We start from the raw sequence: 230,686 nt of genomic DNA, 5'->3' as shown, positions 1-230,686 counted from the left end.
ATCGGTGTGGATGGGAAAGCAACAGTATCTTTTGAAGTGCCTCTGCCAGGTTCTGTGCCTACAAAGCTCGTGGTCAGCGACAATTTCGAGTATGCCAGCAATAGGTTGATTCTCAATTGGCAGTGGAATCATAATCCGGACAACTTTCGATGGTCCGTTACGGAGCGGCCAGGCTGGCTGCGCCTGAAGACGGGGCATCTTGCCAGCAGCGTTGAATATGCCCGCAATACGTTGACGCAGCGGACGGAAGGCCCTAGATGTTCCGGTTCAACGATGATCGATTCGGAGGGAATGAAGCCGGGAGACCGCGCAGGGCTGGTGGCACTAGCATCCGATTTTGGCACGGTTGGCATTCAGGCGGACGAGAATGGTGAGCGCCGCGTCGCCATGTGCATCAAAGGAGAAGATGATCGCGAGGAAACGGTCCAGAGCCTGGTTTATAAGAAAAGCCGGATCTATCTGAAAATCGATTTTAATTTCCAAGAAGGTGCGGATACGGCTCATTTTTACTATTCAGCCGACGGGGAAGACTGGATGTCCATCGGCCAGTCGCTTCAGATGAAATATACATTGCATCATTTCATGGGTTATCGCATCGGACTATTCAACTATGCCACGAAGGAAAACGGCGGTTACGCCGACTTTGACTACTTCCGTTATACAAATCAAATCCAATAAAATTGCTGTTACACAACATTGAAAACGTTTTAAAGTGGGGGTCAGCATTTACAAGGTGAATGAATAAACATTTATTCATGTAACTACTGGACTTGTTGCTTCGGATTAACTTCGAATTAAATAACTTATCATAACATGCCGCAATAAAGGACAATAGTCACCCTTCTCATTCCAATGAAAATAGGTGAGTCGAAATGAAAAAGGTCATGCTAGTAGACGATGAAATTCTGATCCGGGAAACGATACGGGATTCCATCAAATGGGAACAAGAGGGTTTTATTTATTGCGGAGACGCCCCCGATGGGGAAATGGCGCTGACTTTAATCGAGCAATTACGTCCAGACATAGTCATTACCGACATTATGATGCCCTTTATGAACGGACTGGAATTAAGTGCAATCGTCCGAGATCGGAATCCAGAAGTAAAAATTATCATTTTGACGGGACATGAGGATTTCGGTTATGCAAGAACGGCCTTGCGGATGGGGGTCCACGATTATTGTCTGAAGCCGATCCGTGCCTCAGATCTTATCCAGCTTCTGCGTACCGTCAGCGAGTTGATTGATAAGGAGCGCGAAATAAAAGCCAGTATTGACAAGCTGAGGCAGAGAGAGATGGAGAAAACGGAGATCTCGCGCGAGAAGCTGCTTAATGATCTGTGCAGCGGTTTTGTTACAACGGTTGAGGCCATTCAGCTCGGTAATGCGTTGTCACTTGATTTGCAAGCGCGTTATTATGTTGTTGTCATTTCGGATGTTCGAACGCTTGAAGATGAGCAATTATCGAGTCTCCGTGTAGCGAATCAAGTAGAAAATGATCTGCTTCAGCGATTTCAACAAGCGCTCGATCGTAAGGAATTGTTACAATTCAAGCGAAGCCGTACCGAGACCTGCTGGCTGATCAAAGGAGAGACGCTGGAACAAATCAAGAACGAGCTGGATATCTTCAAGGAAATATTAAATATTAATACCGAGCAGGTTCCGGCTGCCTCGGTTTCGATCGCTATGGGTATCGGAAGCGTACAGGAACGGATTATGAATATTCACCTCTCCTTCCTGGAGGCCGTTGAGGATATGCACTGGAGGCGATTGTCAAGCCAAAACCGGGTCACGCTCTGGGAATCGATCTCAGGATCTATGGAGCATTACGTCTTCTTGGACCGTGCTTGGTTTGTGAATTTCCTGAAAATGGGATCCCCTTCACAATTTCCGTCGTTCATTGAGGAGTATGCCTCAGCATTGAATGGAATTAATTGGACATCGGCCCCAATCGGTTATTACATTCTTAATGATTTGACATTGGAGGTCTTCCGTTCGGCTAAGGACATGTACCGACATTGGGATGCACCCGAAGAAACACTCCAGCAGTTGCAGCAAATTCTCACAACGGTCCGTTCCACAGATGATGCCATCGAGTATCTGACTTGCCTTACGAATCAATTCTGGTCTTGGCGTTCGCAAACTAACGACAGATATGGTGAAATGCTCAGGAGCGTTAAGGAATATATTCATGCTAATTACAACAATGACGCCTTCTCGCTTCAACATGCGGCGGAGCATGTCAAGGTGAGTTCCAGCCATCTAAGTAAAGTATTCAGTCAGGAAACAGGTCGTACCTTTATCGAGTATTTGACACATATTCGCATACGAAAAGCGATGGAGCTGTTTAAGACGACATCGTTCAAATCGTTTGAAATCGCTTTTCTCGTTGGTTATAACGACTCTCATTATTTCTCTGCTTTGTTTAAACGCATTACTGGAATGACCACCAAGGAATTCAGGAAAAATGGGAATATTGACATCACCCTCTTAGTCATGGAGCGGGATGATGTTAGTGAACAAATTGTTAAGAGGTAAATCTGTACTGCTGCTCCTACCTCTCTTAGGGGGAAGCCTATCGATCAAGGAAATTCCATTCCCCCGACCTATTGTTTCATTCATGAAAGACAACGAATCTCGGATCCTTCTTCTTTAATTGCACAAGAGAATCCTCGTACAAATAACCTCAACTCTATTTTAATTATTATTTATCGGCCCAATTTTCGTTCACTCAATACCTTCTGAAGCATGACAAACCGATAACAATTAGTCCATCAGGAGCTACAACAGTAGAGAGGGCAGAAGAAATATCGCTTGCCCTTTCCTAATGATATGCATGGCATCGATTCCCTTCAACGTTCGCTCTGCAGTTAGAAAAATTGTAAAACCAAGCATCGGTTTTGTAATAGCAGCTCTTTGTTCAAATGACTTGCATGATGGAAGAGTTTACGTTGCTTCGTGTCCACAACGTCAAAAAATTCGACAATACTGGGGAAGATCTCGAGGATTTAATCTCGATCGGGACGATTGGATTAATTAAGGCAATCGAGTCGTTCTCGCCGAATAAGGGCACGAAGCTCGCGACTTTCGCGGCGCGTTGTATCGAGAACGAGATTCTAATGCATCTTCGCTCGCTGAAGAAAACACGCAAGGATGTGTCCTTGCATGATCCCATCGGAACGGACAAAGAGGGGAATGAAATTACTTTGATTGATATCCTCGGTACGGAAGCCGACGATGTCGTAGACAAGGTTCAGCTCAAGATAGAGAAGAGTAAAATATATCGGAACTTAGAGATTTTGGATGATCGTGAGAAGGAAGTCGTCGTCGGACGGTTTGGGCTGGAGCTTGGCGGAGAAGAGCGTACGCAGCGGGAGATTGCGAAGGAGCTGGGGATTAGCCGCTCTTATGTGTCACGGATTGAGAAACGGGCTCTAATGAAGCTGTATCATGAGTTTTATAAAGCGAAGCGGTAAGGTCGGTTACGTTGATAGTCGCATACTTCATTTATTTGGGATCAAGTAATGGAGGCGAAGGGAATGACCTTAATCCAGATTGAGCATGTGAGTAAGAACTATGTGATGGGCGGGGAAACGATTCAGGCTTTGGTTGATATTTCCCTGGAAATCGATCATGGCGAGTTCGTGGCGATTATGGGCCCGTCGGGGTCGGGGAAATCGACGCTGATGAATATCATTGGCTGCTTGGATATTGCGGATCATGGAGATTATGTGCTGGATGGGAAGGCAATTAATCAGCTGAAGGATGCTCAGTTGGCTGAAATAAGGAATCGGAAGATTGGATTTGTTTTTCAGAGCTTTAATTTGCTGCCACGGCTTAATGCGTATGAGAATGTGGAGCTGCCGCTCATTTATCGAGGGATGAGCAGGAAAGAGCGGGAACCGCTTGTCATGAAGGCTTTGGAAGCGGTTGACTTAGTAGAGCGCAGGCGGCATCTGCCATCGGAGCTGTCTGGCGGGCAGCAGCAGCGGGTTGCGATTGCAAGAACGTTGGCGGGCGATCCGGCCATTATTCTCGCGGATGAGCCGACAGGTGCGCTGGATTCGAAGACGGGCGTTGAGATTTTGGAGATTTTTAAAAGATTGAATGAGCATGGCAGGACGATTGTGTTGATTACGCATGATCTGTCGATTGCGCAGCATGCGAAGCGGGTTGTGCATTTTCGGGATGGGCGGTTGAGTGAGGTTGGATAGGTCGATGCAAGCACCGGGACTCCGATGGAGTGCCGGTTTGTTTTTTTACTTAGGTATCGGGATTAAGCTAACGGCAGATTAGTTTAACTGTGATATGCTGAACCGTATCATAAGTAAGTGAGGTTAAAAATAGAACCACTTAGAACGTTATTGTGACAACGGTTTAGGTGGTTGTTTTTGAAAGTAATCATCCAAAATCAACTATTTACAATGTAACAAAATCAGGGAGAAGTTTCAAAACTTGCTCAAAGCTCGAAAATTTTTCCTCATTTGAATATAGATCTGTACCTAAAAAACATGACCTAACCAGAAGACTGAGGTTGATCAAATTGTAGGCAGAATGTATCTTTACTCTCCTTCGAGTTATTGGCGCTTTAGTTGAGTAAGGCACAATAAGATAGCTCTTTTTCGTATTTTATTATTTAACAATCTAGGCGCATAGATCTAATAGATCAAGCGTCTTTTTTTGTGCCTGATTTTGTAATTCTACGGACTGTTCTTGAGAGAATAGATGATTACGTTAATAAATGATTTTCGTATCTATGAAATTATTTCATAATATATTGCGCGTTGATATAATATATATTATATTATTCACAATAATGAAAATTCGGGGTGAAGTGATGAATATAGGAATGGAAATAAAGAAATTGAGGGCTGAAAAAGGAATTACTTTGAAAGAGTTAAGTGAAAAAAGCGAACTATCTGTTGGATTTCTGTCTCAATTAGAAAGGGGGCTTACTACCATAGCAGTTGATTCACTTGAAAAACTAGCAGATATTTTGGAAGTACATTTAACACATTTTTTTGATTATCCACTTAAAAGGAAAGATATGGTTTTAAGAAGTTATGAACAAGAATTAATGGATTCAGTAGAAGGTGGTTTTATTAAGTATAGTTTAAGTACAAATTTAGAAAATAAACAACTTTTTCCAAGGCTTATAGAAATTCTTCCTCAAAAGAAAGATGAAGAAATATTATCCTATAAGCATAAGGGAGAAGAGTTCATTTATGTTTTAGAGGGTATATTAACAGTTTACATAAATGGTACGAGGCATGAAGTGTATCCTGGTGACAGTGTTCATATGGACTCAAATATTGCACACAATTGGGCTAATTATACGAACAAAAAGGTCCAGCTTATAGCTGTTAATACGCCTAATTATATCTACAATAGTAGGTCATCTACTAAAGATGCTGATTAGTAAAGTTATATACATTTAATGGAAAGAGATAATAATAATGGATAAATTTGTATTATATCTCATCGGTTCTTTTTTTGTAATCGGAGCTATTGATTATATTACCGGAAATCATTTGAAACTGGGAGGGAAATTTGAAGAAGGCATAAAGACCATGGGGACTTTGGGGCTTGGCATGATAGGAATACTTTCTTTAGTCCCTCTATTTACAAATTTTTTATCATCTGTGATTATTCCAATCTGTAGCGTGTTTAATTTAGATCCTTCTATCGTTCCTGCAGCACTTTTAGCTGTAGATATGGGGGGATATCAAATCGCTGATAAGCTAGCATTAACGAAGGAAATGGGAGCATTCTCAGGAGTTATCATCGCATCTACTTTAGGAGCTACAATTAGTTTTTCAATACCCGTCGCGTTAGGGATGCTTTCTAAAGAAGATGAAAAATATTTTTCTAAGGGTGTACTGGTTGGAATTATTACTATACCTATAGGATGTCTTGCAGCAGGTTTATGGCAAAAAATAAATATCGGCATATTAGTATGGAATCTGGTACCTATATTTGTTTTTGCCATTATTTTAGGGGTTGGATTATTAAAAGCTCCTCATGTTTTTATAAAAGTTTTTAATGTTTTTGGAAAGCTTATAATGAGTTTGAGTACTGTTGGATTACTTTTACAAGGTATAGATGTGATATTTGGTGTAAGGCTTGTCTCAGGATTAGCTCCCCTATCTGAATGTACAGTTATCGTAGGCAAAATCGCATTAATTTTAGGTGGAGCCTATCCTATGCTAGCACTTATTATTCGAATTTTTAAAAATAGTTTTGAAAGAATAGGAGAGAAGTTTGGAATTAATTCAGTGTCAGTAGCAGGCATACTAGGAAATTTGGCTAGTAATCTGTTGATATTTGGAACATATAAGGAAATGAATCCTAAAGGAAAGGTGGTATGTGCTGCCTTTGGCGTAAGTGGAGCATTTGTATTTGGTGGTCAGTTAGGATTTGTATCAGGAGTAGCCCCAGACATGTTAGGAGCGTTCATCATATCAAAGCTTACAGCCGGAATAATTAGTATAGTACTAGCTGCATGGCTATATGATCGTGAAAATAAAGAATTTAGTCTTAAGGAAAATGGAGGTATTAGTAATGAATATCAGGGATAGGGTAGAAAAGTTAAGACAGCTAATGAAAGAAAATCAAATGGATGCTTATATAATTCCCAGTTTTGATGCACATCAGAGTGAATATGTAGCAGAACATTGGAAATGTAGACAATGGATAACAGGATTTACAGGGTCTGCAGGTACTGTAGTTATTACATTAGAGGATGCTGGGTTATGGACAGATGGTAGATACTATATTCAAGCAGAAAAGCAGCTTGAGGGATCAGAAATCAGATTATTTAGAATGATGGATCCCGGGGTTCCATTTTACACCAAATGGCTAGCAGATGTTCTTAAAGAAGAAAGCATTGTGGGCTTTGATGGAAATGTTTTTTCAATGAATATGGTTAAAAATATGGAAAAAGATCTAAAAGCAAAGAAAATCGAATTAAAAATGAATCAAGATTTAATTGGTGATCTGTGGGAAGATAGACCGGAGATTCCTAAAGGCCCATTTTTTACTCATGACGTAAAATATGCAGGCAAATCACGAGTGGAAAAATTAAATGAAGTAAGAGAAGAAATGAAAAATATAGGAGCCAATTATTATATTTTAACTTCCCTTGATGACATTGCATGGCTTTTGAATATAAGAGGAGCCGATGTGACTAACAATCCAGTTGTAATAGCAAATGTAATCGTAGCAGAACATAAATGTTATTTATTCATTGATTCTTGCAAGGTTCCCTCTTTGGTTAAATTAGAACTGGAGGCTGAAGGAATCGAGTTCAAAGCGAACCATGAAATACACACATTCTTGGAAAATCTTCCAAGCGGAGATGCAATTATGTTAGATTCGAATAAAACAAATATCAGTTTATATAATGCCATAAACAGTGATACAAAGAAAATTGAAAGTCCTGACATCACGACTAATTTAAAAGCTATTAAAAATGAAGTCGAAATAAAAAATTTGAAATGGTGTGAAATAAAAGATGGCTTAGCCATGGTGAAATTTATAAAATGGCTTAAAAACTTTGTAGATAAAGAAGAAATTACAGAGATTACTGCAGAAGAAAGATTAGAAGATTTCAGAAGGGGACAGGAAGGATTTGTTGGACCTAGCTTTGATACGATAGCAGGTTATAAAGAACATGCTGCGATGATGCATTATAAAGCCAATAAAGAAACGCAATATATGCTTAAGAATGAAGGTCTTTTTTTAATTGATTCAGGTGGACAGTATTATGATGGAACAACCGATATTACACGAACGATTGCTTTAGGAAAACTTACCGATGAACAAAAAAGAGATTTTACTTTGGTCTTAAAAGGATTTATTGCATTAAGCTCAGTAAAATATTTATACGGAGCAACAGGCTCTAACTTAGATGTTTTAGCAAGGCAACCAATTTGGCAGTATGGTTTAGACTATAAATGCGGGACAGGACATGGGGTAGGTTTTTTCTTGAATGTTCATGAAGGACCACAAAGCATAAGGAATAATAATAATAATGTTACATTAGAAAAAGGCATGATTATTACGAATGAACCGGGAATATACCTTGAAGGTAAATATGGAATTAGAATTGAAAATATGATGTTAGTAGTTGAAGACGAGAAAACAGAGTTTGGTCAATTTATGAAGTTTGAAACAATTACGTATTGCCCAATTGATTTAGCCGGTATCAATAAAGATATGTTAACAGAGAGTGAAAAGCAATGGCTAAACAATTATCATCAAGAGGTATATGCGAAGCTAGCTCCTTATTTAAATGAAGAAGAGAGCGGATGGCTAAGGGAAGAAACTAGGGAAATATAAAGGTATTACCGAATACAAGTAATATTTTTGGTAGTGGTGCAAGAATTAAAAGAGATAGCAATTACCCATTAAATTGTAATTAACTATGCCACAATACCAAATATTTTTTTGAGCCATTCAACAGTAGAGAGGACAGACGAATTATTTTCGGCCTGTCCTTTCCTAATCATATGCATGGCCTCAATTCCCTTTAACGTCTTTTCAGCAGTTAGAAATGATTTGAAACCAAGCATCGGTTTTGTGATTTTTTTATGAATCGATGATCTTGCTCCACAATGTTGTTTAGATATTTTGTCTGTCTAATCAAGGTTTCTTTTGGTAAGGCTTTTTCATTTATTAATTCTTGTATGGCTGGTGGATATGCCGGGTTTTTATCCAAAGTGATCACACGAGGTAATTGATTATGTGAAGAGGACAAAGCATTTGTAAAGAAACGCTTAGCAGCCGGCATATCACGATTTTCAGCAGATAACATGAAATCAATCGTTTTCCCCGTTGAATCAACGGCTCTATATAAGTACTTCCGCTGACCCTTTATTTTGACGTAGGTTTCGTCAGTCCTCCACGAGTCGTTTGTAGGTTTCAAAAAGTGGCGGATTCGTTTGTCGATTTCGGGTCCAAATTCATGGACCCATCTCATGAACGTCGTATGGGAAATCATTAATCCTCGCTCGCTCATCATTTCTACGATGTCTCGATAGCTTAAACTATTGCTTCCATTTAAATAAGTCCAATTTGGTTTCCAAAGTAAGTTGCTCCATCCCATGACTTCATTATCAATTAAGTTATCATGAATTAGAGCTTTGTACCACAACCATCAGACCCGCGTAAATCGCGGGTTTTCCTATTAGGAGAGTAATAACATGAATTAACAAAAAAATAACATGATTCGATAGAATATATCATTCTTTTTTACGTTAATACCATCATAATTAGTTATGAAAATAATAGACGCTCATGGATCAGAATCAACTGCTTGAGCGTTGATAACAAACAACAAAGAAGGTGTATGATGAAAAAACGTATTCGAACCAAAAAACTGCTATCCTTAGTTGCCACAAGTGCAATTGCCATCACTTCATTATTCGGTGGTTATCAAAATGTCTTCGCATGGTCGTGCGACGATGCGTTTAATCAAGACTACAGTACTCATCTTTTTATTGTAAACGGCGGCGTCAAACTTATTTCCAGCAATACGGATTCGGTAATTAATAAACCCTCCACGCTGCTTGAGCAGTTTCGTGATCGTTGGGAGCAAGGCTTGTACGATGCCGATCACCTGAATCCTTTTTATGACTCTGGCACATTTATGTCCCACTTTTATGATCCGGATACGCAAACCAATTATGCGGGATTATCGTATCCAACCGCACGGCAATCCGGGTCGAAGTATTTTAATATAGCGTCGGACTACTACAAACATGGCGATTTTTCTAATGCATTCTATTACTTAGGCGTATCCTTGCACTATTTCACTGATGCTACAATGCCGCTGCATGCTTCAAATATTTCAAATCTCGATCATAACGCGCCTGGCTATCATTCGAAATTAGAATCCTATTCCGAATCTATTCAAAATCAAGCGCCGGTTCCCGATTCTGGACTATTTAATTGGGTATCTTCAACCGATCCTGAACTATGGGTTCATCAAGCTGCAGTGCAAGCGAAATCCGTTATGCCACAAGTATGGAATGATTCCATCACGAGTTGGTTCTGGCAAGCAGCTGTCAGCAATTATTATTCCGACATGTGGAAGAACGCCGTAAAAACGCCGATCCTAAACCAGTTGAGTCAAGCGGAGCGAGAGACCGCCGGATTCATAGATATGTTCTTTCGTTCAAACGGTGTAGATCTGCCGGTGACGATTTACAGTGGCACTGCGTTTGGCGGGGCATCGGAAATACTCGGCTCCGGCAATTATAATTACGAACAGCTCGTGAAAGGCATTGGCAATGATACCATTTCTTCCATTCGTATTGCACCAGGCTATCAAGTAACTTTATTTGCAGATTCAAATTATAGCGGAGTATCGACAGTTGTGACAGGTGATGTTTATGGTTTGGGTAACTTAAATCATCAAACTTCAAGCATGAAAGTCGAAACAATCCCAACAAATCCTGCGCCATCCCCAATGATGCAAGCTGAGAGTTTTAGCGGTTCAAAGGGAATATTGACACATCGTGCTGGAACGGGAACTGTGGTAGGCAACATGAATACCGGAAGCTGGCTGAGTTATGACAATGTTGACTTTGGAACAGGCAAAACCAAGTTCATCGCAAGCGTAGGAATGGACCCTGTATTTGCCACTATAGGCAAGCAGTTTGAACTCCGGTTGGATAGTCCAACAGGCACCCTTATAGGGACATTCACAATAAACTCTACTGGGGGTTGGGATACGTATGCAACACAAACTAGCAGCGTATCGGGGGCTTCAGGTTCACATAAATTGTATATCGTTGCCAAAGACAGCGGAGATGGTTTTGGTAATATAGACTGGTTTACCTTTAGTTCTTGATACAGCATTGATGCAGTGATGGATCAGGGGGTTTTGGTGCAACGATTAAACAGATCAAAGATAGTCGTCATATTGTTGTTTGACTATGCTATCAAACCAAACATTTTATTGATTGATTCTACTATAGAAAGGACAGACGAATGATTGCATTCGACCTGCCCTTTCTTTATCATATGCATGACTTCTATCCCGGCAATTAGGAATCATTTGTTGACTTCAAATAGGAACGAATTCGCTTGTCTAACTCCGGTCCAAACTCATGAACCCATCGCATGATGGTTGTATGAGCAATATGTAGACCTCGTTCTTCCATCATCTCTACTAGATCACGATAACTTAGGCTATATTTCAAATACCATCTTACTGTTAGCAAGATTACTTCTGATTCATACTGCTTCCATTTAAACAAATCTAGTTCCGTTTTCAACGTAATTGCTCCATCCCATGAATTCATTTCAATCATGTTATCATGTATCAGAGCTTTGCACCACAACCCAAATCGGGGACTGAGGGCTCCGCACAGATCTATAAACTAATCTATATGAAAAACAAATGCAGCCTGCCCTCTATGAAGAGGCAGGCTGCATTTGTTTGGAATCGGCGGTCTTTTTTTACACCAAATGAATCCGGTTTCAATAAACGCAGAAAATGTTAATTGCCTTACAGTCCAATTATCTTGTTACTCTTATACTCTAAACATAGGCTCTTGAATCACCTTACAAGAAATGTAAAGAAGATACATTTAAGGGGGAATTACAATGGGAATTCGTACTGGCGCTCAGTATATTGAGGCGCTCAAATCTCGCCAGCCGGAGGTATGGCTTTCGGGAAGAAAAGTGACCAATTTGTACGATGAAGCTGTATTCAGACAACCGATTCACGAAATTGCGAAGTTATATGATATGCAGCATGATCCGGAATATCAAGATAAAATAACGCACATCTGTGAAGAAACTGGAGAACGGGTGAACAACGCTTTCCTGGTTCCTAGAAAACCTGAGGATTTGAAGGCACGCAGAGCGACGTTTGAAGCCTTTGCCAAAGCAACATTCGGATTGATGGGAAGAACGCCGGATTTCCTTAATGTTGTCGTCACTTCGCTATATAGCAATTCGGATTTTTTGGCAAAATACAATCCGGAATGGGCGGAAAACGCCAAGACTTATTACCGTCATGTTCGGGATAATGACTTATTCTTGACACATGCGATTATAAATCCTCAAAATGATCGCAGCAAATCGTCACACGAGCAGCAGGATACGTTCACTCATTTGGGTGCTGTAGAAGAAACACCGGAAGGTTTAATCGTTCGTGGAGCTAAAATGCTGGCAACACTATCGCCGATCACGGATGAAGTTATTGTGTACTCTTTCCCAGGGTTTAAACCAGGCGATGAGCGTTATGCACTTGCATTTGCTCTTCCTATCGACACGCCGGGCATTCGCATTCTTTGCCGTGAGGCTATGCAAGATGGAACCCGTCCGGTTGCCGATCATCCGTTGGCATCACGCTTTGAAGAGATGGATGCCTTACTTGTATTTAACGATGTATTGGTGCCTTGGAATCGCATATTCCTGTATAACAACGTGGAAGCGGCGAACCTGCTGTATCCAAAAGCAGGTTTGGGACAGCAGCCCTCGCACCAAACTGGCGTAAGAGGTTTGATAAAGCTTCAGTTCGCTACAGAAGTAGCTTGTCGATTGGCTGACGCCATCGGTGTAGATGTTTACTTGAACGTGCAAAACGATTTGGGTGAATTGATCCAATCGGTAGAATCGCTTAGAGCGCTGCTGAAGGTTGCGGAACTTGAGTATGAAACGTTGCCTTCCGGTGATTTGGTACCTGGATATGATCCGATTGAAACGATTCGCGGATTGCTGCCGACGTTCTATCCGCGCGCGATTGAGGTGATGCAAATTATCGGCGCAGGTGGATTACTGATGTCTCCGACGGAAGCTGATTTGACTCATCTTGATTTAGCGGGAGATATGGAGCGTTATTATGGCGGTCGAGAAGGAGTTTCTGGTCCAGATCGTATCCACCTCTTCAAGCTTGCGTGGGATCTGTGCGGCGAGGCGTTCGGACAACGGTTGCTTCAATACGAGCGCTACTACACAGGTGATCCGATACGTAAAAAAGCGATTTTTTACAGTAATTATAAAAAGACTCATTCCTTCGCGTTGGTAGATGATGCATTGGATATGCCTGCTATACCCCAAGCGCCGAAGAAACTCATCAACAATAAGCAATTGATTTTTTAAGTTTATGTGTTTTGTTGTATGGATAAAAATAAGGAGGCAAACAAATGATGACACAAAAACAAGTGGTACCTTTTCAAGAGGGAAATGCCTCAATGAAAGCTTTGCTGGGAGGAAAGGGAGCCAATCTTGCTGAGATGACACGTGCCGGTCTTCCCGTACCGCCGGGATTCACAATTACGACTGAAGCTTGCTTAGCTTTTTTTAAGGTAGGCAATCGAATCTCGGAGGAATTGTTTGAACAAATCGCAACAGCTCTCAAGCAGTTAGAGAGTCAGAAAGGGCAAATATTCGGTGATGCAAACAATCCGCTTCTTGTTTCGATACGTTCTGGTTCGGTAAGCTCAATGCCAGGGATGATGGATACCATTTTGAATCTCGGACTTAACGATATAACTGTCCTTGGATTGGCAGCGCTTACAAGAAATGAAAAGTTCGCTTACGACTGCTACCGCCGCTTGATGCAGATGTTTGGGAACGTGGTGCTCGGCATTGAATCCTACCATTTTGAGCAGCTGCTCCACTGTTTGAAAGAGAAAGAGGGCGCCCTCCAAGATCATGATGTTACTGCTGCGGGGTGGAAGGATCTGATTGAAGATTATAAAAAGTGCATTCTAGCTAAAACCGGCCAGTCTTTTCCTCAGCACGTGTACGAGCAGTTACGAATGGCCATTGAAGCCGTATTCAAGTCCTGGAACAATCAAAGAGCTCAAATTTACCGTAAAATAAATCGGATTCCAGATGAGCAAGGGACAGCCGTCAACGTGCAGAGCATGGTCTTTGGCAATATGGGTGGTAATTGCGGCACCGGCGTCGTCTTTACGAGAAATCCTTCTACGGGTGAGAATACATTTTTTGGAGAATACCTGATCAATGCTCAGGGTGAAGATGTCGTAGCAGGTATAAGAACACCGCTGGCCATTGCTGCGTTGAAAAACGAGATGCCTCTAATTTATGAGCAGTTATTCCAGGCATCCAAGCAGCTTGAGAAGCAGTACAAAGATATGCAGGACATCGAATTTACGGTTGAAAATAATAAGCTTTACCTATTACAAACAAGAAACGGGAAACGAAATGCTCAAGCCGCATTAAAAATTGCCGTCGATTTGGTTCATGAAGGTGTATTATCCAAGCAGGAAGCCGTTGGCCGTATCGAAGTGTCCCATTTGGATCAGCTTCTGCACAGAGGTATTGATGAAGATGCAGTAAAGGATGTCTTGGCAAAAGGACTTCCTGCTTCGCCGGGAGCAGCGGTGGGACAGCTGGTGTTTAGCGCCGACACGGCAGTAGAATGGAGCCGTGCGGGCAAAACAGTCATTCTTGCTAGAATGGAAACGACGCCGGAAGATATTCATGGTGTGATCGCTTCAGAAGGCGTGCTCACGAGCCGTGGAGGGATGACGAGCCATGCTGCTGTTGTGGCAAGGGGAATGGGCAAGCCATGCGTTTGCGGCTGCGAAGACATCCGAATCGTGCTTGATGAGAAACAGATGATGGTTGGAAACAAGATCGTGAAAGAAGGCGATTGGATTACACTGGACGGCGCAACCGGACGCGTCATTATCGGTGACATGCCTTTACATGAAGCTAGGATGACAAATGAACTTCTCGTTATGCTGAAGTGGGCGGATGAGATTCGCACACTGAAAGTGTTTGCGAATGCGGATAACCCGCACGATGCAGGAATTGCGAGACAATTAGGGGCAGAAGGGATCGGGCTATGCCGGACGGAACATATGTTTTTCTCATCAGCGCGATTACCAGTCGTTCAACAAATGATTCTAGCGGAAGATAAGGAGGAGCGTTTGAAGGCTCTTGCCCAGCTGCTTCCAATGCAGCAGTCGGATTTTGAAGAAATTTTCAATGAAATGGACGGCCTCCCGGTGACGATTCGATTGCTCGATCCGCCACTACATGAGTTTCTCCCAAACCTTGAAGATCTGCAGAGAAGACAAGCCCAGCTAATGTATGATAAAGAGGGCTCTGACGAGGAAAGAGATGAGGTGGCTCACCTTCTTCGGAAAGTGCAAGCTCTGCACGAGGCAAACCCCATGCTAGGGCAACGAGGCTGCAGATTGGGAATTGTTTATCCGGAGATTTATGAGATGCAGATTGAGGCCATCTTCCGTGCAGCATCTGGTTGTATCGAGAATGGCATCAGCGTACATCCGGAAATCATGATTCCGCTTGTTAGTCATGCAAGTGAACTGAAAATTTTCAGAGAACTTGTTGAGCTTGTTGCGATGCAGGTGCTGGGGAAAGAAAAGCTTCGAGAATGTCCGTATAAGGTCGGGACAATGATAGAAGTACCACGCGCTGCTCTTACTGCGCGCCAAGTTGCGGCACATGCAGATTTCTTCTCTTTTGGCACCAATGACTTAACGCAAATGACGTTTGGATACAGCCGTGACGATGCGGAAGGGAAATTTTTAACCCATTATGTCGATCAAAAGCTTTTGCCACATAATCCGTTTCAGGTGCTCGACACGGAAGGGGTCGGACAATTGATTGACTTAGCCGTGAACGTGGGCCGTGTTGTTAAGCCATCGCTTAAAACGGGGATTTGCGGGGAACATGGCGGAGATAAAGAGTCAATTTTCTTTTGTCACACGATCGGATTGGATTATGTCAGCTGTTCCCCTTACCGAATTCCTTTAGCTCGAATCGCCGCAGCACAAGCGTTCATCGAACATGGTGTTCCCAGCGAATGTAAGGTAACTAATGCCATTTGATGCGGCAGAGATGCTTGGAGGTGTCACGGGTGGGGGAGCTAGTCCATACCATTTTCATTTGTTCTGACTCAGTTGGGGAAACGGCAAATACCGTCGTTCAAGCGACAATTCGTCAGTTTAACGCTAGCAAAGTTCATGTAAGACGTTTTGGAACAATGCGAACGGAGGAAGAAATCCGAAGTATGATGGAGGAAGCTTCCAAGTTGGGGAGTTTTGTAGTTTACACGCTTGTTCTTCCGGAATTAAGAGAGATGATGCGTCAAGAAGCGATTCGCTTAAACGTAACAAGTATCGATATCCTTGGGCCTGTCATGCAAGCTTTCATTGATACTTTCAAGGATTCTCCTAAAAGGCAGGCGGGATTGCTTCACCAAATGGACGAAAACTACCATAAGCGGGTCGAAGCCATTGAATTTGCAGTCAAATGCGATGATGGTAAGGATACTAGTGCTTTGAGACAAGCACATATTGTTCTTTTGGGGGTTTCAAGAACATCGAAAACGCCGCTTAGTATTTTTCTGGCGCATAAAGGGTACAAAGTAGCCAATTATCCACTAGTACCGGAAGTGAAACCGCCCGAAGGCTTGTTTACACTTAACAAAAACAAATTGATCGGCTTGACGATGAGCGCGGACCAGCTCGTTAAGATCCGAACAGAACGGTTGAAAGCGGTAGGTCTGCCATTTGGCGCTAAATATTCTGCCATAGAAAGAGTAGCGGAAGAGTTGGAATACGCCTTCGACTTGTATAAGCAGCTTGGATGTACAGTAATCGATGTCACGGAGAAGGCAATTGAGGAAACGGCCGCCATCATATTGGATGCCATGTAATACATTTTGGTTGGTAAACATAAAACCGGAACCCTACGTGAAATAGGGGGTTCGGTTTGTTTTTATTGCTAAGTAATAGCTATTTCAAATACGTTATCGATGGACATCTACGGATGAAAGGACATGACAATGGATCAAATGAATTCTCATCAAAAATCAGATATCATCTCTCATCTACTTGTTACAGCACCTATTTGGTTTCAAATGACTTGTTTGTTTGAGGAAGATTTTACGATGGGCATTACAGATATGGAGAAATTTGTTGCTTATTTTCCTGGTCATTCACTAAAATTCCCCATCGTAGTGAACGAAGCTTTTAAACATGGCAGTGTGGCAAAAGAAATAATAGAGAATAAGAAGGAAAAATTCAACATTGTTGATCAATCTGTTTATGGAGTAGTGTATTGCGGTGGTGGAATACCAATCTTTGAGAATGGATACATCGTCGGTTCCATCGTATTCGGAGTCAGCTTGAACAAACAAAAACGGCTAATGAATATTGCAGAGCATCTGTTTGCCCTTGTGCAGCAAACGAATGCAAACTCACTTACGATTATGAGAACATCAAAAGTTCTGTTCGAAAAGAATGAAGTCATTTTTGAATATATGAATAATTTACAGGAGCAAATTAACCGGACTTCTTCAATTGTTTCCACGATAGCAGGGATTTCAACCCAAACCAAAATACTAGGTCTGAACGCACTTATTGAAGCAGCCCATATAGGCCAACAGGGCCGAGGCTTCTCCGTCGTGGCTAAAGAAATACAAAAGTTGGCGGATGATTCCAAAGAGTCATCCAGACGAATCGAAAGCATTCTTAATGATTTAACAAATGAAACTGTGAATTTAAGGAAACTTTTCGAAGGATCGAAACACTTATTTCACAATCAATTTGAACAAATTTCAGAAATATCGCTAGTGATCGAAACAATTAGTACTGAAGCACAGCATTTAGTAACTGTCTCTGAAATTTCGCAAAAGAGGTAATCAAAAACGATAAAAAATAATAGCGCTTACATTTAATATTAAAACGTTAACTAGTTAACACGTTCCGTTAAAAATACAACTTATAATGAATGATAAGTATCCCTATTAGAAGGAGAGGAAATATAAGAAAGGAGGAAGGGGATATGTTTAACTAAGTCGGGTTATGTGCTGCTGTTTTAACAGCTTTTCAATTTATGGGGGAATAAGTACACGATTGCTTCAAACAGAAAGGGATGACAGATAGAATATGATTTCTGCTTACTGGTTGACACATGTACGCTTGGACAGTGGTTTTGAGCAGGACGAAGACGACATTATTCATACACGCTCGCAAGTGTGTCATCTTTTAATTGAAAACGGTAAAATCGCCAACATGATGCCGGCCGATTTGCCACTTGTAACCGATCTTCCGAGAAAAGATGCAAAGGGTTTGCTTGCCCTTCCTTCGTTTGTTGAAAAACACATTCATTTGGACAAAACCTACATGGGATATGGATGGAAATCATGCAAACCCGTGAAAAATCTGATTGAACGATTGGATTTTGAAGCTAAAGAGAACCTTGTCATGTTGGATACAGTTAAACAGCGGGCAGAAGGAATGTTGGAGTTTATATCTTCGGCTGGTGTCACCCATATCCGTGCACATGTTAATATTGATCCTTATGTCGGGTTGAAACATTTGGATGAAGTGCGTAAAGCACTGGAGACATATAGCGACAAAATGACGTATGAAATTGTAGCCTTTCCACAGCATGGACTGCTGCGTTCGCAATCGGTTGATTTAATGAAGCAGGCAATGAAGGAAGGTGCAACTATTGTTGGTGGTCTTGATCCGGCCGGAGTGGATGGGAATATGGAGCAGTCACTTGCACAAATGATGGAAATTGCTGTCCAGGCAAATGCCGATATCGATATCCATTTGCATGATCCATCCCAGCTAGGCCTGACTACGATGAAACGGTTGGCTGCCATGACGAAAGAAGCGGGCTATCATAACCGGGTGGCAATTAGCCATGCCTTTGCCTTGGGGGATGTCCCCATCGAGGAAGCAGTCGAAACAATCGATTCGTTTGCCGAATTAGGCGTCTCCATCATATCAACCGTACTGATCAACAGACAGATCCCGCCTCTCCCTTTTTTACATGAAAAAGGGGTGAAGGTTGAACTAGGTTGCGATGGATTTTATGATTCGTGGTACCCATTCAGAAATGGAGATATTCTTGACAAATTAAACCGGTTTGTTGAACGCTACAGTTGGATTGATGAACGTTCTCTTACGGAAGCGCTTGCATTTGTTACAGGTGGAAAAACCACACTAGACCCAAATGGTAAACGGATTTGGCCAGCAGTGGGAGATGACGCAAATCTAGTTTTGGTGGAGGCGACCTGTTCGGCGGAAACCGTTGCTAGAAGATCCACGCGGGTGGCTGTCATGTTTAAAGGAAACATGATACGCGGTTCGATCTAAAAATATACTTGGAAAGAGGGTTATATATTGAATACCAATGAAAATCTCTCTTTAAACGAGAATTCAGAGCCTGCTGTTCCTCTACAAAAGTCAACACGAACTGCACAATCATTAACTGCGCTGGTCGTCGTCTGCTGCTTTCTAACGATAATGGCTGAGGGGTATGATCTAGGAATTTATGGTGCGGTCATTTCAAGCTTATTAGCGGATAAGACATGGACGTTAACACCCGTTCAAGCCGGTCTCATTGGTAGCTATGCACTGATTGGAATGATAATTGGGAACGTTATCGTTGGAACATTGTCGGATCTCATCGGTCGTAAGTGGTCACTCATCACTTGTATTGGTATATTTTCCATTTCTATGGGTTTATCGGCCATGGCTACTTCACCGGAAATGTTAGGAGTTATCCGTTTTGTGGGGGGGATTTCATTAGGTGGAGCTATGCCAATTGCCACCACACTTACCATTGAATACGCTCCTATTCATCGTCGTTCCCTCATGAATGCCATCATGTTTTCCGGTTATCCTATTGGAGGCATACTTGGAGCAGTACTTTCCTTATTTTTCCTGAATGACTATGGCTGGAGGTTTTTGTTCTGGCTAGGGCTGACCCCCATTGTCCTGGTGCCTTTCCTCATTTGGAAACTGCCTGAATCAGTCAATTTCCTGGTCTCACGTAATCGTAAAGAAGAAGCAGAAGTCATTTGTAAGAAATATCAGATCGATCTACCAGTGATACAGCATACAGAAAGCAAAACAGGTCCGAAAACCAGTTGGAGTTCTGTTGCATTCTTATTTTCCAAACCCTACTTACGAACAACGGCCTTTTTTTGGGTTACGTTTTTCATGGGCTTACTCTTAGTTTACGGGCTAAGTACATGGCTGCCTAAAATGATGGTCCAGGCTGGTTACCCTCTTGGCTCCAGTTTGTCACTCTTAGTCATGTTAAACTTTACAGCAGCGATCGGCGCACTCGGGGCAGGTGCAGCAGCAGACCGTTGGGGTTCAAAACGGGTCATTAGCATTGCCTATATTGCAGCAGCTGTAAGTATCGCTCTATTAAGCTTAAAGCCTCCTACCGTCTTGCTCTATCCACTTATCGGGATAGCAGGAATAGGTTCAACTGGAATACTTATTATTTTGAATGCCTACCTTACAAAATACTTCCCTACATACGCACGTTCAACCGCTTTGGGCTGGGCATCCGGTGTTGGCAGAATCGGCGCCTCCTGTGGGCCTATTCTAGGGGGACTTCTATTGGCTTGGAAAGTGGATTTCAACGTAAATTTTTATATTTTTGCTCTCGCAGCCTTAATCGCTTCAATTTCTATCCTACTTGTACCGGTTGAAAAGGATAGATTGATTTAACTTGTAATATATATTTTCTATATAAACTGCAAGCTGTCGACTGTAAATAACAGGTGTCAGCTTGTTTTTTTTCGTTGGGTTTTGAAATGAAATAAACAATACAGCCCGACCTCTGTGAAGAGACGGGCTGCATTCGTCTTTTAGGAAGATTGATAAGTATTTACATGTGTTCCGAATTATTTACGATTTCTCTAAGCTTGTCAATGTTCGTAATACGGATCGTACCGGGATGTGAGAATTCAATCAAACCTAAACTTTTCCATTTTTGAACAATCGTATTTACTGTAATTCGGGATGTGTCGACGTAGCGAGCGAGTGAAGTTTGATCAATTGGAATATTTTCGTTCTCGTGGATCTGAAGTAGCTTAAGCAAGTAATATGCCGTTTGCTGTTTAACAGGACTATCATGAAAGGCGATGAGCTCAGCGAGCAATCTGACCTTGTAAATAAGGGAATTTGTGAATATCAGTGCTGCTTCGGGATGATCCTTGCACATCTTGGTTAATGCTTCATCGGAAAAATAATACAAAATGGAGGGAGAGGTAGCAAAAGCAGACGTTAGATAGGGGGACTTGCTCACGCCGTGCTCCCCGAGTAGTGTTCCTATCTGAATGTAGTCCACAATACGTTCGTGGCCGTTATCCGACAGGAGTACGATTTTTACTCCTCCCTGCTCCAAGTAGTAAAAGCCTTTTCCACCTTCGCCTTGACGGTAAATGGATGCCTTTTTTTTGAAGTGAAGGACTTGGGCATACGATAAATAGGGCTCCAATTTATAACGAAGGTTTGACATTAGATCACCTTTTCCCTCGGGTCATTGTTTACATGATCAATCCTCGACGATACCTTTTAACAAATCAGGTCTTTTGATCATAAAGGCGCGTTCTTTCATTTCGATTATTCCTGCTTCTTTCCATTGTCTAAGGATTTTGTAAACAGTTATTCTGGTTAATCCCGTGCAATTGGCAAGCTCTTGTTGGGAGAGTGGAATTTCGTAATTTTTAAAATCATCAAACAGGTTTAATAGAATCAAAGCAATTTGACCTTCGGTAGAAAGCGTTTTCATGTTTATTGCAAATAAGAGTACGCGCATTTTCTGTATGATCGTTTGGGCAACAAGGTGGACTAACTCAGGTTGCTCGGTCATCAGATCTTTAAACCGTTCACTGGAAAAATGATATAGTACGGAGTCTTTGGCCGTTATTGCAGTTGTAAAGTGGGTTTGCCGATCAATCGTATGAACACCGACCAGCTGTCCGGGAACGACAATATTTAGCATGCGCTCTTTCCCTGTTGAGGTGGAGGCAACAATTTTCACTATGCCGCTGTGCAGAAAATAAAAACCATCTCCAGCAGCTCCTTGGCGGTAGATGACGCTTTTCTTTTTGAAAAACTGTCTATTTCCGTACTTCAAAACTTGCTGCCACTGATCAATAAGTTCAAATGGGATAACCAAATTCTTCACTCCTCTGAAACCGTTTACAAATTAATTATAGGGGATAAACGATTGTGTTTACAATCTCATGTCAAAAAATACAAAAGAAATGTTAACTGCTTAACACTTCGAATTAAAAAAGAAGGCACTGCTATGAATCCGCTTTCAAAAAGCGCGAAAAACGTTAATGGCATTACAGTCCATTTATCGGGCGGGTATTATAATTCAGGCATAAGCATCAAATCTTACAAAGTTTAGGGAGGTACAGCGAATGGGAATTCGTACTGGCGCTCAGTACATGGAGGCATTGAAAGCTCGTCAACCGGAGGTATGGCTTTCGGGAAGAAAAGTGACAAATGTCTATGAAGATGTTGTGTTTAAGCAACCAATTCATGAAATAGCAAAGCTGTATGACATGCAGCATGACCCATCACTTCAGGACAGGATTACACACATCTGTGAAGAAACCGGAGAAAGAGTGAACAACGCTTTCTTAGTTCCCAAAAAACCGGAACATCTCCAGGCACGGAGGCAGGTATTTGAGGAGTTTGCCAAAGCGACCTTCGGTTTGATGGGAAGGACGCCGGATTTCCTCAACGTTGTGGTCACTTCGCTGTATAGCAATGCGGACTTTTTGGCGAAATATAACCCGGAATGGGCGGAAAACGCAAAAAATTACTACCGTCATGTTCGGGATAACGACTTATTTTTAACACATGCGATTATCAACCCGCAAAATGACCGCAGCAAGACGTCGCATGAACAGCAGGACACATTTACGCACTTGGGCGCAGTGAAAGAAACACCTGAGGGGTTGATCGTTAGAGGAGCCAAAATGCTGGCCACTCTTTCGCCGATTACAGATGAAGTTATCGTTTATTCGTTCCCTGGATTTAAACCTGGCGATGAGCGCTACGCGCTTGCATTTGCGCTTCCGATTGATACGCCAGGGCTTCGCATCCTCTGCCGCGAGCCTATGCAAGATGGAACTCGCAGCGTGGCTGATCATCCGTTGGCGTCGCGTTTTGAAGAGATGGATGCACTGCTTGTCTTTAACGATGTATTGGTTCCTTGGGATCGCGTATTTTTGTATAACAATGTGGAAGCGGCGAACCTGTTATATCCAAAAGCGGGTCTTGGGCAGCAACCATCGCACCAAACCGGTGTGAGAGGCTTGATAAAGCTTCAGTTTGCTACAGATGTGGCAATTCGAGTGGCTGACTCCATCGGTGTAGATGTTTACTTGAACGTTCAAAATGATTTGGGCGAATTAGTCCAGTCGGCTGAATCGGTTAGAGCGCTGCTGAGAGTTGCGGAGCTGGAGTATGAAACTTTGCCATCCGGCGATTTGGTTCCGGCATATAATCCGATTGAAACGATTCGCGGACTACTGCCGACGTTCTATCCCCGTGCGATTGAGGTGATGCAGATTATCGGTGCAGGAGGATTGCTCATGTCTCCGACGGAAGGAGATTTGACAAATCCTGAATTAGCGGAAGATATGGAACGTTATTATGGTGGTCGGGAAGGAATTTCCGGTACGGATCGTATTCATCTGTTTAAGCTGGCATGGGATCTGTGCGGCGAGGCGTTCGGCCAACGGTTGCTCCAATACGAACGGTATTACACAGGCGATCCGATCCGCAAAAAAGCCATTTTCTACAACAACTATAAAAAAACGCATTCGTTTGCAATGGTAGATGAAGCCTTAAATGTGTCGCGGATTCCAGGTGCAAATGAGACGGAAGAACTTCTGAAAAGGTAATAGATATTTAAATAGGGAATGAGGCGGAGACGTGCAGTCACATGCAGATGGAACTTTAACTTTACCGGGCTCAGTTATCGCGATCGGTGCTTTTGACGGCGTGCATCAAGGGCATCAAGCCGTCATACGACAAGCGCTGCATAGAAGCGAGATGTTGGGAGTGCCTAGTTTGGTCTATACCTTTGATCTCCCGCCTCGCTCATTTTTTCAAGGGGCTCGTATGTTAACGACATTGGAAGAAAAGCTGGATCGAATAGCCCGACTCGGTATCGATCATACGGTAATTGCCCGATTTGACGAAGCGTATGCCTCCCGAAGTTCGACTGACTTCATTAACAATTTAAGCGAGCTGAATCCGCTGGAAATTATGATTGGCCAAGATTTTCGGTTCGGAAAAAATCGGGAAGGGGATATAGCCCTGCTTGAACGGTATTTCAAGGTTCGAGTGATGCAGCCTGTTTGTTGTTCGGAAGGAAAACCGATTTCGTCTACGAGAATACGCCAATTGATTTCGGATGGAGAAATTCAGCAATCGTTTACTTTATTGGGTTGGTTGCATTTGCACAAAATTTCCTGCTAAGGAGTGAGTCAGAATGAAACTATTGGGTATATCTGGAACGATCATTGGCGCAAAACCAAGCATCGTCGTGCAAAAAGCACTTGATGAGGTTAAAAGGCAAAACCCTGATATTGAAGTTGAACTGCTGGATATGAGGGATTACAAAGTTTCCTTCGTTGACGGACGTGCGCTCTCCGCCTATGAGGACGATACTCAGAAGGTCATCGACATGATCACGTCGGCTGACTTTTATATCATCGGTACGCCGATCTTTCAGGGGTCTATCACAGGTGTTCTGAAAAACCTGTTCGACCATATTCCTCCGCAGGCTCTTCGTAACAAAGTAATGGGATTTGCCGCAACAGGAGGTACTTATCAGCATTTTCTAGTAATTGAAAATCAATTGAAGCCGATCGCCGGTTATTTCCGAGCTTATGTTGCTCCAGGTTATGTCTATGCGAATAACGATCATTTCAATAAACTGAATGAAATTGTTGACGCTGATGTATTGGAACGAATTGCGAATTTGGCTCAAGAGGTTGTCTTTATGCAAAAGGCGTTGAAAACAGAAGGGACTGTTTAAATGCCGATAATTGAGATGAAGATCCTAGAAGGAAGAGATCAGGAAGTAAAAGATGAGCTGATTGAACGTGTCACTCAAACGGTGTCCGAAACGCTGCAAGTTTCACCCGAAAGTATAAGGGTTTTACTATATGATATTCCGTTAACGCACTGGGGAATTGCCGGAAAAACGGTGGAAAAGATACGCTCTTGAGCAAGGAAATCTTACCCATACCAATAACTGAGGAGTGATTCGAAATGCTTAAACCTATCAATTTGATGAAATTTATCGAGGAAAACAAAGATCAGCTTAAACCTCCGGTGAACAACAAAGTTATATGGAAAGACACGGAATTGATGGTTATGCTTCTTGGAGGTCCTAACAAGCGACGCGATTTTCATGTCGATCCTTCCGAAGAAGTATTTTATCAGCTAAAGGGAGATTGTTTCGTCGAGATCATCAATAAGGAAGGCAAACGCGAGGTCATTACTGTGAAAGAGGGAGAGATGTTCCTGCTTCCGCCTAATGTTCCCCACTCCCCGCACCGGATCGCGGACACGATTGGTCTCGTTATTGAACGCAGCAGACCTGAAGGCGAGCTGGAAAGCTTCGTTTGGTTCTGCGAAAAATGCGATCATATGATGCACCGTACTACGGTTCAATTGACAAATATTGAAGTTCAAGTTAAAGAAGCGATCCAGGCTTTTAACGGCAACGAAGATCTGAGAAAGTGCGATAAATGCGGACATGAGATGGCTCCCGAAGCGAGTGAATGGACATGCGAGTAGATTTCCATACACATATTATTCCAGAAGATTTTCCTGACTTTAATGAAAAATATGCGGGTGGGCGTTGGCCCACGATTCAGCGAACTTGCACATGCGGCGCCAACATTATGGTTGCAGGTAAGGTGTTCCGTGAAATCACGGATCAGTGTTGGGACCCCGTTAAGAGAATATACGATATGGAGCGGGAACATGTAGATATTCAAGTGCTGTCTCCTATTCCTGTTACATTCTCCTATTGGGCTCCTGCAGCAGAGGCGGAGGCGATGGCTCGGATTCAGAATGATTTCATCGCAGAAACAGTTAGCCAATATCCAGATCGTTTTATCGGACTGGGAGCGGTTCCGCTGCAAAATCCGGAAGTTGCTATACGTGAAATGGATCGTTGCATAAATGTACTTGGTTTAAAAGGAATCGAAATCGGCACAAATGTCAATGGCAGCAACTTAGATGATCCTTCATTGATTGAATTTTTCCACATGTGTGAGCAATGGAATGTGCCATTATTTGTCCACCCATGGGAGACAATGGGCAAAGAGCGGATGCCTCGTCACAATCTCATGTACACCGTCGGGATGCCGAGTGAAACGGCTTTGGCTGCGGCAAGTTTAATCTTGGGAGGGGTCATTGAGAAGTTCCCGAAACTCAAAATTTGTTTTGCACACGGCGGGGGCTCGTTTCCATATATCCTGCCTCGTCTTGATAAGGGGTGGCATGTATGGCCGCATTTGAGACTCACTTCGAATCCGCCAAGCCATTACACAGATAATTTTTACTTTGACTCGCTCGTCAACGATCCGGGGAATGTCAAATATCTGGTTGATAAGTTTGGCTACGGTCGCATCATGATGGGCTCGGATTACCCGTTCTTATTACGAGAAGTGCCGCCTGGGGAAGTCATTGACCGTACGCTGGATGTTCCGGAGGAGCAAAGGCTGGCTATGCTCGGGGCAAACGCATTACGATTTTTAAACATTAAATAAACAAGGTGAGAGCTATGACAAATTCAAATGTTACGCCGGAACAAAGATTGCAAGAACTTGGTTTTAAACTGCCTGACCCGCGTAAAGCGGTTGGGAACTATGTAGGCTGCGTGCGCACAGGAAACTTGATTTTTACGGCTGGACAAGGAACGAATGAATATCGCGGAAAGCTCGGCGAAGATGTGACCATTGAGGTAGGCTACGCGGCAGCAAGACAGTGTATGCTCAATCTGCTCACTGTCGTTAAGCAAGAAGTTGGGGACCTGAGCAAAGTGAAGCGGATCGTCAAAATCTTGGGCTTTGTAAACAGCTCTCCTGATTTTACAGATCAACCGAAGGTGATGAACGGCGCATCCGATTTGCTTGTAGAGGTATTCGGGGAAAAAGGAAAGCATGGACGATCGGCTGTAGGAATGGCGCAGCTGCCGCTCAATAATGCAGTTGAAGTTGAAATGATTCTTGAAGTCGAGGAGTAGGAGGTTTCCAATGAGTCAGACGATACAAGGCAACCAGGTGAAAATCAGAGCCGCAAAGTTGTTTATTAATGGTGAATATGTAGACGCAATCTCCGGTGAGACGTTCGATACGATTGATCCTGCGACAAATTTAAAACTAACGACTGTGGCGAATGCAAACGAGCAGGATGTGAACTATGCGATTGATGTGGCTCATCGCACGTTCGAAAGCGGCGTCTGGAGCAAAATGGCGGTCGAAGAAAGAGCGAAAATTTTGTGCAGAATGTCCGATCTCATCCTGGAGAGAGTGGATGAATTGGCGATGGTGGAGACGCTTGACGTCGGTAAGCCGATTAAAGAAAGCCGAGGCTTTGACATCCCGCGAGCGGCTTGGAACATGCGTTTCTTTGCCGAAATGGCCAAATACATGGTGCATGAGCATTACGATATGAACAAGTACATGTCATATTCCAAATATGCGCCTGCAGGTGTAACAAGCCTTATCATTCCTTGGAACCTGCCGTTTATGCAAATGACATGGAAAGCTTCTGCGGCGCTCGCATCAGGAAACACCGTGATCGTGAAACCGGCTTCTTACACGCCGCTTAGCGCTGTTATGCTTGGCGAAATTGCGAATGAAGCAGGTCTGCCTCCCGGTGTTCTAAATATACTTACTGGTCCTGGCGGAACTGTCGGCACGGCGATGACCACTCATCCCCATGTGCGCCGTATTTCTTTTGTCGGAGAAACAACGACTGGAAAGACAGTAATGAAAAATGCAGCTTCTCAACTTATACCGGTATCGCTTGAACTCGGAGGGAAGTCAGCTAACATTGTGTTTGAGGACGCCGATTTGGATGAGGCGGTTAAAGGATCCATTGAAGCTATTTTCCGTAATCAAGGGGAAATTTGTTTAGCAGGTTCCAGATTATTAGTTCAAGAGAGTGTCTACGACAAGTTTCTGGAAAAATTCGTTGCTGCTGTTAAACAGATTAAAGTGGGTAATCCGCTTGATGAAGAGACGGACATGGGCGCGCTCGTATCGCGTGGTCATTTGAACACGGTTGATGAGTATGTACAGATCGGCCAAAGCGAAGGTGCTAAACTGGCTTATGGCGGTAAGAAAATTACTACCCTCGGAGATGGTAATTTCTACGAACCAACCGTATTTTACGATGTAGACAACAAAATGAGAGTGGCTCAAGAAGAAATTTTCGGTCCGGTCATTGTCATTATTCCGTTTAAAACAGAAGAAGAGGCGATTCAAATTGCCAATGATTCCATTTATGGATTAGCTGGAGTCGTATGGACGAATGATTTGAGACGCGCGCACCGCGTTGCCGATCAAGTGAAATCCGGTCTATTGTGGATTAATTGCTGGTATGTTCGCGATTTGCGCACTCCTTTTGGGGGAGCAAAAGATAGTGGGATCGGTCGTGAAGGCGGGCGTCATAGCTTCGAGTTTTATACGGAAGCTAAGACCGTTACCATGAAGCTATAGAAAGAGATTCGACGTCTCACAAAACGTGGAGGAGGAAGAGAAGTTGGATTTGGTGAAGATTACACGATTTGCTGATTACTTAGAAAAGGCTGTAAAAATTGGACACGGGGTATCACCGTTGACGTCCTTGGACTCAAACTTTACCGTCGAAGAAGCATACAACGTTCAATTGAAAACAATCGAACGGAAAGTGGCGGACGGCGCTAAAATCGTAGGCAAGAAAATTGGGCTTACTTCACTGGCTATGCAAAAGTTATTGGGTGTTGATCAACCGGATTATGGTCATTTGTTAGATGATATGGCAGTCGAAAATAACGGAGAAATTTCGTTTGCACGCGTTCTTCAGCCAAAAGCGGAAGCTGAAATCGCTTTCATCCTGAAGCGCGACTTGGTAGGTCCGCGGGTAACTGCGCATGATGTCCTTATGGCAACCGATTATGTGCTGCCGGCCTTGGAAATTGTAGACAGCCGCATTGCGGACTGGAAAATCAAGCTTGAGGATACGGTTGCCGATAACGCATCTTCCGGTTTATATGTACTCGGAGGGCGTCCAGTCAAGCCGGATCAAATTGATCTCGTCATGGCGGGTATGGCTTTCTATAAAAACGGAGAGTTGATCAATACCGGTGTTGGCGCTGCGGCGCTAGGCAATCCGGCAACTTGTGTAGCCTGGCTTGCTAATAAATTGTTTGAATTCGGCATTACGTTAAAAGCCGGAGAAGTTATCCTTTCCGGAGCGCTGTCTGCGGCTGCCAATGCGGCTCCTGGTGATTATTTCAGCGCACGTATTGCCCATCTGGGGGAAGTTGGCGTCAGGTTTACATCTTAACTGTATAATTTGGAGGAGAGTAGAATGTCTAAAATAAAGGTAGCTATTCTGGGCTCTGGGAACATCGGCACCGACTTGATGATGAAGATAAGCCGATCAGATGTGCTTGAATTAACTTCAATGATCGGGATTGACGCCGAATCGGAAGGACTTCGCCGTGCAAAAAATCACGGATTTGAAGTGTTCGCCGGAGGACTGAAGCAATTTTTGGAGCAAACCCCGGAGCTTGCCGATATCGTGTTTGACGCTACGTCTGCCAAAGCTCATATTCGACATGCCAAGGCACTCCGGGAAGCAGGGAAAATAGCGATTGATCTAACACCGGCGGCAGTTGGACCTTACGTTGTTCCGAGTGTTAATCTTGGCGCTCATATGAGTGCATCAAATATTAACTTGATTACTTGTGGTGGACAAGCGACGATTCCGATTGTTCATGCGATTAATAAGGTCAGCCCAGTGAGCTACGCCGAAATTGTCGCCACCATCTCAAGTAAAAGCGCTGGACCGGGAACTCGCGCGAATATTGATGAGTTTACGGAAACGACTTCCCACGGTATTGAAAGCATTGGCGGAGCGAAAAAAGGAAAAGCGATTATTATCATGAATCCTGCTGAACCACCGATTTTGATGAGAGATACGGTATATGCTTTGGTAGACCCGGATCATCTCGATGAAGAGGACATTGTGAAGTCAATCGACCAGACAGTTGCCTACATACAATCGTATGTGCCAGGGTATCGACTTCGCACGGAACCTATTTTTGACAAAAACAGAGTAACGGTGTTCCTAGAAGTAGAAGGAGCTGGCGATTACCTCCCTAAATACTCGGGTAATTTGGATATTATGACAGCTACAGCAGTAAAAGTGGCTGAGGAATTTGCCAAATCCCGCATCGCAGAGACAGCATAAACAAGAAAGGAGAAGGAGACAGATGAGTGTAAACCGCGATATTCTTATTACGGAAGTAGCGCTTCGTGACGGCAGCCATGCGATCAACCATCAATACACCGTGGAGCAAGTGGTCAATGTAGCCCGCGCACTTGATGAAGCGAACGTTCCTTACATCGAAGTGACGCACGGGGATGGGCTTGCCGGTTCATCTTTGCAATATGGATTATCCCGAACGGATGAAATGGAACTGATTGAAGCAGCCGTTTCCGTTTGCAAACAAGCCAAAATTGCTGTATTGCTTTTACCGGGAATCGGTACGATCAAACATTTAAATGCCGCTGCAAAGCTAGGTGTAGGCATGGCGCGCATTGGAACCCATGTAACGGAGGCTGACGTTTCTGCGCAGCACATTGCTCGCTCAAAGGAACTAGGGCTTGAGACGATCGGATTTTTGATGATGTCCCACATGGCATCTCCGAATAAAATTGTGGAGCAAGCGAAATTGATGGAGAGCTATGGCGCAGATGCCGTGTATATCTTTGATTCAGCAGGTGCGATGCTGCCCAAAGAAGTTGCGGAGCGAATTCGAGCTCTGAAGCAAAGCGTCGGTATTGATGTAGGATTTCATGGTCACAACAATTTATCCTTGGCTATGGCCAATACGCTTGCCGCTATTGAGGAAGGTGCCACACGGATTGACGGCAGCGTACGCTGCTTAGGCGCAGGTGCAGGCAACACGCAAACCGAGGTCTTAATCGCCGTGTTGGAGCGAATGGGCATTTGCACTGGTGTGGATTTGTACAAAATGATGGATTTGGCAGAAGATATCGTAGCGCCTATTCTTGAGGTGCCTCAAGAAATCACTAAAAACAGCCTGGTTCTCGGCTATGCCGGCGTCTACTCCAGCTTCCGTTTGCATGCGGAACGTGCAGCGAAAAAGTTCGGAATTGATTCCCGCGATATCCTAATCGAACTTGGAAAGCGCAAAGTTGTTGGTGGGCAAGAGGATATGATCATCGACATTGCTGCAGAAATCTCTAAGCGTAACTCTCGAGGGGGGAACCAGTTTGCTTTCTGATCAAATTAACAGAACTCTAGCCGAAAAGCTTATAGATGCTGAAGTAAATAAGCATGAAGTCATCAAGCTGACGGCCGAATATCCTGAACTGTCCATAGAGGATGGCTACCGTATCCAAGATGAAATCGTTGCAATTAAGGCCGAGCAAGGGTATCAAGTTTTTGCAATGAAGATGGGTTTTACCAGCATGGCCAAAATGAAGCAAATGAATGTAGACGAGCCGATTTACGGCTACATTTTTGATTATATGGCTGTCGATCGCGGAGAGCTTTCGCTAAGTGAATTGATACATCCGAAAGTAGAAGCGGAAATTGCTTTTATTCTTGGCAAGGATATCGAGGGACCTGGAATTACAGGAGCACAGGTGTTGGCGGCTACAGATTATGTCGTTCCTGCATTAGAAATCATTGATAGCAGATATCAAAATTTCCAATTCACTTTGCCGGATGTGATTGCCGATAACACCTCTTCCTCACGTGTATTCGTTGGTTCCACGATGAGAAATCCGCTTGAATTGGATCTGGACTTGGTCGGGGTCACCCTTTCTATTAACGGAGAAATGAAAGATTTGGGCGCAGGAGCTGCGGTCCTCGGACATCCGGCTAATTCGGTAGCTATGCTGGCTAATATGCTTGCCCGCAGAGGTCGTAAGCTGAAAGCAGGCCAATTAATTCTAACTGGCGGAATTACTGGAGCACACCAGCTGTATGAGGGCGATGTTGTCTCCGCAAAATGGGATGGCCTTGGTTCGATTGATTTTACTGTTAAAGCTTAATTGTTTGAATCTAAAAGGCCCAGAACCGGTTTACGGTTTCTGGGCTATTTAGGTTATGGTCCGATTATAAATAAAGTCCTGTGACGTAGACAGAAGTGATCGTTGTTGCGACTTCTTCAACAGAACCATGATGTTCGTTCCGGACAATTTCCCATAGGTACATTTCATTCGTAAAATACCAGCCTCGTGCCACAATCTCATGATTTAATTCGGATCTAGCTAACCCATTTTGTTGGGAATAGGCAATGTCCGTGGAAATACGCCCAATAAATTTTTCACGAATCGTTTTCCATTTATCCGAGACTAACGAAGAAACCCCGATTGCTTGTTCAAAGACTTGCATCATATCCCGCTCGGCTTCCGCCATTTTTAGAAAAGCATAGGCCTGTTTGTTAATAATTTCCATGGCTTCTTGTTTCGATTTGGGCAGGAAGGAGACTTCAGCAATGTCAAAAAATCGCTCCATGACATCCTCCAACAAGACAATCAAAAGATCTTCTTTTCCTCCAAAATGAACATAGGCCGTTCCGTATCCGATACCCGCTTTGTTAATCATTTGCGAGATCGTTGCTTTTTGAAAACCTTCTTGAAGAAAGACTTCCCTAGCGGCTTCTAAAAGCTTCTTCCGTGTATTCAGCGATCGTAAATGTCTTTTATCCTCTATATTGCGGTTTTCCATTCTTATTCCCCCATTATTCATTATCTCTAGCATATATGTTTTTTTATACAAAGGAAAGGGAAGCCATAAGGTATTCATGTAAATAATTAGCATAAAAATAATATTGACATCGTGTCATATTTAGAGTGATAATAATATTGACACTACGTCATATTCATTCAAGAAAGCGCTTCATCATTCATTTTATAAGAGAGAGGATGATCTTGATGCATTTGAAAAACTTTGAAGGAACTTTAAAATATGCAAAAGAATTGGATAAGGAAGATTCTCTGGCACAGTTTCGAGAAGAGTTTTATTTAAAGCCAGGCTCCATTTATATGGATGGGAACTCATTAGGACTACTTTCGAAAAGAGCGGAAAGGACTCTCTTGGAATCTTTAGAGGATTGGAAAGAATATGGAATCGACGGCTGGACAGAGGGAAAACATCCGTGGTTCTTTATGGCAGAGAATCTAGGCAAAAAGCTTGCTCCGTTAGTAGGAGGCTCAGCAGAAGAAGTCATTGTAACAGGCTCTACAACCGTTAATCTGCATCAGCTTGTATCTACGTTCTATCATCCAGAAGGCTTACGCACAAAAATTTTAGCGGATGAACTCACATTTCCATCCGATATTTATGCTCTACAAAGCCAGTTACGGATACATGGAAATAACCCCGATACACATCTGATTCGTGTGAAAAGCCGCGACGGACGCTTTTTAGAAGAAGATGACATTATCGAAGCCATGGATGAGACAGTCGCTTTGATCGTTTTGCCCACCGTACTTTATCGCAGCGGTCAAATATTGGATATTAAACGACTAACCGCTGAAGCACACCGTAGAGGGATATTAATCGGGTTTGACGCTTGTCACTCGGCAGGTTCGATTCCACATTATTTTAGCGAATGGGGTGTTGATTTTGCGTTTTGGTGTAATTATAAACATTTGAACGGAGGACCAGGTGGTGTCGGAGGCTTGTTTGTGAATCGAAAGCATTTTGGAAGAATGCCCGGACTCGCCGGTTGGTTTAGTTCTGCTAAAGAGAAACAATTCGATATGGAGCATACGTTAACTCCTGCTCTGTCCGCGGGAGCTTTCCAAATAGGAACACCTCATGTGCTTAGCGTTGCCCCTTTGATTGGGTCATTGGAAATTTTTGCGGAAGCAGGTATAGAAAATATTCGCCAAAAATCTCTTAAAATCAATCAATATTTAATGAAATTAATTGAGAGTGAATTAGGGGATATGGGATTTTTCATCGGGACGCCAAGAGAGGATGCACGACGCGGCGGGCATGTAAGCCTTGAGCATAACGAAGCGGCACGAATTTGTAAATCGTTGAAGGAAAATGGCATCATTCCGGATTTTCGGGCGCCTAACATCATTCGACTTGCACCTGTTGCTCTTTATACGTCCTACGAGGAAGTTTGGGAAGTGGTTCAAACCCTTAAAAAGATTATGACTGAAAAGCAATATGAGAAATTTAAAAATGAACGTGAAGTAGTGGCATAAAGCAAAAAGTCGGGGAGGGGCTTTTCCCTCTGAGGGCATCGATCAAGCAATGTTTGGACAAAGCAAAGCCTGATGGTTAGAGAAGGGGATGAAAGACATGGAAATTAAAAATAGCGGTGAGGGATTAAAACGGGAGTTATCATCAAGCCGGCTCTCGATGATCGCAATGGGGATGGCCATTGGGACGGGATTATTCCTTGGAAGCGGACTAGCCATTGGCACTGCTGGACCAAGTGTATTGCTGAGCTATACACTTGGTGCGTTAGTCGTTTTATTATTAATGGGTTGCTTGGCAGAAATGACGGTCGCCCATCCAACTTCAGGATCTTTTGGAACGATTGCGGATCTCTATCTTCATCCCATGGTAGGCTTTCTTGTTCGGTACTCTTATTGGATTGCTCAGGTTCTTGCGATCGGGGTTGAAATAAGTGCAATTGCAGTCTATATGAAATACTGGTATCCGGGAGTTCCAGGTATCACTTGGATCATTATATTTACTGCAGTGCTCATATATGTAAACGCTACCAGTGTTAATGCATTTGCATCATTTGAGTATTGGTTTTCCATGATCAAGGTTAGTGCAATTATTGGATTTATCCTTCTTGGTGCTTACGTTCTATTTGGGACTTCCAGCTATGAAAATGTGGGTGCTCATAACCTGATAGATCATAAAGGTTTCCTCCCATTTGGTTTTAAAGGAATGTGGATTGCCGTCTTTATTTCTCTTTTTAGCTTCATAGGTACTGAATTGGTCGCGGTTACTGCAGGTGAAGCCAAAGAGCCGGATGTAGCTGTTCCGAAAGCCTTAAAGGCTACTGTTTTCCGATTGTCTGCGTTTTATGTTGTAACTTTGGCGATCATGTTGATGATTGTTCCATGGCAATCGGCAGGAATTGAAAAAAGTCCATTTGTCAGAGTCATGGAGATCTTAAATATACCAGGCGCTTCTGGCATCATGAATTTTATCGTGTTAACAGCCGCTTTATCTTCTATGAATGGAATGCTGTATGCTTCCTCAAGAACGTTGTTTTCACTATCGCAAGAAAAGTTTGCGCCTGCCGTCATGGGGAAGCTATCTAAAAAAGGGGTTCCAACAACTGCGCTTATCGTTTCCACAATTGGAATTATTCTCGCAGCTGTTGTAAATGCGCTGCTGCCTGGATCTTCCTACGCATTTATGATGGGGATATCGATGTTTGGTTCACTTTTTACCTGGTTAATCATCTTCATTTCCCATTTGTTTTTCCGTAAGAAATGGGACAAACTGGGAGGTCGCAAATTGCCGGTAAGAATGATGGGTTTTCCATATTTGACGATATTGGGGGGACTTCTCTTACTGAGTTTAATTATCACAGCATGGTTTACCGATTTCAAAATCATGCTTCAATTCGGTATCCCTTGGCTGCTATTTTTATCACTTGCGTATTTTGTTATGAAAAAAAAGCAACATGTAAAGTAATTTTATGAAAACAGAAGGAGAGGGCTTTTTATGATAATTGGTATCCCTAAGGAGATTAAGAACAACGAAAACCGTGTCGCATTAACGCCAGCTGGAGTCGTTTCATTCGTAAGTGCCGGACATAAAGTATTTGTTGAGAATAACGCTGGTGCAGGCAGCGGTTTTACGAACGAAGATTACATCAATACCGGTGCAGAAATTATTGATAATTCGGCAGTGTTATGGGAAAAATCAGATATGATTATGAAAGTGAAAGAGCCGCTTCCGAGTGAGTATACCTATTTTCGTAAAGGCTTGATTCTATTCACTTACCTACATCTGGCCGCTGAACCGGCTTTGGCTCAGGCACTTAAAGAAAAAGGAGTTCTTGCCATTGCCTATGAAACTGTTTCGGTGAACCGCACTTTGCCTTTGCTTACGCCAATGAGTGAGGTTGCTGGGAGGATGGCCACACAAATCGGTGCGCAATTTTTACAAAAATCAAATGGGGGTAAAGGTATTCTCCTTGCAGGCGTCCCTGGTGTGAACCGTGGGAAAGTGACCATTATTGGCGGCGGTGTCGTGGGTACGCACGCAGCAAAATTGGCAATTGGAATCGGTGCTGATGTAACAATCATCGACTTAAGCGCTGATCGGCTGCGTCAATTGGATGATATATTTGGCAATCAAATTACAACATTGATGTCGAGTCCCTTCAATATCGCACAGTCAGTCGCTGAAGCAGATCTTTTAATTGGCGCGGTATTGATTCCTGGTGCAAAAGCACCAAAACTGGTATCGGAAGAAATTGTAAAGTTGATGAAGCCTGGTTCTGTTATCGTTGATGTTGCTATCGACCAAGGTGGAATCGTTGAGACGATCGATCACATCACAACACATGACAATCCGACCTATGTCAAGCATGGCGTCGTTCATTACGCTGTAGCCAACATGCCTGGTGCAGTTCCAAGAACTTCTACCATCGCTTTAACGAATGTCACTCTTCCGTATGCATTACAGATCGCAAACAAAGGTGTAAATAAAGCAATCTCTGACAACGAAGCGTTAAGACTTGGCGTAAATGTAGCAAATGGTGAAATTACATTTGAAGCAGTTGCCAAAGATCTAGGTTACGATTATGTAAAAGTAGAAGATGCTTTGAGCGAAATGGTTGAGTTATAGGGTTACCAATTTAGGTAATCGTTCGAGGAACCACGGCTTATTTAGCCGTGGTATTTTACATGAGGCCATCGTTCAGGGCGAAGAGAATCCGAGACATTTGCGGGCTCGCTCAGTGGATGACTTTCATAAAGCAGATGATCTGATTTGGCGGACATGATGTCATTGACATGATGTCATAATCGTAATATACTTATCTATGAAAGGGCTTACATAATGAATTTAACAGGAGGAAGAATGGAGATGGGTAATTTGGAGGCTGTTTATTGGCTTAAGAATGTTCGGTTGGAGAGTGGTTATACATATGAGAATGACGAGGTAGTGGGAACCGAAACCGAATTGGTTCACTTGCTTATCGAACATGGGAAAATCAGTAAGATTGCTTCGGCAAAAGAAGAACTGCAGAGTGGCGGAATACCAACGAAAGATGCTGGGAAACTGCTCTTGTTGCCTTCTTTTGTCGAAAAGCATTGCCATTTGGATAAAACGCTGTTAGGCGATTCTTGGCGTGCTCCTAAACCGGTCAAAAATTTGGTTGAGAGATTCGAGCTTGATAAAAAACTCTTTCCTACCTTGCCGACTACGACAGAGGAAAGGGCAAAGAATCTCATTGAGACCATACTTAAGGCTGGCTCCACCCATATTCGCACTCATGTTGATATCTATCCTGAGATTGGATTGAAACATTTGGAAGGGGTAAAGTCAGCATTGTCTTCCTTTGAAGGAAAGCTTAGCCATGAGATTGTTGCTTTTCCGCAGCATGGTTTGCTTCGCTCAGGATCCCAATCATTAATGCGGGAAGCACTGCGAAATGGTGCAAGCATAGTCGGTGGTGTAGATCCAGCAAATATTGATGGAGATATCGAAGCTTCCCTTCAGCAAATGATGGAGTTGGCAGTCGAGGCCGGTGCAGGAATTGATCTGCATTTACATGATCCCGGTCATCTTGGATTATTTACGATGAAGCGATTGGCGGCCCTTACAGTAGAAGCAGGTTGGCAGGGAAAAGTGGCAATCAGTCACGCGTTTGGACTTGGCGGTGTTACACAGAGGGAAGCGGAGGAAGCAGCTGCCATGCTTGCCGATGCTGGGATCACCATCATCACAGCTGTCCATATAGGCCCGTGGACTCTTCCTCCCGTCCCCCTTCTAGAGGAAAAAGGAGTGACCGTAGCGGTAGGGCATGACAACGTTTTTGATAGCTGGAGTCCTTTCGGGAACGGGGATATTTTGGAGCGTTTGTGCCGTTTGGCGCAAGTCAATCGCTGGAATAGTGAGTATCCTCTTTCCCAGTCCATCCGGTATATCACTGATGGGAAGACGTCATTAGATTCAACGGGCACGCGAGTATGGCCGCAGGTTGGGGATGAGGCGAACGTGGTGTTTGTAGAAGCAAGCTGTACTGCGGAGACAGTGGCGCGAAGAGCAAAACGTCGCGCGGTGATGTATAAAGGACAACTGGTTTCCGGCTCACTAGACTCATAGGGAGAGTGTAGGATTGATTTGATATTGGCACATGGTGTCTCATTATTATGTTCAGATGAAAGCGGTCTCATTTTTTTAAAAAGTAGGCAGACGCTTATTAATAGTCAGAAACATCAGCGCAGCGGAACAACCTATTCATGTATGTCTGTCAATTGGCACGTTATGCAAATTGGGGGGGCTTCGTTAAATGAAGGTTAATAAGATCGGGAAAGTAATTACGATTATCGCGTTAGTGTTGACCATGGCAGGTTGTGGCAATCCCAAAGAAAACAACCAACAAGTCGGTGAGTCCAAAAGCGGCAGTGAGTCCAAAGGCGGCGGTGAGTTAAGAGTAGCATTCAATGCTCAACCGCCTACGATGGATCCGCTCATGACCACAGCAGCAGCAACGAAATATGCAGGCAGACATATTTTTGAGTCCCTTATGACTTTAAATTCCAAATATCAACCGGAACCAATGTTGGCTGAATCCGTGGATAAGAGCGAAGATGGAAAAACGTATACATTTCATTTAAGAAAAGGAGTAAAATTTCATAACGGGAAAGAGATGACAGCGGAAGATGTAGTGGCTTCCATGAACCGATGGAAGCAGAAATCCGGAACGGCAAAAACGTTAGGTGATATTTCATTCGTAGCCAAAGATAACGATACCGTTCTGTTACAACTGAAAGCCCCTTCAACGCCTGCCCTGACTATACTGGCAACTCAGACACAATTTGCGGCGGTTATGCCTAAAGAAGTCATTGAAGCGGCAAAAGAGATAGGTGTGTCGGAGATTATCGGTACCGGACCTTTTAAGTTTGTAGAGTGGAAAAAGGATCAATATATTCATCTGACCAAATACAATGAGTATAAGGCCGTGAATGCTCCTGCTGACGGGTTGGCCGGTAAAAAAGAAGCTTTGGTGGGCGATTTATATTTTGACATTGTGACGAATGCTTCTACACGGGAGACGGGGCTTCAAACTGGACAATACGACATCGCTGCGGCTCTGCCGCATGACAGTTATGAACGGTTAAAGGGAACCTCCAATGTGAAAGTGATTACCGAAACCAATGTAGCGCTTTCTATATATTTTAATAAAAAACAAGGTATATTCACTGATCTTAAAGAGAGAAAGGCGGTTAATGCTGCGCTGGATGCGGATAAAATATTAATGGCTGCTTTCTCAAATAAAGAACTCTACAAGCTCAATTATCAGTATATGCCTCATGAATTCTGGGTTACGGAGGCAGGAAAGAAAGAGTATAACCAGAAGGATCCGGAAAAAGCAAAACGCTTTTTGCAAGAAGCCGGGTATCATGGTCAAGAGATCAGACTCGCGACAACTCAAGATTACCCTTATGTATACAATGCAGCAGTAGTCATTAAGGAGCAGCTGGAACAGGTTGGAATGAAGGTGAAACTTGATGTAAGTGATTTTGCATCATACTCAACAAAACGGGAAGATCCAACGAAATGGGACATGTTGGTTGTAAGTGATCTTTTCAGAGCGACTCCTGGTGAACTGGGAATTCTTCAACCCCAAAATTACGGATGGACGGATGATCCGAAAATCGCCTCTTCGCTTCAAGCCATCAATGCAGCCGCTTCCCCAGCAGAAATGAAAAAGTTATGGGATGAATTGCATGGATATATCTGGGATTACTTGCCAGGTGTTAAGTTGGCCGACTTTGCGTTCTTTGATGCTACTACTGATAAGGTACAAGGGTATAAACCTTTTGATGGAATGATTTTTTGGAATACGAAAGTTTTAAAATAACCTATACCGTACTTTACCTTCTCCACCTGTTGCTCTTAGGAGCAAGGGTGGAGAATTCAATAACACCCAGAAATGCTTCATCGAAAAGGAGGGTTGTTTTTTTGAAATTTTATATACTAAAGCGCTTACTCTCTCTCATCCCTGTATTATTTATCGTATCGATTATCGTGTTTTTAATCATCCATTTAACACCCGGCGATCCGGTTTCCGTTATGCTGGGGCAAGATGCGAGCAAGCAGCAAATTGATGAATTGCGTCAGTCGCTCGGCTTTAATCTTCCTTTATACCAACAGTATTTTAAATGGATCGGCGGTGTCTTTCAAGGGAATTTGGGGTTATCTTTCTTTCTGAAAGAACCGGTAACGAAAGCTATATTTGATCACTTGGGGCCAACCATTTCCCTTGCCGTTTTGGCAGAGATTTTAGCTATCATGATTGGCATTCCTATGGGGATCCTGGCAGCAAGAAAGAGAGGTTCAGCGGCGGATCAAACCTTCATGGGACTGTCGTTATTGGGGATTTCCATTCCGAGTTTTTTGCTTAGTTTATTCTTAATGTTACTATTCTCAGTTTACTTGAAATGGCTGCCGGTGGCCGGTTACCAACCGTTAAGCAGAGGATTGTGGACACATTTGCAATATCTGATCATGCCTGCGTTTGCATTAGGAACGATGAAGTCGGCATTAATTGCCCGCATGACCAGGTCTTCGATGTTAGAGGTACTAAATTCTGCTTTTATAAAAACAGCCCGGTCCAAAGGTGTAAAGGAACGCCATGTCGTTTATAAACATGCGTTGCGAAATGCTTTTCTTCCGATACTGACCGTCATTGGCCAAACATTCGGGGGGTTGATTGCAGGCGCTGCCGTGATTGAAACAATTTTTAATATCCCGGGAATCGGTCAACTGATTATCAATTCGGTTTTGCGACGCGATTATTCCGTGATCCAAGGAACAGTGTTATTCGTTACCTTTTCTTACATGTTTATTAACTTGGCCATAGACTTGTTATACGGAGTTATCGATCCGAGAGTAAGATTAAACCGAAAATAGAAGGGGGAGTGGTTATGGGAGCAATTCAACGAAGCCTCGATGGGAATACAAAGCTGCTTAGAATTAAGAACGACCTGAAAAAGCAGCAGCGGAATTTGTTGATCCGCCGCTTTTTCTCCAATAAATCAGTACTGATTGGAAGTATCATTATGATACTTTTAGTTATTCTTGTTTTTTTTGCCCCTCTCATTGCTCCAAAAGGTCCGTATGCGATGGAAGTTACCAATCGTCTGCAGGCTCCCAGTTCGGCACATCTGCTGGGAACGGATAATTTCGGTCGGGATTTGTTGGGTAGAATTGCTTATGGAGCACAGGTATCAATGGGAGTTGGCTTTTTCGTTGCCTTTCTTGCCTCTCTGTTGGGAATGATGATTGGATTGTATGCAAGTTATTACCGATCGCTAGACAGTCTGCTGATGAGAATCTGTGACGGATTAATGGCGATTCCCGGCATCTTGTTAGCTATAGCCCTGATGGCCGCTTTTGGGGCTAAGACGGAAAATGTCGTGCTTGCGCTAAGTATCGTTTTTACGCCACATATCGCTCGTGCTGTGCGGTCAGCCGCTTTAGTGGTGAGAGAACAGACTTATATTGAAGCGATGAAGGCATTGGGAGCCCCTTCTTGGCGAATCATCTGGCTACATATTGCACCCAATACGTTATCCCCGTTAATCGTGCAAGCCACGTTTATTTTTGCCGATGCCATTATTATTGAAGCGGCTCTCAGCTTTTTAGGAGCAGGGGTTCCGGCGCCGGCACCAAGTTGGGGCAATATTCTCTCCGATGGGAAAACGGTCATCTTTAATGCTTGGTGGTTGACGCTGTTTCCGGGTATTACGATTATATTGTCTGTACTTGGATTAAATCTGTTTGGGGACGGATTACGCGACTTATTGGATCCTCACACGAATCAAGCAAAAAAATAATTGGAAACGTACAAGGATAACCCTTTAAAAATATTATAGAAATATCAAGGGGGAACTTTATGGCAACACAGCACCTTTTGGAAGTTAAAGAACTCAGGACGCACTTTTATACGGAAAGAGGACAAGTAACTGCAGTAGACGGGATTACCTTACATGTTGAGGAAGGTGAGATTTTAGGGCTGGTTGGGGAATCCGGATGCGGGAAAAGTGTTACGTCCCAGTCCATTCTACGGTTGTTTGAAGAGAAACAAACGGTTAAATACGAAGGGGAAATCAACTTCAAAGGAAAAAATCTGTTACGGATATCCACCTCGGACATGCAAAACGTCAGAGGCAACGACATCTCGATGATATTTCAAGATCCATTGAGTTCGCTCAATCCGGTGTTCACGATTGGTTATCAAATTGCGGAATCCATCATGCTTCACCAGAAGGTATCAAAGAAGGAAGCGTACGATAAGGCTGTTGAGATGTTAAGACTGACCGGGATACCGGCACCTGAAAAGAGAGTGAACGAATATCCTCACGAGTTGTCCGGCGGAATGAGGCAACGTGTGATGATCGCGATGGCACTCGCTTGTCAGCCGAAATTATTAATTGCGGACGAACCTACGACCGCATTGGATGTCACCATCCAATCCCAGATCTTGGATTTAATGATGGAGTTAAACAAAAAACTGGATATGGGGATCATTTTAATTACCCATGACTTAGGCGTGGTAGCAGAAATTTGCAGTCGTGTGGCGGTCATGTATCTGGGACAAATCGTCGAGGAAGCGGATGTGAAAAGTCTTTTCGCTCATCCGCTTCATCCGTATACCCAAGGGTTAATGAAGTCAGTTCCACAATTGGATGGCGACCGCTCACAAAAACTGCATATTATTGAGGGGATGGTGCCATCCTTGTACAACATTCCTAAGGGCTGCCGATTTGCTTCCCGGTGCCCTTATGCAGACGCACTCTGCAGAGAAGAAATGCCTGAATTAACCCAACATCAAAGCAATCAAAAAGTCAGGTGTTGGCATTATTTAAAGATAGCCCAACGGGAGGATCGGTGCGATGTTAACAAAATTGACTGAACAAATCGACCCGATGCTTGTGGTCAAAGGATTAAAAAAGTATTTTCCTGTAAAAGGGGCATTGGGTCAGTCTACAGGGGAAGTCAAGGCAGTAAATAACGTATCCTTTCAATTGTATGAAGGGGAAACCTTCGGCTTAGTTGGTGAATCCGGGTGCGGAAAAAGTACCCTGGGACGAACGATATTAAGATTGACGGAGCCCACAAACGGGGAAGCGATCTATCAAAATAAAAATATCTTTCATTTATCCGGCATGGAACTGCGAAATATCAGGCAGGAGATGCAAATGGTGTTTCAGGATCCCTATTCTTCCTTAAATCCGAGAAAAAGAATTGGCTCGATGTTAGAAGAACCTTTGACTATTCACCAAATTGGCTTGAGACAAGAACGAACGGAACGGGTGATGGAGATCCTTCATAAAGTGGGACTTCAGCCCGATCATTATTATCGGTATCCACATGAATTTTCAGGCGGACAAAGACAACGAATAGGTCTGGCCAGAGCACTGGTGGTTAACCCGAAGTTGGTGATTTGCGATGAACCTGTATCTGCTCTTGACGTATCCATCCAGTCACAAATTATTAACTTATTTCAGCAATTGCAGGACGAATTGAAGCTGACATATTTGTTTGTTGCCCATGACCTAAGCGTTGTGCGCCATATTTCCGACCGAATTGGTGTCATGTATTTGGGGCAAATGGTGGAACAAGCACCGACCGACAGTTTATTTTCCTCACCGCTTCATCCGTACACCCAAGCATTGTTATCAGCGGTCCCCATTCCCAATCCAAACGTGAAAAAGGAACGAATTATTCTAAAAGGTGAAATTCCTTCACCGTTAAATCCGCCTAGAGGATGTATTTTTCATACCAGATGTCCGTTTGTAATGGATATCTGTAGAAAGGAAATTCCCTTAGAGAAAGAAATGTCCCGAAATCATTTTGTTTCTTGCCATTTACATTAAAATTATATATATGATGGTGGAGAATCGCAGGAAATCCCCGAGGCGTGCAATTGTCACGCCTCAGGGACAAGAGAAAGCGAACGGGTCATCCCCTCAAGTTTAATTGTTCATTTAACCCGCGGAAGGAGATTTTACTGATAAAGCCCACCCGTATATATAGCTGTAAGATTATGTGCAATTTGATGGACTGTAAAACCCAACTCATTCTTCACGATTTCCCAAAGATACATCTCGTTGGCAAAAAACCATCCTCTAGCTACAAGGTAATTATCTACATCTGTCCGCGCCAAGCCGTTTTTTTGAGAGTAAGCTATATCCTGTGCTATTTGATTAATAAAGCGTTCCCGGATTTCCTTCCATTTCCGGTTAACATCCTCTGATAACCGAATGGCTTCTTCGATTACCTGCATCATGGGCCGTTCCTCATTGGCCATTTCCAGAAACAGACCAGCTTGCTTTTCAATCATTTGATAAGCCTCTTGTCTTGATTCTGGCCTAAAAGGCAGTTCAGCTATCTCATAAAATCGGCCCATCACTTCTTCCATTAGTTGGATCAAAATTTCATCTTTCCCTTTAAAATGTACATAAGCTGTTCCGTACCCAGTATTTGCCTTTTTGATGATTTGAGAAATGGTAGTTTTTTGAAACCCGTATTCGATAAATATATCACGACCAGCAGCCAACAATTTTTCTCGCGTTTGAAGGGAGCGCAGCTTTCTTGTAGTCATATGATCACTTGGCATATCCATTTTTATTTCCTTTCTTTCCGATCATTCTTTTTATGATTTTATTATTGCATGAGGTGATATAAAAAGCTATAAAACTCATATCGATTTGTGGTCCTGATGTACGCTGGTGCGGCAATGAAGCCGGTCATTTAAGGAAATCGGAGTGGAGTGTGGTACCTGCTTCGGTGAGTAATATTTCAATAATTTGCTCTTGAGATACTTTCACATTTTTATGTCATTTTGTCTAATTGGAAGCTAATTTCATTAATTACTTTTCTTCGATATAGGCCTGGGGTAACGCCAGTAAACTTCTTAAATAACTTATGGAAATAAGGTAAGCTCTCATAACCGCAATTGTGGGCGATCATATCAATACCTAAGTCGGTAGTTAAAAGCAGCTCCTTTGCAGTTGAAATTCGCTTGGCATTCACATAGTCGGTGATGTTCATCCCGGTTAATTGTTTAAACACCCTAGATAAATGAGCGGCTGAGACTGAAGTGTGCTTAGCCAAATACGAAAGTCCAGCGATTTGTTCAGTGTGAAACTGATCTAAGTGTTGAAGTATGTTTAGTAACCAGGGGGGGCCGATATCGGACGCGGCCAGTTGATGATGGGATTCTTTTAATATCAAACGATTAATGCTGATGAGAAGGCTATTTAAATGTAGTTGAACTGCGTATCTAAAACCAGCTTCGTGTCGCTCTAATTCTTCATGCATTTGTTTGAGTTTTTCTTCGAGATGAGGGCGCATGGCTGCTGGAACAACAAGCTTATAGCTCTTATATTTTCGGGCTCGTTCAAAAACTTGCATATTCGTAAACGAATCACCTGCTGAATAATGTCCGATCAGTTGCGAATCAAAATAGACAGCAGTGGCGGTAATTGGAAATTCAGAATCTGGCAATGCCTGATGAACGGTATTTCCAGGAATGATGAAGAGGTCTCCTTCATTCATCTCATAGAGCATTTGGTTTAAGAAAAACGTACCTTTACCACTATAAATATAAACCAATTCAAAGCGATCATGAAGATGCTCTGGTAGTTCACGATTTGGTGTCTTTTTGTCCCTAAATACAATGTCAAATGGTAAGAGGTGGTCGTTAGTAAAGTTCTTTATAAGCGGTTTTTGCATGTTCCGAACCTCCCCAGATCATTTCACTTCGTTATTTTTCTTATTTACAGAATATCAAAATAGAGTATGTTTTTGCAAAGGTAAAGAATTAACAAATGCCATATTCTTGATACAATATTATTGAGCAGCACTAACCTTGAAGAAACTCAATTTATTCTATAAGTTCGGAAAATTTCATTAAAGGAGCCGGTCATCGATGGACGTCGTTTACCAATTTGAAGAAGTAGCGAGACTTCCCTTGCCTGGGGATAACTGCGCCGTTGCGATTCACCAATTGAACTCCGGTACCGTCATTCAGTATGAAGGCCAATTCCTCGTCTTGGATTATACGGTTATGGAAGGCCATCGATTTGCGGTCAAAACGATCGCTCCAGGCGAAGATCTACTTTCGTGGCATTTGCCTTTCGGCGTGGCGCTTAAGCCGATTCAGCCCGGCCACTATGTGATCAACGAAACAGTACGGGAAGCGCTCAGTGTGCGCCAGTTGACATTCGCGGTGCCGGCGGAACCTAATTTCGCTGATCAAGTTTCTCCTTATATCTTTGACGAGGAGAACTTCCGGCCGGCTCAGGCATCGCCAGTTTTTAATGATACGCGCACTTTCATGGGATATCGCCGCCATGAAGATCGCGGGGTTGGCACCCGGAACTACATCGTATTGCTTGGCACCACCTCGCAAACGGGGAGCTACGTGAATGAGCTTGCCACTCGTCTGCAAGGCGAATGGAAGAACGATTCGAATATAGACGGAATCGTTCCCGTCGCTCACACGGAGGGCGGCACAGAGAACCCGAATAATGTGGATTTGCTGCTGCGGACGCTCGCAGGTTTCATGGTCAACCCGAACGTCGGAGCAGTATTGGTTGTCGATTATGGCAATGAATCGGTCACGAACAAGATGGTGGAGGCTTATGCACGCGAGCATAGCTATCCGATCGATGAAGTGCTGCATAAGTTCGTGTCACTTACAGGTAGCTTTGAAGAGGAGCTGGTGAAAGGTGAAGCGATAGTGCGGGAATGGCTGTCAACGGTTAAAGCGATGCAACGTACGCCTGAATCCATCCGCCACTTGCGAATCGGATTGCAGTGCGGCGGTTCGGACGCATTTTCCGGGGTATCCGCGAATCCGCTGCTCGGTTGGGTTTCAGAACAATTGGTGCGTTACGGCGGTGCGGCTAGTCTAGCCGAAACTGATGAGTTGATTGGCGCGGAGCCCTATGTCCTGTCAAAAGTACGTAACGTGGAAACCGCGCGCAAATTTCTGGAACTAGTGAACCGATTTAAGGAGCGCACTTCCTGGCACGGCACCAGTGCGGAAGGTAACCCGTCAGGTGGCAACATGTATCGCGGCCTGTACAACATCTATCTCAAATCTATAGGCGCCGCTATGAAGAAAGATCCGACAACGCGGATCGATTATGCAACTGAGTACGGGGAGCTCATGAAAGATGGCGGCTACTATTTCATGGACAGCCCTGGCAATGACCTGGAGAGCATCGCCGGACAGGTAGCCGCCGGCTGCAACATGATCTTCTTTACAACGGGAAATGGTTCGATCACCAACTTTCCGTATGTGCCTACGGTCAAGGTGGTCACGACAACTCGCCGCTTCCAATTGCTTTCGAATGATATGGATGTGAACGCGGGGCAGTATCTGGAAGGCAAGTCGATGGATGAGCTGGGCCAAGAGGTATTCGAGTTGGCGATCCAAATTGCCTCTGGTCAGCAAAGCGTCGGCGAGAAGGCGGGCCATGCCCAAGTACAAATTTGGCGCAACTGGCAGCAGAACGATGCGAGTCGGCTGGATACGCTGCTTCACACTCCTGTACCGACAGGAGCTCCGATAGAAATTGAAGATAAGGCTGTAACGAGGAATAACTCGCTTCAATTTTCCTTTACTCGGCATCGCAATCGGCAGTCCAGTGACAATATCGGCTTGATCGTGCCGACCAGTCTTTGTGCCGGACAGGTAGCGGGTATGATCACACGGCGCTTGAACGAGCAAGGAGCAGGGAAGCCTGAGCTCTCGCGCTTTGTCACATTGGCGCACACGGAAGGCTGCGGCACCTCGGGGGGGCCAGCCGAATCACTGTTTGCCCGCACGATGATCGGCTATATTACTCATCCGATGGTGAAGCATTGTTTGCTGCTGGAGCATGGCTGTGAGAAAACGCATAACGACTACATGCGCCATCAGATGGATGTGATGGGTGTCGATGCGAGCCGTCTTGGTTATGCCAGCATCCAGCTCGACGGCGGAATTGCCAAGGTGAGCGAAAAGGTTGAGGCCTGGTTCGCCGATCGATTGGTTGCGGCCGATCCTGCGGAGAAGGTGACGGTCGGTCTGGAAGGGCTGCGCATCGGGATCGTAAGCGTTGGTGCCATTAACAAAGATGCCGGCGAGCAGCTGGGGCTACTAACCAAGATGATCGTCGGGGCCGGAGGCTTGGTTGTCGTTCCCGAGAACAGCGGATTGCTTGCCGAGGACGCGTTCAGTCAGCATCTATTTAGCACGTCTCAAGTTCGGCCGTCTATTTCCTATGGGGAACACGTCCGCCGAAACGGCTTCCATATTATGGAGACTCCAACAACGCATGGCGTGGAGACGATTACAGGACTCGCCGCCACGGGTGTGGAATTAATCATCGCGCTGATCGGTGATCGTCCGATGCAGACGCATCCTTTCGTCCCAATGCTGCAAGTGACGTCGGAACAGGCTGATCTGCATAACCATAAGCAAGATGTCGATTTGGTACTCGAGGGCAACCCGGGCATATGGGTGAATCAAATTCTCGAACGCAGCAAAGAAATTCTGGAACATACTTATGTACCGCGTCTCTATCAACAAGGTAATATCGATTTTCAAATGACACGGGGCTTTTTGGGTGTGTCGTTATAATACAGACAATGTCAGAAAGCGAGGAACACTCCATGACAAACGCATTATTATCCAAAAGACCGCTTGGCAGTACTGGCCTACTCATATCACCGCTATGTTTTGGAGCCGCTCCGCTTGGGGATATGCCGGAAACCTTTCAATACAGCACGTCGGAAGAACAAGCATTGGTGACGTTGCGCACCGCCTTCGAAAGCCCAATCAACTTTCTGGATACGGCTGCGGCTTACGGCGAAGGCGAGAGCGAACGGCGAATCGGTAAGGCCATTCATGCGAATGGTGGTCTTCCCGCAGGTTATGTGTTGGCCACCAAAGCCGACCGCGACCTTAAGACCGGTGACTTTAGCGGCGAACAGATTAAACGTTCCATCGAAGGAAGTCTCGAACGATTAGGCCTTGATCGTCTGCAATACGTTTACATCCACGATCCTGAACATACCACCTTCGAAAATGTGATGGGATCCGGCGGACCGTTAGAAGTACTGCAAAAGTTTCAAGAGCAGGGGGTCATTGATCACATCGGCATATCCGGCGGACCGATCGATATGCTCATTCGTTATGTCGAAACGGGAGCGTTTAGTAGCGTTGAAACCCACAATCGATATACGCTGCTCAATCGGGCTGCCGAACCTTTGCTTGATGTCGCGAGTCGTATGGGCATTGCGGTTATTAACGCCGCTCCTTATGGCAGCGGCATACTCGCTAAAGGTCCGGAAGCATACGCACGTTATGCCTATAGCGAAGCTCCGCCACTCTTATTGGAGAGAGCGCGTATGTTCGCCAAGGTTTGCTTGGAATACGATGTTCCGCTTGCCGCCGCCGCCCTTCAATTTTCGCTTCGCGACCCGCGAATCGCGAGTACGGTCGTCGGCATGAGTAAACCGGAACGGATAGCCCAAACGTTGGAACTCGCGAATTACCCGATTGCCTCTGAGCTATGGCCGGCGCTTGATGCCTTTGGCTATGATACGGATGATCCCGAAGAGAATCGATTTGCTTAGAGTACCGAGTAAGATAAGTTCAAGCAAAGGAGCTTCCGCCCATGATAATAGACGCCCATCAGCGGATCCATGGTGCTGTTCGAGAATGAAGGTAACGCCCGGCTGGTAACTACGGTTCCTAAGACGCAAATTACGCTAATGGGTATGGAGCGTATTATTCCTACTGGACCGATTTGGAAGTCATGGCAACGCTTCTGCCGCGTTCGGCGACAGGTCAGAAGCTGACGGTGTACATGTCAGGGATTACGGGTCCGCGAAGAGAACATGATGCCGATGGTCCTGAGGAAATGCACATGATTATCGTCGATAATGGACGTTCTTTGCAGCTGGGAGATCCCGAATTTCAAGAATTGCTGAATTGTATCCGCTTCGGCGCTTGCTTGAACGCTTGTCCGGTGTATCGTCATATCGGGGGCCATGCATACGGGGGCACGTACAGCGGCCCGATTGGCGCAGTATTGACTCCTGCGTTAAAGAAAAACGTGGCCGAGTGGGACGATGTTTGCGAATGCCTCCAGCTTATGCGGGGCTTGTTACGAAGCGTGCCCCGTCAAAATCCCTCTGCACGATATGCTTGTTTCTTTACGATGCCGTAAGGTGGAGAGCGGTCCTATTCCAAGATATCTTTGTATCATGAGTTTTATAAAGCGAAGCGGTAAGGTCGGTTAGGTTGATAAGTTGCACACTTCATTTATTTGGCGGCAGATAATGGAGGCGAAGGGAATGACCTTAATCCAGATCGAACATGTGAGTAAGAACTATGTGATGGGCGGGGAAACGATTCAGGTTTTGGATGATATTTCCCTGGAAATCGAACATGGCGAAATAAGGAATCGGAAGATCGGCTTCGTCTTCCAGAACTTTAACCTGCTGCCACGGCTTAATGCGTATCAGAATGTAGAGCTGCCGCTCATTTACCGAGGGATGAGCAGGAAAGAACGGGAGCCGCTTGTCATGAAGGCTTTGGAAGCGGGTTGTGCATTTTCGGGATGGGAAGTTGAGCGAGGTTGGGTAGGGTGAGGGCCGGGACTCCGATGGGGTTTCGGTTTTTTGTTTTTCTAATATGGCTCTGGAATTAAACGAACAATTGGAAAGGGAATTATAGGTTCGGCATGGAAAGAATAGGGGGGACATTGTGTTTCCCTACTTTTTAGACAGGAGGGAGCCCATTGATCAGCCTTATTCAGATTGCCTTTTCCAACTTTAAATTCCGCAGCTTGTTTTTTCGAATTTTGTTCCTGCTAATCCTGCTCGTGGTAATCACGGTTTTAGTTGTGGTTTTTTTTGCCAACCGATACAGCCAGAATGTCGTCAGAACCGAGGTTAAGCAATCCAGTTTTCAAATGCTGGAGCAGACGCGGCGTCTCATGGATACGCTGCTCAATGATGTCGATCAAATTACGGTTAGGCTGGCGCAGAACCGCGCATTTTCGGCAGCGATGGAATCGGGTGCTGAAGGGCCGTCTCAACCCGATACGGACCAAGTCCATAGCTATTTGCTGGATTCTTACATTACTTCACCATATATTGAATCGATCTATGTTTATTATGCGGCAAGCGACACGGTTCAAACCGCGCTGATCGGGCCGACCAAGTCGAAGAAATTTGATGATCCGGATTGGCTGCCCTACTATCACAGCATGACCCGTACAGAAGGTAAATGGTTTGTCCGTGAATATCCGGATGACAATAAAAATTTATCAGAGACCCAGGTTACGTTGATTCGTACCACACCTTGGGCAAGTTCACCAATACAAGGTGCCATTGTTGTCAATATGAATCAACAAGCGCTGTTTCAAATTCCTTCGTTCCGGCTCATGCGGCAAGGGGAAGAAATTTGGATGGTTAGTCCGGATGCTACTTTGGCTTTTAATAGCAATACGGGTCTCCAAGTGCCCAGTCAAGAATTTTCCGTTGTTCAGAACAAACTTGGCAGCGATATATCCGCCTTTACCGACCATTTCCGTGGCAGCGAGTTTTCATTTACCGCTGTATCTTCCCCTTATTCGGGGTGGAAATATGTCGACCTCATCCCAACAAGTTCCTTATACAAAAGCAGCAAAGAAATTCAGAGTTTCATGATGATCCTCATGGCTTTCAGTATTTTGGCAGCTGTACTTGTAGCTTTTTATATAACACTTCGGATTTACAGCCCTATTCATTCACTCGTGCAATTGGTTAATAACAAAAAAGGCGATTGGAGGTCTGCAGTTCCGGTCCGCGAACAGAGCGAACTGGCGATGCTGTTCTCGGCGTTCATATCGATGAAGGAGCAGGGCGCAGAAATGGAGATCCAGTTAAAAGATAATTGGCCGGTGCTGCAGCAGAGTTTTCTCCAGCAATTAATTCATGAACGGTCAAAACTTCATGAGGACCGCTTCGCCAAATTTGCCTATTATCAGCTGTCTGTGACGCGTTGCGGATTTTTTGTCATTGTGATCCGCATCGATGATTATCATGCTTATGTAAACAAATACGGAAGCTTTGACCAAAGCTTGATCCGTTATTTTATCGCTAAGCTCGCCGGTGAGCTTGGCGGCCACATGTATCGAAGCTACCCGCTGCACACGGAGAGCAGAGATGTCATACTCGTCTGCAATCCGGAGGAGAACATGTCTACGGAAGCTTTTTGCCAAGGAGCGCTCGAAACGGCCGAGCGGATGCGCGCTGCGATCCGGGAATATTTGCAATTGACCGTGAGCACTGGAATTGGCGAGCTGAAACTGCAGGCAGGCGATATCAGCGAGTCTTATCGTGAGGCCGTCGATGCTCTAGAAAGCCGGGCGTTCAAAGGCTACGGACTAATCGCGCCAAGCTGGCTCGTCCGGGAAAAGAAGCCAGGCGACCACCTGCTGATCCGCAAGCTGGCGGAATTGAAACGCGAGATCTTCCTGTTGTTTCGGGAAGAGCCTTCGAAGAGTTTCGAAGAAGAGTTGCAGAAGTTGGGTGATGCGGCTGAAGACGCAGAGGGGTTGCCGTTCGCTCTCATCCAGCATGCCTATTTTCAGATAATGGTCGAAGTGTTCCAGCGTTCCACCGAGCTCGGCCTACCGGCTCAAACCGATAATGAGTTGGCCATGCTGCAGGAAAAGCTAATGCGTTTGGAGACGGTTGAAGATGTTGTGCATGTCACACAGGATTATATCCGCCAGACAAACCTGCGGTTTCACGCAGAGAAGAAAAGCGAACCGGAGTCAGTAGTCAAGCAGATCCTGGACTACATTCAGGTTAATTTTGATAAGGAAATCTCACTCGGGGGCATCGCTGACCAACTACAGTTGGACCCGTCTTATGCCAGCCGCTTGTTCCGGCAGGAAATCAGCATCACCTTCATGGATTATGTCATCTCGCTGCGATTGGAGAAGGCCAAGGAGCTGCTGCAGATGAGCGAAAAGACGGTGAAGGATATCGGTGCCTCAGTGGGGTATGCCAACCAGCGCAGCTTTAACCGCATTTTTAAAAAGCACGAAGGCATGACGCCAGGTGAATTCAGAGACATTCATGCTCCCAAGAAACTCCATAGGGAGGAAATTTATTGATTTCTCCAAGCAAGTGAACGATATCAGAAAAGGTCCATAGCCTATAGGGACGCGGTTCTAAAGCCCAGGTTACATAGTTCGGAAATGGTCTCTTTACGTTAATTCGTCGTGTCACTATGATCGGTGTTGTAGATGCAGGTGTCTACAACACCATTTTTTCTCAAGGAGGAAGATTCCAATGAAGTGGGGTACTAGAAAAACGTCTACGATCTTGTTCACCACACTGGCTTTATTTGCAGGTGTTCTCAGCGGATGCAGCGATTCCACACCGCAAGCGCAGACCGGTGTGGATAACAAAGGGGGAGTAACCGAGGCAGCCAAGCCCTCAGAGCCGGCTAAGAAAGGTGAGTCGGTCATTTATCATCTTGGTGAAACGGTAAATCCTGAGCAGGTCACCAACTTTAACCCGTTTCTCGCCACCGGCAACTGGCAGCCTTTCTTCGATTACGTATTTGATCCTCTGTACTACTTCAATCCCGTCAAGGGACAGCTCGTTCCCCGATTGGCCGTAGGTGATGGAACCTGGTCAGATGACAACAAAACCTATACCGTTAAATTGAATATGAAGGCTAAATGGCAGGATGGCAAAGCTTTTACCGTCGACGATGTACTCTATTCCTTCCTTACTTTGAAAAATAATAAAGTGCTCGACCGCTATCAGCTATGGGGAGACGGCAGGCTGCAGGAAGTAACCGCACAAGGCAGCGATACCGTTGTTTTTAAACTGAGCAAGCAATTCCCATCCTTACCCTTCTATTTAACGACCGTCTATATCGCGCCAAAGCAGCAGTTTGAGAAAGAAGATCCGTCCCAATTCCTGAACAAAACGCCGATCGGCACAGGTCCATTCAAATTTAAAAGTATTAATGAAAGCGCTATAGTTTTGGATAAAAATGCGGATTATTTCCTTGGCGCTCCGAATATCGATCAATTGTTCGTGAACCGTTTTAATAACTCATCCACCCTCACGCTTGCTTTGGAAAAAGGCGACGTGCAAGGTTCGACTGGAACAGTCGCTATGCCAAGTGTACCGAAATTGTTGGAGAATCCGGTAAATAAATTGCAGGTGTACCCGGGATTGAATACGTTCTCTGTCATTATAAATAACGAAAAACCGGGGCTGACAGATGCCGCTGTGCGACGGGCCATCCAGTTAGCGCTCGACCGCAAATCGCTCATTGAAAAAGGAGAATCCAACGGCGTATTCCCGGCAAATCCGGGTTTCTTGTCCTCTGTTTTTGGTGAAATGGTTGATTCTAAGCTGGTCGATAGTCAAGCATATGCCTATAACGTCAATGAAGCTAATAAGTTATTGGAATCCGCAGGATATAAGAAAAATGCCAAGGGCATCTACGAAAAGGATGGTAAGCCGCTTTCCTTTACCTACCATATGGCTGCCAACGCACCGGCCCAAAATAAAGAAGGCGCCATGATTACCGACTGGCTGAAGAGTATCGGCATCGAAACATCGGTGAAGCTCGTGACCTGGCCAGAGCTGACTAAACTCTTGATGTCGGGAGATTATGACTTGCTGCAAAACGGCATTCAAACACCGCCGGATCCGCAAGCCATGCTGGAGATTTTCCACAGCAAAATGACGGCGCCGACCAAAACGAATGCGCCCGGTCTCAACTACATGCGTTTCCGTGACGCGGATGTCGATAAATGGCTGGACGAAGCTTCTTCCGCCGATACCGGCAAACGGAAAGAGCTCTACCAACAGGTTCAGAATCGAATCGCGGAAAAAGCGCCTTTAGCCGTCATGTATAACGTGGGCGGACACATTCCTTACCGTGTCGACCAGTTTACGAATTATAACGAGGATCTGCCGGTCACCTCCGCACTCTCGCTGCTGCAAATTAAGAAGAAGTAACCAAGCTAAGGGAAGGGGAGGCGCGCTGAATGCGTTACAATTCCGTATATCTTTTAAAAAGAATCGGCTTTGCCCTGATCACGTTATACGTTGCGGCAACGTTAAATTTCTTGCTCCCCCGTCTCATGGGGGGAGATCCTGCGAGCGCTCTTGCCTCGGAAAAGGCGCTGGGTTCGCAGGAGGTGGCTAACGCCCTTAAGACACAGTTCGGGCTGGATAACCCCAGCCTCTGGTATCAATACGTGAAGTACTTGAAGCAGCTGCTGCACGGCAACCTTGGCGTATCGTACGCCAACTTCCCTTCGCCCGTTGCCGATGTCATGCTGAAGGCGCTCCCCTGGACGTTAGGCACGGTCCTCACAGCCACGCTGCTCAGCTACCTGGTAGGATGGCTGATCGGGATCCGGGGAGCGTGGAAATCAGGCTCATTCTTTGACAACTCGACGCTGTTCACGGCTTTTTTCCTGAATTCAGTTCCTTTCTTTTGGATTGCGATCATCTTTATTATGATTTTTTCCTTCTATTTGGAATGGTTCCCGCTAGGGCAGGCAGTTGATCCTGCCTTTGACAGCTTTTCGGGGTGGGAAAAAGGGAAATCGATCTTGTATCACGCCTTTTTACCCGTATTCACATTAATTATCGCAACACTTGCCGGACATATCCTGGTGCTGCGTAACAATCTGATGCGGGTGCTGTCTGAAGATTATATGCTGCTGGCCAAGGCCAAAGGGATTCGCGCAAGCAGAAGGAAGTACATGTACGGAGCAAGGAACGCGCTACTTCCCTCCTTTACCGGACTCATGACTTCGCTTGGACACGTCATTGGGGGGGCGATCACGACGGAGATCGTCTTCTCCTACCCCGGCGTGGGGCTGGTCACTTTCAATGCGATTCTGAATCATGACTATCCGCTGATCCAAGGGGCATTCTTGTGTATTGCCATTTCGGTTATCGTCTGCAATTTGATCGCCGATCTCGTCTATCCGCTGATTGATCCCCGAGTGGCGCTCAATTAACCGGTCTAGGAGGCTAACATGCAAACCATGAAAAATGTACTGAAGGCAAGCTGGTCCGCTTTTCCGGGAACAAAAGGGAAGATGGGGCTCGTCATCTTATTGATCTTCACCGTTATTGCGCTGTTCGGTTCTTGGTTCGCCCCGTCCCCAAGAAACTTCATCGGCTTCGAATCCTGGCTGGCGCCGTCTTTCAGCCATTGGCTGGGCACGGACAGCTACGGCCAGGATGTTTTGAGCCAAATGATCTACGGCACGCGGACTTCATTCTGGGTCGGGATACTTGCTGGATTAATCACAACGGTGATTGGCGTAACCGTCGGCGTTGTTTCCGGATTTAAAGGGGGATGGATCGAGGAATCGCTGATGCGGATCGTTGACCTGTTTCTGATCATTCCTACACTTGCGCTGATGATTATTCTGGCGTCGTTTCTTCCATCGATGGGGACGCTCAGCACGATTGTCATTATTGGCTCTTTGAGCTGGCTCTACATGGGCCGAAGCATTCGCAGCCAGACGATGAGCGAGCGGCAAAGCGGGTATGTGGAAGCCGCACGGATGGTCGGCATGAAAGACACGGAAATTATGTTTCGTGAAATTCTGCCGAATATTGTACCGGTTATTCTGGCCAACCTGGTCTTGGTGACCACACAAGCTGTATTGGCGGAAGCGGGATTAAGCTTTCTCGGGCTTGGAGACCCCACAAATGTGAGCTGGGGGACCATTCTGGCGCTGGCTAACGCGAATAATGCCGTTTTGTTTCATGCCTGGTGGTGGATTCTGCCGCCAGGGCTGGCGATCGCTTTCTTCTGCTTCGGGTTCATTTTAATCGGCAACGGCATACTGGAGAAATATCGGGCGAACCGTGGTAATGCGGCCTTGTAGGACTGCAGGGCATGCGCTAATAGGAATCAGAAGGAGGAATCGTTTTGGCGGATTTGCTGCGGGTCCATAATCTAAGTATTGAATACGCTTCATCCCGTGGTGTCGTAAAAGCGGTAGACGAGGTCAGTTTCTCGATTGGCAAAGGGGAGATTTTCGGTCTTGCCGGTGAATCCGGCTGCGGAAAATCGACGACTGCCTTCGGCATATGTAGATTGCTGCGCCACCCGGCCAAAATTACAGGCGGCAGTGTGCAATTGGCCGGCACGGAGTTGATGGCGCTCAGCGACGAGGAATTTGACCGGCTGCGCTGGTCCAAGATGTCCATTGTCCTTCAGAGTGCCATGAACAATCTGAATCCGGTGCTCAAAATCCGCGACCAGCTGGCCGATACAATTCTGGCTCATGAGCCTGATGCGAGGAAGGAAGTCCATCAGAGAGCAGAACACTTGATGCGGCTCGTGGATCTTCCGGTTGACCGCTTGGACAGCTACCCGCATGAGTTGTCAGGCGGGATGCGGCAGCGGGTGGTGATCGCCATGGCGATGGCGCTTAAACCAAGCCTAGTGATCATGGACGAGCCGACGACCGCGCTTGATGTCGTTGTTCAAAACGGCATTATCCGAAAAATCATGGAGCTTCAAAAGGAGTTTGGCTTCTCCATCCTGTTTATTACGCATGATCTTCCCTTAATGCTGGAGATGTGCGATCGGATCGGCATTATGTATGCGGGCAAGCTGGTCGAGGTGACGGCAAGGGAACAGATATTGCACGAACCGCGCCACCCTTATACGCAGGGACTGCTCAACTCTTTCCCATCGTTGTCCGGTCCCAAACCAAGACTTGCCGGCATTCCCGGCCATACGCCGGATTTGATCCGGCCGCCTGCGGGCTGCCGTTTCTATCCGCGCTGCTCGCAAGCGGTCTCCCAGTGCCAAACTCTGCAACCAACGTTATTGCAGGATAAATGGGGGCAGATTGCCTGCCATCTTTATTCCGAGGAGGGATTATCCCGTGAGCAAGCCTCTGCTGCACGTGAATGAGCTCGGCAAGGTGTTCAGTACCCGCTCGATGTTTCGCAAGAAACAATTTCGTGCGGTTCATGATGTTAATTTTACGTTGGAAGCGGGTGAGGTGCTGGCGATTGTCGGCGAATCCGGAAGCGGCAAGAGCACAATCGCCCGCATGCTTACAAATTTGATTCCAGCCACTTCCGGGGACATTGTCTATAACGGGGAATCCTTGCGGGCAAGCAGGCAGCTGCGCCGAAAGCTGCCTACCTTTGTGCAAATGATCTTCCAGGACCCTTTTGCTGCCTTGAACCCGCATCATACCATCGGCTATATCATCGGCCGTCCGCTGCAGGTGCAGCACATTGCGGAAGGAGATCTTCAGCAGCGTGTGTTGGAGCTTCTGCAAAAGGTAGGTCTTACGCCAGCGGAGGATTTCATCGATAAGTACCCCTATCAATTATCGGGCGGGCAGAAGCAGCGCGTTGTCATTGCTAAGGTGCTTGGGCTCGCACCTAAGGTCATTGTCGCTGACGAGCCGACATCCATGCTGGATGTTTCCATCGGCGTCGATATTATGAATTTGCTGCTCGATTTGAAGGATAAGGAAAATCTGGCGCTGATACTGATCACTCATAATCTGGGCAGCGCTAGATATATGGCGGATCGCATCATGGTAATGTATGCAGGGCAGATGATGGAGTGCGGACCTGCCGAGGAGCTGATCCATAATCCACAGCATCCGTATACGAAGCTGCTGTTGTATTCGTCTCCCGATCCTTGGAGAGAGCAGTCGGAAGCCTTCGAAGTGATCGATCCGCAGGGAAAGGTTGCCTCCGGCACGGGCTGCAGCTTCCATCACCGCTGCCCTTACGCCACCGACACTTGTAGGACGAAGCCGGTTAAAATTGTGCAAATCGCAGACGGGCATCAAGTTCGATGTCATCTCTTTGGATAAGTGGAGGGAGTTAAAATGAAACGACCGAATGTAATTATTTTTTATTGCGATGATTTGGGATACGGTGATCTGGGATGCTATGGTTCTGATGCCATGAAAACGCCACATCTCGATCAGCTTGCCGGGGAAGGCATCCGGTTCACGAATTGGTACTCCAATTCGCCGGTCTGCTCGCCGTCCCGGGCGTCGCTGCTTACGGGCAAATATCCGGCGAGAGCGGGAATCAGCCACATTCTCGGTGGTAAAAGAGGAACGAAGGGGCTTCCGCTTGAGCAGACAACGCTGGCTGCAGCCTTGAAAGAACAAGGTTATGAAACGGCATTGTTCGGCAAGTGGCATTTGGGGGCATCGGCAGTGTATGGGCCCAATGCGCACGGCTTTGATCAATTTTATGGGTTTCGTGCAGGCTGCATTGATTATTACTCGCATATTTTTTACTGGGAGCAGGCCGGAGGCGTAAATCCCGTTCACGATTTGTGGCATAATGAGACGGAAATATGGGAGAACGGCGAGTACATGACGGAAATGATTACGAGAGAAGCGGCGGCTTATATTGACACTGCTTCGGAAGATCAGCCTTATTTCCTTTATGTGGCTTATAACGCCCCGCATTATCCGATGCACGCGCCGAAAGCATATATCGACCGGTTCCAGGATCTACCGCCGGATCGGAGAATTATGGCTGCGATGATTGCAGCTGTTGACGACGGGGTAGGGGAGATCGTCGAGGCGTTGAAGCGCAAAGGCGCATACGAGGACACCATTATTTTCTTCTCCAGCGATAACGGTCCGTCTACGGAAGCGCGCAATTGGCTGGACGGCACGGAGGATCATTATTACGGAGGCAGCGCAGGCCGATTCCGCGGTCATAAGGCTAGTCTGTTCGATGGCGGCATTCGAGAACCGGCTATTCTTAGCTATCCGGCAGGCCTGACTGACAGCCAAGGTCAAGTAAACGATGAGGTTTGTGCGATGATGGATATTTTTCCGACAATGCTGGAGTTGACGGGCTCCGGACTCGAAGGCTATCATCTGGACGGCAAAAGCTTATGCGCGACCCTTCGTGGAACCGCCCCTAGCCTTCACCGGCAGCTGTTCTGGGAGTACGGGGAACAATTGGCGGTTCGCGAAGGCAAGTGGAAGCTTGTGCTGAACGGCAAGCTTGACTTTAGCCGTACAGCAGCCGATCCTGTGCATCTATCCGATCTAGAGCAGGACAGCGGCGAACGTGTCAATCTTGCGAAGCAATTCCCTGACATCGCCCGAAGGCTAGAGGAAGATGTAAGACGGTGGTACCAATCTCTTTATGAGGAGGCGCAAATGCAATGAAAGCGATTGTGGTCATGTTTGATTCCCTGAACCGGCATATGCTGCCCCCTTACGGAGGGGATTGGACGCATGCCCCGAACTTTAGCCGGCTGGCGGAACAGAGTGTAACGTTTGATAATAATTGGGCGGGGAGTATGCCTTGTATGCCAGCCAGGCGCGACATGCTTACGGGCCGGTACAATTTCCTGCACCGGAGTTGGGGACCTCTGGAGCCTTTTGATGATTCGATGCCTGCGCTGCTCAGAGCGCATAAGGTATACTCGCATTTGGTAAGCGACCATTATCATTATTGGGAGCCGGGAGGTGCCACTTACCACAGCCAATATACGACATGGGATTTCGTTCGCGGGCAGGAAGGTGATCCCTGGAAGGGGGAAGTCGCAGATCCGGAAATCCCTCAGCACGTGGGAAACTTCGTTGGATACCGGAGCCATCTGTTCCGTCAGGATTGGATTAACCGCAAATACATGCAGGAAGAACAATTGCATCCGCAGACGGAGACCTTTGCCAGGGGGATCGAGTTCATTCGAACGAATCGCAACGAGGACAGGTGGCTGCTGCAAATCGAGGCATTTGACCCGCATGAGCCGTTCTTTGCACCTCAGAAGTATAAAGACATGTATCCACATGACTATACGGGCGAGCACTTTGACTGGCCGGGGTACCAGCCTGTTCAGGAAACGAGGGAGGAAGTCGAACACTGTAAATACGAGTACGCAGCTCTCCTCAGTATGTGCGACACCTACCTTGGCAAGGTGATGGATACGATGGATGAATACGATCTGTGGCAGGACACGATGCTGATCGTGACGACCGACCATGGTTTTCTGTTCGGCGAGCACGACTGGTGGGCCAAAAACATCATGCCCTTCTATAATGAAATCGCCCGGACGCCTCTCTTCGTTTGGGATCCTCGCGATAAGAGGAAAAACGAACGCTGCGACGGTTTAACGCAATTGATCGATTTGGCGCCGACTTTATTGGAGTTCTTCGGCGTGGATGTGCCCAAGGATGTGCTGGGCGTTCCTTTGCGACTAGCCTTTCAGGGAAGCGGGGCGCCGCAGCGCGAAGCTGTGTTGTTCGGTATTCATGGCGGGCATGTCAATTGCACGGATGGCAGGTATGTATATATGCGTGCACCGGTACGACCGGATAATACGCCGCTATTTAACTATACGTTAATGCCGACGCATATGACCTCGCTATTTAGTGTACAGGAGCTGCAGGAGATGGAGTTGGCAGATCCGTTTTCCTTTACGAAAGGGGTTCGAACGCTCAAAATCCCGGCTACTTCGTATATTCCTGCACACCGTTTTGGAACCTTGCTCTATGATTTGGCGACCGATCCGGAGCAAAAGCAGCCGATTCAGGATGCTGCCGTTGAAAAGCGGATGATCGACCATTTGATCCGAATCATGAACCTTCATCATGCTCCGCCTGAACAATTCGAAAGATTGGGCATTTAATCAAAGATTGTTCAGGTGATAGCTGTTCTGTCTAACAATGATGCGACCTCTGAAATAATTCTTCGTTAAACTAGCTGAGAACTATAGTTAAATATAAACGGCAGTCAAGGACTTCATTTTCGTCCATGGTTGCCGTTTTAAATTGAAAATCAAGGCAGCCGGACAGATGACCGGTTGCCTTTTCAACTAAGAGACAGATTAGTGCAATAAAACCGTAAATAATCCAAGAACCTTTTGTGGCTTAAATGGATATGGCGAATGACGCCACCGCTTCTTTACTATCCTTATAGCCGATGCGAACCGCTTTTGCTCGTATCCGCACAGCCCCGCCTCTCAGCGTAATCGGACCTGTGTACAGCTTCCAACGGGCGTCCGCCCCTTCATCGAGCGTGTAAGCGATAGAAGCGCCTTGAGTTGCGGAATGAAGCATGATCGCCGTAGGCTCTGCGTACGTTTCTTCGCTTGCCGGAGCCTTACCCGGCAATTGGCTGTTGATTGGAATAAATATCGGTTTGACAGTTTGCGGCTGAACCCCGTTCGGCCACATCGTCTTGACCATCTGTTCTTCCGGAATGTCGCCCCACACGTCGTACTTGTCGCACCACTCCCCAAGTTCCTTGCGAAGCCGCAGCAAGTGTTCACGATAGGACGGATCTTCGGCCAAATTGTTCAATTCGTACGGGTCATTTACGCAGTCATATAACTCCTCGGGAGGTCGCTTGGTTTGCAGCAGCGTCTGCAAATCGCCCTTCGCCTCGCCATCCAACTGCAGCCTCCACAGCTCTTGAAAAGCCGGGTGGTCGTGGCTGAATGGAATCCACTGCAAATAAGGCTGATCGGGATAATCGTTGCGAATGTATTTATATCGACTGTCTCGAACAGCGCGAACTTTATCATACGCTTCGTCGTAACGATCGCGGGTTGCATAAACATACGCTCTTGGTTCCGAATGGTTACCGATAAAAGGCTTGCCCTGCAAATGCAGCGGAATCGGTACGCCAGCGAGCGAGAGTGTCGTAGGGCCCAAATCGATCATGCTGACCAATTGATCGCTAACTTGACCTTGGCCGGCCTTGTCGGGCCATTTGACGATAAGCGGAACGCGGATTCCCGCGTCGTAAGTCCATCGCTTGGCGCGAGGCAAGCCTTCGCCATGGTCGCTCCAGAGGATCACGACCGTATTGTCTGCCAATCCGTCATCCTCAAGCTGCTGAAGCAGATTGCCTACATATTGATCGGCATCGGCCAAACGGTCGTAAAGCTTGGCAATCGACTCGCGCGTTTTTGGCGTATCCGGCAAATAAGGAGGAACGACCACCTGATTAGGGTCGGTAATAAGCGGCTTGTCCTCCTCTTTAATCCCCATATATTTCGCTATCGGGCTCTCGGCAAACATCAAGCTTTCGTGTGTGAACATATAGTTAAATACCGCGAAGAATGGCTGTCCGGGCTCGCGATTGCGCCAATGTGCCTTAAAGCCATCCTCATCCCATGCCGTAAGCGGGGATTGAAATTGGTAGTCAGTCTTCCAATTATTCGTGCAAAAGTAACCGCTCGCGCGCAGCATTTCCGGTATGAGCTTGACATGAGCAGGTGGAACTGCGAAATACGGTGTAGGCAGCTCAGGCGTATATTCGTTCGTATGCTCAGTCCGCATCTGATGCGTACCGATTGCAGTCTGATACATGCCTGTAATAACGGCGGAACGGCTTGGAGAGCATACGCCGGCCGTGCTGAACGCGTTCGTATATAGCGTTCCTTCCTGCGCCAATCTGTCCATGTGAGGCGTACGGGCTACAGGATCCCCGTAGCACCCCATTCTTGGACTGGAATCCTCAAGCGTAATCCACAATATGTTTGGTCTTTCTTTCATTTGGTTCATTGAGCAATCCCCCTATGTGTGCCGCGTGCTTTGATTTCCTGCACCATGCTGGAGAATGTTTTGTTATCCAGTTTGTAGAAGGAGAGAATGACAATACCGATAGCAGCGGCTGTAATTGGAATAACCGTCATCATGACCAGAATGCCATGAAGCGCGGTCGGTGTTTGTACTGCATTTGGCACATACCCGAACCACGACAGTAAATCGCCTGATACTTTGGACCCTATAGCAGCTGCGGCAAGCTGAGCAAAAATAAAGGAAGAATATACGGTTCCTTCGGAACGAACCCCGCTTTTCCATTCTCCATACTCAATCGTGTCCGGAATCATCGACCAAAGCAGCGGTGCCGATAACCCCATACCTGCGAAGCTGATCGCACCGAATATAAACACTTGGGCAAGATTGTCATGGAACATATAGAAGCAGGTCATTCCGATGATGACAATAAGCTGGCTCAAAATACCAACATTGCGTTTCCCCATTTTTCTCACAAATATTGGGTTAAGAAGAACGAACAAAATCAAGCTGGAAAAGCCTATCAAAGAGTATAAGGAAAATAAAGCGGGCTTTCCGAAATTATATTTAAAGAAATAAACGGCAACGCTCGACATCGTCGTTTGGGCGGTCATGCTTAACAGGATAAAGCCTAGCAATATGATTAAATATTTATTTCTAGTAAGCGCTTTCAACGTCGTTCCGACAGGAACCTTTTTTGGTGCTGCGTTTGAACTTATCGAAGTTGCGCTATCCGAAACTTGCTGCGTTCTTTCTCTCGTTCCGAAAAATGTAATCAACATAGCGATGACCAGAATGCAAGCGAAGACGGAAAAAACGATTCTGAAACCGACTGCTTCCGAGGCGAACTTATGAACAAGCGGCAGTGTGGCAACCCCAACAATAAGCCCTCCGAACTGCCCCAGAAATACTTTAATTGAAGAAATTCGGGAGCGTTCAAAGTAATTGTTAGACATGTTGGCCAGCATAGAGCTGTAAGGAACGTTAACAACCGCATAAGCGAGATTAAATAATAGATATGTGATGTATGCGTATACAAGCTTACCAGAACCATCCAAATCCGGCACAGAGAAGGTGAGCACGCCAATGATCGCGAGAGGTACGCTGCCGAATAATAAATAAGGCCTGAATTTGCCCCACCGGCTTCGGCTACGATCAATAATGATGCCCATAAACGGGTTCACAACCAAATTGATGAGTTTGACTAAAAAAATCAGTGTTCCTGCAGCTGCAGTCGTCAGTCCGGCAACGTCCGTATAAAAGTAAAGTAAATAAGTTGAAATTGCACCAAAGAACAGATTTAACCCCATGTTGCCGCTGCCATAACTGAAAATTTGACTTAACCGAACCTTCGGCACTTGATCAGTATTCATATTGTGACACCCTTTCTAGTCATAAGTTATGAAGCTCCTTAACTGCGCCAACTAATTGATGTATTATCCATACATTGAAATACCTCCTGTATAAACTATCGCGAAATCGCTTACAGCAGCGTTTGACAATAGCGTCAGAATGTTTACTTTGTGTAATTGGAGTTTACACTATGTAAATGCGAATCGTCAACAGGCTGTTTTTACGTTATATTAAGATCATCAACGTAACTCGATGCACGAGTGTTTACAAAGGGAGAACGAGAATGGAACCTAGATGGAAGCAGCATGCCGATCAATTTCGCGTCAAAATAAAAGAAGAGATTCTCGAAGCTACGAAAGAGCTCATTCTGGAAAAAGGTATCACCGGGGTGACGATCATGGATATTTCCAAAAAAGTCGGCGTCAGCCGCGTCACTTTTTATAAGTATTACAATTCCATTCACGAAATCACATTCGATATTCAGATTCAAATATTGTCTGAGATGAACGAGCAGAGCTTAACAAATGAATCGAAGGGGAAAACGGGCGCAGAGCGATTCGAGGATCTGTTGTCTATATTTGCCAGAGGCTTTAAAACGCATCGGGACAATATACGATTTCTTGCGATTTTCGATCATGCTTATGAAAAACAGTATCCAAGCCCGGAGTTGAAGCAAAAATATAAGGAGAAGATCGCGCTGCTCAAATTACCGTTTATCCAGGTTCTGCAGTCCGGTCTGGAAGACGGCTCGCTCAAAGCAAACCAACCTGCCGAACGCTTGGCGCTTATGATTTCACAAGCCTTGATTGGGCTGATGCAGCGTTTGGCGACAAGAAATAATTTATTCATCGACAACGACGATGACAACGCCGACGAAGATGCGATGATTTTGGATGATTTTATTTTGATGGTGATGAAATCAATGACCCGATGAGCCGCTCCTAAAGAGCGGCTTCAGCTTAATTTGACCGATACTGCTTCGGCGTCACGCCCGTATGCTTTCTGAACACTTTAATAAAGTGAGCTTGATCGTAAAAGCTCAGGCGCGATGCAATGGACGAGACCGTATCGTTCGTCATATTCAGCAGCTTTTTCGCTTCTTCAACTCGCTCTTGCTGTATATAGTTCATAAGCGTTAGTCCTGTTTGTTTCTTAAACAATTGCATCAAATAGTTGCCATTCAGCCCTGTCAGCTTCGAAAGCTTATCCACTGTAATGTCTTCGTACAAATGTTCATAAATGTATTTCCGGCATTCCCTTATTGGTTTGGATCCCCTACTATTGCGGCCTTGCGCAACCCGTTCCGTGAAATCCATAAGCGCATTGACCATGACGGCTTCCACGGCTCTTGCATCATGAAGCTCTTCGATTTGCTGAATATACAGATCGCTCAGTGTGTAAGCTGTTTCCTCGAATAACCCGCCATCCAAGGCGGCCCTCATCGCAATCGCAACGCCACAAATAGCCAAATTTTTGTTGTTGCGGATTTGGCTTCGCTTGGCTAGTACCCCCGCCTCGCTGTAAGAGAAATTAATCACTTGCTTCATGAGTTCCTTTTTATCGCCATTCCGAATCAAATTGAAAAATTGCTTTTCGGCTTCCATGCTTTGATGAAACATTGAAAACTCCCGCTGTGTCGAAATCGTAAGCTCTACATTGTTCTTGAACGTTGATGGCAGAGCATATTGATACCCATATTGCAACACATCCGTTATCTCCAGAGCCTCCTGATTGACCAAGGAATGCGCAAGGACGCCGATATGAAGCAAACGCAGCTGATTTACGGCGGGCAGGCTGCTCAAGTATGCCTTCCAACGCGGCAGATCCCGATAAGGGATCTGGAAGTCATTCATTTGGTTAACAATTTGCTCGTCGTTCGGCATTTGCTGGATCGAAGGACCGATCACGATGCATGCATGCCGCTTACCGTTGCGTTTCACCGGGAGCACGATAAATTGCTCCCAGAAATTCGTTGTGCGAATAACTGGGTATTCCATCTCCTGTTCGATCAGAGGACGAACTAGAGCCTCGGGTTCTGAAATGAAAGGACTATATTGAAAGCCGGTCCCCCATATAGCCTCTATGGGCGAGTGTTCATCAACGTTATAAAAGATCGGAAGTTGAATGCTTTCGTAAAGCATTTTGCAAACATAGGCTAGATCAGGTTGATTTGGATTTGTGAATATCAACGGGCACCTCAGCTGCGTACAATTTTTCTGAGTATTATACCATAAAAGAAAGCGCATGCATGAAATAATGAAACCTGTATGGATTTCACTATTACGAGGGGGATTTATATCCATGAAACGCGATATTCAAGCTCTAATTGCTCAGATGACTTTGGAAGAAAAAGCTGGCATGTGCTCCGGTTCTGATTTTTGGCGTTTAAAAGGCGTAGAACGCTTGGGGATTCCGCGTATAATGGTGACGGACGGACCGCACGGTCTGCGCAAGCAGCAAGGTGAATCCGACCATTTGGGCGTTTTCGATAGCGTTCCGGCAACTTGCTTTCCATCTGCAGCCGGTATGGCGAGCTCATGGGATCGCGAACTGATCGGCAAGGTCGGCGTGGCGCTCGGCGAAGAGTGTCAGGCTGAAGATGTTGCCGTCCTGCTCGGACCAGGTGCAAACATTAAACGCTCTCCGCTGTGCGGACGCAATTTCGAATATTTCTCGGAAGACCCGTATCTGTCCTCTGAAATTGCTGCTAGCCATATTAACGGCGTGCAAAGCCAAGGGGTCGGCACATCGCTAAAGCACTTTGCGGTTAACAACCAGGAGCATCGCCGTATGGGCATTGATGCCGTCGTCGACGAGCGCACGCTGCGTGAAATTTATTTGGCAAGCTTCGAGGGCGCGGTGAAAAAAGGGCAGCCATGGACGGTCATGAGCGCGTACAACAAAGTGAATGGGACGTATGCTTCCGAGAATGAATATTTGCTTTCTGACATTTTGAAGGAAGAATGGGGTCATGAAGGTATTGTCATTACGGACTGGGGCGCAAACAATGAGCGCGTAAAAGGACTATCAGCGGGACAGGAGGTGGAGATGCCTGGAAGTGGCGGCGTGAACGACAAAAAAATCGTCGCGGCGGTTCAAAGCGGTCAGCTGTCCGAAGAGGCGCTGAATCGTGCGGTTGAGCGGATTTTACGCATCATTTTCATGAGTGTGGACAACAAAAAGCCAAATGCGTCCTATGATCGCGGTGAGCATCATCGGCTTGCCCGTTCGGTTGCAAGCGAAACGATGGTGCTGCTGAAAAACGAGGGCAATATGCTCCCATTGGAAAAGGGCAAGAAATTGGCTGTTATTGGCGCATTCGCACAAAAGCCGAGATACCAAGGTGGAGGCAGCTCGCACATCAAGCCAACTCAAATCGACGTACCGTTTGAAGAAATCCAAATGCTCGCTGGAGACGCAGCATCTGTCATGTACGCCCAAGGCTATCATACGGATAAAGACGACGTTGATGCAGCTCTGGTCGAGGAAGCGAAAAAAGCGGCAGGCGGAGCAGATGTTGCAGTCATTATCGCAGGTCTTCCGGACCGTTACGAGTCCGAGGGCTTCGACCGCAAGCATTTGCATATGCCGGCTAACCAAATCCAACTCATCGAAGCTGTAGCAGGCGTACAAAGTAACGTTGTGGTCGTGCTTCTGAACGGCTCTCCAATCGAAATGCCATGGATCGGTCAAGTTAAATCGGTACTCGAAGCGTATTTAGGCGGTCAGGCTGTTGGCGGTGCGATTGCTGACGTATTGTTCGGGAAAGTGAATCCAAGTGGCAAGCTTGCTGAGACGTTCCCGTTGAGGTTGAGTGACAATCCATCGTTCCTGTTCTTCCCGGGCGAAGGCAATCGTGTCGAGTACCGTGAAGGCATTTTTGTCGGCTACCGCTATTATGACACGAAAAAAGTGGAGCCGCTGTTCCCGTTCGGATACGGTCTTAGCTATACGACGTTTGAATATTCAAATCTTGTGCTGAGCAGCAGAGAAATCAAAGATACCGACGCGGTTAACGTTCAAGTAACGGTGCAAAATACAGGAGCTCGCGCCGGCAGAGAAATCGTTCAGCTTTATGTCCGTGACGTGGAGAGTACGGCTATCCGCCCGTTCAAAGAACTGAAGGGCTTCGCCAAAGTCGAGCTCTTGCCAGGGGAAAAGAAAACCGTTACATTGACGCTGGACAAACGCTCCTTCGCTTACTACAACGTAGAGCTCAAAGATTGGCATGTGGAGTCCGGTAACTTTGAAATCCTGATTGGACGTTCGTCTGAAGATATCGTACTGCGGGATACGATCGGCGTCGAGTCGACGGTTGTTGTCAAAATCAAAGTCGATAGAAGCACGTTGCTTGCTGATCTGATGAGCGATCCGCAAAGAGCGCCTGTCGTTCAAGGCTTGATTCAGAAGTTTCAGGAAGGCATGGGCGTTTCAACGGACAATTTACAATCGATGGAAGAAGCATTGGGTGAAGGCACGGGCGAAATGTTCGCCGAGATGATGAAATATATGCCGCTGCGTGCGATGGTTTCATTTAGCCAAGGCGCATTTACAGACGAAATGCTGGATGGACTTGTTGCGCAATTGAACCATCTTTAATTCATTCGGGAGCAGATGCCAGAGAAACTGCAAAAATCAAGTGTTCAACCTTTAGCCCCGACATCTGACCCTGAGTGCTGTAAAAATAAAGAAGCCTGTCGTTGCGGCAGGCTTCTTTATATGGGCTTTTTTATCCTTTGGCACACAATATCTACTTACTTTCTTAAGCTCGCCATTCTATTCAATAGCTGTTGCGATATTGCAGGACTCTCTTTGATGATGTTCAACAGCTCAAACGGGTCTTCCTGAAGATCGTATAATTCGCTAATATCGTTATGATTTTGGATCAGCTTATATCTTCCGTCAAAAATCATACGAGTATTACTCAGTTCGCTAAACTGGAATGGTTTATGCTGAACTGCTTCTGAATTCAATTGTGGAACTAACGATTTGCCATCCAAGCTGTTCTGCTTGTATTCTGCACCGGCTAAGTCCAGAATCGTCGGATGCAAATCCATTAATTCCGCGAGTGCAGCACTTGTTCCCATTCTCGATTCCCTCGGGTCCGCAATGATGAGCGGGATTCGCAGGGCCCCCTCATACATCGTGCTTTTCTGAAATAAGCCGTGATCTCCCATCATTTCTCCATGGTCCGCACAAAAAATGACAACCGTGTGCTCGGATAATCCTTTTTGCTCCAAGGTGTTTAATAGCTTACCTACCCACTCATCGATTAACTTGATGGCAGCGCCATAGTGCCGCTTAACCCGATTAAGTTCTTTGTCAGACATTCCGGCTGTCTGTTTCTTGGCTTTCTTCTTAACCCACTCAGGCTTATTGGAAAGATCGTCCTTTATGGAATCAGGAAACGTTTTATCAGGAAATGCATCGACGTATTCAGATGGAGCATCCCATGGATCATGCGGTCCAACGAAGCTTACAAATAAATGCCAAGGTGTATCGCTGGAAACTTGCTCCAAAAACTCACACGACTTACGTCCTATATAACTATCATGAAAATGTTCCGCTGGAAGAGATGAAGGCCATGCGTTATAAAATTTCCATTCAGCAAAACGCTGACGGTAATCGTGGACGAAAGCGGCTAACAGCCCCTGATCACGTAAGTAGCTTTGGTACGGTCCGGCGATATGGTCGGCATGATCAGGGTTAATATCGAACTTCATTAATTCATTCTTGCGAAACGCAGCGTTCATCTTACCTTCTGTTTCATGTGGATTTGTGAATCCAAGATGATACATGAAGGGAAGATCCCCATTCATTCCATAGTCATGATCTCCCTTGTGCAGATCACTTTTGCCAACGATCGCCACACGATAACCTGCTTGTCTTAGTGCTTGGTAGTAAGTTGGCTGCTCTGCGGGGTAATTTACAAAATTCTCAAGGTTACCTAATCGATGGGGGTACATGCCTGCGGCTAATGAACAGCGGCTTGGTCCACACACAGGACTGTTACAGCTTGCTTTCTCGAAACGGATTCCTCTTTGGGCGATACGGTCGATATTAGGAGTATGAACGAAGGAAGTGCCTGCGCAGCTCAGCCAATCGGCTCGAAATTGATCGACCATGATCATGAGGATATTGGGAGATCTCAAACCAAATCATCCTTTCTTCTGTATAGAATCACCCACGACTATATCAAATCGGAACCGTGGCATCGATATCGGATCTTCCGATTTCTTCACATATTTTCCGAAGTTACTTCGAGCTCCGCATCAACGGAAAAAATGCAAAGAAATCGGAAAATGCGTTAACGACTTCGCAGTTGCTTACCCGGTATAGTAAAGATAACTTCATTGCGAAGCAAACTAAGATCAACAGGGGGGGCAAAGCAAGTTGAGTAAAAAGCCTCATATTTTATTATTTAACCCCGATCAGTGGCGTGGAGACGTTATGGGCCACTTGGGCAATCCGGCTGCAATCACACCTCATTTGGATGAGCTGGTAGCTACGGATGCGGTATCCTTCAGTAACGCGTTTTGCCAGAATCCTGTATGTACGCCGAGTCGCTGCTCCTTCATGTCGGGCTGGTATCCACATGTCAGAGGTCATCGTACGATGTACCATATGATGAAGCCTGATGAGCCGGTGCTGCTCAAGACGTTAAAGGATGCTGGCTACTATGTCTGGTGGGGCGGGAAAAATGATCTCATTCCTCCGACAAGCGGTTTCGATGCTTATTGTGACGTCAAGTATGTGCCGGAACGAAAGCCGAAACCCATTTTTGGCGGAGCGTTCGAAGGGACGGGGGATAATTGGCGCGGAGCACCAGGCAGTGATACGTATTATTCTTTCTTTGTGGGAGAACTTGACACCGGGGGAGAAGACGACTATTACGATTCTGATTGGGCGAATATTTTGGGAGCGATCGAGCTTATCAAGAATCCTCCGAAGGATCAGCCGTTATGTATCTACTTGCCGATCCTATACCCACACCCTCCTTATGCCGTGGAGAAGTCATGGTATAATCTCATTGACAAGTTTTCGATTCCTGAGCGCATTCGCACGGAGCACCTATCGGAGAATAAGCCATCGATACTTAGCGGTCTGCGCGAGAGATATAGCATGCAGAGCTGGTCCGAGGAGAGCTGGACAGAGCTGAGAGCCACCTATTATGCTATGTGCGCACGTGTGGATCATCAATTCGGATTGTTGATGAAAGCACTTAAGGATGCGGGTATCTACGATGATACTGCTGTATTCTTTTTCTCGGACCACGGAGATTTCACCGGTGATTACGGACTAGTGGAAAAAAATCAAAATACATTCGAGGACTGTTTGACGCGTGTTCCGTTCATCGTCAAGCCACCAGCTTCGGAATCGGTCAAGCCGAGGGTTAACGATGCTTTAGTCGAACTGATCGATATGTCTGCAACTGTGCACGACTATGCGGGAATTACTCCCGACTACACGATTTTCGGGAAGACCCTAGCTCCCTTAATCTCAGGAGAGACAGAGGAGCATAGGGATGCCGTGTTCTGCGAGGGAGGAAGGCTGCACGGGGAGAAGCACTGTAATGAATCCGCACCTGCTAACGAGGACTCAACCATGTTGTATTGGCCTAGAGGTGAGATGCAGCGCAGTGAGGGGCCGGAGCATACGAAGGCAATAATGGTTCGGAATCACAAATATAAATATGTGCGTCGATTTTATGAAACCGACGAATTATATGATTTGGAGCAAGATCCAGCAGAGACCCAGAACAGAATACATGATGTTTCGTTGGCAAAAGTGCGGGGAGAATTGAAAGAGAGAATGCTGAATTTCTATATGGAAACCTGCGATGTCGTCCCTCATGTTAGAGACTCGAGAGAAAAGAAATAATCGCTATGGGAGGCTGAAGCTTGATGAAGAGATGGACCGCGATTACGCTAGGTACTCTGTTGATTTCCTCAGCATTGACTGGATGTGCAGGAAGCTCAGCTACTACTAAGTCTAAGGAAGGGAAAGCCGGAGGAGTCGTCGATGATCCAGGCGAAAAAATTACCATTAACCTGATGACACGCAGCTATGCCGGCGGCGGCTGGGCACCGAATCACCCAATGGTCGAAGAGATCAACAAACGTCTAAATATTGACTTAAAGATCGAATGGGTTCCCTCTGCGAACTATCAGGAGAAACTGAACGTCATGGCAGCGTCCAACAACTTCCCGGATGTGTTTTACGCGCCTAAAGCGGAGTTTGTTAAGTGGCAATCGAAGGATGTGTTTATGAATGTACGACCTGAATTGAGCAAATATCCGAACATAGTCAAATATATCCCGGAGGAAGCGATTAAGCAGTTTAACCCGAAAGAGAAGTATTACGGAATTCCGTTCTATTACCAAGAGGTGCGGGACTCGCTCGCGATTCGCAAGGACTGGATGGACAAATTGGGACTTAAGATGCCGGAGACGATCGATGAGTTCTACGAAGTAGCCAAAGCCTTCGCGATGAAAGATCCTGACGGCAACGGGAAGCAGGATACGGTAGGCTTCTCCATGGAGGTAAATCCAGGAGGGGCGTTTGGTTTTGGCGGTACGGCGGCATACTTGACCACTAGCTTTGGTCTAGCGAACAACTGGACACTTGACGGCAACGGAAAGCTGATTCCGATGCAGACGCAGGCTAAGGAGCTCAAGGACTATATTGGGTTCATGCGCAAGGCGTATGCGGAGGGGGTGCTCGACAAGGATTCCCCGATCTTGAAGTCGCGAGACTCACTCAACAAGCTGGAGGCTGGCAAATCCGGCATAGCCCCGGTAAATCCACAGCAGTTGTACGTGGAAACGATTCCACCCTTGTTGAAAACGGATCCCAAGGCTGAACTCGTGCAGCTGATGCCGCCGAAGGGAACATCCGGCAAAAGCGGAATCAAAAGTTCCACATCAGGAGATAAAATCGTCATCAATTCCAAAATTGATGCTAAGAAGCAGCAACGGATCCTGAAGCTGTTAGATTATATGCTGTCGGATGAGGGCTATGATTTTGTTAAACACGGGATTGAGGGTGTTCACTACAAGAAGATCAGCGATACGAAGTACGAGCAACTGGAAGCATCGGTGAAAGATCGTCAATTCTTGCTGCTAGGATGGTTCTTCAAGCGCTTTGATCCAATGTTCTTGATTTATAAGTGGATGGATCCGAAGGAAGTAGCAACGATCAAGAACTACTTCGACAACAATGAGAAGGTCAAGGTGAAGGATGCTGCTGCAGGGCTGGTTTCGGAAACTGCGACAAAGCTCGGTGCGAATATTGACAAGAAGTGGATGGACACTATGGTTAAGATCATTGCAGGTCAAGAGCCTATTGACTCGATCGACAAGGCGATTGCAGAGTGGAAGGCTGCTGGCGGTGACAAGATCATTCAGGAAATGAATGAAGAGTATCAGAAAGTGAATCAATGAGATGATATTGAAGCCGGGAAGAGGCGGCCGCCATGGCTCAAGCTTCCCGGTCACTCTAGGGTGAAGGAGGTTATAGGCTTGAGCACAGCAGTTGCACATCCAGAGAATGTAAAAAGCAAGACATTGACTCGCAGCCGGTGGTTTGAGTGGAAGCGTGGGCTGCCAATCTATATCATGATGCTGCCAGGCTTTCTGTTCTTCATCATATTCAAATATGTTCCGATGGCTGGTATCCTGATTGCATTTCAAGAGTACGATCCGTTCGAGGGGTTTTTAGGAAGTTCTTGGGTTGGATTGCAGCATTTTGAGACGCTGTTCAAGGACCCTGATTTTTGGATGATCTTCCGCAATACACTGATGATTAGTGCATTGAATTTATTTTTCTTCTTTCCAGTGCCCATTGTTCTTGCTCTTCTGCTGAATGAGGTGCGAATCCAATGGTTTAAGAAGGGAGCACAAACGCTGCTGTACGTTCCCCACTTTTTAAGTTGGGTCGTTATCGTCAGCATGACGGCGCTGTTATTTTCTACACAGGATGGGGGAATCAATAATCTGATTTCCACATGGGGCTACGAAAGGCTAGACATCATGACGAATCCAGACTCTTTTCGCATCCTGTATTTGCTACAGGTCATATGGAAAGAAGCTGGCTGGAGCGCGATTATCTTTCTTGCGGCTCTTGCCTCGGTAGATCCAACACTGTATGAAGCTGCCCGAGTGGACGGCGCGAGCCGTTTACGCCAAATCTGGCATATCAACCTGCCTGCACTACGCTCCACTATTATTATTCTGTTTATATTGCGCCTCGGGCATGTTATGGATACCGGCTTCGAGCACATTCTGCTCCTGCAGAATTCACTGAATATTCAGGTTTCTGAGGTGTTCGACACATACGTGTATCGTGTAGGGATCAACCAAGCTGAGTTCAGCTACACCACTGCGGTAGGTTTGTTTAAGGCGTTAATCGGACTCGGACTCGTATATATCGCTAACCGCGCGTCCCGCAAGATCGGTGAGGAGGGTGTCTATTAACATGAAAAATCAAGCTTCGCTGCGTATGCCTTCCGTCTTTGAGGCGATCGTCTATGTGCTGCTCGCGATAATTTTGCTTGGTGTGCTTTTCCCTTGCCTTTATGTTCTATTAAGCTCGTTCTCAACCAAGCAGGAAATGCTTTCAAGGGGATTCTTCCTAATCCCACGAACCTGGACTTTAAATTCTTACGGGTACCTGTTCAATAATCACAACTTCCTTACATCGTATTGGAATGCTTTTCAGATTACGATCGTAGGGACAGTGCTTAGTATTTCGGCAACGACGCTTATGGCTTATGGACTTTCCCGAACATGGCTGAAGGGCAGAAAAGTACTCAATATTATGGTTATTATAACCATACTCTTCAGTGGCGGTATCATCCCTATGTACCTGCTGACCAATCAGTTAGGACTGTTGAACAGCTACTGGTCGCTGTATTTGAATAATCTCATCTTGCCTTTCAATTTAATTGTCATGCGAAGCTTTTTCCAGAACACGCCTAAAGAGCTTGAGGAAGCGGCACGGATAGACGGCTGCGGAGAGTGGATGTTATTTTTCCGGGTAATGCTTCCCTTGTCCATGACTTCGGTAGCGACCTTTATCGTATTTTACGCGGTGTTTTATTGGAACTCCTATTTTCAGGCGGTTCTATTTATTAGTGATTCTCAAATGATTCCTTTACAAGTCTTTTTGCGGCAAATCGTACTTGAATCAGGCAATTCCGTGGAATCTGTTGCGAACGGTTATGAGTTTGGTCCTCCAGTAAAGATGGCTGTTGTCGTTATGGCCTCGATCCCGATGATTGTGATGTATCCGTTCTTCCAAAAGTACTTTGACAAGGGCATGCTCGTTGGCTCTGTGAAAGGGTAAGAAGGGGATATAGGTGCACTTACCGAGCGTGTTATAATGGGATGGAGATGCCTCTGGATCAAAAGGGCAAGTCATTACTAAACAATCGGATGGTGTTCCTATGTATCAAGTCATGGTCGTAGAGGATGAGCAGTGGATTCGAAGTGCTGTTGTCAAGATGGTGGAGCAACTGGGCGGTGCATTTGAGGTTGTGGCCGAGGCGTGCAACGGTGAAGAGGCGCTGCAGACCATTTACCAGGTTTGGCCCACAATTGTTATTACCGATATCATGATGCCGATTCAAGACGGCCTATGGCTTGTGCGCGAGATTGCGGAACGGCAGCTGCCGATTATTACCATCATTCTTACAGGTCACAATGAATTTGAATATGCTCGTCAAGCGCTGAGATATCATGCAAGTGATTTTTTGCTGAAGCCCATTCTTGAGGAAGAGCTGAGCAATGCACTTGAGAAGGCTAAAGCACAAATTCCGCAATTTCACAATCTACGGCACTATTACCTCAGCATTCAACAATTATTTGATAAAATTGTGGATTACGACGCCATGGCGTTATTCAAGGAACAGGCTCGTATCGTGAATTGCATCCTAGATGCTACAGACCTGCAGGAGAACGAGAAGGGCGTACTGCTTCGAACCTTTTCAAGCAAGTACAATGATTTGATCCAAAGTATGCAACCGGACTTTACTTGGCTTCCTTTTTCAGTGGGAGAAGAGGTAAGCGCTCACTTTCTTAAGCTGACAGAGGAGTGGCTGCAATGCTACAACGCATTGAACAATGTCGAGATGCGCCAGATCATTCGGAAGGTGTGCGACTTTCTGCAAGCTCATTACCAGGAGGAGCATTCGGTCTCAGATATTACACAGCGGTTCCATATCAGCGTTTCACAGTTCAGCCTGCTCTTTAAGAAGTATAAAGGGCAATCCTTTATTAACTATTTAAACTCATTGCGCATCAGGCAGGCCAAGCACATGCTCGTTGATGGGGAGCTTAAGGTCTATGAAGTTGCTGAGCAGGTTGGCTTTCAGTCTCTGCCGCATTTTAACCGCGTGTTCAAGCAGCTAACGGGCCAGTCGCCTAATGAGTATCGGAAATGGTTAAATGTGTGAGCCGATGAAGTATATTTTTGGACGCCTTCACTTTCGTTTCTCTATCAAAACAAAGCTGACAGTTGCCTTGCTGCTGGTGGGCTTGCTCACCATTCTGTTGATGGGATTTTTATCGTATCACTTATACAATAACAGTATTAAAGGGGATTTCCACCGCATCTCCCAGGAAGCGACGCTTCGGCTCAATCATCATATCGACTTCTATATTTACCAGCTGACCAAATCGACGTCCTCTGTGGCTAAGGAAGAGCTTGTCCAGCGATGGATGAAATACGGGCAGCAAGCGTCTCTCGAGGAGCAGCAGAACGTTCAGAATGTGCTGAGGAGATATGTTGCTCTGAATTATCCGGAGATTGTAGGGATGTTCCTGCGTACGCCCGACGGCCGCACATTGGCTATGACCAACCTGGCTTTGCGTTCGGAGGAGATGCTCGCTCAGGAACCCTGGTATCAGAATGGCATCCCTGATAAGGCAGAAGTCATTCCGACCCATGCAGTGAAGTATGTGATCGAGGATGTAAGGGTTCTCTCGCTAGAGATGCCGATTTACAGTGTTGAAAACATGGATCTGCTCGGGAAGCTGGTGATCGATTTTAACTTGGACGAAATTCAGCGTACTTTCGAAAAGTCCAGCCTTGCTCCGCAGGGCCACTTCTTTATTGTCTCCGAACAGGATGGGATTGTTTATTATCCGAATTATAAGTGGCTCGGCTTGCCTCGAGAGCAAACGGCGTTAAGGCAGCTCGATTTATCCAATAACGAAAAGGCCTCGATTCAGCAATGGGAGGGGAGGCGAACACTGGTTGCTGTGACCCGGTCGGATACGACAGGCTGGTCGTTCGTGTCGATTGTCCCCTACGAGGAGATGGCATCGGCAGCCAAACATACACCTAACACGATGATTCTTGCCTTCGTCATGGTTGCATGCTGCATTGTTTTGGTGGTGCCGTTCATATCTCGCGCCTTCGTGAAGCCGATCCTGCACTTGCGACAGGTGATGGGCAGTGTAGAACGGGGAGACCTGCATGTTCGCGCCTCTTATACATCGGGATATGATGAATTTCAGTATTTAAACCGAAGTTTCAACATGATGATCGAGCAGGTGAGCCAGTTGCTGGACACCGTGAGCACGATGAGACTGCAGGAGGTCAGCCTTCAGCTTCGGGAGAAGGAAGCGTTGGTGAAGGCGCTTCAAAATCAGATTAATCCTCATTTCCTGTATAATTCGTTGGATATCATTAAAAGTATGGCTTATCTGGAGGATATGCCGGAGATCGTGAAGATGGCCCGTAGTCTGGCGAACTTCTACCGTTACACGGCGCAGGATATGAATGCTATTGTGAGGCTGGAGGAAGAATTGACACAGCTGAAACATTTTTTGTCGATCGTTCATATTCGGTTTCCGGGTACGTTCCGCAGTCAGTTTAGCGTCAACGAGAAATTTATGAATTGCTTGATCCCCAAGCTGATTGTGCAGCCGCTCGTCGAGAATGCGGTCAAGTATGCCATTGAAGCAAAGCAAGGGAAAGGAACTATCATCGTGAATGCTTTCGATGACCGGTCTGATCTCGTCATTGAGGTAGCAGATAACGGTCCGGGCATTCGCAAGGAGCGATTGGAGCAGATTCAAGCAATGCTGAAGCAGCTTTCAGAGAACGCGCTACATGAGTACGGCAAACAGCCGAACCTCGGCATTGCGAACGTGCACGCTCGCATCGTGCTGCAGTACGGAAGCTCCTACGGGCTTAGCCTTGACGCTTTCGAGGGGCGCGGAACTGTTGCTTCGATTCGGTTGCCGCTCCATCTCATCCAAAACAAGTCAGAAAGTGAGGGTAACCCATGAAAGCGATTATGCTGATGTTTGATACACTAAATAGACATATGCTGCCTCCTTATGGCTGCGATTGGATCCATGCACCGAACTTTAAGCGGCTAGCAGAGAAGACGGTGACATTCGATCAGGCCTACGTAGGAAGCATGCCTTGTATGCCTGCGCGTCGGGAACTTCAGACCGGAAGGTACAACTTCCTGCACCGCAGCTGGGGACCGATGGAGCCATTTGATGACTCTATGCCTGAATTATTAAAGAAAAACGGCGTGTATACCCACCTCGTTACCGATCACCAGCATTATTGGGAGGACGGCGGAGGAACCTACCACACCCGTTACAGCTCATTCGAATTAATCCGCGGGCAGGAGGGGGATCCCTGGAAGGGCGAAGTGGCTGAGCCCGAACTGCCCGAAATGGTCGCCATGAAGGAGATGCACCAGCTCATCCGTCAGGATTGGATCAATCGGACATACATTCGGGAGGAAAAGGATTTCCCGCAGGCCCAGACAATGGAGAAGGGCCTTGAGTTTATACGCCATAACCGGGAGGCGGACCGGTGGTTCTTGCAGATTGAAACGTTCGATCCACATGAGCCTTTCTATGCGCCGCAGGCTTATCGAGACTTGTACCCTCACACTTATGAAGGTAAACACTTTGACTGGCCGCCGTACGGTCCGGTTAAGGAGACAAAGGAGGAGATCGAGCACGTCCGCTACGAATATGCCGCATTGCTCAGCATGTGCGATCATTATTTGGGCAAGGTGCTTGATACGATGGATGAGCTGGATCTATGGAAGGATACGATGCTCATCGTCAACACGGATCATGGCTATTTGCTTGGTGAGCATGATTGGTGGGCGAAGACGATCATGCCGTTCTATAACGAAATCGCCCACATGCCTTTATTCATCTGGGATCCCCGCAACGGTGCATGCAATGAACGAAGACAGAGTCTCGTACAGACGATCGATTTGGCTCCAACACTGCTAAGATATTTCGGTGTGGACATTCCTCCGGATATGCAGGGTAAGGATCTTGAGCATACGATCGCACAGGATAAGGAAGTTCGTGAAGCTGCGCTATTCGGCTTGCATGGGGCGCATGTAAATGTGACCGATGGCAAATACGTATACATGCGGGCTCCGCTCTCCAAGGATAATACACCTTTGTATAATTACACTCTAATGCCTACTCATATGCGTAGCCGATTCTCCGTACAGGAGCTGCAAGAAATCAGGCTTCAGGCGCCATTCTCCTTTACGAAGGACGTTCAAACGATGAAGATCAGAGCGGCTGGCTACAACCATTATCACTCTTTCGGTACGCTGCTATATGACCTGCAGAAGGATCCGTTTCAGCAGAATCCGTTAACTAATCTCCCAGAGGTAGAGTGGAGAATGATCGAGCTGTTGAAGCGCCTGATGGAGGAAAACGAAGCGCCTGCGGAGCAGTATGAACGCTTAGGGCTAGCTGTATGCTGTACAACCCTTCAGGCGTAGCAAATTATAGTTAGCTTAACTTTCAGGAGGACTTTGAAATGGAAAATAAACCGTCGTGCTGCTCAGCTTCAAGGCAAGCCTCCTCACAGGTTTCCGTTTCGCTTGAGACATCATTCTCTCTTAAAACGGTGCGGTCCGCCGACTCAAAAGAAGGAATGATTCTGCTGGAAGGCGGTACTTTCCTCATGGGGACGGATGATCAAGAAGGCTTTCCTTCAGATGGAGAGGGGCCTGTCCGCCGTGTAGCCGTCAGTCCCTTTTACGTATCGCCTTATGCGGTCACAAACGCCGAATATAAACAATTTGTTGATGCAACAGGCTTTAAAACGGATGCTGAGAGGTTTGGGTGGTCCTATGTTTTCCATATTTTGGTCTCTAAAGAGACGGCTAATAAGGTCACACAGGTAGTGCAAACATCGCCATGGTGGTGGAATGTGGAAGGTGCCTATTGGAGGCAACCGGAAGGCCTGGATTCCTCAATTGACGATCGGATGGATCATCCGGTTGTGCATATTTCCTGGAACGATGCGGCAACGTACTGTAAATGGGCCGGCAAACGACTGTTGTCGGAAGCGGAATGGGAGTACGCTGCACGAGGCGATCTCGTTCAGAAGAAGTATCCCTGGGGAGATATTTTAAAACCGGATGGTCAGTATATGTGTAATATTTGGCAGGGAAAGTTCCCTATTAAAAATAACGCCAGTGACGGCTACATCGGAACAGCGCCTGTACATGCTTTTCATCCAAACGGATATGGCCTTTATCAAGTTTCCGGGAATGTTTGGGAGTGGTGCTCGGATTGGTTTAGCCGGGATTATCATTTGCGGGCGAAGCCGGTGGATTCAAAGGGACCGCCAACCGGGCAATCCAAGGTGATGCGAGGCGGCTCCTACTTATGCCATAAATCTTATTGTAATCGGTATCGTGTAGCCGCAAGATCGGCAAATACACCGGATAGTTCATCAGGTAATATGGGATTTCGCTGTGCCGCCGATTGGAATGATCTGGGATAAAGTTAATTTCAAGGACCTGAGAAATCAGGTCTTTATTATTTTACGTTGCTTCGTGTCCACAACCTCAAAAAATTCGATAATACGGGAGAAGATCTTGAGGATTTGATCTCGATCGGAACGATTTTAACTATGCCACAATACCAGGTGCAACGATTAAAACAGATCAAAGATAGTCGTCATATTGTTGTTTGACTATGCTATCATACCAAACATTTTATTAATTAATTCTACTGCAGAAAGGACAGACGAATGCTTGCATTCGACCTGCCCTTTCTTTATCATATGCATGACTTCTATCCCGGCAATTGTTTTCTCTGCAGTACCAATAGACTTGAATCCCAGCATTGGTTTAATGACTTTCTTTATGAATCGATGATCTTGTTCAATAATATTGTTGAGATATTTCTTTTGTCGCAGTACTGTTTCTTGATTCATAGTTTTCTCGTCCTTCAATTGCTGGATTGCGGTAGGGTAAGCTGGGTTTTTATCGACGGTGATCACGCGCGGCGATTGATTGTGTGGTGAAGTCAATGCTTTCTCGAAAAATCGTTTGGCTGCGGGAACATCTCGGTTTTCAGACAACATGAAATCAATCGTCTTACCCGTTGAATCCACTGTTCTATAAAGATATTTCCAATTTGCTTGTCTAATCATGTTTTAGAGCTTTGCACCACAACCGGTAATACAATGCTACCGATAGATAACCAACGATCTGAGCATATCTCAATCGTAGAATTTTGGAACATTTCGAAGTTTTAGTTCCTTTTCGTCATAAAAGAAAGCCCTTACAATAAAGAGGAATCGGTCATGACGATATCAAAACATCTGGGGGTAAAGAAATGAAAAAAGGGATAGTATTTGCTTCATTAAATCTCCTGCTTGTAACAGCTTTAGTTGGTTGTAGTAACGCTAGCAGTACGCCTACGAGTACACAAAGTTCAGCGGCTACGGCTAGCCCGAAGGCCCAATCAACCCCTACAAAAGTAGTCATGTATGGCGATATTAAGGAGTTCCCTTCATTTGTACCTATTCTGGCAAAATTAAAAGAAGACTTCAAAGGCAAGTACGATATTGAGACGATTCCGGTTGATTGGGGTAATCTGGACAAAGTCGTAAAGACAGGGATTGCCTCTGGACAACCTGCAGATATTTATACCTATTGGCCTAATTCTCTAAAGCCGATGATTGATGCCAATATGATTACGGATTTAACGCCTTACTTGGATGCTAACAATGGAGAATGGAAAAACCAGTTCACTTCGATGTTGAATACGGGTAAATATGGTGACAAAACTTATGGTATCCCGATTAGCGGTGTTTTTCCTCTGATTTTTGCAAACCAAGATCTACTGGACAAAGCAGGTGTGAAAATCCCGGATAATTGGAACTGGGATCAGTTTATCGCGACAATGCAGCAAATCAAAGAAAAAACGGGTGTTTATCCCTTCGGAGCGTCAAATGATCTGGCTGTTATCATGCCGAGGGAAGGTCTTGAAAGCCTTGGTGCTGCCCAAGGAAAGCTTGATGATTTGGCAAATATGAAAATTCCTGCTACTGATCCAATGTTCGCTACAATGCTTACGAATGTGAAAAAGCTGAATGATGGGGATTATTGGTATCCTGGAAAAGGTGCTTTAACTATAAAGCGTGATGAGGAGCAATCTGCTTTTTATCAAGGTAAGGTAGCCATGATCGCAGAAGCTTCATCCCTTGTTGCAACTATTAGCACAAACGCGAAATTTAAATATGTTGCTTTGCCTATTCCGACAATGGGTGACAAATTAGCTTATACGGGAAGTGCTGATGGATTCATGATTCCTTCAAATGCACCTCATAAAGAAGCTGCTGTTGAAATTATGAAAAAGTTAACAAGCCCTGAATATCTGCAATTGCATGCAGATGCTGGCTTCTTGGTTTCTAGCAAAAAGGTGCAATATAAAGATCCAATAATTACTCAACTTTCAGCTTTGTATGATCACGCAATAGCAAATCCAGCTGGTTTCACATATGCAAATGGTAAAATACAGGATTACTTTACAAATCAGCTTCTGCCAAAACTGTACTTGCAAGGTGGCAATATCCCAGGAATTCAAGGCGATATTGAAGCTTTGCGTAAAGAAGCTTTAAGTAGCAAGTAAACAAAATACAGCAAGAGCCAAAATACACTCGTTGAACGGGTCGACATGAACCTCATATCGCGTAGTTCGGCGAGTGTATTTCAACTACTAACCACTTTGGGACCATGATATGGAGAATCGTGTAATGAAGAACAATATAATTAAAGTACGAGGAGATAGGATCATCGGCTTTGTATTTCTAATTCCGGTACTGATCCTAATAATGTTTGTGTCTTACATTCCATTCATATGGAACTTAGTCTTATCATTTCAACAATGGGATGGGTTCTTAAACCGTAAGTGGATTGGATTCAAAAACTATACGCATCTTATTCACGATCAGACAGCCTTAATTAGCTTTTATCATTCGGCTTATTTAGGTGTAGGTATAACCTTATTTTCTGTCACTATTGGCATATTGTTAGCTGCTTTTATATACCCTCTAGGAGCAAAAGAGGGGGCGTTTTTTAGATTTACCCTTTTCACTCCATCTATGGTTCCAAGCTCAATTATCGCCATTTTGTTCACCTTTATTTTTAGTCCCACTGGTGTCTTGAATCAAGCATTAGAAAGTATTGGACTTAAGTCTTTAACGCACGTTTGGTTAGGAGAGCCTTCAACTGTATTGCCAAGCATTGTCGTTGTAGATGTCTATAAGAACATGGGGATTACAATGATGCTCTGTTTTACAGCTATGCAGATGATACCCAAGTCATTATTTGAGGCTAGTAAACTAGAAGGTATTAGCTATGTACGCCAATTTGTATTGATCGTCCTGCCGCTTATTAAACCTATCATCCAATTGTGTGTTGTATTAACCTTGATTTCTGCATTTCGCACATTTGATTCAGTGAGAATATTAACTAATGGTGGCCCTGGAACGATGTCGAAGACTGTCTCCATGTACATGATCGACAGTGCATTCAGTTATAATCAGTTCGGTTATGCCGCATCCATGGGAGCATTGTTTACGGGAATGTTGCTTTTGACAGTGCTTGTGGCAAGAAGACTGCTGAGGGGGGAATCCTATGAATATTGATAAAAACTTAACAGCAAGGATATGGGTTCCCAGAATCATCGTTTTACTCATTACTTTCCTCACGGTATTTCCGCTACTGTTTGTGTTTATGACATCTTTAAAATCAACGCAAGAGTTTTTATTTAATATTTGGGCTTTACCATCGAAATTTAGCTTGAGTAATTATTCGAAAGCATGGTCCCAAGGAGAAATAGGGCACTTCTTCTTAAATAGTTTTTATGTCGTATCGCTTTCCATTGCAGGGATTTTACTTTTTTCTTCACTTGCTGGTTACTCTCTTGCGAGATTGCGTGTTCCTAAAGCTGAATTCATCATGATGGTTATACTTGTTCCAACCATGTTTCCATCGGAATCCATACTAATGCCCTTTTATATTATGATGAGTAAATTAAAACTGTTAGGAGAAGCCTACACATTAATTGTTCCTTTTATTGGATGGGGCGTTCCGACTGCAACTTATATATTTCGCAATTTTTTTCTTTCTATTCCTAATGAACTGCTGGAGGCGGCTAAGGTTGATGGAGCAAGCGATACCTTGGTTTTTGGAAAGGTTATCATGCCGATTATGATACCGACGCTCTTGACCGTAGCTATCTTAAACTTTGGTTTATGGGGTGAACTTCTTTGGACTACCGTTTCAATGTCAGCTTCTACATTTAGAACGATACCACTAGGCATATTAGCTTTTCAAACCCAGATGGGGACGGATTGGGGACCGCTATCTGCTGCAATTTGTATCGTTATGGTTCCTCTAATCATATTATTCTTATCTTCTCAAAAGCATTTTGTTCAAGGGCTAACTGGTGGTGCGGTAAAAGGCTAAGCCACACATAATCGCTTTGTATTCATCTGATTATCTTCATTTAAAAATAAATGAAGGTAATTCAGTGACGTTAACTGGGGGAGGTCATGGTATTATTAATTAGTAATCTAAAAAAAAGCTGTTAAAACGGAGAATATGATGTCTATCCAAAAGAAATTTTTTATTTATTTATTTTTATTAGTTATTCTTCCGCTGTTGTTGGCATCAAGTATCATTCTTTCCAAAGCTTCTGAAATTATTGGCTCTAAATCGAGGGAAGCTGTGTTTCAATCATTTAAGCAAACCCAGTTTCGTCTAAACCAAATCGTTTCTAATGCAGAAAATTTGTCATTGAAGGTACTGGGGAATGAGGATGTCCAACAGCTTTCCACTTTGAACGAACAAAGTTCTCAATATGAGTTCGTTATGCATACGAACGGAATCAATTTTTTTCTCCAACAGGAGTTAAAAATGCAGCCCTATATTAAGTTCTTCCTCCTCGTGAAAGGGCAGAACTTAATTTATCATTTTGGAACTTATAAGGAAAATGTAAACGCGGAATTATTACAAAAAGCAGTCGATAATAATGGAATTCCGTTGTGGGCCCACAATAAAGATGATGTATTTTTAGTAAGAGCAATCAATGATATTAACAAATTTAAATTGCTTTCAATTGAAGTACTAAACGTGGACGAACGTGCATTAGAGCAAGCTTATACCGAAAATGATGTTTGGGCAACTTCCCAAACGAAGATCATCGATGAATCTGGTCAAATCGTATCATCAATAAATAAAAGTGAAATTGGAACAAATATTAATAATCAAAGCTATGTCCGTAGTGCCATGCGGGGAAGTGAAGGTTATTTTCAAATGATGGTGGATGAAAAAAAGATGTCGGTTTTTTTCTATACCATGAATAACGGTTGGCATGTATTAAAAATAATAGCCGATTCACAAATCAATGAACCACAAAAATTCCTTAAAATTTTGATAATGGTCGCTATCTTGATTTGCTTGCTCTTTGGCGTTGTGTTTTCTGTCATACAAAATAATGGCATTATTCGACCTATAAAGTTATTGAAGCGTGAAATGGACAAAGTAAAACGAGGGAATCTTGAGATACAGATACAGAATCAGAAAAAAGATGAAATTGGGCAATTAGGATTTCAATTTAAAGAAATGGCTTTAGATTTGAAAGATCTAATTGAAAAAGTATACACCAGCGAATTAAAAGAGAAGGAAGCAAAGTTACAATTGCTTAGCATGCAAATCAATCCGCATTTTCTATACAATACATTGGATTCCATTCGGTGGGTTGCGATAAAAAGTCAAGTAGATACAGTCGCGGATCAATTAGAAGTATTATCTAACATGTTTAGATATTCTTTAAAGCAGGAGCATTATTTTACAACAGTCCAACAAGAAGTAGAGCATGTGAACAATTATATGCGTATCATGAATTTTCGATTTAATTATATTTATGAATTTATTGTAGATGTGGATGAAAACACACTCCAATTAGAATGCCCCCATTTTATTCTGCAGCCATTGATTGAAAATTCCATTCAACATGGGTTCATAGATATGGTTTTGGAAGGCTGTATTCAGATTTCGATTAAGCAAGAAGATTCCCTGATCCGAATATGTGTGGAAGACAATGGCGCAGGAACAGATGAAAAACGAATTCGCCGAATGCTAGATAGTGATGAAACGGAATCCGGATATGCTCTTCGAAATATCCACAACCGGATTCAATTGAAATACGGCACTGGGTTTGGAGTTCAATTTTATAGCCAGATTGGTAAAGGAAGTAAAGTTGATATAATGATCCCAGTGGTTAAAAGAATTAGTAGCATGTAATGAGAGGAATAATCAACATGAAAATGCTGATTGTAGATGATGAAATTCAAATTCGAACAGGATTGCAGCAAGGAATAGATTGGCGAAGTTTGGGGCTGCAAGAAGTATTTATTGCAGACAATGGAGTCTCAGCACTAGAACTATATAAACAACATGTACCGGAAATTGTTATTACCGATATACGCATGCCAAAGATGGACGGTCTGACGTTAATTAAGTCAGTGAGAGAGATCTCTTCGGATTGTAAATTTATTATTTTAAGCGGATATTCTGAGTTTGAATACGCCAAAAAAGCTCTGCAATACGAGGTTCTGGACTATGAGTTAAAGCCAGTGAATATTAAGCGCTTACTAACTGTGGTAAAAAAAGCAATAGAGAAAATTAAAAGTGAAAAATCCCAAATCTCATTGTTTGATGAATATTTGAGTGATCGACTTTTTCATGACGTTGTAAATAACGATTTTAAGGAAACTCCCAATGTTAAAGATTTTTTCTCCCAAAGTTTAAAATGGAAGCCAGGAAGCTCATTCCGAATTTGTTATTTGCAAATCGATGAAAATCAGGAAAATATATATAAAAAAGAATCGAAAGAACGTCTCCAACAAATTCTCAAAGAAGAAGCTAAAAAAATACCAGGAATTATTCATAGTATTTCATTGAAAAATTACATGCTTATTATGAATTCTGAGAACCGGGTCTTTGAATTGGAAAAATGGTGGAATCATTTAAACGATATTTTTAAGTGTAACTTTGCATGCACAATCTCCATTGGAGTTAGTAACGAGGAGGAACTGGATTGTCTCCCCGTATTATATCAACAAGCTCTTCAGGCAATCCAAACGAAATTGTACAGTGGTCCTAGTGGTATTCATTACTTTTTTGAATTACAAAGAAAGGAGGACCGAACTTTTTCATATAAGCTTCCTGAGGAGGAAATATGGAAAGGGTTTCAGGAACCTTCATTTTCTGTTTTAAAAACATGCATTGGTAGGGAGTTTAGTGTTTTTCAACATGAACGTAGGTTTTCAAGAAAGGAATTAACTGAAATCTGCAAACAATATCTTCATGTTGCTGAACAGGTGATAATGCAGAAGTTTACGGCTATTACAAAAATTTTCGAAACTGATTTTGCTAGCATTGAACAATTGGATCAGTTAGATACTTTAAATGACTATCGTGACTTTACGATCCGTGTATTTGAGGGAGTGTACGATAAGTTGCAATATGTACACCAGACATCGGGTACAAAGGGGACAAAAGCAGCATTGAAGTATATCCAGAATCATTTTCATGAGGATATCTCGGTGAAAGAGGTTTCCGATCATATTCAACAGTCCCCTAACTATTTTAGTCATAAATTCAAACAGGAAATGAGTCTTTCTTTTACTGAATATTTAAATGGAATAAGAATAGAAGAAGCTATTAGATTGTTAAAAACAGAAGTTACGATACCACTTTATGAGATAAGCTCCAAAGTGGGTTTCCAAGATTATAAATATTTTACGCACGTATTCAAGAAGATGAAGGGGCTCTCGCCTTCAGAATATCAGAAAAACATGAAACAGTAGAATAACAGAAGAAATCGAAGAATTTTCACCTTATTCTTGATAAATCTAGCCAGTAAAATAGAGTTAAGTGATAAGCAACTATGGAGGGGACAAATGTGACGAAGATCAAAGAGATACTGGTGCTGCACCACAGTCATCTGGATGTAGGCTATACGCATGCTCAACCAATTTTACTGGAATTACAGAAGGAATATATCGATCAAGCGCTTCTTCTTTGTGAGCAAACGGAGGATTGGCCTGAGAATTGCAAATTTCGTTGGACCTGCGAATCCTCTTACGTTGTTTTAAAGTGGTTGGAAACCTCAGATCTACGGCAAATAGAAAAATTCAAGCATTATCTGCATAACGGGCAAATGAGCATAAGTGCTTCTTTTATGCATACAGCACCGCTCTGCTCCGCGGAAGTTTTAGCCAAAATGTTAAGCGCTGTCAAGAAATTACGTGACCAATTTGATATTCGTATAAAGACGGCGATCCATCATGATGTAAACGGTCAACCTTGGCCGTATAGTCAATTGCTCATGGATGCCGGCGTAGAATTTTTCATGATGGGGATTAATGTACACTTCGGTGGTATTCCCTTAACTAGACCGATGGCATTCCATTGGGAGGCTCCAGATAAGCGTAAGTTGCTTACTTTCCATGGGGAGCATTACTCGTTATTCGGACAAATTTGTAATTTGCATGAGAGGGATACCCAGGTCATTGCGGATGGACTTGCAAAATATTTGAAAAGATTCGAGGATATGCCGGATTATCCATTCGATTTTGCTTATTTAACGGCTACAAATTTGCCGCTTTACGATAATAATCCACCTGATCGGGAACTTGCTTCTCTGCTTCGGAAATGGAATGAAGAAGGGCATGAACAGACGATTTCCTTTGTTACACCAGAACAATTATATGAGCGAGTGAAAAGACATGAACAAAAGCTATCTGTTCATGCTGGTGATTGGACGGATTACTGGAATTTCGGATCCGCCAGCTCAGCAAAGGAAGTTAAACTGAGCCGCAAGACAAAACAAGGAATGAAAGCAGTCGAACTATTAGATGCTTTTGAGCCTATACAAGAACTTCCCTATCAGATCGTTAAGAAACAGGCATGGGAGCAAATTCAATTATTCGATGAACATACATGGGGAGCATTTAATTCCACTACAGAGCCGGAGCATCTGAATGTAGCGATTCAGTGGATGCATAAAGCCCATTATGCCTATCAGGCGAACAGCTTAACGGGATTCTTGCTCGGCAAGCAAATGGAAAAGTTGGCACACAATCCGCTCCAATCCGATAAGCCGGAAGGTTTACTTCTGGTCAACCCTTCTCCAGCGACTCTAACCTATGAAATTCGGATTCCATCCGCATTCCAGATAGAGGGTTGCCATCTTGCGGCTGACAGAATGCGTCATGTATTGATGAATCATGAACGAATGGAATCCGGTGACAGCTATGGAACCGTGGAGCTAAAACCTTTCAGTTGGAGGGAGATTCCTTTCCAATCTATGCAGATTCAGGAACAAGCAAATGACATTGTTGTTGAAAATGGTCGCATAGAAACGCCCCATCATATCTGCACGTTCGATTCTACTACTGGAAGAATCACTGGAGTGTATGATAAAAAATTAAAATGGCATGTCCTTGATTCCTCTAGTCCATGGACTTTCTTTCAGTACGTGCAGGAAACGATTGATCCGCTCTATCATCCGGAAGATCGAAGTACCATCTTTCCGCGGGATATAGAGAAAGGTAACAATAGTATCAGCGTCTGGAACCATGAGTGGAAGGCCAAACGAAGTACCTATACAAGTCTGAAACAATGCATGGTTGAACGGGCGGCAAACTCGGCTACACTTGTTTTGAAATGGGATGCCCCGGGAGTCAGTAATTTGGAACAGCGGATTACTTTTTTCAATTACCGTCCGGAAATTGAGCTGAAAGCCTCTTTCCATAAACAGGACATTACGACTCCGGAAGGAACCTATTTTGCTTTCCCACTCCAGTTAGATAAGTGGCAGTGTCACTATGACACAGCAGGGCAAATGGTTGAACTGGATAAAGAACAGCTGCCAGGCGTGTGTCGTGATTGGATAACTGTTGATAAGCAGGTATCCATGTATGACGGCTTCAAAGGTGTTACACTTGCTTGTCCAGATGCACCTCTTGTTCAGGTTGGCGGCTTTAATTTCGGCAAGGAACAGAAAGAAATTCCTAGAGACCCAAACCCGCTACTGCTTGCATGGCCAATGAACAATTACTGGGACACGAACTACCGTGCCCATCAGCCAGGATATGCCTCTTTTACGTATGTACTTTCTACTTTCCAAAATTTCGATGAAACGCAAGCAACAATGGCGGGGACACGAGCTATTACACCCGTTCTGGCTTTGCCTGTCATTCATTGCGCGGAGGGCCAATCTGGCCAGTGGATAGAGTGTAAGGGGGATGGAGCCGTACTATACGATATCAAACAGGCAGAAGACGGCAACGGAGTGATTTTACGACTTGTTAATGTGAAAAATGAATCCGTTGACACTCAATTGCGTTTTCCAAAACACCACATAACATCAGCGTCTGTCGTTAACGTATTGGAAGAAGATAAAACTGTTATTGAGAATAATTCACTGGAGTCGGAAGGACTGCTTTCGAATAATGGCGTGCATGTGAGTCTGAAATCCAAGCAAATGATTCATATGAGATTACATTTAACGAGCGCTTAGGCATGTTATTAAGGAATACATTTCGTAATTGCTTGAATGAGAGTGTTATATATCTAATTCAAGCTTTATTTGAATCAATATTTGAAAGCGCTTCAATTTAGGGGGTGGTCATTCCCGAGATTAAAAAAGTTAATTGAATAAGGCATCAATGAATTCTCCACTTTTACATGGATATGATTTAAGAAAAGTTAACTCAATCTAAAGGAGGTAAATGAATGTTAGAGTAAAATGTATAAAAAGATTTGCAATGATTATGTTATTTACCCTGTTGAGTGCTTCTAGATTAGAAGTAAGCCCCTTTGGCGTGATGACGGTTAAAGCTGATACGACTACAGCCAATCAAGCATTAAGGTTTGTCCAGCAATACAAAAGTATCTTTAATTACTCCTCCATCGCAAGCGAATACAGATAAAACAACAAATGCTTCACTTCTCGGAAACGGGGATGCAGGTATAACCACGCTTGGCAATATGAATGCAAATGGACGAATGGAATATGGGTGTGCTGTGTAGTTCTTAGCCAGTGATGAGTCAAATTTCATACATATTTCGCGACTTGTTGGTTTGAATCATAATAATCCGATAATAGGAGGATTCACGATGAAACTTTCAAGAACACTGAGACGATTTGGTTCTCAGGTGCTGACCATTAGTCTTTGTTTAAGTGCTTCGGTCTTGAGTTTGCCATCCGTGTTAGCGGCTGAAGGCGTCCAGGGAACGCAGTTCGCAGAATCAGCGGGTACAGATGACTGGGGAACCATCCGTGAGATCGTAGGCAAGAATTACGGCGAATGGAACGGCGACGGATACAGTGGCGCCATTTCCGACAAAATGCCCAACACAGCGTTACTAGGCAACGGTGATGTGGGTATAACATCGGCAGGGGCGAAAGAGCAAAAGACATTCCTGATCTCAAAGTCTGACTTCATTTCGGCGGGAGATCTGAAAGGTGTGTTTAATAGCGGAAACAATAATACTAAACCTCTGCCCATCGGCGGCGTCACGATCCAACAGAAAACCGTTCAGGATAGCAATCCAAATTTAGCCCCGACTTACAAAGCTGTTACGGCGAGTTCAACCCATGACGCCTTCTATCCGTCCACAGCGGTAAACGGCAATTTCCAGCCATCCGCTAGCGGCTATGGCTGGGTGACATCGGTCGGTAGGACCCACTGGCTGGAGGTCGAGTATAACGCGCCGATCACCGTGCAACGCTGGGTAGTCAAGAACGATGGCGCAGTACGCAGCGGCTTCAGCATGAACAACACGAGTGCATTCCGTCTGCAAGTCAGTGAAACGGGCGGCCCGGGCGCTGTGTGGACGGACGTATCCGTCGTCGACAACAATACAAATGATGTGTACGACGCGAACCTGACCGCTCCTGTCACCTCCGCACATTTCCGGCTGTACATAACCAATCCGCTGCAGCAGAGCAACACCGATCCCAATCCACGCGCCAGAATCGGACAGTTTGAACTCTATGAGCGTCCGCAGCAAGCAGCACCTGTTCTGGGAAATCCGAACATTGCGCTGAATCGGCCGGTGAAGGTTTCTGATTTCCTGTCCGGCTTCGGTCCGGGACTGTTGGTTGACGGCATATCAAATGATACCAATAAGAAATGGGTCTCCAACACAAATCCTGCGATCCCAAACCCGCACTGGGCGATCATCGATTTGGGAGAGCCTAAGACAATTGCCAGCTACAGTATGTATAACGCAAGCTTGGTTGGCGAGCCCGTCACGCGCAACACCAAGGATTTTGCGCTGCAATACCTGCCTGACGAGAGTGGCGTTACCTGGGACAATGTCACAGCGCAGAGTGGTTGGGTCAATATGGACTCTGTGGCAGGCAACGACGATGCTACTGTAAACAGGAATCTTGCTGCTCCGGTCACGGCGCGCTATGTGCGGCTGTGGGTCACGAAAGCATCTGCTGAGGCGGGCAAAGAGCATGTGCTGCGTATCCATGAGCTGGAACTCTATAGCAAAACTCTAAATACTCCGACGTATGAGAAGCAGGATATCTTGAACGCGCAGATCCAGACCAAGCTAACTATCAATGGTGTGAATCTGTCAATGAACACATGGCTATCGTCCTCGAAAAACATGCTGGTTACAGAACTCACGTCTTTGGGGACCCAGCCAGTCGATCTGAAGGTAAACACATGGGGCAAAGCGGACAACCCAAATTATCCGGCCACTGCCAACAAAGTTGACGGAAACGCGGTAGCCACAAGGGCGACGTTCAACAACGCACCGCTCAACCCGAACTCATGGACGTCGAAGGCGGCTTTGGCAACCAAGTTGCTGGGCGCCGAAAGCACGGTCTCTGTCGACAGTTTGAAAGGTATGGGCACCACGGCGTTTACCCTGGATGCCGGTCAGACGGTGCAGATCGTCACAGCAATCGGCGGCGGCGGAAAGACCTACGACGCAACGAACAATCTGCTCACGACCGATCCGGTCTCCGAGGCGAGTGCTCTGCTATCTCCGATCACCGGTGCTCAAGAGGTTCAGACCCTGCTGGCCGATCATCAAAGCTGGTGGAAAAATTTCTGGTCTGCCTCCTACATCAACATCCCGGACTACGCGGACGTTCAGAAATACTATTACGGTGCACAGTATCTCCTTGGCAGCACCGCCAAATCCGGAAAAGTAGCCCCTGGACTTTATGGGGTATGGCACACCACTGACAACCCTAGCTGGTCCTCCGATTACCATCTCAACTATAACTTCATCGCTACGTTTTTCGGAGCCAACTCCAGCAACCGCTCTGACCTGTCACTGCCGGCCGGGGAGGCGATCTTGAGCTATGTGCCAGAGGGTATGAGACGCGCTGCGGACCCGAATCAGCTCAAAAGCATCAACTCAATCTACTTTAACAGCCGTCCGGAACTGCAAAATGGAATCGCTGACGCGGTTTTATATCCGGTGGGTATTGGACCGTGGGGCACCGTCACTGATGATCATTATCTGTCCGAGGCGCTCAACGCCGCTTTCAGCAGTTATCCTTTGATTCAATATTACCACTATACGCAGGATAAAACGTATCTGGAAACCTACGTCTATGACTATCTTAAGAAATGCGTGAACTTCTATGACGCATGGCTGGACAAAACTGGCGACTCGTATACCTTGTACGCCGGTTACAATGAGGGCTCATGGGCCAAAAACCCCGCGGTTGAACTTGCGGCGCTCAAGAGTGTCTTGTCTGAATTGATTACCGCCAGCGTCACGTTAGACAGAGATGCGGGTCTGCGAACGCACTGGCAGGATATTTTCGATCACCTCGCTCCGCAGCCGACCAGTGTGTGGAATAGCAAGCAGGTATATTCCCTCGCAGAAAAGGAGTGGAAGAGCGGTCAGTGGGTAGATCTGGCTAATCCTGTCCCAGGTGACGGAAATATCATCCCGCTTGATATCGTTGTTCCAGGCGGTCAGCTGGGTTACTACTCCTCGGCGAGCGCACAGCAGATCGCCAGAAACACGATCGACGTGTTCGGCACCAATGCGTGGAGTCAGATCAACAATTTCCCTAGAATCTTCAACGATGCGGTTCGCTCCAGATACCCTGCAGGTTCAGTCTTGCAATATATGACCAACACGATCAGAGCCCAGATTCAGCCCAATCTGCGAATCAGTGATAATACGCACGGCGTGGAGAAGATCGGCGCGACCGAGGCGATCAACAGCATGCTGCTCATGAGTGACCAGGGCGTAATGAAGGTGTTCCCGAACTGGGTGAGCGGAAAGAACGCAACCTTTGCTAGACTGCGCGCGCCGGGAGCCTTCGTTGTGTCCGCTGCTTATGACGGAGCGTCAAACGTAGTGCAAAGAGTGACAATCAAGAGTGAAGCGGGCAAAAGTCTAACTGTTGCCTCTCCATGGGCTCTGGGCACCGATGTCTTTGACTCATCCGGCCGTAAGATTGAAACCACCATCGGAACCGCCCCCAATTGGGAAAGCGAAGCCACTGTTACCTTCGATACCGTTGCCGGAGAGACATACACATTGGCGCAGAGTGTGCCAGTTACATCGATTTCTGTAAGTGGCGCAGGGGGAGCGAGTTCGATCAGCGTCATAAACGGCACACTGCAAATGCAAGCTGCTGTTCTACCTGCGAATGCAACTAACAGCAGTGTAACATGGAGTGTCTACGAAGCTGATGGTGCCACTGCAACGGATATAGCGACAATTGCCAATGGATTGCTCACGGCTAAAAAAGACGGTACTGTGAAAGTGGTTGCGACAGCCGAAGACGGAAGCGGTGTAAAAGGTACTGCTACGATTACGATTAGCGGACAAACGCTAATGCCTCAGGCTACTTTAACTGGCCTACAACAGGTTATCCCTGGTCAATCATTTGATCTAACTATGGGATTGAGTAACGTAACGCAAAGTGTATACCAGCAAATGTATGCGCAAGATTTGACTCTCCAATATGATCCAGTGAATTTGCAACTCGATTCGGTTACTTCACTGAAAGACGGATTGCAAGTCATCGATCAAGAGGAGGCAGTCCCAGGGCATGTCCGGATTTTGGTTGCCAGCGTGGGCGCGGACCAAGGCGTGCTGGCTCAAGGCGACTTGTTGACTTTCAAATTTACGGCGAAACCTGTCACTCAGGCAACCACTACATCAATTTCTGTAGGTAATGTCATTATTGCCAATGGACAGGGAAATGAACTGCAAGTAAGCGGAGTCTCCCGCGAGATGCAAATAAGTATTCCAAGCGTACCTGTAGATAAGTCGCTCTTGAATACGTTGATCGCAAACGCACAGGCCAAGTACAATGCAGCAGCGGAAGGCAATGAAGACGGTTTGTATGCGATTGGCTCCAAAGCGGAATTGCAGTCTGCCATCGATGCAGCCACTGCGACAGCAACCAATCCGAACGCCGCTCAGCAGCAGGTGGATAGCGCGAAAGCTGCATTGGAAGCTGCTGTTCACGTGTTTGACTCCAAGAAAATAGCGGCAGATGTCAATAGAGATGGAAATATTTCTATTGGAGACTTGGCGATTGTTGCAGGGGCTTATGGCAAGCAGCAAGGTCAAGCGGACTGGAATGAGAATGCGGATGTAAATAAAGACGGCAAGGTTGACATTGTGGACCTTGCAATCGTCGCTAAGGCAATCTTGCATTGAATTTAGTCAAAGTAGGAATTGATCGGTAAGTGGGGGAACATTTTCCCCCACTGTTTACTTTGCTGCTCGGACTTTTTTCCAAAAGGTGGATTCCTTCGATGTTAAAAAAACGATTCACATTTAGTACGGTGCTTCTTTTGACTTTTCTCTTACTTCCACATAAAAGCCATTCATGCAAACACTAGCCCAACCTTTTTGCTTTCCACAGCGAATCAGATCATCTAGAGCTTTGCACCACAACCGTATGGCATCTGTCTGTTCTTCTTGAAGTATCACCAAAAGATTAGTTGTAATTATTTGAAGTTGTAGTATACTTACTTGGAAACTGAAATTTCAGATTCTAGATATTCGCTTATTGATAAAGAAAGGAGGAGACATGGTGTTTGAGCTTGAACATACTGAACTCTCGGAGAAAGTATACCAACTGGTTAAAAAGATGATTTTAAATCGAGAGTTTGTGGGTGGGCAAAGACTGGATCTTAAGGACTTATCGCAAAAAATGAACATTAGCCGGACACCGCTGAAAGATGCCGTAAACCGTTTAGTTCGCGAAGGACTAATGGAAGTAAAACCCCGTTCGGGAACATTTGTCGCAACTGTAAAGGTTTCGGACATTGAAGAGATTTCGGAAATCCGCTTAATGATTGAACAATGGTGTGTGTCCCACTTGACACAATTGAAAGCGCAAAAGCTTGTACTTCAGTTAGAAAATATTATTGAACAATTTACGAACACTCTCCATGTAAAGCCGTTCCCTTTTCATAGCTTTCTTGAACTCGATGTCAGTTTTCATACTGAAATTGTTCAAGCGGGAGGGAATCCGCGCATGTTGGAACAATACAAGTCAGTAAACAGCTTCCTACACGCTTCAAGAATTTACTACTTTCAAAGTTATGATCGTTCAGTCGCCGGTCACGAAGAACATCTATCCATTATTCAGGCTTTGAAGCGGTACGATCTAAAAGAAGCCTGTGCCAAGCTTGAAGAACACATCATGACAAGCAAGCTAAGTATGATCGATTATTTGCAGCAAAATGGGGGGGGCTTATAAAAGTCAGCGCCCATTTCTTTTAAACTAAACTGAAATTTCACATTCTAGATTTATAAATTTAAATAAAAATGAAGGAGTTCAAAAACATGACAAATGTGAAAACTATTGCAGGATACGATTTCGATTATTTGGAGCAAAAATTATATACAGCGGTTATCGGCGATATTTTGGATGATCTTGGTTACCGCAATCAAACCCTTGGCGCAGGAGTTCGTATGGTTGATCCTAAGCTGAAGATTAGCGGCCGTGTATTCACCGCCCAGGCGACAAAAGTATTTTCCGTTCCAGCGGAACCATACAAATTGCAAATGGAAGCGATCGATAGCGTATCGCCTGGCGAAGTGTTTGTCGTATCCACAGGCGCGCCGGACGAGGCTGCTTTCTGGGGCGAGTTGTTAGCTACTGCCTGCCGGGCCCGCGGAGGAAGAGGGGCGATTGTCGACGGATTGAATCGCGACACTTCCAAAATATTGGAAATGCAATTTCCATTGGCATCGAGAGGACAAGTGCCTACGGATTCGAAGGGCAGGGTGGATCTCATTTTTTACCAGAAGCCGATTGAGATTGACGGTGTCCGCATCAACCCCGGAGATTACGTGTTTGCGGATATCGACGGCATTGTTTTCGTTCCCCAAGCTGTCGAGGAGGAAGTTATTCAGAAGTCGCTCGAAAAGGTCGAAGGCGAGAATGTTGTAAGAAAGGCATTGCAGGATGGCATGCTGTGCACCGAAGCTTTCAAAACTTTTGGCATTTTGTAAAAAATAATAAAGAAGGAGTTGTAGAACTATGAAGCTGGGTCTTGGATTATACCGCGACAGATTGAATAAAGATAATTACCAGTTTGCCAAGCAAGCCGGTTGCACCCATATTGTTGCCCATCTCGTTGATTATTACAACGGGGTCGAGGGTTTGCCTTCCACGGATAAAGACAGAAATATGGGAATTGCACGACCGAACGAGGATGTATGGTCTTATGAAAGCCTAATGGCTTTAAAGAAATCAATGAATGATGAGGGACTGGAGTTTGAAGCGATTGAAAACTTCAGCCCAGCCGATTGGTATGATATTTTGATGGATGGTCCCAAGAAAACAGAGCAAATGGATAACTTGAAGCGGATTGTCTGTAATGTTGGGAAAGCCGGCATCCCCATCATCGGGTATAACTTCAGCATCGCTGGCGTTTGGGGGCATGTGAACCGGGCAGTCGCTCGCGGGGGCGCGGTGACAGCTACCTTTAACCTCGCAGAAGGACCTGAAGAGACGCCGATTCCAAACGGGCAAATCTGGAATATGACATATGACTTTAATGCTCCGAAAGGTTATATTCCGGCTATCTCTTCGGAGGAACTCTGGCAACGGCTGGACTATTTTCTTAAAGAGCTCGTTCCAGTGGCAGAGGAAGCCGGCGTGCGATTAGCCGCTCATCCCGACGATCCGCCGATGTCTACGATCCGGGGATACGGACGATTGGTTAACCAACCGCGTTTGTACCAGAAGCTTCTCGACATCGTGCCTAGCCGAAGCAATGCACTTGAGTTCTGTTTGGGGACTTTGCAGGAAATGACGGAAGGTAACATTTACGAAACGATCGATCAGTACAGCAAACAGAATGCGGTCGGTTATGTGCATTTTCGCAACGTGAAAGGCAAAGTGCCGAATTATCAAGAAGTATTTGTTGACGAAGGCGATATCGATATGATTCAAGCGCTTCGCATATTTAAGAAAAACAATTTCGATGGCGTGTTCATCCCGGACCATACCCCGCAGATGACGTGCAAAGCGCCATGGCACGCCGGCATGGCTTATGCGCTAGGCTATATGAAAGCGGCATTGGCTATAGTTAATAATGAATAAAATTAAGGAGGAATAGCATGTATTCGGATTTAGCGGGAAAAGTAGCGATTGTTACAGGCGCCTCTCAAGGAATTGGACGCGGGATTGCACTAAGATTCGGACAAGAACAGATGAAAGTTGTCATTAACTATCATACTGACACCAGTGAAGCTGAGCAATTGGCGGAAGAGGTGAAAGCGGCAGGCGGAGAAGCTATTGCCATTCAAGCTGATGTCAGTAAAGAAGCCGAAGTTAAGGAATTGATTATGAAGACCGTTCAAATATTCGGCGGATTAGACGTATTGGTCAACAATGCGGGTATCCAAACAACCTGTTCATCCCACGAGTTAAGCTTGGAGGATTGGCACAAAGTTATGGACGTGAATTTAACAGGTGCTTTCGTTGGATGTCGTGAAGCCCTTAAATATATGTTAGAGCATCAAATCAAAGGCAGTATTATCAACATGTCAAGTGTCCATCAAAAAATACCGAAACCTTTCCATGCTCATTATGCTTCCAGTAAAGGCGGATTAAAACTGCTGACCGAATCGCTGGCTCTGGAATATGCCCCTTATGGTATTCGGGTCAATACAATCGCACCAGGCGCAATTGCAACACCGATGAATGAACATATTTTGTCGGATCCGAGGCAAAAAGAGGATGTACTCTCTCTGATCCCGATGAATTCGATTGGCGAACCGAAACAAATTGCTTCGGCTGCAGCTTGGCTGGCTTCGGAAGAAGCGAACTACGTGACGGGAGTCACGCTTTTCGTTGACGGTGGGATGACGCTTTATCCTTTTTACCTCAAAGGTTAATCAACGAGGGGAGTTTATTCATGGTACATACAGATCAGAAACAAGATTATTATGTGTTTGTAGGCACGTATTCATTAGCAGACACACAAGGGATTCATGTTCTTCGGTTTCAAGGATCAGAAGGCAAACTATCAAAAGTTAGCGGCATTGCAGGTGTGGACAATCCTTCTTACTTAGCGGTGGATGCGGCTAGAAATATCCTCTACGCGGTGAGCGAGAATGGCAGTGGGGAAGGAGCCGTAGTCTCATACCATTTTGACCCCGAATCGGGCGAATTAACGGAGTTAAATCGTCAGCTAACGCAAGGAGACTATCCTTGTTTTATTAGTGTAAATGAGGCGGGCGATTACCTGCTTACTGTAAATTATATGAGTGGAAGCGTGTGTGTATATCCCATTCAGGGTCAAGGCATGATTGGGAGCATGACCGGCCAGATCCAACACATCGGCCGAAGCATTCATAGTGAGAGACAAGAGGCGCCGCATCCGCATGCGATTGTTCAGATCCCCGGCACCAATTTTTGGATAGTTCCAGATCTCGGCAACGATACCCTTTATGTATATAAACTGGATACGCATAATGGAAAATTGCATCTGCAAACGAAAGTTCAAAGCGAACCCGGTTCAGGCCCCCGACATGTGACTTTTCATCCCACCGAAGCTTTGGTTTACATTATTAATGAATTAAGTTCGGCGGTTTCGGTTTACAGATATAACACTAAAGATGGGGCGCTGTTTCACATGCAATCGATCTCCACGCTAGCGGATGATTTTAAGGGTGTAAGCACGTGTGCAGATATTCATATCTCTGCTTGCGGACGTTTTTTGTACGGATCCAACCGAGGACATGACAGCATCACCGTCTTTCGAATTTTGGATGATGGTCAACTAGTGTCCCTTGGCTATGCTCCTACTATGGGAAAAACTCCGCGGAATTTCTCACTGGTAGATGAGTCAGACTTTATGCTTGTCGCTAATCAAGACTCCGACAACATTTCGATTTTTCAGCTGTCTGAAACGGGAATACCGGTATCAACCAACCAAATGCTCGAAGTTATGAAGCCTGTATGTTTGAAAGTAATCCCTATCTGAGTGAAAAGGATGGTTTAAGGTGAACTATTTTCGTAAACAGAGAAATTACGGTTGCCGCATCCATGATCAATATACCTATATGGGAATGAAAACCATTGTGATGGAAAATGAAAGGATCCGGCTGTCCGTCCTGGTCGATAAGGGTACGGAAATATTTGAGTTTTTATTAAAAAGCCGCGATTTGGATTTTATGTGGTTAACCGACAACGGGATCCATAACCCTAATCGATATTTACCGACATCGCCAGATTCTCAGTCGACCTATATTGATTATTACATCGGGGGCTGGCAGGAGATTTTCCCCAATGGTGGAGTCAGCAGCTCCTATATGGGGGCTCAATTCGGACAACACGGCGAAGTGGCGCATATGCCTTGGGACTACATCATTGAGACGGATACTCCGGAAATGATCTCGGTAAAATTTACTGTGAAACCCAAAAAAGTTCCTTTTGAATTAAGTAAAATATTTACGCTTTGCGCAAATTCTACGAAAGTAACCATCAAGGAAGAAGTGAGAAATCTAAGCGAAGTATCGCTGCATTATATGTGGGGGCAGCATATGGCGCTAGGAAAACCATTTTTGCAACCTGACTGTAAGATCAGTTTACCGGAAAACATAGAAGTCATCGCCGATATACTTGATTTTCCTGAAGATAAGACTGTACGTGTAAAACGTGGTATTACACATCAATGGCCGCTGGTAGAGGAACCATCCGGCGATATGACAGATTTATCCATACTTCCTTCCCAAGGTACCCCTTCAGAAATCGTCTACCTTACCGGCTTTAATGAAACGGGTTGGTATCAGGTAGAAAATAATAAACTCGGCGCAGCAATGCGTGTTGAATGGGATGCGAGAGTGATGCCTTATTTGTGGTACTGGCAGGAATTTGGTCATACATCCGGTTACCCATGGTACGGCAGGCATTATAACATTGGTTTGGAGCCATTCTCCAGCTACCCGACTCATGGCTTAGCCGAGGCTATACGTAATGGAACTGCGAATCTTATTCACGGAGAAGAAACGCAAACATTCACGATGTCTGCAGCATTGTTGGAAATATAAGATAAGAAAAAACAAAAATACTACAAGAAATACAAAATTACTCTCGTTGTTGTTGACGTTCAATTCAACCTATAATTTAGTTACAAACATTAAAAGTTTGTGAAAGAAGAGCTTCGAAACTATTCTACTAAAAGGGGAGTCACTCCAATGAAGTTTACGAAAAAAGCACTGATATTGGCGACATTAACAGCTGTTTCTTTGTCATCTGCAGCCTGCAGCAATGCGAAGCCTGCCGCTGATTCGGTTAAACCGACAGCAAGCGCGCAAGCCAAAGCTCCAGAGAAAAAGACGGATCTTGTTGTAGCGGGTGTTGTGTTCCAGGAAGACCAATTCATGAAATTGCTGTCTCTTGGTTACCAGGATGCGGCAAAAGCAGCAGGTGTTAAAGTACTGACAGGAAACACAGCTAACGACCAAGGTAAAGAAGCGGAATTGGTTAATACGTACATTTCCCAAAAAGTGAATGGCATCGCGATTTCGCCTTTGAATCAGGATTCTTCTTTCGCAATTTTAAAGAAAGCGGACGAAGCGGGCGTAAAAATTGCATTGACGAATACCGCCCTCACGAATGCATCTTTTGCAGTTGGCGGATATACTTCGGATAACAAAAACATCGGTGAAATTACCGGTAAAGCTGCCGCTCAATATATCAAGGAGAAACTTGACGGAAAAGCGAAAATTGCCGTCCTTCAATTTAAATCTCAGCTTCCACAACAAAGTGCAGATCGTGTAAACGGATTCCTGGATGAAGTGAAAAAAGTAAACCCGAACGTTGAAGTTGTAGCTGACCAAGACGCTTGGATCCAAGATAAAGCTGTATCGGTAACAGGCGATATTCTGACTGCGCATCCGGATATCAATATTATTTGGTCGGCAAACGAGGGCGGTACGATTGGTGCAACAATGGCTGTGAAAAATGCCGGTAAAGCTGGCAAAGTGGCCGTATTTGGAACGGATGCAAGCGACCAACTGATCTCGATGTTGAAGGATAAAGATAACATTCTTCAGGCGATTACAGGTCAAAACCCTTACGATATTGGTTATAAAGCGATGGATCTCTTGATTAAAGGTCTTAAAGGCGAAGATATCAGTGCAAACAAAGGTAAAACGAACATTATTGACGGCATTCTTCTTAGCCGTACGAATCCAGATGGAATTGCCAAGTTTGAGGCTGACCTGAAAGCGAAAATGGGCAAGTAGTCACTGAACGCATCTTAGAAGAGGGGTTGCTCGGTTCCAAGAACGAAGCAACCCCAAACTATATAAATGTGAGAGAACTGTGAGGTAGACCCCATGAATGTATTGGAGACCAAAAAAATTACTAAAGTATATCCAGGTACTGTGGCATTGGATCAAGTTTCCGTATCGTTTGAGAGTGGTAAGGTGCACGCGCTGCTTGGGAAGAACGGATCCGGGAAATCAACCTTGCTTAAGATTTTTTCCGGTGCGGTCGAGCCTACACAGGGAGAAGTCATGTTGGATAGAGTGCCCTTGAAATTTCGCGATCCGAGAGATGCTTTTGCGAAGGGGATCGTGACTGTTTATCAAGAGTTAAGTCTCGTACCGGGTTTGACCGTTGCGGAAAACATTTTTCTAGGTCGCATGCCGATGAAAGGCATGATCGTGGATTGGAAAAAGACATACGAGATGGCGAATGAAATTTTGAAAGAATACAATGTAGATATCCCGGCGGAAGAAACAGTTCACAACTTGAGCGTCGGACAGGCGCAAATGATTGAAATCGTAAAAGCGATGAGCTATAACCCGAAGGTTTTGCAATTAGACGAACCGACGTCAGCGCTTGCGAAAAACGAAATTGAGTCGTTGTTCAAGATGATCAGAGAATTGAAGAAGAAGAACGTCATTATTACCTATGTATCACATCGTTTGCATGAACTTTGGGAAATTGCGGATACGTGTACGGTTTTGCGCGAAGGGCACTTTATTGGGAAAGCCCCTATGCAGGAATTGAGTCGCAAAGATTTGATCGGCATGATGTTTGGTGATGTGGAGATTAAAAAACGTCCCGAAAATTTAACAATATCGGACGAGGTAGTACTAGAAGTAAAAGGATTGACACGTAAACAAAAATTTCATGATGTATCCTTTCAATTAAGAAAAGGCGAAGTGCTTGGCATTGCGGGTATGCTCGGATCAGGGCGAACCGAGCTGCTCAAATCGATTTTTGGTGCGGATCCGTTCGATAGCGGCGAAATTTATTGCAAGGGGAGAAAAATTGCATCCCCTACTCCAGAAAAGATGAAAAAAGCCGGACTTGCCTACACACCGGAAGATCGCAAGCATGAAGGGCTTATCCAGATTGCTTCGATCAAGGATAATTTATGTGTAGCCAGCCTGGATTTAATAGCTAGAGGTTCATTTATCCGTAAACAAGATGAAGCTGAGTTCGTTCAAAGGCAAGTGGAAGATCTGCAAATCAAGATATCGGACGTTGATCACCCGGTTTCTTCCTTATCCGGAGGGAATCAGCAAAAAGTGGTTGTCGGCAATTGGTTAAATACAAACCCGAGCATTATGTTTTTTGATGAGCCGACGCGAGGCATTGACGTCAATGCCAAGCAGCAAATCTTTCAAATTATTTGGGAGCAGTCTCGCAAAGGGATTTCAAGTATCATGGTCTCATCGGAGCTTGAAGAACTGCTTGAAGTGTGTCATCGTATCCTCATTTTGAAAGATGGCAAGATTTCGGGGGAATATGCGCCGGAACAATTGAAAATTGATGAGCTTTACGCGCTTAGCATGGGAGGAGAAGCATCTTGAGAACATTAACATCGACGAAATTGTCTTCTTCATCGTTTGATTTGAAGAAGAAACTGAACAAACATGTTTTAGAGATCATTCTGTTGGTTATCGTTATCGTGATGACATTCGCTTCTTCCGGTTTTTTAACCGGGGAGAACTTATTAAACATTTTAAGGAATATGGCTTTGCAGGGATGTATTGCCTTTGGAATGACAATTGTCATTATTGCGGGAGAAATCGATCTTTCCATCGGGTCGACGGTTGCGTTAACGGGGGTCATTATTGGTTTAACAACCGGCAAGCTTGCTGATGCAGGCATGTCAATGGATGTTGCAGTCATTGTGGGTATTCTTGTGTCATTCATCGTTGCCGGTTTGATCGGCTTATTCAATGGCTGGATATTAACCAAATATAAAGTGCCGTCATTTATTATTACCTTGGCTATGCTAAATGTGATATATGGTATAGCAGCAGTCATTTCCAAAGGTTTTCCCGTAACAACACTGCCTTCATGGTATAATGTACTTGGAGCCGGACAAATCTTCTCAATCCCGATTCCTGCTATTATTTTGCTTATTGTATTCGCTATCATTTTTGTCGTGATGAACTACACCACGTTCGGACGTTCCGTATATGCAGTAGGAGGAAACCCGGAATCGGCTCGTCTGTCAGGCATTCATGTTTCCCGCGTGAAAATCATTTGTATGGTTATCGTTCAGCTGTGTTCTGCGCTTAGCGGAGTGCTCGTTTCCTCTCAGGTTATGTCCGGGTCTTTCAACTTTGGCAAGGGCTGGGAAATGATTGCCATCTCATCCGTCATCATTGGCGGTACGAGCTTGTTCGGGGGCGTTGGTAAAGTATGGGGCACGTTTATCGGTCTGATCTTCCTTGGTGTAATCATCAATGCGATGACGCTTTTGAATGTCAATGAATATATTCAATATATCGTTCGGGGACTACTGATATTGACAGCAGTACTGATCACAACGATACAATTAATGAAGAAGCGTAATTGAACCAAAACTTGATATCAAAAACTAAGTTGGCATCCCTTTCCCCTATTCCTTTGGGGTAAAGGGATTGTTCCATCTCAAGAAGGAATTATGGATGATATTTCAAAACATGAGTTTTCGTACCAAGATGTTCATGAGTATGACGATTGTAATCCTCATTCCTATGATTATTGTCAGTTCTTTACTCTATATCAGGTCTGCACAATCCATTACAGATCAAACTTCTAAAGTTGTCATCAGCAGTATAGACTTTGCTGTCAATAATATTGATTCTGCTCTGGATAATGTGACCGGATTAAGCAAGCTCATACTAACGGATAGCCGGCTTTTAACGCTTGCGAAACAAGAAACACGTCTCCCTTTAGAGGTGAGAAACGAAAAATATGTCGGGATGCTGGATTTGCTGAATTTTTTTATTACCCGGATTCGAATACAGAATGTTTTAGAGGGCACAGATTCTTTCTATTTATATTTAGTTAAGCAAAATACGATTATCGATTCGAAATCAACTTACTATGAAGATGTTAATTCCGAAAATATTGATTTTGTGAAAAAAAGCTTTAACACCGACGGCAATGAACACTGGTTTGTTTCAACGCCTGTCGATTATTATAGCTTGAACCGTATCTCCACGCGACTGGAAGAAAGTAAACTGATAACCTTCAATAGAGTGTTAAAGGATGAAAAGGGAGATACGATAGCCGTTCTGGCCGTCAATGTTAGAGATAACTATATCAGCGATTATTATAGAAAAATACAAAGAGGCATTCCCGGGGATTTCGTCGTCATGGACGCCGACTCTAAAGTTGTCGCCCATACCGATCAGTCTATTGTAGGAAAAGAGACTGATCTCTATTCGCAGATTAACGATAAGATCCAAGCCTCGGCAAAAGAAAGCGGCAGCTTTTTTGTCGATATGCAGAAACAATTCGTCGTCTATTCCATCTCCCCTTACAACCATTGGAGATACGTGGTCGTTATTCCATCCTCTGAGATTTTAGGTAAAGTATATGAAATCAGAAATTTTTTTATCATATTGATCTCGATAACGGCTCTAATCCTATTTATCGTTAGCTACTTTTTATCAAATCTGTTTTACAAACCGCTATTAAAGCTCATTAGAGCGATGCAAAAAATTGAAAACCGGAACTTGGAGGTGCGGATTCAAGACAAACGTCAGGATGAATTTAGGCAGGTCTATCAAGGTTTTAACGATATGGCTGACGAACTGAAGGCGCTTGTGAAAGATTTGGCCAATGAAAAGCTTTATAAACTTGAAGCTGAAATTAAGCTGCTGCAGGCTCAAATTAACCCGCATTTTTTATATAATACCCTTGATTCTATATATAGTATCGCGAAAATAAAAAAGGTCGAAGAGATATCGCAAATGGTGGCTGCTTTATCCAAATTTTTTAGAGTTAGTTTAAGCGGTGGCAGGGATATCGTCTCATTAAAAGAAGCAGTAAGTCTGGTTGTCAATTATTTAACCATTTTAAATATTCGTTATCGTGGAGAGATTAGCTATCATATTGACCTTCCGGATGAATTTGCCGATTGTCTGGTACCGAAAATGCTGCTGCAGCCCATTGTTGAGAACTCGGTTTATCATGGAATCGAAAGAACGAAGGGGCGAGGACATATCTATGTTGCAGTATCTTCTAACGAAGGAAAGTTGAGGATTGTTGTAAATGACAATGGGATCGGAATGCAGGAGGAAGAATTGCGGCGATTACGAGATAGTCTCCATGCGGAAGCGGTTGAGGGGTCAAGCTTTGCGTTAAGAAACTTGGTTCAGCAGATCCGTTTAAAATACGGACCTTGTTATGGAATAGATATTGAAAGCACTTATGGAGAAGGTACACAAGTAATGATAGAACTTCCCATAACAACCAGTGAGGTGTTGGCGACATGATAAAAATGATCGTTGTGGATGATGAAGTATGGGTGCGCGAAAGATTGATCCATACCATAGAGTGGGATCAACTCGGGATCGAGGTCGTTGATGAGGCCAATTGCGGTAAAGAAGCGCTGGATAAAGCACTTCAAGTGGAACCAGATATCATTTTGACCGACATTCGGATGCCCAATATGGACGGCCTTGATCTCATTCAATCCTTAAGAGATCGTCAGATTCGGACGAAGGTTATTATTATCAGCGGATACAGCGATTTTGAATATGCTCAGAAAGCGCTTTCGCTCGGTGCTTTCGACTATATACTGAAACCGGTAGAAGACCATGATTTGCTTCATGTCGTAGGGAAATGCCTTGAACAAATTCAATCTGAAAAGAAAAAAGAAGAATTGCTTCATAAGGCGGATGAGCAAGTTAACAAGCGCTTGCCTATGTTGAAAGAAATGTTATTTGCCAATCTGATCAATGGGAGGGTCCAAAACGAACAAGAGGTGCTTGCTGCTCTGAGCGACTTTCAGGTTGAACATTCAAATTTGAATCATTTTTGCGTTATTTTTCATTTCAAAGAATGGAAAGAAGATGGAATTCATTTGGATGCCGAATTCAAACAGTTTGTTATCGGAAATTTGATTGGAGATATTCTTCAAGAGCTGAAATGCAAAACGATTACTTTTATTCATGCTGATGAAGTAGTGGCAATTGTGTCTTCTGACCAAGAAACCGAATATCTTAAGCACCAGCTCGAATCGGCAGCGTTCAGTCATATGCTCTATAAAATTTTTGGTTGCCCGGTCGAAGTTGGTTATGGAGGATGTTGTTCCAATATCATCGATATTTCTTCATCATACCGACAAGCAAAGCAGTCTTTGCTGTTAAGCGGTTTTCTAAATCAGGAACGGATTACGCTCCAAGCTATTTCTACAAAAACGGAGAAAAATAAGCAATACGATATTGAAGGACTGGTCAATTCAGTTAAATTGGGCGATAAGGAATCTGTAGTCATGCATTTGGATCAGCTTTTTGTAAATAAACCGATGAATTTGATTGAATTCAAGTTTATATATTTTCAAATTATCAGTGCTATAACGAGAACTGTAATCGATGGCAATCGGTCCCTAGATGATGTTTCCAGGTTCAGTTTACAGTTTTTCGAGTTACTGCAAAGATCTCAGGACGTAGGTGAAATACGTCAATTATTTGAAGAGGCCTTGTTTAAAATCATGGCTTATTTGAATAAAACTCAAACAAAGAAAAAACGAAAAGTGATCGAGAAGATCGTTGAATACATGCAAGAACATTATAATGAATCCATTAATTTGAACACGGTTGCCGAAGCGTTTTTTATGAATGCATCCTATTTAAGCAAAATTTTTAAAGATGACATGGACGTTTCATTCAGTAAATATGTAATGGAATATCGCGTGGAGAAGGCGATTGAGCTCATGAAAGACCCGACAAAAAAGATTTATGAAATTGCTAGTAACGTTGGATATGACGATGTCCAATATTTCACGAAAATGTTTAAAGCAATCAAAGGAGTGACACCGGTACAGTATCGGGAAAACTGGGCTGAATGAGTGAAGCGCTGGTAGTAGAATGAAAATCGGACTCGGAAAAAGTATATAAATTGCTCAAAGAGATCGGTATGAAAGCATATAACGCTGTCGTATCTAAATTTTTGCAGGGCCTTAGGACACAGGTTTTAATAAGCCAAGATACACTTACAAGCACTTTTATGGGGATATATGATTATGTAAAAAGTACTTGAAAGTCATCCGTCTGTATCTTAATCCTCATTTTTAGCGGACACAAGGAGGCCGACCCTCGAGTAGCTGAAGCTACTTATGGTTCGGCCTCTTTTCTCATTCCTTTGTATGCATATGCTAAGGAAAGGGTAGGTCGAATGCATTCATTCGTCTGTCCTTTCTTCAGTTGAATTAATCAACAAATTGTTTGGTTTGACAGCATAATCAAACAACGAAATCGCGGATATCTTTGATCAATTTTAATTGTTGCACCAAAACCAGAATTGCAGCCTGCATAATGCTTGAGATTTCATATGTTCAGACTCCGAAATTCCTGAGTCCCTTTGTGTTGTTTGACTATTTAACTCGTGTATGCTTGCGATACTCCAAAGGAGACATTCCCATATAGTGCTTGAAAAAAATGCTGAACGTATGAATTGAAGTAAAATACAATTCTTCTCCGATCAGCGATATCGATTTATCGGTCTGATATAGTTGGAATTTCGCTTTATCAAGGCATAAATTGCGAATATACTCCCCGATTGTCATTCCGGTAGTTGTTTTGAATTCCCGGGCTAAGTGAGAACGGCTAATGTGGAGTTTATCCGCGATTTCCTCGATGTTATGGTCGTATCGGATTTCCTCGTGCAAGTAGTCCATCAATTTGATGATGATCGGTCCGAGCGTTTTCGCCTTGTTGTCGCCGGACGGCGTACGGTCGAGGTGCAGCCGAAGCAAGGTCGCCAGCAACTGAAGAAACAACCCATGCACCATTTCCGTACTGCCTTGCCGTTTGTTTCTCACTTCGCCGATGATTTCGTCAAACAACCGTTTGATCTGACGGTTTTCATCCTTTACGATCCGATCGACCCCGATATTGTAATATTCCGCCTCAATAGCACGCATTTTGTCCAGCTTGAATCCCATATAATACAGCCGAAAATTCGAAATCCCGTCCGTCAGTCCGTAATGCCTTTCCCCGGGTTTCGTGATAAATAATTCTCCTTGGTTTATGTGATACAGGGATTTATCGATAAAATAGGTCAGCTTTCCCTGATCCAAATAGCAAAGTTCGAAATGATCGTGAAAATGGATATTTGTCATCCAATCTACGGTCGTGTTCATCCCGATGTAAAACATATTGTCGAGATCTGTGAACGGAAGCTCAAAGCGCATTTCCGTATCCGATTCTACTACTCTGGCGTTCAAAGGCTTTGTATGCCTCTCAGGTTTCTCTTCTACCATTCCCCCTCACCTTTCCGGAGCGATGTCTTTTTGGTACCTCCATGATAGAGCATGAGATTGCAACTGTAAAGGACGCATTCCAGAATAGGTAAAATGATCAAATTCTTTAAATAGAGGATCATAAGTGAAAAATACTTTGCATGTGGCATCTTGTATAATTCAATATGTGGTAAGCGCTTACAATAAGAGGAGGGTGTGTATGTTGAAATTTAAATTATTGGTCATGATAGCGATTTCGGCAATGCTAATCGTCTATGTGGCCGGCTGTAGTGATTCGAAACAGCCAAAAAACAATAATGAGAATTCGGCGGAAAAAGGAAAGAAAGTGGAAGTCGTTGTTTGGGGTCTCGACCCTATGGCCATCGGGAGCGGGAATAAGGAAATGATCGATGAATTTAACAAAGCTCATCCCAGTATTAAACTGGTGACCCAGGCTATGCCAGGCTCTAGCGGCTATGACACCCAAGACCTGAGCAAACTGACCGCTGCGATAGCGGCAGGCTCTCCGCCGGATGTCGTCAACTTGAACGGACCTTTCATTATGGAAGTAGCTTCAAGGGGAATCCTGATGCCCTTGAATGATATGATCAAGTCTTCGGGTCTCAATCTTTCCAAATTCTATGACTATACAGTAAAGGAAATGTCGTTCAAAGGCCAGGTGTGGGGATTACCTGCAGGCATGGACGACCGGGTTCTCTACTACAACAAGGATATGTTCAAGCAAGCGGGACTAGATCCCGACAAACCACCTAGAACGTGGGATGAACTCCTTGACTATTCCAAAAAGCTGACCATCGCCAGCGGTGATTCCTTCAAACAGATCGGATTTATCCCGAACTTCGGGAACAGCTGGTTTTACCTATATGCGATTCAGAACAACGGGAAATTCCTCGATGACGAAGGCAAAAAAGTACTGCTAAATTCGCCTGAGAATGTGGAAGCGCTCGATTTCATGGTCAAAGGCTACGACATTCTTGGCGGGGCGCAAAAGCTCAACGCATACTCCTCTTCTTTCCAATCCGGAGCGAACGATCCGTTCCTGTCTGGCAAGGTGGCCATGGTTATTAACGGAAACTGGGCGTTAACCGACTTGCTGCGGTTCTCACCAGATCTTAATTTTGGCGTGGCGATGCCGCCTACACCGACAGGCAGCAATTTCAAAACTTGGAGCGGCGGCTGGGCATGGGGGGTGCCGAAAGGCGCAAAACATCCGCAGGAAGCTTTCGAAGTCGTGAAATGGCTGACGACAGAAGGTCCGAAATATCAGGCCGAAGCTGCGGCGAAATATAACGCATCGCAAAACAGGACCTACATTCCTTCCTGGACCGCCAATATCGACTTGAACGAATACTTGAACAAAACATACATTGAGCCGCTAAAAAACGCCAACGTCAAGAACGCGATCGACTTTACCGTCAAAGCGATGGAAAAGTCGAACAGCCTGCCGGTATCTCCTGTCGGCCAGCTGCTGTGGTCGGAACACGCGAGAGCGATCGATGAAGCGATTTACCATAAAGGTAATACGAAGGATATCTTGGACGCAGCCACCAAAAAAGTTCAGGCGGAACTCGATAAGTTCTGGTCCAGCAACACCACCTTATCCAATTAACTCGGTACAAGAGAATGGGATAACAGCGCACTTATCCTATTCTCTATTCCATTCGTAGAAAGGAGCGCATTATGGCCCAATCGCATAAAAGGTACCGGCTGTCGCGAAGGGAAGCGTTAGTTGGCTACTGCTTCGCTTCCCCCTGGTTTATCGGGTTTATCGTGTTCGTCCTGTTTCCGGTGCTCGCTTCGTTGAGTTACAGCTTCATGGACTATGATATTTTGCGGCCACCCAGATGGGTCGGATTCGCCAACTATGACGCGTTGTTTCACGACGTACTGTTCTGGCGGTCTCTTTATAATACGCTTTATTACGTTGTATTCAGTGTCCCGTTGACGATAATCGTCGGACTGGCTATCGCCCTCCTGCTGAACGGGGAGATTAGGGGGATCGCTCTATACAGAACCTTGTATTATATCCCTTCCATCGTTCCGATTGTTGCGTCGTCCATATTGTGGGCGTGGATTCTCGATCCTAATTTCGGCATCCTGACGAATGTCGTACGCTTCTTCGGTTTGCCGGCGCCCGGCTGGTTGTCCGATCCCTTCTGGGCCAAAAATTCGCTGATCCTGATGTCCCTTTGGGGGGCCGGGAGCGGGATGGTAATTTATCTTGCAGGGCTGAAAAATATCCCGAAAGTGTACTATGAAGCAGCTGAAATAGACGGAGCGGGGACGATCCAGAAATTTTTTAAAGTAACCCTCCCACTTATCAGCCCAACCCTATTTTTCCAACTGATTATCGGGATGATCGGGAGCTTTCAGGTTTTTACCCAATCCTACATCATCACGGGTGGTGGACCTAACGATTCCACCCTCTTCTATGTCTTTTATTTATACAATAACGCTTTCCGGTTTTGGAAAATGGGCTATGCTTCCGCGCTCGCTTGGGTACTGTTTGTCATCATCATGTTCCTGACTTGGATCAACCTTAAGCTCTCGAAACGATGGGTGAATTACGATCAGATGTAACGGAAGGGGAATTGTCGTATGGCAAAGCCGAAAGCTCAAACCCGGATGATTGTAGAAACGATCGACGCGCCAGCCAGACCGTCGCTGAGATCTGTTCCCAGACATATCATCCTGATCGTTTTTAGCATTTTTTTTGTATTTCCGCTTCTGTGGCTATTGTCCACGTCCTTGAAAACCGATCATCAGATATTTATAGTGCCTCCGGAATTGATCCCGAAACCGTTTTTATGGAAAAACTATGTAAATCTATGGATCTACTTTCCTTATTTTCTTTTTCTGAAAAACACGGTACTGGTCGTCGTTCTAAGCGTCGCAGGCGTACTCGTAACCGCTCCTCTGGTAGGATATGCTTTCGCCAGACTGCGCTGGCCGGGAAGGGAATTCTTCTTCCTCATCGTCCTCGGGACAATGATGCTCCCGAGCCAGGTCACCTTGATCCCTTTATATTTGCTGTTTAGTAAGATGGGCTGGATCAATACCTTCATGCCTCTCTGGGTGCCTGCCTGGTTCGGCGGAGGAGCGTTCTACATTTTCCTTGTCCGTCAGTTTCTGATGTCAATTCCAAAAGATTTGGAAGAAAGCGCGTTTATCGACGGGGCGGGGTATGTGCGGATTTATACCCATATCATGCTGCCTCTGATCCACCCTGTACTTACAACGGTAGCCATCTTTCAATTTATGGGAGCATGGAACGATTTTATCGGCCCGCTGATTTACTTGAATGACCAGTCCAAATTTACGCTTTCTCTAGGTTTGCGGATATTTCAACAGCAAACATCCCAATCGCAGGGAGAAATCGGCATGATGATGGCGGCAACAGCGATAGCCGTCATTCCGGTCATTATTTTCTTTTTCCTCGCTCAGAGGAAGTTCATAGAAGGCGTCGTTCTGACTGGCATCAAAGCATGATCAAAATCTTTAAAAGTGCGGAAAAAACGGGTAAAGACTTAGACCGGATCTTGATCTACCATGGAGTCGTAGAACATAATTTCATCCTAAATGTTGTGGGAGAGGTGTGAGCATAGCTTTGAACAATTTACTTCAAACCAAACTGCTGCCAGAAGAGAAAGACATCCGGTTCTTCGAGGAGAATGGATATTGGGTGTCGCCGAAAATCTTTTCTGATGAACAACTGGAGAAGATTGTAGAGCATCAGGAAAAAATATATCGCGGAGAGTTTGAAACCGGGAGAGAGCCAGTTTGCAACTGGCTCGAAGGCGTCGACAATCCGCGCGCGCTTCGCAAAACGGACAATTCGCATTGGTCGGATACGAAACTCCGTGCAGTGGCGACCGATTCGACAATCGGCGCCACCGCCGCCAAGTTGATGAAGGCCGACGTCATTCGGCTGTGGCATGACCAACTGCTCTATAAACCCGGCAGGGGGACAGGCAAAGAAACGGCAAACGTCGGCTGGCACCAGGATTATATATATTGGAAAAACTGTATGGAACCGACACTGATAACGGCCTGGGTCGCTTTCACAGATGTGGATCTTTCCAATGGCTGCATGCAGGTCGTTCCTCGGAGCCATAAGTGGGGGCTCGTGAACGTCAACAGCTTTTTCGAGCAAAATCTCGAGAAGCAGCAAGCGGAAATGGTATTGCCGGAAAATGAAGTGTTTACGACTGTTCCGCTCGTTATGAAGGCCGGACAAGTAAGCTTCCACCATGCAATAACGATCCATGGCAGCGGTGCCAATGTGACCGAATTGCCGCGCCGCTCGATGGCGGTTCACCTGATGACTGGTGATACGCGATATCAATTCGATCCGAAAGGCCAGCATTTCAACGCGCGAATTTTGAATGGTAATGAAGGGGATCTGTATGAAGGCGATTCATGGCCGGTGCTCTATCCGTACCGCCAACATGATTAACTTATAAAGAGAATAAAAACGGGGCCATCCCTCAGTCATTCAGGCGGTAATTTGGGTTAGGCCCCTTTGCGTATCGTTTAAAGCATTTGTTAAGCAGAACGAGAGCACAAAAATACACAACGACAAGGCTGTCGCGATTGATCGGCAGCCTTTGTTAAACCTAACGGGAGGATAATAACAATTCCGGTAGCGGTGCAAGAATTAAAAGAGATAGCAATTAGCCATTAAATTGTAATTAACTATGCCACAATACCAAATATTTCATTGAGCCATTCAACAGTAGAGAAGACAGACGAATTATTTTCTGCCTGTCCTTTCCTAATCATATGCATGGCCTCAATTCCCTTTAACGTCTTTTCAGCAGTTAGAAATGATTTGAAACCAAGCATCGGTTTTGTGATTTTTTTATGAATCGATGATATTGCTCCACAATTCCGGTTGCAGATACCCCAGTAACTCCGTTCTATATGTGCGGAAAATTCTATATAGCGCCGCGGTTTCCCACAGACGGAAGCCAGCATTTTTAGTGGCCCCCAAAAAAACGCGCGTATTTGGTGGCTCTTTGTGCGCGGCGGCAGGAGTAATGTTCTCATTAAAGGGCCGCGAAAATCGCGGTTTTTTTTTTGGTCACAATGTAGGGAGATTTGTGTCATTAATGTAGGCACATTTGTGAATTTCTCAAGGAGGTTGGCTGCAATATAGAAGTGAAACAGTTTGCTTTTGTAAGAGAATATATAAGCAGAAACCATCATGGAAGCAGTATGGTTGATCCGATATAGAATACCGCGGTAACAGCTGTTTCTTCAAGAAGGAAAAACGTCAAATACATCTGCCGATGAGTGTACAAGTTCATTTCTGAGTGCTGAATGAAACAAAAAAAATACAAGAAATCTAAAAAATTAACTCGTAGTTTCACTGGATAGAGGAAGCCTATAATTAGAGAAATAACAACCGCAAGGGTTGGATGCTTTAGAGGAGGTACCCCGCTATGCAAGGGAGCAAACCGAGAAATTTTTTGGCAAGTTCTTACAGTTGGTTTTTGAGAAATACAAACATTCGAACAAGGCTCATTGTAGCAGATGAAAATCGTCCAGCAGACGAAAGAACGTATGTACTCCTCTTTAAACGTCTGCGTGAGATGGGTATGTGGGAAGAGGTCTAACATGAAGAAGTAGAATTCGATTGGTATTATGGTCGATAGCCTATGGTTTGGGGGGAAATGACCTGGTGGTTGATGGATCGCAAATCTTGATGAAAATTCGGGCATGTCTTGCTAAAGCGGATCAATTCTTTGTAAAGCAGGGAATGATGCGGGCAACTTGAAAAAGGACTCCTTCCGGAGTCCTCTTCGACAGTAGAATAGTTAAAGGTACTTTTGCTTTGAACTATCCAGATACATTAAGAATCCTTAAATAAGATCACATTAAGCGGTGAAGGTGGAGCGTTCGAAGCGGCAGAATATCTGCTTCGAGACGCGCAATATAGTCCTTTTTTGTTTAGTGCACGCTTTAAGAAGCAAACATATTAAGTTTTGATGAAGCACATGCTGCACCGAATGTATGTGATAAAATATGCAAAGGACAATCGAATGTAAAGGTGAGGAAATGTCAAAAAAATTCAGGCATTATAGGGAAGGTATTAGAAAATCATTTATCATTTATGCGATTATTCCGGTCGTCATTATTACTTTAGCCAGTTATTTACTTTCGTTTTCCAGTCTTTACAGGACGATTGTTTCGCGGAACTATAAGTACAATATCCAAATAGCGGATACAATAGGAAACATTATAGGTACTTACCAGAATGAAGCGGATTATTTATCAAAAGATGGAGGTATGCAGGAATACCTGGAGTTGAATTTTTCAAACAGTAAATTATACGGATCATTTTACGATTTTGTAAATAAACTGGATACAAAAGCGAATTTCTTCGTGTTTGACGATAAGCTAAAGCCTTTAATACAAAGCTCGAATCATATCCCTGAATATGCCCAAGGCGAAGCTGCTTTTATGTGGGGACCCATTCGAAGAATGCTGGATATGCCAGACAAAGCCATTATAGCCAGGCAACCTGCTTTTACTGCCGATAGTCCAAGCTTGACAGTAGGTAAAGCGATTGTAAAAAAAGGTCGTGTTGCTGGATATATCACCTTTGACTTTAACAAAAGAGACCTAGTCAACCTTATCAGCAAAAATTTCTCGACGAGCGTCGTAATAACCGACAAGTTTGGGTATGTAATTGCTTGCACGAATGAATTGCTTGTCAACGAATTAGGGAAAATCGATATGAATTTCAGAGATAAATCTGGCGTTGTTGAATCGAAGGATGACAGCCAATATGTTACGAGAACGGAAATTCTCGATGCGGAAATTAGTATTTATACACTCACCTCCATCGGTTACTTTAGATCGATGCTTATTTTGACAGGAGTGCTATTAAGTTTTCTTTTTGGCATGTTGACCTTGACAACTTACTTATCGGCGAGAAAAATTGCTGACAGTAAAACCAGGGTCATTGATGACATTATCAGCTCGATTGAGCATGTTCAAAAAGGCAACTTGGAAACCCAGCTCAAGGTCAATACCAACGATGAATTTCAGGTTTTTGCAGAAGCTTATAATCAAATGCTGGGCGATATCAAGAACTTGATTGAAGCGAACAAGGAAAAGGCCCGACAAAATGTATTATCCGAAATTAAACAGCTTGAATCTCAATTTAATCCTCACTTTCTGTTCAACACGCTGGAAACGATTCGTTATATGGTAAAAATGAATCCTTCTTCCGCCAATACGATGATAGTCGTATTATCTAACTTGTTAAGATACAGTATCAATAACACCATTACGGAGGTGAGTCTAGAGGAGGATGTCGAGTATACTAAGAACTACCTTTTCATTCAAAAATACCGTTTTGGAAATAAATTCGACTATGGGATCCATGTGGATGAAGCCGCCTTGGATTGCATTGTTCCCAAGCTCATCGTTCAACCGATCATAGAGAATGCAATCATGCACGGCTTTGCAAATCGTCAATCCTTGACCGTACAGATTAAAGCGACCATTTCTGAGGAAACCCTGGTTGTAATTATTAATGATGACGGCGAGGGGATGGAACCAAAAGTATTGCAAAAAATCAAACATATCCTGGATGGAAATATAAACAATTCTTCCCATATCGGATTGTATAATGTCCATAGGAGAGTGCAGCTCATATACGGCGAAAAGTATGGGGTAGACTTATCAAGCGAGCATCATGGCGGAACAGTCGTCAAAATTACATTACCAGTTAGCAAGGGGGGGAGCGAACGTGCTGAGGGTGGTCATCGTTGAAGACGAGGAAATTATCAGAAAAGGGCTTGTATACACAATTGATTGGATGGCTATGCAATGTACGGTTGTAGGAGATGCGGAGGACGGAGAGAAAGGACTCCAATTGATTCAACAGCATCGGCCCGACTTGGTAATTACAGATATCAGGATGCCTGTCATGAATGGGATAGAAATGGTGGAGCAAGCTTCGAGAATATATCCGTTCCAAAGCATAATTTTGACCAGCTATACCGAATTCGAATATGCCAAGCAGGCTATTTCATTGAAGGTGTTTGAATATTTATTAAAGCCTGTGGATGAAATGAAGCTAGCAGAAATTATCGAGAAAATCAATCGCAACAACAGGCAGGGCAAGGTTTATGACGACATCATCACGAACACGATTGGGCATACCCATTTGATCGAGTTGGATGGTTATCTTTTAGCCGAACAAAAACAGAATAATTATGTCAGTGAAGCAATTCGACGAATCAAAAGTGATTATCAGCAAAAGTTGAGCATAGAAGCTATTGCGGATGAACTGGGAGTCAGTCCGAGTTACTTGAGCCGTAAATTGAAAGAAGTTACTTCCCAGACTTTTTTGGATATCCTTAATAAATACAGGGTTCAGAAAGCTGTTGAACTGCTGGCCACAGGTACCTACCGGATATATGAAATATCTAATATGACAGGCTTCAGTGAATACAAGCACTTTTGCAGTGTGTTCAAAAAATATACAAGCACATCTCCCACAGATTTTATGAAGTTTAGCAACCGGGTAGTCGTTAAGAAGTCACGTAAGGAAGAGAATTATCTCGAATAAGTTCATTTTTACGGATAGTTGTATTTTTTTTCGTATTGTTCTTTGTATTTCAATTCATTAACATGGACATGTAACATGAATTTTAATACGAGGAGGAACGGAATGATGAGGCCGGCCAAAGGGTACAAGAAGGGATTTAGTGAAGCATGAGATATAGCTATCATATGCATTCCTGCCATTCAGACGGTACAGACACCCCAGAACAATTAATCAACCTTGCCCAAATATATGGAATAGACGCGGTAGCATTAACTGACCACGATACAGTTGATGGGGTAGAAGCCTTCATGACGGCTGCTGCAGGAACGAATATTGAAACAATACCCGGTGTAGAGATTTCATCTCGCATTGGTCAAAAGCACGTACATATTCTTGGTTATGGTATAGACATAAAAAACACAGCGTTACTAGAATTGTTGGATGATTTAACTGCAAAAGCTACAGAATACACAAAGTATACTTTTGAAAAATATATAGCTCAAAAGTACGGCTATTCTTGGGAACAAGTGTTAAACCATAATCGAAAAAGAAAAGGGTTTTATCTATCAGATGTGTTCTCTGCAATGTTGAAGGATGGATTGTTTAACGGCTGGGAGCAGTACGTGGGCTTTGTTGATTATTGTTTCAAATTCGTAGGACAGGAATATTCTGCTCCGATTGAAGATAGCTTCGATGTTATTAAAAAAAGTGGCGGAAAAGCATTTCTGGCGCATCCTAAACTAATGAAGCTGAGTCTGGATGAAGAGTTAAATATATTTAAGCAGATGAAAGATTTGGGGTTAGACGGCATCGAAGCCTATTATCCTGAACATTCTCCTAAAGAATCCAATTGGTATGAACTTTGCTGTGAGAAGTTAGATTTGAAAGTATCTGGCGGAACGGACTGGCATGGGAAGGCTCGACTTAAGGCCCCTCTATATTTTGTTGGTAATGTTCATGTAGTTTGATTTGAAGGTACAGACAGCATATGCGGGGAGTAACTCTTGCATATGCTGTCTGTTTTGATATTGCTCGAGTGCATCTTCTGCAAAATGGCCAGAAGTTCATTTTTACGGATAGTTGTACGATATTTTCGGATTGTTGACCTAACTTTAATTCAATAAGATAGATACGTAATACATAATGATTACTTGGAGGAAAAGGAATGAAGAAGACTTTCGTATTGTTATTAACATCATGCATGATTCTGCTGAGCGTTGGTTGCACAAGCGCAACGTCAAGTAAGACGGGCTCTGACTTAAAGGGTGCAAGTGCAAGCCCAACTAAGGAAGATGCAAAGAGCGAGACATCAAAGTCACTTGTCGTTTATACAGCAGCAGCTACAGATGTCATGAATATTGTGATTCCTGAATTTGAAGCCAAAACGGGGGTTAAGGTTGAAGTCGTTACAGCGGGTACAGGAGAGATTCTTAAGAGGATCGAAGCCGAACAGGCAAACCCCCTCGGTGATATTGAATGGGGAGGCACGGTTTCAGTTATAGCTCCCAAACAGCAGTTGTTTGAATCATATAAATCAGCGAATGAAAGCAATTTAATTGACTCGGCCAAAAACACGGAAGGAATGATTACCCGAAACAACATTATTCCGATGGTGCTTCTGGTGAACAAGAAGCTTGTTGGCGATATCAAGATTGAAGGCTATGCGGACCTTCTCAACCCGAAGCTGAAAGGCAAGATAGCGTTTCCTGATCCTGCCAAATCATCAACCGGCTTGACTCATATCGAAAACATCTTACAGACCATCGGAGCGGGAGATGAGAATAAGGGCTGGGATTACATCAAAAGCCTAACCAAGAATCTTGACGGAAAGCTTCTTGCAAGTTCGTCGGCAGTACCTAAGGGGGTTGCTGATGGCGAATATGTTGTTGGATTTACTCATGAAGAGTTGGCATCCGCTGCGGTCAGACAAGGTTCTCCGGTTGAAGTTGTCTATATGAAAGAGGGCGCTATCGTATCTCCTGGTACTGTACAGATCATTAAAGGCGCCAAAAATATGGAAAATGCCAAAAAGTTTGTTGATTTCCTGACATCCAAGGAGCTGCAGTCCCTTACAGCAGCGAAACTCAATATGCGCGCTTCAAGGACTGATGTTCCTGCGCCAGCAGGATTAAAGCAGGTTACAGAATTCAAGATCGTTCCAGAAGATCTGAAGTCCGCACTAGCTAACAATCAGGCATGGCTGGATAAGTTTAAAGATGTTTATACAAGCAATTAAGAGTAAGCCAGAAATCCACCACGATAGGAACTAGAATTGTTATGCAGGCCTGTGACACTTGTGTTACAGGCTTGTATAGCAAAGGAGGAAGTTTAGTGAGTGTAGCCATACATGTTAATAACGTTGTTAAGAAATACGATAAAGGCAAAATCACCATCATTCCGGGACTTTCGGTTGATATAAAGAACGGTGAATTCTTCACACTTCTCGGACCGTCCGGTTGCGGTAAAACGACATTGCTGAGAATGATTGCGGGCTTTAACTCGATTGAGGCAGGCGAGATCCTTTTTGACGAACAAGTAATCAACAATATTCCTGCCCATAAGAGAAACATCGGCATGGTATTTCAGAATTACGCGATCTTCCCGCACCTGACGGTACAGCAAAACGTAGAATACGGCTTAAAACTAAGAAAACTGCCCAAAGCAGAGTTGCAGAAAAGAACGGAAACAATAATGAAGGTTGTAAAAATCGATCCATACAAAGAAAGGCTTCCGGAGAAGCTTTCCGGGGGGCAGCAGCAGCGTGTGGCGCTGGCAAGGGCTATTGTCATTCGCCCTAGTGTTCTTCTAATGGACGAACCGCTTTCGAATCTGGACGCCAAACTGAGGATTGACATGCGTACTGCGATTAGGGATATACAAAAGGATGTGGGGATAACCACTGTCTATGTAACCCACGATCAAGAAGAGGCATTGGCCATATCCGATCGAATTGCAGTCATGAAGGAAGGCGTCATTCAGCAGGTTGGAAAGCCAAGAGATATCTACACCCGTCCAGCCAATATATTCGTAGCGAGCTTCATTGGTCATTCCAACTTCTTTAAGGGAACGATTAAGTTGAATGGAAACGAAAAACGCATCACGTTCAAGGACGGCTATTCGATACCTATGCATAATTTGGTTGATGATGTGACAGATGGAATGAACATCATGATTGCGATCAGACCCGAACAATTCTCTGTTGCGCAAAGCGGCTTGGAAGCAATAATTAGCAAAAGCACTTTCCTGGGCCAATATATCAATTATCAGGTAACCTTTCGGGACAATATGAATGTAGATGCGGGATTATCCTGCGAATTCGTCCAAGACTTGAGCCAAATGGGCAATTTTTATGAGGTAAAGGATAGGCTCTATCTGGCTCCAAAGAGTGAACAAATTAACGTGTTTACCGCAGACGGAGAACGGAGCTTAATCAAGGAAGTGAGAAAATATGACTAAATTCAAGTTTAGGTTTAATTTCTGGACAGCCATAAGCTTGGGTATAGCCATCGTATTAGCCGTATTCCTGATCTACCCTATGTTCTCTTTACTTATGAGCGGTTTTGAAAATTCGAAAACAGGAGCATTTACATTTCAGAATTTTATTAAGTTTTTCCAGAAAAAATATTATTATCGCGGGCTTATTAACAGTTTTATGATTAGCAGCTGCGTAACCTTTCTTGCGGTATTGATCGGCGCCCCTTTGGCCTATCTCATGACGGCATACAAGGTTAAAGGCAAAAAAATAATTGATATCCTGATTATCATCTCGATGTTGTCACCGCCATTTATCGGAGCGTACTCTTGGGTGATTTTATGCGGTCGTAGTGGTGTGATCACGAAATTCTTTCAAGCTTTGGGGATCCAGCTTCCTAGCATATATGGCTTTGGAGGGATGCTGCTTGTACTGACTTTGAAATTATACCCTTACATATATCTCTATGTGTCTGGAGCTTTAAAGAAGGTTGATGAATCACTCAGCGAGGCTGCCGAGAGCTTGGGATGCAACACGGTTAAGAAAGTTTTTACTATCATCCTGCCGTTGATTGCTCCAACATTGTTGGCCGGTTCCCTGTTGGTCTTTATGAATGCTCTCGAGGATTTCGGCACCCCGATGCTTATAGGGGAAGGCTTTAATGTAATGCCGGTTATGATCTATTCCGAATTTATCAGCGAAGTGGGTGGAGAGGCAAATTTTTCAGCGGCAATGGCTATCATTATGGTGCTTATAACAGTCTTATTGTTCATTGGACAAAATTATATAATCAATAAAAAATCTTTTGCAATGAGTTCCTTGAGACCGATACAGCCAGTTGCATTTGAAGGAATCAAAGGGATATTGGCCCATGTTGCCATTTATATCGTCGTGTTCCTGGCTATTCTCCCTCAGTTGACCGTCGTGGTGACATCCTTCTTGGAGACGAAAGGCACCCGGTTTCTAGCGTCTTTATCCCTGGACAGCTACAGATCGGTCTTTCGAACACTATGGCAATCTGTAACCAATACTTACATTTTTGGATTAATAGCAATATCCATTATTGTGTTATTGGGAATGTTCATAGCTTATCTATCAATCAGGAAAAAGAATCTGTTAACCTCGGTGATTGATACGGTTACGATGTTACCGTATATTTTACCGGGTTCTGTGATTGGTTTAACCCTTCTTCTAGCTTTTAACAAGAAGCCGATGCTGCTGAGCGGAACGGTCATCATTCTGGTCATAGCTTATATTGTAAGAAAGCTTCCTTATACGCTTCGATCCAGCGCAGCCATTCTGTACCAGATCAGTCCCAGTATTGAAGAGGCATCCATCAGTTTGGGATCTTCCCCCGTGAAAACCTTCTTTAGGATTACGGCGGTCATGATGCTGCCGGGTGTGCTTGCCGGGGCGATCATGAGTTGGATAAGCGTCATTAATGAATTAAGCGCGTCAATTATCCTTTATACCGGCAGCACCAAAACGTTGTCCGTTGCCATATATGCGGAGGTCATCAAAGCAAGTTACGGAACGGCTGCAGCGATATCCAGCATCCTTACGATCACTACGATTATATCTTTATTGATTTTCTTTAAATTGACAGGGAGCAAGTCAGTCAGCGTGTGATGATCTGGGGCAACCAGACGTCTATACTATCGGATTTGTCGCGAGTTGGAAATTGCAAACGATCCTAAATGGTAATATTAGCGAATCTATCTCCATACCGCAAAGTAAAAGCACTTTGATGAAACCAAACAGTTTTATTTGGAGGAGAAATAGGATGAAGAATAAGAGATTGCGTAATAAATTGGCCATTGCTGCATTAGCCATATTCGTAATGGGAACAGGAACCGCTTATGCCACCTATAATAAGGTGGTAGGACCCCAGACAGATGGCACTGCCTATACACCCAACGGCTGGCGGGTGACGCCTGTCGGCGTACAAAAGCCTGCGGGCTTCTTCCCGGCTAATGCCGTGCTCTCACCTGACGGTAAAGCGGTTTTGGTTCCGGATATTATAAAAAATGGAAATGACAAACAGGCTGTGCAAGTGTTGGACGCCAAGGACGGCGGTCTCATCCAGGAGGTTGAGCTTAGCGGTACGGGTAAGGGAGTGGCACCCGGTCTAGCATTCAGCCACGACGGCAGTCGCGTGTACCTGGCGACGGCGAACATGAACTCGGTGCTCGTCTTCGGTTGGAATAGCGTCACCAGTAAGCTGACCCTCCAGAAAACACTGACGCTGCCAAGCGGTACGTACCCGCAGGGTGTGGCGGTCGCACCGGACGACAAGACCCTGTATGTGTCCGGCTCGTATAAGAAGACGCTCGTCGCGGTAGACATCGCCTCGGGCAGCACTGCGACGGCACCAACGGGTGAATACCCGTATGGCGTGGCATTATCGGCAGACGGGCACACGGCCTACGTTAGCAATCAAGGCGAGAATACGCTGTCGGTCTTCTTTGTTGACGGGCTCACGCTTACCCCGAAAAGCAGCAAGCTTACCGTAGGCACCCACCCGAATAGCGTACTGCTGGACGCGAAGCGGAACCTGTTGTACGTCGCCAACGGCGACAGCGACTCGGTGTCCGTAATCGACACGGTGAGCAAAGTAGTCGTAAACACGATCTCGATGGCCCCCTACCCGGGTGCGCCCTCGGGCAGCTCGCCGACCAACATGACCCTGTCTCCTGACAGCGGCACGCTGTACGTCACCAACTCCGGCAACAACGACGTTGCGGTGGTAAACGTCTCTGACCAAGGCGAGTTCGGCCGGATCAAGGGACTCATCCCGACCGGCTGGTATCCGACTGGCGTGCAGGTCACGCCCGACGGCAAGCTGCTTGTAGCCAGCGCCAGGGGATTGGGCACCGGGCCAAACAATATAAACCATACTTACATGTTGCGGCTGCTGCAGGGCTACCTGTCGATCATCCCGATGCCGAGCGAGTCCCAGTTGACGACGTACACCCGGATGGTGCGAGAGAACAATGGATTCGATGAACACGGAAAGGTGACTGGGTTCGATAAGCACTTCAGGGGGCCCAGCACGATCATACCGCGTAGCCCCGGTGAAAGCTCGCCAATCAAACACATCATCTATATCGTCAAGGAGAACCGTACCTATGACGAAGTGTTTGGTGACCTCAAGAACGCCGATGGCACGCCACGTGGCAATGGAGACCCGTCAATGACGCTTTTCGGGCAGGACATCACCCCGAACCAGCACAAGCTCGCCCAGCAGTTCGTTACCCTGGATAACTTCTATTCAGTGGGCGAGGTGAGTCAGAACGGCTGGGCTTGGAGCACCGGGGCTAACTCGAACCTGTTCAACCAGCTCGGCACGTCACAGGCTTATGGCGGTAGTGGCGCGGTCTACGACTCCGAAGGACAAATCAACTCGCAAGTATCGTGGGGAAATGCGGACCCTAACCGCGCGTACCTATGGAACGCGGTCGCCGCAGCCGGACTGACCTTCCGCAATTACGGAATGCACTTAGTGGGGGGGCCCTCGGTGGGTCTACCGTCTGGCAAGGTCGGCGCCTTCGAACCGGTGCTCAACGCTAATACGGATCATGACTACCCGATGACCGACCTGAACGTCCCCGACGTTAAGCGATTCGACGAGTGGAATAGGGAGTTTCAGCAGAACATCGCCAATGATTCACTGCCAACCTTTCAGTTTATCCGCCTGCTTCGCGATCACACTAATGGCGCAGCAACGGCCAAACAACTGGTCGCCGATAATGATCTGGCACTCGGAAAAGTCGTCGACACGGTGTCGCACTCAAAGTATTGGAACGACACAGCGATCTTCGTACTAGAAGATGACGCGCAGGCCGGTTTTGACCACGTCGATGCACATCGGACGATTGCCCAGGTGATCAGTCCCTACACGCAGCGGGGCATCGTCGACTCACACTTATACAGCCAACTGTCGATGCTCCGTACCATGGAGCTGCTCGTAGGTCTAGGCCCGCTCACCCAGTTTGACGCCGCTGCTATGCCGATGATCTACTCTTTTGGGGACAAGCCGAACTTCAACACCTACACCGCGTTGACACCAGTGGTTACCACTTCCTTGGCAATGGAAAATGATATGAATCCCATCGAACCTGATATGGTCGACCAACAGAAGCTCAGCGAGGAGCTCTGGAGGGCCATCAAGGGACCGGATATCCCTATGGCTGCTTCGAAGAACCATATCTTCGGCGGCGAAAATGAAGAAGAGGAAAACACCGGAAGCAAGAAGGGTAAGTTACTCTGGTAGAATCAACGGCGCCGAGTCTACAGCGAAAAGGTATGGACACCGTCATTCTAAAAGTTTTTCAAACTACTTAAAGGGCGTGAATAACGGGTCTTAAGCAGAAACCCGGTCCATTATGCAACCAATGATAGAAGCAGTTATGAAACGTTCGTTTTTAGTTGTCGTATCGATTTTGCTCATCTTGGGTTGGGGTGGGATGTCCGCCTATAAGATGGAACACGATTACCTCCCTCCCATCAATAATTCTACGCTCATGATCAGTGTGCGCGCAGACAATTATCAAGCCGCTCAAGTGAAAGCAAGTTTAGCGGGAGTGATGGAGCAGGCGGTAAGCAACATGAACGGATTAGAGTCGGTGGAGACCAGTTCCTTCAACGGCGGTTTGTTATGCAGCCTCTATTTTCCTTTTCAATATGATATGGATAAGGCCGAAGATGAGGTCACGCAAGCTATGTCCGGTCTTACTTTTCCTTCAGGCGTGGACAAGCCCCTTGTCACTCGGGTGAGCACCAGTTCCTTCCCGATGATGAGGATTAGCCTGGCAGGCCAGTCTGATCAAACGGATGAAAATGGGCTCCGCACTTCGCTTCAAAAAGAACTGGTCAATCAGTTGAAAAGTGTGCCGGGAGTAAGTGAAATACGTGTGACCGGAGGGGGGAATAACGGATTTGCGGTGACAATTCGGATGAAAGATCTGGAGAAGATGGGGTTCACCTTGGACGATGTCAAACGATCTCTTGCATCGTCCGGCACAGACTTTCCTCAAGGGAAGATTGTCAGCAGCCAGATGACAATTCCTGTTAGAGTCACAGGTTGGGGAGTAAGCGCTCAAGATCTAGGCGAGACCCGGATTCAGGGGTCTGACGGGAAGACGATCCCTCTTTCTGCCGTAGCAGAAGTTTCTCCGTCGATGGTCGACCTGCAGACAATTTCTCGTATGGATGGAAAACCAAGTGTCATCCTGGACGTGCTGAAGAGTCCTTCGTCGAACATAACCGATGTATCGAAACGGGTGCATCAACGAATTCATGAACTGCAGGGTACATTACCAAGCGGTATTCAGCTTTCGATCCCCTTCGATCACGCTGAAGATATTCAGGCATCGCTTAAAGGGCTCATTCGTGAAGGACTGCTAGGTTGTCTGTTTTCGATGCTTAGTGTGCTGTTGTTCCTTCGAAATGTCCGGGCAACGGTATTGATCGCCATCTCCCTACCCATATGTCTGTTGGCAACGACCGCTCTGTTGAAAGGGATGGGAATCAGCTTGAACATCCTTACCGTATCCGGATTGGTAGTTGCAATGGGAAGAGTCGTGGATGATTCGATCGTCATTGTTGACAATATGTATCGAAGAATCCAAGAGTCGGATCGTAAAGTGTATCTTCATCACTTGGCTGGAGCGGTTCGCGAAATGCTGCCCGCCATTGTGTCGTCGACGGCGACGACGATCGTCGTGTTTCTCCCTATCCTGCTGGTGGGAGGAATCGTTCAATCCAGCTTTGCGTCTTTTGCTTGGACAGTGGTCATTGCGTTGATCGTCTCGCTTTTGGTTTCGATTGTAGTCATTCCGGCTCTTGCCCATCTCTGGTGGAAAGATTTTCGAATGAATGCGCGTACGGCCGAGCCCCTTGTGAATCGAATCCTGCAATGGGCTTTTCCCAGAAAAAAATGGGTTGTGGGTTTGGTTGTTGTTATATTTATCGGTACGATTGCTCAGGCCATCTTTCTTCCTGTGAATTTTCTACCTGCAAGCGGTCCGGGCGCAATCTCGATCAAGGTAGCATTACCGGAGAAGAGTTCTGGTCAGGCCGTTGATATCGAGGTGAAAAGGGTCGAGGATCTTTTGAAATCGGATCCGCAAATCGCCACTTTTTCTGCAACCATAGGGTCCTCCTTTATTCCGATGTTTGACGATGTATTTGACGAAGGGGGAGGATGGATCCAGTCATCAAAGGAAGCCAATCTCATAGCGAATTTAGAAGCAAACGCTAATCTGGACACCGTTGTAACGGAACTTAATAAAAAACTATGGAATCTAGATAGCGCAGCCCGGTTTACAGTGACGAATCGGAACATAGCAGGCGATGATTCGTTGTTAAAGATCGTCATCACAGGAGCAAGCGCCAATGAACTCGATACGGTAGCCCTGAAAATCCGTAATAAACTGGCGTTCGTACCGGGACTTAGTGTAGAAGGGGCTGAGAATGATACGGAAAGCGGTCCCGCCTACCACTTAGCTCTTAACGAAGATCAAATCAAACGCAATGGGATCAAAGTAGAGGATATTCTAAATCGGATTCAGCCGTATGTATCCCAGGGAACAAGGATCTATACAGCCGTAGGCGATCAACGTATACCATTGATCATCAACACGGATCTCGATACTACCTCCAAACAATCCGGGAAGGACGTCTTGGCTTTATTATCGGGTGAAACGTTCCAATCCAAGGATGGGCATACCATCAGCTTAAAGCAGCTTACTTCTCTCGCTCCAAACAACGAACTATCCGTATATCGGGATCGGGACGGTCAACCTTTTGCAGTGGTTACAGCCAATATTGTATCCAACGATGTGGAGAAGGTGACCAGCCAAACGCAAAGTCTTCTTGAAGAATTAACGCTTCCAAGAGGAGTGAGCTATTCGTTCGGAGGGATCTCCGGACAGGTACAACAAATGATCATGGAAATGGCTATAGCCTTGTCGATTTCGGTTATTCTCGTTCTCCTGATTGTGAGTACGGTCTTTCGGGGATGGAAGGCTCCTCTCTCGGTACTCGTATGCATCCCGCTATCCGTCATTGGCTCGGTATGGGGATTGGTTGTATTCGGGATGCAGTGGAATCTTGCCGCATTTATCGGGATCTTAATGCTAGTGGGGATTGTGGTCACCAACGGCATTGTACTCGTCGATAAGATTGAGCGGAACATGGCAAGCGGGATGATTCCGGAAGAGGCTATTCTACAGGGGACGATGTCCCGAGTGCGTCCTATCCTGATGACAGCGTTCACGACGATTTTGACATTGCTTCCACTGGCGCTTTCTTCGAGAACGGATACGGTCATTTCCCAAACTCTTGGGGTCGTGGTTGTGGGCGGGATGCTCAGTTCAACATTCATTAGTTTGATTGTTATTCCTGTCATTTATAAGTGGATGCATAAAAATTTAGGATAGAAGAGAGGGAATGCCAACATGATTTCCTTACAAAATGTGTTGTTATTCAAAAAAGGATACCGAAAACTGGTGTGTCTAACCAGTTGTCTTGCGATCATCATGTTGATCTTCAACGGATTTGCTGCATCTTTCATCGCTATCGCTAATGGCTCTACCACACAATCGATATCGAATCAAGAATTGCTGCATTTGAATTTCGATGACAATGTAACCGATAGTTCTCTCTACAACACAAGTGTCAAAGTTAACGGGCCTGCTCCTATTTATGTACCCGGCAAATTTGGCAAAGCGCTTCAGTTTGGTGCGTCCAGCGTAACCGATGCCACTTATTTGGATCTTGGCAACTCGGTTCAATTTAATAATTTTGGGAGAGACACGGATTTTACCATTGCTTTTTGGACGAAAATTCCAACAACGGATAATGTGGAGACATCCATTATCTCAAACATGGATTCGAGTACAGGAGCGAACAATGGCTGGAATATTTCCGTTGCAGGAAACGTAATCAGATCCAAGTACACTACTTCCGGCAATCCGGGTTTGGTCATGAATATGAATGGAGTTGTCGATAACGAGTGGCATCATGTGATTGTTTCGTACAAACGGGATGGAATGGCCACATTTTATCGGGACGGCGTCGCAATCTCATCTTACGATATCAGCTCGATCATGGGGGAAATTGACACTCCATTTACGCCAAAAATCGGAGTCGATGGAAAAGGCCAGTTCTTAGGCAAAACCAACGTCCTCCTTGATGAGATGAGAATGTTTAGAAAAGCCGTAACGGCTGATGAAGCGATGAGTTTATACAGAGAAGGGCAAGTATTTGTCTCAGGAGTTTCCGTCGATAAACCTGTTGTAACCTTAAATAAAGGGGGAACGACTCAGCTTAATGCCATTATTGCTCCGTCTAATCCGGATAATTCGAATGTGACATGGAAAAGCAGCAATCCGTTCGTTGCGTCCGTTTCAGCCGGACCGAATGGAACAGCCGTTGTGTCGGCAGTTTCCGGGGGGACAACGAATATCACCGTAACCACGGCCGATGGAGGATTCATGGCGGTTGCGAACGTTATGGTCACCGGTCCGTCGAACCCGGTCACCCAGGTCAAATTGGACTCATCTACGCTTGAAATTCGGCAAAGCCAGAAGGCCAATCTTCATGCGATCCTATCCCCGGCAATGGCAACGAATCAAAACTTGATTTGGTCATCCAGTGACCCGGCGATCGTAGGTGTAACGGGTGTGCCAGAAGGAACCGATGCCGTTGTTGAAGGACTGAATCCCGGTTTTGCTATCATTACGGTTAAAACCGAAGACGGAAACTTTACAGACACTTGTATCGTCTCGGTAGACGACAGCGCAGGCAATAAATCGGCCATTCTAAAAATGAGCTTTGAGAATAATATGTTCGATATAGCAAGGAATGTTCATGCAGCCGTCTACGGAACCCCGGCTTTTGTTCCCGGCGAGGTCGGCAATGCACTGCTCCTTGATGCGCCGGGTCAATATCTGGATCTAATCCATCCCCAATTCGGGTATGCTGCTAATATTGATTTGTCGTTCTGGATAAACTCATCGGCAACGATAGATAATCGAATGATCATTTCGAATAAAGACGGATCCGATCCTACTAGCACAGGTTGGTCTGTCGGGCTTGAGAACGGCGGGTTACATTGGAACTATAAGACTTCAGGCAGCGCACCGCTCGATTACGTCATTGCAAACATAGCTGATGGCAACTGGCATCATATTGCCATATCCCATGACCGATCGTATGACAAATACGCCGATTTCTACAAAGATGGAGTATTGATAGCCAGCGTTGATCTTTCAAACAATGTAGGAACGATTGATTCCGGGTTTTCCACGAAATTGGGCGCAGACGGAAAAGGGAATTTCTCGGGTAATGCGAAGGTAGAAATTGACGAACTGCAAATAAGCTCGATTAGCGTTGCTAATGCGCCAACCAATGTACAAGCTACAATAGTTAATGTCCCGGCCAATCAGGTTAGCGTAACTTGGAATGCGTCTACAAGCGGTCAAATTTCTACTTACAAAATTTATAGAAGCTCGTCGAGTGATTTCGTAACGGACTATACCAACTATTTGGGGCAAGTCATGGGTACAAAGCTGACATATACGGATACATTAAACAATAAAGGTACCTACTATTATAAAGTAATGGCAGTGGATAGCGGAAATGTTTCGGCTACCTCTGACTCTTCTCCTTCCATAACGGGCGGCGGCTATGTTCCTGATATACCGCAACCTCTAGCCTGGTGGAAGTTCGACGAAACTGCTGGGACGACCGTAGCCGATTCCTCAGCTAACGGTATCACGGGAACAGCGTATAACAACCCGACTTGGACCGCTGGTAAGTTCGGCGGAGCAATTTCTTTGAATATGGGTTCTACTCTTAATCAACGTGTTGAGTTTCCATCTGCGAAATTGAATCCAGCTGATGGACAGACAGTGATGTTTTGGTTCAAAACTACTGAACCAAATGGAGCTTTCACCAACGAAAATGTCTACCGCCATGATGGGCATTTCACGGCCTTGCAGTTGTCTGCTGCTTCTGGAGCCCCGCGTGCCGCATATTGGCCTTCAAGTGCAGGCAGTTATGTAGCTGCTCCTTTTAGTAATTGGTCGACATACAAAGATAACAATTGGCATCATTATGCAGCAGCTTACGATAAAACTACAGGATTAAAGATCTATGTGGATGGTGTTCAAGTAGCCAGCAACAGCACCAACGTCGGAGCACTAAAAACATCGGCTATTAATGTCGTGTTGGGAGCAGTACAAGGGGGTGGCGGCGAAAGTTTCAAAGGATCTCTGGACGACGTTCGCGTATATGGCAGCGCGTTAACCCAAGGCCAAGTGCAGCAAGTAATGAATCCAGTTGCATCAATCTCCGTAAATGGCGCAGGAGGTGCGAATGCGATCACTGTCAAGAATGGCACATTGCAAATGGAGGCTGCTGTTCTGCCTGCCAATGCAACAAATAGTGTAACATGGAACGTCTACGAGGCCGATGGTGTCACAGCGACGGATAAAGCGTCTATTGATGCCGATGGATTGCTTTCGGCTAAAAAAGACGGGACTGTGAAAGTGGTTGCAACAGCCACTGACGGCAGCGGCGTGCAAGGATCCACTACGATTGCGATTAGCGGTCAAACACTGGTTGCATCAATATCTGTAAGTGGCGCAGGAGGTGCGAATGCGATTACTGCAAAGAACGGTACCCTGCAAATGGAGGCTGATGTTCAACCCGCTGGTGCAAATTATCGTATAGCATGGAGCGTTTTCGAAGCCGATGGCGTCACAGCGACGGATAAAGCGTCTATTGATGCCAATGGATTGCTATTGGCTAAAAATGACGGGACCGTGAAAGTGGTTGCAGGAGCCATTGACAGCAGCGGCTTGCAAGGATTACAAGGATCCACTACGATTGCGATTAGCGGTCAGAATGTGCCGATACTTGTGGGAATAACAGCACCAGCTAATATTAACGGTCTGGCTAACGGAACGGCGAAGACAGCCGACGCCCTTGGATTGCCTGCAACCGTAGGATTGGTCACCGATACTGGAAGCGTGAATGCCAACGTGGCATGGAATGTTGATGCATCGAACTATGATCCAGCCCAAAAGACATCACAGACGTTCAGTGTAAATGGAACCGTAACCCTGCCGGCAGGTGTGGTAAACCCGAACAATGTAGCTTTGACCACGAGCATAAGCGTGACTGTGCTTGCAGTGCCATCATTGCCTCAGTCTACCTTGACAGGTTTACAGCAGGTAACTCCTGGCCAAACCTTCAATTTGACGATGGGACTGACCGGCGTTACGCAAAGCGTATACCAGCAAGTGTATGGGCAAGATTTGACGCTTCATTATGATCCCATGAGTTTACAGTTCAATTCGGTTACATCATTAAAAGAAGGATTTCAAGTCATCGATCAAAACGAGACGGTGCCGGGACAAGTCCGGATTGTGGCTGCCAGCGTGGGTTCGAACGTGTATGCCCAAGGCGAACTGCTCTCATTCCAATTTACGGCCAAATCTGTGACTCAGGCAACCAATATGACGACAATTTCTGTCGACAACGTTGTGATAGCCAATGGCCAGGGGAATGAACTACAGGTCGGAGGAGCCTCCCACGAGATACTAATTAGCACACCTGTCGACAAGTCACTTTTGACTGCTTTGATCGCAAACGCTCAGGCTAAGTACAATGCAGCAGAGGAAGGCAATGGAAACGGCCTGTATGCAATTGGAGCCAAAGCGCAATTACAGTCGGCGATCGATGCGGCGAGTGCAATAGCAAACGATCCGAATGCCAATCAGCAGCAGGTGGATAGTGCGAAAGCCGCATTGGACGCAGCGATACAAGTGTTTGAAACGAAGAGAATTAACGCAGATATCAATGGAGGCGGTGTCTCGATTGGAGACTTGGCTATTGTTGCAGCAGCTTATGGCAAACAACAAGGTCAGCCGGGTTGGAACGAGTTAGCGGATGTAAATAAAGACGGCAAGGTTGGCCTTGAGGACCTTGCAATCGTAGCTTTAGCGATGTTTAAGTAAAATACCAAGGAATATATCGGCAATGAAATGGGAGAGATTATCTCCCCTTTCTGTCGCCGATATGTAAAATACCTGCAACGATTTGATAGATTTAGACGATCGAGTCGGTTCTGCTCACTACCGAATTCGTTCAACTAACCCCAAAACGTAGTTGACCTTATTTTTCTACGCAAGAATACCTCCTCGACAGACTCGCCGCTTTCCTTCACACTGTTTTCTTTTTATCTTGAGAAGGAGGCTTGTAAAGTATTTCCATATTTATTTTTAAGGATATTGTAAACGTTCACTTTTCGGGATAAATGTATATATTTTTAGGATACTCAATGTACAACTGAGAATTTAATATTAAATCGTTAGCAATGCTTATACTGCGATTAATAAGCTTTATTTTTAAAGTGTTACATTACAAAATTCCTCTTGAGTAAAGCGTTATTTTTAAGCTGCGTGATGAAGAATTGAGGGGGGTGAGAACAAGTTCAAGCGTTCTGAAAAAGAAGGTCATCCGAATGAAAAAGCAAGATCCATATTAATGGATGTACAGCATGTTGAACAATGTAGTGAGTGGTTAATTTTAGCTGTATTAAGTTCACTGGTTTCCGAGGTATTATTTAAATAATTAGGGAGGTAAAAAGGATGTCTTTCATGAATAGGATCAAAAAGTCATTTCTATCAATGTCTCTGATCCTTGTAGCCCTAGCGGGCAGTACTGGTCTTGTCGATTTGCTTTTTCAGTCAAATAGCTCCGCAGCTGAGGCACTAAACCCTACGGGAAATCCTATCTTAAGCTTTATGTCCATATCTGACATCCATGTTAATACAGCGAATTTATCCAAGGCACTGGATGACTCGGTTGCCAACAATGTCGATTTAATAACTGTAGCCGGAGATCTAACCAATAACCAAACGGATAGTGAATATGACGCTGTCATGAATATGATGAAATCCAAACCTCATGCTCCAGTCTATTACACAATGGGTAATCACGAGTATGACTACCATCCCCAGGATAATTTCAAAGCAGGCATAAACAAATTTATAGCGAAAACGGGAGCGCCAGGTATTAACTACGATAAGTGGATCAATGGCTATCATTTCATTTTTTTAAGTGCTGATGTAAGATATGCCGGCTATACGGACGAGACGATCAGTTGGTTGCGTAACACGATTGCTCAAAATGCTGACCCTAGCAAGCCTATTTTTCTGTTCATGCATCAACCATTAGATAGAACTACATCACAAACCTATCCAATTAATACCACTGGTACCCCTGGTACCTATCTTGGGCTTCTACCAGATTCGAATCAACAAGTACAGGACATTTTGGCGAATTATCCCCAAAGTGTGTTTGTAACAGGGCATATCCATGACGATGTTAAAATCGAAGGTAATTTATTTAGTGAGAAATTCTCGGCAGTAAGAGATGGAGCTATTACAAGCATCAATCAGGGTTTAATCTTTGATGTGTATAGCGACAAGGTGCAAATCAGGGGCAGAGACTTCAGTACCAAAACCACGATTTGGAATGGAACGATACAATTACAACCAAATACAACCGGTGTATACGAAGCTGAAGACGGTTCATTCAGTTACGCAACCAATCCCGATGATGTCAATGCGTCTGGCGGCAAGGTTGTCAATATGAAGGATGGAAGAGCCTATCTAGAGATGCTCAGAGTTGACGGAGGCGCATCCGGCGGTCAAAAAATATTGAAAGTAAGGTATGCAGCTGCTGCTGCCAATGCTTCGATGGGGGTATACGTAAATGGAACCAAGGTACAGTCGATTAATGCTCCGCCAACCGGAGGAACGGGTACATATGGCGATGTGGATGTAGCTATTGATCTGAATCCGGGTGCTTATAACAAGATCACCTTAAAAAGAGAGAGCAACGCAGTAGAAGTGAACCTGGATAAATTACAAATTCTTGAATCCGACAACTACAGCACGATGTGGGGATTCAACAACGATGGCAGCGACAGTATTCCTAATGGGTTCAATGCAACCCTGCAAGGGAGTGCTGCCTTTGATACGGCCAATAAAATGGAAGGCTTAGCTTCACTAAGCATCGATGGTGCTGACGGTAATTATGCAAGTGCAGGCCTTGTATCGACTAAAACGGACGATGTAACCCTGACCGCATGGGTGAGGTGGAATGGTGCAACCTCAGGCTCTCAGGTCATATTGGCCAATGGCGACGGCCTTACCAATGGCTATTCCATTGCATTGGATCATGCCCAAGGCGATAAGGTGTCCATCGTCCTCAACGGTCAGACGATTCTTGGATCGCAGACGGCTTTGACAGCGGGACAATGGACCAATATTACGGCGGTACGAAGAAGCGGCACCTGGGAACTTACTATTAATGGCATCAACGCACCGATAACGAATGATACATCAGCGCCTGATACGCCTACAACGGGGACTTTCATAGGTGCAGACAGCAGCGGCAAGATGGGCTTCAATGGCCAAATAGATTCTGTTAGGGTCTACAATCAAGCTTTGTCTATCGATCAGATCAAGGCGATTGCCAATGAAACCTCTACCCCTAAATTGGAAAGTATCAAAATTACAAAGCAGCCAGACAGACGGAGATATCCGGTAAATTCTAGAATTGATATCACCGGTATGACCGTTGTTGGCACCTACAGCGATGGCACTACAAAGAATGAGACCATAACTGGAAACAACGTCCTCGGTTTTAATACCAGTTATGCTGGTGTGCAAACAGGTAAGACGTTAACGGTTAATGTGGGTGGGAAGACCGATACTTATACGATAGATGTATATAGTGTAAAGGTGGGTACAGTACCCGTGCCTGGAGTGGTCGAAGTCATAAACAATGTTGCAAAGCATGACGATGTATCTCATTTAGTTGTTGCAACAGCACCTGCAATTGGTGCACAAGCACTTGCCCATCCAGCAAACACATGGACGGAATACTCAGTAGATGTACAAAAAACAGGAATTTACCAAATAAATTTATCTGCTAATGCTGCTGATAAAGCTGATTTTATTGTTGATGGTGTTTTGCAGAAAACAATTTCTACCAATGTATTCTCCTCATCTAATAGTGTAGCCTTAACCCAAGGCATCCATAGGATAAGATTGCAAGTAAAGGGCACTAAATATGGCATTTATAACTTTGAAGTGCTAGACACAAGTCAAAGCTACAGAAACATAGCACCTACTGCAACTGTAACTGCATCCACCGGAACAAGTACTGCCTCTAATGCAACTGACGGGGTAATCGAAGTGGATGGCAGCGGTGAATGGGTATCGTCTGAACAGAATCCATGGATACAGCTGACATGGAACAACAGCCAACCGATTAATAAAGTAATCCTGTTTGACCGAAAGACTGCTAATGCTAACGTGAGTGCCGGCACTTTAACTTTCAGTGATGGCAGCAGTATTGATGTTACGGGAATGGATCAGCTCGGTTATCAGCTCGGTTATGGCAAGGAGGTCACGTTCCCGGAAAAAACAGTGACCTGGGTTAAGTTCCAGGCAACTGGAGGCACCACGACAACTGGAGGCACGACATATAATAACGGGTTGTCTGAATTTCAAGTATTATACAGCGGGGCTGGAACGCCTGTAACATCGATTAATGTTACTACCGCAGGCGGTGTGAATGCGATCACTAGCCAGAGTGGGACATTGCAAATGCAGGCTGATATTCTGCCTGTGGATGCAACATTCAAAAATGTGACATGGAATGTCTTTGAGGCCGATGGAGTCACGCCAACGAATAAAGCGACGATTAATGCGAGCGGATTGCTTACAGCAAAGAACAATGGAACCGTGAAGGTGATTGGGTCAAGCGCCGCCGACGGCAGCATACAAGGTGCCGCTACAATTACTATTCAAGGCCAAAGCATAGCAAATAATGCAACTGCAACAGCATCCAGCGAATATAACGCAAGTTTTGTCGCAGGAAATGTAATTGATGGGATAGTCAGCAGTGAATGGGCATCAAAGGGTGAAGCGAATCCATGGATCAAGCTGACATGGAACACCCCCTGTATGATTAACAAAGTAGTCCTTTACGACCGACCAAATACTAGCGATAACATAAATCGAGGCACGTTATCTTTCAGCGATGGCAGCAGTGTTAATGTAACGGGTATTAGTACGACCGGTGCCCCAATGGAGGTTACATTCCCGGATAAAATAGTCACTTGGGTCAAGTTCCAGGCAACTGGAAACACGGGAGCTCCTAATAATGGTTTATCTGAATTTCAAATCTATGGTGACCTGGCCGTACCTGTAACATCGATCAATGTAAATGGTGCAAACGGTGCGAATTCGATCACGGATCCAAATGGTACCCTGCAAATGCAGGCTGCCGTATTGCCGGTGGGCGCTAATCCAAGCGTAACCTGGAGCGTCTACGACGCCGATGGAATCTCGGCCACGAATAAAGCGACGATCGATGTGAATGGATTGCTTACAGCGGTAGATGATGGAGCAGTGACAGTAGTTGCAACAGCTATAGACGGCAGCGGTGTAAAAGGTGCAGCTACGATTACGATCAACGGTCAAAATCCGCTGCCTCAGGCTACCTTGACTGGTTTACAACAGGTGAATTCCGGCGATGCATTCAATTTGACGATGGGATTGACCAACGTTACGCAAAGTGTATACCAGCAAGTGTATGGGCAAGATTTGATGCTTCACTATGATCCTGTGAGTTTGCAGTTCAATTCGGTTATATCATTACAAGCAGGACTTCAAATCATCGATCAAAAAGTGATTGCGCCAGGACAAGTCCGGATTGTGGCTGCTACCGTGGGCCAGAGCGTGTATGCCCAAGGCGATCTGCTCTCATTCCAATTTACGGCCAAATCTGTGACTCAGGCAACCTATATGACGACAATCTCTGTCGACAATGTTGTGATTGCCAATGGACAGGGGAATGAACTGCAGGTCAGTGGAGCCTCCCGCGAGATACAAATTAGTACACCTGTAGACAAGTCCCTTTTGACTGCTTTGATCGCAAATGCTCAGGCTAAGTACAATGCAGCCGAGGAAGGCAATGGAAACGGCCTGTATGCGATTGGGGCCAAAGCACAATTACAGTTGGCAATCGATGCGGCGAGTGCGATAGCAAACGATCCGAAGGCCAATCAGCAGCAGGTGGATAGTGCGAAAGCCGCATTGGAAGCAGCCATACAAGTGTTTGAAACAAAGAGAATTAACGCAGATATCAATGGAGGCGGTGTCTCGATTGGAGACTTGGCTATTGTTGCAGCTGCTTATGGCAAACAAGAAGGTCAGCCGGGTTGGAATGTGTTAGCGGATGTAAATAAAGACGGCAAGGTTGGCCTTGAAGACCTTGCAATCGTAGCTTTAGCGATGTTTAAGTAAGATACCAAGGAATATATCGGCAATGAAATGGGGGGAGAGCTTATCTCCCCTTTTTGTCGTCGATATATAAATGTAAAGTATTCCCACATTTCTTTTTAAGGATATTGTAAATGTTCACTTTTCGGGATAAATGTATATATTTTTAGGATACTCAATGTACAACTGAGAATTTAATATTAAATCGTTAGCAATGCTTATACTGCGATTAATAAACTTCATTTTTAAAGTGTTGCTTCATCCGATAAAAGAATATCGCATCTGTAATTGGGGGGGATAACAAGTCCGAGTGTTCTAAAGAAGAAGGTCATCTGATGGAAAAGTTAGATCCATATTAATGGGTGTACTGTATGGTGAACAAGGTAGTGAATGGTTAATTTTAGTCATATTAGGTTTACTGGTTTCCGAGGTATTATTTAAATAATTAGGGAGGTACATCGAATGTCTTTCATGAAGAGGATCAAAAAGTCATTTCTATCAATGTCTATGATCGTTATAGCCCTAGCAGGCAGTACTGGTCTTGTCGATTTGCTTTTACAGTCCAATAGCTCCGCAGCTGAAGCAGTAAATCAAACACCAGCAGGTCCTATCTTCAGCTTTATGTCCATATCTGACATACATGATAATACAACGAATCTATCCAAAGCGCTGGATGACTCGGTTGCTAATAATGTAAGTTTAATAGCTGTAGCCGGAGATATAACTAATAACGAAACGGACAGTGAATATGACGCTGTCATGAGTATGATGAATTCAAAACCTCATCCACCAGTCTACTACACAATGGGCAATCATGAGTATGACTACGAAAATGATTTCAAGATATCGAAGAACAGATTTTTAACGAAGACAGGTGCGCCAAGCTTAAACTATGATAAGTGGATCAATGGGTATCACTTCATTTTTTTAAGTGCTGAGATTAAACCGGCGGGCTATACGGACGAGACGATCAACTGGTTGAGAGACACACTTGCTGTAAATGCCGACCCAAGCAAGCCGATTTTTCTGTTCATGCATCAACCATTAGATTCAACGGCATCACAAACGTATCCAACGAATGATTATTGGGGACTTAATCCACAGTCGATGTATAAAGTAAAGGATATTTTGGCGAATTATCCCCAAAGTGTGTTTGTAACAGGGCATATTCATGATGATGTTAAAATCGAAGGTAATTTATATAGTGATAAATTCTCTGCCATAAGAGATGGAGCTATTGTGAACAATCAGGGTTTAATCTTTGATGTGTATAGCGACAAGGTGCAAATCAGGGGCAGAGACTTCAATACCAAATCCACGATTTGGAATGGAACAATACAATTACAACCGAATACAACCGGTATATACGAAGCTGAAGAGGGGTCATTCACTTACGCAACCAATTCCGATGATGTCAATGCGTCTGGCGGCAAGGTTGTCAATATGAAGGATGGAAGAGCCTATCTAGAGATGCTCAGAGTTGACGGAGGCGCATCCGGCGGTCAAAAAATATTGAAAGTCAGTTATGCAGCAGCTGCTGCCAATGCTTCGATGGGGGTATACGTAAATGGATACAAGGTACAGACGATTAATGCTCCGCCAACCGGAGGAACGGGTACCTATGGCGATGTGGATGTAGCTGTTGATCTGAAACCGGGTCCGTCTAACAAAATCGCCTTAAAAAGAGAGAGCAACGCAGTAGAAGTCAACCTGGATAAATTACAGATTCTCGAACCCGCCAACTACAGCACGATGTGGGGATTCAACAACGATGGCAGCGACACTATTCCTAATGGGTTCAATGCAACCCTGCAAGGGAATGCTGCCTTTGATACGGCAAATAAAATGGAAGGCTTAGCTTCACTCAGCCTTAACGGTGCTGACGGCAATTATGCAAGTGCAGGCCTTGTATCGACTAAAACGGACGATGTAACCCTGACCGCATGGGTGAGGTGGAATGGTGCAACCTCAGGCTCTCAGGTCATATTGGCCAATGGCGATGGCCTTACCAATGGCTATTCCATCGCATTGGATCATGCCCAAGGCGATAAGGTGTCCATCGTCTGCAACGGTCAGACGATTCTTGGATCTCAGACGGCTTTGACGGCGGGACAATGGACCAATATTACGGCGGTAAGAAGAGGCGGCACCTGGGAACTTACGATCAATGGAATCAACGCGCCGATAACGAATAATACATCAACGCCTGATACGCCTACAACGGGGACGTTCATAGGTGCAGACAGCAGCGGCAAGACGGGCTTCAATGGCCTTATAGATTCTGTTAGGGTCTACAATCAAGCTTTGACTATCGATCAGATCAAGGCGATTGCCAATGAAACCTCTGCCGCTAAATTGGTAAGTATTGCAATTACAAAGTTGCCAAACAAGCTGAGATATTGGATTGATGACAGAATTGATATTACCGGTATGACCGTTACTGGCACCTACAGTGATGGCACTACAAAAACGGAGTCCATAACTGGAAACAACATAAGCGGTTTTAATACCAGTAAGGTTCAGCCGAGTCAGACGTTAACTGTTAATGTGGGCGGGAAGACGGATACTTATAATATAGAAGTATTTACTTATAGTGTAGGCACAGTACCCGTGCCTGGCTGGGTGAATGCTGTAAACATTATTGCCAAGCACGACTTTGTATACATGGGATCCATGGGGACAGGTATTCTTCCAGCAAACACATGGGTGGACTACTCAGTTGATGTAAAGAAAACAGGAACTTACCGTTTAAATTACCAGACAGGTAGATATGACAGTGGTACTGTTAACATTAATTTACTTGTTGATGGTGTTTATCAAAACACAACAGCAGTGCCGAGTACCGGTCAATGGGGGGGGCCGAATAACAAAACAACTTCAACTAACGTAGCTTTAACCCAAGGCACCCATACGATAAGGTTGCAAGTTTCGGAAAGAGTTGTCATTACATCGTTTGAATTGCTAGACACAAGTCAAAGCTACAGAAACATAGCAGCTAATGCAACTGTAACCGCATCCACCGGAACAAGTACTGCCTCTAAAGCAACTGACGGGGTAATCGAAGTGGATGGCAGCGGTGAATGGGTTTCGACTGAAGTGAATCCATGGATCCAGCTGACATGGCCCACTAGCCAAACGATTGATAGAGTCATTCTCTTCGACCGGTTTAATTGGACCTCTAACGTAAATGCGGGCACTTTATCTTTTAGCGATGGCACCAGTATTGCTGTTACTGGGATGGAGTGGACCGGTCTTTCCAAGGAGATCACGTTTCCGGAAAAATCCGTTACCTGGGTCAAGTTCACGGCAACTGGCGGCACGGGAACTAATAACGGGTTGTCTGAATTTCAAGTATACTTCAACGGGGCAGGAACGCCTGCAACATCGATCAATGTAACTGGCGCAGGTGGTGTGAACGCGATCACTAGCCAGAGTGGGACATTGCAAATGCAGGCTGATGTTCTGCCTGTGGATGCAACATTCAAGAATGTAACATGGAGTGTCTTCGAGGCCGATGGAGTCACCGCCACGAATAAAGCGACGATTGATGCGAGCGGATTGCTTGCGGCAAAGAACAATGGAACCGTGAAGGTGATTGCGACATCCCTCGCTGACGGAAGCATACAAGGCGCCGCAGACATTACGATTACAGGTCAGAGCATAGCAAATCTTGCAACAGCAACGGTATCCAGCGAATTTAACGCAAGTTATGCCGCGAAATATGCAATTGACGGGATAGTCAGCAGTGAATGGGCATCATTGGGTGAAGCGAATCCATGGATAAAACTGCAATTGGACACTGTTTATACGATTAATAAAGTAGTCCTTTATGACCGAGCAAATACTGGCGATAACATGAATAATGGCACGTTATCTTTCAGCGATGGCAGCAGTATTCCTGTAACGGGTATTGCTACGAACGGTGCTGCTAAGACGGTCATATTCCCGGATAAAACAGTCGGCTGGGTCAAGTTCCAAGCAACTGGAAACACGGGAGCTCCTAATAATGGGTTAGCTGAAATTCAAATCTATGGAGATCCTGCCGTACCTGTTACATCGATCGCTGTAAATAGCGCAAACGGTTCGAATGTGATTACGGATCCATATGGCACACTGCAAATGCAGGCTGCGGTTCTGCCTGCGAATGCTACAAAAAGCAGTGTAATATGGAGTGTTACCGAGGCCAATGGAGTCACGGCCACGAATAAAGCGACGATTGATGCGAGCGGATTGCTTACGGCACAGAACAATGGAACCGTGAAGGTGATTGCGACAGCCGCCGATGGCACCGGCATACAAGGTACCGCAACGATTACAAATAGCAACCAACCGATCGTACTCGCTACATCCATCACGGTTAGTGGCGCAGGCGGTGTCAATACGATCAACGACCTGAACGCAACCTTGCAAATGCAGGCTGTTGTTCTGCCTGCGAATGTAACAAACGGCAGTGTAGCATGGGGCGTCTACGAAGCGGATGGAGTCACGGCTACGGATAAAGCGACAATTAATGCAAATGGATTACTTGTGACGAAGAAATATGGAACCGTGAAGGTGGTTGCGACAGCCAACGATGGCTCCGGCGTACAAGGTTCCGCTACGATTGCAATTAATGATTCATCGCAAACACCAATAGCCTGGTGGAAGTTCGACGAGACTCCTGGGACGACCGTAGCCGATTCCTCAGGCAACGGGATCACGGGAACTGCGTCTAATAACCCGGTTTGGACTCAAGGTAGGTTCGGCGGAGCACTTGAATTTAATATGGGTTCTACTACTAATCAACGCGTTGAGTTTCCATCTGCAAAATTTACAACGGAAGGACAGACCGTGACGATGTGGTTCAAAACGACTGAACCGCCTGGCAGCTTCGTCAATGAAAATCTCTTCCGTCACAATGGACGTATGATCTTTCAGTTGTCTGGTGCTAGTGGAGCCCCGCGTGTCACCTATTGGCCTTCAAGTGCAGGAAGCTTTATAGGTGTTCCTATCAGTGGCTGGGCGAATTACAAAGATAACAAGTGGCATCATTTAGCAACTACCTACGATAAAGTTGCAGGATTGAAGATATATTTGGATGGTGTTCAAGTAGCCAGCAATACCACCAACCTCGGACCGCTTAAAACATCAGCTGTTAATTTTGTGCTTGGAGCTGCAGAGGGTGGGGGCGAAAATTTCAAAGGAACTATTGACGACGTTCGCGTATTTGGCGTCGCGCTAGACAAATCTCAAATTGAGAAGGTCATGGGCCCTCTATCCATTACGGTTAGCAGCGTAAGCGGCAGCGCCTCCATCGAACAATACAGAGGTACCCTGCAAATGCAGGCTTCCGTATTGCCGGCGGGCGCTAATCCAAGCGTAACCTGGAGCGTTTACGACGCCAATGGAATCTCGGCAACGAATAAAGCGACGATCGATGTGAATGGATTGCTTACAGCGGTAGATAATGGAGCAGTGACAGTAGTTGCGACAGCTATAGATGGCAGCGGTGTAAAAGGTGCAGCTACGATTACGATCAGCGGTCAAAATTCGCTGCCTCAGGCTACCTTGACTGGTTTACAACAGGTGAATTCCGGCGATACATTCAATTTGACGATGGGATTGACCAACGTTACGCAAAGCGTATACCAGCAAGTGTATGGGCAAGATTTGACGCTTCGCTATGATCCTGTGAGTTTGCAGTTCAATTCGGTTACATCATTACAAGCAGGACTTCAAATCATCGATCAAAAAGTGATTGCGCCAGGACAAGTCCGGATCGTGGCTGCTACCGTGGGCCAGAGCGTGTATGCCCAAGGCGATCTGCTCTCATTCCAATTTACGGCCAAATCTGTGACTCAGGCAACCTATATGACGACAATCTCTGTCGACAATGTTGTGATTGCCAATGGACAGGGGAATGAACTGCAGGTCAGTGGAGCATCCCATGAGATACAAATTAGTACACCTGTCGACAAGTCCCTTTTGACAGCCATGATCGCAAACGCTCAGGCTAAGTACAATGCAGCAGTGGAAGGAAATGGAGATGGCCTGTATGCGATTGGAGCCAAAGCGCAATTACAGTCGGCGATCGATGCGGCCAAAGCGATAGCAAACGATCCGAATGCCGCTCAGCAGCAGGTGGATAATGCGAAATCCGCATTGGAAGCAGCCATACTAGTGTTCGAAACAAAGAGAATAAACGCAGATATCAATGGAGGCGGAGTCTCGATTGGAGACTTGGCTATTGTTGCAGCAGCTTACGGGAAAGCCCAAGGTCAGTCGGGCTGGAATGAGCTAGCGGATGTAAATAAAGATGGTATGGTTGGCCTTGAAGACCTAGCAATCGTAGCTTTAGCGATGTTGAAATAATATGCCAACGAATTATTGAGGATTGATCGGTTATGAAAGGGGGAGCTTATCTCCCCCTATTGTTCCGATATGGCCAAATATACTAACCAATTTGTAAAAGGCGGACTACTTTCATGTTAAAAAAACTTCTCGCTTTCAGTCTGACGTTGATTTTGACCATGTTGATGCTTCCTCATTCCTTCATCCATGCAAGCACTAGCCCGAGCTTTTTGCTTTCCATCACGGAGCCAAGCCTATCGGTGGGTAATAACTTTGAAGTGAAGGTAGAAGGAAAACAATTAAGTGATATGTACGCATTTGAAGTTAATTTATCGTTTGATACAAGCCGTTTAGAGTTTCTAAAAAATGACTTTCAAAGTAGTGGTTTTACAGTGGGCCCTATTGTGGATGGGAACAAAATTCAAATTGCATATACGCAACAAGGTAACATTCCTGGTCAGAGCGGCGATGTAACTCTTGCCACGCTGCCATTTCACGCGATAAGTCAGGGATCCGCCGAGATTGTACTGGACAGTGTAAAACTGATGAAACGGGTGGATTCGAAATTAGAGACTGAATTTTTTCCAGTCAATAGCCAGATAGTGGCTACAATACAAAACGGTAATGAGGTCAAAATTCCTGCTGTACCTGCAGGTTTGACAGCTACAGCAGCAAGTACCTCACAGATTAACGTAACTTGGAATCATTCAACTGATGCAGCGGGTTATGACCTGATGGTAGACGGAGTTGTTCAAACGGATAAATCAAGTCCGTTCGCGCACACAGGTCTTGCAGCAGACTCCACCCATACCTATAGGGTTAGAGCAAAGAATTCGGCAGGAGTCAGCGAATGGAGTACACAGGTAAGTGCAACTTCTCAGGGATCATCGAACAACGGGAACAACGGGAACAACGGGAACAACGGGAACAACGGGAACAACGGGAACAACGGGAACAATGGGAACAATGGGAACAACGGGAACAATGGGAACAATGGGAACAATAACAATAACAATAACAATAACAATAACAATAACAATAACAATAACAACAATAATCATGTATTCAATAGCGATATTGTCAATGAGAGTAAACTTGTTAATTCGATCTCTTCTAAAGTAGAGGAAGCCAAGAAAGCTGATGTAAAGGTTGAAATGACTGACATTAAAGGACACTGGGGTGAAAAGACCATAAATACATTTGTGAAACTGAGCGTTATTGATGGTTATGAGGATGGAACATTCCATACGGATGATTCAATCACACGTGCCGAGTTTGCAATGATCATTTCTCGCATATTCGATATCAACGGCGGCACTAATCCAACGGTTGTTCTGAACGATATTGATAGTCACTGGGCTAAAACCGCCATCGAGAAACTCGCTAGTGCAGGGGTAATTGCCGGTTACGAAGACGCTACATTCAAGCCGGACAAAACGATCAGCCGAGAAGAAATGGTCGTTATTATATCCCGTATTATCAACTTGAGTATGCTGGACAAAGATGTTTCCAAGGGCAACTTGACGGATATCGCAAGCGCAAGCTCATATGCTGTGAATCAAATCAAAGATGCGGCAGAAGCTGGCATCATTAGTGGTAAAAACAATGGGATATTTGATCCGCAAGGCACATCCACACGTGCAGAGGCACTTACGATCATTCTAAATGCATTAAACCTTAGTCCTCAAGTGAAAGCACTTTTAGACAGCTTGAAATAATAGCAGTATGTTCTAGTCAGAATTACTAAAAGGAGATTGTGATGATGCCACCCACCTATACTCGATTCAGTATTCACACTGCAACGGCAATCTGCTTCCTCCTTATCGTTTTCTTTTTTATAAACAAAGGTGCGCCGTTACTTTCCTTTGTGACTACCGAACAAATCCAATCTTTCAAAACCATCTTTATCAGCATTATATTGGAAGCTATCCCTTTCGTATTGCTCGGTGTATTGCTGTCTGCCTTACTACAAAGCTTTGTTTCCGAAGAAACGATTCGTCGCTGGATTCCTTCCAATCCATTACTGGGCATTATCTTCGCCTGTTTATTGGGCATTATTTTTCCTGTATGCGAATGTGGCATGATTCCCGTCGTCAGAAGACTGATTTTGAAAGGAGTGCCGGTATATCTTGCCGTCGTTTTCATTCTTACGGGACCCATTATTAATCCGATAGTTTTTTCCGCCACTTATTTGGCCTTTCGCAATTATCCTGCCATGGCTTATTCGCGAATGGGGCTTGCTTTTGCCGCCGCTGCTGTCATCGGGTTGCTGTTGTACCGGTTTCTGAAAAGCAACCCTCTTCGCAACAGCCGAGAACACTTGTCCTCTCATTCATCTACGGAAGGACATCAGCATCAGCATCAGCATCAGCATCAAGGGAGTAAATTAACGACTCTCTTTAGTCACGCCGCGGACGAGTTTTTTGAAATGGGCAAGTTTCTTGTCTTCGGATCCATGATGGCCGCTCTCATTCAAATCTTTATGCATCGCGAAAGCTTGGTCGCAATCGGACAAGGTCCGCTTAGCTCGCACATATTTATGATGGGTTTCGCCTATGTGGTGTCGTTATGCTCAACTTCAGATGCTTTTGTCGCTTCATCCTTTCAGTCGACTTTCAGTATGGGGTCTTTGCTTACATTTCTCGTGATAGGTCCCATGCTGGATTTTAAAAGCACTTTAATGTTGCTCTCCGTATTTAAAACAAAATTCGTACTCGTCTTGTCTATGCTTATCGCGGTTACCGTCCTTGCGGGATCGCTTCTTTGGGAGGTCCTTGGATGAAGGGAAATCGCTTGCTGAGCTTGCATTATTTGCTGCGTACGATTATTTTGCTTGGATTTTCGTCCTATATCGTATTTTTGACCAAAACCGACGCACTCGTGTATTACTTAGCACCACGCATGATGATATACGCCAAAGTATCTGCTGTTGCCTTATATGTCATTGCCTGCTTTCAATGCTATTCAGCCCTTCGTATCTACCAGGGCAAACGAGTGGCCTGCGACTGTGAACATCCTGTTCCTAAATCTGCTGTTCGAAACATGTTGACTTACGGTGTATTGGTTTTTCCTTTGCTCGTCGGTTTTTGCCTTCCGAATGCTGCATTAGGCAGCGCTATGGCTTCTGCCAAAGGGATGAATCTCTCCATTGCGAAGCAGGAGCGGCCCAAGAGCGGTACCTCAAGACCGGCGGCGCTCCCGGCAGAGGCAGGAACAGATGCGGAGATTGAGCAGATGTTCAACGATGAGTGGGAAAAGGTAAACTCTAAGATCGGAATCAATCTTTATAAAAAAGATCTGATCGTTGTCAAACCGTCTCTTTATAAAGAAATTCTCTCGACGATTGATTTGTTCAAAAATAATTTCATAGGTAAAAAAATCGAGATCAGCGGTTTTGTTTTCCGTGAAGAGAACATGAAGAGCAATGAGTTTATCGTTGGACGTTTTGTCATCAACTGCTGCTCCGCGGACGCCGCGCCGTATGGGGCCATGATCGAATTCCCAGCGGCTCAGAATTATACGAAAGATACTTGGGTCAAGGTCACAGGAACCATCCAAAGCGGCAGTTACAATGGCAAAGACATTTTCAAGATAAAGGCTGACCAGATTGAGAAAATTGCAGTCCCGGATACGCCGTATCTTCACGCTAATTACGATCCCCTTAACGAACTTGACTAAACAAAGGTGCTCTATGCAGCATATGTGGGAGAAAAATTTGTTCTCTCCTTTGTCCATTTTATGAAAAGAGGTCCTCACGTTATGAAACTGCGTTTACTCCTGTCCTTATTCATCATCTTGTTATGCTTGGGAACTGCCACAACTGCATTTGCGCATGTTTCAAACGCTGGATTATCTACGTTATATGTGAAAGGGAACACGATTGACTATGAACTATTTATTGATGAAGGGGAATTGGTGAAACATTTCGATTCCACCGGTGATAATCAATTGGAGAACGGGGAATTGGACTCACAAAAGGATAGTATCGTATCGTACTTACAGAAAGGTCTGCGTATTGATGTGGATTCAAAGCCTTTAAAGATGGAATTACTTTCAATGAAGGTGGAAAAAAAGTCCATAAGAGGCGTGGTGTTTCAATTGACGTTTACCGGAGATGAAGAGATTGAACGATTCAATCTTCATTACAATCTGATGTTTGACGTAGCGTCTGACCATACGAATGTACTTTTAATCCATTCGGGGAAAAATTTACAGAATGACATTATAGACAGCACTAAACAAGATATGCTAATCAACCTTCCTCAGCCTAAGACTATGGCTGTTTTGTGGGATTACTTTAAGCTTGGAATCAAACACATTTTGACTGGCTATGATCATTTGCTGTTTTTGTTATCTTTGGTATTAATCGCATCTCGCCTCAAGGAGGCTTTGAAAATTGTTACTGCTTTTACCATCGCCCATAGCATTACACTGTTCTTGGTGGCATCGGGCCGCATCCATGTCATCCCGTCATGGGTCGAAGCATTGATTGCCCTGACGATCTGTTATGTGGCAGTGGAAAATATGTTTGTTCAAAAGGCGAAATGGCGCTGGATATTGACAGCTTTATTTGGCCTGATTCACGGCATGGGCTTTGCCGGTGCTTTGGCTGAAACAGGGCTTCCAAAGCGCAATCTGATTGGTTCTCTCCTGACATTTAATTTAGGTGTGGAAACAGGCCAGATAATGGTCTTATGCCTTGTGCTTCCCCTATTGATTTGGCTGCGAAAGTTCCCATGGTATCGTAAAATGATGATTTCAACGTCATGCCTTATCTTTGTGCTGGCATTTTATTGGTTGATTCAAAGATTGCAATGAGGTCGGCGGTAGGATCAAAATGAAAGAAGACATCTATCCCATTTTTTTGTGGGAGATGTCTTCTTTTTAGGTCCTTATGAGAAACGTTTGTTCGGAAGGTGACGGGAAGGGAGCGCTTTTGTGTTGGGAATATATTCACGCCAAGACTCCGAAAAATTGATAATTGCTTTAAAATCCATGCAGCGGACGCCTTCGTGAACGAATTATTGATAATTGCAATCCAATCGTACTTAACACTAAATTTAACCTTAGATTGATCGAGTTCGAAAGGAGGGGGAATTACAAAATTCCAATTAATATGTTGTGTCCCGCAGCAAATCTAAATTAATTCAAAAGGGGAGGAAAAGAGTATGAAGAGACTAATTGCGAGCATTATGACGATAATTTTGGCGGTATATGTGAATTTACCTCTTGCTTACGCAACGAATCCGACTTCCGGTGGTACCGCAAATTCTGTTTCGGGAGCCTCGATTTATGTTTCACCTAGTGGAAACGACAGTAATCCCGGTACAATTGACCAGCCACTTAAAACTGTTACTGCTGCCCGCAACAAAGTCAGAACTATGAATGACAACATGAGCAGTGACATTACTGTATACTTGCGAGCGGGTACATATTACCAAGACCAGACCTTAACATTTACAAAAGAAGATTCTGCAACTAATGGATTCACAATAAATTATATGCCTTATAATAATGAGCCTGTTACCATCAGCGGTGGACGTGAACTGACTGGTTGGACGCTTTTTGATGCGGGCAAGGGAATTTATAAAGCGACGTTTGGCAGCCCTGTTGATACTCGTGAGCTTTATGTCAATGGTAATGTTGCTACGCGCGCCCGTAGTGTTGGAGGACTTCAAGGAGGCGCTTCAGATTCAAAAGGTGCCTATACCACTGATATGAGCATGCTTAATTGGAAGAACCAAAGCAGTATGGAGCTTGTCTTCTTTGCGTTGTGGACAGCACCCCGTACCATCGTGGATCACATTTCGGTTGACCCCAATAATTCATCAAGACTTTTACTTACAATGTCTGAACCAGGCTGGACTAACGCCACAAAAAAAGGCGCTTCCTCCGCAAGCGGCGCTCCAAAGTGGATTGAAAATGCTTATGAGCTCCTTGATTCTCCTGGCGAATGGTATTTAGATAAAACAGGAGCGATCGGCGGAGATGCATATTCATTCTATTACAAACCACTTAATGGCGAAAATATGTCCACAGCCAAAGTAGTTGTTCCTGTTCTTGAAACCCTCATAAAAATTGAGAGTGACAATATTGACCAACCAGTTAGAGATATTAAATTTGAAGGCATAACATTTAGTGATGCCACATGGTTAAGACCTAATAAATTCGGTATATCTGATGCGCAGAATAACTATACCCGTGAAGACGGTGATAGAGCAACTGGAGGTAATATTTATCTCAACGCAACTCAACACATCGTGTTCGACTCATGTGAATTTAAGCAATTCGGAAATGCAGCTGTGTACATGCATCAAGGAAACAAAGACAATTTAATTGTTGGCAGCCATTTTTATAATATTGGCGCACAAGCAATTCAAATTGGTGATGTTGACTTAAGAGACCCTAAAAACTTCTATCTTCCACACACCGCATGGGCAGGAAACCCTGCATATCCGTCTTATACAGCGGCAGCTTGGGACTTTAGATATGTTCAGTCCAATAACGATATTATTAACAACACAATTCATGATATTGGACTTCAATACTTTTCTGCTGCCGCAATTGGCGCTGCTACAATTACAGAAACCGATGTTTCTCATAACGAAATCTTTAATATCCCCTATGCAGGACTGCACATGGGATACGGTTGGGGTATGTGGTCAAACTTTACAGGTTCCCCAATGGGCAACAACAGATACCAGTACAACTACATTCATGACTGCATGGAAGTATTAATAGATGCAGGCGCGATCTATACCCTTGGCAGTCAGTCTCAGGCCAGCGGTGCTGGTGGTTGGGCTAAACCGACAATTATAAGCGAAAACTATATATTAGACCAAAAGAATTTATATGGCTCGCTCTATTTCGATGAAGGCTCCAACTACTACGATGTATATAATAACGTAATACAAAATACACCGAAATTTATACTCGTTAAACATGTACAAAATAAAATCCATAACAACTACTCCAACCAAACGAGTGTATCAAGCAGCGCAAGTCCAAACGAACCTGGCACAGCGTCTATACTAGATAACACCTATGTAACAGGCTCCAATTATCCACCAGAGGCACTTGAGATTATGAAAAATGCCGGTGTGCAGGAAAACTACAGACACAGTCGTTTTGACTGCCCGCTTGTCCATGGTGAGCTTCGTGTATCTGATTCTGCAGATCAAGACTATCCTTTGGCAATAAAAACTTCTAAGTTAGCTGATGTAAAAAATGACGACTACGTTCAACTCTATATTGAGGGCAACGGCTTGGCTGGCAAGCAGATTTCGGTAAAATGGAACGGTCAAGTCGTTTCTGGAACGGCTGACACTCAAGGCAAGGTATATTTAGGTGCGCCCAGACAGCTTCAGGAGATGCCAGAACTGTTAACAGATGATGGACTTACCGTATACAGTAATCTTCCGAAACAGATTGATAAATCAGTTATAGGAAAGCTGACATATACGATAGGCTGGGAAAAGGTCGTTAGTGGTGTCAAGCATCCTCTGATTTCTACGCCATGGTCCTATTATGTGCTATATGACGTGTATAAAGTAGATTTAAATAAGTATGATTTTGGACAGGTAACACAAACTTCAAACAATCCGGACAACGCGACAGTAGCTTTCGATGCTTCAAAAGCAAAAGTCGAGGTCGTTGACGATGGAACCGGAACCGGAGAAAAGGCACTTAAACTGAGCAAGACATCAGCCGCATCTGTTAACACAACCTTTAAAGTTCCTGTTTCTACAAATCCAAGTGAACTGATTGAGGTCAGCGCAGATGTTAAACAGCCAAATTCAGATGTCATAGCCTATACATTAACTCCAATGAGTGGCCCTAATCAAATGGCTCAAGCTTATCATAATAAAGGACAGATTGCCTATTATCCAGTTGGCTCACCTAACCTAGCTAATGTATTGCCATATCCAGTAAACGAATGGCACAATCTCAAGATCATTATGAATACGCAAAAACAGACATACGATATCTATGTTAACGGGGTGATGTATGCCCAGGGTCTTGCTTTTTCTACAGCTACCAATATGAATACTTTAACAGATATTAGCATTGGGCAAGCTAGATTTGATGCTACTTCTACAAGTTTTTACATTAAGAATATCGCTGTAAGAACCTCCGCTCCAGCACGAGCTAACAAGGCTCAACTTCAAGCGAAAATTACAGCGGCACAGTCACTCGTTTCGACAGATTATACGGCTGGAACTTGGGCAAATCTATCGAGTTCTCTTGCAAATGCACAGAATGTTAATAGCAACCAAGCCTCAACACAGATCGAAGTCGATTCTGCTACTACAACGCTTATTAACGCAATAAACGGACTAGTCCTGGCATCGATTGTTGATAAGACCGCACTTGAAACTGCGATTACAAATGCAATTACATTTGAGAAGACAAACTGGAAGGGTAATTATGTTCTCTCGTCTTGGGATGTCTTCACTAATGCCATCAGCAGTGCAAAGAATGTTGATAAAAATGCAAGCGCAAGACAGTCAGATGTTGATAGCGCTTTAGCAGACCTACAAAGTGCACAGTCAAGACTTGTGGCAACAGATACTCCATATACCTGGTTTAAGCTAGATTTGAGCAAATATCAGCTTGGAGCGGTAACATCAACCATAAACAATCCAGACGGTGCGACCATTGTTTCCACTGCAAGCGACAACATTTCGGTTAGTGCAGACACTTACGGAACTCGCAATATTAAGTTTACAAAAACTACGGCAAGTAATAGTGGAGGCACAAGTATTGATTTCCCGATTGCCGTCTCAGGTAAAACCATTGAGGTTAGCTTTGATGCTATGGCGTCTGCCAATACGACGTTTGTTGCCTATAACAGCGTTATGAATGATACGAACTCATTGGCTCAGACTAATTTTAATAATAATACACCCTCAGCAAAATTTGCTTACTATATTGGCGCCACTCATACGAATACAACAACTTCGTATGCCGGCAGCACATGGTATACCATTAGGATGGTTATTGATACAGTCAACAAAAAATTCGATTCTTATGTTGACGGTACAAAGATAATCAGTGCTGCAGCATATCCCACTAGTGCATTTACTGGAAATAGTATCACAAAGGTATCTTTGCAACTGTCAAAATGGGCTGCAGGCACAAAATATTACTACGTTAAAAATCTAAAAGTAACAACTCCGTTAGATCAGTATGCTGATAAGTTTGCTTACCAACAGTTGCTTGATACTGCTTTGGCGGCACACTCCCAAGCGGATTACACTTCCGAAACTTGGGCGCTGTTCAAGCAGGCGTGGGATGATGCAACCAGTCTAACCAGCCTTACTAACATTCCGCAAGCAGAAGCGGGTCTCGCTTTACAAAAACTCGACATTGCAATAAGCGAACTCAGAAATGTGCTTTTGGCAAACAAAACCGCTCTGCAAACTGCAATTTTAGTTTTAGCGACATTAAATCCTTCTGACTACACGACTGCTAGCTGGACAGCATATCAAAATGCCGTAACGAATGGACAGAGTGTCAATGCTAACGGTAACGCATTGCAATCCGAAGTAGATGCTGCGACAGCAGCAATAAACACTGCAAAGGCAGGTCTTCAACGGTTAGCTGACAAGACTGCACTGCTTGCGGCGATTGCAGAAGCATCAACTTTAACAGCTAGCAATTACACCACCTCCAGTTGGGCCATGTATCAGACTGCCATATCCAACGGAAGGCTTGTAGCTGATGACCCCTCTGCAACACAAGCTAATGCTGATGCCAAAGTAACTGCCATCAATAACACGAAAGCTGCACTTGTACCAGCTGCTGACAAGACTGCGCTAATAACTGCACTTCATGCGATTCCTGCGCTCACACAAAGTGATTACACCCCTGCGAGCTGGGAAGTATTTGCAACAGCCATAGCGCATGCAACTACTGTCAAAAACGATGGAGATGCCAAACCTTATGTTATCAGTTTCAAAGTTTCGGAACTAAATAGAACCCAAAGCTCACTTTTGCTTGTTGCCAATAGGACTTCCCTGCTAGCATCAATTAGCAGTGCAGAAGCACTCTTGAATAACTTTTACACGCCTGATACACTTTTGCCATTCCAGAAAGCTCTGGCGGATGCAAAGTATGTAAACAGTAATTTAGATGCAACACAGCAACAAGTAGATTATGCTAAAGCGACTCTTGATAGCTCAATTCTATCGCTTGTCAATATTCCTGCACCTACGGTCTACACGATTACGGCAACGGCCGGCAGCAACGGTTCGATTAGCCCAAGCGGCAGCGTAGCTGTGACAGAAGGAATAGATCAGACGTTCACATTTACGCCAGACAACGGTTATATGATCGACACGTTCACGGTAGACGGTATCGATACGACGGTATCGAACAATAAGTATACGTTTTCCAATGTTACAAGTAATCACACGATAAGTGTGACATTCAGATCTGTTGCACAGCCACAAGCTACTTTAACTGGGCCGCAGCAGGTAGTCCCTGGTCAAACTTTTGATCTAACGATGGGATTGAGTAACGTAACGCAAAGTGTGTATCAGCAAGTGTATGCACAAGATTTGAAGCTTCACTTTGACCCGGAGCTTTTGCAATTTGTATCGGTTACATCACTCCAAGACGGATTCCAAATCATTGACCATAACGAGGATGTGCCGGGTCAAGTCCGAATTCTTGCAGCCAGCTTAGCGGCGGCACGAGCCGTGCTTGCACAAGGCGATGTCATGTCATTCAAATTTACAACGAAAGCTTCAGCCTCTGCAGCGAATACGACAATCTCTGTAAGCGATGTTGTCATTGCTAACCAAGATGGGAATGAACTCTCTATTAGTGGTACTACAAGCGGGGTTCAAATAAGTATCCCAGTGGATAAGTCGCAGCTGAGTGCATTAATCGCGAACGCTCAGGCTAAGTACGATACTGCAGTGGAAGGAACCGAAGACGGTTTGTATGCAATTGGAGCGAAAGCGCAATTGCAGTCGTCAATCGATACGGCCAGAGCGACCGCAAACGATCCGAATGCCGCTCAGCAGCAGGTGGATAGTGCGAAAGCCGCATTGGAAGCAGCAATTCAAGTGTTTGATTCCAAGCGAATATCCGCAGATATCAATGGAGGCGGTGTCACGATTGGAGACTTGGCTATCGTTGCTGGGGCTTACGGCAAACAACCAGATCAGGCGGGTTGGAATGCGAAGGCGGATGTTAATAAAGACGGAAAGGTTGATATTACAGACCTTGCAATCGTAGCCAAAGCGATTCTGCAATAAAAACAACCAGGCACAAAGTGATAAGCACATTACGCATGAAGCTGCGGGCTACAGCAGACGAGTTTGATCCGCAAGGCATCTCGACTCGTGCAGAAGCAGTAACGGTTTTGAAGCGTTTGTTACAGTAGTACTAAAGGAGCATAGAAGAAATCCCTGTCCTTACCCGGACAGGGATTTTTGGTTTGTGCGGAACTCTCCCGGTGTCGTGCCAATAGCCTTTTTGAACACTCGGATGAGTTGCGGCGCGTTGGAATATCCAACAGCTTCAGCGATTTGGGCCATATTTAGCTCGGTGTTAAGCAGAAGATGCTTCACTTTATCGACGCGATAATTGGTAACATACTGGATATATGTGATCCCTACTCGGTTTTTGAACAATTCGCTGAGGTAGGATGTGCTCACGCCGCATTCATCCGCAATCATTTGTAAGGACAAGTCTTGTGCATATCTGCTTTCGATGATCTTAAACATTTTGCCTTCGATATCTTCTTTCTGGCGCTTATTCAGTTTCTCGATCATTTGAGGTAAAGAATCCGCAAGAATCCCGAACATCCACTCCGACATTTCGTCCCAGTTGCTCAATCGCATAAATTCATCATACAATTTACGTCCGTCGAGCACATCATGTTCATTCCCGAAGATCCGAATGGCGGAAACCAGCAGCTGCAGGCAGAACGTTTTCAATTGGCTAAAAGGAATATGCTGCGCTTTCAAATCGTCATTAAAATGCTGCAAGGCTTCTCTGGCCCCTTGCTTGTCGCCTGAGCGAATATACCGAAAGAGGCGATCTTCCCATACTGCCGGATAATGAGCGATAGCAGCTTCTGCACGAATCGTTCCACCCGGTAAAATGACTTCATTGCCATCGCCAAGCCAGTGGCGCTGCAGCGTCAGCGTTGCTTCCATGAACGTATCAGGCAACTCGTCCAATGTGTGGGCGATACGGCCAACGGAAATCGTGACGGAGTGCTTCAAAATTTTCAAGATGGTTTGTCGAAGTGTTTCAGCGGCCTCTTGCAAATTCCGTTCTAATAAGGTCTCGGGAATATTCAAAATCGCAACCGCTTGCTTAGGAATCAAAACCGTTTCGATTGCCGTCATTTCACTAAGTAGTTCTTTCGCGATATTAGCGGCAGCGTACAAAAACAAGGGCTCATCGTTTTCGTGAAATGATTTGGATTCGACAGCATCCATTTCGATAAGAAAGACCGAATAATGAGGATGAGTGAAGGAGCTCGGCAGTTGTGGCGCAAGTTCTGGATTTTGAGCGCTACCCCCTCTAATTTGACCTTGCAAGAGCGCTTGCAAATAGCTGTTGCGCATAACCGCGTTTTGTTCGAGATGCTTTTGTTTGTAATCGTAATTTTCCTCCATGAGCTTCTTAATCCGCTGTTCGATCTGCTCGATTTTCATTTCAACGGAAGGGCTGACCGCCCCTTCTTCCGCATGGATATCACCCACACTTCGATTCAATCGATAAAGAATTTGACGCACACCATTTTGAATACGTTGAAAGCTGAAATAAGAAGTAATTAGCGCAAGCAAAGAAAGCACGATTGTTGTCATGATGATAATTTGCTTCAAGGTCTGGACGCTTTTCACCGGCATGTTGGCCGGGACGAGCAACGCATAAGTCCAATTATTTTTGTCAGAGTGACTGTAGGTGACGAACGCATCAGGCTGTTGCATGCGAGAAGTGGCCGATGCATAGTTGCTATTCGTCCACAATCGGGTTATGTTCGCGAGCTCCACTGGTTGCAGCGTTATGTTGGTGTCGGTGGCTGTAATCAACTGGTTGTTCTCGTTAAATATGAATAGACCTTCGCCTTCGCCTAAAGGGAAATTTTTCAGAAGCTCAAGCAAATACGATTCTTTCACGTTAATGACTAGAACAGCTTTCATCTCATTATTCATATAGGGCAGGATGCGAACGTATGACAGGGTCTTTCCAGTCTGGCCGACATTATTATTCATTGTGCGCGGTGCAATCCAGAAGCTTTTACTGCCTGCCGCAGCGGCTTTATTTACGGTATCCAGCCACCCCGTATCTGGAAAAGACGAGCTGCCGAATGTCGTGACGCCTTCCTGATAGATGACGGTATTCTGGGCAACATGATATAAATAGGCGGAATCTATGGACTTTAATAAGTAAGCAAACATGGAGAGATCATTCACGACGCTTGTCGTTAACGGAAGGGAACCGATTGATGGAGTGGCTCCTATATTCAGCAATTCGGTCACATTCGTTTGCAGCGAAAATTGATTGGAAAATTGTTCGATTTGAAAGGTCAATAAATCCATCTGATCTTTCATCTGAACAATGGAATGTTGAGAAGAACGTTCCACTTCAGCTTCTACGATTTTCGTACCTGTCCAATACAGGATCGTACCGAAGAAGACAATCGGAATTAGCGAGAGTAGCAAAATAATTGCAAGCCATTGTCGTCCTGCCCACTGCTTCCACTGAGAGAGCTGTGTTAATCGCATCTGATACCTCATTTCTCTTCCATGACTGAATGTTAATGTTGAGTCTATCTTAAATGCACATCAATTTTATGTCAACGCTTTCAGAAATACACGCCGAAAAACGGATAACGACCTGTCAATTACGCTGGCTGAGCCACGACAAACGCTTGATTGACGCAATCGAATTAATGGTAATTGCATTGAAATGGATACCGGCGTTACAGTGAGTGCAGATCAAACAACAAAAGGAGGGGTCGATTTGAGCGAACTGCTGAAATCCTACAAAACACACAGGGCATTGATCATCATGTTCCTCCCGGGCTTTCTGGTATTTCTTTTATTTCGATACGTGCCGATTTACGGCTTACTGCTCGCTTTCAAAGATTACAGAGTTCTGGAAGGCATTTGGGCAAGTCCGTGGGCTGGATTGGATCATTATAAACAGCTGATTAATGGCCCGGGTTTTCTATCAGCTCTTCGGAATACCGCAGTGATTGCAATTCTAAAGTATGTTTTCGTATTTCCGGCACCAATTGTTCTGGCCTTATTATTAAATGAGGTTCGCAAATCGTGGTTCAAACGAACGATCCAGACAGTGACATATTTACCGCATTTTTTCTCGTGGGTCATTCTCGCCAGTTTGCTGTTTACTTTTCTTAGCGCAGACGGTGCCATGAATGAGATAATAAAGATGCTCGGCTTCGAACCCATCAATTGGGTCGCTGATCCGAACAAGTTTTACGGTCTCGTCGTTCTCTCGGATATTTGGGCAACCGTTGGTTGGAGCTCGATTATTTATTTTGCCGCATTGGCTGGCATCGATCCGAGCTTGTATGAAGCAGCCATTGTGGATGGCGCAAGCCGATGGCATCAAGTCAAAAATATTACGATTCCTTCCCTTATGCCAACCATCATTACGATGCTGCTGCTTAGCATCGGGAACTTCCTGAACGTAGGCTTTGATCAAATTTATAATTTGACGACAGCGCCGACGATGGGAGTTGCAGATATTCTCGATACCTTCGTGCTTCGTAAGCTGGTGGCTATGGATTATGAGCTGGGGACAGCTGCAGGCTTTTTCACTTCGGTGGTCGGTTTCATCCTTGTATTTACGGCTAATCGATTAGTGAAGCTTTACGATAAAGATCAAGGTCTATGGTAGGAGGTACGCACATGATTCGCAGAACAGCCGGAGAGAAGCTCTTTGATGTTGTCAATACATGCTTCTTATTGTTGCTCGCACTTAGCACGCTATACCCGTTAATGAACGTATTAACGTATTCCTTAAGCTCACCGCATACAGCGAACTTACCTGGATTACATTTTTTCCCGACAGAGCTCAACCTCGACCCGCTTAAGAAAATACTTAGCAATCCGGATTTGTACCGAGCGTACGGGAATACGATATTGAGAACTGTACTCGGGGTAATCTCACTTGTATTACTTACGGCAATGATGGCGTATCCCTTATCGATTCGCACGTTTCCGCATCGTAAATTACTTTCCTTATTGCTGGTCATAAGCCTGATGTTTACCGGCGGGATGATTCCGACCTATCTCTTAGTTAAAAACTTAGGCTTGATCAATACGGTATGGGCGCTTATTTTGCCTCCTGCCGTGGGTGGGTTCAACGTCATGGTCATGCGCAACTTTATGCAATCGATTCATTCAGAGCTGCTTGAATCGGCGAAGATTGATGGCGCCAGTGAGTTTACCATTTTCACACGAATTGTACTGCCCTTATCGATGCCTGTGATTGCTGTTGTCGGTTTATGGGCTGCAGTGTTCCATTGGAATTCTTGGTTCGATGCCATGATCTATACAACAGGACCTAAGTATGAGGTGGTTCAGATGTTTCTTCGCAGAACAGTGCTGAACGATGCGAATACTTCCTTATTGATCGACCCTGGAAGAGAGATGGATTTATACACACCTGTCACGCTAAAATCAGCAACGATTATGGTGGTTACACTGCCCATCTTGCTCGTCTATCCGTTCCTTCAGCGATTCTTTGTCAAGGGGATCATGCTGGGTTCTGTCAAAGGCTAAATTGTTAAGCGGACTCATTTTGCTTCGGTTAAACGGATTCTCCTAATAAATAGGAATCCCAAATAATCATAGATAAGTTATTTCATTGAGGAGGTCTCACAAATGAAAAAAGTTTTTGTAAAGACAATTTCAGTAGGAGTTAGCGCTCTATTCTTATCATCAATCGCACTCACGGGCTGCGGCAATTCTGCCGATACGCCATCCGCATCTTCTCAAGCCAGCACCAAGCCTGCTACATCAGCAGCACCTGCTGGGCCGCTTACAATTAGCTGGATGGTTCCGCAATTGACGGAGGAAAACTCATACGGTCAAAAGTATTTGGAAGAGAAGTTCAACATTAAAATTAAACCATATATGATTGCTGCTGCTGATTATGCCCAGAAACAGCAAGTTACACTCGGCGGCGGCGATATTCCGGACGTCATGATGGTACTCGACCCTGTCAGCTTGCAGAAGTATGCTTCCCAAGGCTTGCTTGCGGAAGTGCCGGTTGATACGATTGCGAAAACAATGCCGAAGTATAAAGCAGCCCTTGATAAAGATGCGCCGCAAGCATGGTTCTATTCGCTCTTTAGCGGTAAAAACTACGGCGTCACGACGTTCTATCCTAGCGGTCGCTTTAATGCCAAAGCTGAATGGCGAACAGATTTGCTGAAAAAAGCGGGCATTGATAAAATCCCGGCAACAATTGATGAAATGACAGTTGCCTTTGAAGCACTGAAGAAAATTGGCGTATATGGCATCTCCTCCGGAGCGCCAGGCAATCAATGGTTCGGCTTGTTCAAACAAATTTTCCCTGCGTACGGTGTAACGCCTCCGCAATGGATGCTGAAGGACGGTAAAGTCGTTAGCGGCGCTGTTCAGCCTGAGGTTAAGGCAGCATTAACGACATTGGCGGATTGGTACAAGAAAGGTTATGTGGATCCAGACTTCGTGACGGGTAAAGATTACAAAGAGAAATTTATCGCCGGCAAGCTGGCTTACTATGATTACGGCGGTGCTCTGGATACAGACGAAAGCAACGCAAGCTCCATGATTAGTTTAGCGAAGAAAACAAATCCAGAAGCGAAAGTAGAGATTGCTCCGCTGCCTAAAGGACCAGGAGGCCAAGGTGACTGGGCGTGGGGCGCAGCAGGTAATATCATTGCTTTCGGTAAACAGCTGGAGAAGCAGCCTGAGAAAATGAAGAAGATCATGGAGATTCTTGAAGTGGTCAATATGAGCGATCAGGGCTTCACGGATTTGGGACTAGGTAAACAAGGTACAGATTGGGATTTCAAAGACGCTGCCAAGAAGCAAGAAGGCGGAATCAAGCTGCTGGCTCCTAATGATAACTTGGATAAGCGCTATGGTATGGGGCTTGGGGACGGCGCTTCCTTCAACCCGTTCACTCGTCAATTTGCTGCCGAAATTACGGATAAATGGAATCCGGTCGTTGTTGAAAAGTCCCAACAATTCAATATGCCTAAAGTTGACTTGTTCGGTAAGCCGGATGTAATGCCATCCTCCTCCAAATACTGGGCAGATCTATTAAAGTTGAAAAATGAAACATTCATCTCCATCGTTTCCGGCGCGAAGCCAGTATCTGCTTTTGACGATTTCGTGAAGCAGTGGAATACACAAGGCGGAGAGCAGTTGGCTAAAGAAGCCAATGAAATGTATGCACAAGTGAAAAAATAATTGTTAGATTAGTTTTGCAAAAGCAAAGGGAGTCTTTACATTGGGGACCCCCTTTGCTTTTTGATGATCAGTTAAGCGCTTACGCACTGTTGTAAAGGAGAAGTTGTCTTAGTTCTAAATCAACGGAAAAGACTAATCTTATCACCCCCGAATTATTGATAATCGTTTTGCAATAGATCGGAGGCGTTGATTGTTTTGCGTGTGAAGCTTGAACGAATTATTGGCAATTGCAATACAATGGCGTTCGACGCTACATTTAGCTGGCATTCAATCCAACATGTTAGCTTGTACAAGTGGATGTAGCCAACGCGATTGAATATAGGAGGCAAATCGATGCCAAATCTTCAGACGATACGCAATCTAAAAGACGGCAAAAACCAGTGTATTGTAACGTACGGAACAAGTTTAACTGACGGAGCAGCCTGGGTGGAGGATCTGAATGCTCAACTTGCGGAACATTACCCTGGGCTTGCCACTGTCATTAATAGCGCAAAAGCCGCCATGTGGTCGCAATGGGGCATGGACAACCTATCTGAAAAAGTTCTCGCTCATAAGCCTGATATGGTGTTTATCGAATTTGCGATCAACGATGCGTACTTGCCGTATGAAACCACGCTCGAGCAATGCAGGAGCCGATTGGAAGCGATGATCGACAGCATATTGGAGATCAACCCGTGGTGCGATATCGTACTTATGACGATGAATCCTCCGGTTGGAGGTTCTCTTGATGTAAGACCGATCTTTAATGATTATTACGATGTTTACCGTTCGGTTGCTAAGGAAAGACAATTATCATTGATCGATCATTTCGCAGCTTGGCATTCAATATTAAACGAAGACCCGGATCAGTTTCATCGATGGGTACCAGACAGCATTCATCCGATAGCAGAAGGAAGTCTAGCCGTTACGGCCAAGGGTGTTCAACACCTTTTATTTAATGGTAATTGAAGAAAGTGAACCCAGAATGGAGTTGACGTAGAAGATGCATAAGCAGACTGAGCAGTTGTGGCAGAACCTGTGGAACCAATATGGCTGCAAGCTTCGAATAGAAGACGGACTTGTAAATGCAGGAAAGCCTGGTCATACGGCGGAGGCTTCCAAGGTTATGGAAGCGCACGATGGTCGTTCGACTGCAGCTTATTATGCAGTGGCTACAGTTCTCGGTGTGCCAGGTGAGTCGGAGAGGATGCGCATTCTCAGTGCGCTGGCCGAGCTGCAGCTGACGGACGATCCAACCAGTCCGCAATATGGGGCATTTCGCTGGTATCGGGAAGAAACGAGGCTCAATGACTCCAATGCGGCGTTCTTTATTCTTATGCCGCTGGTCGTCCTTCGGTTGTTAGGGGGAGACCGTATACCTGAGGACCAGCGCGCGCTGCTCGATCTGATGCTGGAACGCGGTGCTAGCTGGTTTGCACATGAGCTGAAGCAGCCGATTCTGTACTATTCGAATAAAATTGTAAGCGATGGAGCATTGCTGCTAGCCATCTCAAAAATTTGCTCGCTGCCGGAGCATGAACAAACGAGCATTGATTTTTTCAATCGCTGGCTGGACTATACGTCGCACCGCGGTTGGGGCTGGGGAGAGAATCTGAGCCTGATCTATATTCAAATTATCATGAATGCGCTTCGTATTGCCATGATTTCGCTGCAGACATCCCATACGGAACTGCGAATGAAGTTATCCAGCGTGATGGATGACTTGATCGATTACGTGAGGTTCCATGGCGGATGCGAGTTCGTGCCAACGATTCGCAGCTATAATGTTGAAGGCAATTTGCATCCGAAAAGTCTGATGTGGCGAATCTCGGGTGTGGATTGCGATCCGGAGACCTTATCGGAAACGTTGAGCAGTTTAGATGGAGGTGTCTATTATTGGTTGTTCGAGGAGAAGTTGCAGCGGGCAGAGCCTGCTCCCGAGCTGCCTGCACAGCGGAAACGATTGGAACGCGTGATGGATGATCGCTATGCGCATACCTGGATCGGTATAACGGGAAGAATCGGCAGCATCAACCGTTTCCCTGTCGTTGCCGGCTCGTATCAATGGCCGACATGGGGCTTGGGCTGGCAATCGTATCCGGTATCGCTGGCCGTGCTTGGACATCAGGTGTCATACCTTCGCTGGCATGTTCATGATGGCGAAAAAGAGCGTACACATCCGGCCAGCTACGCATCTGCTTACTTGGGACCCGCCTTATTCCAAGAGACTTGGTATCCGGATGTGCAGCTGCGCTCCGTGCAGAATGACCATGTTGTTCTTGCTGTTCGCAGTATGAGCAGATTGCATAATGAAGCGTGCGAAATTGCCGATGAGTGGGTCGTGCCAGATTGGAATGGGAACACAGGTGTTGCATTAGGTGCTGACGGCAGGGAATGGACGATTCTGCAATATCCCGATTCGGCGGTGTTGATCGCCCCGCTCTCCGGTATCAGGTATGGCGGACAATCTCGTCAACTGCCTCAGCTCCAGAAGGTGCAGGACGGCAATACGCTTCGCTTGCGACAACTGCTTTACACAGGCGAGACGCAGCTGCTTCAGCAGGCGAGACTAGAGAGCGGTTGGGCTATTTATTATGCTGACGGGGTTAGGGGCTTCGACGAAGCCGCCTCGCTGGCAGCCGGGCTGCGCATAGACGAAAGCTCGCATAAAGACGGTGAAGTGCCTCGGGAAGCCTACATGGAGATAAGAAATACCCGATTGTACGAGTTCGAGAAGCAGCTTGCCTGGCTGACGCTCGATCCTCATCAAATGGAAAGCGGTGACATGTAATGAAACAAACGATTGATTTTGACAAAAACGAAGTTCATGCATTAATTGAAAAAGTGATCGGTAAGCTGAAGCATCTGCAAGGCGGTGCCGTAGAAGAAAGCTGTCCGATTGGCATTATTTCCATGGAAAACTGGGAGTGGCCGCAGGGTGTCGGTTTATTCTCGCTTTATTTGTATTACCGTAAAACCCAAAATCCTGATATCAAGCAATATTTAATTGAGTGGTTTGATCGCAGAATTGTCGAAGGGCTTCCTTCCAAAAATGTAAATACCATGTGTCCGATGCTGACGCTAAGCTTTCTCGCCGAAGAAACGGGACGTGAGGATTATATGGCGCTTTGCCGCGAGTGGGCAGCGTATGCAGTAAAGGAAATGCCGCGTACAGAAGAAGGCGGAATCCAGCACGTCGTTTCGGGACAACTGAATGAAGGCGAGGTATGGGATGACACGCTTTATATGACCGTCTTATTCGTATGCCGCATGGGTTTGCTGCTGAATGAAGAGTCGTATATCGATGAAAGCGTGTATCAGTTCCTGCTGCATCTCAAATATTTGACTGACCGCCGCACGGGACTGCTGTTTCACGGTTGGACCTTTAACGGTCGTCACCACTTTGCAGAAGCGCTATGGGCTCGAGGCAATTCGTGGTACACAGCCGGACTCGTTGATTATTTGGAAATGATTGAACTTCCGAAGCCGGTGGAGTGGCTGCTTCTTTCCGCTTTGGAGCAGCAAGCGGCAAAGCTTGCAGAATTGCAGGCTGCCGACGGCATGTGGCATACGCTTCTCGACGATCCGAGCTCCTATACGGAAACATCGGCGACAGCAGCTTTTGCGTACGGCATTCTGAAGGCAGTTCGCAAAGGTTACCTGCCTCAATCCTATAGAGAGATCGGTATGAAAGCGTATGATGCCGTCGTTTCTCACATTGATTCCGACGGCATCGTACAAGGCGTATCTTATGGCACCGGAATGGGACGTACACTTCAAGAGTACCGCGATATTCCAATCTGCCCGATGCCATACGGTCAATCGATGACGCTTCTGATGCTGATTGAAGGGCTGGAACATGTATGACCAAGCGGTTCTATAACATTCACGAGCAAAAGGAGAGAGCGGATCTGATTCTCGGGCTGCTCGTTCGTTTTCATTTGAAGGATTTCGATGTAGATGGCAATTATAACGGCCCTGACCCTATTACGGGGTTACGAGAACGATTGTGGTTTGCGTATGCATTCATCGCTGAGGGTTCGGAAGAGGCTTGCCGGACAGGCAACCGGATTATTGAAGCCAACGAATACACGCACTGTCATTTTGCCCCGAAGATCGCTACTCAAATTTTGATGAAATACGATGAACGTTTAACGGAAAAGGCAAGGAAATGGCTATATGGCTATCTCGAAGAGACCATTGAAGAAAGCGCCACCGATGAAATGGACTTTGTCGGGGTTAATGATAATTTCCCTTGCATGAGCACGTACATCACGCTGATCGGTGGAAAGCTTTTGTCGCGTCCTGATCTCGTAGCAATTGGAGCCAAGCGTCTTCATCAGTTGAAAGCGATGTTAACACGGCGAGGGTTCGTAAGTGAATATAACAGCCCGACGTACACAGGGATTCAGTTGGAGACGTTGGCTGAGATCGCCAATTATGTAGAGGATGAAGAACTGAGGGACATTGCTCTGAGCTGCGAAGAGCGCATCTGGGCGGATCAATTGGCTCGCTTGTATTTGCCGGCTTCTCAGCTGGCAGGACCATATTCGCGTGCTTACACAGCTGATTCGATGGGACATACGCAGCATTTTGCGGTATATGGCTTGCTTGGCGAACAGCTTCCGATGAACCCGCTGAACACGCTGTTCAGCGGTGGGGACGTTGAGCAAGGGTATTTGATTCACTTGAATTTGGCGTTTTTGCAAGTGACAGTTGCAAGCATGCTCAATACGACCTACCACTGCCCGGAAGAATTGATTCATCATGCGTTAAACAAGACCTATCCTTACGAAGTTACGGGGACAGCCGAATTTTCATCCTCATCCGATGAGCACGCCTGGGAGTCTCCGCAGGACCTTGTATTGGCGGAGGACATGACGGAATATCCGGCCGGTGTCGGCTCCAATACCACATATATGACGGAGGAGTATGCGTTAGGCACATCTACGCACGAATTCCATAACGGGGTGCAGACGGATTCCTTTCATTTGCTGCTTCGTCGCGATCCCTGCAAGGAAGCATCTCTACGCAATTCTCGGACTGTGTATACCAAATATATCGTGAACGAGAGGAAGCCGGGCCAGTCGAACGTCTATGAACGAATGTCCATTACGGTACCGGACTATTCGCTATGGGATGAAGGGCGGAAGCTGGCCTTCCAGCATCAGCAAACGGCGATGATCCTCTATAAGCCAAAGCGGTTTGGTCGATTACAGGTGTCCAGTCTGAAGCTTTCTCTCATCCTGCCATGCCCATTCAGCGAACCGGATGAAATTTGGCTGGGTGACAAGCAGCTTAAGGATTTGACAGGAGAAAGCTTGGAGCCTTGTCCGGTCATCGTCAAAGACGGAGCTGTCTATATGGCGTTCCATCCGCTCTTGCTTACAGACCACGGCCGATATGCTGCAGTGAAGGTGGACCGTGTGAACCAATTTCTTATGATTTCGTTCTACAATTACGAAGGCGAAATGAGGGACTTCGACCCGAAGACATTTGTACTGACGGGTAACGGATTCGTGGTCCAGGTTTCCAGCAAGCAGGAAACAGAAAGCTTCGAATATTTCCGAGCTGCCGCCTTGAAAGTACAAATTCATGACGAATTTCATTCAAGTCCGCATTCCCGACGTACGGTGCTGAGAAAGACATCTTTCAGCTCGGAAGAAGCAACCCTGACTTGTGAATACAGTCCGATCAGCGAAGGGATTAGATATCTCGAGGTGAACGGTCGAATTCTGGCGAATGAAAAGCTTTCGATGACCGGGTATGATGTGAATCGACTGCCATTTATGTGAGTAATTCCATTTGCAGTTTTTAAAGAAAATAATGATTTTTCACTCAACGTACTTTTCAAGAGTCCTCTTTTTGAGGGCTCTTTAGTCGTATAATAGAGAAAAGTGCAAAATCTATGTCGGAAGGGATCTCTATGGCAGTCAAATCAGATTATAAAAAGATGAGCCGTATTTTAAATGAAACCGCAGTTGATTTGCGCGGAGAAGATTTAAGTTTTAAGGTGCATTATTGGGGAGCCATGCCGGAACACTTTGATAATCCGCTGCATCGACATTCCTTCTTTGAGGTTTGTTATGTTCTGGCAGGTGAAGGGAGCTATTTGGAGTCTGGTGAAGAATATCCGCTCCGTCAAGGAACATTGTTCTGTTCAAGACCTGGCAAATGGCATCAAATTAAAAGTGAGGGAGGGATCGAGCTCTATTATGTTGCCTTTGAAGCCGATAGCTCTCAGTCTATGGAAGGGACTTTAAACCGTTATGTACAAATGATGAGTCTAAATAAAATTATTGTGCCAATGGCAGAAGAAACGGTGACGGCCCAGACTTGGCGCATGTTGTTCACGCTGTGCAAGCAGGATCGTGCCATGACAAAAGAAATGATTCACAGTATTGCGTATGCTTTGCTTATTTCTTTTTGTAGTGAATTTACGGAGGTTGCCGAAAGTGACGAATTGCCGGAGCATCAACAAATTTCTTCCTATTATTTGCAGCGAGCGAAGCTTTTTATCGAGGACAATCTATCGTCTTCCTTAAGTATTACACAGTTGTCAGCCTATCTGAATATGACAGAGCGTCATTTATCACGATTGTTTGCAATGAAAGTCGGGCAATCTTTTTCGCATTATGTGCAAGAGAGAAGAGTTCGGAAATCCATGGAGCTTCTTCTCGAGAAAGATTGGACAATAAGTCGTATCGCCCAAGAGACTGGGTTTGAATCCGTACACTATTTCACAAGAGTTTTTACCCGTAAAATAGGCGTTGCCCCGGGGAAGTATCGCAAATCCCAATTGTCAGATATACCTTTTAGCTGATTGAAAATGTCCGTTTAGTGCAAATAAATGTCCTGTTATTTCAAAGACAGTGAGTCCTTGAAAGTTTATCATTTAGTAAACGCTAACAAATGATGAACAAGGAGGCATAACAGTGTCTAATCCATACATGAAAAGAGATTACTCTCTTACAGGACCAGAAAACAAGCGAGCTCAGGAAAAAGGCTTAGCAGCAGCAGATTGGTACACGAGTCCAATTCCGCGTCAGCGTCTAAAAGAACTTATGAAGCGTAAGGATGGACCCGCAATTCGAGATACGATCATTATGTTTGCATGGCTCATAGGCACAGGTATGCTTGCCTATTATTCGTGGGGGACATGGTGGGCAATACCGGCATTTGCATTATATGGAATCAGTTATGCTTCGACTGCTGATTCAAGATGGCATGAATGCGGTCATGGAACAGCATTCAAGACAGCATGGATGAATGATGCCCTCTATCAAATTGCCTCATTCATGGACCTAAGACCACCAACCCCTTGGCGTTGGAGTCATGCTCGTCATCACACGGACACTTATATTGTCGGTCGTGATCCGGAAATAGCCATGACAAGACCACCTGTTTGGCGGATCATTTTTGGAGAAATCGTGCATATCTATGGCGGTTCAAGAGATCTCAAAAGCATTTTAACGCACTGCTTCGGAAAGCTGACTGCTTCGGAAAAAGACTATGTTCCAGAGACTGAATTCAGAAAAGCCGTGTGGATATCACGTATTTGGGTGTTAATCTTACTAGGCTTTATTATTTGGTCCATTCAGATCGGAAGTATTCTACCGTTAATGTTTGTTGGTCTTCCGACCTTCTATGGCCCGATTCTCCTTTTATTAGTGGGTCTAACTCAGCATTTGGGTCTGCATGAAGATGTTCTGGATCATCGCTTAAATACGCGTACGATTTATTTGAATCCATTCTTTAGATTCCTTTACTGGAACATGAATTATCACATAGAGCATCACATGTTTCCGATGGTTCCTTATCACGCATTACCTGCCCTTCACAAAGAATTGATGTTTGATTATCCAGCACCAAGTCCTAGTCTATGGGCGGCTCTCAAAGAAGTTATTTCAGCACTCATTAAGCAGAAGAAAGATCCGCAATATATGGTTGACCGCCCCCTGCCTAGTACAGCTAATCCCTATTATTACAGTGTACACGCTGAAAAGGCAGTGCCTTCGCAAGTGAGTAACGAGCCAAAAGCAATGATTAACTAAATGATGAGAGGAAGATGAGAACATGGCAGGAAACAAGGCGGTTGTCTACAGTAAACCCGGTAGCGTTGAGGTACGTAATACGGATTATCCGGAATTGGTACTGAAAGATGGTCCAGGTGTCAATCCATTAAACGTAGGACGAAAATGCGAGCATGGTGTCATTCTGAAAGTAGTAACCACTAACATTTGCGGTAGCGATCAGCACATGGTTAGAGGTCGGACAACTGCGCCGTCAGGTCTCATTTTAGGACATGAAATAACGGGTGAAGTCATTGAAGTAGGACGCGATGTTGAATTTATAAAAAAGGGAGATTTGGTCTCCGTTCCCTTCAATATAGCTTGTGGCCGTTGCCGCAGCTGTAAAGAACGGAATACGAATGTATGCTTAAACGTTAATCCGGATCGTCCTGGCTCTGCCTATGGTTATGTAGATATGGGTGGATGGGTTGGCGGACAATCGGAATATGTTATGGTTCCATATGCGGACTTTCAATTGCTGAAGTTCCCTGATAAAGAGAAAGCCATGGAAAAAATTCTTGATTTAACGATGCTTTCCGACATTTTCCCAACGGGTTATCATGGCGCGGTTAGTGCAGGAGTTCGACCGGGTTCAACCGTATACGTCGCGGGTGCTGGCCCAGTAGGTCTTGCTGCAGCTCACTCCGCACAGCTGCTTGGTGCAGCTGTTGTTATTGTTGGTGATTTAAATGCAGAACGATTAGCCCAAGCGAAAAGTTTTGGTTGCGAAACCGTCAATCTGCGTGAAAATAGTGATTTGGCGGGACAAATTGATCAAATTTTGGGCTTACCGGAAGTGGACTCTGCTATTGACTGCGTAGGCTTTGAAGCGCATGGTCATGGTAAAGCTCATGGCGAAGCGCCAGCTACGGTGCTGAATTCAATTATGGAAGTTACGCGTGCCGGAGGCAGCTTGGGTATACCAGGCCTTTATGTAACAGGCGATCCGGGTGCTGTAGATGAGGATTCTAAGATTGGCACACTAAAGATTCGTTTCGGTCTTGGTTGGGCCAAGTCTCATACCTTCGTAACTGGGCAAACGCCTGTCATGAAATACAACAGAGACTTGATGATGGCAATTCTCAGCGGTAGAGCACAAATTGCTAAAGCTGTTAATGCCACACTCATTTCTTTGGATAACGCTCCGCAAGCATACGAGGATTTTGATCGCGGTGTTTCCAGAAAATTTGTTATCGATCCACACGGTCTTGTTAAATAAACCTACACTTAATTACTTGGAGGTACGTATGCAGCATTTAGAGGGTTGGGTTGAAGCTTGTGAAGCTGATGCTATTGATGAGGAAGATGTCATTCGATTTGATCATGGAGATCGTACGTTTGCTATTTATCGGACAGCGAAAAGCAAGTATTATGCGACCGATGGGTACTGCACCCATGAGAAGTTTCACTTGGCGGAAGGACTAGTGATGGGCAATACCATCGAGTGTCCCAAGCATAATGGGCGATTTGATTATACAACAGGTGAAGCAAAGCGTACGCCGGTATGCGTTGATCTGAAAACATATCCTGTAAAGATTGAAGAAGATAAGATCTTCATCAAGATAGACTGAGGAGAGAATAGAAGATGGCTGACTTAGGAATGGTTATTGTTGGTGCTGGTGAAGCCGGTGCACGAGCGGCTGTGGAGCTCCGAACGGAGGGGTGGAGTGGACCGATCACGCTTATAGGAAAAGAAAGGTTGGCACCGTATGAACGACCGCCGCTTTCCAAAAGCTCATTGGTCGATGAAGAAGAGCCCACACCAAAGACTATCCTTGACGAGGCTAAGCAATCACAGTTCAACATTCAGTTAATCACGGATAGCACGGTTGTAAAGATTGATCGGGATCAACATGTCACAGAACTTAGCAATGGGCAGCAGCTAAGGTATGAGAGGCTTTTGCTTGCCACAGGAGCCTATCCACGTCGATTGAAAATGGAAGGCTCCGATAACACGGATTTTTTATATCTCCGGACATTCGCTGACTCGCTTGTACTACGCTCAAGATTTCAATCAGGAAAGCACATTGCTGTAATAGGGGCTGGCTTTATTGGTCTTGAAGTAGCAGCAAGCGCGCGGGAAAAGGGTTGTTCGGTTACCGTTATTGAGGTTGGACCACGCATTCTGATGCGAGGAGTTCCTGAGGAAATTGCGAACATTGTAGAGGTGCGTCATCGCAAAGCAGGTGTCGAGTTTAAACTTGGGGTAGGGATTGGGCACATTGATAAAACAGAGGATGGACATTCGATTACACTGGTTGATGGAACTGTCATCCATTGCAACACGGTTGTCGTAGGAATCGGTGCTATTCCAGAAACATCGTTAGCTGCTCAAAGCGGACTTACAGTCGATAACGGCATATGGGTTGATGAAAGACTCGTAACGAGTGACTCCGATATTTTTGCGGCGGGTGACTGCTGTTCATTTCCGCATAGTCTTTTTGGAGGGAAGCGTATTCGTCTTGAGGCTTGGCGTAATGCACAAGATCAAGGAACGCTTGCAGCGCATAACATGCTAGGCGCCTCTAAACCTTATCTAGATATCCCATGGTTCTGGTCGGATCAATATGATCAAACCTTACAAGTCACTGGATTGCCGGATTGTGGCGTGAAGACAGTGGTCAGAAATTTGAGTGAGTCAGACAAGTTTTTCTTTCATCTGTCGGACAAAGGTCATTTGGTTGCGGCAAGCGCCGTGGGCTTAAACTCAAAAATTGCCAAGGAAATTCGTCTTGCGGAAATGCTCATCCACAAACAAGCGGTACTCGATCCTAAAGCTTTAGAAAATCCGGATGTGAAATTAAAAGCACTTTTGAATTCTTAATCCTCATTTTAAAGGAGATAAGCATGAGCCATTGGAATCGAATTAATGATGGGACTGTACATCCACCCAGACTGCATGTACAACAAGCCATATGGGGAATGGATAAGTTAGGGGAGAATGGTAAAGAGTGGTCTTTAGAGCAGAAATTCGAGAAAATCGCTGAAGCAGGATTTGAAGGTGTGAGTTATTTGTTGCCTTCACATGAAAATATGGATACCTGGCACCGTTTACTTGACCGCTATAAGTTGAGCTTCAGTGCCATTGCGTTCCCTGCTAAACCACAAGATATGATTGATATCATTCAGCATGCCAATGAATTTGGCAGAGTTCAATATATTAACTCGCAGGTGTCGAATTCTTTCGTCATTGATCAAGAAGCGATTCATTTACTTGATGGCTTGTTAAAAGTATCCGAGGAATCCAAGATTCCACACTTTATCGAGACACACAGAGGAACAGTCACACAAGATTTGATCCGCACCGTAGGATATGTAGAAGCTCTTCCGGAACTTAGACTCATGATCGACTTATCGCATTATGTAGTAGCAGGTGAAATCCTAGGAACTAATGAGAATGTGGAAGCTCACTTCGATAAGATTCTAGATCGGTCCGCTGGTATCCATGGCCGTGTTTCAAGTGGCGAACAGATCCAGGTAGATGTTGTGGATGGCGATCATCCTATGCTGGAGCATTTTACAGGCTGGTGGCGTAAAGGAATGGTGCATTGGCTCAAACAAGCGAAACCCGGGGATTTGTTCCCGTTCTGCTCAGAGCTTGGACCGCCCAACTATTACGGGATCACTCGCCGAGATGAGCACGGACAAGAACATGAAGTCTCTGATCGCTGGCAGCAAGCGCTACTATTTAAGCGAATTATAGAGGAGCAATGGAAAAAAGCGCAAGATGAGCTCTTGATTGTTAGGTAATGTTGCCCGGAGTTCGAATCACTGTGACTTTACTTAAAAACCGCAACAAATCAACGAATCCAAGTCTAAGACCTTATGTACTGTATACACTATAAACTGAGAAGGCTGCCGAATGATTGGCAGCCTTCTATTTTAACAGGCTAAGTAACGGGTGAAGATCTCGGAATTAGAAAGGGGAACTGGTTTTGCTGCGAAAACCCTTGCCTTTTCAATATCGTCTTATTCTTGTCATTATATTGACTGTATTGGTATTAAAATAGTCGTTCATGAGTAGGCTTTCACGGGTACAAAAATACTCGGAAAGCTTTTCTTTTTTATGCGCATGAAAAAACAGTGTTTTCGGGATTGTACGGGTGAATAGTGGAGTGTTTTTCATTTATTACAGTAGTTATTGTACAGTTTTCCCCCAATAATAAGGGCATACAACGACGGTTGAACACCGCAGGGAGCGGAGAGAATGATTACATTCGGTTTTCCTTTGTTCAATGCTCTTCTCTGTCTCTAGGGTGCATTACAAAATGACAAAAGGTTGAAAAAAATTCAACCTTATACGGATCATTATTTATACATACAATTAAGTCATCTTCAACAAATATTATTTTTAAGCATCAGGAGGTAGTACCCAATGAGAATTATTTACTTAGATATCGATTCGCTTCGTCCTGACCATATGGGATGTTATGGATATAACAGAAAGACGACGCCGAACATCGATATTATTGCCTCAAGTGGTATGAGATTCAACAGTTGCTATACAGCGTCATCGCCATGCGTGCCATCCAGGGCTAGCTTCATGACAGGCAGATTCGGTATTAACCATGGAGCCTTAACGCACTGGGGACCTGGCGGAGAGCTGCAATATCCGGATGGAGACGGGCACAGCGAGGAAATTCCATTTTTCACCAGACACTTGCGCGAAGCGGGTTATAAAACAATCACCTTCTCTACGTTCGGCGATCGGCATCATGCCTGGTGGTACTTTGCAGGTTGGAATGAAGTTCATACCCACTCGCTGAAGGAAGGGAACGAGAATGCCGACGAAGTAAACGCTGCCGTAATTCCATGGCTGAAGCAGCACGGGAAGGACGATAACTACTTCCTACACATCCAATACTGGGACCCTCACGCTTTCTATACGTATCCAATCGAATATATGGAACAGTTTAAGGATGAACCGGTGAAACCTTACCCTGATGAGGCTGCGATTGCAAGTCAACAGCAGCATAGCTTCCCTCGATCTGCGGCATTCTTGCATTGGGGCAATAGATATCCGGCTACAATGCCTGGACAAATTGCGAACCGCTCGGATTTCAAGCATCTTATCGATGGTTATGACGGTGGAATCAGCTATATGGATAAACACGTGGGCGAGCTTTTGGATACTCTACGGGAGCTCTGCATCGAAGATGAAGTCTGTTTCATCATCAGTGCGGATCATGCAGAGTCGATGGGCGAGCAAGACATTTATATCGAGCATCCAAGCGCAACCGAAGCCGTCCATCATATACCGCTGATCATCAAAGTGCCCGGTGTTACCCAACCGGGGAAAGTGGTAGACGGCTTTGTCTACAACGTAGATGTGATTGCCACGATTACAGATCTGGTTGGACTTGAAGTTCCATCCGGCTGGGACGGCAAATCGTTCCTTCCGGCACTCAAGGGCGAACATTGGCACGGCCGTGATTACTTGGTCATGGATCATGCGCTTTATGTATGCCAACGGGCAGTGCGGGATGAGAAATGGTACTTCATCCGAACCTACCATCCTGGCTTATATTTGCATTTTGATGAAGTCATTTTATACGACATGGTTAATGACCAGAATCAAACTGTCAATGTGGCGAGCGATTACCCAGACGTTGTGAAAGAAATGGATCACCGTCTAGCCGCATGGCTGCATGAACAGGCACGCAGACCGGACTATAAGGTAGATCCTATGCAGAAAGTACTGGAAACAGGTCCGTGGAAGTATTTGAAAGCAGAAGATTGGGCACGCAGATTGGATCAGGCAGGCTGGCATACTGCAGCGAATACCATCAGACGAAAATACCAGAGAGAGGCGCTACAGCCTGCATATGACGGCTAATGGCTGATAATCGGACGAGAAGGAGCATGTTCTTATGAAAAGATTCCCAAGCTGGCTGTTGACCGTCATTTCTATTGTTATAGGAATTGTAATCTGGTACCTGCTTTCTGCCATACCTGCAGTTGGAGCGATTATCACGAGCCCAATAAGAGTTGTAAAAACATTGTTAGCCGAAATTGAAAGCGGGCGTATGTTGTCGAATATCTGGGCAAGTCTGCTGCGTGTCATTGGCGGGTTTTCACTCGGCTTAATTGTCGCGATTCCAGCCGCTTTTCTAATGGCCTGGTACGCCTTTGTCCGTGCGATTGTAGATCCTTGGATACAATTTTTTCGCACGATCCCTCCTATCGCTTTAATCCCCCTCGTTATCGTTTCTCAAGGCGTTGGGGAATCTGCAAAGATTAGTGTTATTTTTGTGGCGACGTTCCTCGTGATGGTCATCTCGATCTTTCAGGGGGTTCGGAACGTCGATCCGACGCTCATTCGTGCGGCAAGAGTGCTGGGTGCGACGGATAAGCACATTTTTCTGGAGGTAATTGTCCCGGCATCATTTCCATATATTCTTGTCGGAGTAAGACTTGGTCTTGCTGCCGCTTGGACGACATTAGTAGCTGCTGAGCTTACAGGCGCAAGTAAAGGTTTAGGCAATATGATTATGGAAGCAAGCCTATACTTCCGAATGGATGTCGTTATTCTCGGCATTATGGTAATTGGCCTCATCGGATTAAGTATGGATAAATTCGTTCTGTTTCTAGAAAGGAGGCTAACAGGATGGCAGGAGCTCCGGCAAGGATAATAAATGGTATAAATGTACAACGTGGAATTGCGGACACTAAAATTGAGATTCGAGGACTATCGAAGGTCTACAAAGGCCGTAATGGAGATACAGTAGCCTTGCACAATACCGATCTTACGATTATGCAAAACGAGTTTGTCAGCGTCGTTGGACCCAGCGGCTGCGGCAAAACGACGCTGCTGAACATTATCGGCGGTCTAGAGGCGTCCACCTCCGGCTCGGTCAAGGTCGATGGGATCGAAGTGAAGGGCCCTGGTAAGGAGCGCGGTGTGGTGTTTCAGCAGTACGCTTTGTTCCCCTGGAAAACCGTTCAGAAGAACGTCGAGTTCGGCTTAAAGCTAAGAGGACTAAGTAAGCAGGAGCGTAAAGAGAAGGCCGAGCATTACTTGGAACTCGTTGGTCTAAAAGATTTCGCAAATGCCTATCCAAAGGAACTGTCTGGCGGTATGAAGCAGCGTGTGGCAATTGCGAGAGCGTATGCCGTTCAGCCTGAAGTGCTGTTGATGGATGAACCGTTCGGCGCCTTGGATGCTCAGACAAGAGCACAGCTGCAGGAGGAACTGCTGAAGACATGGCAGAAAGAGAAAAAAACTTGTTTCTTCATTACGCATGATGTGGAGGAAGCGGTGATTTTGGCCCAACGCGTTATTATCATGAGCGCAAGACCCGGCAGAATTAAAGAAATTATTGATATCGATATTCCTTACCCTCGAGATCAGTCAACCAAGCTGGATCCAGGGTTCATAAGTATTAAAAATGAAATTTGGTCCAAAGTATACCGTGAATATCTTGAAGTTTCGAAGTAATGGGATCCAAAGGAGCAAGCCCATATAAACTAAAATACATTTGGGAGGTCTTTATCCATGGTTGCTCAATTTAAATCGCTTTCCAAGTTTACGGTTACTTCTGCATTGATCAGTGTGACTATTCTTCTAAGCGCGTGCGGATCAGGCAGCAGTCCTACGAACGCCGGTAACGCCACACAGACGCCTGCTGCACCGGCGACTTCAGCTGTCAGCACGCCGGCACCAAAGGCCGAAGTGAAGACGGAGACGATTAATTTCGCATATATGCCGAATATGGGAGGCGCTGCTCCGGTAGCGTTAGGTGAGGATAAAGGTTTTTTCAAAGAACAGGGCATAAAATTGAATCCGGTTAAATTTCTAAGTGGTCCTCCCGAGTTTCAAGCTATGGCGTCAGGTGATATCGACATCGCTTATATTGGTCCCGGCGCTACGTTCTTATCCGCTCAAGGTCAAGGCAATATTATTGGTCTGGTCTCCCTCGGAAAGGCCGATATGGTTCTTGCCACGAAAAAATCCGGCATAAAAGAGTGGAAGGATCTGAAAGGTAAGACCGTAGGCGTTCCGAAAGGAACTTCCGGCGAGATGGTCCTCAACCTAGGTCTTGAGAAAGCCGGATTAAAGCCAGCTGATGTAAATATGGTGAACATGGATGTGGCAGGAGCTGTGTCTGCATACGTGGCAGGTAAAGTAGACGCCGTTGCGATTTGGTCCCCCTATACGGTGGAAATCGAGAAGCAAGTAGGAAAAGAAAACATCGTGAAGCTAGGCGATAACAGCAGCTTTTACCCGGATTACAGCTTCCCGTCTAGCTGGGTCGTTAGTCCGAAATTCCTGAAGGAGAAGCCGGAGCTTGCCGAACGATTTATGAAAGCGATGAACAAAACCACGGATTACAAAATTAGCCATTTGGACGAGGCTGTCAAGTTGACTGCGGCGTATACGCAGGTGCCTGAAGACAGCTTGAAGCAAGAGTTAGACTCCATCGATTGGATTGATAGCAAAAAGCAAGCGGAAGTGTTTAAGGATGGAACGGCTAAGAAATGGTTTGATAACCTGCAAAAGCTGTTCGTTGATACTGGCAAGGTGCAAAGCACGGTTCCTTCTGAGAAGTTCATGACAACAGAACCTGCGATTAAAGCTGTGCAGCCATAATATTCCCTAAGTAAATAAGAAAAGGAGGACCCATCGTCCTCCTCAAAATTATTAGGTTAGTCGTACTCTTAAAGGATTATTGAAAGCGCTTTACTTATGAGAGGGAGGATGTTATGAGAAAAAGGATAATGAATCAGCTAGTATCAACTGCAGTCGCAGTTACAATGGCATTTGGCGGAGTAATGGTGTCACCTGCAAAGGTGATTATGGCAGAAACGGTGAATGCAATGCCGCCGATTATTCCGAAACCTGCAAGCTATACAGGTAATACCGGTTCTTTCAACGTAACGGCTAGCACAAAGATCTACGTACAAGGAAAAGACGCCGCAGAAACCCAAGAAATTGCTGACAATGTGGGGGCTTATCTGAGAAACAAATTTGCCACCGCAGCGGGGTATACGTTAAGCATCTTGCAATCGGCACCTTCTGGAACAAACTATATTTACTTTACAACAACAGGTGACGATTATTCGGCATTGGGCAGCGAGGGTTATAATCTTGATGTAGTTGTAGACCGCATTACGGTAGCAGCCAACAAGCCAGCGGGCTTGTTCTACGGCATGGACACAATTAGACAAATGCTTCCCTCTGAGATTGAAAAAAAATCTTTGGCTAATGGCGTGACGTGGAGCATACCTTGTGCAAATATTAATGACATTCCAAGATTTGGATATCGCGGTTTCATGATAGACGATGCCAGACATTTCGTTACAGTTGATGAAGTCAAACGTCAAATCAACAATGCTGCCCAGTATAAGATGAATACGCTGCACCTCCATCTGAGTGATGACCAGGGGTGGCGTTTGGAATTGAAAAATTATCCGCAACTTGCCAAGATCGGCGGTTCTCAAGTCATTGACGACTTCTATGCTAGCAGTGATTTTGGTGGATTAACCAAAGGCAGTACTGCCTATTATAAAGCAGCTACTGGCCCTGCAGGGGGAATCTCGGGTTACTACACACAGGATGAGTTTAAAGATATCATAGCCTACGCGCAGTCGCGGTATATGCAGATTATTCCTGAGTTTGATGTACCCTCCCATACAAATGCTCTTTTATCAACCTATGGCTTTGTAAACCCAAATGGTCAACCCAGTGCTCAATCAGGCAACACAGGGAAGAACCTTCCGGCGAATCCATATACCGGTAACGGGGTTGGATTCAATTCATTGACGGCCAAAGACCCAGCCACGATGGCATTTTTGGATAACTTATTCGCAGAAGTAGCGTCCATCTCCCCATCGCCCTATATTCATATGGGTACGGACGAAGCCGCTGCAACAACATTAGCTGACCGTAACTGGTTTATTGATTATCTTGTATCTCTAGGTGTTAAGTACAACAAAAAAGTAATTGGCTGGGATTCAGCAGATGCTATTAATTCAACTTATCATCTTACCGATGTCATGCAGTATTGGCATAACTTAGATAAGCCTGCCGTCCCTGGTAATGCCTTTAACCAAGGCAAAAAGGTTATCGTATCCAATCAGAATTACTCCTATCTATCCAAAAGAATGACTGGCAACATGCCAATAGGTAGAGGCACCGGTGCTTGGCCTAATGTCCTGCCTACAGAGAATGCTTATTATGATGATCCTCGTAATCTGATTGGGGCAACCAGCGACGACCAAATCCTTGGAGTAGAAGCTGCTCTTTGGGCTGAAACTGTAGGCAGCCCCCAAGGCTTAGACATGCTGTTCTATCCAAGACTTCCTGGTTATGCGGAAATAGGTTGGTCTCCTAGAGGTACCAGCGGATCTGTAGGCTGGAGCGATTATAAGGCGAGACTGCTTGCCAATACGACAAGAATGACATACCAAGGAATCGGTTTCTTCGCTGATCCAACCGTATTCGATGTCAAGGTACCCGTATTATCAGGCAATGCAAATTCTTATTATAATATGAATGAAAATACAACAAGTTCAACCATTGAAGACGTTATTAATGGTAACAACGCAACAATTTCCGTAGCGACGGGCGTATCGCCATCAGGATCTATTAAAACGGTTCCCAATGATTTAAGTCCAGCGTTTGGAAATGCGTTGTCCTTTGACGGTACCAAAGGAAATTATGTGAATATAGGTAAATCCGATATACCTAAAGGCAATGATTGGACTGTTGCTCAATGGGTTTTTACTGAGAATATGACTCCTGCTCCCACTACAGTCGTTCTGGTCGCTGGAGATGGCGCAGTTATTAAAAGTGAGCAGTATAATGGCAGTAAAAAAGTTGGAATTTCTGGCCTCGATGCTAATGGAGTGAAAAAAGACTTCCAATTTAGCAATTATAGTGGAATACCTGTAGGCACATGGACACATCTCGCTTTCGTTGGTACAGCCGCAGGTACGAAGCTATATGTAAACGGAACTTTAGCAGATACATTAGCTGTAGGGACACAGGGGATTGTAAGTACTACTGGTACAACGGCTCCTATAGCTGCCTTTCCTGGCCCTAGAAAAACGATTGGAGCTGAAAATCCATCTTCCACATCCCCAAGCTTCAAAGGGAAAATGGACGAAATGAGGATCTTTGAAAGAGCGCTAAGCCCTGCTGAAATTACAGCTCTTGCCACAGTGCCTTCAGGAACCGCGCCTGCATCATTTTTTGAAGATTTTGAAGCAGGTTTTGGCAAATGGACAACTGTAGCTGGCACACCTTCAACCGATTCTGCACAAAAACTAAACGGTGCAAACAGCTTTGTTGTTAATGAGGCCAAAGATGCGATTTCAAGTACTCTGCTGCAACCAATCAATGGTATTGCATCACTTTGGTTTTACGATACAGGTTTGTCAGGACTTAACCAACAAGCGTTGGTATATGATTCTACAAATCCAATCGGCCTGATTGGAGTGGGCATTAATAGCGCTATCAGTAATAACTATTATTCAGTAACAACCAGTAGCGCTCAGACCGTAGCGACAACGATCTCAAGAAAAACGGGTTGGCATAAAGCGATGGTTGATTACACTTCTAATAGCTCTGTAGACATATATTTAGACAACAACAAGATTGGTACTGTTTCAGGGTATGCAAAATTTGACACGATTCAATTGGGGGACAACACATCGAGCTCATACCCTGGTACACCAACAGGATATTATGATGATGTTCAGATTAATAGTTTCTCAGCATCTCTCGCTATACCTCCATATGTTTCACCAGACTCAAGCTTAAGCGCCCTTATGTATAATAATGGAACACCTGTTTCAGTTGATTATTTCACAGGGGGGCAGAAAACTTATGATGTAAAGTTACCGGCTGGAACAACTACAATTCCAACGGTTACAGCGACACCAAAAGTAGCTGCTTCAAATGTGATTATCACACAGGCTGCAGCTTTGCCTGGAACAGCAACTGTGCAGGTAACAGCAATAGATAGTTCTGTATCCACATATACCGTTAATTTCAAAGTACTTCCACAATTAGTTCCTGCGACAATTCCATCAAGTTACAGTTCAACTACGACCATGAACACACCGGTGTCAGGAAAAGTAGTACCGACAGGGGTACAGACTGAATATCCGGCGATCACCATCGCAACAGTCGCTCGTAATACGAAAAGTGAATATGGTACGGTTACTACTACAAATGGAAAAGTGCTTGTAAATAACGATGGTACATGGGTTTACAATCCTAAGCCAGGGTTTACGGGAACCGATAGCTTTACGATTGATGTAGATCAAGGTACAGCAACTGCGGTAGCACAGACCACAGTAAACATGACGATAAGCCCAAATACAGCTCCTACAGCCAATGCCTATAGCGTCAACGCAAATCCTGGCGTAGCCGTTACAGGTAAAGTTGTAGGAAGTGACACAGACGGGGATATATTGGTCTATAGTGTATTAACCCAAGCGACAAAAGGAACGGTTACCTTACAGGCAAATGGGGTTTGGTCCTATACGGCTAGCATTGGTTCCTCAGGCGCGGACAGCTTTGTAGTTAAGGTGGATGACTTTAAAGGTGGAGTCGTAAACTCAACCGTGACAGTTAATTTAACCTATAACGCAGCAGATAAAACGGCGCTTAATGCAAAAATTGCGGCAGCACAAGCGTTGAACAGCAATAGCTACACGGCGGCATCCTGGTCATCGCTGCAAACGGCGTTGACTGCAGCCGTCAATGTGAGCAGTGACGCGAACGCGACGCAAGCGCAGGCGGATGCGGCGGCAACCGCTCTACAGACAGCTATCTCTGGGCTGCAAGTAAAACCATTAACAGGTGTCCATTTAACCGGTCCGGCATCCGTATTAACCGGGCAGCCTCTCAGCTTGACCTACAGCTTGATGAATGTCCCTTCGAATATTTACGCCCAGGATCTGACGATCAGCTTTGATCCGGGACAATTGCGATTTATATCTGCGGATGCAATCGTTAACGGATTTTCAGTTGTGGGTGAATCCGACTCTAATGGGCATGTAAGATTACTTGCAGCAGCAACTGGCACGAATGGCGCCGTTACGGGAACAATGGACGTTTTGAAGCTGAACTTTCAGGCTCAGCAGATGAACCAAACAGTAGACAGCACCGTTTACGTGAATCATGCTGTCGTCGCTGATGTAAATGGCGTTGAAACACCATTAAATAGCCTTTCTGCCTACAATGTTCAGGTTACTGTTCCTGTTGTGGACAAAACAGCACTGAGTGCGGTGATTGCAGAAGCACAGACAAAGGTTGACGCAGCTAAGGCTAGTTCGACCCGATGGGGTTATTATCCGCAAAGTGCAATCGATGCGTTAAAAGCAGCAATCAGCAGCGCGATTGCAGTTGTCAATGATGCGAATGCCACGCAGGCACAAGCGAATCAGGCTGTCATTAACTTGAGAACAGCGCTGGTTACATTTGCGGGAGCCGTAAATACGACCGCAAGCGTAGGCGACTTGGCCGTATTGGCAAGTAACTATGGAGCAACCAGCAACCGTTCGGATTGGTCTTCGCTTCAGATGTATGACTTCAATCAGGACAACAAGTTGGATATTATCGACCTGGCAGCCATGGCCAGAAAAATTCTTGGACAGTAAACCACCTCATCAATTGAATTAATTGTGATAGTTTTAAAAATACAATATATAAAGTTGAGTGCTAACGGATAACAGTGCAGTACTTCTAACATGTAGAGGCTGCAGAGTATGATCTGCAGCCCTATTGTGCTAAGGGGCGGTTAATTCTAAAGAAAGGAGATATATTGTCGCCTTCCAATTTTTTTTCTGCAATGCTTAAATTCAATAACGAAAGGTCGGTAAAAATGAGCAAAACAGCTGAATTTATGACCTCAAAACGTCTCAAGGGAAGCTCCAAAATGCTGACGATGGCGCTTTTGGTTTCACTGTCAATGCCCTTATTTTCCAATTTCGATTATCAAGTGTCAGCTGCAGTACCATCTAGTTCAATTCCTGAAATTTCTCCAGTTCCCCAGTCCGTTTCTTTGGTGGGAAATGGCTTTGCGATCCCTGCCGAAGTAGGGCTGGTGACAGGGGACTCGACTGATCCTTCTGCGCTGATGGTCGTTGAAGACGTATTACATAACGCTGGGGTTCAGAAAATTAAGTTGGCAAGCGACAGCGGCCCCGTCCCTGATACTGAGGTAACCGTATGGGTCGGCGGACCGTCTGAGAATCTTGCAACCGCTTCCGAACTGCAGAATTTGGGTGCGGTTGGACCGGAAGATTTAATAAGTGACGGATACGTGCTGGCTTCTGGAATCGACCAAACAGGCAATAAAAGTATCGTGCTAGCTGGCAAAAACAAAACGGGCACTTACTATGCCGCCCAAACGCTGCGTCAAGTCATAACACGCCAAGATTCCACCTATTCGATCCCGGGGCTTGCGATTAGAGATTGGCCGAAAATGAGCTGGCGCGGGTCCATTGAAGGTTTCTATGGAACTCCTTGGTCACATGAAGACCGGCTCAGCCAGTTGGATTTTTACGGGCAGCAGAAAATGAATATGTACATCTACGCTCCGAAGGATGATCCGTACCACAGAGATCAGTGGCGCATACCTTATCCAGCGGACAAACTGGCACAGATTACCGAGCTGGTCAACAAAGCGGCGCAGAATCACGTTCAATTCGTCTTTGCTGTTTCGCCTGGGACCTCTGTGTGCTATTCGGACAGCACGGACTTTCAAGCTCTAATAGATAAAGCTCAAATGATGTATGATGTCGGCGTACGCTCTTTTGCAATTTTTTTGGATGATATAAGCAAAACACTGAGCTGCAATGCCGATAAGACCAAGTTTAACAGCGATTCAAGCCCGTCAGCGGCCGGGCAAGCATTCCTGCTGAACAAGTTCAAGACGGAATTCATCGACAAACATCCAGGAGCTAATCGTTTGATTACGGTTCCAACGGATTATGCCAATATTACAACAACGACATATATCAACCGTTTTTCGACGCTTGTTGATCCAAGTATCATCGTTCAGTGGACAGGACCAGCAGTCGTACCTGCCGGAATTTCCGTATCGGATGCAGATAAAGCGAAAGCCATTTATAAGCACGATCTTTTAATCTGGGATAATTACCCGGTTAATGATTACGCGCGCGATAGACTTTTCTTAGGTCCGCTTTATAATCGTGATGCCGGATTAGCAGATCATGGAATCATTGGTCTTACCTCTAATCCCATGAACGAAGCGGAAGCGTCAAAAATAGCCCTATTCTCAATAGCAGATTACCTTTGGAACCCTCAGGTTTACAATCCTGATAGTGATTGGCAGCTTAGTATTAAGAGATTAGGTGGATCAGCTTCTGACGCGTTAAAAACATTTGCAGAAAATCACTATTCGTCACCATTAAATGCGAAAGAATCATTGTCACTAACACCATTAATTAATAACTTTTGGACAATATTCAGCAGCGGTGGAATTGTTACAGATGCAGTGAACCAATTAACAGCCGGATTTACAAAGCTGCAGCAGGCCCCTGCAATTTTACGCAGCACGTTGAACAACGCGAACTTTATCACGGAGACCAACTATTACCTGAATAAAGACGAGCTGTATGGGAAGGCAGGTATAGAAGCCGCTCAAATGCTGCTTTCTCAAAAGCGTAACAGTAAACAGCAAGCAGCATCGCATAGAAGCCAATTGATGAGTCTCAAGTCGCAAATTGACACAATTACGCAGGCGAAAGCTAATCAAGTATTTGAAGATTTTTTCACGCGAGCGATTCGAGAGAACGACACTTGGTTAGGCAATGTTCCGGCAATTCCTTTTCCAATAACGACGATGGGGACGTACCAAACGAATACACCGGCCAAGATGCTTGACAACAATCTGAACACTTATTACTGGAGCGACAGACCTCCTGCAATTGGTGACGTGATCGGCGTTGATTTGAATGAAGTCCGCAGTGTTACAAACGTGCAAATTTCCATGACCAAGACAGGCAGCTTGAACGATTTTATGCATCACGGCATATTAGAAGCTTCATCCGACGGAGCTAATTGGACGGCGCTAGCCACTTTGGAAGAACTAAGTAGCATCAACATTCCAGTTAATAATTTGAAAGCAAGATTTGTCCGCATCCGCGCAACAGAAACGCAAACTCCCTGGGTCGTTGTCAAGGAATTCACAGTGACATCGACGCCGGTACCCAAAGATCCAGCTGTTGTTTTAGCAGGTGATGACACTGTCCAAGCCGGCAATGCGTTCAAGCTTCAACTTGGAATAGAAAATGTCACACAGAGTGTGTATGGAGAGAACATTGCCGTAGAATACGATCCTAATTTGGTCGAGTACGTGTCGGCTGATCCCATGGATGCAAGCATTGACTTACTTTCTACTGTGAAGGATACCCCCGGCAAGCTACAATTTCATATGGCTAGCGCAAATGGCATTACTGGCAGTGCGCAGCTACTGAACCTATCGTTCAAGGCAAAGACAGCAACGCAAGAGGGATTGATCACGGTAACTGATATGACCGTAGTTGATAATAGCGGCATGGAAACGAAGCTTGCTTCTTCCACGTGGAGCATACAAATCACGCAACCACCTGTAATCGTTACAGCTGATAAAACGGCGCTGAATGCAAAAATTACGGCAGCACAAGCATTGAACAGCAATAGCTACACGGCGGCATCCTGGTCCTCGCTGCAAACGGCGTTGACTGCAGCAGTCAACGTTAGCAATGACGCGAATGCGACGCAAGCGCAGGCTGATGAAGCGACAGCCGCTTTACAAACAGCTATCTCTGGTCTGCAAGTAAAACCAGTAACGGGTGTCCAGTTAACCGGTCCGGTATCTGTACAAGCCGGGCAGCCAATCAGTTTGACGTACAGCTTGGTGAATGTCACTGAGAGTGTTTACGCCCAGGATCTGACGATTTGCTTTGATCCGAAGCAATTGCGGTTTGTATCTGCGGATTCAATCATTAACGGATTTTCAGTTGTGGGTGAATCAGACTCTAATGGGCTTGTGAGACTGCTTGCAGCAGCAACAGGCACGAATAGCGCTGTTACGGGAACAACGGACGTTTTGAAGCTGAACTTTCAAGCTCAGCAGATGAACCAATCGGTAAGTAGTACCGTAAACTTGAATAATGTTGTTGTCGCTAATTTAAACGGGGTCGAAACGCCATTAAATAGCGTATCCATCTACAATGTTCAGATTACCGTTCCGATTGTGGACAAAACAGCGCTGAGTGCGAGGATTGCAGCTGCACAGGCGACGGTCGATGCAGCCATGATTAGCTCGACCAGATGGGGATATTATCCGCAAAGTGCAATCGATGCGTTAAAAGCAGCGATCAGCAGCGCGATTGCAGTTGTCAATGATGTGAATGCCACGCAGGCACAAGTGAATCAGGCTGTAATTGATTTGAACACAGCGCTGGTTACTTTTGCGGGAGCCGTAAATACGACCGCAAGCATAGGAGACTTGGCCGTATTGGCAAGTAATTATGGAGCAACCAGCAGCCGTTTAGATTGGTCTTCACTACGCATGTATGACTTTAATCAGGACAACAAGTTGGATATAATCGACCTGGCAGCCATGGCCAGAATAATTCTTGGACAGTAAACACGTAAGTTTTGAAGAGGATATAAAATATTTACTAAGCCAAAAACAAGAGGAGGACTCATTGTCCTCCTCTTGCTTTTTGTATAAAAGGTATTACATTCAGTTCCCGAAGCAGGGCAGTTACTTCTTTGGTCCTCTTCTTGTTGAACTTTTTCAAAATGACGTTAATTTGCGATTTAATGGTGGATAATTCGACCTGCCGTTCCTTGGCGATTTCCGTTAATTTCATATCTCTGAGAAGAAGATCTAAAATAACGAGCTCAGATGGGGTCATTTGACTAAGAATCAACGTCGAATTCAACAACGACTCCTGATTGCGGCGAATCCGAGAGAACTCATTTTTGATTTTATAGGCAAACTCAGGACGGACTTGTACATTTCCCGCATGAGCGGAACGAATGCTCTGAATAATGGCTTCGCTAGAGCTTGTCTTCAGCACGTAATCGACAGCACCTGTTTCGAAAGCGCTGAATACCGTTTCATCATCTTCATGCACCGTAAGGAACACGATTCGTGTTTGCGGATGAAGCTCAAGCACTTTTTGTGCAGTGATGATCCCGTCATGTCTCATTTCCATCTCGATATCCATGAGAATCAGCTCGGGCGCTCCCAACTCGGCAATAAGCTTCAGCACTTCCTTGCCACAGGAGGCTTGTCCGATTACCTTCAAATCATCTTCTCGATCGATCAGCTCACAGAAATGCTCCCTTAGAACATCCAAATCTTCAGCAACGATAATACGAATGGGTGCTGTCATGTCCATCAACCTTTCTTAGCCTCTAGTTTCAACACATATAGGGGCATAATAATTTGGAACGAGCTGCCCTTTCCAGATTTGCTGTCAAAAAGAATGCGTCCGTAATGCCCAAGCACGATATGCTTCACATACGATAGACCGACGCCCCAATTTTTATTTGTATTTTTACTTGTAAAAAAGGGATCGAAAATCTTATCCTGCAGATTGTCAGGAATACCCGGGCCATTATCCGAAATATTGATGATCACCCAATTATCTTCCTCATAGACTCTGACTTGAATAACGCCAGCAGTGTCGGATGCAATCGCTTCAACCGCATTGATCAACAGATTATAAATCACTTCAGACATATGTTCAAAATCAGCCAAGATCATCGTTTCAGTTTCAGGTCCTGTGGATTCAATGAGAATGTTCGAAGGTAAGGAGGGCATCCTTTCAAGCGTGTGATTAATGAGCTTTTGCACAGATTGGGGTTTCAGTTGGAGATGGCTTGTTTTAAATGACTTGTACAACTGATCGAGTCTTCCGAGCGTTTGATTCACAATTACGTCCGCTTTACTCAGTGCCGCCTCCACCTTTTGAACATCGGCAGTTCCACCGGCGATCACGCTTTGATTAGCTTGCTTGACGAGCAGCTGAATCATGAGCAGTTGATTTTTCACGGCATGTGTGAAAACTTGAGCGCCCATATTAGCGGTGCTTAGCTTTCGCTCAAGCCGTAGGTCCTCATTACCCATTTTCTTTTCAATTTCCGTATAACGCCAAATGGAGAGTATGCTGATAACAGATAAAATGCCTGTAAAGCTAATGCTTATATACCACTCAAGCAGCGTTAGAGGCGGATTAAAATTAGAGAAATCCGAATACAGTACATAGAAGGTACGTACGTCGAAGACCTGTAAAGGACCCATGAAGCCAAGGTAAAAATAAAACAGAACAAGCGAGAACACACCGAGGATAATAAACTGGCTTTGTCTTTTTAACCATGGAATCGTTACGCGTTGATATTTCCAAATCATGATAGAAATGGCTGCAGCTGCAGATAGAACAAGCCATCCCCTTGTTACCCAACCAACGACATAGGTATGATTGCGGTCCATTACGGAAAGAGCCCATTTGTAGATAATGGGATCATAGAAAATTAGATTGGCTAGTGCGGGCAAGAGACTTAACACATACACTGTCCACACGCGCTTTGCGGTTTTGAAAGACATTAAGGATATCGACAGTCTGATCAAGCTAAAAATAAAAAGCGACCGTCCTGCCGTAAGCATACGGCTAATTCCCTCAATTTTGATAGGAGCATTCAACAGCATATTGCGGATAGTGTCGTTGAAAAATAAAACAATATTTACTCTGTAATAGAAGCCGCCGAATTTGGCAATATATAAAATCAATCCTGACATGCTAAGAAACCATCCGACTAGCACAAGTCCCATCCAATAGGCTGAAGGATTGCGCGCTTTGGCAATAAAGAGTGTAATGGCTGCAATCATGAGTAAGATTAGGAGTATTGTCATGGCGTCACCTGATTTTTATGAGTAGTACGTCTAATATAACACATCATGCCAGTTCTGCCTCTCAACTAAACAGGAATTTTTGACAATAAACAATTCTACTATGTGGCTGACGCAATCCGGTATTAAATGTAAAGTATGAAATTTTTTCAACCTTCTGCTGCTTGTAGATTCAAAATACAATTATCAATGTAGAGTGCTTAAGCATGAGAACAATCAACTGCATATTTTTGTAAGCGTTTTACAAAGACCTATGCCAAGAGGCTATCAAAAAATGTAGGAGAGGTGAAAGAAGGTTGAAAAATTTAATAGTTAAAAAAGCAGTTTCAACAGCCTTAGCTTTACTTTTATCAGTGAATATTATGAGCGCACTTCCTGATATTGCTAACGCAGCATCTAGCCAGCCTTCGATATTACCAAAGCCAGTAAGTTATACAGTTGGGACTGGGCAATTTGTTTTAACGCAAACCACTTCCATTTATGTAGCTGGTAATACCGCTGCGGAAACAGAAGAGCTATTCAAAAATGGACAAATGCTGGCCAATAAGCTGAATGCTTCAACCGGATTCCAAATCACCGTCATAAAATCAAACAATCCAACTGTCGGAAGTATTTACCTCACTACAATAGGTGGAAATACAGCCCTAGGCAATGAGGGGTATGATTTAATCACAACCTCCAATCAAGTTACACTTACTGCTAATACACCTGAAGGTGTTTTTAGAGGTAATCAAACCTTATTACAGCTCTTACCAGCAGATATTGAGAAGAACACTGTGGTTCCTGGTGTACAATGGGTGATCCCAAATTCCAATATTAGTGACAAGCCTGCTTACGAATATCGTGGACTCATGCTTGATGTGGCACGGCACTTCTTTACAGTGGATCAAGTTGAACGCCAGATCGATCTGGCATCGCAGTATAAGATCAACAAGTTTCATATGCATTTGTCTGATGATCAGGCTTGGCGCATAGAAATTAAATCCAGACCTGATCTCGTGGAGATTGGAAGCAAGGGACAGGTTGGTGGTGGTCCAGGTGGATTTTATACACAGGAGCAGTTTAAAGAAATCATCAACTATGCGGCTGAACGCTATATTGAAGTCATTCCAGAAATCGATATGCCTGGTCATACGAATGCAGCTTTAGCCTCATATGGTGAACTAAATCCTGATGGACAAAGAAAACCAATGCGAACGGATATTGCAGTAGGCTATAGTTCACTTATGACCCAATCTGAAGTTACTTATGCGTTTGTTGATGATGTAATCAGAGAGCTTGCTGCTATTTCACCTTCACCCTATATACATATTGGCGGTGATGAAGCTCAATCAACTGCTGCTGCAGATTACGATTACTTTATTGGAAGAGTTACTACTATTGTAAAGAACTATGGAAAAAAAGTTATTGGATGGGACCCATCCGATACCTCTAGCGGAGCAACTAGCGATTCTATTCTGCAGAACTGGCATTGCACCGCTTCAACTGGAATCTCAGCGAAATCAAAAGGGATGAAGGTCATCGTTTCTCCGGCAAATGCTTATCTCGACATGAAATATTACGCAGATACGCCAATTGGCTTATCTTGGAGAGGACTCATCAATACCAACAAAGCTTATGATTGGAACCCAACTGATTGCATATCAGGAGCAAATATATATGGGGTTGATAGTACATTGTGGACAGAAACCGTTGTAACCCAAGATAATTTGGATTACATGCTTTATCCGCGATTAATAGCGACTGCTGAAGTCGGCTGGACTGCTCAGAGCAATAGAAACTGGAATGATTTTAAAGGAAGGCTAACTGATCAAGCATCAAGAATGCAAAATAAAGGAATAAAATTTTTCGCCGACCCTGTTGTATGGGAGCCTCCGTTTGTCCCAATAAATTCAGAATGGAAAATGGATGAAGGAACTGGAACCACCTTGGTGGACACGTCTGGTGCTAGAAATGGAACTTTAGTTGGGGGGGCAACGTGGACGACGGGGAAGATTGGAAATGGAGTAAGTTTAGATGGAAACACAGGTTACGTAAATTTAGGCGGCCAAGATATAACAGGAGACTGGACAGCAGCCGTTTGGGTTTACGGGCAGCCGAGTACGACTAGAAATGAGGCGCTTCTGGGCGGCTCATCTTCATCAATTAAGATCAACCAGTGGAATAAAACAGGTAAAGTTGGGGTTTCCATTTACGGAGTTAAAGACTCTACTTACAATTATAGTATTCCTTCAAACCAATGGACTCACCTGACTTTTGTAGGTACAAGTACCGGAACTGCTCTTTATGCAAATGGCGTGCTAAAAGGAACAATCGCCGGTAAAATGAATGGCCCAATGGCATTAGTTGGGGTAGAAGCGCAGCCTGGAACCGGATTAAAAACTTCCTATTTCAAAGGCAGCCTGGATGAATTGAAAATATTCAACAGGGCGCTCAGCGCAAACGAGATTGCTCTACTCATTACAGCAGATAAAACGGCGCTGAATGCAAAAATTATGGCAGCACAAGCATTGAATAGCAATAGCTACACGGCGGCATCCTGGACCTCGTTGCAAACGGCGTTAACTGCAGCCATCAACGTGAGCAATGACGCGAATGCGACGCAAGCGCAGGCAGATGCAGCGGCAGTCGCCTTACAGACAGCTATCTCTGGTCTGCAAGTAAAACCATTAACCGGTGTCCAGTTAACCGGTCCGGTATCCGTACAAGCCGGGCAGCCTGTCAGTTTGACGTACAGCTTTGTGAATGTCACTACGAGTGTTTACGCCCAGGATCTGACGATTAGCTTCGATCCGAAGCAATTGCGATTTATATCTGCGGATGCAATCGTTAACGGATTTTCAGTTGTGGGTGAATCCGACTCTAATGGGAGTGTAAGACTGCTTGCAGCAGCATCAGGTGCGAATGGTGCAGTTACGGGAAGTAAGGACATTTTAAAGCTGAACTTTCAGGCTCAGCAGTTGAACCAAACAGCAGATAGTGCCGTTTACGTGAATCGTGCTGTCGTCGCTGATTTAAATGGTGATGAAACGCCATTAAATAGCCTTTCTGCCTACAATGTTCAGGTTACTGTTCCTATTGTGGATAAAACAGCGCTGAATGCGAGGATTGCAGCTGCACAGGCGACGGTCGATGCAGCCATGATTAGCTCGACCCGATGGGGATATTATGCACAAAGCGCAATCGATGCGTTAAAAGCAGCGATCAGCAGCGCGATTGCAGTCGTCAATGATGTGAATGCCACGCAGGCACAAGTGAATCAGGCTGTAATTGATTTGAACACAGCGCTGGTTACTTTTGCGGGAGCCGTAAATACGACCGCAAGCGTAGGAGACTTGGCCGTATTGGCAAGTAATTATGGAGCAACCAGCAGCCTTCCGGATTGGTCTTCACTACGTATGTATGACTTTAATCAGGATAACAAGTTGGATATAATCGACCTGGCAGCCATGGCAAGAATAATTCTTGGACAGTAAACTTGTAATGAAAAAGCCCGTTAAATGGCTGCATAGTCAAATAACGGGCTTCTTTTTACCAAGTGGAGGTCACGATCGCGATTTATGAATAGTTACTTCTGCCAACGGTCCTTCATCAGGGGTGCGATTTGTGCAGGATAACAAGATCTTAGTGAAATCCTGCTAAACTTTTGAGGCAGCGATGTGATGTAAAATGTTTGTAGTCTTGGTCGATTTTTGCGGGGTTCCCCCGAAGCCCAACAATTGGGAGGTAGCTTATGATTGAACGGAAAATTGTACACGTCCTTTCCCATAACATTGTGATGGCGCATTTATCGACAGGGAAAAATTCGATCGCCTTCGGGAAAGGAATCGGCTTTAAGAAGACGCCGGGGATGATTATAACTGAAAGTGAAATTAAGCAGGAATTTCTGTTGCATACATCCGAGGTGCTTAAAAATTATGAGCAAATTTTAAACGCAGTCGATGTTAAAATTATTGGGATCACCGAGGAAGTCATTGCCAATGCGCAGGGGATACTGGAAGGCGCTTTCTCGGAAACGATTCATGCTTCACTCGTTGATCACATTAACTTTGCCGTAGAACGGCAAAAGCGCGGTACTTTTATCAACAATCCATTTACGTATGAAATTCAATATATGTATCCAGAGGAGTACAAGGTAGCCAAGAAGTCTGTCGACTTCTTAAATGAACATCTTGGTGTAAAACTTCCTGAGGACGAAATCGCTTTTCTGGCCATGCATTTCAAGGGGGCGAGAGATAAGGAGCAGTCTATTGACTCATTTGCTGTCGTGAGAGTAGTGTCTCAGACGATTGAAGCCGCCAAAGAGTTGGGCTTTAACTTCGATGACTCATTTTCCACACTCCGCTTTATTAGTCACCTGAAGGGCTTAATCGAACGTGTCAAACAAAAAAAGACGCTTCAGAACTCACTGCTGGACAAAATTAAAGAGGAGTATGGAGATACGTACGTGAAAGCAAAAGTGCTATCATTGATGCTGAGCGATACTTTGAATGTGGAAGTGCCGGATGATGAAACCGGATATTTGACAATGCATCTTGAGCGATTGCTTCAACCGTCAAATGCCTAACTTCCTAACTCAGGTTTCGGTTCGCCCCCGATTATAAACTAAGGATTAAACGCAGAAATATTAGAGCGCTACTTAAAAAGTAGAGCTTTTTTTAATTTTTACAGTAGCGAAATATGTGAAATTGACCTAATAATAGAGTGGGAACGTATGTAAACACTAATTCTATTTCAAAAGTATTAACTTTGTATCCCTGATATGACATTATAATGAATTCCTCAGTGTGAGTTACTTCAAAATAACACATGTTAACATATAGCTTTCTAGAAGAGGGTGGACACATGAATTTTATTCGTCTGTACAAATCAAGAAAATATTTGCTGAAGCTTTTGCTCTCTATTACGGTTCTCATGGTTGCATTTTTATCAGTCAGCACGACGCTTCTGTTCTACAACTCTGATAAAACGATGCTGCAAATGCAGCAGCAAGCGGATTTAAAGGTGCTTTCGCAAATCAAATACAATATTGACTACATGCATGATACGGTTAAAAACATTGCGGTTTCCACCTTTTTTGACCCTGACGTCGTCTATTTGTCAAACATCAATGTGATGGATATGGGCGAACTTGCACAGAAATTAAACAGGTTGGAGAAAACCGTATCTAACTCATCTTTTTTACAAAATATTACGATCTATAACGCCAAAACAGGCTGTTATTATTCAACTTTGAGTAGTTTGAATTGCCAGGATGACGGTATGAATGGTGTCATTGATGCGTATATCCATTCGCAGAAAAATATACCCGTTCTTACCTTTGTTCCTTTATATACGGATAAAATGCCATTTCCATCTTTGGCGATGTTCATTTATGATAATGTCTCTGAGAACAAGCTGGTCGTAACAATCAAGCCGTCCTGGTTGTTTGATAACTTAGCGGATATGAATAAAACGTCTGAAGGAATTCGAGGCTCTATTTTTATTACAGATAAATCAGGAATTCCACTTATGGCCCAACAGCAGAGCGATGTTGCTTCTATGGATTCAATTGAATCCATTATCCGAGAAAAAGTGAGCGCAGGCATAACACAGGACTATCTCGTACGCGGTTCGGGTAATGCCAAGTCCATTCTGAGCTTTACGTCATCCAACAAAAACGACTGGGTCATTGTGAGTGATCAGCCTTACAAAATTGTATGGGGCAAGCTAAGCAAAATGCGGGTGATTTCCTTTGCGATCATCATTGTATTCTTAATTCTATCTGTCGCAGGTTCGCTGCTGATTGCTTACCGCCTATATCGTCCAATTGAAAATTTATTGAATCAAGTGACGGGAATCCGCAGCAAAGAGACGAACGACAGGTCCAAATTGGATGAGTTGAAAGTCATATCGACTGCCTATCAAGATGTGATGCATCAATTAGTGAAACATGAATCGGAGGAGCATACGAACAGGGATGCGCAGAAGACTTACGCGTTGCGAAGACTGATTTCCGATGCGAGTCTGCCTACCCAGGAAGAAATGGAACAAGTCAATTGGGATATGGATTTTAATCAAGGGCTGCGTGTATGTGTACTGTTGATCGATGATTTTGCTGAATTTGAATCGAAAACGAGTGATGGCGAGAAGAGAATGTATAAGTTTGCGGTCGCGAATATTACAAAGGAGCTTGTTTCGAAAAGTGTCAACTGCGAAGTTGTCCCAATGGGCAATGACCACTTTGTCTTACTCATTAGCGATGGAAATAGGTCTCATAGTGATGATACGACAACCTTGACACATACGTTAAAAGAGCTTCAGCAAACTATTCTCCAATACTACAGTCTCTCGATTACCGTTTCGATTGGAGAAAAAGTTGACCGGTATCAGCAAATTTCACAGCAATACGGTCATGTATTGGATAATTCAAACTACCGAATGATTTTCGGTAAAGGTAGTATCATCACACCGGATCTCGTAAGACACAATAATGATAATATCACGTTCCAATTTCCAATTGACGCAGTAAAGAAAATAACTGAAGCCTTAAAGTCTGGGCAAGAGAAGGATTTTCAGGAACATTTGGATCAACTGTTTCAACATATGAAAGTCATGCATTATAACAATATCATGTATGCCATTCTTCATTTGCTTGCGCTGGTGGAAAATATCGTGCGTGAAATGAACAGTCGAACCGTAAGACAAGTCAGCCTGGACTTTAAGCGATATGTTCAGGACACCATGAAGCAAGAAACGTTAGAGCCTATATATCACGTATTTCTTGACATATTCAAAGCCATTCAGAAGCAGCGAACGCAAGATGTCAAAGAACAATCGAATCAAATTTTAACGGATACCATTAAAGAAATGATTGAAGAGCAGTATAAGGATTTGAATCTGAGCATGCAAAGCATCGCGGCTGCCATGAAACTGTCTTCGGCCCATGTGAGCAAGCAATTCAGACTGCATGAATCGGTGTCCATTAGTGAGTATATTAATGATGTTCGCTTGGGAAAAGCACTTCAATTGCTTGAAACCAAAGATTATAGCATCACTCGTATCATGGAAATGGTTGGTTACAACAACGAAAGCTACTTTTTCAAGTTATTTAAAAAGAAATTCGGGATTACGCCGAAAGAATACCGCTTTAAAACAGTTGTTCAAGAGTAGGCTCTATATGGCTTTCTGGGTACGGAGGTACCTAGAAGCTTTTCTTTTTGTCCTTTTTAGTTGAAAATGCAGTGTTTTAGCGATTGTGCGGGACGAAAGTGGAGTGTTTTTTGATTATTACAGTAGTTATTTATGCGGTTTTCCCTCAATAATAAGGGCATACGACAGAGGTTGAACACATCACAAGGGGGGGAAGCAAATGCTAAAAAGGGAGTGGAAGCACTTCAGACGAAATCAGGAATTGTTCTTTATGTCATTACCGGCAATCCTGTATAAATTGATTTTCAATTATTTGCCCATGCTCGGTCTCGTTATTGCATTTAAACAATATCGATACGATTTGGGGATATGGGGGAGCGAATGGATCGGGTTAAAAAACTTTGAATTCTTTTTTAAATCCGACAACGCTTTCACAGTAACACGCAACACGATTCTTTATAACATGAGTTTTATCTTACTAACTTTAGTGTTTGCCTTAACATTTGCTATTTTGTTAAATGAAATCCCACGAAAATGGATTAAGCTTCACCAGACGACTTTGTTTCTGCCTTATTTCTTATCTTGGGTTGTTGTGGGGTATATCGTTTTCGGGTTTCTGGATCATAAAAACGGGTTCATGAACGTCATGCTTCAGTCACTTGGTGATCAGCCCATTAAATGGTACGAGCAAGCAAAGTACTGGCCGTTTATTATCATTCTAACACAAATATGGAAGGGCGTAGGCTTCTCAACACTTATCTACTATGCCGGTATTCTTTCCATTGATTCTAGCTATTACGAAGCTGCCAAAATTGACGGCGCATCGAAATGGCAAATGATTCGCAAGATTACGATACCGCTATTGACACCGCTAATCGTGATTTTACTAATCGTTGCTATCGGTAATATATTCCGTGCTGACTTCGGATTGTTCTACTTTATTCCGAACGACACAAGCTTCTTATATAATGCAACTGATGTAATCGATACGTTTGTATACCGATCGCTGCGAGTTGTCGGAGATGTCGGAATGTCTACCGCAATCGGGCTTTACCAGTCTGTTGTTGGGTTCATTCTTGTCCTATTGTCCAACTGGATTATCAAAAAAATTAACTCAGACAATGCACTTTGGTAAGGAGGTAAGCAGGCATGCAAACGGAAAGCAACAAAGTGAACTGGACAGGCAATTGCATTAATGTGTTATTCTGCATATTGTCATTGGCGCTTATAGTGCCTCTTGTTCTGGTCATATCCATTTCGTTTACGGAAGAAAAATCGCTACTAACACATGGCTATCATTTATTTCCAAAGGTTTTCAGCACGAAAGCTTATGAAATTATCCTTAATGCTCCTGATGCACTGATTCGTGCATATGGGGTTACCGTTTTCGTAACAATCGTAGGAACAATTGTTGGTTTGCTCTTCACAACTCTGACAGCTTATACGATGTCGCGACGCGATTATCGGTACCGCAAAATCATGACGCTTTACGTTTTCTTTACAACGTTATTCGGTGGCGGACTAGTTCCGTTCTACATTCTGATATCGCAGTATTTGCACTTGAAGGATACCATTTGGGCGCTGATCGTTCCGTACTTGCTGAGCCCGTTCTTTGTTCTCGTCATGAAAGGGTTCTTGGATAAGCTTCCACTCGAAATTTTCGAGTCGGCCAAAATCGACGGTGCGAATGAGTGGCGTATATTTTTCACTATGGTGCTTCCGCTATCCATACCAGCACTTGTCACGATTGGTCTGTTCATTTCATTCCAATATTGGAACGACTGGTGGCTTGGCTTATTGTTTATCGATAACCAGAAGCTGATTCCTCTTCAATTGCTACTTTACCGCGTGATGAGCACAATTGAATTTTTATCGAACAACCTCGCAACGGTAAATGTCGACTTTAACCTAGCTGACTTCCCGAGCTTATCGGCAAGAATGGCGATGGCTGTGCTTGCAGCGGGACCGATGATGTTTATTTTCCCTATGTTCCAAAGGTTTTTCATAAGCGGGCTCACAGTGGGCTCCATCAAAGGGTAGGCAAGTCGTTCGTTATCAAACTGCAGCGCCTCAATAAGCTGCTGCAGTTGATATATATGCAACATACAAAATCAAATTATCGCAGGGGGGTAATTGTATGAGAAAGGAAATGTTTAAGGTATTAACAGGCGCAGTAAGTATTGCTGTTCTATTGTCAGCATGCGGTAGCAAAGGATCCGAAAGTGCTTCTACTGCAAGTCCAGCGGCTGGTGCGGCTGCAACTACCAAGGTAGAGCAACTAGCGCCAGTAGAATTGATTTGGAATTACCCATTAAGCGCGATTCCGCAAGATATGGCAAGTGTACAAGAAGCTGTCAACAAAATCACGAAGGCGAAAATCAATGCAACAGTTAAATTGCAACCGCAAACTTTCGCTGACTATGTTCAAAAAATGAACACAACTACTGCTTCTGGTGAGAACTACGACATCGCTTGGGTATCTAACTGGAACTGGGACTATGTAACAAACCAATCTAAAGGGGCTTTCATCCCACTTGATGATTTGATGGCTAAATATGCGCCAACATTGGATAAATCCATGCCGCAATTCGTTTGGGATGCTACAAAAATTAACGGCAAAGTGTACGGTATTCCTAACTATCAAACCGTAACAAACAAACAAGGCTTCTTAATCCAGAAGAAATATGCGGATAAATACAATCTGGACGTTAATTCCATCAAAAAGATTGAAGATCTTGAGCCGTTCTTGGCAAAAGTAAAAGCAGGCGAGTCCAAAGACGTTGTTCCGTTCTTGATGGATCGTACAGGCAGATTTGGTAATATGTACCGCGGTTACGGATTAGAAGCAATTGTTGCTAATGCAGGTATTGGTGTTGATCTTAAAAATCCAGACAAAGTTATCAATATGTTTGAAACTCCACAATACGCTCAATATTTAGATGTGGCGAAGAGCTGGCACGATAAAGGCTATATCAACGAGAACGCGGCTACATTGAAAAACAAAGCGGACATTGAGAAAACAGGCAACGCAGTTGTTCAAGTCCACAACGTATTGAAGCCAGGCGTTGAGACACAGTTTAAGACTGCAAACGGCGGAAATGATGTAATTGCGATTCCAACAACTGAGGTATGGGCAGGAACCGGTTCCATTATTACAACTATGCAAGCGATCAGCAAAACGTCCAAAAACCCTGAGCGCGCGATGATGTTCATTAATTTGCTGAACACGGACAAAGAGCTGTATAACACAATCAGCTTCGGCGTTGAAGGTAAGCACTATACGAAAAATGCAGATAATACGATCAAAATTAACAAAGAAGCTGGTTACGTTCCTAACGCAAGTTGGGTATTCGGTAATACGTTCAACGGTTTGTTAGTTGAAGGCACAGATCCAAACGTTGTAGCTAATACACAAAAAGAAAACGAAACAGCTAAAGCATCACCGCTTATGGGCTTCAAGTTTGTGAATTCAGCAGTTATAGCGGAAATTGCTAACATTGCGACTGTAATTGACCAATACAGACCAGCTCTTGAAACAGGTACTGTGGCTGCAAGCGATAAACTGAAAGAATTCCAAGACAAGTTGAAAGCAGCCGGTATTGACAAAGTTGTCGCAGAAGCTCAAAAACAACTTGATGAGTGGAAGAAAACGAAGTAATTTAAAGCTTTAATAAAGTGAAAATCATGCTTACAGCAATTGAAGTGAAGAGCTTGTTGCTTTAAGCATGATTTTAGTTTTGGAGATGAGTAAGGGGTGGGAAATAATGCTATCAACGTTAACACTTCGGCAATTGAAGAATGCTTTGGAACAAACGAAGCCTGAAACCACTGCACTTTTTCCTGAAATCGCTTCATCTGAGCGATGGACGCGAATTCGGAGCGATGAACAATACAAGGAGTTTTGGGAGAAGCTTGAAAAAGAAGCTGATTGCTTAACCGATCAACCACTATGTTCGCCGCCGTTTTCCGACTTTCTCTTATTTGGCGAAACGGGTGATAGAGCTACTTATCAAATGAAACGAACTCAGCTTTTTTCAGGGTTGCACGTGTTCGGTCTTCTGGCCATGACAGATGAGCGTCCTGAATGGAAGAAAGGGCTAGAAAATGCAATTTGGGCTATTTGCAATGAATATACGTGGGTACTACCGGCACATGTTGGTTTGTATGTGAATGAATATCCGAACGGCATTTGGGATCAACCGCTCGCGCCTCGCGAAACGGTGGATTTGGATGCGGCTGTTGCCGGCTTTACGCTGGCGGAAGTCTTACACATGGTTGGACCGCGACTGCACCCCTGGGTTGCCCAGCGCGCGAAAGCGGAAATTGAACGTCGAATTTTTCAGGTTTATTTTAATGATCCAACTCCACAAAATTGGGAGCTGAAGACGAATAACTGGCCTGCCGTTTGCGCATCCAGCATCGGCGCCATGGCGATTTATTTGATTGAGGACAGTGAAAAGCTCGCCGGCATGCTCTGGCGTGTCATAAACGTGTTGCGCCAATATTTATCTGGCTTTGATGAGCAAGGAGCGACGCCAGAAGGGCCAGTTTACTGGCAATTCGGTTTCTCGCATCTCGTTTATTTTGCAGAATTGCTGAAAGAGCGTACAGGTGGACAAATCACGCTGCTCGATGAGCAGAAAGTCGGGAAGATTGCCCAATTCCCGCAATTCTGCCTGCTGACAAACGGAAAGGTTGTTAACTTCTCGGATGCCCCGGATGAAGCCCGTTTTCATACTGGGTTGATGCAGCGGCTGTGTGAATATTTCCCTTCCTTGCAACTGCCGCCAGACGAATATCGGATGAGCGTCATTCCGGTTTCATGGGTGGAAGCAACGCGATTGATGTTCTGGTCATCAGATCATCAGGATGCTGAAACAGGGAATTCTTCAGAGGGGCAAGAACGCGTTCAGGAGCGGATTTTTACAGGAAATCAATGGGTCATTTCGAAGGTGCTTCAGCCAGATGGACGTATCGCTGCTTTTGCTGCAAAGGGAGGGTACAACGAAGAGCCGCATAATCATAATGATTTAGGTCATTTTATTCTCCATGTTGACGGAGTAAACGTGCTTGCGGATGTGGGAATCGGCGTGTACACAAAGCAATATTTTCAGCCGGAGCATCGCTACGAAACGATTCATGCAGGCTCGCATGGACATTCTGTCCCTATCGTTGGCGGTTACCGACAAGGTTTCGGCAGACAGTATAAGTCACAATTACTGGAGCATGAGGCGACAGAGGACGAGGTGCGTTTTGAACTTGATTTGACGCAAGCCTACGCGTGTCCAACCTTGCAATCGCTTACGCGCGAGTTTCTGTGGCTCCGTCCAAGCGATGAGGCCTCACAGCTGATCATAACGGATAAAGCAGTATTCCGTGAATCACCATCAGTTTTTCAAGAAGTGTTTATTTGCGGTGTAGAGCCGCAGCAGATCGAGATGGGCTGGATCACGATCGGTACGGTGGATGTGCACTTTAGCCCGAGCGACTGGTCGGTCGAGGTTGTGGAGGTAACGGCGGTTTCTCATTATGGTGTAGAAAGCAAGTACTATCGTCTGCTGTGCGATCGCACAAGCATCAGCGCAAGTATGGAAAGTCAATTCCGGTTTGAAATCACGAATCAACGGGTGTAAGTACACTGGTGGTTCAGGTTTGCCCGTGAGGCTGCAACTCCTGCGGGCAGCCTATTACATAAATCGCTGGGGCGGTACTTCAATGCTAAGGATGGTAAATCGATGCATATCAAGGGAGACCGCAAGGTGATTTTTGTAGTTTAGAAAGCGCATACTTTTGTTTTATTGTAAATACAAGGAATAAGTTGGAAATATATTGTCACCATGCATGTCATCAGAGACGGTCGGTCGGAACCCACGATTTCATGAAAGGAGGCGATTATTTCCAAAGTTAAGATAACAGTATGTTTTTTTAACTACAAAGTTTCTCAGATGAGAAGGAGGTAGCAAAAAAATGAGTAAAAAGTCAATTTGTATACTATTGATATTCAGCATTCTTATGAGTATTTCAGTTTCTGTCACTCCTCTTTCATCAGTGGCGAAAGCAGCAACGGGAGCCATATATTATGTTGCAGCAGATGGAAATGATTCGAATTCCGGTTCAATCAACGCGCCATTTAAGACGCTGGAAAAAGCAAGAGATACTATCCGTGAGTTAAAAAGTGCTTCTGGATTACCAGAAGGGGGGGTTACCGTCTACCTTAGAGAAGGTGTGTATAACCGTACTGCATCTTTTGAGTTAACAGAACAGGATTCAGGTACATCAAGTTCTCCAATTACCTATAGGGCATATGGAAATGATAAGGTTTCATTAATGGGTGGATTCAACGTAGATACAACAGCTTTTACACCTGTAAAAGACCAAACAATCTTGGGCAGGATCCCGCAAGAAGCTAAAGATAAAGTAAAGCAGATTGATTTAAAGGCACAGGGCATTACGGAATTCGGTCAAATATCAAAAGCTGGATATGGCTGGCCTAAAGTTGCGCCAGCACCTGAACTATTTATAAATGGTAAATCAATGACATTGGCACGTTATCCGAATACAGGATTTTTAACGACAGGTACGGTAGTTCGGCAAGGATTTATTCCACGTGATCACATGCCCGATAAACCTGCTGGAGATCCGAGCAGTCCTGATTATGTTCCAGCGGATCAGTGGATGAGCCAACAAGCGCCCATTTTTAAATATAGCGATTCTCATGCCGACAACTGGGCACAGGAAAGCGATCCGTGGCTCTTTGGATACTGGAGATATGACTGGGCAGATGATAATTTAAAGATAAAATCGATTGACACCGTAAATAAAACAATTGAGGCAATACAACCGAGTATGTATGGTGTAATTAGCGGTCAGAGATATTATGCCTATAATATGCTAAGTGAAATAGACATGCCAGGTGAATGGTATCTGGATAGAACCAGTGGTATTCTCTATCTCTATCCTGATCAGGAGTTAAACGGAAGCGAGGTCCAACTTTCTGTTCTTAATACTCCTTTAGTGGACATGAATAAGACTAATTATACAAACTTCATGGATCTAACCTTTGAGGTTTCCCGTGGACATGGCATCAAGATGATCGATAGTTCCAATAATCGTATCGTGCATTCCACCTTTAGGCGTCTTGGTCAAAAGGCTGTAACGATTGGGGACGAGGATGCTTTAGCTAATGATCCGGGCAATGTTAAATTTAACAGCGGCTACACGGGAGGGAGCAATAACGGGGTAATAAGCTGTGATATTTACGATACCGGACAGGGCGGTATATACATATTGGGGGGCAACAGATCAACACTCACGCCTGGAGGAAACTATGCGGAAAATAACCACATCTATAGGTATGCTCGCATACTAAGAACATATACGCCAGCTATTTCCTTAAACGGTGTAGGAAACAGGGCAACCAATAATCTGATCCATGACGCGCCTCATATGGCTATTCAATTTAAAGGAAATGACCATGTTATTGAATTAAATGAAATCTATGATGTATGTCAGGAAACCAGTGATGCCGGAGTCATTTACTCCTTACGTGATTGGACCTACCGCGGTAATGTTATAAAAAACAATTATATCCACGATATAGTCAATATTGGAGGTCTTGGTTCATACGCCATTTATCTCGATGATTTAATGAGCAGCGCAGAAATAACTGGGAATGTATTTTACAAAGTTGCAAATAGCGCATTTTTGATCGGCGGTGGCCGCGATAATACGGTTAAAAACAATATTATTATTGACAGCGGTAATTTTATGAGCCTGGATAACCGTGGAGAAGGTTGGGCTTATTACCATGCTGAAGCACCAAACGGAACATGCTATATAAATCTAATGAGTGTTCCCTATAAGCAGGAGCCATGGGCGAGTAAATACCCGCAGCTTGTGAATTTATGGGAAGATAGCCCTAAGATACCTAAGGGAAATGTTGTAAAGGATAATGTGCTATATAATACCGCAGAGGGTAGTATTGCAGCCAGTGCGAAAACATATGGCACAATCGGTAATAATGTAAAATTGACAGCTAGTGCTGATGCTGGTTTTGTAGATAAGGCAAACAGGAATTTTGCTCTTAAAGATAATTCCATCATTTATAAGCAAATTCCTGACTTCCCCAAGATCCCATTTGATAAGATGGGGCTAAAACTAGATGAATACCGTACAAGCATTGATACAAATATTGGGGATTTCAATTTAACTGCTCCTGCAAACAACGCAACTGATGTAGACTCGATAAATACTAATTTAGAGTGGCAGACAGCCAATGGTGCAGAGGGTTATGAATTGATTGTCGCAGAGGATGGAGCATTTACTAAGATTGTATTAGATGAAACATTGAAGGCAACAAGTAAAGCACTTAATGGACTGAGCCCAAATAAAACGTATTATTGGAAAGTAAAAGCTTATAGTCTTGCAAATTCTATTACCGGAAGCAAGTGGAGCTCTCAGGTATATAAATTTTCAACAGGAGCATTAAGTACTTTTACCGAAGACTTCGAGAATGGTTTTGCAGGATGGACAGCAGAGAAAGGAACACCCAGAACAAGTAGTGCACAAGCACATAGCGGGACAAAGAGTTTTGTAAAGGATCAAGATACGGTTTATATTTCCAAAACGTTTTCAAACAACTACAATGCTTTAGTTTCAGTATGGTATTATGACAACTTGTCTGGAACTACTAAGCAAATGGTCAATGTTAATGATACCGGAAACGCAAGCTTGTCCTGGATGGCCTTAGGTGTAGATACAACCAAAAGTTCATCCAAAGGGTCAACCAATTATCAGTCACGTATCGGTGGAACTTATTACGATACCAATATAACCAGAACAAAAGGCTGGCATAAGTTTGCCTGGGATTATACTTCTGGGGATCATGTAGATGTATATATTGACGACACGAAAGTGATAGTCAAAGACCCGAATATTTCAACTGCTAAATCATTTAATAAAATATCCATGGGAGACACTTGGGGAGGGGCATCCGGAATTGGGTATTTTGATGACATCAAGGTAGAAAATATAAGAGTTGCAGCGATGAGTATAACTGTAAGTAAGTCAAATATGGATTTGGAAGTAGGAGGAACTGAAGCCTTAATAGCAACAGTAACGCCTGATGCTGCAGCAAACAAGAATGTTACGTGGATATCTAGTAACGAAGCAATAGTATCGGTAGATCAGAATGGAGTCGTTAAAGCTAATGCTGAAGGAACAGCTACCATTACTGTAACCACAGTAGACGGGGGATTCACTACAAACTGTATGGTTACAGTAAAAAAGCCGATGCCGAAAGCAGTATTAATAGGTCCTCAGACGGTGATTTCCGGCCAAACAATCGAAGTAACGATGGGATTGAGCGGCGTTACGCAAAGTGTATACCAACAAATGTATGCCCAAGATTTGACGCTTAATTATGATCCGGTGAATTTGCAATTCGAATCGGTTACTTCAATTAAAGACGGATTTCAAGTCATTGATAAAAAGGAGACAGCGCCGGGACAAATCCGGATTCTGGCTGCGAACGTTGGCGCAAATGTATCTGCTCAAGGTGATTTGCTTACATTCAAATTTACGGCCAAATCTGTGACCCAGACAACCAATACGACAATTTCTGTTGACCATGTTGTGATTGCGGGAGGACAAGGAAATGAGCTGCAGGTCGGCGGAGCGTCCCGTGAGATACAAATCAGCATACCTAGTGTACCTGTAGATAAGTCGCTCTTGAATGCGTCGATCGCAAACGCTCAGGCGAAGTACAATGCCGCAGTGGAAGGCAACGGAGACGGTCTGTATTCGATGGGCTCCAAAGCAAAATTGCAATCGGCTATCGATGCGGCTAATCGGACAGCAAATGATTCGAATGCCACTCAGCAGCAAGTAGATAGTGCGAAAGCAGCAATGGAAGCGGCCATTCAAGTGTTTGACAGCAAGCAAATAACTGCGGATGTCAATGGCGATGGAAGTATCTCCATCGGAGACTTGGCTATTGTTGCCGGGACATACGGCAAGCAACAAGGACAAGAGGGCTGGAATGAGAAAGCGGATGTCAATCATGACGGCAAGGTTGACATTGAAGATCTTGCAATCGTAGCCAAAGCGATTCTGAAATAAAATGGAATGTCTGTAAGAGATGGGGGGAGATCTAATTGAGCCCAGCCGTTCCGATTGGTCTCCACTTCGAAAAAAAATTTTGGGCAGTAATGTTGTAATGAAAAACTGGACAGCTGGCATATATAGCCGCTGATCCAGTTTTTTTAGTTTTTTTCAGAGAAAAAGGGTTCTCATAAAATTAATGTACAGTGTTTTCCGTATTGTATGGACAAAAAGTAGAGCTTTATTCATTTTTTACAGTAGTAGCTGGGCTTCATAAAGCTGATAATGAGAGCATCTTATTATCTAGATTTTTGAGGAGGGGAGACCGATATGGAGCAACAAACGCTTCGGGTCTTTTGTATCGGCTTGAACAATCACTGGCTTTCTCATTGGGTTTCTCACCCAGATGTTCAGGTGGTCGGAGTCAGCAACCGATATGGGGAAGCGACTGAGCATTGTGCCCATTTACCTCAGTTTGAGGATATACCAGGCGCGCTCCGTTTGCTGAAGCCTGATTTAGTCACGCTGGTAACGCCGCCTTCTGCCAAAACTTGTATGGAGACAATCCGAACAATACTGGATAGAGGATTCGATATATATCTTGAGAAATTCAGACCGCAGTCCTGGAAAGACGGGGCGACTATGATTTCGCTCTCCCGTTCGACAGGCAGGCAGATCGCAATTGGAGAATCGTACAGATTCGATAAAATTGTTGAGCAAACGAAGCAAGTCATTCTAAGCGGCAGGCTCGGCAATTTGGAGCAAATTGTATGGCGATGCCAAAGGCCGAATATTCGTGCAGTATGGATGAATGAGTATGAGCACGTTATGTTGGAGGATTTAACCTACCATCATCTCGGTGTAATCCATTACCTGATCGGTGTCGAACGATTTAAGCAAGTGTATGCGACTTCCGTGCTTCCTTCATGGTCTATTGAGCAATCGCCTTCCGTTGTATCACTTCTTGCACAGAGTGAAGAAGGACTAAACTTGAATTATTACGCTTCCTGGGCTGCGCACGGCGCGGCAACATCATGGTTAGGAGAATTCCAAATCGACGGGTCGGAGGGAAGTTTGCAATTGCGCAGTGACGGCCTGGTCTTCATCCACCATGACGGGGAAGAGGAGAAGATCGCACCGGATGATGATGCCTATGTCTATGAATTGCGCGAGGGTATTGTGAATGAATTCATAGATGCATGCAAACAAGGTCGAAAGTCTGACTTAGACATTTCATCGTTTCAGCCGGTTATTCATATGATTCAAGCGTCTTTAGAATCTGTGCGAACAGGGAATAAAGTCAACATTTAGTTTCAATACTCTCATGAAGGGATGATGCTATCAATGGAATATACAATTCTAGGGAAAACAGGCTTTAAAGTTTCGAAAATCGGTTTAGGCGGCGCTCCGCTTGGCGGGGATTTCGGTGAGACGACCGATGAGACAGTGACGCGTGTCATTGATGCCGCTCTGGACTTGGGTATCAATTTTATCGATACAGCGCCATTGTACGGTCGTGGAGAGAGCGAACGAAGAATCGGACAGGCGCTAAAAGGGAAGCGCGATCAAGTCATTTTGGCCACGAAGGCTGTGATGAGAGGTACACCATATTCGTATGAGAACACAATTCAATCCGTAGAAGAAAGCTTACAAAGACTGCAGACGGATTATATCGATCTCATTCAGCTGCATGAATTGGAGCAAACGAGCTACGAACAAGCGGTGAACGAGACGCTTCCTGCTTTTCTAAAGCTGAAGGAACAAGGCAAGGTGAGAGCCATCGGCGTTAACGCGGGGAAGCTTGAACTTCTGATGCCTTTCCTCAAGGAGGATTTGGTCGATACGATTCAGACCTATGCGAAGTATACGTTGGTTGATTATACAGCAAAAGATGAACTGCTGCCGTTAGCCAAGGAAAAAAATATCGGCGTCATTCATGGCAGTCCGCTATGCATGGGCATATTAGCAGATCAACCTGCGCCATTTTTACAACAAAATCATGCCTTGCTTGAAGAATCGAACAGAAGGATGAAACAACTGCAATTCTTGCGTAAAACCGAGCTGAAAGGGCTTGTAGAGCCTGCGATGCGCTTTAGCTTAACTTGTCCGGATATTGCGATTACGTTAACGGGAACGACTTCGATCCGTTCACTGCAGGCGAATGTGAACTATTGTGACGGTGTAGGATTATTGGATCAGGAACTTGAGAAAGTATTTGCGTTGTTCCCTGGGCAGCGATTGTTATAGCAGATTATGGGGGAGGAAACGAACATGACAACAGGCGTCGTTAATGAAGCATGGGTTAAGGATGTGTGGGGAAAGATCGTTGCGAAAGTTGAACGAACAAGCAAACGGATCGGAGATTCATTTCCATATGCATCCGTGAATGGCACCTATTACTCGGAATCGAATGATTGGTGGACCAATGGATTTTGGCCAGGTTTGCTTTGGCTGATATACAAAGAAAACGAGCATGCAGATTTTCGTAACATCGCAGTATCTGTTGAGAATCAGATGGACGAAACGCTGTTAGGGTACGAAAAGCTTCATCATGACGTCGGCTTTATGTGGAGTTTGACGTCTGTGGCGCAATACAAGCTGCTTGGCACGGAAGCTTCCAAAATCCGCGGGCTGATGGCGGCCAGCCATCTTGCGGGCCGTTTCAATCTTAAAGGCCAATTCATTCGCGCATGGAATGGTGAAAATCAACAGGGCTGGGCAATTATCGATTGCCTACTGAATTTGCCTCTGCTGTACTGGGCAAGTGAAACAACCAATGATCCGCGCTTCCGTCATATTGCGGTGGCACATGCAGATACCGTGCTTCGCGAGTTTATCCGTCCTGACGGCTCCTCGCATCATATCGTCTGCTTCGATCCTGAGACAGGCGAGCGAATTGAGGCTAGAGGCGGACAAGGCTACTCGCAGGATTCGGCTTGGGCTCGCGGTACATCATGGGCACTGTACGGTATGGTGCTTAGCTACAAATATACGGGACATCAGCGTTATTTGGACGCAGCGAAACGTGTCGCTCATTTCTATATCGCCAATATGCCGGCAGACGCTGCGCCTTATTGGGATTTCCGTGCTCCGGTTGAGCCGGAAACGGCCTTTGATACATCAGCGGCAGCCTGTGCAGCCACTGGATTGTTGGAAATCAGTCGCGCTGTTCCTGAGTCGGAGGCGTACATATACAGTGAAGCAGCGAAGCGTATTTTGTTGGTACTCACAGAGCAATACGTCTCATGGGGTGAAGACGAAGAGGGCATTTTGACAATGGCAACTGCTAATTTTCCGAAGAGAGCCTACGTAAATGTACCTATTATATATGGCGATTATTACTATGCTGAAGCGATTGCCAAACTGCGGGGACGTACGGAGCTGTTTTGGTAGGGAGGAAGCGCAACATGAAATCGAACATTAACGCACTCGGCAATTGGTTGATGTCCTGGGTACAAGAGGACGGAGCCATTCACGGCTTTCATAATCATTCTGTTTGGGGATCCAATCCATACCGATGGTCAGATTTTACAAGCGGGCACAGCACATGGGCAAGCCCGTTGATGGCGGCTTTGAGCCGAATTGTCGCTGAGCAGCGAGATTCCTCGCTTGAAGATCAGGTATTACAAATGATCCAGTTTCAAACGACATGTTTCCAGGAGGATGGGCAGTACAAGCACATCGGATTTCAGGTCGGCGAGATGCTGGGTCGTGGGTTAATTCACAACATGATGCCGAACGTTGCTTTGGGACTAACGGCGCTACACGGTCGCTCCTGGCTGCCGGCAGATGTGTTGGAAAGTATTCGGCAAGCGATGGTTCGCAACTTGCAGGCATGTGATGAGATCTATCCGTTCAAAAAAACAAGAAATATCAGTAATCAAGAATATTGCCGTCTATGGGGTAAGCTGCTTTATCAGCAGCTGTTCCCGGATTCGCCTTGGCGTGAAGGCATTCAAGACGATTTGAACTTTATGATTAAGAATTATCATGTTAGAGGCATTCCAGATACGGATTGTGAAGCCAGCAATCGCTATTTGGGAGACACGTCGATGGTCGAGCCCGCTGAATATTACGGATTAATGATTGCGCCGTTGGTTCAGGCTTATGAAATGTTCGGCGAGCCTCACTATTTGCAGCACGCAGGCGGTCTGTGTCGTCACTTGGCCCGATCCGCCTGGGTAGATACGAAGGGACAGACGCGTTTTAATCGCAAATGGTTGCTTCGCGGAGGAGAATGGATTCGACTGAAAGAGCCTATGCTTATTGCAGGAATGGGCATGTCTCTGCACGGCATTGCGCGTTACCTGGAACATCAAGCTGACGAAGAACTGGCGCTGTTCCTAGAGAAATGCGAGGAAACCTATGCTTACTATCAAACCCCTCGAGGTTATATGGCTTCGGCAACCGGCTGGCAGAACGAAGCTGACATTGCGCCATGCTCGGCATGGCACACGCACGATTTTTATTACCTGCATCAGCGTCATGGGTTAGGGGAGAAAATGGCCTCTCAGCTCAAAGAGCCTTATCCACGTATATCCGTCTTGTTGGGTGACCAATGTATGTGGGTAGAAGAAGGCGAACATTGGGCGATCAACGATTATTACTTTCAGGACGTGTATAAGCTGATTGGCCGCAAAGACGAAGCTGTTTTTGGGCGCGATCTGGGTTGGGTAGGCGGAGAACGTGCGCTTCCGGAACATTTCTTATTCCCAAACCAACCTATATTTGTGAAAACCGATGAGGGTATTTATTTGAAAGCAGATGAGCAGACGGCTCAAAACATAGATGTCAGCAGCATTGCGGAATTGCCCTACTTGGGATTGTGGGAATAAAAACGAGTCAAGCATGTTTAGAACATATTGGGGGGGATTATTGCAATGAAACTGCTTACTTTTGTTCAAAACGGCGAATACCGCCTTGGAATTAAATTGGAGCAAAGCGTTTTGGATGTCCAAGCAGCCTTACAGTCTGTGCCTTCGAATAAAACGCTGCCTGCTACGATTCACGAAGTCATTGAAGGCGGCAGCGAGGCAGTGGAACTACTTCGCGCGTATGCGGAATCTGTCATGAGTTTAGTAGATAACAAGGAAGCGTATGTATTAGATGAAGCCGCTCTGGAATTAGGGCCTTGCGTGACAAACCCGAACAAAATGATTTGCGTCGGCTTAAATTACCGCAAGCATGCGGAAGAAACGAATGCTGCGATTCCGGAATTTCCGATTCTATTTAATAAATTCAACAATACATTGGCAAGTCAAGGTGAACAAATTCCGCTTCCAGCGGTTTCGCAAAAGGTGGATTACGAGGCGGAATTAGTGATCGTTATCGGCAAAACAGCGAAGTATGTAAGCCGTGAAGACGCGCTGTCCCATGTATTCGGCTATTGCAACGTGAACGACTTATCCGCACGTGACTTGCAATTGCGTACGCAGCAATGGATGCTGGGCAAAATCTGCGACAAGTTTTCTCCGCTTGGACCATACCTAGTAACTGCGGACGAAGTAGGCGATCCGAACAAGCTCGATATTAGGTGCATGGTGAACGGCGAGGTTCGTCAGAGCTCGAATACGTCTGATATGATTTTCTATTGCGATGAGATTGTCAGCTATATTTCTCAACACATGACACTTGAGCCTGGCGATATCATTTTCACAGGGACCCCGGAAGGTGTTGTACTCGGATACCCACTTGAGAAGCAAGTGTATTTAAAAGACGGAGATCAAGTCACGATCCAGATCGAGAAGCTGGGCGCCTTGACTAACACAATGGTTGCGGATAAAGGCACTCCTTCTGAACAAGTTTTAAGATCAGGGAGTGATAACTGTGTCAACGCCTAATTCGGAACATGCGATTCCTCGGATTGCCGCTAAGCGTCAGGTAGTTCCGCCACAATGGGCACTAACGGAACGACTGCTTATTGATCAATTGAATAAAGCGGCTTTTGAGTTTGTTGAACGCTATACGCGGCCGGACGGTACATTAATCTGGCGTGAAGATTGGCCAGGGATGGATGGCTCGGACGATCCGTATGAAGGATTCATGAATCTCGCGCTTCTCTATATGCTTGGCGGAAGCAGCGAGCTGCATGGACTTGCACGTAAAATCTGGGAAGGGATTACGTGGCAGTGGACGGAGTACGGGCAAATTCACCGCGAGTTTGATGCTTATTATGATTGGATGCATCACGGTGAGGGCTATTTGTTCACGTACTTCCTAGGTCTTGCAGGCCCGGTTACGTTAAAGGATCGCCAACGTGCAGTGCGTTTCGCTGGTATGTACACCGGTGAAGACACAGAAGCGCTTAATTACGATGCAGAGCGCAAGCTGATTCGCTCGGCGATTTCAGGGAGTATGGGGCCGCGCTTCGAGCTGACGGAAGAAGATTGGAGCACGCACCGCGGCATTTTGGATGATTATTTGGCGCCGTATGAAGATATTCCGGGCGTGGATTTTGCTAGCGGCAAGTGTGCATGGTCGAACGATGAGGTGTATGCGAATATTATTCGCATGATGAATGAACGCATGACGCGCGGTGACGTGCCGTTGAACCTCAATGCGACGGGGCTGGTGACCAATGCATTCCTTCATACGCAGGATGAGAAATATCGCACTTGGGTGTTGGATTATTTAGCTGCCTGGGTGGAAAGAACGCGTCAAAACGGCGGCATCATTCCGGATAATGTCGGTTTGTCCGGCGAAATCGGCGAGTATAATGACGGCAAATGGTGGGGCGGCTATTACGGCTGGCGCTGGCCGCATGGGTTCATGACGATCATTGAGCCATTAACCAATGCTTGCATGAATGCTGTCCTGCTCACTGGCGATATGAAGATGCTTGATTTGGCGCGTCAACAATTGGATGAGAACTGGGCGCTGCGCGAGGAGCAAGACGGCGAGCTGCGCGTTCCGTATAAGCGTTTTGACGCTGGATGGACGGATTACCGCATAGCGGCTCCGCAATACCCGGTCTATTTGTGGACGATGTCGATGGCAGACGAAGATTTGGAACGTATTGACCGAATTCCGAAAGATCATGACTGGAATCAGGTTATCATTCCGAAGCTCTCAGGCACAGACAAGAAAACGAAAAGAAATACGAAGCATTATATCGGTAATACACAGCCTTGGTTCCAATTTATTCGCGGGCTTAATCCAGATTATCCGCAGACGATCCTCGATGCGAACGCCCAATTGGTCGCGCAGCAGTTGAACAAAATGCGTTCTGAAGCGGGCGATCCGTATAACTGGGCGAACCAATTCAGCGATGATGATTTTTCCAGCATTCACATATGGCAAGAAATGTGCCCGATCTACATGGAAAGTCTCGTCCAGTTGACGTTAGGCGGTCCTATGCATATTTCGCACGGCGGCTTGCAGCATGCAAGAGTGAGATACTATGATGCGGATGCGAAACGTCCAGGTCTGCCTGAATCTATCGCTGCGCTGGTTACAGATCTAACTGCACAATCTGTAACGCTTGAACTCGTAAATACAAGTCAGTTCGACAACCGCTCTGTCATCATTCAGGCAGGGACATTCGGGGAACATCAATTTAAAGAGGTTTACTTCGTAGAAGCGTTAAATGCAAGCATGGAGATGACCGCAGTTAACCATAAATGGCTGCAAGTCGATCTTCCTGCAGGGACTGGTGCTTTATTGCTTTTGACAATGAACCGTTATGTAAATGCCCCATCCTATGATATGCCTTGGGCAGATCACGAAAAAGACGTCCTTCTTGAGGGCAGAAAGCAATAATCTAGATTTGCGAAAGGAGACTGCAATTGCAGAGACATCTTTACTTTTCTCAGTTGAAAGTTGGAATGGAAGAAATCTTTCGCACAGCAGTCCGTCAAGATCATGAGTACTTGAGAGGCTATTTGCAAAATGAAAATGTACTCTCCGTCTCTTTGTTCTTGAGCGGTCGTTATCTATGCCTGTATATGGAGACATATACAGGTGGTCATAACTGGGACTGGCCAATTACCTATGCGGATTGGCTGGAAGCTTGGCCTGGAGAGCAGGGAAGTCGACTGTCAATTCCCATGCTGGACATTTTTCACGACGGTGTGCCGACAGACCCGGAATCGTGGCGTGGAAGCCGGCAAGTAGACGATCGAATTGGATGTATCGCAAGATTAAAGCCGGACATGGCAGCAAGTTATATATATTATCACTATCAATTGCAGGAAGAGCGGCCAGAGAGCTTCAACAAGACTTACATCATCGGTGCTCACGGTACGTTCTTATTCTCTTATCGCGAGCATCCTGCTGCAGTTGGAGAAATGAAGCGCACAGGCAAGCTGTCGAGCACTAACACGCCTGGGAACTGGCAGGAGGTCATGGATCCTCATTTCGAGCTGTGGACCGATGCAGCCGAAAACGAAAAACTGTGGCGAAGCATGCACCGGTTGCTGTAGGTAGATGTTTATTTCCGCTTCCCCGTCTCGCTGAAATGGTAACCTCCAAGAAGAATTCATAATAACTTTATACAAAAAGCAGATATTAGTTAATGTTATTAACTAATATCTTACTCCTCTTCTTCGTAATTACTGAATTCCCGAAAAATCTATGAGCCTGGATATCAGAAATATGCCACGTGTAAAAGATGATAGTGTTATTTCTATTTACTCCAGCTAGAGCAAAATTAATAGCTAAAAAAGCAAATTCTCTTGCATTTTTCTTTGCTTTTCCACCTATATAAATTTCGATTATAGGCTCAGCAAGATATTTTCTTGTGTCTCCTGGGAGACCGAGTATCTTAGCAGTCATTTTTGATGACTCATAATAAATGAAAGTAAAAAAGTATAACAATATTGCAATCAATATCAGCGGTGAATAAAACATAAAACCGAGTAAAAAAAGCAATAAAATCAAACCGAATGTTCTAATGTACATTTCATTAATTGAGCTAATGAGGGGGGGATCCCTAGTACCCCCCCTTTTTGATTTGGCTGATTACAGATACCAAGGTTAGCGGTGATTATTGATAGGGATCTAATCATTTTCTTCATATAAATTTAAAAGAAGAGCCGTTGAATGTGTCAGTGACTTTAGATAAGGTTATTTCGGATGGAAATATTTGTAGCAAGAGTAGGGGTAATCAAATGCTTGCTAGATCAAAAACTTTATCGCGAGGGAGGGAGAAAGTGCTTTGAAAAAGAATGGCAAGCAAGAATTTGACTGATTAAAAATTCGAACCAGTTTCTTCTCAAGGAAAGATTCAACGTTTAATGGTTGCAAAAAAAATCATGGGAGGCAAGTAATGTTATTTCGAAAATGGTTAAAGAAGTCATTCCTATCACTAACTCTCGTAGTTGCAGTCCTATCAGGCATTCTGGGCCTTGGCTCTACAGACAGCTTGGCAACAGCGGCTGAAAATCAAGCCGAACGAGTAGCCCATTGGAAGTTAGATGAAGGCTCTGGTACAACTGCGGCCGATTCTTCAGGCAACGGCAACACCGGAACGCTGGTTAACAACCCTGCTTGGGCAGGCAAGTTTGGCGGAGCGCTTTCTTTCACCGGCGGTTCAAGAGTCGAGATCAACTCTTCGGCTACTTTGAATAAATCGGGTGACGAGACCGTATCGATGTGGTTCAAGACTTCTCAGTCTGCCAACGGCACCGTGAGCATTTTCCGTCAAGATAAGCGTTTTACTGCCCTTCAGTTGACATCCGGTCAGGCTCGTGCGGCTTATTGGATCAATGGTTTATCCGGTTATAAGGCGCTGACGTTTCCATGGATCTATAACGATAACAACTGGCATCATTATGTGGCTTCCTATGATCAGACAACGGGGCTGAAGGTCTATGTCGACGGTAACTTAGTGGCAAGCAGCGCAACGAATCTCGGAGCGCTTCCGACTGTAACGAATAAAATCGTGCTTGGAGCCAGTGAATCCGGCGGAGAAGCTTACAATGGACTACTGGACGAAATTAGCGTATTTAGCGGCGCGTTGACGCAAGCTCAAGTAATGCAATTGATGAATGAGTTCGACCGCAGCAACTTGCCGGATGGGGCAGTGCCAGTAACCGGCGTGCAGCTCGATAAGCCGACATTAACGCTGAAAGCCGGAGATACGGCAGAGCTTGCAGCTACCGTGCTGCCGTCGTATGCCACGAATAAGAACATTTCATTGAAAAGCAGTGACGAGAATGTAGCGAAAGCAGAGCTGTACGGCGGCAAAGCAATAGTAACCGCTAAAAATGCCGGCAGTGCAAAAATAACGGTGACTACGGCTGAAGGCGGTTTTGCGGCAGAATGTATCGTTACCGTAGAGGCGGATTCCATTCCAAAGGTAAGGGTCCTTACTTATAACATTCATCATGGTGCCGGTACCGATGGTGTTCTGAATTTAGGTCGTATCGCGGATGTAATTAAAAGTGCGAATCCCGATATCGTTGCACTTCAAGAAGTTGATGTAAACGTACCGAGAAGCGGAACAGTAGACCAGGCGAAGAAACTGGGCGAATTGACGGGCATGAACGTCGGCTTCGGAAAAGCAATCAATCTTTCCGGAGGAGAATACGGGACGGCGATCCTTTCCCGACATCCGATTATCTCTTCGGAGAAATATTTCTTGCCCGGCGGCGGTGAGCAGCGGGTTGTATTAGCGGCCAAGATCGCGCCTCAGAATGGCCTCCCTATATTTACATTTTTAAATACACACCTTGAATATTCTTCACCAAGCATCACTGAGGCTCAAGCCAATAAAATTGTAGAGCTTTATGGCGCCACATATCCGTCTATATTAGCCGGCGACTTTAATGCAATCCCAGGCACGAATGCGATAAGGATTTTGACGAACAAGTGGACAGATGCAACGTCTGGAATTACCGATTCGACAAGCGAAGATGGCAAGAAAATTGACTATGTGATGTATGGCGAGAACTATCAGTGGCGAGTAGCCAGTGCAACAGCGATCCACGAAGATGTGGCTTCCGATCACAGACCGGTTTTGGCTGTTTTGGAATGGCCAGGTGATCAGGGTCCGGCGGAAGTGCCGCAAGTTGTTATAGCCGGGCCAGAAAAGGTGAGCGCCGGCCAAACATTCAACCTTACGATGGGATTGACCGGAGTCACGCAAAGCGTATACCAATCGGTGTATGCCCAAGATTTGACGCTTCACTATGACCCGGTGAATTTGCAGCTCGATTCGATTACATCGCTGAAGGACGGCTTCCAAGTCATCGATCGAAAGGAGACAGCGCCGGGGCAAATCCGGATTTTGGCTGCCAGCGTGGGCGCGAACGTGCCTGCCCAAGGCGATTTGCTTACATTCAAATTCACGGCCAAATCCGTTACTCAAGCAACTTATTCGACGACCATTTCTGTAGACAATGTTGTAATTGCTAACGGACAGGGGAATGAGCTGCAAATTAACGGAGTCTCTCGTGAACTACAAATCATTAAACCTGTAGATAAGTCGCTCTTGAATGCGTTGATCGCAAGCGCTCAGGCCAAGCACAATACTGCAGTGGAAGGAAACGAAGACGGTTTGTATGCAATTGGAGCGAAAGCGCAATTGCAGTCGGCAATCGATACGGCCAGAGCGACCGCAAACGATCCGAATGCCGCTCAGCAGCAGGTGGATAGTGCGAAAGCCGCATTGGAAGCAGCAATTCAAGTGTTTGATTCCAATCGAATATCCGCAGATATCAATGGAGGCGGTGTCACGATTGGAGACTTGGCTATTGTTGCAGGAGCTTATGGCACACAAGAAGGTCAGACGGGTTGGAATGAGAAGGCGGATGTTAATAAAGACGGAAAGGTTGATATTACAGACCTTGCAATCGTAGCCAAAGCGATTTTGCTATAAAAACAACCAGGCACAAAGCGATAAGCACATTACGCATGAAGCTGCCGGCTACCTGCTGCGAAACGCAACGGCATTATTGCCTTAAAGAGCCTTTCACAATCTCCCGCCGAATTCACGGCGGGAGATGAATCACTTTTTTTTTTTGCGCATTTTGTCATAAAGGAGGAAGTAATGTGAAAAAAGTAAATCCAAACAAAACGTTTTCGATGGCTTTAGTTTTTAGTTTATTACTTAATTTTGTGATAGGAATACCTGATACAGCTAAAGCTGCAACAAATACGCCTGCAATATTGCCTAAGCCCGTAAGTTATACAATAGGAACTGGGGAGTTTGTTATAACACAGAGCACTTCAATCTATGTGGCTGGCAATACTGCTGAAGAAACAGATGAAATTTACAAGATTGGACAAATACTTGCCAATAAGCTGAATGTTCCGACAGGATTTAATATCAGCGTTATAAAATCAGATAAACCGCAAGCCGGAAATATTTATCTGACTACAATGGGAGGAACTTCGAGTCAAGGCAACGAGGGCTATGATTTAAATGCAACGACTGATAAAGTTACACTTACGGCTTATAAACCGGAAGGTATTTTTAGAGGTAATCAAACATTAATACAGCTCTTGCCGGCAGATATTGAAAAGAGCGCAGTTTCTTCTGGCGTACAATGGGTTATACCTTCTTCAACTATAAGCGACAAGCCTACATATAGTTATCGAGGACTCATGATTGATGTGGCAAGACACTTTTTTCCAGTAGATCAAATAAAACGTCAGATTGACCTCGCATCTCAGTATAAGATAAACAAGATTCATTTACACTTAACTGATGATCAAGGATGGCGTATTGAAATTAAATCCAGACCTGATCTAACCCTAATCGGAAGTACGACACAGGTTGGCGGCGGCGCCGGGGGATATTATACACAGGACCAGTTTAAGGATATAGTCAATTATGCAGCAGAACGATATATCGAAGTGATTCCAGAAATTGATATGCCTGGGCATACGAATGCGGCTTTAGCTTCGTACGGAGAATTAAATCCTGATGGACAAAGAAAACCTATGCGTACGGATATACAAGTAGGTTATAGTACTCTGATGGCCCAATCCGAGGTTACCTATGCTTTTGTTGAGGATGTAATAAGAGAAGTTGCAACTATTTCACCTTCCCCCTATATTCATATCGGCGGTGATGAATCTAACTCAACAACTGCCTCCGATTACGATTATTTTATAGGAAGAGTTACAAATATTGTTAATCAATATGGCAAGAAGGTTGTTGGATGGGATCCATCCGATACTTCAAGCGGTACAGCAAGTGATTCCATTCTGCAAAACTGGCATTGTACCGCTACAACAGGAACTTCAGCAAAGGCAAAAGGTATGAAGATCATCGTATCTCCGGCAAATGCTTATATAGATCAGAAATACTACAATGATTCTCCATTAGGTTTAAGCTGGAGAGGATTCATCAATACGAATAAAGCTTATACTTGGGACCCGACAGATTGTATTTCTGGAGCAAATATTTATGGAACGGAAAGCACATTATGGACAGAAACCGTTGTTACTCAAGATAATATGGATTACCTGATATATCCGCGATTAATAGCGAATGCAGAGGTTGGCTGGACATCGAAGAGCGATAGAAACTGGGACGATTTTAAAGGAAGACTTATTGATCAAGCTGTAAGGATGCAAAATAAGGGAATCAAGTATTTCGCCGACCCCATTGTATGGGTGCCTCCTGTAGTGCCAATAAATTCAGAATGGAAGATGGATGAAGGAACAGGAACCACGGTAGCAGATACCTCGGGTTATAAAAATGGAACATTAGTCGGCGGCGCAACATGGACAACGGGTAAATTTGGAAAAGCGGTTAATTTTAATGGAAGCACTGGTTATATGAATTTAGGAGGCCAAGAGATAACAGGTGACTGGACTGTAGGCGTTTGGGTTAATGGGCAATCTAGTACCACCAGGAATGAGGCGCTTATTAGCGGGCAAACATCAGCTATTAAGATCAATCAGTGGAATAAAACGGGTAAAGTAGGGTTTTCCATATTTGGTTTAAAAGATTATGTTTTCAATTATAGTATTCCTTCAAATCAATGGACTCATTTGGCTTTTGTTGGGACAAATAACGGAACCTCACTTTACGTAAATGGTATATTGAAAGAAACAAACCCAAATAAAATGAATGGCCCGATGACATACGTCGGAGTTGAAGTACAACCTGGAACCGGTACAAAAACTTCATATTTCAAAGGCAGTTTGGATGAGTTGAAAATATTCAATAGAGCCTTGAATGCCAGTGAGATTGCAGCATTGATTGATACAGCACCCCCGGGGCAAGGACTGACGCTAATGAGCATAACAGCGCCAGCTCACGTCACAGGAGTGGCAAACGGAACGGCAAAGACGGAAGCAGCCCTTGGCTTGCCTTCCAACGTGGAACTGGTTACCGATGCGGGAAGCAAGAATGCCGATGTGACATGGAATGTAGATGCTGCAGGCTATGATCCAGCCCTAAAGACGGCGCAGACCTTCACGGTAAATGGAACGGTAACCCTGCCGGCAGGTGTGGCAAATCCGAACAACGTAGCATTGACAACGAGCATCAGTGTGAGCGTGCTGCCGGCGCCAATCGTGCCTGAGACTACATTGACAGGTTTACAGCAGGTAGCCGCAGGTCAAACATTCAACCTGACGATGGGATTGACCGGCGTTACGCAAAGCGTATACCAATCGGTGTATGCCCAAGATTTGACGCTTCACTATGATCCGGTGAATTTGCAGCTCGATTCAATTACATCGCTGAAGGACGGCTTCCAAGTCATCGATCGAAAGGAGACAGCGCCGGGACAAATCCGGATCATGGCTGCCAGCGTGGGCGCGAACGTGCCTGCCCAAGGCGATTTGCTTACATTCAAATTCACGGCCAAATCTGTTACTCAAACAACTTATTCGACGACAATTTCTGTAGACAATGTAGTGATTGCTAACGGACAGGGGAATGAGCTGCAAGTTAACGGAGCTTCTCGTGAACTACAAATTATTAAACCTGTAGATAAGTCTCTCTTGAATGCGTTGATCGCAAGCGCTCAGGCCAAGCACAATGCTGCAGTGGAAGGAAACGAAGATGGCCTGTATGCAATTGGGGCGAAAGCGCAATTGCAGTCGGTAATCGATACGGCCAGCGCGACAGCGAACGATCCGAATGCCGCTCAGCAGCAGGTGGACAGTGCGAAAGCTGTATTGGAAGCAGCAATTCAAGTGTTTGAAACCATGAGAATAACCGCAGATGTCAATGGACAAGGCGGTGTCACGATTGGAGACTTGGCTATCGTTGCTGGGGCTTACGGCAAACAACCAGATCAGGCGGGTTGGAATGCGAAGGCGGATGTCAATAAAGACGGGAAGATTGGCATTGAAGACCTTGCAATTGTAGCCAAAGCGATCTTGCAATAAAACAAACCTAAAAACTCTTCCTTGACGTAACTGTCAGAGAAGAGTTTTTAATTTCCTATAAACAAATTCAAAAAATCTAGATCATGATGAAAAGTATATTTTTTTTAAGAACTACGAAAGCCAATTATCAAAGGAAATGATGCTTTTTTCAGTATCCAAGATTTCGCTGATCTACTAATGTGAAATGCAATGCAATCAAAAGTACTTAAGCCTTTCAATCAGGGGGAGATGACGCTTATCGTGAATCTCTGAAGGTTTGGTTTTGATCGCAATCGCGTGGAAAATCGCAGTTTGATTAGAGGATGCAGACAGCACAAGCAGGTAGTAACCTTTGCGGTTGCTGTCTGTTTTGATATGAGTTCATTTTTATGGATATTTGTACGATATTTTCGGATTGTTCACCTAGTTTTAATTCAATAAGATAGATATATAATACATAATGATTACTTGGCTGAAAAGAAATGAAGAAGATGAATTTGAAGCCAAAACGGGGTTAAGTTCTTGATCCTTCCAATCATCAACCGGCTTGCTGCGCACTTCAAGGGCTGAAGTTCCTGCGCCAGCAGGATTAAAGCAGGTTACAGAATTCAAGAACAAGCAACTTTGAGTAAGCCAGAACTTCACCAAGAAGGGAACTAAATTTGCTATGGAGGCCTGTGACACATGTGTTACAGGCTTGTATAGCAAAGGAGGTTGCGGTAAAACGACTTTGCTGAGAATGATTGCGGGTTTAACTCGATTGAGGCTGGCGCAGCGCAGCCATTCTGTACCAGATCAGTCCCACCATTGAAGACGCATCCATCAGCTTGGGATGTTCCCCCGTGAAAACCTTCTTTAAGATTACGGCGGTCATGATGCTGCCGGGTGTGCTTGCTGGGGCGATCATGAATTGGATAAGTGTCATTAATGAATTAAGCGCGTCAATTATCCTTTATACCGGCAGCACCAAAACGTTGTCCGTTGCCATATATGCGGAGGTAATCAAAGCAAGTTACGGAATCACTGCAGCGATATCCAGTATCCTAACGATCACAACGATTATATCTTTATTGATTTTCATTAAATTGACAGGAAGTAAGTCTGTCAGTGTGTAACACCTTCTGACCCTTCAGGCGTCTTCCAGTCGGACGGACAGATGAAACCGCATTAGTTTGAGGAAGCTTGAACGAATTAATTCGAGGAGTAACACTGATGCAAAAAAAGAGTCAGAATATGTATCTACAAATAGCAACTGAAGTTGAGGGAATCATAAGACGCCGAAAAATAAAAGCACATGATCCCATCCCTTCTGAGGGGGAATTGGCAAAAATATATAATGTCAGTCGAATGACCGCCAAAATGGCACTTGATCATCTGGCCAATCAGGGAATCGTTTACCGTATGCCTCGAAGAGGTACATTTCTAAGCGACGTCACTAAAAATCAATTAACATCTAGTAGGATGAGAAGCAAAAGCATAGGAATGGTAGTATCCAATGTGGATTCTTATACGTCCCAAATCATATTCTCGATTGAATCAGAGGCAAGAGAGCATGATTTCAATCTCGTAATAAAAATAAGCAGAGGACTAGAAGATGAGGATTCCTGTCTTCGTCAGCTTGTTGACGAACAAATGAAGGGTATAATTTTATTTCCGCGAGCCCGCGATTATTGCAGTGAACAAGTTTTGAAGTTGAAGGCAGAGAAATACCCCACCGTCATTATTGATCGATATTTCCAAGATGCTCTTATGGATTGCATTTACTACGATTATTATCAAGGAACATATCAAATGGTACAACATTTGATTAATAAAGGACACAGGGAAATCGGCTTAATAACGAACATGATCACACCGATTAGCAGCAGTGAAGAGCAGCATCAGGGTTATTTTAAATCATTGGCTGACAATGGGATCCCGGTTAAAAGTCAATACATCCATATAATAAAAAAAATAAAAGATTGTAATAATTTTTCGGACGATGATCCGGACCTTGATCAATTTGTACGAGAAAATCTGGCTATAACTGCCATCATGTGCGGAAACGATTACTTGGCAGCCTCAGTTCTATATTCAGCCTTGAGGCAAAATATTGATGTTCCGGATCAACTATCGATTGTTGGCTTTGCAGATATTCAATTGGCTATGTTGCTCCCCGTTGCTCTTACAACAGTAAGGCAACCGACAGACGAGCTAGGTAAGGAAGCCATTAAGCTTCTTATTAAACGCATGAGCCCCAGCGATGACAAGCAGAATATTGTGAAAATCAATACACAAATAATTGAAAGAAATAGTGTTTTCGTGTGGGGTAGTGAACGAGTTCGTTGATGTTGCTTTTGGTAGTTATAGCAATCTTATTTTTACTGCCCCTCTTAATATGGCTACGAAGGTTCCAATGAATATGTCATTGAGCTAACGAATAACTATAGTTCAGGAGCTGCAATGAAGCAGCTCCTTTTGATTACTGTCATGCTGGAAGCAATGAAACTTCTATAACAAAAAATCCAAAAAGGAATAAAAAGCCGTCTTCCAAACTATTAATTGGGAGCCGGTTCTTTATTTGCATGAAATCAAAAGAGTATCGTCCAGCCTGGTTTCACTTGTTGCTTCGTATATGAGACTCCGGCGATTTTTAGGCCATTACGGTCGAGTAGAGTAATAATATCACCCTTGTCTCGGAAGAATGCAGGTTCAGTTATTGGGATAGACATAAACTGTCCGGATTCGATGATGCCATGAATCTTGTACTTTTGTTTAGCCTTGTTTACGATGCCCCAACCTGTCAAGTCTACGGCCCGATTCGAAGCATTCAGCAGTGTGACCGTTTCGCTGCTGCCGTCTTCAGTCAGCACGACGACCCCTGCGATTCGAATGTCGCCGCTTTCCACCTGAATCGGCGTTGCATCGGTATCAGGTACTGGTTCATTCGCGTGGCCAGTGATTACGTGTCCCGAATTATCGTCGGTGTGCCATGACTGGGACTGAAAAGCGAGGAATACGGCGATCCACCTTTCTTCAGACGGGAAGTGAATTAGCAGCCCCCCGTCCTGATAGACACCGTCGTCTTTCTTAAATGTGCCGCTGTTACCTTGATTCATATGAATATCGTGAATGCCGTTGCCGGGTTCGAATCCAAAAATTTTGTCCGCCTTGCCGTGTTCAGGACCCCATCTTTCACCGAATGCATACAGAACGGCATCATCTGTTTCCATCGCGCGTCTGATGTAGAAGTCAAGCTTCTCATTCAGATCGTTATCTCTTCCCGGTATGTTGAAGGCAAGCGGTAACATGTTGCGGCGATCGAACAGATTGCTACGAATATAATCTAGTGCTTGCCCGTCAGGCTTACTTGCCAGCGGCGAAAAACCAAATGGCATAGCAGACAATTCGACCGTCGTGACATGCTGAAAATGTTCAATCGTACAGTACAACAGCTCGGATGGGCTCAGCTGCGACTTGACATTGATCGCTATGCGGAAGTGTTCGTTATTTGCGCTAGCGTGCACCTGGTAATGCGGGTTCTCGTTTGTGCCGAGACGCCGATCGCGTACTTTGCATTTGAGCAATCCGTAGGGATGGATGGGCATAATGTTCCTCCTTTAATCCGGACTCGAATATGTCCGTTGTTCACTCAATTAACCTTTCCATGTAAGGGGAATAATTCCTCTTTGTATTCGTTGTAATTTTTTGTAAACCATGATACACATACAAAAAGTTGCACTTGATACAATAATGCAATGTGTTAGACATTGCTTATAATAACTGCGTTGCGCTAACGGATAACGTTAGTTGAATCAGCTGTCCACTTTCTTTTGTTTTCAGAAATATTTCAAAACTTATATTTGCCTTTATATTTTCAAAAAAAGCCAGCAAACCCTTGAGTTTACTGGCTGAGACATTGGAATCATGTATGTTCGGTTCCATGAACTTCTGTACTGCTTTCTGAAAAACATGGAGACTTGATTCTGAGTCTTTTTCTTTAGAAAGGAGTTGTTGAAGCTCAGCCCCTAAGATCAGATAAGACCGACGACTGGTCGCTTAACTTGAAAGGGGTTTTGACACCTGTCTCACAGACAGGGTGCTCCTTTACTGACAATGGTTTTTGTCGGGAATAGGGGCTGAAAAGAGATAGTAGCCCTTTCATTAGTAGGCTCTAAATCGAATCTTCACAAGATATAGATAGGCTGCTTAGGAATTGGGGGCAGTCAGGGGGAACGATGATATACCAATCCACCCTGAAACCGTTACCCGTCCAACTGAAGGTCAGCTATTAAGTGTAACTCTACAAGAACCAAGAGATACTTTTAAATATACAATAAAGTAATGACAAGTAATTCGAATAATACTAATACAAGAATCGCCTCATCACTAGGTCCATAAAATGGAGGACTAAAGCCAGGACCAAAACCAGGACCAAAACCAGGGCCAAAACCAGGGCCAAAACCAGGGCCAAAACCAGGGCCAAAACCAGGGCCAAAACCAGGGCCAAAACCAGGACCAAAACCAGGACCAAAACCAGGAGCAAAACTAGGACCAAAACCGGGCCCCAAAAAGGCACGATATCCATGTGGATTTGAAACTCTTAAATAAACATGTCCACTTGCACATTTTACAATAACACCTTCGTACGTATGACCGTCTAAGGTATGAACACGAACTAATCTATTCACATGCGTGCTGCAAATCTGATGTACACAATCTCGAACTGATTTTAATGTGGTTACTTCGTTAGGGTCGGCTTGATACAGAACTTGTTGTTGAGTTGCTGGATATTGAAAACTCATTAATAAGACCTCCGCAAATCATAATCAAAATCATTACTTTTCATCCTATGCACGTGCCTAGTCGAAGGTTCATTCTTGCTATTTCTTAATTACGTTCTCACCATAAAAGACGTGACTGCTCAGACTTTCAGCATGTCATCTCATATTGGACTGGGTGGATGAATATGAATTTTTATTTCCTGTGTTTTGATCTCATTACAGATAAAGATATAGGCTTATGCATCCACAGAAAGATTCCTGGAGATGAGTTCCTGTATATTAATCAACATAGTCCCTTACTACTAATGAAACAGTAAGTAAAATTGAAGGGATCTAGTTACCATCACGGCATTGAACTCCCTCTGTATGATTTGATTATCTCACGCAAGCTCGTCTATTCGCAGGATTTCAAACCTTTAGATTTCGATGATGAATGAAAGATAGC

Annotated in this window: 150 protein-coding genes and 7 pseudogenes (1 of these 157 cut by a window edge); 136 read left to right on the top strand and 21 right to left on the bottom strand. The window is 44.9% G+C overall.

Annotated features, from left to right (window positions below):
• The 7 genes from J2Z65_RS20705 to J2Z65_RS20675 all read left to right on the top strand — a co-directional run.
• Positions 1 to 678 carry the end of a glycoside hydrolase family 43 protein gene (locus J2Z65_RS20705; protein ID WP_167057450.1) on the top strand. 837 nt of this gene lie to the left of the window's left edge, so the window shows 678 of its 1,515 coding nt (coding positions 838-1,515); its start codon lies beyond the left edge, outside the window; its stop codon occupies positions 676 to 678.
• Between the two features lie 194 nt (positions 679 to 872).
• On the top strand, positions 873 to 2,534 hold the full coding sequence (locus J2Z65_RS20700) for a response regulator (protein ID WP_209856057.1): 1,662 nt from the start codon (positions 873 to 875) through the stop codon (positions 2,532 to 2,534).
• A 386-nt stretch (positions 2,535 to 2,920) separates the two neighbouring features.
• A complete protein-coding gene (gene sigK / locus J2Z65_RS20695) occupies positions 2,921 to 3,472 on the top strand; it encodes an RNA polymerase sporulation sigma factor SigK (RefSeq protein ID WP_209856055.1) in 552 nt (183 codons plus the stop codon).
• Positions 3,473 to 3,535: 63 nt separating this feature from the next.
• Positions 3,536 to 4,210, top strand: coding sequence for an ABC transporter ATP-binding protein (locus J2Z65_RS20690; protein ID WP_167057440.1), 675 nt, complete (start codon positions 3,536 to 3,538; stop codon positions 4,208 to 4,210).
• Between the two features lie 623 nt (positions 4,211 to 4,833).
• Positions 4,834 to 5,415 carry a helix-turn-helix domain-containing protein gene (locus J2Z65_RS20685; RefSeq protein ID WP_167057436.1) on the top strand — a complete coding sequence of 194 codons (582 nt, stop codon included), beginning with the start codon at positions 4,834 to 4,836 and terminating at the stop codon, positions 5,413 to 5,415.
• A gap of 37 nt (positions 5,416 to 5,452) precedes the next feature.
• A complete protein-coding gene (gene eutH, locus J2Z65_RS20680; RefSeq protein WP_167057433.1) occupies positions 5,453 to 6,574 on the top strand; it encodes an ethanolamine utilization protein EutH in 1,122 nt (373 codons plus the stop codon).
• Positions 6,558 to 8,336, top strand: a complete 1,779-nt coding sequence (locus tag J2Z65_RS20675; RefSeq protein ID WP_167057430.1) for an aminopeptidase P family protein — start codon at positions 6,558 to 6,560, stop codon at positions 8,334 to 8,336. Before eutH ends, J2Z65_RS20675 begins: the two co-directional genes overlap by 17 nt.
• Before the next feature lie 83 nt (positions 8,337 to 8,419).
• On the opposite strand, the pseudogene J2Z65_RS20670 reads toward J2Z65_RS20675, so the two are convergent.
• Positions 8,420 to 9,102 (bottom strand): annotated as a pseudogene (locus J2Z65_RS20670) (IS6 family transposase).
• Positions 9,103 to 9,345: 243 nt separating this feature from the next.
• Between J2Z65_RS20670 and J2Z65_RS20665 the strand changes: the two are divergent.
• On the top strand, positions 9,346 to 10,851 hold the full coding sequence (locus tag J2Z65_RS20665; protein ID WP_167057427.1) for a carbohydrate-binding protein: 1,506 nt from the start codon (positions 9,346 to 9,348) through the stop codon (positions 10,849 to 10,851).
• 199 nt (positions 10,852 to 11,050) lie between these two features.
• Here the strand turns inward: J2Z65_RS20665 and J2Z65_RS20660 are convergent.
• A pseudogene (locus J2Z65_RS20660) lies at positions 11,051 to 11,305 on the bottom strand (hypothetical protein); the annotation flags it as partial.
• A 304-nt stretch (positions 11,306 to 11,609) separates the two neighbouring features.
• Here J2Z65_RS20660 and J2Z65_RS20655 point away from each other — a divergent pair.
• From J2Z65_RS20655 to J2Z65_RS20630, 6 genes are all read left to right on the top strand, one after another.
• Entirely contained in the window at positions 11,610 to 13,112 is a 1,503-nt protein-coding gene (locus J2Z65_RS20655; RefSeq protein ID WP_167057424.1) for a 4-hydroxyphenylacetate 3-hydroxylase family protein, read from the top strand.
• 47 nt (positions 13,113 to 13,159) lie between these two features.
• Complete coding sequence (gene ppdK, locus J2Z65_RS20650) at positions 13,160 to 15,841, top strand: pyruvate, phosphate dikinase (RefSeq protein ID WP_167057489.1); 2,682 nt, start codon at positions 13,160 to 13,162, stop codon at positions 15,839 to 15,841.
• Between the two features lie 29 nt (positions 15,842 to 15,870).
• The gene (locus tag J2Z65_RS20645; RefSeq protein WP_420850812.1) at positions 15,871 to 16,671 is read left to right on the top strand and encodes a pyruvate, water dikinase regulatory protein; all 801 of its coding nucleotides are present in this window, start codon (positions 15,871 to 15,873) and stop codon (positions 16,669 to 16,671) included.
• 123 nt (positions 16,672 to 16,794) lie between these two features.
• The gene (locus J2Z65_RS20640; RefSeq protein ID WP_167057421.1) at positions 16,795 to 17,658 is read left to right on the top strand and encodes a methyl-accepting chemotaxis protein; all 864 of its coding nucleotides are present in this window, start codon (positions 16,795 to 16,797) and stop codon (positions 17,656 to 17,658) included.
• A 247-nt stretch (positions 17,659 to 17,905) separates the two neighbouring features.
• Positions 17,906 to 19,126: an amidohydrolase gene (locus tag J2Z65_RS20635; protein ID WP_167057418.1), complete on the top strand. Its 1,221-nt coding sequence runs from the start codon at positions 17,906 to 17,908 to the stop codon at positions 19,124 to 19,126.
• Positions 19,127 to 19,153: 27 nt separating this feature from the next.
• Positions 19,154 to 20,497 carry an MFS transporter gene (locus J2Z65_RS20630; protein WP_193580901.1) on the top strand — a complete coding sequence of 448 codons (1,344 nt, stop codon included), beginning with the start codon at positions 19,154 to 19,156 and terminating at the stop codon, positions 20,495 to 20,497.
• Positions 20,498 to 20,657: 160 nt separating this feature from the next.
• On the opposite strand, the gene J2Z65_RS20625 is transcribed toward J2Z65_RS20630, so the two are convergent.
• Positions 20,658 to 21,290, bottom strand: coding sequence for a Crp/Fnr family transcriptional regulator (locus J2Z65_RS20625; RefSeq protein WP_167057415.1), 633 nt, complete (start codon positions 21,288 to 21,290; stop codon positions 20,658 to 20,660).
• A gap of 36 nt (positions 21,291 to 21,326) precedes the next feature.
• Complete coding sequence (locus J2Z65_RS20620; RefSeq protein WP_167057412.1) at positions 21,327 to 21,953, bottom strand: Crp/Fnr family transcriptional regulator; 627 nt, start codon at positions 21,951 to 21,953, stop codon at positions 21,327 to 21,329.
• 250 nt (positions 21,954 to 22,203) lie between these two features.
• On the opposite strand from J2Z65_RS20620, the gene J2Z65_RS20615 reads away from it, so the two are divergent.
• The 12 genes from J2Z65_RS20615 to J2Z65_RS20560 are packed head-to-tail and all read left to right on the top strand — an operon-like array spanning position 22,204 to position 32,115.
• Positions 22,204 to 23,697 (top strand): 4-hydroxyphenylacetate 3-hydroxylase family protein, encoded by a 1,494-nt coding sequence (locus J2Z65_RS20615; protein ID WP_167057409.1) that lies wholly within the window; start codon positions 22,204 to 22,206, stop codon positions 23,695 to 23,697.
• A gap of 31 nt (positions 23,698 to 23,728) precedes the next feature.
• Entirely contained in the window at positions 23,729 to 24,277 is a 549-nt protein-coding gene (locus tag J2Z65_RS20610; protein WP_167057406.1) for an FAD synthetase family protein, read from the top strand.
• A gap of 13 nt (positions 24,278 to 24,290) precedes the next feature.
• Positions 24,291 to 24,839: an NADPH-dependent FMN reductase gene (locus tag J2Z65_RS20605; protein WP_167057404.1), complete on the top strand. Its 549-nt coding sequence runs from the start codon at positions 24,291 to 24,293 to the stop codon at positions 24,837 to 24,839.
• Complete coding sequence (locus tag J2Z65_RS20600) at positions 24,840 to 25,031, top strand: tautomerase family protein (protein ID WP_167057401.1); 192 nt, start codon at positions 24,840 to 24,842, stop codon at positions 25,029 to 25,031. It abuts the gene before it with no gap.
• 44 nt (positions 25,032 to 25,075) lie between these two features.
• The gene (locus tag J2Z65_RS20595) at positions 25,076 to 25,606 is read left to right on the top strand and encodes a 3-hydroxyanthranilate 3,4-dioxygenase (RefSeq protein ID WP_167057398.1); all 531 of its coding nucleotides are present in this window, start codon (positions 25,076 to 25,078) and stop codon (positions 25,604 to 25,606) included.
• On the top strand, positions 25,591 to 26,586 hold the full coding sequence (locus tag J2Z65_RS20590) for an amidohydrolase family protein (protein ID WP_193580900.1): 996 nt from the start codon (positions 25,591 to 25,593) through the stop codon (positions 26,584 to 26,586). The genes J2Z65_RS20595 and J2Z65_RS20590 overlap by 16 nt, the downstream gene beginning before the upstream one ends.
• A gap of 14 nt (positions 26,587 to 26,600) precedes the next feature.
• The gene (locus J2Z65_RS20585) at positions 26,601 to 27,062 is read left to right on the top strand and encodes a RidA family protein (protein WP_167057392.1); all 462 of its coding nucleotides are present in this window, start codon (positions 26,601 to 26,603) and stop codon (positions 27,060 to 27,062) included.
• Between the two features lie 10 nt (positions 27,063 to 27,072).
• Positions 27,073 to 28,542 carry an aldehyde dehydrogenase gene (locus tag J2Z65_RS20580; RefSeq protein ID WP_167057389.1) on the top strand — a complete coding sequence of 490 codons (1,470 nt, stop codon included), beginning with the start codon at positions 27,073 to 27,075 and terminating at the stop codon, positions 28,540 to 28,542.
• 43 nt (positions 28,543 to 28,585) lie between these two features.
• Positions 28,586 to 29,371, top strand: a complete 786-nt coding sequence (locus J2Z65_RS20575; RefSeq protein ID WP_167057386.1) for a 2-keto-4-pentenoate hydratase — start codon at positions 28,586 to 28,588, stop codon at positions 29,369 to 29,371.
• A gap of 24 nt (positions 29,372 to 29,395) precedes the next feature.
• Positions 29,396 to 30,280 (top strand): acetaldehyde dehydrogenase (acetylating), encoded by an 885-nt coding sequence (locus J2Z65_RS20570; protein WP_167057383.1) that lies wholly within the window; start codon positions 29,396 to 29,398, stop codon positions 30,278 to 30,280.
• 22 nt (positions 30,281 to 30,302) lie between these two features.
• Positions 30,303 to 31,340 carry a 4-hydroxy-2-oxovalerate aldolase gene (gene dmpG, locus J2Z65_RS20565; RefSeq protein WP_167057380.1) on the top strand — a complete coding sequence of 346 codons (1,038 nt, stop codon included), beginning with the start codon at positions 30,303 to 30,305 and terminating at the stop codon, positions 31,338 to 31,340.
• The gene (locus J2Z65_RS20560) at positions 31,330 to 32,115 is read left to right on the top strand and encodes a 2-keto-4-pentenoate hydratase (RefSeq protein WP_167057377.1); all 786 of its coding nucleotides are present in this window, start codon (positions 31,330 to 31,332) and stop codon (positions 32,113 to 32,115) included. Before dmpG ends, J2Z65_RS20560 begins: the two co-directional genes overlap by 11 nt.
• Before the next feature lie 64 nt (positions 32,116 to 32,179).
• Here the strand turns inward: J2Z65_RS20560 and J2Z65_RS20555 are convergent, their stop codons facing one another.
• Complete coding sequence (locus J2Z65_RS20555) at positions 32,180 to 32,794, bottom strand: TetR/AcrR family transcriptional regulator (RefSeq protein ID WP_167057374.1); 615 nt, start codon at positions 32,792 to 32,794, stop codon at positions 32,180 to 32,182.
• 206 nt (positions 32,795 to 33,000) lie between these two features.
• Here J2Z65_RS20555 and kynU point away from each other — a divergent pair, with 206 nt between their 5' ends.
• The 9 genes from kynU (at position 33,001) to J2Z65_RS20510 (ending at position 44,172) form a co-directional block, all read left to right on the top strand.
• Positions 33,001 to 34,287: a kynureninase gene (gene kynU, locus J2Z65_RS20550; protein ID WP_167057480.1), complete on the top strand. Its 1,287-nt coding sequence runs from the start codon at positions 33,001 to 33,003 to the stop codon at positions 34,285 to 34,287.
• A gap of 97 nt (positions 34,288 to 34,384) precedes the next feature.
• Complete coding sequence (locus J2Z65_RS20545) at positions 34,385 to 35,746, top strand: amino acid permease (RefSeq protein WP_420850811.1); 1,362 nt, start codon at positions 34,385 to 34,387, stop codon at positions 35,744 to 35,746.
• Between the two features lie 30 nt (positions 35,747 to 35,776).
• A complete protein-coding gene (ald, locus tag J2Z65_RS20540) occupies positions 35,777 to 36,907 on the top strand; it encodes an alanine dehydrogenase (protein WP_167057368.1) in 1,131 nt (376 codons plus the stop codon).
• 249 nt (positions 36,908 to 37,156) lie between these two features.
• Positions 37,157 to 38,389 carry an amidohydrolase gene (locus J2Z65_RS20535; RefSeq protein ID WP_167057477.1) on the top strand — a complete coding sequence of 411 codons (1,233 nt, stop codon included), beginning with the start codon at positions 37,157 to 37,159 and terminating at the stop codon, positions 38,387 to 38,389.
• Between the two features lie 187 nt (positions 38,390 to 38,576).
• On the top strand, positions 38,577 to 40,151 hold the full coding sequence (locus tag J2Z65_RS20530) for an ABC transporter substrate-binding protein (protein ID WP_167057365.1): 1,575 nt from the start codon (positions 38,577 to 38,579) through the stop codon (positions 40,149 to 40,151).
• A 101-nt stretch (positions 40,152 to 40,252) separates the two neighbouring features.
• A complete protein-coding gene (locus tag J2Z65_RS20525) occupies positions 40,253 to 41,203 on the top strand; it encodes an ABC transporter permease (protein ID WP_167057362.1) in 951 nt (316 codons plus the stop codon).
• Between the two features lie 14 nt (positions 41,204 to 41,217).
• Complete coding sequence (locus tag J2Z65_RS20520) at positions 41,218 to 42,129, top strand: ABC transporter permease (RefSeq protein ID WP_167057359.1); 912 nt, start codon at positions 41,218 to 41,220, stop codon at positions 42,127 to 42,129.
• Positions 42,130 to 42,188: 59 nt separating this feature from the next.
• The gene (locus J2Z65_RS20515) at positions 42,189 to 43,208 is read left to right on the top strand and encodes an ABC transporter ATP-binding protein (RefSeq protein WP_167057356.1); all 1,020 of its coding nucleotides are present in this window, start codon (positions 42,189 to 42,191) and stop codon (positions 43,206 to 43,208) included.
• The gene (locus tag J2Z65_RS20510; RefSeq protein WP_167057353.1) at positions 43,189 to 44,172 is read left to right on the top strand and encodes an ABC transporter ATP-binding protein; all 984 of its coding nucleotides are present in this window, start codon (positions 43,189 to 43,191) and stop codon (positions 44,170 to 44,172) included. Before J2Z65_RS20515 ends, J2Z65_RS20510 begins: the two co-directional genes overlap by 20 nt.
• A gap of 131 nt (positions 44,173 to 44,303) precedes the next feature.
• Here J2Z65_RS20510 and J2Z65_RS20505 read toward each other — a convergent pair whose 3' ends face one another.
• On the bottom strand, positions 44,304 to 44,921 hold the full coding sequence (locus tag J2Z65_RS20505) for a TetR/AcrR family transcriptional regulator (protein ID WP_420850810.1): 618 nt from the start codon (positions 44,919 to 44,921) through the stop codon (positions 44,304 to 44,306).
• 209 nt (positions 44,922 to 45,130) lie between these two features.
• Positions 45,131 to 46,033 (bottom strand): helix-turn-helix domain-containing protein, encoded by a 903-nt coding sequence (locus tag J2Z65_RS20500; protein ID WP_167057351.1) that lies wholly within the window; start codon positions 46,031 to 46,033, stop codon positions 45,131 to 45,133.
• A gap of 196 nt (positions 46,034 to 46,229) precedes the next feature.
• Between J2Z65_RS20500 and J2Z65_RS20495 the strand changes: the two genes are divergently transcribed.
• The 12 genes and pseudogenes from J2Z65_RS20495 (at position 46,230) to J2Z65_RS20440 (ending at position 62,000) form a co-directional block, all read left to right on the top strand.
• Positions 46,230 to 48,932, top strand: coding sequence for a UxaA family hydrolase (locus J2Z65_RS20495; RefSeq protein ID WP_167057348.1), 2,703 nt, complete (start codon positions 46,230 to 46,232; stop codon positions 48,930 to 48,932).
• 32 nt (positions 48,933 to 48,964) lie between these two features.
• A complete protein-coding gene (locus J2Z65_RS20490; RefSeq protein WP_167057345.1) occupies positions 48,965 to 49,930 on the top strand; it encodes an aldo/keto reductase in 966 nt (321 codons plus the stop codon).
• A 60-nt stretch (positions 49,931 to 49,990) separates the two neighbouring features.
• Positions 49,991 to 50,539: pseudogene (locus J2Z65_RS20485) on the top strand (LUD domain-containing protein); the annotation flags it as partial.
• Between the two features lie 114 nt (positions 50,540 to 50,653).
• The gene (locus tag J2Z65_RS20480) at positions 50,654 to 50,950 is read left to right on the top strand and encodes a P-loop NTPase family protein (protein ID WP_167057342.1); all 297 of its coding nucleotides are present in this window, start codon (positions 50,654 to 50,656) and stop codon (positions 50,948 to 50,950) included.
• Positions 50,951 to 51,099: 149 nt separating this feature from the next.
• Positions 51,100 to 53,469, top strand: coding sequence for a helix-turn-helix domain-containing protein (locus tag J2Z65_RS20475; protein ID WP_167057339.1), 2,370 nt, complete (start codon positions 51,100 to 51,102; stop codon positions 53,467 to 53,469).
• 178 nt (positions 53,470 to 53,647) lie between these two features.
• Positions 53,648 to 55,342 carry an ABC transporter substrate-binding protein gene (locus J2Z65_RS20470; protein WP_167057336.1) on the top strand — a complete coding sequence of 565 codons (1,695 nt, stop codon included), beginning with the start codon at positions 53,648 to 53,650 and terminating at the stop codon, positions 55,340 to 55,342.
• 29 nt (positions 55,343 to 55,371) lie between these two features.
• The gene (locus J2Z65_RS20465; protein ID WP_167057333.1) at positions 55,372 to 56,358 is read left to right on the top strand and encodes an ABC transporter permease; all 987 of its coding nucleotides are present in this window, start codon (positions 55,372 to 55,374) and stop codon (positions 56,356 to 56,358) included.
• 18 nt (positions 56,359 to 56,376) lie between these two features.
• Positions 56,377 to 57,240: an ABC transporter permease gene (locus J2Z65_RS20460; RefSeq protein ID WP_167057330.1), complete on the top strand. Its 864-nt coding sequence runs from the start codon at positions 56,377 to 56,379 to the stop codon at positions 57,238 to 57,240.
• Between the two features lie 44 nt (positions 57,241 to 57,284).
• Complete coding sequence (locus J2Z65_RS20455; RefSeq protein ID WP_167057327.1) at positions 57,285 to 58,280, top strand: ABC transporter ATP-binding protein; 996 nt, start codon at positions 57,285 to 57,287, stop codon at positions 58,278 to 58,280.
• Entirely contained in the window at positions 58,252 to 59,205 is a 954-nt protein-coding gene (locus J2Z65_RS20450; protein WP_167057324.1) for an oligopeptide/dipeptide ABC transporter ATP-binding protein, read from the top strand. The genes J2Z65_RS20455 and J2Z65_RS20450 overlap by 29 nt, the downstream gene beginning before the upstream one ends.
• A 15-nt stretch (positions 59,206 to 59,220) precedes the next feature.
• The gene (locus J2Z65_RS20445; RefSeq protein ID WP_167057322.1) at positions 59,221 to 60,534 is read left to right on the top strand and encodes a sulfatase family protein; all 1,314 of its coding nucleotides are present in this window, start codon (positions 59,221 to 59,223) and stop codon (positions 60,532 to 60,534) included.
• Entirely contained in the window at positions 60,531 to 62,000 is a 1,470-nt protein-coding gene (locus J2Z65_RS20440) for a sulfatase family protein (protein WP_167057319.1), read from the top strand. Before J2Z65_RS20445 ends, J2Z65_RS20440 begins: the two co-directional genes overlap by 4 nt.
• A gap of 241 nt (positions 62,001 to 62,241) precedes the next feature.
• Here the strand turns inward: J2Z65_RS20440 and J2Z65_RS20435 are convergent, their stop codons facing one another.
• Positions 62,242 to 63,882 (bottom strand): sulfatase family protein, encoded by a 1,641-nt coding sequence (locus J2Z65_RS20435; protein ID WP_193580899.1) that lies wholly within the window; start codon positions 63,880 to 63,882, stop codon positions 62,242 to 62,244.
• A complete protein-coding gene (locus J2Z65_RS20430; protein ID WP_167057315.1) occupies positions 63,879 to 65,270 on the bottom strand; it encodes an MFS transporter in 1,392 nt (463 codons plus the stop codon). Before J2Z65_RS20430 ends, J2Z65_RS20435 begins: the two co-directional genes overlap by 4 nt.
• A gap of 263 nt (positions 65,271 to 65,533) precedes the next feature.
• On the opposite strand from J2Z65_RS20430, the gene J2Z65_RS20425 reads away from it, so the two are divergent.
• Positions 65,534 to 66,184 carry a TetR/AcrR family transcriptional regulator gene (locus J2Z65_RS20425; protein WP_167057312.1) on the top strand — a complete coding sequence of 217 codons (651 nt, stop codon included), beginning with the start codon at positions 65,534 to 65,536 and terminating at the stop codon, positions 66,182 to 66,184.
• A 25-nt stretch (positions 66,185 to 66,209) separates the two neighbouring features.
• Here the strand turns inward: J2Z65_RS20425 and J2Z65_RS20420 are convergent, their stop codons facing one another.
• Positions 66,210 to 67,439, bottom strand: coding sequence for a helix-turn-helix domain-containing protein (locus J2Z65_RS20420; protein ID WP_167057309.1), 1,230 nt, complete (start codon positions 67,437 to 67,439; stop codon positions 66,210 to 66,212).
• 112 nt (positions 67,440 to 67,551) lie between these two features.
• On the opposite strand from J2Z65_RS20420, the gene J2Z65_RS20415 reads away from it, so the two are divergent.
• Positions 67,552 to 69,849, top strand: coding sequence for a glycoside hydrolase family 3 C-terminal domain-containing protein (locus tag J2Z65_RS20415; RefSeq protein ID WP_167057306.1), 2,298 nt, complete (start codon positions 67,552 to 67,554; stop codon positions 69,847 to 69,849).
• A gap of 155 nt (positions 69,850 to 70,004) precedes the next feature.
• On the opposite strand, the gene J2Z65_RS20410 is transcribed toward J2Z65_RS20415, so the two are convergent.
• Positions 70,005 to 71,402 carry a sulfatase family protein gene (locus J2Z65_RS20410; RefSeq protein WP_167057303.1) on the bottom strand — a complete coding sequence of 466 codons (1,398 nt, stop codon included), beginning with the start codon at positions 71,400 to 71,402 and terminating at the stop codon, positions 70,005 to 70,007.
• 241 nt (positions 71,403 to 71,643) lie between these two features.
• Here J2Z65_RS20410 and J2Z65_RS20405 point away from each other — a divergent pair, with 241 nt between their 5' ends.
• From J2Z65_RS20405 to J2Z65_RS35375, 9 genes and pseudogenes are all read left to right on the top strand, one after another.
• A complete protein-coding gene (locus tag J2Z65_RS20405; protein ID WP_167057300.1) occupies positions 71,644 to 73,131 on the top strand; it encodes a sulfatase family protein in 1,488 nt (495 codons plus the stop codon).
• Between the two features lie 23 nt (positions 73,132 to 73,154).
• Positions 73,155 to 74,693 carry an extracellular solute-binding protein gene (locus J2Z65_RS20400; protein WP_240159676.1) on the top strand — a complete coding sequence of 513 codons (1,539 nt, stop codon included), beginning with the start codon at positions 73,155 to 73,157 and terminating at the stop codon, positions 74,691 to 74,693.
• 78 nt (positions 74,694 to 74,771) lie between these two features.
• On the top strand, positions 74,772 to 75,725 hold the full coding sequence (locus J2Z65_RS20395) for an ABC transporter permease (protein WP_167057294.1): 954 nt from the start codon (positions 74,772 to 74,774) through the stop codon (positions 75,723 to 75,725).
• A gap of 1 nt (position 75,726) precedes the next feature.
• A complete protein-coding gene (locus J2Z65_RS20390) occupies positions 75,727 to 76,596 on the top strand; it encodes a carbohydrate ABC transporter permease (protein ID WP_167057291.1) in 870 nt (289 codons plus the stop codon).
• A 100-nt stretch (positions 76,597 to 76,696) separates the two neighbouring features.
• A complete protein-coding gene (locus J2Z65_RS20385) occupies positions 76,697 to 77,704 on the top strand; it encodes a response regulator transcription factor (RefSeq protein WP_167057288.1) in 1,008 nt (335 codons plus the stop codon).
• A 4-nt stretch (positions 77,705 to 77,708) separates the two neighbouring features.
• Complete coding sequence (locus tag J2Z65_RS20380) at positions 77,709 to 79,547, top strand: sensor histidine kinase (protein ID WP_167057286.1); 1,839 nt, start codon at positions 77,709 to 77,711, stop codon at positions 79,545 to 79,547.
• Positions 79,544 to 81,034, top strand: coding sequence for a sulfatase (locus J2Z65_RS20375; RefSeq protein ID WP_167057283.1), 1,491 nt, complete (start codon positions 79,544 to 79,546; stop codon positions 81,032 to 81,034). The genes J2Z65_RS20380 and J2Z65_RS20375 overlap by 4 nt, the downstream gene beginning before the upstream one ends.
• Before the next feature lie 38 nt (positions 81,035 to 81,072).
• Positions 81,073 to 82,047, top strand: coding sequence for a formylglycine-generating enzyme family protein (locus J2Z65_RS20370; RefSeq protein WP_167057280.1), 975 nt, complete (start codon positions 81,073 to 81,075; stop codon positions 82,045 to 82,047).
• Positions 82,048 to 82,092: 45 nt separating this feature from the next.
• Positions 82,093 to 82,170, top strand: a pseudogene (locus J2Z65_RS35375) (flagellar biosynthesis protein FliA); the annotation flags it as partial.
• Between the two features lie 69 nt (positions 82,171 to 82,239).
• Here the strand turns inward: J2Z65_RS35375 and J2Z65_RS20365 are convergent.
• Positions 82,240 to 82,692: pseudogene (locus J2Z65_RS20365) on the bottom strand (IS6 family transposase); the annotation flags it as partial.
• Positions 82,693 to 82,886: 194 nt separating this feature from the next.
• Between J2Z65_RS20365 and J2Z65_RS20360 the strand changes: the two are divergent.
• The 19 genes from J2Z65_RS20360 (at position 82,887) to J2Z65_RS20270 (ending at position 110,418) form a co-directional block, all read left to right on the top strand.
• A complete protein-coding gene (locus tag J2Z65_RS20360) occupies positions 82,887 to 84,185 on the top strand; it encodes an ABC transporter substrate-binding protein (protein WP_167057276.1) in 1,299 nt (432 codons plus the stop codon).
• Positions 84,186 to 84,309: 124 nt separating this feature from the next.
• Positions 84,310 to 85,203 (top strand): carbohydrate ABC transporter permease, encoded by an 894-nt coding sequence (locus J2Z65_RS20355; RefSeq protein ID WP_167057273.1) that lies wholly within the window; start codon positions 84,310 to 84,312, stop codon positions 85,201 to 85,203.
• Positions 85,193 to 86,026 (top strand): carbohydrate ABC transporter permease, encoded by an 834-nt coding sequence (locus J2Z65_RS20350; RefSeq protein WP_167057270.1) that lies wholly within the window; start codon positions 85,193 to 85,195, stop codon positions 86,024 to 86,026. The genes J2Z65_RS20355 and J2Z65_RS20350 overlap by 11 nt, the downstream gene beginning before the upstream one ends.
• 135 nt (positions 86,027 to 86,161) lie before the next feature.
• The gene (locus tag J2Z65_RS20345; protein WP_193580898.1) at positions 86,162 to 87,865 is read left to right on the top strand and encodes a sensor histidine kinase; all 1,704 of its coding nucleotides are present in this window, start codon (positions 86,162 to 86,164) and stop codon (positions 87,863 to 87,865) included.
• Between the two features lie 17 nt (positions 87,866 to 87,882).
• Positions 87,883 to 89,433: a response regulator transcription factor gene (locus tag J2Z65_RS20340; RefSeq protein WP_167057264.1), complete on the top strand. Its 1,551-nt coding sequence runs from the start codon at positions 87,883 to 87,885 to the stop codon at positions 89,431 to 89,433.
• Positions 89,434 to 89,528: 95 nt separating this feature from the next.
• Entirely contained in the window at positions 89,529 to 92,150 is a 2,622-nt protein-coding gene (locus J2Z65_RS20335; protein WP_167057261.1) for a glycoside hydrolase family 38 N-terminal domain-containing protein, read from the top strand.
• Positions 92,151 to 92,361: 211 nt separating this feature from the next.
• The gene (locus J2Z65_RS20330) at positions 92,362 to 92,562 is read left to right on the top strand and encodes a hypothetical protein (protein WP_167057258.1); all 201 of its coding nucleotides are present in this window, start codon (positions 92,362 to 92,364) and stop codon (positions 92,560 to 92,562) included.
• Positions 92,563 to 92,749: 187 nt separating this feature from the next.
• On the top strand, positions 92,750 to 97,294 hold the full coding sequence (locus J2Z65_RS20325) for a discoidin domain-containing protein (RefSeq protein ID WP_167057255.1): 4,545 nt from the start codon (positions 92,750 to 92,752) through the stop codon (positions 97,292 to 97,294).
• Positions 97,295 to 97,670: 376 nt separating this feature from the next.
• The gene (locus J2Z65_RS20320) at positions 97,671 to 98,345 is read left to right on the top strand and encodes a GntR family transcriptional regulator (RefSeq protein WP_167057252.1); all 675 of its coding nucleotides are present in this window, start codon (positions 97,671 to 97,673) and stop codon (positions 98,343 to 98,345) included.
• An 86-nt stretch (positions 98,346 to 98,431) separates the two neighbouring features.
• The gene (locus J2Z65_RS20315) at positions 98,432 to 99,103 is read left to right on the top strand and encodes an RraA family protein (RefSeq protein WP_167057249.1); all 672 of its coding nucleotides are present in this window, start codon (positions 98,432 to 98,434) and stop codon (positions 99,101 to 99,103) included.
• 28 nt (positions 99,104 to 99,131) lie between these two features.
• Positions 99,132 to 100,199, top strand: coding sequence for a mannonate dehydratase (locus tag J2Z65_RS20310; protein WP_167057246.1), 1,068 nt, complete (start codon positions 99,132 to 99,134; stop codon positions 100,197 to 100,199).
• 17 nt (positions 100,200 to 100,216) lie between these two features.
• Positions 100,217 to 100,996 (top strand): glucose 1-dehydrogenase, encoded by a 780-nt coding sequence (locus J2Z65_RS20305; RefSeq protein WP_167057243.1) that lies wholly within the window; start codon positions 100,217 to 100,219, stop codon positions 100,994 to 100,996.
• Between the two features lie 20 nt (positions 100,997 to 101,016).
• A complete protein-coding gene (locus J2Z65_RS20300) occupies positions 101,017 to 102,087 on the top strand; it encodes a lactonase family protein (RefSeq protein ID WP_167057240.1) in 1,071 nt (356 codons plus the stop codon).
• A gap of 19 nt (positions 102,088 to 102,106) precedes the next feature.
• Positions 102,107 to 103,153 carry a DUF4432 family protein gene (locus J2Z65_RS20295; RefSeq protein WP_167057237.1) on the top strand — a complete coding sequence of 349 codons (1,047 nt, stop codon included), beginning with the start codon at positions 102,107 to 102,109 and terminating at the stop codon, positions 103,151 to 103,153.
• A gap of 147 nt (positions 103,154 to 103,300) precedes the next feature.
• Positions 103,301 to 104,353: a substrate-binding domain-containing protein gene (locus tag J2Z65_RS20290; protein WP_167057234.1), complete on the top strand. Its 1,053-nt coding sequence runs from the start codon at positions 103,301 to 103,303 to the stop codon at positions 104,351 to 104,353.
• 93 nt (positions 104,354 to 104,446) lie between these two features.
• Entirely contained in the window at positions 104,447 to 105,934 is a 1,488-nt protein-coding gene (locus J2Z65_RS20285) for a sugar ABC transporter ATP-binding protein (protein WP_167057232.1), read from the top strand.
• On the top strand, positions 105,931 to 106,932 hold the full coding sequence (locus J2Z65_RS20280) for an ABC transporter permease (protein WP_167057229.1): 1,002 nt from the start codon (positions 105,931 to 105,933) through the stop codon (positions 106,930 to 106,932). Before J2Z65_RS20285 ends, J2Z65_RS20280 begins: the two co-directional genes overlap by 4 nt.
• A gap of 91 nt (positions 106,933 to 107,023) precedes the next feature.
• Entirely contained in the window at positions 107,024 to 108,841 is a 1,818-nt protein-coding gene (locus J2Z65_RS20275; protein WP_167057226.1) for a cache domain-containing sensor histidine kinase, read from the top strand.
• On the top strand, positions 108,838 to 110,418 hold the full coding sequence (locus tag J2Z65_RS20270) for a response regulator (protein WP_167057223.1): 1,581 nt from the start codon (positions 108,838 to 108,840) through the stop codon (positions 110,416 to 110,418). The genes J2Z65_RS20275 and J2Z65_RS20270 overlap by 4 nt, the downstream gene beginning before the upstream one ends.
• Before the next feature lie 525 nt (positions 110,419 to 110,943).
• On the opposite strand, the gene J2Z65_RS20265 is transcribed toward J2Z65_RS20270, so the two are convergent.
• Positions 110,944 to 111,831 (bottom strand): AraC family transcriptional regulator, encoded by an 888-nt coding sequence (locus tag J2Z65_RS20265; RefSeq protein WP_167057220.1) that lies wholly within the window; start codon positions 111,829 to 111,831, stop codon positions 110,944 to 110,946.
• 199 nt (positions 111,832 to 112,030) lie between these two features.
• Here J2Z65_RS20265 and J2Z65_RS20260 point away from each other — a divergent pair, with 199 nt between their 5' ends.
• The 4 genes from J2Z65_RS20260 (at position 112,031) to J2Z65_RS20245 (ending at position 116,287) form a co-directional block, all read left to right on the top strand.
• Entirely contained in the window at positions 112,031 to 113,440 is a 1,410-nt protein-coding gene (locus J2Z65_RS20260; protein WP_167057217.1) for an ABC transporter substrate-binding protein, read from the top strand.
• Positions 113,441 to 113,511: 71 nt separating this feature from the next.
• Positions 113,512 to 114,411, top strand: coding sequence for a carbohydrate ABC transporter permease (locus J2Z65_RS20255; protein WP_167057214.1), 900 nt, complete (start codon positions 113,512 to 113,514; stop codon positions 114,409 to 114,411).
• A gap of 18 nt (positions 114,412 to 114,429) precedes the next feature.
• Entirely contained in the window at positions 114,430 to 115,320 is an 891-nt protein-coding gene (locus J2Z65_RS20250; protein WP_167057210.1) for a carbohydrate ABC transporter permease, read from the top strand.
• Between the two features lie 118 nt (positions 115,321 to 115,438).
• Positions 115,439 to 116,287 carry a phytanoyl-CoA dioxygenase family protein gene (locus J2Z65_RS20245; RefSeq protein WP_167057207.1) on the top strand — a complete coding sequence of 283 codons (849 nt, stop codon included), beginning with the start codon at positions 115,439 to 115,441 and terminating at the stop codon, positions 116,285 to 116,287.
• Between the two features lie 239 nt (positions 116,288 to 116,526).
• On the opposite strand, the pseudogene J2Z65_RS20240 reads toward J2Z65_RS20245, so the two are convergent.
• Positions 116,527 to 116,720 (bottom strand): annotated as a pseudogene (locus J2Z65_RS20240) (DDE-type integrase/transposase/recombinase); the annotation flags it as partial.
• Positions 116,721 to 117,275: 555 nt separating this feature from the next.
• Here J2Z65_RS20240 and J2Z65_RS20235 point away from each other — a divergent pair.
• The 17 genes from J2Z65_RS20235 (at position 117,276) to J2Z65_RS20155 (ending at position 158,841) form a co-directional block, all read left to right on the top strand.
• Positions 117,276 to 117,449: a hypothetical protein gene (locus J2Z65_RS20235; RefSeq protein WP_167057204.1), complete on the top strand. Its 174-nt coding sequence runs from the start codon at positions 117,276 to 117,278 to the stop codon at positions 117,447 to 117,449.
• A 442-nt stretch (positions 117,450 to 117,891) separates the two neighbouring features.
• Positions 117,892 to 119,616, top strand: coding sequence for a sensor histidine kinase (locus J2Z65_RS20230; protein WP_167057201.1), 1,725 nt, complete (start codon positions 117,892 to 117,894; stop codon positions 119,614 to 119,616).
• On the top strand, positions 119,594 to 120,418 hold the full coding sequence (locus tag J2Z65_RS20225; RefSeq protein ID WP_167057199.1) for a response regulator: 825 nt from the start codon (positions 119,594 to 119,596) through the stop codon (positions 120,416 to 120,418). Before J2Z65_RS20230 ends, J2Z65_RS20225 begins: the two co-directional genes overlap by 23 nt.
• 146 nt (positions 120,419 to 120,564) lie before the next feature.
• Positions 120,565 to 121,365: a PHP domain-containing protein gene (locus J2Z65_RS20220; RefSeq protein ID WP_167057196.1), complete on the top strand. Its 801-nt coding sequence runs from the start codon at positions 120,565 to 120,567 to the stop codon at positions 121,363 to 121,365.
• 197 nt (positions 121,366 to 121,562) lie between these two features.
• Positions 121,563 to 122,633, top strand: a complete 1,071-nt coding sequence (locus J2Z65_RS20215; RefSeq protein ID WP_167057193.1) for an ABC transporter substrate-binding protein — start codon at positions 121,563 to 121,565, stop codon at positions 122,631 to 122,633.
• Positions 122,634 to 122,728: 95 nt separating this feature from the next.
• Positions 122,729 to 123,853, top strand: coding sequence for an ATP-binding cassette domain-containing protein (locus tag J2Z65_RS20210; RefSeq protein WP_167057190.1), 1,125 nt, complete (start codon positions 122,729 to 122,731; stop codon positions 123,851 to 123,853).
• A complete protein-coding gene (locus J2Z65_RS20205; protein ID WP_167057187.1) occupies positions 123,846 to 125,498 on the top strand; it encodes an ABC transporter permease in 1,653 nt (550 codons plus the stop codon). Before J2Z65_RS20210 ends, J2Z65_RS20205 begins: the two co-directional genes overlap by 8 nt.
• A 154-nt stretch (positions 125,499 to 125,652) precedes the next feature.
• Positions 125,653 to 128,142, top strand: a complete 2,490-nt coding sequence (locus J2Z65_RS20200; RefSeq protein ID WP_167057184.1) for a bifunctional YncE family protein/alkaline phosphatase family protein — start codon at positions 125,653 to 125,655, stop codon at positions 128,140 to 128,142.
• A 112-nt stretch (positions 128,143 to 128,254) separates the two neighbouring features.
• Entirely contained in the window at positions 128,255 to 131,311 is a 3,057-nt protein-coding gene (locus J2Z65_RS20195; RefSeq protein WP_167057181.1) for an efflux RND transporter permease subunit, read from the top strand.
• Between the two features lie 18 nt (positions 131,312 to 131,329).
• Positions 131,330 to 135,898: a LamG-like jellyroll fold domain-containing protein gene (locus tag J2Z65_RS20190; protein WP_209856046.1), complete on the top strand. Its 4,569-nt coding sequence runs from the start codon at positions 131,330 to 131,332 to the stop codon at positions 135,896 to 135,898.
• 633 nt (positions 135,899 to 136,531) lie between these two features.
• Positions 136,532 to 141,268 (top strand): DUF7402 domain-containing protein, encoded by a 4,737-nt coding sequence (locus tag J2Z65_RS20185; protein WP_209856043.1) that lies wholly within the window; start codon positions 136,532 to 136,534, stop codon positions 141,266 to 141,268.
• 438 nt (positions 141,269 to 141,706) lie between these two features.
• Entirely contained in the window at positions 141,707 to 147,595 is a 5,889-nt protein-coding gene (locus J2Z65_RS20180) for a DUF7402 domain-containing protein (protein WP_209856040.1), read from the top strand.
• Positions 147,596 to 147,708: 113 nt separating this feature from the next.
• Positions 147,709 to 149,292: an S-layer homology domain-containing protein gene (locus J2Z65_RS20175; RefSeq protein ID WP_167064766.1), complete on the top strand. Its 1,584-nt coding sequence runs from the start codon at positions 147,709 to 147,711 to the stop codon at positions 149,290 to 149,292.
• A gap of 44 nt (positions 149,293 to 149,336) precedes the next feature.
• A complete protein-coding gene (locus J2Z65_RS20170) occupies positions 149,337 to 150,356 on the top strand; it encodes a permease (RefSeq protein WP_167064787.1) in 1,020 nt (339 codons plus the stop codon).
• Positions 150,353 to 151,252 (top strand): TIGR03943 family putative permease subunit, encoded by a 900-nt coding sequence (locus J2Z65_RS20165; protein ID WP_167064763.1) that lies wholly within the window; start codon positions 150,353 to 150,355, stop codon positions 151,250 to 151,252. The genes J2Z65_RS20170 and J2Z65_RS20165 overlap by 4 nt, the downstream gene beginning before the upstream one ends.
• A gap of 81 nt (positions 151,253 to 151,333) precedes the next feature.
• Entirely contained in the window at positions 151,334 to 152,392 is a 1,059-nt protein-coding gene (locus tag J2Z65_RS20160) for a HupE/UreJ family protein (protein WP_167064760.1), read from the top strand.
• Between the two features lie 350 nt (positions 152,393 to 152,742).
• Entirely contained in the window at positions 152,743 to 158,841 is a 6,099-nt protein-coding gene (locus tag J2Z65_RS20155; protein ID WP_209856037.1) for a dockerin type I domain-containing protein, read from the top strand.
• A 159-nt stretch (positions 158,842 to 159,000) separates the two neighbouring features.
• Here the strand turns inward: J2Z65_RS20155 and J2Z65_RS20150 are convergent, their stop codons facing one another.
• The gene (locus J2Z65_RS20150; RefSeq protein ID WP_167064752.1) at positions 159,001 to 161,328 is read right to left on the bottom strand and encodes a helix-turn-helix domain-containing protein; all 2,328 of its coding nucleotides are present in this window, start codon (positions 161,326 to 161,328) and stop codon (positions 159,001 to 159,003) included.
• Positions 161,329 to 161,566: 238 nt separating this feature from the next.
• On the opposite strand from J2Z65_RS20150, the gene J2Z65_RS20145 reads away from it, so the two are divergent.
• From J2Z65_RS20145 to J2Z65_RS20055, 19 genes are all read left to right on the top strand, one after another.
• Positions 161,567 to 162,469 (top strand): ABC transporter permease, encoded by a 903-nt coding sequence (locus J2Z65_RS20145; protein ID WP_240159930.1) that lies wholly within the window; start codon positions 161,567 to 161,569, stop codon positions 162,467 to 162,469.
• Positions 162,470 to 162,480: 11 nt separating this feature from the next.
• On the top strand, positions 162,481 to 163,356 hold the full coding sequence (locus J2Z65_RS20140) for a carbohydrate ABC transporter permease (RefSeq protein ID WP_167064747.1): 876 nt from the start codon (positions 162,481 to 162,483) through the stop codon (positions 163,354 to 163,356).
• A gap of 102 nt (positions 163,357 to 163,458) precedes the next feature.
• Positions 163,459 to 165,036, top strand: coding sequence for an extracellular solute-binding protein (locus J2Z65_RS20135; RefSeq protein WP_167064744.1), 1,578 nt, complete (start codon positions 163,459 to 163,461; stop codon positions 165,034 to 165,036).
• A 333-nt stretch (positions 165,037 to 165,369) separates the two neighbouring features.
• Complete coding sequence (locus J2Z65_RS20130; RefSeq protein WP_167064742.1) at positions 165,370 to 165,984, top strand: SGNH/GDSL hydrolase family protein; 615 nt, start codon at positions 165,370 to 165,372, stop codon at positions 165,982 to 165,984.
• Between the two features lie 34 nt (positions 165,985 to 166,018).
• On the top strand, positions 166,019 to 167,806 hold the full coding sequence (locus J2Z65_RS20125) for a hypothetical protein (RefSeq protein WP_167064740.1): 1,788 nt from the start codon (positions 166,019 to 166,021) through the stop codon (positions 167,804 to 167,806).
• Positions 167,806 to 168,882 carry a beta-galactosidase BglB gene (bglB, locus tag J2Z65_RS20120; RefSeq protein WP_167064737.1) on the top strand — a complete coding sequence of 359 codons (1,077 nt, stop codon included), beginning with the start codon at positions 167,806 to 167,808 and terminating at the stop codon, positions 168,880 to 168,882. The genes J2Z65_RS20125 and bglB overlap by 1 nt, the downstream gene beginning before the upstream one ends.
• Complete coding sequence (locus J2Z65_RS20115; protein ID WP_167064734.1) at positions 168,879 to 170,810, top strand: hypothetical protein; 1,932 nt, start codon at positions 168,879 to 168,881, stop codon at positions 170,808 to 170,810. Before bglB ends, J2Z65_RS20115 begins: the two co-directional genes overlap by 4 nt.
• Positions 170,811 to 170,941: 131 nt before the next feature.
• Positions 170,942 to 171,838 (top strand): AraC family transcriptional regulator, encoded by an 897-nt coding sequence (locus tag J2Z65_RS20110; protein ID WP_167064732.1) that lies wholly within the window; start codon positions 170,942 to 170,944, stop codon positions 171,836 to 171,838.
• Between the two features lie 112 nt (positions 171,839 to 171,950).
• A complete protein-coding gene (locus J2Z65_RS20105; protein WP_338111772.1) occupies positions 171,951 to 173,069 on the top strand; it encodes a fatty acid desaturase family protein in 1,119 nt (372 codons plus the stop codon).
• A 22-nt stretch (positions 173,070 to 173,091) separates the two neighbouring features.
• Positions 173,092 to 174,306, top strand: coding sequence for a formaldehyde dehydrogenase, glutathione-independent (fdhA, locus tag J2Z65_RS20100; protein WP_167064729.1), 1,215 nt, complete (start codon positions 173,092 to 173,094; stop codon positions 174,304 to 174,306).
• 28 nt (positions 174,307 to 174,334) lie between these two features.
• Positions 174,335 to 174,658, top strand: coding sequence for a MocE family 2Fe-2S type ferredoxin (locus J2Z65_RS20095; protein ID WP_167064727.1), 324 nt, complete (start codon positions 174,335 to 174,337; stop codon positions 174,656 to 174,658).
• 14 nt (positions 174,659 to 174,672) lie between these two features.
• Complete coding sequence (locus tag J2Z65_RS20090) at positions 174,673 to 175,911, top strand: NAD(P)/FAD-dependent oxidoreductase (protein WP_167064724.1); 1,239 nt, start codon at positions 174,673 to 174,675, stop codon at positions 175,909 to 175,911.
• A gap of 23 nt (positions 175,912 to 175,934) precedes the next feature.
• Complete coding sequence (locus J2Z65_RS20085; RefSeq protein ID WP_167064721.1) at positions 175,935 to 176,837, top strand: sugar phosphate isomerase/epimerase family protein; 903 nt, start codon at positions 175,935 to 175,937, stop codon at positions 176,835 to 176,837.
• 625 nt (positions 176,838 to 177,462) lie between these two features.
• Positions 177,463 to 178,923: a sulfatase family protein gene (locus J2Z65_RS20080; RefSeq protein ID WP_167064719.1), complete on the top strand. Its 1,461-nt coding sequence runs from the start codon at positions 177,463 to 177,465 to the stop codon at positions 178,921 to 178,923.
• Between the two features lie 34 nt (positions 178,924 to 178,957).
• Positions 178,958 to 179,719: an ABC transporter permease gene (locus J2Z65_RS20075; protein ID WP_167064716.1), complete on the top strand. Its 762-nt coding sequence runs from the start codon at positions 178,958 to 178,960 to the stop codon at positions 179,717 to 179,719.
• Positions 179,695 to 180,525 carry an ABC transporter ATP-binding protein gene (locus tag J2Z65_RS20070; RefSeq protein ID WP_167064714.1) on the top strand — a complete coding sequence of 277 codons (831 nt, stop codon included), beginning with the start codon at positions 179,695 to 179,697 and terminating at the stop codon, positions 180,523 to 180,525. Before J2Z65_RS20075 ends, J2Z65_RS20070 begins: the two co-directional genes overlap by 25 nt.
• Positions 180,526 to 180,582: 57 nt before the next feature.
• Positions 180,583 to 181,677: an ABC transporter substrate-binding protein gene (locus J2Z65_RS20065; RefSeq protein WP_167064711.1), complete on the top strand. Its 1,095-nt coding sequence runs from the start codon at positions 180,583 to 180,585 to the stop codon at positions 181,675 to 181,677.
• A gap of 113 nt (positions 181,678 to 181,790) precedes the next feature.
• Entirely contained in the window at positions 181,791 to 186,698 is a 4,908-nt protein-coding gene (locus J2Z65_RS20060; protein WP_167064709.1) for a family 20 glycosylhydrolase, read from the top strand.
• Between the two features lie 224 nt (positions 186,699 to 186,922).
• Complete coding sequence (locus J2Z65_RS20055) at positions 186,923 to 190,699, top strand: beta-N-acetylglucosaminidase domain-containing protein (protein WP_209856035.1); 3,777 nt, start codon at positions 186,923 to 186,925, stop codon at positions 190,697 to 190,699.
• Between the two features lie 58 nt (positions 190,700 to 190,757).
• On the opposite strand, the gene J2Z65_RS20050 is transcribed toward J2Z65_RS20055, so the two are convergent.
• Together J2Z65_RS20050 and J2Z65_RS20045 are read right to left on the bottom strand one after the other, a co-directional pair.
• Positions 190,758 to 191,456, bottom strand: coding sequence for a response regulator transcription factor (locus J2Z65_RS20050; RefSeq protein ID WP_167064700.1), 699 nt, complete (start codon positions 191,454 to 191,456; stop codon positions 190,758 to 190,760).
• A 5-nt stretch (positions 191,457 to 191,461) separates the two neighbouring features.
• The gene (locus J2Z65_RS20045; protein ID WP_167064698.1) at positions 191,462 to 192,976 is read right to left on the bottom strand and encodes an ATP-binding protein; all 1,515 of its coding nucleotides are present in this window, start codon (positions 192,974 to 192,976) and stop codon (positions 191,462 to 191,464) included.
• A 293-nt stretch (positions 192,977 to 193,269) separates the two neighbouring features.
• Here J2Z65_RS20045 and J2Z65_RS20040 point away from each other — a divergent pair, with 293 nt between their 5' ends.
• The 15 genes from J2Z65_RS20040 (at position 193,270) to J2Z65_RS19970 (ending at position 218,625) form a co-directional block, all read left to right on the top strand.
• A complete protein-coding gene (locus J2Z65_RS20040) occupies positions 193,270 to 196,449 on the top strand; it encodes a family 20 glycosylhydrolase (RefSeq protein ID WP_209856032.1) in 3,180 nt (1,059 codons plus the stop codon).
• Positions 196,450 to 196,706: 257 nt separating this feature from the next.
• Entirely contained in the window at positions 196,707 to 197,540 is an 834-nt protein-coding gene (locus tag J2Z65_RS20035) for a PRD domain-containing protein (protein WP_167064689.1), read from the top strand.
• Positions 197,541 to 197,818: 278 nt separating this feature from the next.
• Positions 197,819 to 200,125: a helix-turn-helix transcriptional regulator gene (locus J2Z65_RS20030; protein ID WP_167064686.1), complete on the top strand. Its 2,307-nt coding sequence runs from the start codon at positions 197,819 to 197,821 to the stop codon at positions 200,123 to 200,125.
• A gap of 199 nt (positions 200,126 to 200,324) precedes the next feature.
• Positions 200,325 to 201,239 carry an ABC transporter permease gene (locus J2Z65_RS20025; RefSeq protein WP_167064683.1) on the top strand — a complete coding sequence of 305 codons (915 nt, stop codon included), beginning with the start codon at positions 200,325 to 200,327 and terminating at the stop codon, positions 201,237 to 201,239.
• A 14-nt stretch (positions 201,240 to 201,253) separates the two neighbouring features.
• Positions 201,254 to 202,144 (top strand): carbohydrate ABC transporter permease, encoded by an 891-nt coding sequence (locus J2Z65_RS20020; protein WP_167064680.1) that lies wholly within the window; start codon positions 201,254 to 201,256, stop codon positions 202,142 to 202,144.
• 97 nt (positions 202,145 to 202,241) lie between these two features.
• The gene (locus J2Z65_RS20015) at positions 202,242 to 203,762 is read left to right on the top strand and encodes an ABC transporter substrate-binding protein (RefSeq protein ID WP_167064677.1); all 1,521 of its coding nucleotides are present in this window, start codon (positions 202,242 to 202,244) and stop codon (positions 203,760 to 203,762) included.
• 106 nt (positions 203,763 to 203,868) lie between these two features.
• Complete coding sequence (locus tag J2Z65_RS20010; RefSeq protein WP_167064673.1) at positions 203,869 to 205,737, top strand: heparinase II/III domain-containing protein; 1,869 nt, start codon at positions 203,869 to 203,871, stop codon at positions 205,735 to 205,737.
• A gap of 334 nt (positions 205,738 to 206,071) precedes the next feature.
• The gene (locus J2Z65_RS20005; protein WP_167064670.1) at positions 206,072 to 210,223 is read left to right on the top strand and encodes an Ig-like domain-containing protein; all 4,152 of its coding nucleotides are present in this window, start codon (positions 206,072 to 206,074) and stop codon (positions 210,221 to 210,223) included.
• Between the two features lie 312 nt (positions 210,224 to 210,535).
• On the top strand, positions 210,536 to 211,516 hold the full coding sequence (locus tag J2Z65_RS20000) for a Gfo/Idh/MocA family protein (RefSeq protein ID WP_167064667.1): 981 nt from the start codon (positions 210,536 to 210,538) through the stop codon (positions 211,514 to 211,516).
• Positions 211,517 to 211,549: 33 nt separating this feature from the next.
• Positions 211,550 to 212,452, top strand: a complete 903-nt coding sequence (locus tag J2Z65_RS19995) for an aldo/keto reductase (protein ID WP_167064664.1) — start codon at positions 211,550 to 211,552, stop codon at positions 212,450 to 212,452.
• A 24-nt stretch (positions 212,453 to 212,476) separates the two neighbouring features.
• Complete coding sequence (locus J2Z65_RS19990; RefSeq protein WP_167064661.1) at positions 212,477 to 213,598, top strand: glycoside hydrolase family 88 protein; 1,122 nt, start codon at positions 212,477 to 212,479, stop codon at positions 213,596 to 213,598.
• Positions 213,599 to 213,612: 14 nt separating this feature from the next.
• Positions 213,613 to 215,040 (top strand): glycoside hydrolase family protein, encoded by a 1,428-nt coding sequence (locus J2Z65_RS19985; RefSeq protein WP_167064658.1) that lies wholly within the window; start codon positions 213,613 to 213,615, stop codon positions 215,038 to 215,040.
• 45 nt (positions 215,041 to 215,085) lie between these two features.
• On the top strand, positions 215,086 to 216,045 hold the full coding sequence (locus J2Z65_RS19980) for a fumarylacetoacetate hydrolase family protein (RefSeq protein ID WP_167064655.1): 960 nt from the start codon (positions 215,086 to 215,088) through the stop codon (positions 216,043 to 216,045).
• A complete protein-coding gene (locus J2Z65_RS19975; protein ID WP_167064652.1) occupies positions 216,032 to 217,963 on the top strand; it encodes a DUF8034 domain-containing protein in 1,932 nt (643 codons plus the stop codon). Before J2Z65_RS19980 ends, J2Z65_RS19975 begins: the two co-directional genes overlap by 14 nt.
• Before the next feature lie 26 nt (positions 217,964 to 217,989).
• Positions 217,990 to 218,625 carry a hypothetical protein gene (locus J2Z65_RS19970; RefSeq protein ID WP_167064650.1) on the top strand — a complete coding sequence of 212 codons (636 nt, stop codon included), beginning with the start codon at positions 217,990 to 217,992 and terminating at the stop codon, positions 218,623 to 218,625.
• 85 nt (positions 218,626 to 218,710) lie between these two features.
• Here J2Z65_RS19970 and J2Z65_RS19965 read toward each other — a convergent pair whose 3' ends face one another.
• Positions 218,711 to 218,977, bottom strand: a complete 267-nt coding sequence (locus tag J2Z65_RS19965) for a hypothetical protein (RefSeq protein WP_167064648.1) — start codon at positions 218,975 to 218,977, stop codon at positions 218,711 to 218,713.
• 493 nt (positions 218,978 to 219,470) lie between these two features.
• Here J2Z65_RS19965 and J2Z65_RS19960 point away from each other — a divergent pair, with 493 nt between their 5' ends.
• From J2Z65_RS19960 to J2Z65_RS19945, 4 genes are all read left to right on the top strand, one after another.
• Complete coding sequence (locus J2Z65_RS19960) at positions 219,471 to 222,023, top strand: LamG-like jellyroll fold domain-containing protein (RefSeq protein WP_209856027.1); 2,553 nt, start codon at positions 219,471 to 219,473, stop codon at positions 222,021 to 222,023.
• A 173-nt stretch (positions 222,024 to 222,196) separates the two neighbouring features.
• A complete protein-coding gene (locus J2Z65_RS19955; protein ID WP_205301052.1) occupies positions 222,197 to 225,499 on the top strand; it encodes a family 20 glycosylhydrolase in 3,303 nt (1,100 codons plus the stop codon).
• 761 nt (positions 225,500 to 226,260) lie between these two features.
• Positions 226,261 to 226,593, top strand: a complete 333-nt coding sequence (locus J2Z65_RS19950; protein WP_167064778.1) for an ABC transporter permease subunit — start codon at positions 226,261 to 226,263, stop codon at positions 226,591 to 226,593.
• 97 nt (positions 226,594 to 226,690) lie between these two features.
• Complete coding sequence (locus J2Z65_RS19945) at positions 226,691 to 227,806, top strand: substrate-binding domain-containing protein (RefSeq protein ID WP_167064642.1); 1,116 nt, start codon at positions 226,691 to 226,693, stop codon at positions 227,804 to 227,806.
• Between the two features lie 242 nt (positions 227,807 to 228,048).
• Here the strand turns inward: J2Z65_RS19945 and J2Z65_RS35370 are convergent, their stop codons facing one another.
• The 3 genes and pseudogenes from J2Z65_RS35370 to J2Z65_RS19935 form a co-directional block, all read right to left on the bottom strand.
• The gene (locus tag J2Z65_RS35370; RefSeq protein ID WP_338111773.1) at positions 228,049 to 228,366 is read right to left on the bottom strand and encodes a lamin tail domain-containing protein; all 318 of its coding nucleotides are present in this window, start codon (positions 228,364 to 228,366) and stop codon (positions 228,049 to 228,051) included.
• A gap of 15 nt (positions 228,367 to 228,381) precedes the next feature.
• Positions 228,382 to 229,065, bottom strand: a pseudogene (locus J2Z65_RS35365) (DUF2278 family protein); the annotation flags it as partial.
• A 717-nt stretch (positions 229,066 to 229,782) separates the two neighbouring features.
• Complete coding sequence (locus J2Z65_RS19935; protein ID WP_193581080.1) at positions 229,783 to 230,262, bottom strand: hypothetical protein; 480 nt, start codon at positions 230,260 to 230,262, stop codon at positions 229,783 to 229,785.
• Positions 230,263 to 230,686: the final 424 nt, after the last annotated feature.

This window comes from Paenibacillus aceris (genome assembly GCF_017874035.1).
Taxonomy (GTDB): domain Bacteria; phylum Bacillota; class Bacilli; order Paenibacillales; family NBRC-103111; genus Paenibacillus_E; species Paenibacillus_E aceris.
Note: the sequence above shows the minus strand (reverse complement) of the source record. Positions and strands in the feature narration are given on the sequence as shown.

Coding starts and splice junctions, on each gene's coding strand:
- J2Z65_RS20700 (WP_209856057.1), top strand. CDS start 873: ATGAAAAAGGTCATGCTAGTAGACGATGAAATTCTGATCCGGGAAACG.
- sigK (WP_209856055.1), top strand. CDS start 2,921: ATGACTTGCATGATGGAAGAGTTTACGTTGCTTCGTGTCCACAACGTC.
- J2Z65_RS20690 (WP_167057440.1), top strand. CDS start 3,536: ATGACCTTAATCCAGATTGAGCATGTGAGTAAGAACTATGTGATGGGC.
- J2Z65_RS20685 (WP_167057436.1), top strand. CDS start 4,834: ATGAATATAGGAATGGAAATAAAGAAATTGAGGGCTGAAAAAGGAATT.
- eutH (WP_167057433.1), top strand. CDS start 5,453: ATGGATAAATTTGTATTATATCTCATCGGTTCTTTTTTTGTAATCGGA.
- J2Z65_RS20675 (WP_167057430.1), top strand. CDS start 6,558: ATGAATATCAGGGATAGGGTAGAAAAGTTAAGACAGCTAATGAAAGAA.
- J2Z65_RS20665 (WP_167057427.1), top strand. CDS start 9,346: ATGATGAAAAAACGTATTCGAACCAAAAAACTGCTATCCTTAGTTGCC.
- J2Z65_RS20655 (WP_167057424.1), top strand. CDS start 11,610: ATGGGAATTCGTACTGGCGCTCAGTATATTGAGGCGCTCAAATCTCGC.
- ppdK (WP_167057489.1), top strand. CDS start 13,160: ATGACACAAAAACAAGTGGTACCTTTTCAAGAGGGAAATGCCTCAATG.
- J2Z65_RS20640 (WP_167057421.1), top strand. CDS start 16,795: ATGACAATGGATCAAATGAATTCTCATCAAAAATCAGATATCATCTCT.
- J2Z65_RS20635 (WP_167057418.1), top strand. CDS start 17,906: ATGATTTCTGCTTACTGGTTGACACATGTACGCTTGGACAGTGGTTTT.
- J2Z65_RS20625 (WP_167057415.1), bottom strand. CDS start 21,290: ATGTCAAACCTTCGTTATAAATTGGAGCCCTATTTATCGTATGCCCAA.
- J2Z65_RS20615 (WP_167057409.1), top strand. CDS start 22,204: ATGGGAATTCGTACTGGCGCTCAGTACATGGAGGCATTGAAAGCTCGT.
- J2Z65_RS20605 (WP_167057404.1), top strand. CDS start 24,291: ATGAAACTATTGGGTATATCTGGAACGATCATTGGCGCAAAACCAAGC.
- J2Z65_RS20600 (WP_167057401.1), top strand. CDS start 24,840: ATGCCGATAATTGAGATGAAGATCCTAGAAGGAAGAGATCAGGAAGTA.
- J2Z65_RS20595 (WP_167057398.1), top strand. CDS start 25,076: ATGCTTAAACCTATCAATTTGATGAAATTTATCGAGGAAAACAAAGAT.
- J2Z65_RS20590 (WP_193580900.1), top strand. CDS start 25,591: ATGGACATGCGAGTAGATTTCCATACACATATTATTCCAGAAGATTTT.
- J2Z65_RS20585 (WP_167057392.1), top strand. CDS start 26,601: ATGACAAATTCAAATGTTACGCCGGAACAAAGATTGCAAGAACTTGGT.
- J2Z65_RS20580 (WP_167057389.1), top strand. CDS start 27,073: ATGAGTCAGACGATACAAGGCAACCAGGTGAAAATCAGAGCCGCAAAG.
- J2Z65_RS20570 (WP_167057383.1), top strand. CDS start 29,396: ATGTCTAAAATAAAGGTAGCTATTCTGGGCTCTGGGAACATCGGCACC.
- dmpG (WP_167057380.1), top strand. CDS start 30,303: ATGAGTGTAAACCGCGATATTCTTATTACGGAAGTAGCGCTTCGTGAC.
- J2Z65_RS20555 (WP_167057374.1), bottom strand. CDS start 32,794: ATGGAAAACCGCAATATAGAGGATAAAAGACATTTACGATCGCTGAAT.
- kynU (WP_167057480.1), top strand. CDS start 33,001: ATGCATTTGAAAAACTTTGAAGGAACTTTAAAATATGCAAAAGAATTG.
- J2Z65_RS20545 (WP_420850811.1), top strand. CDS start 34,385: ATGGAAATTAAAAATAGCGGTGAGGGATTAAAACGGGAGTTATCATCA.
- ald (WP_167057368.1), top strand. CDS start 35,777: ATGATAATTGGTATCCCTAAGGAGATTAAGAACAACGAAAACCGTGTC.
- J2Z65_RS20530 (WP_167057365.1), top strand. CDS start 38,577: ATGAAGGTTAATAAGATCGGGAAAGTAATTACGATTATCGCGTTAGTG.
- J2Z65_RS20520 (WP_167057359.1), top strand. CDS start 41,218: ATGGGAGCAATTCAACGAAGCCTCGATGGGAATACAAAGCTGCTTAGA.
- J2Z65_RS20515 (WP_167057356.1), top strand. CDS start 42,189: ATGGCAACACAGCACCTTTTGGAAGTTAAAGAACTCAGGACGCACTTT.
- J2Z65_RS20510 (WP_167057353.1), top strand. CDS start 43,189: ATGTTAACAAAATTGACTGAACAAATCGACCCGATGCTTGTGGTCAAA.
- J2Z65_RS20505 (WP_420850810.1), bottom strand. CDS start 44,921: ATGGATATGCCAAGTGATCATATGACTACAAGAAAGCTGCGCTCCCTT.
- J2Z65_RS20500 (WP_167057351.1), bottom strand. CDS start 46,033: ATGCAAAAACCGCTTATAAAGAACTTTACTAACGACCACCTCTTACCA.
- J2Z65_RS20495 (WP_167057348.1), top strand. CDS start 46,230: ATGGACGTCGTTTACCAATTTGAAGAAGTAGCGAGACTTCCCTTGCCT.
- J2Z65_RS20490 (WP_167057345.1), top strand. CDS start 48,965: ATGACAAACGCATTATTATCCAAAAGACCGCTTGGCAGTACTGGCCTA.
- J2Z65_RS20480 (WP_167057342.1), top strand. CDS start 50,654: ATGACCTTAATCCAGATCGAACATGTGAGTAAGAACTATGTGATGGGC.
- J2Z65_RS20470 (WP_167057336.1), top strand. CDS start 53,648: ATGAAGTGGGGTACTAGAAAAACGTCTACGATCTTGTTCACCACACTG.
- J2Z65_RS20465 (WP_167057333.1), top strand. CDS start 55,372: ATGCGTTACAATTCCGTATATCTTTTAAAAAGAATCGGCTTTGCCCTG.
- J2Z65_RS20460 (WP_167057330.1), top strand. CDS start 56,377: ATGCAAACCATGAAAAATGTACTGAAGGCAAGCTGGTCCGCTTTTCCG.
- J2Z65_RS20445 (WP_167057322.1), top strand. CDS start 59,221: ATGAAACGACCGAATGTAATTATTTTTTATTGCGATGATTTGGGATAC.
- J2Z65_RS20440 (WP_167057319.1), top strand. CDS start 60,531: ATGAAAGCGATTGTGGTCATGTTTGATTCCCTGAACCGGCATATGCTG.
- J2Z65_RS20435 (WP_193580899.1), bottom strand. CDS start 63,882: ATGAACCAAATGAAAGAAAGACCAAACATATTGTGGATTACGCTTGAG.
- J2Z65_RS20430 (WP_167057315.1), bottom strand. CDS start 65,270: ATGAATACTGATCAAGTGCCGAAGGTTCGGTTAAGTCAAATTTTCAGT.
- J2Z65_RS20425 (WP_167057312.1), top strand. CDS start 65,534: ATGGAACCTAGATGGAAGCAGCATGCCGATCAATTTCGCGTCAAAATA.
- J2Z65_RS20415 (WP_167057306.1), top strand. CDS start 67,552: ATGAAACGCGATATTCAAGCTCTAATTGCTCAGATGACTTTGGAAGAA.
- J2Z65_RS20400 (WP_240159676.1), top strand. CDS start 73,155: ATGAAGAGATGGACCGCGATTACGCTAGGTACTCTGTTGATTTCCTCA.
- J2Z65_RS20390 (WP_167057291.1), top strand. CDS start 75,727: ATGAAAAATCAAGCTTCGCTGCGTATGCCTTCCGTCTTTGAGGCGATC.
- J2Z65_RS20385 (WP_167057288.1), top strand. CDS start 76,697: ATGTATCAAGTCATGGTCGTAGAGGATGAGCAGTGGATTCGAAGTGCT.
- J2Z65_RS20380 (WP_167057286.1), top strand. CDS start 77,709: ATGAAGTATATTTTTGGACGCCTTCACTTTCGTTTCTCTATCAAAACA.
- J2Z65_RS20375 (WP_167057283.1), top strand. CDS start 79,544: ATGAAAGCGATTATGCTGATGTTTGATACACTAAATAGACATATGCTG.
- J2Z65_RS20370 (WP_167057280.1), top strand. CDS start 81,073: ATGGAAAATAAACCGTCGTGCTGCTCAGCTTCAAGGCAAGCCTCCTCA.
- J2Z65_RS20360 (WP_167057276.1), top strand. CDS start 82,887: ATGAAAAAAGGGATAGTATTTGCTTCATTAAATCTCCTGCTTGTAACA.
- J2Z65_RS20355 (WP_167057273.1), top strand. CDS start 84,310: ATGAAGAACAATATAATTAAAGTACGAGGAGATAGGATCATCGGCTTT.
- J2Z65_RS20350 (WP_167057270.1), top strand. CDS start 85,193: ATGAATATTGATAAAAACTTAACAGCAAGGATATGGGTTCCCAGAATC.
- J2Z65_RS20345 (WP_193580898.1), top strand. CDS start 86,162: ATGATGTCTATCCAAAAGAAATTTTTTATTTATTTATTTTTATTAGTT.
- J2Z65_RS20340 (WP_167057264.1), top strand. CDS start 87,883: ATGAAAATGCTGATTGTAGATGATGAAATTCAAATTCGAACAGGATTG.
- J2Z65_RS20330 (WP_167057258.1), top strand. CDS start 92,362: ATGAATGTTAGAGTAAAATGTATAAAAAGATTTGCAATGATTATGTTA.
- J2Z65_RS20325 (WP_167057255.1), top strand. CDS start 92,750: ATGAAACTTTCAAGAACACTGAGACGATTTGGTTCTCAGGTGCTGACC.
- J2Z65_RS20320 (WP_167057252.1), top strand. CDS start 97,671: ATGGTGTTTGAGCTTGAACATACTGAACTCTCGGAGAAAGTATACCAA.
- J2Z65_RS20315 (WP_167057249.1), top strand. CDS start 98,432: ATGACAAATGTGAAAACTATTGCAGGATACGATTTCGATTATTTGGAG.
- J2Z65_RS20310 (WP_167057246.1), top strand. CDS start 99,132: ATGAAGCTGGGTCTTGGATTATACCGCGACAGATTGAATAAAGATAAT.
- J2Z65_RS20305 (WP_167057243.1), top strand. CDS start 100,217: ATGTATTCGGATTTAGCGGGAAAAGTAGCGATTGTTACAGGCGCCTCT.
- J2Z65_RS20300 (WP_167057240.1), top strand. CDS start 101,017: ATGGTACATACAGATCAGAAACAAGATTATTATGTGTTTGTAGGCACG.
- J2Z65_RS20290 (WP_167057234.1), top strand. CDS start 103,301: ATGAAGTTTACGAAAAAAGCACTGATATTGGCGACATTAACAGCTGTT.
- J2Z65_RS20285 (WP_167057232.1), top strand. CDS start 104,447: ATGAATGTATTGGAGACCAAAAAAATTACTAAAGTATATCCAGGTACT.
- J2Z65_RS20275 (WP_167057226.1), top strand. CDS start 107,024: ATGATATTTCAAAACATGAGTTTTCGTACCAAGATGTTCATGAGTATG.
- J2Z65_RS20270 (WP_167057223.1), top strand. CDS start 108,838: ATGATAAAAATGATCGTTGTGGATGATGAAGTATGGGTGCGCGAAAGA.
- J2Z65_RS20265 (WP_167057220.1), bottom strand. CDS start 111,831: ATGGTAGAAGAGAAACCTGAGAGGCATACAAAGCCTTTGAACGCCAGA.
- J2Z65_RS20260 (WP_167057217.1), top strand. CDS start 112,031: ATGTTGAAATTTAAATTATTGGTCATGATAGCGATTTCGGCAATGCTA.
- J2Z65_RS20255 (WP_167057214.1), top strand. CDS start 113,512: ATGGCCCAATCGCATAAAAGGTACCGGCTGTCGCGAAGGGAAGCGTTA.
- J2Z65_RS20250 (WP_167057210.1), top strand. CDS start 114,430: ATGGCAAAGCCGAAAGCTCAAACCCGGATGATTGTAGAAACGATCGAC.
- J2Z65_RS20235 (WP_167057204.1), top strand. CDS start 117,276: ATGCAAGGGAGCAAACCGAGAAATTTTTTGGCAAGTTCTTACAGTTGG.
- J2Z65_RS20230 (WP_167057201.1), top strand. CDS start 117,892: ATGTCAAAAAAATTCAGGCATTATAGGGAAGGTATTAGAAAATCATTT.
- J2Z65_RS20220 (WP_167057196.1), top strand. CDS start 120,565: ATGAGATATAGCTATCATATGCATTCCTGCCATTCAGACGGTACAGAC.
- J2Z65_RS20215 (WP_167057193.1), top strand. CDS start 121,563: ATGAAGAAGACTTTCGTATTGTTATTAACATCATGCATGATTCTGCTG.
- J2Z65_RS20205 (WP_167057187.1), top strand. CDS start 123,846: ATGACTAAATTCAAGTTTAGGTTTAATTTCTGGACAGCCATAAGCTTG.
- J2Z65_RS20200 (WP_167057184.1), top strand. CDS start 125,653: ATGAAGAATAAGAGATTGCGTAATAAATTGGCCATTGCTGCATTAGCC.
- J2Z65_RS20195 (WP_167057181.1), top strand. CDS start 128,255: ATGCAACCAATGATAGAAGCAGTTATGAAACGTTCGTTTTTAGTTGTC.
- J2Z65_RS20190 (WP_209856046.1), top strand. CDS start 131,330: ATGATTTCCTTACAAAATGTGTTGTTATTCAAAAAAGGATACCGAAAA.
- J2Z65_RS20185 (WP_209856043.1), top strand. CDS start 136,532: ATGTCTTTCATGAATAGGATCAAAAAGTCATTTCTATCAATGTCTCTG.
- J2Z65_RS20180 (WP_209856040.1), top strand. CDS start 141,707: ATGTCTTTCATGAAGAGGATCAAAAAGTCATTTCTATCAATGTCTATG.
- J2Z65_RS20175 (WP_167064766.1), top strand. CDS start 147,709: ATGTTAAAAAAACTTCTCGCTTTCAGTCTGACGTTGATTTTGACCATG.
- J2Z65_RS20170 (WP_167064787.1), top strand. CDS start 149,337: ATGCCACCCACCTATACTCGATTCAGTATTCACACTGCAACGGCAATC.
- J2Z65_RS20165 (WP_167064763.1), top strand. CDS start 150,353: ATGAAGGGAAATCGCTTGCTGAGCTTGCATTATTTGCTGCGTACGATT.
- J2Z65_RS20160 (WP_167064760.1), top strand. CDS start 151,334: ATGAAACTGCGTTTACTCCTGTCCTTATTCATCATCTTGTTATGCTTG.
- J2Z65_RS20155 (WP_209856037.1), top strand. CDS start 152,743: ATGAAGAGACTAATTGCGAGCATTATGACGATAATTTTGGCGGTATAT.
- J2Z65_RS20150 (WP_167064752.1), bottom strand. CDS start 161,328: ATGCGATTAACACAGCTCTCTCAGTGGAAGCAGTGGGCAGGACGACAA.
- J2Z65_RS20140 (WP_167064747.1), top strand. CDS start 162,481: ATGATTCGCAGAACAGCCGGAGAGAAGCTCTTTGATGTTGTCAATACA.
- J2Z65_RS20135 (WP_167064744.1), top strand. CDS start 163,459: ATGAAAAAAGTTTTTGTAAAGACAATTTCAGTAGGAGTTAGCGCTCTA.
- J2Z65_RS20130 (WP_167064742.1), top strand. CDS start 165,370: ATGCCAAATCTTCAGACGATACGCAATCTAAAAGACGGCAAAAACCAG.
- J2Z65_RS20125 (WP_167064740.1), top strand. CDS start 166,019: ATGCATAAGCAGACTGAGCAGTTGTGGCAGAACCTGTGGAACCAATAT.
- bglB (WP_167064737.1), top strand. CDS start 167,806: ATGAAACAAACGATTGATTTTGACAAAAACGAAGTTCATGCATTAATT.
- J2Z65_RS20115 (WP_167064734.1), top strand. CDS start 168,879: ATGACCAAGCGGTTCTATAACATTCACGAGCAAAAGGAGAGAGCGGAT.
- J2Z65_RS20110 (WP_167064732.1), top strand. CDS start 170,942: ATGGCAGTCAAATCAGATTATAAAAAGATGAGCCGTATTTTAAATGAA.
- fdhA (WP_167064729.1), top strand. CDS start 173,092: ATGGCAGGAAACAAGGCGGTTGTCTACAGTAAACCCGGTAGCGTTGAG.
- J2Z65_RS20095 (WP_167064727.1), top strand. CDS start 174,335: ATGCAGCATTTAGAGGGTTGGGTTGAAGCTTGTGAAGCTGATGCTATT.
- J2Z65_RS20090 (WP_167064724.1), top strand. CDS start 174,673: ATGGCTGACTTAGGAATGGTTATTGTTGGTGCTGGTGAAGCCGGTGCA.
- J2Z65_RS20085 (WP_167064721.1), top strand. CDS start 175,935: ATGAGCCATTGGAATCGAATTAATGATGGGACTGTACATCCACCCAGA.
- J2Z65_RS20080 (WP_167064719.1), top strand. CDS start 177,463: ATGAGAATTATTTACTTAGATATCGATTCGCTTCGTCCTGACCATATG.
- J2Z65_RS20075 (WP_167064716.1), top strand. CDS start 178,958: ATGAAAAGATTCCCAAGCTGGCTGTTGACCGTCATTTCTATTGTTATA.
- J2Z65_RS20070 (WP_167064714.1), top strand. CDS start 179,695: ATGGCAGGAGCTCCGGCAAGGATAATAAATGGTATAAATGTACAACGT.
- J2Z65_RS20065 (WP_167064711.1), top strand. CDS start 180,583: ATGGTTGCTCAATTTAAATCGCTTTCCAAGTTTACGGTTACTTCTGCA.
- J2Z65_RS20060 (WP_167064709.1), top strand. CDS start 181,791: ATGAGAAAAAGGATAATGAATCAGCTAGTATCAACTGCAGTCGCAGTT.
- J2Z65_RS20055 (WP_209856035.1), top strand. CDS start 186,923: ATGAGCAAAACAGCTGAATTTATGACCTCAAAACGTCTCAAGGGAAGC.
- J2Z65_RS20050 (WP_167064700.1), bottom strand. CDS start 191,456: ATGACAGCACCCATTCGTATTATCGTTGCTGAAGATTTGGATGTTCTA.
- J2Z65_RS20045 (WP_167064698.1), bottom strand. CDS start 192,976: ATGACAATACTCCTAATCTTACTCATGATTGCAGCCATTACACTCTTT.
- J2Z65_RS20035 (WP_167064689.1), top strand. CDS start 196,707: ATGATTGAACGGAAAATTGTACACGTCCTTTCCCATAACATTGTGATG.
- J2Z65_RS20030 (WP_167064686.1), top strand. CDS start 197,819: ATGAATTTTATTCGTCTGTACAAATCAAGAAAATATTTGCTGAAGCTT.
- J2Z65_RS20025 (WP_167064683.1), top strand. CDS start 200,325: ATGCTAAAAAGGGAGTGGAAGCACTTCAGACGAAATCAGGAATTGTTC.
- J2Z65_RS20020 (WP_167064680.1), top strand. CDS start 201,254: ATGCAAACGGAAAGCAACAAAGTGAACTGGACAGGCAATTGCATTAAT.
- J2Z65_RS20015 (WP_167064677.1), top strand. CDS start 202,242: ATGAGAAAGGAAATGTTTAAGGTATTAACAGGCGCAGTAAGTATTGCT.
- J2Z65_RS20010 (WP_167064673.1), top strand. CDS start 203,869: ATGCTATCAACGTTAACACTTCGGCAATTGAAGAATGCTTTGGAACAA.
- J2Z65_RS20005 (WP_167064670.1), top strand. CDS start 206,072: ATGAGTAAAAAGTCAATTTGTATACTATTGATATTCAGCATTCTTATG.
- J2Z65_RS20000 (WP_167064667.1), top strand. CDS start 210,536: ATGGAGCAACAAACGCTTCGGGTCTTTTGTATCGGCTTGAACAATCAC.
- J2Z65_RS19995 (WP_167064664.1), top strand. CDS start 211,550: ATGGAATATACAATTCTAGGGAAAACAGGCTTTAAAGTTTCGAAAATC.
- J2Z65_RS19990 (WP_167064661.1), top strand. CDS start 212,477: ATGACAACAGGCGTCGTTAATGAAGCATGGGTTAAGGATGTGTGGGGA.
- J2Z65_RS19985 (WP_167064658.1), top strand. CDS start 213,613: ATGAAATCGAACATTAACGCACTCGGCAATTGGTTGATGTCCTGGGTA.
- J2Z65_RS19980 (WP_167064655.1), top strand. CDS start 215,086: ATGAAACTGCTTACTTTTGTTCAAAACGGCGAATACCGCCTTGGAATT.
- J2Z65_RS19965 (WP_167064648.1), bottom strand. CDS start 218,977: ATGACTGCTAAGATACTCGGTCTCCCAGGAGACACAAGAAAATATCTT.
- J2Z65_RS19960 (WP_209856027.1), top strand. CDS start 219,471: ATGTTATTTCGAAAATGGTTAAAGAAGTCATTCCTATCACTAACTCTC.
- J2Z65_RS19945 (WP_167064642.1), top strand. CDS start 226,691: ATGCAAAAAAAGAGTCAGAATATGTATCTACAAATAGCAACTGAAGTT.
- J2Z65_RS19935 (WP_193581080.1), bottom strand. CDS start 230,262: ATGAGTTTTCAATATCCAGCAACTCAACAACAAGTTCTGTATCAAGCC.